This window comes from Pseudomonas sp. GL-RE-26 (genome assembly GCF_019956275.1).
In the GTDB taxonomy this organism is placed as follows: Bacteria; Pseudomonadota; Gammaproteobacteria; order Pseudomonadales; family Pseudomonadaceae; genus Aquipseudomonas; species Aquipseudomonas grandcourensis.
On sequence record NZ_JAHBDI010000022.1, the window covers coordinates 1 to 230,686 of the forward strand.

At 61.4% G+C, this 230,686-nt stretch carries 188 protein-coding genes, 1 rRNA gene and 4 pseudogenes (1 of these 193 cut by a window edge); 109 read left to right on the plus strand and 84 right to left on the minus strand.

All coding sequences use genetic code 11. The annotated features are described in order from the left end of the window. The first annotated feature begins 2 nt into the window (after positions 1 to 2). Both rrf and mrdA read left to right on the plus strand, forming a co-directional pair. A 5S ribosomal RNA gene (rrf, locus tag KGB07_RS15015) occupies positions 3 to 118 on the plus strand. A gap of 197 nt (positions 119 to 315) precedes the next feature. After that, positions 316 to 2,208, plus strand: a complete 1,893-nt coding sequence (gene mrdA / locus KGB07_RS15020; protein ID WP_046043229.1) for a penicillin-binding protein 2 — start codon at positions 316 to 318, stop codon at positions 2,206 to 2,208. Between the two features lie 12 nt (positions 2,209 to 2,220). Here mrdA and KGB07_RS15025 read toward each other — a convergent pair whose 3' ends face one another. After that, entirely contained in the window at positions 2,221 to 3,180 is a 960-nt protein-coding gene (locus KGB07_RS15025) for a LysR family transcriptional regulator (protein WP_008051112.1), read from the minus strand. Between the two features lie 154 nt (positions 3,181 to 3,334). Here KGB07_RS15025 and KGB07_RS15030 point away from each other — a divergent pair, with 154 nt between their 5' ends. From KGB07_RS15030 to KGB07_RS15040, 3 genes are read left to right on the plus strand one after another with little or no spacing between them, the layout of a single operon-like run. Then, the gene (locus tag KGB07_RS15030; RefSeq protein ID WP_046043227.1) at positions 3,335 to 4,636 is read left to right on the plus strand and encodes an MFS transporter; all 1,302 of its coding nucleotides are present in this window, start codon (positions 3,335 to 3,337) and stop codon (positions 4,634 to 4,636) included. Further along, on the plus strand, positions 4,633 to 5,388 hold the full coding sequence (locus tag KGB07_RS15035; protein ID WP_046043226.1) for a class II aldolase/adducin family protein: 756 nt from the start codon (positions 4,633 to 4,635) through the stop codon (positions 5,386 to 5,388). Before KGB07_RS15030 ends, KGB07_RS15035 begins: the two co-directional genes overlap by 4 nt. After that, positions 5,385 to 6,326 carry a 2-hydroxyacid dehydrogenase gene (locus KGB07_RS15040; RefSeq protein WP_046043225.1) on the plus strand — a complete coding sequence of 314 codons (942 nt, stop codon included), beginning with the start codon at positions 5,385 to 5,387 and terminating at the stop codon, positions 6,324 to 6,326. The genes KGB07_RS15035 and KGB07_RS15040 overlap by 4 nt, the downstream gene beginning before the upstream one ends. A gap of 169 nt (positions 6,327 to 6,495) precedes the next feature. Here KGB07_RS15040 and KGB07_RS15045 read toward each other — a convergent pair whose 3' ends face one another. From KGB07_RS15045 to KGB07_RS15085, 9 genes are all read right to left on the minus strand, one after another. Further along, the gene (locus KGB07_RS15045; RefSeq protein WP_046043224.1) at positions 6,496 to 7,413 is read right to left on the minus strand and encodes a LysR family transcriptional regulator; all 918 of its coding nucleotides are present in this window, start codon (positions 7,411 to 7,413) and stop codon (positions 6,496 to 6,498) included. A gap of 145 nt (positions 7,414 to 7,558) precedes the next feature. Then, positions 7,559 to 8,689: a glycosyltransferase family 4 protein gene (locus KGB07_RS15050; RefSeq protein WP_223465781.1), complete on the minus strand. Its 1,131-nt coding sequence runs from the start codon at positions 8,687 to 8,689 to the stop codon at positions 7,559 to 7,561. Between the two features lies 1 nt (position 8,690). Continuing rightward, the gene (locus KGB07_RS15055) at positions 8,691 to 9,821 is read right to left on the minus strand and encodes a glycosyltransferase family 4 protein (RefSeq protein ID WP_046043222.1); all 1,131 of its coding nucleotides are present in this window, start codon (positions 9,819 to 9,821) and stop codon (positions 8,691 to 8,693) included. After that, entirely contained in the window at positions 9,805 to 11,181 is a 1,377-nt protein-coding gene (locus KGB07_RS15060) for a glycosyltransferase family 4 protein (protein WP_223465782.1), read from the minus strand. The genes KGB07_RS15055 and KGB07_RS15060 overlap by 17 nt, the downstream gene beginning before the upstream one ends. Beyond that, on the minus strand, positions 11,178 to 12,437 hold the full coding sequence (locus KGB07_RS15065) for an ABC transporter ATP-binding protein (RefSeq protein WP_046043219.1): 1,260 nt from the start codon (positions 12,435 to 12,437) through the stop codon (positions 11,178 to 11,180). Before KGB07_RS15065 ends, KGB07_RS15060 begins: the two co-directional genes overlap by 4 nt. After that, complete coding sequence (locus tag KGB07_RS15070; protein WP_046043217.1) at positions 12,437 to 13,234, minus strand: ABC transporter permease; 798 nt, start codon at positions 13,232 to 13,234, stop codon at positions 12,437 to 12,439. Before KGB07_RS15070 ends, KGB07_RS15065 begins: the two co-directional genes overlap by 1 nt. Further along, complete coding sequence (locus tag KGB07_RS15075; RefSeq protein WP_223465783.1) at positions 13,235 to 14,677, minus strand: mannose-1-phosphate guanylyltransferase/mannose-6-phosphate isomerase; 1,443 nt, start codon at positions 14,675 to 14,677, stop codon at positions 13,235 to 13,237. It abuts the gene before it with no gap. 3 nt (positions 14,678 to 14,680) lie between these two features. After that, positions 14,681 to 15,652, minus strand: coding sequence for a GDP-mannose 4,6-dehydratase (gene gmd, locus KGB07_RS15080; protein WP_046043214.1), 972 nt, complete (start codon positions 15,650 to 15,652; stop codon positions 14,681 to 14,683). After that, on the minus strand, positions 15,649 to 16,563 hold the full coding sequence (locus KGB07_RS15085) for a GDP-mannose 4,6-dehydratase (protein ID WP_046043232.1): 915 nt from the start codon (positions 16,561 to 16,563) through the stop codon (positions 15,649 to 15,651). The genes gmd and KGB07_RS15085 overlap by 4 nt, the downstream gene beginning before the upstream one ends. 424 nt (positions 16,564 to 16,987) lie before the next feature. On the opposite strand from KGB07_RS15085, the gene KGB07_RS15090 reads away from it, so the two are divergent. Genes KGB07_RS15090 through KGB07_RS15110 form a run of 5 tightly spaced genes read left to right on the plus strand, consistent with a single transcriptional unit; the run spans position 16,988 to position 22,716 of the window. Further along, positions 16,988 to 18,574, plus strand: coding sequence for a glycosyltransferase (locus KGB07_RS15090; protein ID WP_223465784.1), 1,587 nt, complete (start codon positions 16,988 to 16,990; stop codon positions 18,572 to 18,574). Next, a complete protein-coding gene (locus KGB07_RS15095) occupies positions 18,568 to 19,872 on the plus strand; it encodes a glycosyltransferase (protein WP_046043211.1) in 1,305 nt (434 codons plus the stop codon). The genes KGB07_RS15090 and KGB07_RS15095 overlap by 7 nt, the downstream gene beginning before the upstream one ends. Further along, positions 19,869 to 20,735, plus strand: a complete 867-nt coding sequence (locus KGB07_RS15100; protein ID WP_046043210.1) for a class I SAM-dependent methyltransferase — start codon at positions 19,869 to 19,871, stop codon at positions 20,733 to 20,735. Before KGB07_RS15095 ends, KGB07_RS15100 begins: the two co-directional genes overlap by 4 nt. After that, entirely contained in the window at positions 20,732 to 21,889 is a 1,158-nt protein-coding gene (locus KGB07_RS15105) for an acyltransferase family protein (protein WP_223465785.1), read from the plus strand. The genes KGB07_RS15100 and KGB07_RS15105 overlap by 4 nt, the downstream gene beginning before the upstream one ends. Continuing rightward, positions 21,883 to 22,716 carry a class I SAM-dependent methyltransferase gene (locus KGB07_RS15110; RefSeq protein ID WP_223465786.1) on the plus strand — a complete coding sequence of 278 codons (834 nt, stop codon included), beginning with the start codon at positions 21,883 to 21,885 and terminating at the stop codon, positions 22,714 to 22,716. The genes KGB07_RS15105 and KGB07_RS15110 overlap by 7 nt, the downstream gene beginning before the upstream one ends. Before the next feature lie 76 nt (positions 22,717 to 22,792). Here KGB07_RS15110 and KGB07_RS15115 read toward each other — a convergent pair whose 3' ends face one another. The 6 genes from KGB07_RS15115 to KGB07_RS15140 all read right to left on the minus strand — a co-directional run bounded on the left by KGB07_RS15115 (position 22,793) and on the right by KGB07_RS15140 (position 28,657). Further along, positions 22,793 to 23,581 carry an SDR family oxidoreductase gene (locus KGB07_RS15115; protein ID WP_046043207.1) on the minus strand — a complete coding sequence of 263 codons (789 nt, stop codon included), beginning with the start codon at positions 23,579 to 23,581 and terminating at the stop codon, positions 22,793 to 22,795. 46 nt (positions 23,582 to 23,627) lie between these two features. Next, positions 23,628 to 25,175, minus strand: coding sequence for an amino acid ABC transporter permease/ATP-binding protein (locus KGB07_RS15120; RefSeq protein WP_046043206.1), 1,548 nt, complete (start codon positions 25,173 to 25,175; stop codon positions 23,628 to 23,630). A gap of 64 nt (positions 25,176 to 25,239) precedes the next feature. Next, a complete protein-coding gene (locus tag KGB07_RS15125; RefSeq protein ID WP_046043205.1) occupies positions 25,240 to 26,034 on the minus strand; it encodes an ABC transporter substrate-binding protein in 795 nt (264 codons plus the stop codon). Positions 26,035 to 26,080: 46 nt separating this feature from the next. After that, entirely contained in the window at positions 26,081 to 27,151 is a 1,071-nt protein-coding gene (locus KGB07_RS15130; protein WP_223465787.1) for an isopenicillin N synthase family dioxygenase, read from the minus strand. A 14-nt stretch (positions 27,152 to 27,165) separates the two neighbouring features. Beyond that, complete coding sequence (locus KGB07_RS15135; RefSeq protein ID WP_046043203.1) at positions 27,166 to 28,017, minus strand: sugar phosphate isomerase/epimerase family protein; 852 nt, start codon at positions 28,015 to 28,017, stop codon at positions 27,166 to 27,168. 370 nt (positions 28,018 to 28,387) lie between these two features. Beyond that, positions 28,388 to 28,657: a hypothetical protein gene (locus tag KGB07_RS15140; protein ID WP_046043202.1), complete on the minus strand. Its 270-nt coding sequence runs from the start codon at positions 28,655 to 28,657 to the stop codon at positions 28,388 to 28,390. A 179-nt stretch (positions 28,658 to 28,836) separates the two neighbouring features. Between KGB07_RS15140 and KGB07_RS15145 the strand changes: the two genes are divergently transcribed. The 9 genes from KGB07_RS15145 to KGB07_RS15185 all read left to right on the plus strand — a co-directional run bounded on the left by KGB07_RS15145 (position 28,837) and on the right by KGB07_RS15185 (position 39,547). Then, positions 28,837 to 29,610: a ParA family protein gene (locus tag KGB07_RS15145; RefSeq protein ID WP_223465945.1), complete on the plus strand. Its 774-nt coding sequence runs from the start codon at positions 28,837 to 28,839 to the stop codon at positions 29,608 to 29,610. A 401-nt stretch (positions 29,611 to 30,011) separates the two neighbouring features. Further along, positions 30,012 to 30,194, plus strand: coding sequence for a hypothetical protein (locus KGB07_RS15150; RefSeq protein ID WP_223465788.1), 183 nt, complete (start codon positions 30,012 to 30,014; stop codon positions 30,192 to 30,194). Positions 30,195 to 30,219: 25 nt separating this feature from the next. Beyond that, positions 30,220 to 31,449: a Zn-dependent hydrolase gene (locus tag KGB07_RS15155; RefSeq protein ID WP_046043199.1), complete on the plus strand. Its 1,230-nt coding sequence runs from the start codon at positions 30,220 to 30,222 to the stop codon at positions 31,447 to 31,449. Between the two features lie 151 nt (positions 31,450 to 31,600). Beyond that, the gene (locus tag KGB07_RS15160; protein WP_046043198.1) at positions 31,601 to 32,626 is read left to right on the plus strand and encodes a histone deacetylase family protein; all 1,026 of its coding nucleotides are present in this window, start codon (positions 31,601 to 31,603) and stop codon (positions 32,624 to 32,626) included. Positions 32,627 to 32,870: 244 nt separating this feature from the next. Then, positions 32,871 to 34,775, plus strand: coding sequence for a sigma-54-dependent Fis family transcriptional regulator (locus KGB07_RS15165; RefSeq protein ID WP_223465789.1), 1,905 nt, complete (start codon positions 32,871 to 32,873; stop codon positions 34,773 to 34,775). Further along, complete coding sequence (locus KGB07_RS15170) at positions 34,775 to 36,493, plus strand: ABC transporter ATP-binding protein (protein ID WP_046043196.1); 1,719 nt, start codon at positions 34,775 to 34,777, stop codon at positions 36,491 to 36,493. Before KGB07_RS15165 ends, KGB07_RS15170 begins: the two co-directional genes overlap by 1 nt. Beyond that, entirely contained in the window at positions 36,483 to 37,160 is a 678-nt protein-coding gene (locus KGB07_RS15175) for a S8 family serine peptidase (protein WP_046043195.1), read from the plus strand. Before KGB07_RS15170 ends, KGB07_RS15175 begins: the two co-directional genes overlap by 11 nt. Beyond that, positions 37,157 to 38,455, plus strand: a complete 1,299-nt coding sequence (locus KGB07_RS15180) for a tryptophan 7-halogenase (RefSeq protein WP_046043194.1) — start codon at positions 37,157 to 37,159, stop codon at positions 38,453 to 38,455. Before KGB07_RS15175 ends, KGB07_RS15180 begins: the two co-directional genes overlap by 4 nt. A gap of 93 nt (positions 38,456 to 38,548) precedes the next feature. After that, positions 38,549 to 39,547, plus strand: coding sequence for an acyltransferase family protein (locus tag KGB07_RS15185; RefSeq protein ID WP_223465791.1), 999 nt, complete (start codon positions 38,549 to 38,551; stop codon positions 39,545 to 39,547). Between the two features lie 103 nt (positions 39,548 to 39,650). Here the strand turns inward: KGB07_RS15185 and KGB07_RS15190 are convergent, their stop codons facing one another. Then, positions 39,651 to 41,141, minus strand: a complete 1,491-nt coding sequence (locus KGB07_RS15190; protein ID WP_223465793.1) for an aldehyde dehydrogenase family protein — start codon at positions 41,139 to 41,141, stop codon at positions 39,651 to 39,653. Between the two features lie 15 nt (positions 41,142 to 41,156). Here KGB07_RS15190 and KGB07_RS15195 point away from each other — a divergent pair, with 15 nt between their 5' ends. The 5 genes from KGB07_RS15195 to peaD all read left to right on the plus strand — a co-directional run bounded on the left by KGB07_RS15195 (position 41,157) and on the right by peaD (position 46,183). Next, a complete protein-coding gene (locus tag KGB07_RS15195; protein ID WP_223465795.1) occupies positions 41,157 to 41,609 on the plus strand; it encodes a hypothetical protein in 453 nt (150 codons plus the stop codon). After that, positions 41,609 to 43,189 carry a quinohemoprotein amine dehydrogenase subunit alpha gene (peaA, locus tag KGB07_RS15200; protein ID WP_223465797.1) on the plus strand — a complete coding sequence of 527 codons (1,581 nt, stop codon included), beginning with the start codon at positions 41,609 to 41,611 and terminating at the stop codon, positions 43,187 to 43,189. Before KGB07_RS15195 ends, peaA begins: the two co-directional genes overlap by 1 nt. Positions 43,190 to 43,285: 96 nt before the next feature. Continuing rightward, positions 43,286 to 44,716 (plus strand): quinohemoprotein amine dehydrogenase maturation protein, encoded by a 1,431-nt coding sequence (gene peaB / locus KGB07_RS15205; protein ID WP_008056152.1) that lies wholly within the window; start codon positions 43,286 to 43,288, stop codon positions 44,714 to 44,716. A gap of 1 nt (position 44,717) precedes the next feature. After that, positions 44,718 to 45,041, plus strand: a complete 324-nt coding sequence (gene qhpC, locus KGB07_RS15210) for a quinohemoprotein amine dehydrogenase subunit gamma (protein ID WP_008016081.1) — start codon at positions 44,718 to 44,720, stop codon at positions 45,039 to 45,041. Between the two features lie 23 nt (positions 45,042 to 45,064). Then, positions 45,065 to 46,183 carry a quinohemoprotein amine dehydrogenase subunit beta gene (gene peaD / locus KGB07_RS15215; protein ID WP_223465799.1) on the plus strand — a complete coding sequence of 373 codons (1,119 nt, stop codon included), beginning with the start codon at positions 45,065 to 45,067 and terminating at the stop codon, positions 46,181 to 46,183. 119 nt (positions 46,184 to 46,302) lie between these two features. On the opposite strand, the gene KGB07_RS15220 is transcribed toward peaD, so the two are convergent. Both KGB07_RS15220 and KGB07_RS15225 read right to left on the minus strand, forming a co-directional pair. Beyond that, positions 46,303 to 46,704, minus strand: coding sequence for a lysozyme inhibitor LprI family protein (locus KGB07_RS15220; RefSeq protein ID WP_223465800.1), 402 nt, complete (start codon positions 46,702 to 46,704; stop codon positions 46,303 to 46,305). Positions 46,705 to 46,766: 62 nt separating this feature from the next. Further along, positions 46,767 to 47,165: a GFA family protein gene (locus tag KGB07_RS15225; RefSeq protein ID WP_223465804.1), complete on the minus strand. Its 399-nt coding sequence runs from the start codon at positions 47,163 to 47,165 to the stop codon at positions 46,767 to 46,769. 198 nt (positions 47,166 to 47,363) lie between these two features. Here KGB07_RS15225 and KGB07_RS15230 point away from each other — a divergent pair, with 198 nt between their 5' ends. Continuing rightward, positions 47,364 to 47,852 (plus strand): SRPBCC family protein, encoded by a 489-nt coding sequence (locus tag KGB07_RS15230; protein ID WP_046043183.1) that lies wholly within the window; start codon positions 47,364 to 47,366, stop codon positions 47,850 to 47,852. 286 nt (positions 47,853 to 48,138) lie between these two features. Here the strand turns inward: KGB07_RS15230 and inhA are convergent, their stop codons facing one another. Continuing rightward, entirely contained in the window at positions 48,139 to 48,825 is a 687-nt protein-coding gene (inhA, locus tag KGB07_RS15235; protein WP_223465805.1) for an isonitrile hydratase, read from the minus strand. Between the two features lie 89 nt (positions 48,826 to 48,914). Between inhA and KGB07_RS15240 the strand changes: the two genes are divergently transcribed. After that, a complete protein-coding gene (locus tag KGB07_RS15240) occupies positions 48,915 to 49,898 on the plus strand; it encodes a GlxA family transcriptional regulator (protein WP_046043181.1) in 984 nt (327 codons plus the stop codon). Between the two features lie 38 nt (positions 49,899 to 49,936). Here the strand turns inward: KGB07_RS15240 and KGB07_RS15245 are convergent, their stop codons facing one another. Both KGB07_RS15245 and KGB07_RS15250 read right to left on the minus strand, forming a co-directional pair. Beyond that, complete coding sequence (locus KGB07_RS15245) at positions 49,937 to 50,569, minus strand: BRCT domain-containing protein (RefSeq protein ID WP_046043180.1); 633 nt, start codon at positions 50,567 to 50,569, stop codon at positions 49,937 to 49,939. Positions 50,570 to 50,580: 11 nt separating this feature from the next. Continuing rightward, positions 50,581 to 50,970 carry a hypothetical protein gene (locus KGB07_RS15250; RefSeq protein WP_046043179.1) on the minus strand — a complete coding sequence of 130 codons (390 nt, stop codon included), beginning with the start codon at positions 50,968 to 50,970 and terminating at the stop codon, positions 50,581 to 50,583. Positions 50,971 to 51,472: 502 nt separating this feature from the next. Here KGB07_RS15250 and KGB07_RS15255 point away from each other — a divergent pair. From KGB07_RS15255 to KGB07_RS15280, 6 genes are all read left to right on the plus strand, one after another. Continuing rightward, positions 51,473 to 52,207 carry a thioesterase II family protein gene (locus KGB07_RS15255; protein ID WP_046043178.1) on the plus strand — a complete coding sequence of 245 codons (735 nt, stop codon included), beginning with the start codon at positions 51,473 to 51,475 and terminating at the stop codon, positions 52,205 to 52,207. A 243-nt stretch (positions 52,208 to 52,450) separates the two neighbouring features. Then, positions 52,451 to 61,699, plus strand: a complete 9,249-nt coding sequence (locus KGB07_RS15260) for a non-ribosomal peptide synthetase (protein ID WP_223465806.1) — start codon at positions 52,451 to 52,453, stop codon at positions 61,697 to 61,699. 52 nt (positions 61,700 to 61,751) lie between these two features. Further along, positions 61,752 to 62,810: a TauD/TfdA family dioxygenase gene (locus KGB07_RS15265; protein WP_223465808.1), complete on the plus strand. Its 1,059-nt coding sequence runs from the start codon at positions 61,752 to 61,754 to the stop codon at positions 62,808 to 62,810. An 11-nt stretch (positions 62,811 to 62,821) separates the two neighbouring features. Beyond that, a complete protein-coding gene (locus KGB07_RS15270; RefSeq protein ID WP_223465810.1) occupies positions 62,822 to 65,920 on the plus strand; it encodes a non-ribosomal peptide synthetase in 3,099 nt (1,032 codons plus the stop codon). Then, positions 65,917 to 77,721 carry an amino acid adenylation domain-containing protein gene (locus tag KGB07_RS15275; protein WP_223465812.1) on the plus strand — a complete coding sequence of 3,935 codons (11,805 nt, stop codon included), beginning with the start codon at positions 65,917 to 65,919 and terminating at the stop codon, positions 77,719 to 77,721. The genes KGB07_RS15270 and KGB07_RS15275 overlap by 4 nt, the downstream gene beginning before the upstream one ends. A gap of 272 nt (positions 77,722 to 77,993) precedes the next feature. Further along, on the plus strand, positions 77,994 to 78,959 hold the full coding sequence (locus tag KGB07_RS15280; RefSeq protein WP_223465814.1) for an alpha/beta hydrolase: 966 nt from the start codon (positions 77,994 to 77,996) through the stop codon (positions 78,957 to 78,959). 195 nt (positions 78,960 to 79,154) lie between these two features. Here the strand turns inward: KGB07_RS15280 and KGB07_RS15285 are convergent, their stop codons facing one another. Continuing rightward, positions 79,155 to 79,514, minus strand: a complete 360-nt coding sequence (locus KGB07_RS15285) for a DUF6124 family protein (protein WP_223465816.1) — start codon at positions 79,512 to 79,514, stop codon at positions 79,155 to 79,157. Positions 79,515 to 80,081: 567 nt separating this feature from the next. On the opposite strand from KGB07_RS15285, the gene KGB07_RS15290 reads away from it, so the two are divergent. The 3 genes from KGB07_RS15290 to KGB07_RS15300 all read left to right on the plus strand — a co-directional run bounded on the left by KGB07_RS15290 (position 80,082) and on the right by KGB07_RS15300 (position 81,146). Beyond that, on the plus strand, positions 80,082 to 80,273 hold the full coding sequence (locus KGB07_RS15290; protein WP_046043169.1) for a hypothetical protein: 192 nt from the start codon (positions 80,082 to 80,084) through the stop codon (positions 80,271 to 80,273). Next, positions 80,263 to 80,532: a type II toxin-antitoxin system RelE/ParE family toxin gene (locus KGB07_RS15295; protein ID WP_046043167.1), complete on the plus strand. Its 270-nt coding sequence runs from the start codon at positions 80,263 to 80,265 to the stop codon at positions 80,530 to 80,532. Before KGB07_RS15290 ends, KGB07_RS15295 begins: the two co-directional genes overlap by 11 nt. Positions 80,533 to 80,639: 107 nt before the next feature. Then, entirely contained in the window at positions 80,640 to 81,146 is a 507-nt protein-coding gene (locus tag KGB07_RS15300; RefSeq protein ID WP_223465823.1) for a PaaI family thioesterase, read from the plus strand. A gap of 100 nt (positions 81,147 to 81,246) precedes the next feature. Here KGB07_RS15300 and KGB07_RS15305 read toward each other — a convergent pair whose 3' ends face one another. The 5 genes from KGB07_RS15305 to pvdM all read right to left on the minus strand — a co-directional run bounded on the left by KGB07_RS15305 (position 81,247) and on the right by pvdM (position 89,119). Further along, complete coding sequence (locus tag KGB07_RS15305; RefSeq protein WP_223465825.1) at positions 81,247 to 83,664, minus strand: TonB-dependent siderophore receptor; 2,418 nt, start codon at positions 83,662 to 83,664, stop codon at positions 81,247 to 81,249. Positions 83,665 to 83,790: 126 nt separating this feature from the next. After that, a complete protein-coding gene (locus KGB07_RS15310) occupies positions 83,791 to 85,440 on the minus strand; it encodes a cyclic peptide export ABC transporter (protein ID WP_223465827.1) in 1,650 nt (549 codons plus the stop codon). A gap of 116 nt (positions 85,441 to 85,556) precedes the next feature. Next, positions 85,557 to 86,441 carry a formylglycine-generating enzyme family protein gene (locus tag KGB07_RS15315; protein WP_046043162.1) on the minus strand — a complete coding sequence of 295 codons (885 nt, stop codon included), beginning with the start codon at positions 86,439 to 86,441 and terminating at the stop codon, positions 85,557 to 85,559. 16 nt (positions 86,442 to 86,457) lie between these two features. After that, positions 86,458 to 87,738 carry an aminotransferase class V-fold PLP-dependent enzyme gene (locus KGB07_RS15320; protein ID WP_223465829.1) on the minus strand — a complete coding sequence of 427 codons (1,281 nt, stop codon included), beginning with the start codon at positions 87,736 to 87,738 and terminating at the stop codon, positions 86,458 to 86,460. Between the two features lie 31 nt (positions 87,739 to 87,769). Beyond that, entirely contained in the window at positions 87,770 to 89,119 is a 1,350-nt protein-coding gene (gene pvdM / locus KGB07_RS15325; protein WP_223465831.1) for a pyoverdine-tailoring dipeptidase-like protein PvdM, read from the minus strand. Between the two features lie 258 nt (positions 89,120 to 89,377). On the opposite strand from pvdM, the gene KGB07_RS15330 reads away from it, so the two are divergent. Further along, on the plus strand, positions 89,378 to 90,997 hold the full coding sequence (locus tag KGB07_RS15330; RefSeq protein ID WP_223465832.1) for a PvdJ/PvdD/PvdP-like protein: 1,620 nt from the start codon (positions 89,378 to 89,380) through the stop codon (positions 90,995 to 90,997). 131 nt (positions 90,998 to 91,128) lie between these two features. On the opposite strand, the gene KGB07_RS15335 is transcribed toward KGB07_RS15330, so the two are convergent. Genes KGB07_RS15335 through KGB07_RS15345 form a run of 3 tightly spaced genes read right to left on the minus strand, consistent with a single transcriptional unit; the run spans position 91,129 to position 95,677 of the window. Next, on the minus strand, positions 91,129 to 92,523 hold the full coding sequence (locus tag KGB07_RS15335; RefSeq protein WP_223465833.1) for an efflux transporter outer membrane subunit: 1,395 nt from the start codon (positions 92,521 to 92,523) through the stop codon (positions 91,129 to 91,131). 7 nt (positions 92,524 to 92,530) lie between these two features. After that, positions 92,531 to 94,504: a MacB family efflux pump subunit gene (locus KGB07_RS15340; protein ID WP_223465834.1), complete on the minus strand. Its 1,974-nt coding sequence runs from the start codon at positions 94,502 to 94,504 to the stop codon at positions 92,531 to 92,533. Beyond that, positions 94,505 to 95,677, minus strand: coding sequence for an efflux RND transporter periplasmic adaptor subunit (locus tag KGB07_RS15345; RefSeq protein WP_046043152.1), 1,173 nt, complete (start codon positions 95,675 to 95,677; stop codon positions 94,505 to 94,507). It abuts the gene before it with no gap. Between the two features lie 334 nt (positions 95,678 to 96,011). Here KGB07_RS15345 and KGB07_RS15350 point away from each other — a divergent pair, with 334 nt between their 5' ends. From KGB07_RS15350 to KGB07_RS15380, 7 genes are all read left to right on the plus strand, one after another. Beyond that, on the plus strand, positions 96,012 to 96,494 hold the full coding sequence (locus tag KGB07_RS15350) for a sigma-70 family RNA polymerase sigma factor (RefSeq protein WP_317850408.1): 483 nt from the start codon (positions 96,012 to 96,014) through the stop codon (positions 96,492 to 96,494). Positions 96,495 to 96,627: 133 nt separating this feature from the next. Further along, positions 96,628 to 97,965, plus strand: coding sequence for a lysine N(6)-hydroxylase/L-ornithine N(5)-oxygenase family protein (locus KGB07_RS15355; RefSeq protein WP_046043149.1), 1,338 nt, complete (start codon positions 96,628 to 96,630; stop codon positions 97,963 to 97,965). 569 nt (positions 97,966 to 98,534) lie between these two features. Next, a complete protein-coding gene (mgtA, locus tag KGB07_RS15360; RefSeq protein WP_223465835.1) occupies positions 98,535 to 101,249 on the plus strand; it encodes a magnesium-translocating P-type ATPase in 2,715 nt (904 codons plus the stop codon). 180 nt (positions 101,250 to 101,429) lie between these two features. Continuing rightward, on the plus strand, positions 101,430 to 102,146 hold the full coding sequence (locus KGB07_RS15365) for an MgtC/SapB family protein (protein WP_223465836.1): 717 nt from the start codon (positions 101,430 to 101,432) through the stop codon (positions 102,144 to 102,146). A 105-nt stretch (positions 102,147 to 102,251) separates the two neighbouring features. Further along, positions 102,252 to 102,653 carry a chemotaxis protein CheY gene (locus KGB07_RS15370; RefSeq protein WP_223465837.1) on the plus strand — a complete coding sequence of 134 codons (402 nt, stop codon included), beginning with the start codon at positions 102,252 to 102,254 and terminating at the stop codon, positions 102,651 to 102,653. Between the two features lie 108 nt (positions 102,654 to 102,761). Continuing rightward, on the plus strand, positions 102,762 to 103,388 hold the full coding sequence (locus tag KGB07_RS15375; protein WP_223465839.1) for a response regulator transcription factor: 627 nt from the start codon (positions 102,762 to 102,764) through the stop codon (positions 103,386 to 103,388). Beyond that, positions 103,389 to 106,616, plus strand: coding sequence for a transporter substrate-binding domain-containing protein (locus tag KGB07_RS15380; RefSeq protein WP_223465840.1), 3,228 nt, complete (start codon positions 103,389 to 103,391; stop codon positions 106,614 to 106,616). A gap of 3 nt (positions 106,617 to 106,619) precedes the next feature. Here the strand turns inward: KGB07_RS15380 and dkgB are convergent. Together dkgB and KGB07_RS15390 are read right to left on the minus strand one after the other, a co-directional pair. Further along, positions 106,620 to 106,709: pseudogene (dkgB, locus tag KGB07_RS15385) on the minus strand (2,5-didehydrogluconate reductase DkgB); the annotation flags it as partial. A 216-nt stretch (positions 106,710 to 106,925) separates the two neighbouring features. After that, positions 106,926 to 107,834, minus strand: coding sequence for a LysR substrate-binding domain-containing protein (locus KGB07_RS15390; protein ID WP_223465841.1), 909 nt, complete (start codon positions 107,832 to 107,834; stop codon positions 106,926 to 106,928). 104 nt (positions 107,835 to 107,938) lie between these two features. Between KGB07_RS15390 and KGB07_RS15395 the strand changes: the two genes are divergently transcribed. The 5 genes from KGB07_RS15395 (at position 107,939) to KGB07_RS15415 (ending at position 112,463) form a co-directional block, all read left to right on the plus strand. Beyond that, positions 107,939 to 108,805 (plus strand): pirin family protein, encoded by an 867-nt coding sequence (locus KGB07_RS15395; protein WP_046043139.1) that lies wholly within the window; start codon positions 107,939 to 107,941, stop codon positions 108,803 to 108,805. Positions 108,806 to 108,898: 93 nt separating this feature from the next. After that, positions 108,899 to 109,582, plus strand: coding sequence for an isochorismatase family protein (locus KGB07_RS15400; RefSeq protein WP_223465842.1), 684 nt, complete (start codon positions 108,899 to 108,901; stop codon positions 109,580 to 109,582). Positions 109,583 to 109,638: 56 nt separating this feature from the next. Further along, a complete protein-coding gene (ycaC, locus tag KGB07_RS15405) occupies positions 109,639 to 110,265 on the plus strand; it encodes an isochorismate family cysteine hydrolase YcaC (protein WP_046043135.1) in 627 nt (208 codons plus the stop codon). Between the two features lie 223 nt (positions 110,266 to 110,488). After that, on the plus strand, positions 110,489 to 111,931 hold the full coding sequence (locus KGB07_RS15410) for a mechanosensitive ion channel domain-containing protein (protein ID WP_223465843.1): 1,443 nt from the start codon (positions 110,489 to 110,491) through the stop codon (positions 111,929 to 111,931). Between the two features lie 91 nt (positions 111,932 to 112,022). Then, positions 112,023 to 112,463 carry a carboxymuconolactone decarboxylase family protein gene (locus KGB07_RS15415; RefSeq protein WP_046043133.1) on the plus strand — a complete coding sequence of 147 codons (441 nt, stop codon included), beginning with the start codon at positions 112,023 to 112,025 and terminating at the stop codon, positions 112,461 to 112,463. A gap of 12 nt (positions 112,464 to 112,475) precedes the next feature. Here the strand turns inward: KGB07_RS15415 and KGB07_RS15420 are convergent, their stop codons facing one another. Together KGB07_RS15420 and KGB07_RS15425 are read right to left on the minus strand one after the other, a co-directional pair. After that, positions 112,476 to 114,068 carry a DHA2 family efflux MFS transporter permease subunit gene (locus tag KGB07_RS15420; protein ID WP_223465844.1) on the minus strand — a complete coding sequence of 531 codons (1,593 nt, stop codon included), beginning with the start codon at positions 114,066 to 114,068 and terminating at the stop codon, positions 112,476 to 112,478. Beyond that, positions 114,065 to 115,186 (minus strand): HlyD family secretion protein, encoded by a 1,122-nt coding sequence (locus tag KGB07_RS15425; protein ID WP_223465845.1) that lies wholly within the window; start codon positions 115,184 to 115,186, stop codon positions 114,065 to 114,067. Before KGB07_RS15425 ends, KGB07_RS15420 begins: the two co-directional genes overlap by 4 nt. Before the next feature lie 334 nt (positions 115,187 to 115,520). Here KGB07_RS15425 and KGB07_RS15430 point away from each other — a divergent pair, with 334 nt between their 5' ends. The 6 genes from KGB07_RS15430 to KGB07_RS15455 all read left to right on the plus strand — a co-directional run bounded on the left by KGB07_RS15430 (position 115,521) and on the right by KGB07_RS15455 (position 126,817). Beyond that, positions 115,521 to 117,938, plus strand: coding sequence for a type VI secretion system Vgr family protein (locus KGB07_RS15430; protein ID WP_223465846.1), 2,418 nt, complete (start codon positions 115,521 to 115,523; stop codon positions 117,936 to 117,938). 32 nt (positions 117,939 to 117,970) lie between these two features. After that, a complete protein-coding gene (locus KGB07_RS15435) occupies positions 117,971 to 120,679 on the plus strand; it encodes a hypothetical protein (RefSeq protein WP_223465847.1) in 2,709 nt (902 codons plus the stop codon). After that, a complete protein-coding gene (locus KGB07_RS15440; protein ID WP_223465849.1) occupies positions 120,660 to 121,472 on the plus strand; it encodes a hypothetical protein in 813 nt (270 codons plus the stop codon). The genes KGB07_RS15435 and KGB07_RS15440 overlap by 20 nt, the downstream gene beginning before the upstream one ends. Positions 121,473 to 121,551: 79 nt before the next feature. Next, positions 121,552 to 122,055: a lysozyme inhibitor LprI family protein gene (locus tag KGB07_RS15445; protein WP_223465851.1), complete on the plus strand. Its 504-nt coding sequence runs from the start codon at positions 121,552 to 121,554 to the stop codon at positions 122,053 to 122,055. A gap of 288 nt (positions 122,056 to 122,343) precedes the next feature. Continuing rightward, positions 122,344 to 123,450, plus strand: a complete 1,107-nt coding sequence (locus KGB07_RS15450; protein WP_223465853.1) for a hypothetical protein — start codon at positions 122,344 to 122,346, stop codon at positions 123,448 to 123,450. A 10-nt stretch (positions 123,451 to 123,460) separates the two neighbouring features. Continuing rightward, positions 123,461 to 126,817 carry an ImcF-related family protein gene (locus KGB07_RS15455; protein WP_223465855.1) on the plus strand — a complete coding sequence of 1,119 codons (3,357 nt, stop codon included), beginning with the start codon at positions 123,461 to 123,463 and terminating at the stop codon, positions 126,815 to 126,817. A gap of 258 nt (positions 126,818 to 127,075) precedes the next feature. Here KGB07_RS15455 and KGB07_RS15460 read toward each other — a convergent pair whose 3' ends face one another. After that, positions 127,076 to 128,257: an acetyl-CoA C-acyltransferase family protein gene (locus KGB07_RS15460; RefSeq protein WP_046042854.1), complete on the minus strand. Its 1,182-nt coding sequence runs from the start codon at positions 128,255 to 128,257 to the stop codon at positions 127,076 to 127,078. Continuing rightward, positions 128,254 to 129,036 (minus strand): enoyl-CoA hydratase-related protein, encoded by a 783-nt coding sequence (locus KGB07_RS15465; protein ID WP_046042853.1) that lies wholly within the window; start codon positions 129,034 to 129,036, stop codon positions 128,254 to 128,256. The genes KGB07_RS15460 and KGB07_RS15465 overlap by 4 nt, the downstream gene beginning before the upstream one ends. Before the next feature lie 217 nt (positions 129,037 to 129,253). Here KGB07_RS15465 and KGB07_RS15470 point away from each other — a divergent pair, with 217 nt between their 5' ends. From KGB07_RS15470 to KGB07_RS15480, 3 genes are read left to right on the plus strand one after another with little or no spacing between them, the layout of a single operon-like run. Continuing rightward, a complete protein-coding gene (locus KGB07_RS15470) occupies positions 129,254 to 130,360 on the plus strand; it encodes a polyamine ABC transporter substrate-binding protein (RefSeq protein WP_046042852.1) in 1,107 nt (368 codons plus the stop codon). A gap of 39 nt (positions 130,361 to 130,399) precedes the next feature. Next, positions 130,400 to 131,818, plus strand: a complete 1,419-nt coding sequence (locus KGB07_RS15475; protein WP_046042851.1) for an aminotransferase — start codon at positions 130,400 to 130,402, stop codon at positions 131,816 to 131,818. Further along, positions 131,815 to 132,723: a helix-turn-helix domain-containing protein gene (locus KGB07_RS15480; protein ID WP_223465857.1), complete on the plus strand. Its 909-nt coding sequence runs from the start codon at positions 131,815 to 131,817 to the stop codon at positions 132,721 to 132,723. Before KGB07_RS15475 ends, KGB07_RS15480 begins: the two co-directional genes overlap by 4 nt. A gap of 125 nt (positions 132,724 to 132,848) precedes the next feature. Here KGB07_RS15480 and paaZ read toward each other — a convergent pair whose 3' ends face one another. The 15 genes from paaZ to paaF all read right to left on the minus strand — a co-directional run bounded on the left by paaZ (position 132,849) and on the right by paaF (position 149,355). After that, positions 132,849 to 134,918, minus strand: coding sequence for a phenylacetic acid degradation bifunctional protein PaaZ (gene paaZ, locus KGB07_RS15485; RefSeq protein ID WP_223465858.1), 2,070 nt, complete (start codon positions 134,916 to 134,918; stop codon positions 132,849 to 132,851). Positions 134,919 to 134,976: 58 nt separating this feature from the next. Continuing rightward, a complete protein-coding gene (locus tag KGB07_RS15490) occupies positions 134,977 to 136,230 on the minus strand; it encodes an OprD family porin (protein ID WP_223465859.1) in 1,254 nt (417 codons plus the stop codon). A gap of 34 nt (positions 136,231 to 136,264) precedes the next feature. Then, positions 136,265 to 137,911: a cation acetate symporter gene (locus KGB07_RS15495; protein WP_223465860.1), complete on the minus strand. Its 1,647-nt coding sequence runs from the start codon at positions 137,909 to 137,911 to the stop codon at positions 136,265 to 136,267. Beyond that, entirely contained in the window at positions 137,908 to 138,216 is a 309-nt protein-coding gene (locus tag KGB07_RS15500; protein WP_046042846.1) for a DUF485 domain-containing protein, read from the minus strand. The genes KGB07_RS15495 and KGB07_RS15500 overlap by 4 nt, the downstream gene beginning before the upstream one ends. 172 nt (positions 138,217 to 138,388) lie before the next feature. Next, positions 138,389 to 139,465, minus strand: a complete 1,077-nt coding sequence (gene paaE / locus KGB07_RS15505) for a 1,2-phenylacetyl-CoA epoxidase subunit PaaE (protein ID WP_046042845.1) — start codon at positions 139,463 to 139,465, stop codon at positions 138,389 to 138,391. 34 nt (positions 139,466 to 139,499) lie between these two features. Next, the gene (gene paaD / locus KGB07_RS15510; protein ID WP_046042844.1) at positions 139,500 to 140,033 is read right to left on the minus strand and encodes a 1,2-phenylacetyl-CoA epoxidase subunit PaaD; all 534 of its coding nucleotides are present in this window, start codon (positions 140,031 to 140,033) and stop codon (positions 139,500 to 139,502) included. Continuing rightward, a complete protein-coding gene (paaC, locus tag KGB07_RS15515; RefSeq protein WP_046042843.1) occupies positions 140,020 to 140,781 on the minus strand; it encodes a 1,2-phenylacetyl-CoA epoxidase subunit PaaC in 762 nt (253 codons plus the stop codon). The genes paaD and paaC overlap by 14 nt, the downstream gene beginning before the upstream one ends. Positions 140,782 to 140,789: 8 nt before the next feature. Then, positions 140,790 to 141,071 carry a 1,2-phenylacetyl-CoA epoxidase subunit PaaB gene (gene paaB / locus KGB07_RS15520; RefSeq protein ID WP_007943393.1) on the minus strand — a complete coding sequence of 94 codons (282 nt, stop codon included), beginning with the start codon at positions 141,069 to 141,071 and terminating at the stop codon, positions 140,790 to 140,792. Between the two features lie 28 nt (positions 141,072 to 141,099). Beyond that, a complete protein-coding gene (gene paaA / locus KGB07_RS15525; protein ID WP_046042842.1) occupies positions 141,100 to 142,089 on the minus strand; it encodes a 1,2-phenylacetyl-CoA epoxidase subunit PaaA in 990 nt (329 codons plus the stop codon). A 1,057-nt stretch (positions 142,090 to 143,146) separates the two neighbouring features. Further along, a complete protein-coding gene (paaK, locus tag KGB07_RS15530; RefSeq protein ID WP_046042841.1) occupies positions 143,147 to 144,472 on the minus strand; it encodes a phenylacetate--CoA ligase PaaK in 1,326 nt (441 codons plus the stop codon). A 99-nt stretch (positions 144,473 to 144,571) separates the two neighbouring features. Next, positions 144,572 to 145,783, minus strand: coding sequence for a 3-oxoadipyl-CoA thiolase (pcaF, locus tag KGB07_RS15535; protein WP_223465861.1), 1,212 nt, complete (start codon positions 145,781 to 145,783; stop codon positions 144,572 to 144,574). Beyond that, the gene (gene paaI, locus KGB07_RS15540) at positions 145,776 to 146,225 is read right to left on the minus strand and encodes a hydroxyphenylacetyl-CoA thioesterase PaaI (RefSeq protein ID WP_046042837.1); all 450 of its coding nucleotides are present in this window, start codon (positions 146,223 to 146,225) and stop codon (positions 145,776 to 145,778) included. Before paaI ends, pcaF begins: the two co-directional genes overlap by 8 nt. Further along, on the minus strand, positions 146,218 to 147,735 hold the full coding sequence (gene paaH / locus KGB07_RS15545; RefSeq protein WP_223465862.1) for a 3-hydroxyacyl-CoA dehydrogenase PaaH: 1,518 nt from the start codon (positions 147,733 to 147,735) through the stop codon (positions 146,218 to 146,220). The genes paaI and paaH overlap by 8 nt, the downstream gene beginning before the upstream one ends. 3 nt (positions 147,736 to 147,738) lie before the next feature. Beyond that, positions 147,739 to 148,530 carry a 2-(1,2-epoxy-1,2-dihydrophenyl)acetyl-CoA isomerase PaaG gene (paaG, locus tag KGB07_RS15550; protein WP_223465863.1) on the minus strand — a complete coding sequence of 264 codons (792 nt, stop codon included), beginning with the start codon at positions 148,528 to 148,530 and terminating at the stop codon, positions 147,739 to 147,741. Between the two features lie 51 nt (positions 148,531 to 148,581). Further along, complete coding sequence (gene paaF, locus KGB07_RS15555; protein ID WP_046042834.1) at positions 148,582 to 149,355, minus strand: 2,3-dehydroadipyl-CoA hydratase PaaF; 774 nt, start codon at positions 149,353 to 149,355, stop codon at positions 148,582 to 148,584. A gap of 348 nt (positions 149,356 to 149,703) precedes the next feature. On the opposite strand from paaF, the gene paaY reads away from it, so the two are divergent. From paaY to feaR, 3 genes are all read left to right on the plus strand, one after another. After that, on the plus strand, positions 149,704 to 150,300 hold the full coding sequence (gene paaY / locus KGB07_RS15560) for a phenylacetic acid degradation protein PaaY (protein WP_223465864.1): 597 nt from the start codon (positions 149,704 to 149,706) through the stop codon (positions 150,298 to 150,300). Positions 150,301 to 150,367: 67 nt separating this feature from the next. Next, positions 150,368 to 151,291, plus strand: a complete 924-nt coding sequence (gene paaX, locus KGB07_RS15565) for a phenylacetic acid degradation operon negative regulatory protein PaaX (RefSeq protein WP_008003007.1) — start codon at positions 150,368 to 150,370, stop codon at positions 151,289 to 151,291. Positions 151,292 to 151,392: 101 nt separating this feature from the next. Then, positions 151,393 to 152,307, plus strand: a complete 915-nt coding sequence (gene feaR, locus KGB07_RS15570) for a transcriptional regulator FeaR (RefSeq protein WP_046042832.1) — start codon at positions 151,393 to 151,395, stop codon at positions 152,305 to 152,307. Between the two features lie 32 nt (positions 152,308 to 152,339). On the opposite strand, the gene KGB07_RS15575 is transcribed toward feaR, so the two are convergent. Further along, complete coding sequence (locus KGB07_RS15575; RefSeq protein ID WP_223465865.1) at positions 152,340 to 153,077, minus strand: anti-sigma factor family protein; 738 nt, start codon at positions 153,075 to 153,077, stop codon at positions 152,340 to 152,342. Beyond that, positions 153,070 to 153,582, minus strand: a complete 513-nt coding sequence (locus KGB07_RS15580) for a sigma-70 family RNA polymerase sigma factor (RefSeq protein WP_046042830.1) — start codon at positions 153,580 to 153,582, stop codon at positions 153,070 to 153,072. Before KGB07_RS15580 ends, KGB07_RS15575 begins: the two co-directional genes overlap by 8 nt. 155 nt (positions 153,583 to 153,737) lie before the next feature. Between KGB07_RS15580 and KGB07_RS15585 the strand changes: the two genes are divergently transcribed. Together KGB07_RS15585 and KGB07_RS15590 are read left to right on the plus strand one after the other, a co-directional pair. Then, entirely contained in the window at positions 153,738 to 154,706 is a 969-nt protein-coding gene (locus tag KGB07_RS15585) for a metallophosphoesterase family protein (protein ID WP_223465867.1), read from the plus strand. A 14-nt stretch (positions 154,707 to 154,720) separates the two neighbouring features. Continuing rightward, positions 154,721 to 155,029, plus strand: a complete 309-nt coding sequence (locus KGB07_RS15590) for a cupredoxin family copper-binding protein (RefSeq protein WP_046042828.1) — start codon at positions 154,721 to 154,723, stop codon at positions 155,027 to 155,029. A gap of 79 nt (positions 155,030 to 155,108) precedes the next feature. Here KGB07_RS15590 and tynA read toward each other — a convergent pair whose 3' ends face one another. Further along, positions 155,109 to 157,397, minus strand: coding sequence for a primary-amine oxidase (tynA, locus tag KGB07_RS15595; protein ID WP_223465869.1), 2,289 nt, complete (start codon positions 157,395 to 157,397; stop codon positions 155,109 to 155,111). A 233-nt stretch (positions 157,398 to 157,630) separates the two neighbouring features. Between tynA and KGB07_RS15600 the strand changes: the two genes are divergently transcribed. The 3 genes from KGB07_RS15600 to KGB07_RS15610 all read left to right on the plus strand — a co-directional run bounded on the left by KGB07_RS15600 (position 157,631) and on the right by KGB07_RS15610 (position 161,677). Beyond that, positions 157,631 to 158,131: a sigma-70 family RNA polymerase sigma factor gene (locus KGB07_RS15600; RefSeq protein WP_223465870.1), complete on the plus strand. Its 501-nt coding sequence runs from the start codon at positions 157,631 to 157,633 to the stop codon at positions 158,129 to 158,131. Positions 158,132 to 158,171: 40 nt separating this feature from the next. Then, on the plus strand, positions 158,172 to 159,155 hold the full coding sequence (locus KGB07_RS15605; protein WP_223465871.1) for a FecR family protein: 984 nt from the start codon (positions 158,172 to 158,174) through the stop codon (positions 159,153 to 159,155). A 98-nt stretch (positions 159,156 to 159,253) separates the two neighbouring features. After that, positions 159,254 to 161,677 (plus strand): TonB-dependent siderophore receptor, encoded by a 2,424-nt coding sequence (locus tag KGB07_RS15610; RefSeq protein ID WP_223465872.1) that lies wholly within the window; start codon positions 159,254 to 159,256, stop codon positions 161,675 to 161,677. Between the two features lie 38 nt (positions 161,678 to 161,715). Here the strand turns inward: KGB07_RS15610 and KGB07_RS15615 are convergent, their stop codons facing one another. Next, complete coding sequence (locus tag KGB07_RS15615; protein WP_046042823.1) at positions 161,716 to 162,867, minus strand: MFS transporter; 1,152 nt, start codon at positions 162,865 to 162,867, stop codon at positions 161,716 to 161,718. Positions 162,868 to 163,032: 165 nt separating this feature from the next. Here KGB07_RS15615 and KGB07_RS15620 point away from each other — a divergent pair, with 165 nt between their 5' ends. After that, positions 163,033 to 164,025 carry a DeoR family transcriptional regulator gene (locus KGB07_RS15620; RefSeq protein WP_046042822.1) on the plus strand — a complete coding sequence of 331 codons (993 nt, stop codon included), beginning with the start codon at positions 163,033 to 163,035 and terminating at the stop codon, positions 164,023 to 164,025. A 111-nt stretch (positions 164,026 to 164,136) separates the two neighbouring features. On the opposite strand, the gene codA is transcribed toward KGB07_RS15620, so the two are convergent. From codA to KGB07_RS15640, 4 genes are all read right to left on the minus strand, one after another. Then, the gene (gene codA, locus KGB07_RS15625; protein WP_046042820.1) at positions 164,137 to 165,381 is read right to left on the minus strand and encodes a cytosine deaminase; all 1,245 of its coding nucleotides are present in this window, start codon (positions 165,379 to 165,381) and stop codon (positions 164,137 to 164,139) included. Positions 165,382 to 165,476: 95 nt separating this feature from the next. After that, entirely contained in the window at positions 165,477 to 166,307 is an 831-nt protein-coding gene (locus KGB07_RS15630) for an alpha/beta fold hydrolase (protein ID WP_046042819.1), read from the minus strand. 128 nt (positions 166,308 to 166,435) lie between these two features. After that, positions 166,436 to 166,792, minus strand: a complete 357-nt coding sequence (gene queD / locus KGB07_RS15635; RefSeq protein WP_046042818.1) for a 6-carboxytetrahydropterin synthase QueD — start codon at positions 166,790 to 166,792, stop codon at positions 166,436 to 166,438. Positions 166,793 to 166,867: 75 nt separating this feature from the next. Further along, a complete protein-coding gene (locus KGB07_RS15640) occupies positions 166,868 to 167,947 on the minus strand; it encodes a hypothetical protein (protein WP_046042817.1) in 1,080 nt (359 codons plus the stop codon). A 250-nt stretch (positions 167,948 to 168,197) separates the two neighbouring features. Between KGB07_RS15640 and KGB07_RS15645 the strand changes: the two genes are divergently transcribed. Genes KGB07_RS15645 through KGB07_RS15655 form a run of 3 tightly spaced genes read left to right on the plus strand, consistent with a single transcriptional unit; the run spans position 168,198 to position 170,503 of the window. After that, a complete protein-coding gene (locus tag KGB07_RS15645) occupies positions 168,198 to 168,518 on the plus strand; it encodes a PepSY domain-containing protein (protein WP_046042816.1) in 321 nt (106 codons plus the stop codon). A gap of 3 nt (positions 168,519 to 168,521) precedes the next feature. After that, on the plus strand, positions 168,522 to 169,190 hold the full coding sequence (locus KGB07_RS15650) for a response regulator transcription factor (protein ID WP_046042814.1): 669 nt from the start codon (positions 168,522 to 168,524) through the stop codon (positions 169,188 to 169,190). Next, positions 169,187 to 170,503 carry a sensor histidine kinase gene (locus KGB07_RS15655; RefSeq protein WP_046042812.1) on the plus strand — a complete coding sequence of 439 codons (1,317 nt, stop codon included), beginning with the start codon at positions 169,187 to 169,189 and terminating at the stop codon, positions 170,501 to 170,503. The genes KGB07_RS15650 and KGB07_RS15655 overlap by 4 nt, the downstream gene beginning before the upstream one ends. Positions 170,504 to 170,623: 120 nt before the next feature. Here KGB07_RS15655 and KGB07_RS15660 read toward each other — a convergent pair whose 3' ends face one another. The 3 genes and pseudogenes from KGB07_RS15660 to KGB07_RS29725 form a co-directional block, all read right to left on the minus strand. Further along, positions 170,624 to 172,300, minus strand: a complete 1,677-nt coding sequence (locus KGB07_RS15660; protein WP_223465874.1) for an MFS transporter — start codon at positions 172,298 to 172,300, stop codon at positions 170,624 to 170,626. A 261-nt stretch (positions 172,301 to 172,561) separates the two neighbouring features. Then, positions 172,562 to 173,317 (minus strand): methyl-accepting chemotaxis protein, encoded by a 756-nt coding sequence (locus tag KGB07_RS29720; RefSeq protein ID WP_411741535.1) that lies wholly within the window; start codon positions 173,315 to 173,317, stop codon positions 172,562 to 172,564. 102 nt (positions 173,318 to 173,419) lie between these two features. After that, positions 173,420 to 174,709 (minus strand): annotated as a pseudogene (locus tag KGB07_RS29725) (HAMP domain-containing protein); the annotation flags it as partial. A gap of 240 nt (positions 174,710 to 174,949) precedes the next feature. Between KGB07_RS29725 and KGB07_RS15670 the strand changes: the two are divergent. The 3 genes and pseudogenes from KGB07_RS15670 (at position 174,950) to KGB07_RS29735 (ending at position 178,060) form a co-directional block, all read left to right on the plus strand. Further along, a complete protein-coding gene (locus tag KGB07_RS15670; protein WP_008049824.1) occupies positions 174,950 to 176,266 on the plus strand; it encodes a Na+/H+ antiporter family protein in 1,317 nt (438 codons plus the stop codon). A gap of 117 nt (positions 176,267 to 176,383) precedes the next feature. Further along, positions 176,384 to 177,202: pseudogene (locus KGB07_RS29730) on the plus strand (cache domain-containing protein); the annotation flags it as partial. Between the two features lie 102 nt (positions 177,203 to 177,304). Beyond that, positions 177,305 to 178,060, plus strand: coding sequence for a methyl-accepting chemotaxis protein (locus tag KGB07_RS29735; protein WP_411741536.1), 756 nt, complete (start codon positions 177,305 to 177,307; stop codon positions 178,058 to 178,060). A 207-nt stretch (positions 178,061 to 178,267) separates the two neighbouring features. Here the strand turns inward: KGB07_RS29735 and KGB07_RS15680 are convergent, their stop codons facing one another. Next, positions 178,268 to 178,615 (minus strand): DUF6124 family protein, encoded by a 348-nt coding sequence (locus tag KGB07_RS15680; protein WP_223465878.1) that lies wholly within the window; start codon positions 178,613 to 178,615, stop codon positions 178,268 to 178,270. Between the two features lie 733 nt (positions 178,616 to 179,348). On the opposite strand from KGB07_RS15680, the gene KGB07_RS15685 reads away from it, so the two are divergent. The 5 genes and pseudogenes from KGB07_RS15685 to KGB07_RS15705 all read left to right on the plus strand — a co-directional run bounded on the left by KGB07_RS15685 (position 179,349) and on the right by KGB07_RS15705 (position 184,977). Beyond that, positions 179,349 to 182,084 (plus strand): glycoside hydrolase family 19 protein, encoded by a 2,736-nt coding sequence (locus tag KGB07_RS15685; protein ID WP_223465880.1) that lies wholly within the window; start codon positions 179,349 to 179,351, stop codon positions 182,082 to 182,084. Then, positions 182,081 to 183,349, plus strand: a complete 1,269-nt coding sequence (locus KGB07_RS15690) for a hypothetical protein (RefSeq protein WP_223465881.1) — start codon at positions 182,081 to 182,083, stop codon at positions 183,347 to 183,349. The genes KGB07_RS15685 and KGB07_RS15690 overlap by 4 nt, the downstream gene beginning before the upstream one ends. Beyond that, positions 183,319 to 184,584 carry a hypothetical protein gene (locus KGB07_RS15695; RefSeq protein WP_317850409.1) on the plus strand — a complete coding sequence of 422 codons (1,266 nt, stop codon included), beginning with the start codon at positions 183,319 to 183,321 and terminating at the stop codon, positions 184,582 to 184,584. Before KGB07_RS15690 ends, KGB07_RS15695 begins: the two co-directional genes overlap by 31 nt. Before the next feature lie 10 nt (positions 184,585 to 184,594). Beyond that, positions 184,595 to 184,711, plus strand: a pseudogene (locus KGB07_RS15700) (helix-turn-helix transcriptional regulator); the annotation flags it as partial. Between the two features lie 101 nt (positions 184,712 to 184,812). After that, positions 184,813 to 184,977, plus strand: a complete 165-nt coding sequence (locus KGB07_RS15705) for a metallothionein (RefSeq protein ID WP_080925374.1) — start codon at positions 184,813 to 184,815, stop codon at positions 184,975 to 184,977. Between the two features lie 23 nt (positions 184,978 to 185,000). Here KGB07_RS15705 and KGB07_RS15710 read toward each other — a convergent pair whose 3' ends face one another. Together KGB07_RS15710 and KGB07_RS15715 are read right to left on the minus strand one after the other, a co-directional pair. After that, positions 185,001 to 185,279 (minus strand): hypothetical protein, encoded by a 279-nt coding sequence (locus KGB07_RS15710; protein ID WP_046042807.1) that lies wholly within the window; start codon positions 185,277 to 185,279, stop codon positions 185,001 to 185,003. A gap of 33 nt (positions 185,280 to 185,312) precedes the next feature. Beyond that, entirely contained in the window at positions 185,313 to 185,540 is a 228-nt protein-coding gene (locus tag KGB07_RS15715; RefSeq protein ID WP_046042806.1) for a DUF6555 family protein, read from the minus strand. Between the two features lie 147 nt (positions 185,541 to 185,687). On the opposite strand from KGB07_RS15715, the gene KGB07_RS15720 reads away from it, so the two are divergent. From KGB07_RS15720 to mnmH, 5 genes are all read left to right on the plus strand, one after another. Continuing rightward, the gene (locus KGB07_RS15720; RefSeq protein ID WP_046042804.1) at positions 185,688 to 186,467 is read left to right on the plus strand and encodes an AraC family transcriptional regulator; all 780 of its coding nucleotides are present in this window, start codon (positions 185,688 to 185,690) and stop codon (positions 186,465 to 186,467) included. 106 nt (positions 186,468 to 186,573) lie between these two features. Next, complete coding sequence (locus tag KGB07_RS15725; protein WP_008049832.1) at positions 186,574 to 186,747, plus strand: DUF1427 family protein; 174 nt, start codon at positions 186,574 to 186,576, stop codon at positions 186,745 to 186,747. 27 nt (positions 186,748 to 186,774) lie between these two features. Next, positions 186,775 to 187,731 carry a zinc-binding alcohol dehydrogenase family protein gene (locus KGB07_RS15730; RefSeq protein WP_046042803.1) on the plus strand — a complete coding sequence of 319 codons (957 nt, stop codon included), beginning with the start codon at positions 186,775 to 186,777 and terminating at the stop codon, positions 187,729 to 187,731. Positions 187,732 to 187,823: 92 nt separating this feature from the next. After that, positions 187,824 to 188,858: a selenide, water dikinase SelD gene (gene selD, locus KGB07_RS15735; protein ID WP_046042802.1), complete on the plus strand. Its 1,035-nt coding sequence runs from the start codon at positions 187,824 to 187,826 to the stop codon at positions 188,856 to 188,858. Beyond that, on the plus strand, positions 188,858 to 189,961 hold the full coding sequence (mnmH, locus tag KGB07_RS15740) for a tRNA 2-selenouridine(34) synthase MnmH (RefSeq protein ID WP_046042801.1): 1,104 nt from the start codon (positions 188,858 to 188,860) through the stop codon (positions 189,959 to 189,961). Before selD ends, mnmH begins: the two co-directional genes overlap by 1 nt. A 136-nt stretch (positions 189,962 to 190,097) precedes the next feature. Here the strand turns inward: mnmH and KGB07_RS15745 are convergent, their stop codons facing one another. Next, positions 190,098 to 190,769 carry a hypothetical protein gene (locus KGB07_RS15745; protein WP_046042800.1) on the minus strand — a complete coding sequence of 224 codons (672 nt, stop codon included), beginning with the start codon at positions 190,767 to 190,769 and terminating at the stop codon, positions 190,098 to 190,100. A gap of 368 nt (positions 190,770 to 191,137) precedes the next feature. Between KGB07_RS15745 and KGB07_RS15750 the strand changes: the two genes are divergently transcribed. Together KGB07_RS15750 and hemB are read left to right on the plus strand one after the other, a co-directional pair. Continuing rightward, positions 191,138 to 191,848, plus strand: coding sequence for a glutathione S-transferase family protein (locus KGB07_RS15750; RefSeq protein WP_046042799.1), 711 nt, complete (start codon positions 191,138 to 191,140; stop codon positions 191,846 to 191,848). Between the two features lie 157 nt (positions 191,849 to 192,005). Further along, positions 192,006 to 192,980, plus strand: coding sequence for a porphobilinogen synthase (hemB, locus tag KGB07_RS15755; protein WP_046042798.1), 975 nt, complete (start codon positions 192,006 to 192,008; stop codon positions 192,978 to 192,980). A 122-nt stretch (positions 192,981 to 193,102) separates the two neighbouring features. Here hemB and KGB07_RS15760 read toward each other — a convergent pair whose 3' ends face one another. Continuing rightward, positions 193,103 to 194,638 carry an FAD-dependent oxidoreductase gene (locus KGB07_RS15760; RefSeq protein ID WP_223465882.1) on the minus strand — a complete coding sequence of 512 codons (1,536 nt, stop codon included), beginning with the start codon at positions 194,636 to 194,638 and terminating at the stop codon, positions 193,103 to 193,105. A 136-nt stretch (positions 194,639 to 194,774) separates the two neighbouring features. Between KGB07_RS15760 and KGB07_RS15765 the strand changes: the two genes are divergently transcribed. Beyond that, on the plus strand, positions 194,775 to 195,866 hold the full coding sequence (locus KGB07_RS15765; RefSeq protein ID WP_223465883.1) for a DUF1615 domain-containing protein: 1,092 nt from the start codon (positions 194,775 to 194,777) through the stop codon (positions 195,864 to 195,866). 78 nt (positions 195,867 to 195,944) lie between these two features. Here the strand turns inward: KGB07_RS15765 and KGB07_RS15770 are convergent, their stop codons facing one another. Continuing rightward, positions 195,945 to 196,307: a hypothetical protein gene (locus KGB07_RS15770; protein WP_046042795.1), complete on the minus strand. Its 363-nt coding sequence runs from the start codon at positions 196,305 to 196,307 to the stop codon at positions 195,945 to 195,947. Positions 196,308 to 196,568: 261 nt separating this feature from the next. On the opposite strand from KGB07_RS15770, the gene KGB07_RS15775 reads away from it, so the two are divergent. Beyond that, the gene (locus KGB07_RS15775; protein WP_046042793.1) at positions 196,569 to 197,192 is read left to right on the plus strand and encodes a glutathione S-transferase; all 624 of its coding nucleotides are present in this window, start codon (positions 196,569 to 196,571) and stop codon (positions 197,190 to 197,192) included. A 60-nt stretch (positions 197,193 to 197,252) separates the two neighbouring features. On the opposite strand, the gene KGB07_RS15780 is transcribed toward KGB07_RS15775, so the two are convergent. After that, positions 197,253 to 197,693 carry a CBS domain-containing protein gene (locus KGB07_RS15780; RefSeq protein WP_046042792.1) on the minus strand — a complete coding sequence of 147 codons (441 nt, stop codon included), beginning with the start codon at positions 197,691 to 197,693 and terminating at the stop codon, positions 197,253 to 197,255. 234 nt (positions 197,694 to 197,927) lie between these two features. Here KGB07_RS15780 and KGB07_RS15785 point away from each other — a divergent pair, with 234 nt between their 5' ends. Then, the gene (locus KGB07_RS15785) at positions 197,928 to 200,288 is read left to right on the plus strand and encodes a DNA polymerase II (RefSeq protein ID WP_223465885.1); all 2,361 of its coding nucleotides are present in this window, start codon (positions 197,928 to 197,930) and stop codon (positions 200,286 to 200,288) included. Here KGB07_RS15785 and KGB07_RS15790 read toward each other — a convergent pair. Both KGB07_RS15790 and KGB07_RS15795 read right to left on the minus strand, forming a co-directional pair. Beyond that, positions 200,253 to 200,723, minus strand: a complete 471-nt coding sequence (locus KGB07_RS15790; protein WP_046042790.1) for a DUF1810 domain-containing protein — start codon at positions 200,721 to 200,723, stop codon at positions 200,253 to 200,255. The two genes, KGB07_RS15785 and KGB07_RS15790, sit on opposite strands and share 36 nt — an antisense overlap. 29 nt (positions 200,724 to 200,752) lie before the next feature. Continuing rightward, positions 200,753 to 201,574, minus strand: a complete 822-nt coding sequence (locus tag KGB07_RS15795) for an aldo/keto reductase (RefSeq protein WP_046042789.1) — start codon at positions 201,572 to 201,574, stop codon at positions 200,753 to 200,755. Between the two features lie 208 nt (positions 201,575 to 201,782). On the opposite strand from KGB07_RS15795, the gene KGB07_RS15800 reads away from it, so the two are divergent. Together KGB07_RS15800 and KGB07_RS15805 are read left to right on the plus strand one after the other, a co-directional pair. Continuing rightward, positions 201,783 to 202,532, plus strand: coding sequence for a hypothetical protein (locus tag KGB07_RS15800; protein WP_046042863.1), 750 nt, complete (start codon positions 201,783 to 201,785; stop codon positions 202,530 to 202,532). 128 nt (positions 202,533 to 202,660) lie between these two features. Beyond that, positions 202,661 to 203,446, plus strand: coding sequence for a sulfite exporter TauE/SafE family protein (locus KGB07_RS15805; protein WP_007988000.1), 786 nt, complete (start codon positions 202,661 to 202,663; stop codon positions 203,444 to 203,446). 20 nt (positions 203,447 to 203,466) lie between these two features. On the opposite strand, the gene KGB07_RS15810 is transcribed toward KGB07_RS15805, so the two are convergent. Then, positions 203,467 to 203,835, minus strand: a complete 369-nt coding sequence (locus tag KGB07_RS15810; RefSeq protein WP_046042788.1) for a VOC family protein — start codon at positions 203,833 to 203,835, stop codon at positions 203,467 to 203,469. 180 nt (positions 203,836 to 204,015) lie between these two features. Between KGB07_RS15810 and KGB07_RS15815 the strand changes: the two genes are divergently transcribed. Further along, entirely contained in the window at positions 204,016 to 204,567 is a 552-nt protein-coding gene (locus tag KGB07_RS15815) for a DUF4174 domain-containing protein (RefSeq protein WP_046042787.1), read from the plus strand. Between the two features lie 134 nt (positions 204,568 to 204,701). Here the strand turns inward: KGB07_RS15815 and ampC are convergent, their stop codons facing one another. The 3 genes from ampC to KGB07_RS15830 form a co-directional block, all read right to left on the minus strand. Next, positions 204,702 to 205,811, minus strand: a complete 1,110-nt coding sequence (gene ampC, locus KGB07_RS15820) for a class C beta-lactamase (RefSeq protein WP_411741537.1) — start codon at positions 205,809 to 205,811, stop codon at positions 204,702 to 204,704. 143 nt (positions 205,812 to 205,954) lie between these two features. Continuing rightward, positions 205,955 to 207,298 carry a glucarate dehydratase gene (gene gudD, locus KGB07_RS15825; RefSeq protein WP_223465887.1) on the minus strand — a complete coding sequence of 448 codons (1,344 nt, stop codon included), beginning with the start codon at positions 207,296 to 207,298 and terminating at the stop codon, positions 205,955 to 205,957. A 24-nt stretch (positions 207,299 to 207,322) separates the two neighbouring features. Further along, positions 207,323 to 208,669, minus strand: coding sequence for an MFS transporter (locus tag KGB07_RS15830; protein ID WP_046042784.1), 1,347 nt, complete (start codon positions 208,667 to 208,669; stop codon positions 207,323 to 207,325). Between the two features lie 279 nt (positions 208,670 to 208,948). Between KGB07_RS15830 and KGB07_RS15835 the strand changes: the two genes are divergently transcribed. Then, positions 208,949 to 209,659 carry a FadR/GntR family transcriptional regulator gene (locus KGB07_RS15835; protein ID WP_046042783.1) on the plus strand — a complete coding sequence of 237 codons (711 nt, stop codon included), beginning with the start codon at positions 208,949 to 208,951 and terminating at the stop codon, positions 209,657 to 209,659. Between the two features lie 147 nt (positions 209,660 to 209,806). Here KGB07_RS15835 and KGB07_RS15840 read toward each other — a convergent pair whose 3' ends face one another. Further along, positions 209,807 to 210,718, minus strand: coding sequence for a DMT family transporter (locus KGB07_RS15840; RefSeq protein ID WP_223465888.1), 912 nt, complete (start codon positions 210,716 to 210,718; stop codon positions 209,807 to 209,809). A gap of 96 nt (positions 210,719 to 210,814) precedes the next feature. Between KGB07_RS15840 and KGB07_RS15845 the strand changes: the two genes are divergently transcribed. Then, the gene (locus tag KGB07_RS15845; protein ID WP_046042781.1) at positions 210,815 to 211,678 is read left to right on the plus strand and encodes a LysR family transcriptional regulator; all 864 of its coding nucleotides are present in this window, start codon (positions 210,815 to 210,817) and stop codon (positions 211,676 to 211,678) included. Between the two features lie 35 nt (positions 211,679 to 211,713). On the opposite strand, the gene yegQ is transcribed toward KGB07_RS15845, so the two are convergent. After that, a complete protein-coding gene (gene yegQ, locus KGB07_RS15850; RefSeq protein ID WP_046042780.1) occupies positions 211,714 to 213,039 on the minus strand; it encodes a tRNA 5-hydroxyuridine modification protein YegQ in 1,326 nt (441 codons plus the stop codon). Between the two features lie 160 nt (positions 213,040 to 213,199). On the opposite strand from yegQ, the gene KGB07_RS15855 reads away from it, so the two are divergent. Further along, entirely contained in the window at positions 213,200 to 214,261 is a 1,062-nt protein-coding gene (locus tag KGB07_RS15855) for an AI-2E family transporter (RefSeq protein ID WP_046042779.1), read from the plus strand. Here the strand turns inward: KGB07_RS15855 and KGB07_RS15860 are convergent. The 3 genes from KGB07_RS15860 to KGB07_RS15870 form a co-directional block, all read right to left on the minus strand. Further along, positions 214,258 to 214,449, minus strand: coding sequence for a hypothetical protein (locus KGB07_RS15860; RefSeq protein ID WP_046042862.1), 192 nt, complete (start codon positions 214,447 to 214,449; stop codon positions 214,258 to 214,260). The genes KGB07_RS15855 and KGB07_RS15860 overlap by 4 nt on opposite strands. Positions 214,450 to 214,564: 115 nt before the next feature. Further along, complete coding sequence (locus KGB07_RS15865; RefSeq protein ID WP_008052996.1) at positions 214,565 to 214,759, minus strand: hypothetical protein; 195 nt, start codon at positions 214,757 to 214,759, stop codon at positions 214,565 to 214,567. Positions 214,760 to 214,993: 234 nt separating this feature from the next. Beyond that, positions 214,994 to 215,353, minus strand: coding sequence for a hypothetical protein (locus KGB07_RS15870; protein ID WP_046042778.1), 360 nt, complete (start codon positions 215,351 to 215,353; stop codon positions 214,994 to 214,996). A gap of 246 nt (positions 215,354 to 215,599) precedes the next feature. On the opposite strand from KGB07_RS15870, the gene KGB07_RS15875 reads away from it, so the two are divergent. Beyond that, on the plus strand, positions 215,600 to 216,418 hold the full coding sequence (locus KGB07_RS15875; protein ID WP_046042776.1) for a shikimate 5-dehydrogenase: 819 nt from the start codon (positions 215,600 to 215,602) through the stop codon (positions 216,416 to 216,418). A 9-nt stretch (positions 216,419 to 216,427) separates the two neighbouring features. Beyond that, positions 216,428 to 216,946, plus strand: a complete 519-nt coding sequence (locus tag KGB07_RS15880) for a cupin domain-containing protein (protein ID WP_008052993.1) — start codon at positions 216,428 to 216,430, stop codon at positions 216,944 to 216,946. A 140-nt stretch (positions 216,947 to 217,086) separates the two neighbouring features. Here KGB07_RS15880 and KGB07_RS15885 read toward each other — a convergent pair whose 3' ends face one another. Next, positions 217,087 to 217,731, minus strand: a complete 645-nt coding sequence (locus KGB07_RS15885) for a YceH family protein (RefSeq protein WP_046042775.1) — start codon at positions 217,729 to 217,731, stop codon at positions 217,087 to 217,089. A 304-nt stretch (positions 217,732 to 218,035) separates the two neighbouring features. On the opposite strand from KGB07_RS15885, the gene KGB07_RS15890 reads away from it, so the two are divergent. The 10 genes from KGB07_RS15890 (at position 218,036) to KGB07_RS15935 (ending at position 226,287) form a co-directional block, all read left to right on the plus strand. Beyond that, positions 218,036 to 218,776, plus strand: coding sequence for a glycosyltransferase family 2 protein (locus tag KGB07_RS15890; RefSeq protein WP_046042774.1), 741 nt, complete (start codon positions 218,036 to 218,038; stop codon positions 218,774 to 218,776). After that, on the plus strand, positions 218,773 to 219,051 hold the full coding sequence (locus tag KGB07_RS15895; RefSeq protein WP_046042772.1) for a lipid-A-disaccharide synthase N-terminal domain-containing protein: 279 nt from the start codon (positions 218,773 to 218,775) through the stop codon (positions 219,049 to 219,051). The genes KGB07_RS15890 and KGB07_RS15895 overlap by 4 nt, the downstream gene beginning before the upstream one ends. Positions 219,052 to 219,054: 3 nt before the next feature. Continuing rightward, on the plus strand, positions 219,055 to 220,464 hold the full coding sequence (locus tag KGB07_RS15900; RefSeq protein ID WP_046042771.1) for an ArnT family glycosyltransferase: 1,410 nt from the start codon (positions 219,055 to 219,057) through the stop codon (positions 220,462 to 220,464). A gap of 150 nt (positions 220,465 to 220,614) precedes the next feature. Then, the gene (locus KGB07_RS15905) at positions 220,615 to 221,787 is read left to right on the plus strand and encodes an acyl-CoA dehydrogenase family protein (protein ID WP_046042861.1); all 1,173 of its coding nucleotides are present in this window, start codon (positions 220,615 to 220,617) and stop codon (positions 221,785 to 221,787) included. After that, positions 221,784 to 222,977 carry an acyl-CoA dehydrogenase family protein gene (locus KGB07_RS15910; RefSeq protein WP_223465889.1) on the plus strand — a complete coding sequence of 398 codons (1,194 nt, stop codon included), beginning with the start codon at positions 221,784 to 221,786 and terminating at the stop codon, positions 222,975 to 222,977. Before KGB07_RS15905 ends, KGB07_RS15910 begins: the two co-directional genes overlap by 4 nt. 13 nt (positions 222,978 to 222,990) lie before the next feature. Further along, positions 222,991 to 223,773: an SDR family oxidoreductase gene (locus KGB07_RS15915; protein WP_046042769.1), complete on the plus strand. Its 783-nt coding sequence runs from the start codon at positions 222,991 to 222,993 to the stop codon at positions 223,771 to 223,773. 2 nt (positions 223,774 to 223,775) lie between these two features. Then, positions 223,776 to 224,234, plus strand: coding sequence for a MaoC family dehydratase (locus tag KGB07_RS15920; protein WP_046042768.1), 459 nt, complete (start codon positions 223,776 to 223,778; stop codon positions 224,232 to 224,234). Between the two features lie 29 nt (positions 224,235 to 224,263). After that, positions 224,264 to 225,466: an acetyl-CoA C-acyltransferase gene (locus KGB07_RS15925; protein ID WP_046042767.1), complete on the plus strand. Its 1,203-nt coding sequence runs from the start codon at positions 224,264 to 224,266 to the stop codon at positions 225,464 to 225,466. Beyond that, a complete protein-coding gene (locus KGB07_RS15930) occupies positions 225,467 to 225,856 on the plus strand; it encodes a nuclear transport factor 2 family protein (RefSeq protein ID WP_046042766.1) in 390 nt (129 codons plus the stop codon). After that, a complete protein-coding gene (locus tag KGB07_RS15935; RefSeq protein ID WP_046042765.1) occupies positions 225,853 to 226,287 on the plus strand; it encodes a nuclear transport factor 2 family protein in 435 nt (144 codons plus the stop codon). The genes KGB07_RS15930 and KGB07_RS15935 overlap by 4 nt, the downstream gene beginning before the upstream one ends. Here the strand turns inward: KGB07_RS15935 and KGB07_RS15940 are convergent. Both KGB07_RS15940 and KGB07_RS15945 read right to left on the minus strand, forming a co-directional pair. Continuing rightward, complete coding sequence (locus KGB07_RS15940) at positions 226,263 to 226,763, minus strand: SRPBCC family protein (protein WP_046042764.1); 501 nt, start codon at positions 226,761 to 226,763, stop codon at positions 226,263 to 226,265. The two genes, KGB07_RS15935 and KGB07_RS15940, sit on opposite strands and share 25 nt — an antisense overlap. Positions 226,764 to 226,776: 13 nt before the next feature. Further along, complete coding sequence (locus tag KGB07_RS15945; protein WP_046042763.1) at positions 226,777 to 227,553, minus strand: SDR family oxidoreductase; 777 nt, start codon at positions 227,551 to 227,553, stop codon at positions 226,777 to 226,779. A 266-nt stretch (positions 227,554 to 227,819) separates the two neighbouring features. Here KGB07_RS15945 and KGB07_RS15950 point away from each other — a divergent pair, with 266 nt between their 5' ends. The 4 genes in view from KGB07_RS15950 to dmpG are tightly spaced (at most 19 nt apart) and all read left to right on the plus strand, a layout consistent with a single transcriptional unit that may run on beyond the window. Beyond that, positions 227,820 to 228,662 (plus strand): alpha/beta fold hydrolase, encoded by an 843-nt coding sequence (locus KGB07_RS15950; RefSeq protein ID WP_223465891.1) that lies wholly within the window; start codon positions 227,820 to 227,822, stop codon positions 228,660 to 228,662. Then, the gene (locus KGB07_RS15955; protein WP_046042761.1) at positions 228,659 to 229,450 is read left to right on the plus strand and encodes a fumarylacetoacetate hydrolase family protein; all 792 of its coding nucleotides are present in this window, start codon (positions 228,659 to 228,661) and stop codon (positions 229,448 to 229,450) included. Before KGB07_RS15950 ends, KGB07_RS15955 begins: the two co-directional genes overlap by 4 nt. A gap of 19 nt (positions 229,451 to 229,469) precedes the next feature. Further along, entirely contained in the window at positions 229,470 to 230,378 is a 909-nt protein-coding gene (locus KGB07_RS15960) for an acetaldehyde dehydrogenase (acetylating) (protein WP_046042760.1), read from the plus strand. A 13-nt stretch (positions 230,379 to 230,391) separates the two neighbouring features. After that, positions 230,392 to 230,686: the start of a 4-hydroxy-2-oxovalerate aldolase gene (dmpG, locus tag KGB07_RS15965; protein ID WP_046042759.1), read on the plus strand. 740 nt of this gene lie beyond the right edge of the window; the window shows 295 of its 1,035 coding nt (coding positions 1-295); its start codon is at positions 230,392 to 230,394; its stop codon lies off the right edge, out of view.

Here is a 230,686-nt window from a genome sequence, read left to right on the forward strand (position 1 = left end):
TTCTTGACGACCATAGAGCGTTGGAACCACCTGATCCCATCCCGAACTCAGCAGTGAAACGATGCATCGCCGATGGTAGTGTGGGGTTTCCCCATGTGAGAGTAGGTCATCGTCAAGATTAAATTCCGAAACCCCAATTGCGAAAGCAGTTGGGGTTTTGTTTTTGCGCTCGAAAAAAGGGCCGAGCCAGCCAAGGTCAATTGTGAAAAAAATCACACAAACCAGGCACCACGCTTTTGGTATGGTGCAGTCCATTTTTAATGGACTGAGTTTGCGCCCACGGATCGGCGTTCTTTTCAAAGAGTTGCTGTACAAGTGCCTGAACCGATACCGATCAAGGACCACGAAAAAGAAACACGCCTGGTCAACAAGAGACTCCTGGCCTGCGCCTTGTTCGTTGCCGCCATTACCTGTGCGCTGGTGGTACGCCTGTACGTCCTGCAAGTGGTCGAGTTCGACTATCACTCGACCATTTCCGAAAACAACCGCGTCCACGTCCTGCCGATTACGCCTACCCGCGGATTGATCTATGACCGCAACGGCGTACTCCTTGCGGACAACCGTCCCAGCTTCAATCTGACCATCACCCGCGAACTCGCCACCGATGTTAAAAGTGAGCTGGACGAGGTGGTCAATCTCCTGCACTTGCCCGCCGAAGACCGCTCGCAGTTCGACAAGGCGATGAAGCAGGCACGTCACCCCTTCGTACCCGTGACATTGTTCTATGAGTTGAGCGAAGAACAGATTGCCGTACTCGCCGTCAACGAGTTCCGCTTGCCGGGCCTCGATGTCGAGCCGCAGTTCGTTCGGCACTATCCATTGGGCGAGCACTTCGCTCATTCGGTCGGCTACGTCGGACGTATCAACGAAAAAGAGTCAAAGGCTCTGGATAACGTCGAGTACCGGGGTACCCAATCCATCGGCAAGACCGGGATCGAAAAATTCTACGAGGCGCAACTGCACGGCCATGTCGGGTATGAGGAGGTCGAAACCAATGCTCAGGGCCGCGTGCTGCGGGTGCTCAAGCACACTGACCCGGTGCCAGGCGAAAACATTGTCCTGAGCCTCGACGTCAAGCTTCAGGAAGCCGCCGAGCAAGCCCTGGGGGATCGTCGTGGCTCGGTGGTCGCGCTGGATCCGTCGACCGGTGAGGTGTTGGCCATGGTCAGCAACCCGAGTTTCGATCCAAACCTGTTCGTCACCGGTATCAGTTCCAAGGAGTACTCCACGCTACGGGACTCCATTGATCGGCCGCTGTTCAACCGTGTGCTGCGTGGTCTCTATGCGCCGGGTTCGACCATCAAGCCGGAAGTGGCAATCGCCGGCCTCGATGCCGGTGTCGTTACGCCACAGACCCGTGTGTTCGACCCCGGTTATTACCAACTGCCGGATTTCGATCACAAGTACCGCAACTGGAACCACAGCGGCGACGGCTGGGTGGATATGGATGCGGCGATCATGCGTTCCAATGACACCTACTTCTATGACCTGGCACACAAGCTCGGTATCGATCGCCTGCACGACTACATGGCCATGTTCGGACTCGGTGAGAAAGTCTCCCTGGACATGAATGAAGAATCCCCCGGCCTGATGCCATCCCAGGCCTGGAAGCGTGCCACCCGTCGTCAGGCCTGGTTCCCGGGCGAGACGGTGATTCTCGGCATAGGTCAGGGCTACATGCAGGTCACGCCGCTGCAGCTGGCCCAGGCCACGGCGCTGATTGCCAACAAAGGCGTGTGGAATCGCCCGCACCTGGCCAAAACCGTGGACGGTGTCGCGCCGGTGGATGAGCATCCGATGCCGAACATCCTGCTCAAGGATCCTCGCGACTGGGAGCAGGTCAACCACGGCATGCAGATGGTGATGCACGATGCCCGCGGGATTGCCCGGGCCGCAGCGGCGGGGGCGCAGTACCGTATTGCTGGCAAGAGCGGTACCGCACAAGTGGTGGCGATCAAGCAGGGCGAGCGTTACAACCGGGAGAAAACCCGCGAGCGTAACCGCGACAATGCCTTGTTCGTCGGTTTCGCCCCGGCCGAGCACCCGAAAATCGTGATTTCGGTGATGATCGAAAACGGCGAGGCCGGTGGTCGCGTCGCCGGACCGGTCGTGCGGGAGATCATGGATGCCTGGCTACTGGATCAGGACGGACACCTCAAGCCGCAATACGCAGCGCCGAGCAAGGCACCAGGCGATCCTCACGTCTGAACTCCCATGGCTTCACAGCACAGGCTCACGGATGCTGAGCATGTGCTGGAAGCTCTCGAGGAACACGGTTTCGGCCTGGCTCATCTTCTGTTCGCGATTCCACAACAGCTGTATATCGAAATCCACCACCCCGTCTTCCGGCGGCAAGCGCCAGAGCAGACCTTGCTCGACATCCCGGCGCACCAGATGGGTGGGCAAGGCACCGATGCCGTAACCTGCGCAGATCAAGCGATAAATTTCTTCGAAACTGGTGGAAGAGGCGACGATCTTGCCAGTGAAGCCTTGTTGGTCGCGGAACAGCGTCAGGGGGGAAAGATTGCCGCCGAGTTGATCGCTGGTGAAGCTGACGAAGTTTTCCGCCGCCAGTTGTTCCAGGGTCAGGTTCTCTTGTCCGAACAGCCGGTGACGCTGGCCACAAAAGTAAGCATAGGTCTCTCGAAACAGTACCCGTTGCTCCAGCCGCGGCTGCGGCAGGCGGCACAGGCCGACGCCGATGGTTGCGGTCTTTTGCAGCAGCGAACTGATGATGTTCGAACTGCCCATCACCTCGACTTCCAGCTCGATTTTCGGGTGGGTTTCATGGAAGTCCGCGAGGAAATCATCGTAATGCCGCGCCTGAACTCCGCTGACGGTGAGGATGCGGATCTTGCCCACCACGTCGTCGTGACGACTCTCAACTACCGTCCCCAGGCGTGAAATATCCCCGTAGATATCTGCCGCTATGCGCAGGACTTCTTCCCCGGTTTCCGTCAGGTCAAAGCGTCGTCCGCTGCGGGCAATCAACACGCATTCCAATTGTTCTTCCAGTCGTTTCAACGCCTGGCTGACCGCCGACTGGGTGATGTGCAGTCGCGCGGCGGCGCGGCTCATGCTGCCTTCCTGGCCGATGACCAGGTAGGTGCGCAGCAGGTTCCAGTCGAGGCGGTCATTGAGAAAGCGCCGGCCGACCCAAGGGTTGGAAGTGGAAGGCATAAAACCTCATGCAGTAGCAGTGCTAATAGTAAAGATAAGAATTTGAAAATTGACTAATCCTGGCATGGAAGCGATAAAGCCCACAAGCGCCACAGAGCGCAATCGTCGCCAGCCTCAACACCTGCCCAAAACTATAAGTACACAGGGTCCTTGCATGCACACTACTCCCCAACCGCGCCGAGCCGCGGCCGCTGCCTTCATTGGCACGACTATCGAGTTCTACGACTTCTACATCTACGCCACCGCGGCGGCGTTGGTCCTCGGGCAAGTGTTCTTCCCCAGTAGCGACCCGGTAATGAGTACTCTCGCTGCATTCGGTAGTTTCGCCGTCGGCTTCATTGCCCGCCCCATGGCCGGGATGGTGTTCGGGCATCTGGGGGATCGTCTCGGGCGCAAGAAAATGCTGCTGGCGACCATGGCCTTGATGGGAATCGCCACCGCGGGTATTGGCCTGTTGCCGAGCTACGCCAGCGCCGGCATCTGGGCGCCCATTGGCCTGATCGCGCTGCGTTTGATCCAGGGCATATCGGTCGGTGGCGAGTGGGGTGGGGCGGTGTTGATGGCCAGCGAGCATGCGCCGGCCAAGCGCAAGACGTTCTATGCGTCGTTCGCCCAGCTCGGCAGCCCGGCCGGTTTGTTGCTGGCACTGATCGCTTTCCGACTGGTGACGTCCCTTGAGCCGGACGAGTTCCTAGCCTGGGGTTGGCGCTTGCCGTTCCTCGCCAGCGGCGTGTTGATGATGGTCGGCCTGTTGATCCGCTCCGGGGTTCACGAGTCGCCGGAATTCGCCAAGGCCAGGGACAACAACGAGACCGCCAAGTACCCGGTGATGGACGTGATCCGCACCTGCTGGCGGCAGATCCTGTTCGCCGCCGCGGCCGTGACCATCGGCTCGGCGGGGTTCTTCTTCACCAACACCTTCATGATCACCTACGTCACCCAATACCAGGGCATTGCCCGTTCGACGATTCTCGATTGCCTGTTTCTGGTGACCGTCATCCAGTTGCTCTCGCAACCGCTCTCGGCGCTGATGGCCGAACGTATCGGTGAAGGTCGTTTTCTCAAGTGGGTCGCGTTGCTGTGCATGGTCACGCCTTACCCGATGTTCCTGCTGGTGGGCACGCAGAACATTGTGTTCATGACTGCCGGCATTGCCCTGGCGGTGGTGATTCTCTCGGCGCTGTACGCGGTGATCGCCGGCTACATGACCCAGGCCTTCCCGGTGCACCTGCGCTACTCGGGCATTTCCATCGCCTACCAATTGGCTTGCGCCGTGGCCGGGGGCACCACACCGCTGATCGGCACCCTGCTGGCCAGCAAGTTTTCCGGACAATGGTTGCCGCTGGCGGTGTTCTTCACCTTGCTCTCGGCCCTGTCCCTGATCGGTGTTTGCGGCCTGGCCCGCCTGCGCGCCAACCCGGTCGTCACCCACGCTGCCAAAGAGGTGTATTCGTGAGTAAACCTGCACACATCGACCCGGTTGAATGGCAAGCCCGTTGCGAACTGGCTGCGCTGTATCGACTGGTCGCGCACTTTCGCATGACCGACCTGATCGACACCCACATCACCCTGCGGATACCGGGGCCTGAACACCACTTCCTGATCAACTGCTACGGGGTGATCTTCGACCGCATGCGCGCCTCGGACCTGGTGCGCATCGATCAGGATGGGCGGGTGGTCGACCCGGAGTACGCAGGCCATCGGGTCAACGCCGCCGGCTTCGTGATTCACTCGGCGATCCACATGGCGCGTCCGGACTTGAACTGTGTGATCCACACTCACACGGCGGCCGGCATGGCGGTCGCGGCGCAGAAGCAGGGCTTGCTGCCGATCAGTCAGCATGCGCTGAAGTTCTACGGCAAGCTGGCCTATCACACCTACGAGGGCATCGCGCTGTCGCTGGATGAGCGCGAGCGCTTGATCGCCGACCTCGGTCCGCACCGGGCGATGATCCTGCGCAACCACGGGTTGCTGGTGGGGGGCTCGGGCGTGGCCCAGGCATTCCAGGAAATCCACTTCCTGGAGCGCGCCTGTCAGGCCCAGGTGCAGGCGCTGGCCGGTGGTTCAGCCCTGCATTACCCGTCACCGGAAGTGTGCGCGCACACCGCCGAACAGTTTGACCGTGATGAGCAGGACAACATCATCGACCTGGCCTGGGAGGCCGCACTGACGTTGATCGAATCCCAGCGCGAGTCTTATTTGTCATGAACGCCGTCATCAATACCGTGGTTCTGCTGTCCCGCGACACTTTGCTGCTCAAGCAATTGCAGGCGGCGTTTGCCCGCAGTGCGCCGCAACTCACTGCCGTGCTAGCTGATGATCCCCGGGCCGCCAATGCGCAGGTGGCGGCGTGCTGGTTTCCCTTGCCGGGCAGTCTCGGCGCATTGCCGAACCTGCAGGTGATTCACTCGGTGGCTGCCGGTATCGATCACCTCGATCACGATCCGTCATGCCCGGACCTGCCGGTTTGCCGTGTGGTCGACCCGGGCCATCGCCAGGGCATGACTGAGTACGTGCGCTGGGCGGTGATTCACTATCACCGCGGTTTTGATCAGGTGTTGTCGCAACAGCGGGAGCAGCGCTGGGAGCGGCCGCTGCAACGGGCGGCGGGGCAGTTCAAGGTCGGAGTAATGGGGCTCGGATCGCTGGGCAGCGCGATTGCTCTGGACCTGGTCGCAGCCGGTTACGACGTGCGCGGCTGGGCACGGCGCAGCAAGGACTTGCCGGGTGTGTGCACGTTCGCCGGGGCTGATGCGTTGCATCCGTTTCTCGACGGCGTCGAGTTGCTGATCAACCTGCTCCCGCTGACCAGCGAAACCCGCGGGATTCTCGGACGAGCCACTTTCGAGCAGCTCGCCAACGGCGCGGCACTGGTCAACTGTGGCCGGGGCGGTCATTTGAACATCGATGACCTCGAACAGGCCTTGGCGAGCGGGCACTTGCGCGGCGCCTTGCTGGATGTCTTCGAACAGGAACCTCTGCCGCTCGAACATCGGCTATGGAATATGCCCGGTGTAACCATCACCCCGCACATGGCTTCGGCGGCTTCCCATGACTGCATTGCCGAGCAAGTGGCGGAGAACTTCCGTCGATTGAATAGCGGCGAACCGTTATTGAACTGTGCGGACCGTCTACTGGGTTATTGAACCCACCGCTATCCAACCAATAAAAAATGCCCTGCGAACTCGCCCGCTCAATTGGGCGAGCCATAATGTTGACCACCAAGCTGCACGGTCGCGGCGACAGCGTCATCAATCAGCCCATACACTGCGCCTGCTTGAACGCTTGCGGGCCGGTGGCGCGGGTCTTGCGCGTTTAGTCCGTGAGCCGTTGTTGCAGGCTTTCGAGAAAGATCGTCTCGGCCCGGCTCATGCGTTGTTCGCGGTTCCACAGCAAATGAATGTCCACATCGGCAATCCCCTCGTGGGGCGGCAGGCGCCATAGCAATCCGGCGTCAACGTCGGCCGCCACCACGTGCTCGGGCAGACAGCCGATACCGAAGCCGGCGATCACCAGTCGCCGGACTTCCTCCAGGCTCGGTGACGACGCGACGATGCGGCCACTGAAACCCTGCTGATCGCGAAAAATCGTCAGCGGCGAGAGCATGCCGCCGATCTGGTCACTGGTGAAGCTGACGAAGTTCTCCCGTTGCAAATCCCCTTCGGCGACATCCTGTTGGCCGAACATTCCATGGTGCTTGCCGCAGAAAAACGCATAGCGCTGACGCAGGAACAAACGCTGCTCCAGGCGTGGCTGTGGGCGTCGATTGAGGCTCAGGCCAAGGGTCGCGGTTTTTTCCTGGAGTGCGCTGACGATGTCGGAACTGCGCATCACGTCGACTTCCAGATCCACTCGCGGGTACTGGCGGTGGAAGTCGGCGAGGAAGTCATCAAAGCGCTCGGAGAAGATCCGGCTGATGATCAGCAACCGCACTTTGCCAATCACTTCGTCGGCCGGTTGTTCCAGTACGCTGCTGACCTGGGACATTTGCCCGTAGATTTCCCCGGCCAGGGCGAAGATCTGCTCGCCGACTTCGGTCAGGGCAAAACGTGGCCCGCGACGGGCAATCAGTTGGCGGCCCAGCTGTTCTTCCAGGCGCTTGAGTGCCTGGCTCACTGCCGGTTGCGTCAGGTGCAGGCGGGCGGCGGCGCGGCTGATGCTCTGCTCCTGGCCAATCACCCGAAAGGTGCGCAGCAGGTTCCAGTCCAGGCGGTCATTGAGCAGACGTTGCATAGGCGGTCAGCAGAAAGTCAGGGGTCAATAGGGAATGTCCACGGCTTGCACACATCGTGCGCAAGCCGTGGAAAATCTACAGTCGAGGGATCGTATCACTGTTGGAAAGCCGCAGCAGAGACAAGTCGGTTCCAGCCAAAAAGCCTCATGCGTAGGCGAGGGCTTTTTCGTCCAGCAGTTCCTCATACAGCGCAGCCCATTTACGACCCATTTCGTCCGCTGTAAACAGATTTTGATAACGGGCCTGCGCTTTTTCGCCCATTTGCGCCGCCAGCACCGGGTTTTCCCAAAGCGTACGCATCGCCTCGCGAAATGCCGATGGATTGCTCGGCGGCACCACGAGCCCGGTCTCGTTATGGATGTTGATGTAACTGGTGCCAGTGCCAATCTCACTGGAGATCATCGGCTTGCCATACATCGCGCCTTCCAGCAGCGAAATGCCAAAGGCCTCGGAGCGCAGGTGCGACGGGAACACCACCGCATAACTCAACTCGAGCAAGGCGACCTTGTCTTCGTCGCCCAGGAAGCCGAGGAAGTACAGGTTCTGCAGGCCCAGCGCTCTGGCCTGGGCATGCAGCTCCGCTTCCAGCGGGCCGGCGCCGACGATTACCACGGGATAGTTCAGCCCCTGCATCGCGTCGAGCAGGATGTGCAGCCCTTTGTAGTAGCGCATGACACCGACGAACAGGAAGAACTTGTCCCCCAGCTTCTGGCGCCAGCGCTCGGTCCGTGCTGCGTCGTGCTTCGGATAACCCGACTTGTCCAGGCCATAAGTGATGACTCGGGTCTTGTCCTGGTAGTCCTTGAGCACGTCGCTGGTGTGAAAGTAGTTGGGGGACGCCACGGCGATTCGATCCGCGCTGTCCAGGAACCGACGCATCAACGGCCGGTACAGTTTGAGCAGATGACGTTGGCGGATGATGTCGGAGTGGTAACTCACCACGCTGGGTTTTTTGGTGGCGCTGGCAAAATGCACCAGGTCCATGAAGGGCCAGGGAAAGTGATAGTTGACCACGTCGGCTTCAGCCGCGAGCTCACGAAACTGCTTGAACACGCTGTAGGAAAAACCGGTGGAGGCGAGTTGAAAATCCAGCCTGGCCTGATGCACCTGGTGCTCGCGGATTTGCAACACGCCCGGTGCCGGGTTATTGCTCAGGGTCAGCACGCTGCTGACGACACCATGGCGGGCACCGCTTTCGCTCATCTGGAAAATGACTTGTTCGATGCCACCTATGGAGTCGGGCAAGTAGGTTTTATAAAAGTGCAGAACGCGCATATCAGTTCTCCATTACCTGGCGGTAGGCGCGGGCGGTCACCGTCGCGCAACGCTCCCAGGAAAAAAGCTTCGCTCGCTGCAGGCCCATCTCGCGACAGACCTGCCAATGCGCCGGGTCGTCGATCAACCGCTGCAGGGCATCGCGCAAGGTGTCGGGGTCGTGCGCCTCGATGTAGTTGCCGGCATTGCCAGCCACCTCCGGCATCGCCGATTCACCCGTCAGAATCACTGGGGTGCCACTGGCCATGGCCTCCAGCACCGGCAGGCCGAACCCCTCGTACAACGAAGGGAAGACCAGCGCCCGGGCACCGGCCAGCAACTGCGCCAGATCCTCGTCAGGCAGGTACCCCAGCAGGCACACATGACCTGACGCGAGGGCGGAGCGTAATTCGTCGTTGAGCTGCTGGCGCTGCCAGCCGGCCATGCCGGCGATCAGCAACGGAAAACGCTGGCGCACGGTTTCCGGTAGTAGGGCATGGGCGCGCAGGGCCAGGGGCAGGTTCTTGCGCGGCTCCAGGGTGCCGACGCAGAGAAAATACTCCCGCGCCTCGACGCCGTGTGCCTTGAGGACCTGATCGATGGCCTCGGGTTCACGGGGGTGGAAGCGCGCGGCCACACCCAGCGGTGCTACCACGAAGCGCTCGGCCGGTAACCCGAAATGCGCCTGGGTTTCGTCAGCAATGTATTGCGAGTCGGTAAGAATCAGGCTTGCCTGTCGCACGCCGTCGGCCACGCGCCGTTCGATTTCTCGCAAGCGCGCCGGTGGCTGCGTTTCGGGATAGTGCAGGTGAGTCAGGTCATGCAGGGTGATGACGGTCGGGCCGTCGAACGACAGCGGCCAAAAACTCGGTTCGTGGTAGAGGTCGATGGCTTGCGCGAGGCCCTGATCAAAGCGTTTCTGCTCCAGCCAGCGCCGCGCCTGATAGGCTCCCGGGATCTGGCGCAGCAACGGCGTCAGACGCGAGTAACCGGGCATCGCTGCCTCAGGCAGGGTCGAACTCCAGCCCCAGCCATGGAACAACGACAACTCGACGTCCGGTTCGCGGGCCAGGGCCGTCGCCAGTTCGGCGACGTAGTGGCCGATGCCCGTGCGCGGGGCCTGGAGGATGCGGGCGTTAAGGGCAATTCGCATGCTGACTCTCAGGCACCTTCGCATCGCTGTGCAGGTTGCGTTGGATGCGTCCGACCAGTTGTGCACTCGCCTCGCGCCAGCTCAGCCAACGCCAGTTATCCAGGTTGAGGGGGGCGGGAAACGCGCCGCCGCTTTCCATGTCGGTGACCAGGTCGGCCAGGTTCTGCGGGTCGGCGAGGTCGAAATACGCCATGTACTCGCCACCGATTTCGCGGAACACCGGGATATCGCTGGCCATGGCCGGCAGGCCTCGCTGCATGGCTTCCACCAGCGGCAAGCCGAACCCTTCGACGTAGGAGGGGAACACCAGCGATGTCGCGTGGGAGTAGGCGTGTTCCAGGCTCTTGTCCGAGAGGGTGTTGAACATGAACAGGCGCTGGTTCAATTGCGGATGCCGGCGGATACGTTCGATCAGCACCTCGCACTTCCAGCCAATCTTGCCGACGATGCACAACCGGGCTTTTGACCCGGCCGCCCAGGCGAGCTCGAACGCGTCCAGCAGATACGCATGGTTCTTGCGCGGCTCGATGGTGCTGACCATGAGGAACACAGGATCCGGTGTCTTGAACATCTGCAGCAGCCCCGGGTCGACGGCGGAACGGGCATCGGTCAAGTCGAGTTCGGAACCGAGGTGAAAGTAGTCGAACCAGCGTTGCTGCACCTGCGTGGAGCCGATCCTGCGGGTCATCTCCTGGCGAACCTGGTCGCGGATGGTGGTCGAGATCGCCACGTAGCCATCGGCGGTGCGGGCGATCCAGTCGAACCATTCGTTGAACACCTTCACCAATCCTGCGTCGCAGAACTGCGGGTGGGTCAGGGGAATCAGGTCGTAGATCACCGAAACGATGCCCACCCCGTCACGCTTGAGTTGCTCGGCCAGGGGGAAGAAGTTGGCGTGCCAGGACGAATCCAGCAGCACCAGTTGATCGCCGGCGCGATGCTGCAACGGCACGCAGCGTTCGGGAACCTTCTTGCCCTTGAGTGCGCGATCGAGCAGGCGCATCGGCAGGCTCAGGCAGGCGAACGCGGTCAGACGGCAACCGACGTAAAGCACCCGGCGGGCGAGCTTCGACTGGCTGAAAGGGCGGCGTCGTTCCAGTGTGCGGTGGCGCAGCCAGAATTGATTGGCGAACTGTTCGAGCTTCACCCGCAGGCTCATCAGGTCCACTTTGACGGTCGGCAAGGGCGCCAGGCTTTTCACCTCGAACAACGCGCCATTGATCATCACCACCGGAATGCATTCACGCTGGGCATCGGCGGCCGGCAGTTGCTGAATCACATTGCGAACGACCCGTTGAATGCCCGAGTTGGCATCCGGGTGTTCGAAGACGTAGGTACATTCCACCAACAGTCTGCTCATCGTGTTTCCCCAATGGATTCCACCCGATTCTCACTGGAACGGGTCACGCTGGTCTGCGCTTCGAGCCAGGAGCAACCCACGAAGTCTTCCTGGCGATTGTTGATCACGTGGAAGACCAGCCCGTAGTCACGCCATTCGAAATTGCGATCCAGGTGCGAATCCAGCCGCGACAGGCTCAGGGCCACCGAATAATTGCCCTTGCCCAGGCGCATGTCGAAGGCAAAGCGGTAGGTGATGCGTTCGCCGGCACTCAGGTCGGTAAGGGCTTTGTCGACCCGGTGGGTATTGATGCCGTACATGGGCTGGCCGAGCCGATCCTTGATCATGAAACCGAGAATCAGTCGCTCGATGTCCTGGCGCACCTCGACCTGCACTTCCAGGACCATCGCCTGACCGACTTCCGCCACCTCTACCGAACGGCCCTTGGGGTCAAGCAGGCGGACGCTGAGAATGCCCGCTTCGCCTGTTCCGGAAATGGTTTGTACCTGCCCGTTGGCGAGCATTTCCTGGCGCACCGTCTGGCCCTCGCGCTGGGCGAGCATGGCGTTGTAGTAGTCCATCACTTCTTCGGGCTTGCCGCGCATGGCCATGCGCCCGTTTTCCAGGAGGATCGCGGTGTCGCAGATCGACTGGATCGCCGAGCGGTCATGGGACACGATCAGCAACGTGGTGCCGGCCTTGCGGAAGTTGCGGATGCGATCAAAGCTTTTGTGCTGGAAATAGGCGTCACCCACGGACAGCGCTTCATCGACGATCAGGATGTCCGGGCGCCGTGCGGTGGCCACGCTGAAGGCCAGGCGCATCTGCATGCCGCTGGAGTAGGTGCGAACCGGATGGTCGATGGCCTCGCCGATTTCGGCGAAGCTCTCGATCTCCGGCATCAGCGCTTCGATTTCTTCGACCTGCATGCCGAGCAACTGCCCGGCCATGAAGGTGTTCTGCCGACCGGTGAAGTCCGGGTGGAAGCCCATGCCCAGCTCCAGCAGCGCCGCCACGCGACCTTGCAACCGGATGTCGCCGCAGGTGGGTTGGGTGGTGCCGGTGATCATCTTCAACAGCGTGCTTTTGCCGGCTCCGTTGACCCCGACGATGCCCACGGCTTCGCCCGGCTGAATCTCGAAATCGACCCCTTGCAGCACCCAGTGCAGGTGATGCCGGGTGCGGGAAAACGGCACCAGCCATTCGAACAGCCGGCTCCAGCGATTCGGATACTGCTTGTAGGCCTTGCCCAGGCCACTGACACGTATATGTCCCATCAGAGCTCGTCCACCATTTCACCGACACGCTGGCGGAACAGCCGCAGCGCCATCCCACAGAACAACAGGCCGATCACCAGCAACGGCACCAGCGAGCTCCAGTCTGGCCATTGATTGTAGAGAAACAGGTTCTGGTAGCTGTTCATCAGTGCGGTCATCGGGTTCAGCTCGATAACGCGCTGGATGCCCGGCGGCAGGATCGACAGCGGATAAACGATGGGCGTCAGCCAGAACCAGAATTGCAGGCAGATGCCGAAAAACTGCCCGACGTCGCGAAAGAACACGTTGAGCACGCCCAGAATCATCCCCAGCCCCGCGGCGAAGATCACTTGCAGGACCAGCAACGGCACCAGCGCCAGCAATGCCATGCCGGGCAGCCGCCCGCTGATCAGCAGGAAGCCGAGGAACAACCCCAGGATGATTGCGAAATTGATCCCGGCATTGAGCAGCACGATGACCGGCAGGCAGATGCGCGGGAAGCTGATTTTCTTCAGCAGGTTGGCGTTCTCCAGGAACATGCTCTGGCTGCGCGTCGTGATCTCGGCGAACAGTCCCCAGGTCAGCAGGCCGGCGCACAGGTAGACGCTATAGGCCAACCCGTCGTCCACGCCCGGCAAGCGGGCGCGCATGATGGTGGAAAAGATCACCGTGTAGACGAGGATCATCGACAGCGGATTGAGCACGGTCCACAAGGCACCGAACAGCGAGTTGCGATAACGCGCCTGAAACTCCCGTTTGACGCTGCCGAGGATGAAACCCCGGTAATTCCACAGCGATTGGTAAAGATTACGCAGCATTCAAACCGTCCTGCCGTATTGATCTTCGAAGCGGACGATGTCGTCCTCTCCCAGGTATTCGCCGCTTTGCACTTCGATGATCACAAGATCGATTACGCCGGGATTCTCCAGGCGATGCTTGTGACCGGCGGCAATGAAGGTCGATTCGTTCTTGGCCACCAGGTGCGTGCCGGTGCCATTGTTGGTGACCTTGGCCATGCCTTCGACCACCACCCAGTGTTCATTGCGATGGTGGTGCATCTGCAACGACAACTTGGCGCCGGGCTTGACCACGATGCGTTTGATCTTGAAGCGCGGGCCTTCCTCGAGCACGGTATAGGTGCCCCATGGCCGGCTGACCGTACGGTGCAGGCGATAGGCTTCGTGCTCTTTATCCTTGAGCTGCCTGGCCACCCGGCGCACATCCTGGGCGCGGTCGGCGTGGGCCACCAGCACCGCGTCGGCGGTGTCGACGATGATCAGGTTGTCCACGCCCACGGTTGCGACCAGACGGTTATCGCTCTGGACGAAGTTGTCGTGGCTGTCGATGAAAATCGACTCGCCGACGGCGCGGTTGTTTTGAGCGTCCGCCGGTACCAGCGCGGCCACCGCACTCCAGGAACCGATGTCGCTCCAGTCGAAACGGGCCGGCACGACGACCACCTTGTCGGAGCGCTCCATCAACGCGTAGTCGATGGAAATATCCATGATTTCGCCAAACAGGGCCGGCGACAGTTCCTGCTGCAGGCTACCGGCGTTTTCCACCGCAGCGCTGGCGGTCATGCAGGTCTGCGTCTGCTCCAGCAAGGCGGGAGCATGGATTTGCAGTTCGGCCAGCAGGCTGGCGACCGAGAAGCAGAACATCCCGGAGTTCCACAGGAAGTTGCCGCTTTCCACGTAATGCGTCGCGGTTTGCAGGTCGGGCTTTTCGACGAAGCGCCGCACGCTGGCCGCGCCTTTGTCGTCGAGTGATGTGCCGGCTTCAATGTAGCCAAAACCGGTTTCCGGAGCAGTCGGCACGACACCGAAGGTCACCAGGTGACCGCGCCTGGCCAATGTCACGGCATGTTCGACCGCGTCCTTCAGCGCGTCGACATTGACGATCAGATGGTCGGCGGGCATGACCAGCATGATCGCGTCGTCGCCATGCAGGGCCTGGAGGGAGAAGGCGGCAGCGGCAATGGCCGGCGCGGTATTGCGACCCGTCGGCTCCAGCAGGAAGTGCCCGCGATGCCGGCCCAGGTGCGCGTCCCGAAAGTGATCCTTGCTCTGGAAGTAGTACTCGCGGTTGGTCACCGTGACGATATCGCCCCAGCCATCGAGCAGGTCCGCGGCACGCCGATAGGTCTTGCCCAGCAGCGACTGGCCGTCGGGCAATGCCATGAACGGTTTGGGATGGCCTTCACGCGACACCGGCCACAACCTTGTACCGGCACCGCCGGAGAGAATCACGGGAATCAGCATGGCCTACTCCTTGGCGACGCGTTTCATGTCCGCATCCATCATCATGCGGATCAAGGCATCCAGATCGGTTTTTGGTTTCCAGCCCAGCACACGCTGGGCCTTGGCCGGGTTGCCGAGCAGCACTTCGACTTCGGCCGGGCGGAAGAACGCGGGGTCGATCCTCACGAAATCGCGGTAGTTCAGGCCCACGTGATCAAAGGCGATCCGGCACATCTCGCGCACGGTGGTGGTCACGCCGGTGGCCACCACGAAGTCGTCGGGTTTGTCCTGTTGCAGCATCAGCCACATGGCTTCGACGTAGTCCCCGGCAAAGCCCCAGTCGCGCTTGGCGTCGATGTTGCCCAGGCGCAGTTCCTGCTGCTTGCCCTGCTTGATGCGGGCGGCGGCGTCGGTGACTTTGCGCGTGACGAACTCGATGCCGCGCAGCGGTGATTCATGGTTGAACAGAATGCCGCTGCTGGCGTGCAGGTTGAAACTTTCGCGGTAGTTCACGGTGATCCAGTGGCCGTACAACTTGGCCACGCCATAAGGGCTGCGCGGATAGAACGGAGTGTTCTCGTCCTGCTGCTCGGCCTGGATCAGACCGAACATTTCACTGGTGGACGCCTGGTAGAAACGCGTGTGCGGGCTGAATTGACGAATCGCTTCGAGCAGGTGGGTAACGCCCAGACCGTCGACGATGCCGGTGGTCACCGGTTGATCCCAGGAGGCCGCGACAAAGCTTTGCGCGGCAAGGTTGTATACCTCGTCCGGCGCCGACTTGATCACCGCGCGCTGCACTGAACAGGCATCGGCCATGTCGCCGTCCAGGTAGACGATGTCCGCCTCGACCCCCATCTCGCGCAGGCGCCAGCGCGAGTCGCTGCTGCGACGCGCCACCAGGCCGTGGACTTTGTAGCCCTTGTCGAGTAACAGTTTGGCCAGATAAGCGCCATCCTGGCCGGTGATACCTGTGATCAATGCACTTTTAGTCATTCTTGTCGTACTCGCTTCTCCCAGTCGGACAGGATCGCCCGCAGGGATTGTTGTGTTGTGATTTCAGGCTTCCATTCGGTGGTTTGGGTCAGCCTCGCAGGGCTGCCACACACACGACGCTGATCCGCGCGGCGAAGTCGCGCAGGGTCCTGGACCAGTTGCAGGTCGACCTGGGCAAGATCTGCCAGTTGTTCGATCAAACTGCGAATGCTCTGCTCGCGTCCCGAGCAAATGTTGTAGACCTGCCCCGGCGTACCGTTCTCCAGCAATGCCAGGTAGGCCGAGACCACGTCCCCGACATCAAGGAAATCGCGCGTGACGTCGATGTCCCCGACCTCCAGTTGTGGCCCTTGCAGGCCTTGCTTGATCCGGCAGATCTGGCGGGCGGCGCTGGCGATGACGAAGCTGTCTTTCTGCCCGGTTCCAATGTGGTTGAACGGGCGGGCGACCAGTACGGGCCAGTCTTCGCTCAGGCCCCATTGCAGGCTCAGGAACTCTGCCGACAGTTTGCTCACGGCGTATGGGTTGCGCGGGCAGGGTGGCTGCAATTCGGTGATGGGCAAATCGGCTTCAGTGACCTGGCCATAGACATCACCGGAGCTGACGTACAGAAACGTGCCGGTGAAGCCGCGCGCCTTGAGCGCTTGCAGCAGGTTCAGGGTGCCCAGCAGATTGATGTTCAGGGTGCGCGCCGGATCACGAAAGGCTTCCGGGACGAAGGTCTGGCCGGCCAGGTGAATCACCGCATCGGGCATTTCCGGCCACAAGCCTTCGAGGCTGTCCGGCACGGCGAGATCGTACTGGCAAGGCACAGGCAGAAGCGCCCACTCCGAGGCATCAGCCTGCAAGCGCGATTGGATGTGTTGTCCTACGAATCCAGTCAGGCCCGTGACAAACAGACGTTTTTTCAACAGCGACCCCCCGGTCATGCATTTCATCCATTCCTACAGACTTAATGGAAGGGTCTCACGAATCAACAGGATCGCTCGCAAAGACAGGTGAAATGTTTTGTTGTAGTTGTTTGGTAGCCAATCTGTGCCATTTGCTCGGCAATTTCAACAGGTCCAACCGTGACTGGTCAGTTCTCGTCAGCGTAGCCTGATTTATTCTCGTCGAGCGGTTCACGAATCCTCAACGGATGTGGTTAGAATGCCCCTCGTCACGATGATCCAGGGTTCGGCAGCGTCGCTTCGAAACTGCGAGGAACTGACCACTAAAACAAGAACGAAGACGGGCAGTAAGACAATGGACGAGCGCCAGTGAACACTGGCTCGAACCCTGTCCTCCCCGTCATAGCGTGAGGCTGCCGGATTGGCGGCGTCACCGTGGGATGCCATGAATTTTATTCTTTACTCCGACGTCAACGACAGCTCCATCAGCCAGAGTCTCGGCCGTCCCGAGTACAGTTACTACTTCGTACTCAAGGCGTACCGACCGCTGTTCGAAAGCCTCGGACCGGTGCATGTGGTGTCATCGGCCGCCGAGGTCGATCCGCTATATCGACAGTTGCAGCAGGCCGGTCAGGACTGCCTGTTCATTTCGTTCGCGCCACCGCACAAGACTCCCACCGACTTGCAATGCCCGATGGTGTGCGTGGTTGCCTGGGAGTTCGACACCATTCCCGCCGAGCACTGGGACAACGATCCGCGTCAGGACTGGAGCCAGACACTGGCACGTCTGGGGCGGGTGATCACCTTGTCCACCCATACCGCCGAAGCCATCCGCCGGACCCTGGGCGACGACTTCCCGGTGCTGGTGTTGCCGACGCCTTTGTGGGAACGATTCGCCGACATTCGCCAGCAATATCCCGGTACGCCGGTTAACGCGGGCGCCACGTTGCAGATCAAGGGTTGCATCCTGGACAGTCGCTCGATGGGATTGTCCGCCGATGGTTTGATCGCGCCGCTCATCGAGCAACCGCCGCAGGAAATCGTCGAACCCGAACCCGAACCCGAACCCGAACCCGAACCTCCGGTGCCGCCGTTGACCCTGCGTCGACGCCTCTTCATTACCAGGCATTACCTGCTGTTGTGGTATCGCGAAGCCATTCGCGATCTGGTGCCGGATGCCGTTCGCCCATGGCTGGCCAGATTTCGGACGCCTCAAGCGTTGCCGGTCGAATCCGCAGTCAGCGAAGCGCCCGTGGCGGATGAACCTGTCATCAGCGAAACCTCCGCGCAGGACGAGCATCCACAAGCAGCTTTCCCCGACACCAGCCAAACGGTCGAAATCGAGGTCGATGGCGTCATCTACGTGAGCGTGTTCAACCCCGATGACGGGCGCAAGAACTGGCACCAACTGATCACGGCGTTCTGCTGGGCGCTGCGTGATGTGCAAGACGCCACGCTCGTGTTGAAGATGACCCAGAACGACCTGTCGACCTATTACGTCGAACTCATCACCTTGCTGTCCCAGCTCTCGCCCTTCGCCTGTCGCGTGGTGGTCATGCACGGTTATCTGCAGGACGAGCAGTTCGCCCGGCTCTATGGCGCGGCGAGTTACTACGTCAACGCTTCGCGCTGCGAAGGTCTGTGCCTGCCACTGATGGAGTTCATGTCCTGCGCCCGGCCGGTCATTGCCCCGAACCACACGGCGATGCGCGACTACATCGACGAGCGCGTGGCTTTCGTCGTGAAGTCCAGCCAGGAGCCGACGATCTGGCCGGAAGACGCGCGCATCCTGTACCGCACCTTGCGCCACCGTCCGGACTGGGGCTCGTTGAAAATGGCTTATGAGAACAGCTACGCGATGGCAAAGAACCAACCGGACGCCTGGCAGACCATGGCGGACGCGGCCAGCGAACGCATGCACCAGTACTGCAGCTTCGCCCCGGTGCAGCAGCGACTGGCACTGTTCTTCAAACAGGAACCTGCCCGTGACGTCGTGCCGGTGGTTGCCGAAACGGGGGCTGCATCGTGCTGATCATCATTCATTCGGAAACCAACAAGAGCAACATCCAGCAGAACCTGGGGCGGCCCGAGTACAGCTATTACTTCGTCCTCAAGGAATTCCGTCCGGTGCTCGAACGACTCGGGCAGGTGATTGAGGTCAGCAACCCGGACGAACTGGTCGATCGGCTGTATTTCGATTGCCAGAGCCGGGGCGAAGACTGTGTGTTCCTGTCCTTTTCGCCACCGCATCGCACGCCGGTCCACTACGCGTGCCCGACGATTCCGGTGTTCGCCTGGGAGTTCAGCACCATTCCCACCGAGAGCTGGCAGGGCGAACCACGGCATGACTGGCGGACGGTGCTGGGCGCCAGCGGGACGGCGATCACCCACTCCAGTTTTACCGTGAATGCCGTGCGCGATGTGATGGGCCCCGATTACCCGATCTGCGCTATCGCGGCGCCTGTCTGGGACCGTTTTGCCGCCCGTGGCGAGCTTCTGGACAAGCGTCCGGTCGTGGGCCCTACGCGCTTGAACCTGCGCGGGTTGTTGATCGACAGTCGCACCACGGACTTGCGCCCCTACGGCCCGGAACGTTTGCGCGAGGGCACGCCGATTGCCTTCGACCAGCCGCCGCGCGACTGTGAGCTGCTGCTCGAGGGCGTGGTCTACACCTCGGTGTTCAATCCCTACGACGGACGCAAGAACTGGAAGGACATGATCAGTGCGTTCTGCACCGCCTTTCGCGACAGGCCCGACGCGACCCTGGTGCTCAAGCTCACGCACCATGACATCGCCAACGCGCTGAACGACATGCTGCACCATGTCTACAAGAATCAGTCCTATCAGTGCCGCATCGTGCTGATCCACGGCTATCTGTCCGACGTCGACTACGAGCGCCTGGTCGAGGCCACCAGTTACGTCGTCAATTGTTCCTACGGCGAAGGGCAATGCCTGCCGTTGATGGAGTTCATGTCCTGCGGCAAGCCGGCGATTGCGCCGCTGAACACCGCCATGGCCGACTACATCGACCGTGACAACGCGTTTATCGTCGACAGTACCGATGAACTGACATCCTGGCCCCACGATCCTCGCGCCGCGTATCGTACCCTGCGCTACGTCACGGATTGGGACTCGCTGTGTACGGCTTTTTCCGCCAGCCATGACGTTGCCAGACAGGACGTCGAGCGCTATCAAAGGATGTCGGCCCATGCCGTGCGTAGTCTGCAGGGATTCTGCAGCCAGGCCGTTGCCGAACAGCGCCTGAAGGCGGTGCTCGAGCAGGTGCTGGAACGGCGTGAAGCAAACTGCGCACAAGCGTCGGGCACATGATTCGGCGCCTGCTTGCGAAGTTACGGCCCGCACCGGTAGTGGTCGCCCAGCCAGAAACGCGGGTATCGCCCAGGGATATCGGTTTGTACGATGCCCTGCTCGACGGTTGGTTTCTCGGCGACAGCGGCGAATTGCTCAAGGGGTTTGCCATCACCGCCGACGACACCTTGCTGGATGTCGGTTGCGGCGAAGGCGTGGCGACCTTGTTCGCGGTCCGGCAGGGCGCTTCGGTGATCTTCACCGACAGTGAACACGACAAGGTCCGCGAGCTTGCCCGGCAAGTGGCGGCACAATCAGACAAGCCGAACCTGGGGCTGGTCAGCAACAGTTTGCCGCTGCCATTGGCCGAGGGCTGCGCCAGCAAAGTCGTGTGCATGGAAGTGCTCGAACACATCGATCAGCCAGAACCCTTCATGGCCGAACTGGTGCGCATGGGCCGCCCCGGTGCACTGTACCTGCTGAGCGTACCGTCCCCGGTGGGCGAGCATCTGCAGAAAGGCATCGCCCCGGCCAGCTATTTTCAATCGCCCAATCACGTGCAGATTTTCAGCCCCGAGCGATTCGCCGCGCTGGTGGAAGACGCGGGCCTGGTCATCGAGCATCGCCAGGCCACCGGGTTTTTCTGGGTCATGGGCATGATTTTTTTCTGGGCCAGTGAGCGGGCTGCCGGGCGTGAATTGGGCGGTGCGGTTCGCGACCGGATTCAGGCGCCGTATCCGCCGCTGATGGAGAGCTGGGCGAAAACCTGGCAGGACTTGCTGGCCCAGCCCGACGGGTTGGCGATCAAGCAGATGCTGGACCGGTTCATGCCCAAGAGCCAAGTGATCATTGCTCGCAAACCTCATGTCCAGGAGGGTGCATGAGCAACGAAAAACGGATCATGGACATCGAGTTGCTGCGCGGCATTGCGGTGCTTGGCGTGTTGTTTCATCACCTGCAGGACAGCCTGTTTGCGGCGGCTGTGCCGTTGTTGCAGGCCATCACGCTGTACAGTCAGCCGTGGTGGGGCGTGGATCTGTTCTTCGCGATCTCGGGCTTTGTCATTGCCCGCAGCCTGATCTCGGCCTTGCGCCGCTGCACCACGCGTCAGGAGTATTGGCAACAGACGCGCAACTTCTGGTTGCGCCGGGCCTTTCGATTGCTGCCGTCGGCCTGGTTATGGCTGGCGCTGATGTTGCTGGCGTGCCTTTTTCTCAACCGCTCCGGCGCGTTCGGCACCCTGCAGGCGAACATTCAGGCGACCCTGGCCGGCATCGCGCAGTACGCCAACTTCCGCTTTGCCGACAGTTTTTATCGCTACGAATACGGCACCAGTTTCGTGTACTGGAGCCTGTCGCTGGAAGAGCAGTTCTACCTGCTGTTTCCGCTGATGATCGTGCTGTTTCGCAAGCACTTGGTGTGGGCGTTGCTGGCGCTGGTGGCGGTGCAGTTGTTGACCTTGCGCACACCGATCCTGATGGTGGTGCGCACCGACGCGCTGGCCCTTGGCGTGCTGTTGGCGATGTGGAGCGCGCAGCCTTCGTACCGGCGTTGGGAGCCGACTTTCCTGCGTCGCTCCTGGGCCGGCCTGTCGGCACTGGTCGGGATTGCACTGGTGCTCGGTTTCATGGCGACGGACCGTTTCACCTTTACCCATTACCGAATCGGTGTGATTGCGCTGCTGTGTGCGCTGCTGGTGTGGATCGCGTCCTACAACCGCGATTACCTGATGCCCAAGGGAATGTTCAAGAACCTGATGACCTGGGTCGGCAGCCGCTCCTACGGGATTTACCTGATCCATATCCCGGCCTACTTGCTGGTTCGTGAGTTCATTTTCCGTTTACAGGCTGCCGGGCTGCCCAGTCCGGCTGGCCATCCGATTCTGATGTTGCTGATGGCTGGCGGCCTGATCGTGCTGCTGAGCGAACTCAACTATCGCTTCATTGAAATGCCCATGCGCAACCGCGGCGCCTCGCTGGTCAAACGCCTGGGCAACTCCCGAACAGCCGTCCCATCCTCTGGAGCCACCTCATGCTGAGCCTTTTGAAGAAACTCACGGCGGGCACGCCCACGCCTGTGCAGCCAGAGACACCGCCCGCGGCGCCAGTGGCCCAGAAGGTCGATCCCTACATGCTCGGCCTGCACGACGCGATGCTCAGCGGCTGGTTCAATCAGCAAACCGGCGAACTGTTCACCGGCTTCCCGGTGACCCCCGAAGACACGCTGCTGGATGTCGGCTGCGGCGACGGTGGTAACGTGCATTTCTGCGGGATGCGCGGGGCGAAGATCATCATCGCCGATATCGACGCGGCCAAGGTCGAGGCGACCCGCCAGCGCCTGGGCGATACACCGGCCCGCGACGTCGAATGCCATGTCACCGACTGCAACCCGCTGCCGATTGCCGATGGGACCGCCACCCGGGTGGTGTCCACCGAGGTCATCGAGCACGTGGACGATCCGGCGCAGTTCCTCGCAGAGTTGGTGCGCGTCGGCAAACCGGGCGCGTTGTATCTGCTGAGCGTCCCGCATCCCAGCTCCGAAGACCTGCAGAAAGATATCGCGGCGGCCGAGTATTTCCAGAAGCCCAACCACATCCGCATCATCAGCGAGGAGCAGTTCAAGGCCATAGTCAGCGATGCCGGCCTGGAAGTGATCAGCCACAGTCAGTACGGATTCTACTGGTCGATGTGGATGCTGTTGTTCTGGGAAGCCAAGGTCGATTTCAGCAACCCGGACCATCCGCTGCTCAACCACTGGGCGGATACCTGGCAGGCGATCCTGGCCTCGCCACGGGGTGCACAGATCAAGCAGGCGCTGGATGCGGTGGTGGCGAAAAGTCAGGTGATCATTGCGCGTAAACCCTGATTAGTCACCTGTGGGAGCGACGGCCTGCACCAGGCCGTCCGGCACCGCCACGGGTGCCGATCCGGTTGGCGGCCAATTATTGGCTGGAGCGAACAGCCCCACCATCAATCAACAGGTTCTGCCCGGTCAGGTAGCCCGTATGGCTGCTGCAAACGAAGGCACACAGCGCACCGAACTCTTCTGGTGAGCCGAAGCGTTTGGCGGGAATCTCGCTACGGCATTCGTCCAGGAATACCTCACTGTCTTGCCCCGACTCTTCAGCAGCAGCGACCAGGTTGTCACGCAGTCGATCGGTGTCGAATGAGCCCGGCTGCAGGTTGTTGATCGTCACATTGCGACTGGCAATGTTTTCTTGCCGGGCAAGCCCTGCGACAAACCCCGTCAGACCACTGCGCGCGCCGTTGGACAGGCCCAGGCTTTCGATCGGGGATTTCACGGCACTCGACGTGATGTTGATGATTCGACCAAATCCACGTGACGCCATACCGTCTACCGTGGCCTTGATCAACTCGATAGGCGTCAGCATGTTGGCATCCAGCGCCTTGAGCCAGGCGTCGCGATTCCACTCGCGGAAATCCCCGGGGGGAGGGCCTCCAGCGTTGTTGATCAGGATATCGAAATGCTCATGGGCCTTGAGCGCTGCCGCTCGACCCTCGGGCGTCGAAATATCTCCGGCGACGGCGATGACCGTCACTTCAGGGTTTATCGCCCTGAGCTGACGGGCTGTTTCATTTAGCGTCTGTTCGCCCCGTGCGGTGATCACCACGTTCACGCCTTCGTTAACGAGTGCCTGTGCGCAGGCTTTGCCCAGACCTTTACTGGCGGCGCACACCAGTGCCCAGCGTCCTGCTATTCCCAGATTCATGTGCGTTTTCCTGAAAGAAGGACGTTCGAAGAAAGTGCTTGCCTGCTCATGCATGATCCAGCGTTGCAGACAGGTTCGGCGATCGAGTACTGATGCCCATGAAGCGCCGCACGCGTTCTCCTTCGGCTTCGCATCGTATGGTTTGCGGTGCGGCATCCAGCTGGATATTACCGTTCTCCATGAATACGACCCGGTCGGATATCGACATGGCAAAGTCCATTTCGTGGGTCACGATCAGCATGGTCATGCCTTCTTTGGCCAGGTCGCGTATCACGTTCAGCACATCGTTGACCAGTTCCGGGTCGAGGGCCGAGGTCGGCTCGTCGAACAGCATGATCTGCGGCTCCATCGCCAGGGCTCGAGCGATCGCCACGCGCTGTTGCTGCCCACCGGAGAGCTGGTGCGGATACTTGTGGGCATGGGCCAGCAGGCCGACCTTGTCCAGTAGCGCATAAGCACGATGTTCACTCAGCTCGCCCGGCTGTCCGTGGTAACGCGGTGCCAGGGTGACGTTGTCGAGAATGGTACGGTGCGGGAACAGGTTGAAGTTCTGGAACACCATGCCGATGTGCCGCACGCCTTTGCGCAGGCGGGTGCTGTTGGGTTTGTCCGACGCTTCGATGAATTTTTCGCCGAACAACAGAATGTCGCCGGTATCGATGGTTTCCAGGCCGTTGACCGTGCGGATCAACGACGTCTTGCCGGAGCCGGATGGCCCGATGATCGAGACCACCTGGCCGTATTCGACATTCAGGTCGATACCCATCAGCACCTTGTGGGTGCCATAGCTCTTCTGGATGTTCTTCAGTTGCAGGATGGGCGTCGCGCTGTTGCCGGCGGCTTTGCGCGCAGTGTCGGGCAACGCTTCGGCGCTGGCCTTGAACCTGGCGATGGTGGCCTCGTCGAGTGTGTGCGGCTTGCGGAAGTTCAGGTCCAGATAGCGCTCCAGGCGCTGCAGGAAATAACCGAACACGGTGACGATCAACACGTAATAGACGCCTACCGCCGCCAGGGTTTCCATGACCAGGAAGTTGGTGGCATAGAGGCGCTGGCCGACAGTGAGGATTTCGGTCAGGGAGATGACCGAGACCAGCGAGGTCAGCTTGACCACCGTGATGTATTCATTGATCAGCGTGGGCAGCGAAATACGGAAAGCCTGGGGGATCACGATCAGGCGTTGCATGCCGAACGGGCCGACACCCAGCGCGCGCCCGGCTTCCTTCTGGCCCTTGGCCACGGAGATCAGGCCACCACGATGGATTTCCGCCATGTACGCAGCTTCAGTGACCACCAGGGCCAGCAACCCTGCGTAGAAGGGGTTGGACAGAATCGGTCCGCTACCGGGAAACAATTGCGGCAGGTTGTAGACGAACACCACCAGCACCAGCAACGGGATGCTGCGGAAGAACCAGATGTAGACCGCTGCGGGAATGCGCAGCAAGGGCGATTGGGACAGCTTGGCCGAGGCCAGGACAAAACCCAGCAGCATGCCGATGAACCAGGCCAGGGCGCTGAGCTGGACCACCGTGACGCAGGCCTTCCAGAAGTCCGGCAGGGAGAACAGGGATAAGAAATACGACCAATCGAATTGCATGGGGCACCTCGAACTGCCGCCCCGGTGCAGGGGAGGCAGATGACCAGACTACAAGGACAGGTTCTTAGTTGGCAGTCGGTTCTTCCAGGCCATATTTCTGGAGAATTGCCGCGTATTCACCGCTCTTTTTGCTCTCCTCGAAGGCCTTTTGCACGGCCTGGAAGGTTTCGTCGTTACCTTTCTTGACGAAGATGCCCAGGGTTTGCTGATAAATCGGATGTTCGGTGGTGATCACTACCCGGCCGTTGGTCTTTTCCGCGATCATTTTTGCCGCACCGGCGATTTCAACCTGGGCCTGAATGTTCTTGGACAGCAAGGCCTGGGTCACTTCAGGTGCCGAAGGGTACTCGCTGACGGTGATCGCGCCTTTGTTGTTCGGCACGCAGTATTCATCGGAGAGCTTCTTGAATTCCTTGACCCAAGTGGTGCCCTGTTCCAGGCCCAGTTTCAGGCCGCACAGGTCTTCAGGCTTTTTTGCATTGATCTCGCTGCCCTTGGGCACCATGACCGCGGCACCGGTATTGGCATAGGCGATGGTCTGGGCCTGGGTCTGGCGCTCCGGTGTGATGTACATGCCGGAAATGATCGCGTCGTACTTGCCGGAGTTAAGGCCCAGGATCAGGCTCGGGAACTTGGTGTCGACGAACTCCACCTTGGCGTTCATGTGTTTGGCCAGTGACGTTGCCAGTTCGGGGTCCGAACCCACTACGTTCTTGTCCTTGTCATAGGACTCGAAGGGTGGGTAGGTGATCTCCATGCCGACCTTCAACGTGTCTGCCGCGGCCATGCTCACCGAGGCGCCGAACATGCCGGCTGCCAATACAGCCAGGCTCAAAAGGTTTTTCTTGTTGTTTTTCATGACGTGCTGACTCCGGCGTAGGTAGGGGTTTAGCTGAAAACTTCAATCAGGACGGTTGAGCCTGATTTTTCAAATGTCCGAAACTGGCGGGCTTTCGTGCCTTGCCTGGCAGTTGAACTTCCCCGTTGGCCACCCTCTGGCGCAGATACTGATAGGTCTGCAACGCCTGGCCATACATGTGTTCGCCGATGGTGATTTCTTCGTAGTCGTTGCCTGCCTGGGCGAATCCGGGCAGCGGTCTGATCTGGGTGTGATAGTCGCAGGCATAAAACAGCGGGAAGGAATAACGCTCCTCCTTCACGCTGCGCACCCGGTGCGCGGTGGCAACGAAAGCGCCTGCCGTCATCACCTCCAGCATGTCGCCGATGTTGACGACAAAGGCATCGGCAATCGGTGGTGCATCGATCCATTGGCCAAGATTGTTCATCACCTCAAGGCCCGGTTTGTCGGCCAAAAGAATGGTGAAGCACTCGTAATCAGTATGGGCTCCAAGACCTGGTGCGTCATGGGCTGCGCCGTCGAAGGGATAGTGGATAAGGCGCAGCTTGGACGGTGGACGGGTAACCAGGCTGTCGAAGTAGTTTTCTTCCAGGCCCAGGGTCAGGGCAAAGCCGCCGAACAGGCGCCGGCCCAAGGCGAAGATGGCTTCATAGTAGGCCTGCACCGACGCCTTGAAACCTTGCAGCTGCGGCCAGTCGTTGGGCCCCAGCAATGGGGTGTTGGCCAGCACCAGCGGGTCATCGGCCGGGACTTCGAAACCGACGTCGAAGGCTTCCTTGTGGTCCGGCTTGCCCTTGGAATAGACCTCTTCGCCTTCGGGCACAAAGCCCTTGTGGGTTTGCGAGGTGCCAATGTAGTGGCGCATCTTGGCGTCCAGCGGCTGGTCGAAAAAGTCCTTGGCAGCCTTGCGCAGGTTGGCGATCAGTTGCGGGTCGATACCGTGATCGGTGATATAGAGGAACCCGACCTCGCTGGCAGCGCGCCCCAATTTTTCGGCGACGGCCAGGCGGTGTTCCAGTTCAAAGCTGAACAGACCGGCGATGTTGACCACCGGGATGCTGTTGAAGTTGGCTTTGTGTGAGTCAGTGCTTGCGCTGTTGTTTTTGTTGTCAGGCATGACGCATCGGCTCCCTAAGGATGGCTTGAGTGGCTGAAACGCTCGAAGTGTTCACGCTCGGTCTGGCCCATCCACACGTTCAACGACCACAGGTCGGCGACCGGGACATTGGTGAAGGGCAAATGATGCAGGTAGCCGTCGGCGCCGAATTCCGGGGTCAAGGTGCTGACCTGGTAACCGCGGGCTTGCTGCGAGCGCCAGATGCTTTCCCAGTGCTGCTGGTGGAAGGCCAGTTCCCTTGCATATTCGGGAGCCGCCGGGTGCGGAACCTGCGGTCCCTGGTCATAACCGACCCTGGCCTGGATATGGTGAACCCGCTCGATGAAAGCGCTCAGGTCATCGGCCGGGTCATTCAACAGGCGCTCGCAGGTCACCACCCAATGGCTGATGTCACTGGTAAACAGCAGCTCGGGCAGTTGCCGGATCAACTCCAGGGTCACCCAGGGGTTGAACAGCGAACGCGAGCGGTGGATTTCGAAACTGCAGACCTGGCCGTGCTTGCGCGCCAGTTCCAGCGCATGGCCAAAAAACTCTACTTGCTGTGGCAAGGACCAGCGGTCATTGCCCGCCAGCACGTTGACGAAGCGTGGGCCGAGTTCGGCGGCCCAGGCGAGTTTCTGGTCGAGGTCATTGAGGTGGACGGCAGGGGTTGCCGACTGATCCGGCAGCACGTCGTACGCGGTGAAGACCGTGCTGATATAGCCCAGGCGATTGGCCTGGAGAAAGGCGGCGAACTCGGCCCGTTCACGGGTGTCCAGTGGCAGGCGTGCTTCCATGCCATCAAAGCCTGCTTGCAGCAACTCCTCGAGCGCCTGAGCCTTGCTGGCGGTGTAGCCCCACAGCGTGCGAAAAATTTCCAGCTTCATCGGTGATCCTCAAAAATCCCAGGGCCTGCTGCAAAAGCACTTCGACGGCGCCAGGCTGCCAAGAGGCTGGTTCGCTGTGGAGCCGATGTTAGGCACAGGCCGCAGACTGAAAGAATCCGAAAGTTCAAATGAATACTTCAGACTTTCATTAACAAATAGCTAGCTACTTATAGTGCTGCAAAGGAGGGATTTTATCGGCGAGAACGTGTCTACGTTGGCTATTAGCGAGAGATGCCATTGTTACGGCATCATTTTGAAGAGTCCCAAGCGACACCAAGCCGCTGAGGGTTGGCATTTGCTCGATTCTGCTGAAAAGACGGTCCTTCCAGACTGACCGGATTCAACCGGTCGCTGCCGACGAAGTTCCAGGCTACTTGCCATTCCTGGCATGCGCTACCTTCGCTCGAATGCCATCAAGATATTGGGACCTCAGCTCTGTCGTTAACGGCCCAAGGATGGGGTTTGCTTTGAACCGGGCCAACAGATGCTCAATCACCCGATCTACCTTGGCGTAGGCAGCGGTGACGCTTGAAGGTACCAGCGGATCAAACTGAATCCCTTCCATCTCGATATCGAGTCGTTTCAACACGGGTTGTGCGTCCAGGATCTGGTGGCGTATTTCATCCAGTGAACATTGCATTGTCGACCTCCTTGTAATGCCATAAGTACAGACACGCCTATCGTTAACTGCATGTCGGATGGCGCAGTCAGGGAATGGCAGTTGCTGTCTTAAAAATGAAACAAAATTGTCGCGTAGAAATATTACTGAAATGTTTCAATCCTATGATCGAGGGAGATCTTTTTCAGGTTACCTTCCTCATGCGTCGAGCTGTGTTCAATCAAAAAGGAGGCGTTGGAAAATCAAGCATCGCCTGCAATCTCGCGGCTGTCAGTGCTGCCGAAGGCTACAGGACGCTACTGGTGGATCTCGATCCCCAGGCTAACTCGACCCAATACCTGACCGGACTGACAGGCGATGATATCCCCATGGGGATCGCCGATTTTTTCAAGCAAACTTTATCCAGTGGCCCGGCCAGCAAAAAGAATCGGGTGGCCATCACGGATACTCGCTACGACAATCTGCACCTGGTCACGGCCAGCCACGAGCTTGCCGATCTGCAGCCAAAGCTTGAGTCAAGATTCAAGATCAATAAGCTGCGCCGCTTGTTGGTGGAGCTTTCCGAAGATTACGAACGCATTTATATCGATACTCCGCCGTCCTTGAATTTCTATACCTTCAGCGCACTGATCGCCGCCGACCGCGTGCTGATTCCATTCGATTGCGACAGCTTTTCCCGTCAGGCGCTCTATAGCGTCATCGCCGAAGTGGCCGAGTTGCAGGCTGACCATAATGAGTCGTTGATCGTGGAAGGAGTGGTGGTCAACCAGTTTGTGGCACGTGCCAGCGTGCACCAGATGCTGATCGACGAATTGGTGGCCGAGGGCTTGCCCGTGTTACCGGATTATTTGAGCAGCACGGTCAAAATGCGTGAGTCCCATGAAGCGTCGGTGCCCATGATCCATTTGGCGCCACACCATAAGCTTTCATTGGAATTCGTCAGCCTGTTTTCCGCTTTGGAAAGAGCCGGTTAATCCGTGCGCTGAACATAAAATTGCAATCGAAAGGCCAGTACGATAACTCGCGCGCAATCGCTAGCTTCTGCTTTGAATCAACACCTGTTTTCCTGGCCGCCTTTGGGGCGGCCTTTTTTTGCCAGCGTTTTTTGGACGCCGCATTTGCAGTTTTTGCATTTCGTCCCCGGCTTGTCGAAGTTCACAAGTGGCTGCTGCTCTCAATTATAAGCTGTATTAATACTTCGAATAATAAATAGAAAATTGACTAATCATGGTCCCGGAACGAAAAATCATCCCCAGACCGGCGCCGCCAGAGCTCCGTGGATTTTCCGTTTCTCTCCTGCCAGAAAAATAACCAAAGGAGTCCCCCATGAAGCCTCCCGCTTCGTCCCAGCCGCGCCGTGCTGGTGTTCGGCGCGTTGTTTTTTCCCTCCGATGACAAACTGTTCAGCACCATGGCCGCTTTCGGCACGTTCGCCGTGGGTGGCGAGTGGGGCGGGGCGGTGTTCTACAGCCTGATCGCCGCGACTTCGCTGCTGTGTGTGCTGTCCCTTGCCCGTCGCCATGCCAGCGCCGAACGCGTGGAACTGGCCAAGGCCTGATCCCTGAATTTTCCTGGAGAAACTCATGTTGAAGATCAATGGCGAACGCCTCTGGGCGAGCCTGATGGCGATGGCCGAAATCGGTGCCACCGCCCGTGGCGGCAGCTGCCGCCTGGCCCTGAGCGATGAGGACAAGGCCGGTCGTGAACTCTTTGCCCACTGGTGCCGCGAAGCCGGCATGACCCTGAGCGTGGATGCCATTGGCAACCTGTTCGCCCGCCGCGCCGGTACTGATCCCGACGTTGCGCCGGTGATGATGGGCAGCCACCTCGACACCCAGCCCGAAGGCGGGCGGTTCGATGGCGTGTACGGCGTGCTTGCCGGCCTGGAAGTGGTGCGATGCTTGAATGATCTGGGCATCCAGACCCGCAAGCCGCTGGAAGTGGCGGTGTGGACCAACGAAGAAGGCGTACGCTTCACCCCGGCGATGTTCGGCTCGGCGGTGTTCACCGGCATCATGGCGCTGGACGCCGCGCTGGCGGTGCGCGACATCGATGGCGTCAGCGTCGCCGAGGCGCTGCAACGCACCGGCTATGCCGGCGAGCGCCCGCTGGGCGGCGCGGTGGATGCGTACTTTGAAGCCCACATCGAACAAGGGCCGATCCTCGAAGACAACGCCAAGAGCATCGGCGTCGTCAGCGGCGGCCAGGCGATTCGCTGGCTCGACGTACGGGTAGAAGGCATGGCGGCTCACGCTGGCACCACGCCTATGCCCCTGCGCAAGGACGCCTTGTACGGCGTGGCGCAGATGATCCAGGCCATCGAAGGCCTGGCGGCGGACTTCGCCCCCGAAGGCCTGACCACGGTCGGCGAGTTGAGCATCAACAAGTCGTCGCGCAACACCATTCCGGGGCTGGTGAACTTCACCGTCGACCTGCGTCATCACCGCGATGAAACCATCGAGGCGATGGAGCAACAGGTCCGTACGCGGCTGCAGGCGATAGCCGACGCTCGCGGTTTGAACCTGGCGATCACCCCGCACTGGATCAGCCCGGCGACGCCGTTCGACGCGGACTGCGTGGCGGCGGTGCAACAGGCCGTGGATGCGCTGGGCTACGCTCAACAGTCGATTGTCAGCGGCGCCGGACATGACGCGATCCACCTGGCGCGGTACTGCCCGACGGCCATGGTGTTCATCCCGTGCGTGGGTGGCCTGAGCCACAACGAAGCCGAAGACGTGTTGCCCGAAGATGTGCGGCAGGGCACCGATGTGTTGCTCAACGCGGTGTTGGCTCGAGCCGGGAAAGCCGACTAAACACAATCCCTGTAGGAGCGAGCCTGCTCGCGATAGCGGTGGATCAGTCGCCATCAATGTTGAATGTGCCGACCTCATCGCGAGCAGGCTCGCTCTTACAGAGGGATGTGTCCGGTTTCAAGATTTTCGTTAACTGACAGGTATTCATTCCATGCGCAGTTTTTTCCACCCAGAACAATTACTCCACCATCCCCGCAGTTACTACTCCCGTGGCCAGATGCGTACGCCGCAGGAAGTGCCTGAGCGCGCACAGCGCCTGGTGCAGGCGTCTCACGCGTTGGGGTTTACCGTCGAGCAACCGGCCGATGCCGGGCTCGATCCGCTGCTGGCGGTGCACGGTGCGCCGTACCTCACGTTTTTGCAGGAAGCCCATCAGCGCTGGAAAGAGATTCCCGAGGATTGGGGCGACGAGGTGATGTCTAACATCTTCGTCCGCGAGCCCAATGCCCTGCGCGGGATTCTCGCGCAGGCGGCGCGCTATCTGGCCGACGGCAGTTGCCCGGTGGGCGAGCAGACCTGGCGTTCGGCCTACTGGTCGGCGCAAAGCGCCATCGCCGGGGCCCGGGCGTTGCTCGATGGCGAGCCGGCAGCCTATGCCCTGTGCCGTCCACCGGGTCACCACGCCCGAGCGGAAGCGGCGGGTGGTTTCTGTTATGTGAACAATGCGGCGGTGGCGGCGCAGGTATTGCGCGGCGGTTTTTCGCGGGTGGCGGTGCTGGATACTGACATGCACCACGGCCAGGGGATTCAGGAGATTTTCTACGACCGCGATGACGTGCTTTACGTGTCGGTGCACGGCGATCCGACCAACTTCTATCCGGGCGTCGCAGGTTTCGCCGATGAGCGCGGTGTCGGGGCGGGGGAGGGTTTCAACCTCAACCTGCCGATGGCCCATGGCGCGAGCGAGGCGGATTTTCTCGAGCAATTGGATGTAGCGCTGCAGGAGGTGAAGGACTTTGGCGCCGAGGTGCTGGTGTTGTCCCTGGGCTTCGATATTTTCGAACTGGACCCGCAGAGCAAAGTGGCGGTGACTCGCGAAGGTTTTGCCGTGCTCGGGGAGCGGATTCGCAGCCTGGGGTTGCCGTGCCTGATTGTGCAGGAGGGCGGGTATCACCTGGAGAGTCTGGAGGACAATGCGCGAGCGTTTTTTGTGAGCACTGAGGTTTGGCAGCTCTGAGATCTTGGGTGTCTGGAAGATCGCTTTCGCGGGCAAGCCCGCTCCCACAGGTTTCGCGTCGTCCACAAATCTGCGGTTCTACTCGGACACTGTGGGAGCGGGCTTGCTCGCGAAGAACGATAACGTGGTCTACCTGACGGAACACAAGCGCCCTACGGCACTTGCCATAGCCCTTACGTTAACGTAAAGATTGCTCCAGGGCGCCGACGTATGAAGGCGCAGGGTGGACGACCCGGAGCGCTTGATGACGCTAATAAAAACAAACTCCCCCAAACTGCATCGCGAAGCCCGGTTGGCCCGGGAAAAGCTGCACCTGGAAGGCGAAGTGCCGGATGGCGTCCTGCGGGCGGAAATCGATGCCTCGTGGCGGCGCAGCCTGAGCCATGGCGTGCATTTCAATGCCAAGCATGAGTTGGCGCTGGAATCGAGTGCCAGCCTCGACGTGTTGCTGGCCAGCAACCGTTTGCTGATCGACGCCGCGCTACCAGCGATCGATTACCTGGCCGAGCGTCAGGGCAAGGAGGGGCTGATCATCCTCGCCAACTCCGACGCCACTATCCTCGCCGTCGAAGGCCGCGCCGACCGTCTCAAGGGCAGTGGCTTGCAGGACATCACCCTCGGCGCCTGCTGGAGCGAAGCGGTTCGCGGCACCAACGCCCTCGGCACGGCGCTGGTGGAAGCCCGGCCGACCCTGATCGATTGCGGCGAACATTATCTGGATCGCCTCAGTGATTTTTCCTGCACTTCGGTGCCGATCCATTGCCCCCAAGGCGACATTCTTGGCGTCCTCGACCTGACCCGCGAAGGCCCCCTCGGTCGCGCCCACGACAGCACCGCGCTGCTGGCCATGGCGGTCAGCCAGATCGAAAGCCGGGTGTTCAACGCCAGTTATCCGGACGAAATCGTCCTGGCGTTCCACAGCCGCAGGCAATACCTGGAGTCCCCGTGGCAAGGCCTGCTGGCCGTGAGCCTCGGCGGGCAGATCCTGGCGGTCAGCGCCCAGGCCTGCCAGTTGCTCCACGCCGAGCGCTCGGCCCTGGTCGGTCGGCGCTGCGAGGAGTTTCTCGGCGTCGACGGCCTGCAGTTGTTGGCGCGCCTGCATCAAGGTGGGGCTGGCAGCCTGCAAACCGCCAAGGGTGAATTCTTCTACAAAACCCTGCGCGCGCCGCAACGCTCGATCAATGTCAGCAGCCCGCCGCGCACTGCGGCGAAAACACCCAAGGCGCAACCGGATCTGGAAGCGCTGGCCGGCAGCAATACGCGCTACGCCCGAGCCTTGCGCATGGCCCGTCAAGGCCTGGCCAATGAGTTGCCGGTCTTGTTGCTGGGCGAAACCGGCACCGGTAAGGAGGTCATCGCCCGCGCCCTGCACATGGCCGGAACGCGCTGCGACAAACCCTTCGTGGCGGTGAACTGCGCGGCCATTCCCGAAGGCCTGATCGAGTCCGAACTGTTCGGCTACCGCGAAGGCGCGTTCACCGGTTCACGCCGGGGCGGCATGGTCGGGCGCTTGCAGCAGGCCCATGGAGGCACCTTGTTCCTTGATGAAATCGGCGACATGCCATTGGCCTTGCAGGCCCGGCTGTTGCGGGTGTTGCAGGATCGCAAGGTCGCGCCCCTGGGCGCAGGCGAAGAGCAGGACATCGACGTCGCGCTGATCTGCGCCACCCACCGCGACCTCAAGCGCCTGGTGGAAGAAAAACACTTTCGCGAGGACCTGTTCTACCGGGTCAACGGCATCAGCGTGATGCTCCCGGCCCTGCGCGAACGCGAGGATTTCGGCGCGCTGGTCAGTCGCATGCTGTCAACACTGGGCGCCCCCACCGTGGTCCTGCACGACGATCTCGATCGCTTGCTCAGCGGCTATCACTGGCCGGGCAACATCCGCCAACTGGAGATGGTCCTGCGCACCGCGCTGGCCATGCGCGAACCGGGCGAAACCGTGCTGACCCTCGATCACTTGCCCGACAGCATGCTCGACGAGTTGACCGCCAGCGAACGGCCCCAGGCCGGCAGCATCCGGGAAAACGAACTGGAGCTGATTCGTCAGTCCCTGGACACGCACCAGGGCAACGTCTCGGCCGCCGCCGACGCCCTGGGCATCAGCCGCGCGACGCTTTATCGCAAGCTCAAACAGTTGCGTTCGTGATGCAGCGCTTGATCGTTCGGCTGATCGACAGCCAGAACCCCGAGGCCCTGCAAGCATCGCTGCGCTGGCTGTACAGCTTCGTGCGACCCCATCGCCTGGCGATTGCCGGGCTGTTGGGTTTGTCGGTCTGCGCCTCGGCGCTGGTGCTGGTGCAGCCGTGGCTGACCAAACTGCTGATCGACGATGGCCTGTTGGCGCGCAACTTCCCGATGCTGGTGTTGATTGCCGGGCTGATGATCGTCGCGGGGTTGCTGGGGACGGCGCTCTCGGGCATCAACCGCTACCTGCACACGCGACTGTCCGGGCGCATGCTGTTTGCTCTGCGCGACGACCTGTACCGGCATTTGCAAACCCTGTCGCCGAGCTTTTACGGCCAGCGGCGCATCGGCGACCTGATGTCGCGCCTCGATGGCGACGTCGCGGAAATCCAGCGGTTTGCCGTGGACTCGCTGTTCTCGGCGGTGTCGAGTGTGATCGGCCTGGTGGTCGCCATCGCGATGCTGCTGACGCTGTCCTGGAAACTCTCGTTGCTGGCCCTGGTGCTGATTCCCCTCGATGTCCTCTGGCTGCGCTGGATGCGGCGCAAGGTCGAGCGCGATGTGCGGCAGTTGCGCGAGCGTTCGGCGGACATGTCGTCGTTCATGGTCGAGACGCTGCCGGTGATGAAATTCATCCAGTCCGCCGGTCAGCAACAGCGCGAAGCACGGCGCCTCGAGACGCTGGGGCAGGGCTACATGAGCCAGTTGCTGCGTCTGCAAGTCACCGAATTTTTCACCCAGGCCGTGCCCGGTACCCTGACCTCGCTGTCCCGGGCCTGCGCATTCTTGATCGGCGGTTACTGGGTGGTGCAGGGCACCTGGCAACTCGGCGCGCTGATTGCGTTTTCCACTTACCTGGGCATGGCCGTGGGGCCGGTGCAGAGCTTGCTCGGGCTCTACGTCGCCATTCAGCGGATGACCGTCAGCCTCGGCCGGGTCATGGAACTGCGAGGGGAACAACCGACCGTGTTGACGCCCGCCGCGCCACGGGCGATGCCCAATGGCGGCGATCTCTGGTTCGACAACGTGCACTTCGCCCATCCCGGCCGTCAGTCGACCCTGCGCGGCATCGAAGCGCGGATTCCCTACGGTATGAAAGTGGCCCTCAGTGGCGGCTCGGGCGTGGGTAAATCCACCCTGATCGACCTGCTGCAACGTCATCACGATCCGCAATCGGGCCGGGTACTGCTGGGCGACGTCGATCTGCGTGAACTGGACCTGTTCCAGTTGCGTCGGCGCATTGCCATCGTCAGCCAGGACATCGTGCTGTTTCGCGGCAGCCTCGCCGACAACCTGGCCTACGCGGTGCCGGATGCCAGCCGCGAGGCGATTGCCGACGTGGCGCGACTGGCGCAACTCGACAGTCTGATCGAGTCCTTGCCCGAAGGCCTCGACAGCCCGTTGGGCGAGCGGGGTCAGCAGTTGTCCGGAGGGCAGAAACAACGCATCGCGATTGCCCGGGCGCTGTTGCAGGACCCTTTGATCCTGGTGCTTGATGAAGCCACGTCCGCGGTGGATGAAGCCACCGAGCGCGAAGTCATCGACGCCATCGACCGCTTGTTCGCCGGGCGTACGCGGATCCTGATCAGCCATCGCCCCTCAACCCTGGCCGATGCCGATCTGCGCTTCGAATTGCTCGACGGCGTGCTGACCTCGAAAACGGTGCTGCATGAAACCTGAGTTACGCATTGGTGTGGTGGACAGCGGCCACTCGGCGGCACAACGGGTGCAAGTGATCGCCGGTCGGCGCTTTTCATTGCTTGAAGACGGCCTGGCCGAGGGCGACTTGCGCGACGACCCGCTGGGGCATGGCAGCGCGGTGATCGAGGCGATCGGCCGGCGTGCACCTTCGGCGCTATTTTGCGTGGCCCAGGTGTTCGACCAGCGGGGTGTCACCAGCGCCTTGCAGATCGCCACGGCGATTGACTGGCTGCTGACGCAGGACGTGCGACTGATCAATCTGAGCCTCGGCCTGCGCCAGGATCGCAGCCTGCTGCGTGCGGCCTGTGCGGCGGCGGTGGCACGGGGCGTGCTGCTGTGTGCGTCGAGCCCGGCCCAAGGGGAAGGGGTGTATCCGGCGAACTATCCGCAGGTGGTGCGGGTGACCGGCGATGCACGGTGCGCCGAGCAGGAATGGTCGTGGCTCAACAGCGCCCAGGCGGATTTCGCCGCCTGTGTGCATGGCACCTACCCTGGGCAATCCGGGGCGAGCCTCGGTTGTGCGGCGTTGAGCGGACACATCGCCGGGTTCCTCGCCGAACAGCCTGACGCCAGCAATGCGCAAGTCATCGAGTGGTTGCGCGACCATGCCCGTTACCGTGGCCCTGAACGGCGCTTCGGGCCATGACCGACATCGTCATTCTTGGCGCCGGACCGGCCGGCGCCGCCGTCGCACTGGGATTGCGGCGGCTGGGCCATGGCGTCACGCTGATCAGCGAATGGCGTCGGTTTGCCGCGCTCGAAGGCGTGTCCGTGCGGGTTCTGGATGCCTTGCGCAGCGCGGGCCTGCATCAGGCGTTGGCGGAAGCGGCGCTGCCGTCTCAACGCCAGGTGAACTGGAATGGTCAGCACCATGCGCAGAACATCGAATACTTGCTCGACCGCCCGGTTTTTGATCGAGGCCTGCGTGAGGATTTGCGCCTGGCGGGGGTCGAGCTGATCGAAGGCCGGGTGCTGACGGTTCAGTCATCGGCCAATGGCCACCGAATCGAAATCGACGGCCGTGAACCGCTGCTCGCACCGTTTCTGGTGGAAGCTCGAGGACGTCAGGCCCCCGCTATCGGCAAGGGCTTGCGTGGACCCGAGACGGTCAGTTTGCTCAATCGCTGGCAGGGTTTGCCGGGCAGCACCGCCAGTGCCGTGGAAAGCCTCGAGGATGGCTGGGCATGGATGGCACGGCGCGCCGACGGCCAGTGTTACTGGCAATGGACGGTGGACGTGGCCAGCGCCGGGTTGCCGGGCAAGGCCATGTTGCTCGATTACTGCCGACAGCGGCGCCAGGGTTCGAAGCTGGCCACGGCTTTTTTTGCTGGCGAAGCGGAAGCTGATCTACAGCTGCACGCCCGCAGCAGCACGGCGATTCTGAGCCCGCAGGTGTGTGGCGAAAACTGGATTCGGGTCGGCGATGCGGCCATGGCGGTCGACCCGTTGTCGGGCAACGGGATTTTTCAGTCCTTGTCTTCGGCGTTGCAAGCGCCGGCAGTGATCAACACGCTGCTGTGCAAACCTGAGCGGGCGGCTCTTGCCCAGCGTTTCCACCAGCAGCGGTTGGAGCAATTGTTTTTGCGGTTTGCGCGGATCGGCCGGGATTTTTATGCCGATGAACAACGCTGGCTGGATCAGCCGTTCTGGCAGGCACGACGGAACTGGCCGGACGCCGAGGTGGCCCATGCCGAGGCGGATTTCAATGCGCTGAGGGTTGAGCGGGCGCCAGTGTTGCGTGACGGTTTTGTCGATGAGGCCGAGGTGGTGATCACTGCGGATCAGCCGCTGGGCATCTGGCATGTGCAAGGGGTTGAGGTGGCGGCGTTGGTGCAGAGGTTAAAGCAGGGAGAGCCGGCGGAGCAGGCGTTGGCCGGTTTGACGGTGGAGCAGGGGCGGATGGTTCGCAGCTGGTTGCTGGGTCAGGGTTTCAAACCCTGAGTGAAGAACCTCCGGAGCCGGCGAAAAGCCTGTTCTCCCAGCGCAAAGCATCGTAATTTACGCGCCATAACGACAAGGAATTTTGGGGTGTAAGTGGGAGTCTATCGTCTGCTATTGGCCGTTCTGGTGGCCGTTTCTCATATGGGCAAGACGTTCATGGGGCTAAACCCCGGCGTGATTGCCGTGATGTCCTTCCTGATCATCAGCGGTTTCGTGATGACCTCGCTGATCGAGCGCAACTACAAGGCGCCGGAGAAAGTCGGCCTGTTCTACCTGGACCGCGCCCTGCGGCTCTACCCTCAATTCCTGTTCTACTTCGCAGTTTCCTGTGCGGTGATCTATTTCCTGCTGCCCGGCACGCCTCAAGCCGCCGAGCTGACGCTGCGCAACATCGCCGCAAGCCTGGCTATTGTGCCACTCGGTTTCTACATGTTCGGAGCGGCAGGATCGTGGATCTTGCCGCCGGCCTGGTCTTTGGGGCTTGAGATGTGCTTCTACCTGGTGATCCCTTTCCTGATCATCTACAGGGCGCGGGGCGTTGCGTTTGCTCTATCGGTCGTTGTCTTCATGGTCGCGTGCCTGGGTTTCATCAACACCGACCTGTACGGCTACCGTCTATTGCCGGGCGTACTGTTCATGTTCCTGTGCGGCAGCTACCTGTACAAAGCGCAGCCGAAGGATCTGGCGATCGCTGCCGGCACCACCGTGGTGGCGGCCCTGATGTTTGCGGCCATCATGGCGGGATGGATAGAGCGCCGACCGTTCAATGCCGAAGTGACCGCCGGCATAGCGCTGGGCGTGCCGGCCGTGTACCTGCTGACAAAGCTCAGGTTTCACCGGATTGACGAGTTCCTCGGCAATATCAGCTACGGCGTGTTCCTGAATCACTATGTGGTGATGTACTTCCTGCACGCTATCTGGTCGGTTGCCTACGATGGGGCCATTGTTGCAACGGTGCTGGCCTTGTCGTTGCTGCTCAGCGGCGTTTCGTACTACTGCGTCGAACGGCCGGCCCTGAAGCTTCGTCACGCGCTTCGGGCCGGCGCAAAAACTGGGGTGGGTCAACCGCAGGGCCGCAAAACAGAGGCGTAGTGGCTGGGGGGGCGCCTTCGCGGGCAAGCCCGCTCCCACCGGGGAACGCATTCCGATGTGGGAGCGGGCTTGCCCGCGAAAGCGGACTAAAGAACGCTGCAAATTACAATTTGATCAACACCGACTTCAGCTCGGTGTAATGCTCGATCGCCGCATACCCCATCTCACGCCCGACCCCGGACATCTTGTAGCCGCCGAATGGCAACGCCGGGTCCAGGGCGCTGTGGCAGTTGACCCACACCGATCCTGACTTGATCCGTGGAATCATCCGGTGCACCGCCGCCAGGTCATTGGACCAGATGCTCGCCCCCAGGCCGTAGGGGCTGTCGTTGGCCATGCGCAGGGCATCGGCCTCGTCATCGAACGGAATCGCCACCAGCACCGGCCCGAAGATTTCTTCCTGCACCAGTGAGTGCTTCTGATCGACGTCGACAATCACTGTCGGCTTGACGAAGAACCCCGGCCCGAACTGTTCACCGCCGCAGGCGATGGTCGCACCGCTTTCCCGGCCCTTTTCGATGTACCCGTAGACGCGCTCCTGCTGCCGCGCCGAGATCAATGGCCCCAAGTCGACGCTCGGGTCCAGGCCGTTGCCGAGTTTCATGGCGTTGGCGATGTCGCTGATGTCCGCCACCACATTGTCGAAGTGCTTGCGCTGCACATACAGCCTGGAACCTGCGCAGCAGACCTGGCCCTGGTTGAAGAAGATCGCGCTGGCGGCCCCGGCCGCGGCGGTTTTCAGGTCAGCGTCGGCCATGACGATGGTTGGCGATTTGCCGCCCAGTTCCAGGGTGACCCGGGTCATGGAATCCATGGCGATCTTGCCGATTTGCTTGCCCACCGCAGTGGAGCCGGTGAAGGTCAGCTTGTCCACCAGCGGGTTGTGGGTCAGGGCCGAACCTGCGGTGATGCCGGTGCCGGTGACCACGTTGAACACGCCTTCGGGATAACCGGCTTCCAGCACCAGCTCGGCGAGTTTCAGTGCGGTCAGCGGGGTTTCGTCGGCGGGTTTGAGCACCACCGTACAACCGGTGGCCAGGGCCGGACCTAGTTTCCAGCAGGCCAGCAACAGCGGGAAGTTCCAGGCAACGATGGCGCCGACCACGCCCACCGCTTCGCGTCGAATGAAACTGTGGAACTGGTCGTTGGGCATCAGCGGTGCCGACACGTCAACCGTAGAACCTTCGATCTTGGTCGCCCAACCGGCCATGTAGCGCAGGAAGTCGATGGACAGTTGCACGTCCATCACCTGGGCCACCGCCGCGCTTTTACCGTTGTTCAGGCATTCCAGCTGCGCCAGCAACTCGGCGTCGCGCTGCATCAGGTCGGCGAGTTTCCACAGCAGGTTCTGCCGCTCCCGGGGACGGGTGCGGGTCCAGGCTGAGTCGTCGAACGCCTGGCGGGCGGCGAGAACGGCGCGGTCGACATCCTCCGGGGTTGCCCGTGGCACCACGCACAACACCTCACCGGTGGCCGGGTTGTGCAGGGGCATGGTCTGGCCGTCGGCGGCCTCGACCCAGCCACCGCCGATGAGCATGCGCGGGGCGCGCTGGATGAATGCCGAAGTGGCGGGAAGCAGGTTTGGGAGCGACATTGGCGAGGCCTCTTGTTGTTCGTGAGAACCGGGCTTTCGCAATGGCTGTGCCAAGTCCGCGAGAACGCTGGTTCGGCCTTGGCTGGCGTGGTTTTGCTTGATGAACGGCAGTGGAGAAGACCGGGTGGTTTGTCGCAATTCGCGACAGCCGTTGAGACAACGCAGCACCTGTCCGCCACGGCCGTCAATCGTGGGCCAATGAACAGTTTTGGCCGGGCAACTATGCTGTCTCAGACTGCAACAGCTGTCGCGAAACTAGACGCAGCGGACCACATCCACGCACCGGTCAATGCAGACAAATCAACGCAAGTAATTGATAAAAAAGCTTATCCGCAAGCTGGCACGCTCTGTGTATTGCTCATCGCAGACGTTTCTCTTGCCTCCGTCAGCGGTACACCGCCGGCGGCAGAAACCATAAAAACGATAAGCCACAACAATAAGAACGCACCGTGCGAGGTTCGACGTTGATGAAGAGAAAACTCCGATCAGGCATGAGCGCCAGCCTGCTGGCCGTAGCCGCTTTAGTAGCGCTGCATTCGCCTCATAGCCTGGCAGCCCGCGACGCCCAGACCATCCTCAAGGAAACCTGTCAGGGCTGTCACACCCCCGAAGCCGATAACGCTCTCAGCCGCATCAGCCACCAGCGCAAAACGCCGGAAGGCTGGTTGATGAGCATCGCCCGTATGCAGACCATGCACGGTTTGCAGATCAGCGATGACGACCGTCGCACGCTGGTCAAGTACCTGGCTGACACCCAGGGCCTGGCGCCGAGCGAAACCGATGGCGTGCGTTATGCGCTGGAGCGGCGACTCAACACCGTCGAGCACTTCGACGACCAGACCAGCCAGATGTGCGGCCGCTGCCACTCCGGTGCGCGGGTTGCCCTGCAACGGCGTCCGGCCCAGGAGTGGGAGCGCCTGGTGAACTTCCACCTCGGTCAGTGGCCGTCCCTGGAGTACCAGGCGCTGGCCCGGGACCGCGACTGGTTCGACATCGCCCGCAAGGACATGGTGCCGCTGCTGGCCAAGCGTTATCCGCTGGACAACCCGGCCTGGAAGAAATGGCAGAGCGCGGCGCCCAAAGCCGGTGCTCTGGTGGGCGACTGGAGCTTCAGCGGCCACTTGCCGGGCAAGGGTGAACTGGCCGGTGTCATGACTGTGAGTGCCGATGGCAGCGACACCTTCAAGGTCAGCGTCAAAGGTCAGTACGCCGACGGCAGCCCGTTCAATGGCGACGGCAGCGCGATTCTCTACACCGGCTACGAATGGCGCGGCAACGTGACCATCGATGGCGTGACCATGCGCCAGGTGTTCGCCGCCCAAGGCAATGCGATGCAGGGCCGGATGTTCGAGGCCGAGCACGACGAGCGCGGCCTGGACTTCGTCGCCGCCAAGCAGGGTTCCAACCGTTTGCTGGCGGTGCAGCCGGGTTATCTGAAGGCTGGCAGCGAAACCGAAGTGACCCTGATCGGCAGCGGCCTGAGCGGCAAGCCGGACTTCGGCAAAGGCGTGGAAGTGCTCGAAGTGGTCGAGCAGAGCCCTGAGCGGATCAAGGTCAAGCTCAAGGCCGCCGCCAATGCCCAACCGGGCGTGCGCTCGGTCAGCGTCGGCGCGTTGAAGGGCCCGAGTCTGTCGGTGTACAGCAAGATTGCCTCGGTCAAGGTTGTGCCGGAGTTCTCGGTGGCACGGATCGGCGAGGGCGGTGGTTCGACGCCGAAAGTCCAGGGCCGTTTCGACGCGGAAGCCTGGGGCAAGGGCGCTGATGGCAAGCCGTATCGCATCGGTGTGTTCCCGGCGCAGTGGAAAGTCGAAGCCTTCGACGACCGCGCCAAGGAAGACGAAGACGTCAAGTTCGCCGGCACCATGCAGGCCGACGCGGGCGTGTTCACCCCGGGCGATGCCGGGCCAAACCCGGCACGCAAGATGTCCACCAACAATGCCGGCAACCTCAAGGTGATCGCCGCCGTCGACGACGCAGGGAAATCCCTGACCGGCGAAGGCCACATGATCGTGACCGTGCAACGCTGGAACAATCCACCCATTCCATGAGTTGGCTGTCCTTGGCTTAACACGGCTTCAAGGCTACAGACACTTTTCGGAATGACCGCAAGCCCCGCCAAGCGGGGCCTGCACAGGAGGTTGGCAATGGGCGCTATCTTGAATCTGGTCGAACGCAACCTGCACGAAGTGCAGGTCGATGCAGACCGCATGCTGTTTCACATCCCCAGCAGTTCGCTGTTCGCCAGCGATGAACTGACGGGTACCATCATCGATACCTTGCGCGGGCCCGGTTGTTCCTCGGACGACCTGATCCAGCGCCTGGCCGCGCGTTTCAACGGCGAGGAAATCACCGAGACCCTGCGCGAGCTGATGGCCCTGGAACTGGTCAGCGACGGTTCGCCGCTGACCCCGGACATCGCCACCAAGCGTGTCGAGCGCACGGCGATCAATACCGTGGTGCTCAACGTCAACACCGGCTGCAACCTGAGCTGCACGTATTGCTACAAGGAAGACCTCGACAAGCCGTCGGCGGGCAAGAAGATGGACGTCGAAACGGCGATCGCCTCGGTAGAAATGCTGCTGCGCGAATCCCCGGACGAAGAGCGTTTCACCGTGGTGTTCTTCGGCGGCGAACCGCTGAGCAACCGCAAGCTGATCGAGTACATGGTCGACTACTGTGAGAAGCGTTTTCGCGAGGCGGGCAAGTTCGTCGAATTCGTCATGACCACCAACGCCACGCTGCTCACCGAAGAAACCGTGGACTACCTCAACGCCCACCGTTTCGGGCTGTCGGTGAGCATCGACGGGCCGAAGACCGTGCACGACCGCAACCGTATCACCGTGGGCGGGCAGGGCACGTACGACGTGGTGCGGCGCAAGGCCGAGATGCTGCTGTCGCGCTACAACAGCCGTCCGGTCGGTGCCCGCGTAACGCTCACCACCGGTGTGACCGACGTCGAAACCATCTGGGATCACCTGTTCAACGAACTGGGTTTTGCCGAAGTCGGCTTCGCCCCGGTGACCTCCGGCGACATCAGCAGCTTCAACCTCACCAGCGATGAACTGGTGCAGGTGTTCGCCAACATGAAGGCCCTCGGTCGACGCTATCTGGAAGCGGCGCTGGAGCACCGCAACATCGGTTTCTCCAACCTGCACCAGCTCATCACCGACATCCACGAAGGCCACAAGAAAGCCCTGCCATGCGGCGCGGGCCTGAAGATGCTGGCGGTGGATCACAAGGGCGAACTGAACCTGTGCCACCGCTTTACCGGTTCGAGCCTGCCGACCTTCGGCAATGTCCACAGCGGCGTGAAACAGGTGGAGTTGAACGACTTCCTGTCCCAGCGCCTGGACCGCACCAACACCGGGTGCGAAGACTGCCAGATCCGCAACCTGTGTTCCGGCGGCTGCTACCACGAGAGCTACGCCCGCTACGGCGATCCGACGCACCCGACCTATCACTACTGCGAACTGATGCGTGACTGGGTCGACTTCGGCATCGAGGTCTACACCCGGATCATGGCCAATAACCCTGCGTTCATCAGCAGTTACATCACTCCGCGCAAGGCTCACTGATATGAAACATCTCAAGGCAATCAATAACAAAGCGTTGAAGCTGGATCAGGCCGCGGATGAAAACCGCATTGAAGAAGTGGTGGCCATGAGTTCCGTGGCGGGCTGTGCCTCGACCACCGACCCGGGCTGGGAAATCGATGCGTTCGGCGGTGTGTCGTCGCTGTGCCAGCCGATGGAGGCCGACCTCTACGGTTGCTCCGACCCCTGCTGGTGGCCGGCCCAGGTGCCCGACATGATGAGCACCTACCCGGACTGGAACAAGGATGCCCAGGCGTCCAACGACAACTGGCGCAACCTCGGCACTGTCTTCCCGAAAGACAAGTGATCGGATATCAGAAGGATTCCAGCATGCGTAATATCAAAGCCTGCGGCCTGGCCGCGTTCGCCGTTCTGAGCAGCTGTTCGGTCAGTGTCCTGGCCGATGAAAACACCGCACTGCAAGACGGTCACGAGTACATGTTGACCACCAACTACCCGAACAACCTGCACGTGATCGACCTGGCCACTGACACGCTGTTCAAGACCTGCAAGATGCCCGACGCCTTCGGCCCCGGCACCGTGCAACTGTCGCCGGACCGCAAGACCGCCTACGTGCTGAACAATCACTATGCGGACGTCTACGGTGTCGAACTGGACAGTTGCAAACAGGTGTTCCACGCCAGCATCACCCAGAAACCTGGGGAGAAAGCGCGCTCGATGTTCGCCTTCACCCTCAGCCACGACGGCAAGGAACTGTTCACCGTCGCCAACCCGACGCTGATGATGAACGATCGCTACGAAGTACAGCAGCCCCGGCTCGACGTGTACAAGACCGACGCCGGCATGGACGCCAAGCCGGTGCGCAGTTTCCCGGCGCCGCGCCAGCTGACCATCATGCAGAGCGGTGACGACGGCACGCTGTACGTGGCCGGGGCGGACGTCTACAAGGTCAATGTGCAAACCGGCAAGTTCGACGTGCTGATCCCCAGCCGCCACTGGAAGCGCCCGAACTACAGCGCGCCGGACGTGCTCTACGTGTGGAACCAGCAGACTTACCGGCATGACTTCTCGCTGCTGTACACCGCGGCGAAGTTCAAGGACAAGAAACAGGACCCGGCCACCGCCGAATACCTGTACGGCCTGTTCAGCGTTGACCTGAAGACCGGCAAGACCGAAACCACCGACTTCGGGCCTCTGACCGAAATCTACTTCAGCGGCATGCGCTCGCCCAAGGACCCGAACCTGATGTTTGGCGTGCTCAACCGCCTGGCCAAGTACGACATCAAACAGAAGAAAATGCTCCAGTCCGCCACGCTCGATCATTCCTACTACTGCATTTCCTTCAACAAGGACGGCAGCAAGATCTACCTGGCGGGGACCTTCAACGACGTGGCGATCTTTGATGCCGACAGCCTGAAGCAGACAGGCAGCATCAAGTTGCCGGGCGGGGACATGGCGATTACCACGGCGCAGATTTTTGTCCGGTAATTGCGACGCCTGAGCTGACGCTATCGCGAGCAGGCTCGCTCCCACAGGTTTTGTGAACACCACAAATCCAATGTGGGAGCGAGCCTGCTCGCGAAGAGGCCCTCAACAACAACGCAAAATCAAACCCCCGGCACCGGACAACTCATATCCCCCTCCTGGCACTTCAGGTAGTTCTTGAACGTCTGAACCCGTGCCTTGGTCAGCTCCGTGGTGCAGTTGCTGTAGATCAGCGGATACACACTCGCGCCTTCCACCCCGGACGCCGAGAACTTGCACTCGGCATCGCGGAACGCAACCCACGCCCGCTGCGCACCCACCAACTGCTTCTTGCTGTCCGGGTTGCTCTTGAGTCGCGAAGTGATCTGCTGGTACAGCGCATTCAATTCCTTGTCGGCGGCAGCATTCTGCTGCGCCGCACACTGGTTCATCGTCGCCTGGTCGTTGGCGTTGTCACAATCCACGGCGAACGCCATGGAGGTGAACAACAGGGGCGTCAGCGCCAATAGTAAGCGTGGGTTCATGCTGGAGTGCTCGTTGTGACCGAATGAGAAATGCAGTGTAGCGCTGAGGGGCATTCAGCCCGCTACGCTTGCCATTGCGTGTGTTTTTCCACCGAATCGTATTCCAGCCATGGCACGTCATGGGCCGTCCAGATATGCGCTTGGGGTGTCTTCCGTGGATCGGTATCCAGTGTCGCCACCCGAACGATCACGTGGGGCTGGGCCGGCCGTTCGGCCATCAGGTGTGAACCGCAGGCCGAACAGAAATACCGAAACTTGCCTGGCGACGATTCATGGCGGCTCAGGCGATCCTGGCCTTTGGTCCAGCGAAAATGCTCGCGCATGACCCCGGCGGTCGATGCAAAAGCCGCTGCGTGTGCCTTGCGGCAGGTCTGGCAATGGCAGTGGCTGATGGGCATGTCGAGGCTGTCGAGTTCGTATTCGATGGCCTTGCACAGGCAACTGCCGCGCAGGTTGTTCATGTCGCTATCCTTTTCGATGCTGTTTCGAGGCAGAACGTTAGCAGTTTCGACCCTCTGATTTTGCGATAGCCCCAGAACTTATCCGTGCAAATGCGACCGAATATCTCAGGCATGATTGATTGCACATCCCCATTGGTACAACTTTAAAGTTGGTCTTGTGGTCTTACTGACCTACTGTTCAAGTACAGGAGGTGACTTATGAACCCAGCATCTGATCGCATCGAAAGGAAAATCCTGCTCAAGACCAAGCGCTCGCAGGTCTGGCGTGTGCTGGCCAATGCCGAAATGTTCGGACAGTGGTTTGGCGTGGCGCTGGCGGGCAAGCGTTTTGTGGCAGGCGAGTGGACCCAGGGGCAGATTACCTATCCCGGTTATGAACATTTGCGCTGGAATGTACTGGTGGAGCGGGTCGAGCCGGAGCGGCTGTTTTCGTTTCGCTGGCACCCGTATGCCGTGAACCCTGAAGTCGATTACTCCCAGGAACCCACCACCCTGGTGAAATTCGAGCTCGAAGACATGGACGACGGCACGTTGCTCAAGGTCTCCGAATCCGGTTTCGATCACGTTCCCCAGGCCCGTCGAGAAAAGGCTTTCCGCATGGACAGTCGCGGCTGGGAAGAGCAAATGAACAATATCGAGCAGTTTTTGATCGACAATGCCAAGTCCCACGAGCAACAGAGTGGCTGAAATCGGCTCGAAACCTGAGGTGTCTAGGGGTTTTCGGAAGGTGGTTTATAGCGAATGTCTTACACGCGATGGTAGCGATATCGCCTGTTACAAATTGGATCCGAAGCGTATTCTGGCCTTACCCACTGAAGCACAGGAAGTGCTCAGGATCATGGATGATCGACCATATGCAAGGAACGCTACGACAAGGAGTCGTCATGGTCTTGGAAAAACCCGCTTCGGCGGGTTTTTTTGTGGGCGCATGAAACGTCATGGCGGCAGGAACCGGGTTCCTGCCGCCATTTTTTCACTGCCGGTCGAGTTTCGCCGCCGCGCGCTCGGTGATCTGCGCCCGCAGCTTCAACGAGCCGGCAGCCCGCTGGCGAGCCTCCTCCAGCACTCTGGCCGGGGCCGTCTCGGGGCTGCCCGCGGTAAACGGCGGGGCCGGGGCGTATTCCAGCTGCAGTTGCACCAGTTCGGCGGTGGTCTGGTCGAACAGCTCGGCGGCCAAGGTCAGGGCGAAGTCGATACCGGCGGTGATGCCGCCACCGGTCAGCAGATTGCCGTCACGAACCACTCGGTCTTGCACCGGAATTGCGCCCAGTGGCTTGAGCAATTCGTGATACGCCCAGTGAGTGGTGGCGCGTTTACCCTTGAGCAATCCCGCCGCGCCCAGCACCAGCGAGCCGGTGCACACAGACGTGACGTACCGGGCGTTGGCGGCCTGGGCCTTGAGAAAGTCCAGGGTCTGGTCATCTTCCATCAAGGGGCCGACGCCACTGCCTCCGGGAACGCAGATCACGTCCAGTGCCGGGCAATCGTCGAAAGTGGTGGTCGGTTTCAACAGCAGGCCGGTGCTGGCGGTGACTGGCATCAGGTCCTTCCAGATCAGATGCACTTTCACATCCGGCAGCGAGGCCAGTACGTCGTAAGGGCCGGTCAGGTCCAGTTGTTGAACCTGTGGAAACAACAGAAAACCGATCTGCAACGTCATGGTGTTTTTTCTCGTGAAGTGGGTGGACGGTTTGACTCTAGGCTCGTAGGCTTTGGCGTATACGCCAATATCCCCACGAATTACGCCAAATGTCGAAAACCATCCATGTGCTCGCTTTCACCAACGTGCAATTGCTCGACGTCACCGGGCCGTTGCAGGTATTCGCTTCGGCCAACGACATCGCTCGCCAGCAAGGCCTGCCGCCACCCTATGCGCCGACGGTGATTGCCAGCGGCGGCGGGGCGGTGATGTCATCGGCGGGCTTGGCGCTGTTGGCCGAACCGTTACCGGAGGAGGGCACCGACACCCTGATCATCGCCGGTGGCTGGGGCGTTTACGTAGCGGCCGAAGATGCGCCGTTGGTCGCTTGGGTGCGCGAACATGCCCGTGGCTGCCGGCGGGTTTCCTCGGTGTGCACCGGCGCGTTCCTGCTGGCGGCCAGCGGCTGGCTCGACGGCCGGCGCGTGGTCACCCACTGGACCCGCTGCGAGCAACTGGCGCAGCAGCACCCGCGACTGCATGTCGAACCCAACCCGATCTTCATCAACGACGGCCCGGTCTGGACCTCGGCCGGGGTGACCGCCGGCATCGACCTGGCGCTGGCCATGGTCGAACAGGATCTGGGGCGCACCATGGCCCTCGAAGTCGCCCGGCAACTGGTGGTGTTTCTCAAGCGCCCGGGTGGTCAGTCGCAATTCAGCGTGACCCTGTCACTGCAACAGGAAGGCAACCGTTTCGACGAACTTCACGCCTGGATCAGCGAAAACCTGACCCACGACCTGGGCATCCCGACCCTGGCCTTGCAGGCCGGCATGAGCGAACGCAGCTTCGTGCGCCACTACCGCGCCGACACCGGCCAGACCCCGGCCCGGGCCATCGAACTGATCCGCGTCGAAACCGCGCGGCGTTTGCTCAGCGATACCGGCGTGCCGATCAAACGGGTGGCGGTGCAATGCGGCTTTGGCAGCGAAGAAACCCTGCGCCGCAGCTTCCTGCGGGCCATGGGCGTGACGCCGCAGGCTTATCGTGAGCGTTTTTCGGTCAGTGTTGGCGCAGATTCCGCAATGACTTGAGCCCTTTTTCGCCTTAGCTCGATGCAGTTACCCCACGGTCACCCGAACAGCACCCTTTGCCAGTGTTCTTCACTGATGATCGCGATAGGAACACCGCTCTCTCTCAGTTCAACGGCTTTTTTGATCTTGGTGCCATAAGTGCTATGAAGCCATTGATCGTTTCCGATGCTGCCGACCACCAGATAGTTGATTTTTTTGCTGACCGAACCACCAATCAGACCGCCGCGTTCGACTATCAGCGACTCGCATTCTTTGCGCGGACCGTAAGCCATAACCCCAGTGAACAGGAAAACTCGATCAATCCAGTTCAGTGTGGGTGCAGGGTTATCGAGTGGAAGACTGCAAGGTGTTGTGAAGATCTGGTCAGAGCCAACCGGCATACCTGCAAACTGGTGCAGCATGTCCAGTAGCTCAGCCGATTCTTCGGAGTCCAGCACGCCATCACTCAGCATGTTGGCGAGGCGTTTATAGAGGATGTTCACGACTGGATCACCCAGATGACACAAATGAACTTCGATCCAGCTCTTGAGAAACTCGGCTTCCTGCTGGTTGATCTTGCCATCGGCAGCGAGTCCAGCCGCAATGCCTACCAGCGCGTCGGCTGAACGTCTATCAATGCGTGCTTCGTGGAAGAATCCACTGTTTTGAAATTCCTGATGCAAATCGACCATTGTCCATGCTCCTAGGATTCAACTTCCGCTATTTGATTGAAATACTTCGCCCGATCCGGCGTAAACGTCACCACCATGCCCGTCCGAGCACATGTCAGTGCCCGTTCCTGTGCTAGATCCACGTTCAGGTCTTCCCCGCGCAACCCTTGCCACTGCGCGAGGTACTTGAGGGAGCCATATTTTTCGAGTTTCTTCAGGCTGCGACTCACGCCGCCTTTCCAGCCCAGTACCGGCAACTCGCCGGCAAGGCACTGTCGGGCGAGGTCGGGGAAACGAGCAGCGCGCTGGCGGCCGACTTCCCAGCATTTGATCAGGCCCTTGTCACCGGCTTCCCAGAGTTCTTCGCGGTTCAAACCGGTTCGGAGCGGGGAGTCGATGCTGCGTTGGATGCGTTGGCTCATTCTGGTTCCTTGAATTCGGGTGGTTCTGGACAGCTCCGCTGTACCCGTAGAGCAAGGATGTTAGGTGGGGATGTAACAGCTGGCAACCGGGTATTTCCTGCAAAATGGCAGGATATTGTTGATAACAGGTCGGACTCAGGCCTACACACCACCTTTGGCGAGGGAGCTTGTCGGATCGCCGCACCGTCCCGCTGGGTTGTGAAACAACCCCTTGAATTGCATGCGTGATCTGTCAGTTGTTTGGTGTTTAAGCGGTTTTGCGACTGCTGCGCAGCCGAGCGGGACGGTGCGGCGATCCGACAAGCTCCCTCGCCACAGTTTATTGGTGTAAGCCGGCCATTGTGGGAGCGGGCTTGCTCGCGAATGCGTCGTGTCAGTCGACATCAATGTTGCATGACACACCGTCATCGCGAGCAAGCTCGCTCCCACAGGGTTACTCACATGGCTAATTCTTTGGGCACCTCGTCCGTTCTCCAAACAGACAACTTTCGAGGAAAACCCGGTGACCCCGCTGACATTGCTGTGCCTGCCCTATTCGGGCGCGAGTGCCATGGTCTATAGCCGTTGGCGGCGCAAGCTGCCGCAGTGGCTCACGCTGCAACCGGTGGAACTGCCGGGGCGTGGCGCGCGGTACGGCGAGCCCTTGCACACCGACATGCGCCGCCTGGCGCTGCAACTGGCCCAGGAACAAAAAAACACGCTCAAGGCGCCGTACGCGTTGTTCGGCCATAGCATGGGCGCGCTGCTGGCCTGCGAGATGGCCCATGCGTTTCGGTCGCTGGGTTGCCCGGAGCCGGTAGCGCTGTTCGCCTCGGGCACTGCCGCCCCGACCCTGCGCGCCGACTATGACCGGGGCTTTGCCCAGCCTAAAAGCGACGCCGAACTGATCGAGCAACTGCGCACCCTCAACGGCACCAGCGAAGAGATCCTGGCCAACGAAGAGTTGATGAGCCTGACCCTGCCGGTGCTGCGCGCGGACTTCCTGCTGTGCGGGCGATTCGAACCGGTGCAGCGCCCGTTGCTCAAGTGCCCGGTGCATGTGCTCGGCGGCAAGACCGACCGCGCCACCGCCGAGCAGTTGATCGGCTGGAGCCAGGAAACCCGTGGCAGCTTTTCGGTGGACATGCTGGCGGGTGGGCACTTCTTCATCCATGAGCAGGAAGCGAAGGTGCTGCGGGTGATCAAGGATCAGCTTGAGGTGCATCGTCGAAGGCATGGGTTGCTGGCGGTGGGTTAGACCTGCTCTGAAATCACCACAAAACCTGTGGGAGCGGGCTTGCCCGCGAAGAGGGAGTGTCAGCAACATACCCGTTGTCTGACACACCGCCTTCGCGGGCAAGCCCGCTCCCACAGGGGTATTTATCAACCTGTTTTTCCGCGTTTCGCCTTTTGCCTGATCCGCTAATTTTTCCCGCCTGCATTCGTTTTATAGGGACGACGCGCCTTTGCGCCTGCTGCCTACTGATGCGGATGCCGATAGATGAATGCTGAAGACTCCTTGAAACTTGCTCGCCGGTTTATCGGGTTGCCCCTGGAAAAGCGCCAGATGTTCCTTGCGGCCTTGCACAAGGAGGGCGTGGATTTCGCCCGTTTCCCGATTCCGGCCGGCATCGAGGCCGAGGATCGCCAGGCGCTGTCGTACGCCCAGCAACGCATGTGGTTTCTCTGGCAACTGGATCCCCACAGCGGCGCGTACAACCTGCCGGGTGCGGTGCGGCTGACCGGGCGCTTGAACCTGTCGGCGCTGGAGCAGGCGTTCGCCAGCCTGGTGGCGCGGCATGAAACCCTGCGCACGGTGTTCGCCCGTCAGGCCGATGACAGCTTGCTGCAAGTGCCGGCCGCTGCGCCGCTGCGGATCGAGCACGTGGATTTCAGCGCACTGCCCGCCGAGGAGCGCGAAGGTGCCGTGTCTGAAACCGCCGAACATCAATCGGTGCTGCCGTTCGATCTGTCGACCGGTCCGCTGCTGCGGGTCACCTTGCTCAAGCTCGCCGAACAACAGCACGTGCTGTTGCTGACCCTGCACCACATCGTCTCCGACGGCTGGTCGATGAACGTACTGATCGACGAATTCATCCGCTGCTACGACGCTTTCGATGCGGGCGTGCAACCGCAGCTGGCAGCGTTGCCGATCCAGTACAGCGACTACGCCCTGTGGCAGCGCCGCTGGCTGGAGGCGGGCGAGCAGGCGCGGCAACTGGCGTACTGGCAGGCGCAGTTGGGTGACGAACACCCGGTGCTGGAATTGCCCCTGGACCATTCGCGCCCGGCGATGCCGAGCTATCGCGGCACCCGCTACGAATTCGCGGTCGAGGCGCAACTGGCCGAGCAACTGCGCAGCACCGCACAGAAACACAACATCACCCTGTTCATGCTGCTGTTCGGCGCCTTCAACGCGTTGCTGCATCGCTACACCGGGCAAACCGACATCCGCGTCGGCGTGCCCATCGCTAACCGCAACCGCGCGGAAATCGAAGGCCTGATCGGTTTCTTCGTCAACACCCAGGTGCTGCGCACGCAACTGGACGGCCAGACCCGGGTCGACGACCTGCTGCGCGCCATCAAGGAAACCGCCCTCGGCGCCCAGGCCCATCAGGACCTGCCATTCGAGCGCCTGGTCGAGGCGCTGAAACTGGAACGCAGCCTCAGCCACACGCCGCTGTTCCAGGTGATGTACAACCACCAGCCGCAAGTGGCCGACATGACCTCGGTCAGCACCGCGTCCGGCCTGGAGTTGGGCAGCATCGACTGGCAAAGCCGCACCACCCAGTTCGACCTGACCCTCGACACCTGGGAGAAGGGCGGCAAGCTGCACACCGCGCTGACCTACGCCAGCGACCTGTTCGATGCCGATACCATTGCGCGCATGGCCGGGCACTGGACGCGCCTGTTGCAGGCGATAGTCGACGACTCGACGCAAAAAATCGGCGAGTTGCCGATGCTGACTGCGGATGAGCAGCGAGTGCTGGTGCAGGACTGGAATCGCACCGCCGTGGCCTATCCGGTCGAGCAGTGCATGCACGAGTTGATTCAGGCCCAGGCCCGACGCACCCCCGACGCGCCGGCGCTGGTGTTTGGCGAGCGTCAGCTCAGCTACGCGCAACTCGACACCCGCAGCAATCAACTGGCGCACTGCTTGCGCGAGCAGGGTGTCGGCCCGGATGTGCTGGTGGGGATCTGCGTTGAGCGTTCGCTGGAGATGGTCATCGGCCTGCTGGCGATTCACAAGGCTGGTGGCGCCTACGTACCGCTCGACCCGGAGTACCCGGCCGAACGCCTGGCCTACATGATCGAAGACAGCGCAATTGACTTGCTGCTCAGCCAAAGCACTTTGCTCGGCGCACTGCCTGCCGAGGGCGTCAAGGTCATCGCCCTGGATCAGGAACAGGACTGGCTCGACGGCTACAGCGAAACCTGCCCGCAGGTTGAAGTACATCCGCTGAACCTGGCCTATGTGATCTACACCTCCGGTTCCACTGGCAAACCGAAGGGCGCCGGCAACAGTCACGCGGCGCTGCTCAACCGCTTGTGCTGGATGCAACAGGCTTACGGTCTGGATGGCAGCGACTCGGTGTTGCAGAAAACCCCGTTCAGTTTTGATGTGTCGGTGTGGGAGTTCTTCTGGCCGCTGATGACCGGTGCGCGTCTGGTGATGGCGCCGCCAGGGGCGCATCGTGAACCGGCGCAGTTGATCCGCCTGATCGATGACTACGGCATCAGTACGCTGCACTTTGTGCCGTCGATGCTCCAGGCGTTCATCCACGAGCCGGGTGTCGAGGCTTGCACCGGCCTCAAGCGCATCGTCTGCAGCGGTGAAGCCTTGCCGCTGGATGCCCAATTGCAGGTGTTCAAAAAGCTGCCCGGCGCCGGGTTGTACAACCTGTACGGCCCGACCGAGGCGGCCATCGACGTCACCCACTGGACCTGCATCGACGAAGGCGCCGACAGCGTGCCCATCGGTCGTCCCATCGCCAATCTGCGCACCCATGTGCTGGATGCGCAATTGCTCCCGGTTCCGGCCGGCGTGACGGGGGAGTTGTACCTCGGCGGCGCCGGGCTGGCGCGCAGTTATCACCGGCGTCCGGCGCTCAGCGCCGAGCGTTTTGTACCGTGCCCCTTCCATGACGGTGCGCGCTTGTACCGTACCGGCGACCGCGTGCGGCAGCGTGCCGATGGGGTGATCGAATACCTCGGGCGTCTCGACCATCAAGTCAAATTGCGCGGCCTGCGCATCGAGCTGGGGGAAATCGAGACTCGCCTGATGCAGCATGCGCTGGTGCGCGAGGCCGTGGTGCTGGTGCAGGGCGGCAGGCATCTGGTGGCGTATCTGGTGCTGGAAGATACCGATGCCGATGAGCAGTGGCCGCAAACCCTCAAGGCCTGGCTGCTCGGCAGCCTGCCGGAATACATGGTGCCCACCTACCTGATGCCGCTGGACGCCTTGCCGGTGACCGCCAACGGCAAGCTCGACCGCAAGGCCTTGCCGCCACCCGACGCCGCGCCGCAACAGGCATTCGTCGCGCCGCAGGATGCGCTGCAGACCGCGCTGGCGCAGATCTGGCAGGAGGTGTTGGGCGCGGACCCCGTGGGCCTCGAAGACAACTTCTTCGAGCTCGGCGGCGACTCGATCATTTCCATCCAGGTGGTCAGTCGCGCCCGTCAGGCCGGCATTCGCCTCAGCCCGCGTGACCTGTTCCAGTACCAGACCGTGCGCAGCCTGGCATTGGTCGCGGCGTTCGACAGCCGCAGCACTGTCGATCAAGGCCCGGTCAGTGGCGAGGTGATCCTGACCCCGGCGCAGCATTACTTCTTCGAACAGGCCATCGCCCAGCGCCGGCACTGGAACCAGTCGCTGCTGCTGACGCCCCGGGAAGCGTTGAATCCTGAGGCGTTGGAGCGGGCGTTGGTTACCCTCATCAACCACCACGACGCCTTGCGCCTGCGCTTTATCGACGGCTCCGAAGACGGCCCCGAAGGCTGGCAGCAGCACCACGCAGCGCCAGTCGAGTCAGCTGGATTGTGGCAGCGTCGGGCGTCTTCGGCCGAAGCCTTGACCGCCCTGTGCGATGAAGCGCAACGCAGCCTCGATCTGGCCGACGGGCCGCTGCTGCGTGCCTTGCTGGTCAGCCTCGACGACGGCAGCCAGCGCTTGTTGCTGGTGGTCCATCACCTGGCGGTGGACGGGGTGTCGTGGCGGGTGTTACTCGAAGACTTGCAGCAGGCTTACGGGCAAGTGGCGCTGCCCGAGAAAACCAGCGCCTACCAGGCCTGGGCCGCGCACCTGCAACAGCATGCCGGCACCGTGCCTGGGCAAATGCCGTACTGGCAGGCGCAACTGGCGGATGCCCGTGACCTGCCGTGTGACAACCCGCAAGGCAGCTTGCAGCAGCGCCACGGGCACAAGATCGAGTCGAAACTGGACGCCGATTTGACCCGCCTGTTGCTGCAACAGGCCCCGGCGGCCTATCGCACCCAGGTCAATGATCTGTTGCTCACGGCGCTGGCGCGGGTCATCTGCCGCTGGAGCGGGCAGGGCTCGACGCTGATCCAGCTGGAAGGCCACGGCCGCGAAGACCTGTCCGACGACCTCGACCTGAGCCGCACCGTCGGCTGGTTCACCAGCCTGTTTCCGGTGCGCCTGCAACCCGAGGCCGGGGCGGCGAATTCGATCAAGTCGATCAAGGAACAATTGCGCGCCATTCCCGGCAAAGGCCTGGGCTACGGCTTGCTGCGCTACCTCGGTGAACCGGCACAGCGTCAGGCCCTGCAAGACCTGCCGGCGCCTCGGATCACCTTCAATTACCTGGGGCAGTTCGACCGTCAGTTCGACGACGCCGCGCTGTTGGTCCCGGCTCCGGAAAGCGGCGGCCAGGCCCAGGGCGACGATGCGCCGCTGGCCAACTGGCTGACCGTGGAGGGCCAGGTCTATGGCGGGCAGCTCTCGCTGCAATGGGGTTTCAGCCGTGACCTGTTTGCCGAGTCCACCGTGCAACGACTGGCCGATGCCTACACCGAAGAACTCAAGACGCTGATCGAACATTGCTGCGCGACAACGGCAGGCCAGGTCACGCCGTCGGACTTCCCGCTGGCGCGCATCACCCAGGCACAACTCGATGCCTTGCCTGTTGCGGCGCCGGCCATCGAGGACGTTTACCCGCTGACGCCGATGCAACAGGGCATGCTGTTCCACACCCTGTACGAACCCCAGGCCGAGGCCTACATCAATCAACTGCGCCTGGACATCCACGGCCTGGAACTGGCCGCGTTCGGCCGGGCCTGGCAGGCGGCGATCAACCGGCATGACATCCTGCGCAGCAGCTTCCACTGGCTGGGGCTCGAGTGCGCGCATCAGGTGATTCATCGCCAGATCGACCTGCAACTGCAAGTGATCGAAGCCGCCGACATCGACCGCGATGCACTGGCCGCCGAGGAGCGCAGCCGCGGCTTCGAACTCAGCTCCGCGCCGCTGTTCCGCCTGCTGCTGGTGCGTCGGGGCAGTGAAGACTGGCACCTGATCCATACCAGCCATCACATCCTCATGGACGGCTGGAGCAACGCGCAGTTGCTCGGCGAAGTGATTCAGCACTATGCCGGCCAGACCTTGGTCAGGCCATTGGGGCAATACCGCGACTACCTGGGCTGGATTCAACAGCAGCCGCTGCTGGCCGCCGAACAGTTCTGGAAACAGGCGCTGGCGCCCCTGGAAACACCGACGCTGCTGGCGCAAGCCTTGCCGACGCCCGCCGAAGGGCACGGCATGGGCGAACATCAATTGACCCTTGAAAGCGCATCGCTACAGCGCCTGAGCGATTTCGCCCGCCAGCAGAAAATCACCCTCAACACCTTGCTGCAAGGCGCCTGGGGCCTGCTGTTGCAGCGCTACACCGGCCAGTCCTGTGTGGCCTTCGGCGCAACGATAGCCGGACGCTCCGCGCCGTTGCCGGGCATCGAGCAGCAATTGGGGCTGTTCATCAATACCTTGCCGATCATCGCCGCGCCGCAGGCCGGGCAGTCGGTGGCCCAGTGGCTCAAAGACCTGCAAGCCCTGAACCTGAGCCTGCGCGAGTTCGAACACGTGCCGCTGTACGATATTCAGGGCTGGGACGGGCAACAGGGGGCGTTGTTCGACAGCCTGCTGGTGTTCGAGAACTTCCCGGTGGCCGAAGCCCTCAAGCAAGGAGCGCCGGCGGGCCTGACCTTTGGCGCGCTGCACAATCACGAAATCACCAGTTACCCGCTGACCCTGGGCATCGAAGTCGGCGCCAGCCTGCGTCTGGATTTCAGTTTCGACCGCATCCGGTTCAGCGCGGCGCAGATCAGCCAGTTGGGCGCCAGCCTGCTGCATGTGCTGGCGCAATTTGTTGCCCAGCCACAACAGGCGCTCGGTGCCGTCAGCCTGTTGGACGCTCAGGCCCAAGCCCAGGTAATACGCGGCTCGCAACCACCGGCACCGCAACTGGACAGCCCGTTGCTGGCCCACCAGCGGTTCGAGCAACAAGCGGCCCGCACCCCCGACGCGCTGGCGGTGATGGTCGGTGACGAACGCCTGACCTACGCCCAGCTCAATGCCCAAGCCAACCAGCTCGCCCATCGCCTGCGCGCCCAGGGTGTGGCGCCGGGGCAGCGGGTGGGGCTGTCGGTGCGGCGCAATGCGCAGATGATCGTCAGCCTGATGGCGATCCTCAAGTCCGGTGCCGGGTATGTGCCGCTGGACCCGGATTACCCGGCCGAGCGCCTGGGCTACATGATCGAAGACAGCGGCATGGACCTGCTGCTGGCGCAACCGGGGTTGTTGACCGATGTAGCGCTGCCGCAAGGTTTGCCGCGTCTGGCGCTGGAGCCGGGCGCAGACGCCGGGTATTGCACCGACAACCTGGTCAACCTCGCCAACGCCGAAGACCTCGCCTACCTGATCTACACCTCCGGCTCCACCGGACGGCCGAAAGGCGTGTGCCTGGCCCATGCCGCACTGCGCGAGTTCTGCGTGATTGCGGCGGACTATTCACAACTCACCGCGCAAGACCGCGTGCTGCAATTCGCCACATTCAGCTTCGACGGCTTTGTCGAGCAGTGCTACCCGCCATTGTGCGTGGGCGCGGCGCTGGTGATGCGCGGCGATGAATTGTGGGACACCGACACCCTCTATCGCCAGATCATCGAACAAGGCGTGACCCTGGCGGATTTGCCAGCGGCGTACTGGTTCCTGCTGGCTCAGGAGTGGGCCACGCAACCGCAGCGGGACAAGGGGCGCTTGCGTCAGGTCCACGTCGGCGGCGAAGCCATGTCCCTCGAAGGCCTGAAGCTATGGCACGCCGCCGGTTTGGGCGATGTGCGCCTGCTCAACACCTACGGGCCGACCGAAGCCACGGTGGTGTCCAGCATCCACGAATGCACACTGGCCGATACCCGCAATCACCTTGGCGTGCCCATCGGCAAGGCACTGCCTGGGCGCGCGCTGTATGTGCTGGACAGTGAAGGGCACCTGCTGCCGACCGGTTGCGTCGGCGAATTGTGCATCGGCGGCGACGCCGGCCTTGCCCAGCGTTATCACCTGCGACCGGGCTTGAGCGCCGAACGTTTCATTGCCGATCCGTTTTCCACCACGCCGGGGGCGCGTCTGTACCGCAGCGGCGACCTGGCGCGCTATCGCGAGGACGGGGCGCTGGAGTACCTGGGGCGCATCGATCATCAGTTGAAAATCCGTGGTTTCCGGGTCGAACTGGGTGAACTGGAAGCGCATCTGCAAGGCCTGCCGATGATCAGCGAAGCCGCGGTGCTGGTGCACGAAGGCGTCGGCGGCAAGCAATTGATCGGCTATGTGGTGCCGGCCGATGCCGGGCTGCTGGCGGCGGATGCGTGTCAGCTCACCGACACCGTGCGCCGCACCCTGGGCGAGCGCCTGCCGGACTACATGCTGCCGGCGCAACTGGTGTTGCTGGCCGCGTTGCCGCTCAACCGTAACGGCAAACTCGACCGTGCCGCGTTGCCGGCCCCGCAGGTCTGGGAGGCCGAAGTCGGCAGCGCACCGCAAGGCACGCTGGAAATCGAACTGGCGCAGATCTGGCGGCAGGTGTTGCAGGTCAGTCGCGTCGACCGGGAAAACAGCTTCTTCGAATTGGGTGGGCATTCGTTGCTGGCCACGCAAATCGTCTCGCAGATCCGCCAGCGCCTGGGCCTGTCGGTGAGCCTGCGCAGCCTGTTCGAACATCCGCGCCTCGAGGATTTCGCCGCTCAGGTGCAGGCACTGCAACACAGCTGTGAACGCCCGGCGCTGGTAGCGGACACCTCCGGCGAACGCCAGCCATTGTCCTTTGCCCAGCAGCGCCTGTGGTTCCTGTGGAACCTGGAGCCCGACAGTTCGATGTACAACATGCCCGGTGCCTTGCGCCTGCGGGGTGAGTTGAACCTCGACGCCCTGCGCCTCAGCTTCGAAACCCTGGTGCAGCGTCACGCGGTGTTGCGCACCACCTTTTACGAAGAAGACGGCCAGGCCTGGCAGCGGGTCCACGGGCAATTGCCGTTGAGCTTCGAGGCCAGCGACCTGCGGCAGCGGCCGGTGCCGGACGTCGAGGCGCAGCAACTGGCCCGGGAGGAAGTCGCCCGGCCATTCGACCTGCGCCACGGTCCGTTACTGCGGGTGCGGGTGCTGCGGGTCGCGGATGACGAGCATGTGCTGTTGCTGACGGTGCATCACATCGCAGCCGATGACTGGTCGTTCCGCGTGCTGATCAATGAATTCGTCACGCTGTATCCAACCCTCAACCGTGGCCAGACCCCGCAACTGCCGGCGCACAGCGTGCAGTACGCCGACTTCGCCAAATGGCAGCGCCAGTGGCTGGAGCAGGGCGGCGAGTTGCAGCGCCAGCTCGACTACTGGCAGCAGCGCCTTGCCGAGCCACAGGCGGTACTGGAGTTGCCCGCCGACGGTGACGGGCGTACGACGCAAGAGGGTGCCAGCGCCCATTTCACCTTCAGCGGCGAGCTCAGCCGGCAGTTGCGCGACTTTGCCCAACAGCGCGATCTGTCGCTGTTCATGCTGCTGCTGGCCGGTTTCACCCTGGTCCTGCGCCAGCGTACCGAGGTCAGTCGGGTGCGCATCGGCACCGATATCGCCAACCGAAATCAAGCCGAGCTTGAAGAAATGGTCGGCTTCTTCGTTAACCAATTAGTACTGCAAGTGGAGGTCGATGCCGATCAGGCGGCGGCGCAGTTGCTGGAGGCCTGTCGCCGGGCGGTGCTGGAGGCTTCGGACCATCAGGACCTGCCGTTCGAGCGTCTGGTGGAAGCCTTGCGTCTGCCGCGCCGGGCCGGCCGTTCGCCGCTGTTCGACATCAAGCTGATCTACCAGGAAGGCGTCGGGCGCTTGCCGTCGATGGAGGGCCTGCAGGTCGAGGACTTCCCGTCCGGGTGCCAGGCCGCCGAGATCGGCATGGTCGCTGCGTTCTACAACGATGCCGAGCACATTCACTTGAGTTTCGAATCGCCGGCGGGCCAGTACCTGCCGAGCACGCTGGAGTCATTGTTCGAACAGATCCGGGCGGTGCTCGAAGCGCTGATACGCGCTGACGGGGTGCAGGTCGGTGAGTTGCTGGACCTGGCCGCCGAGGTGCAACGCCGTGCCGATGCGCGCTTGAACGAGCAACGCAAGGCCTTGCTCGGCGGCGCCATGGCGATCAAGCGTCGCTCGGCGAACCGTGCCACGCCAGCAGCGCAATCCGCGGCGGACTGATTCAGTCGGCGGCGCCCTTGAGCGCCGCCGTCAACATTTTCTGGAGGGGTTTATGACCGTTTCAACGACCAAGTCCATGCCCAGGATGGGCCGTGGTGCCCGCAAAAGCCTGTCCACCGATCCGACGCGGCTGGTGAGTTTTGCGCCGATGTTCGAAGGCCTCAGCATGCCGCTGGTGTGCCGTCCGGCCGTGTCCGGCGTGAGCCTGGTGGAATGGGCGACCCAGAATCGCGCGCTGATCGAAAGCAAGCTGCTGGAACACGCGGTGATCCTGTTCCGTGGCTTCCAGGTGGCCGATATCGGCGAGTTCAATCGCTGCGTCGATGCAATTTCCGGCGGTGCCCTGGAGTACCTGTTCCGCGCCTCGCCACGGACCCAGATCAGCGGCCAGTTCAAGATCTACAGCTCCACCGATTACCCGGCGCCGGAGAAAATCTTCCCGCACAACGAACACTCGTATTCGCCGGTTTTTCCGCGTCACCTGTATTTCTACTGCGACACGCCGTCGGCCACCGGCGGTGAAACACCCTTTGGCGATACCCGACGGATCCTCGCGCGGATCGACCCGGCGGTGCGCGAAGAATTTGCCCGTAAACGCATCATGTACGTGCGTAACTACGGCGACGGTATGGGCCTGCCATGGCAGACCGTGTTCCAGAGCGAGGATCGCGGCGAAGTCGAGGCCTACTGCGCAAAAATCGGCATCCAGGCCGAGTGGAAACCGGGCAACCGCCTGCGCACCCGGCAGAACGGCCCGGCCATCGTGCGCCATCCACTGACCGGCGAGCGCATCTGGTTCAACCACGGCACCTTTTTCAATGCACTGACCCTGCCGGACAGCATCCGCGACAACCTGCTGCGTGAATTCGGCCCGCAGGACCTGCCGCAAAACACCTTCTTCGGTGACGGCTCGCCGATTCCCGACGATGTGATCCGCCACCTGCAAGGCATCTACCGCGAGGTGATGGTCGAGTTCGCCTGGGAGAAGGGCGACGTGGTCCTGCTCGACAACATCCTCAGCGTGCATGCGCGCAACGAATTCACCGGCTACAGAAAAATCCTCACGGCCATGGCCATCGCGCAGAAAAGCGCCGACCTGGATCAGGAATAAGGACACCCGACATGAACACCACCGCCCTCGAACCTTCGGTAGACGTATTCCAGACTTCGGCCCAGCAGGCCTTTTATTTGCGTGCCCAGGAGCTGGGCGCACGGCCGCTGTTCGCCGCGCTGACGTTGCCGCTCGCCAGGCCAGTGGACGCCCAGGCGTTGCGCGGGGCACTGGAAACCCTCGGTCAGCGCCATGAAATCCTGCGTACGCTGTACCGCCGCCTGCCGGGCATGAAGTGGCCGGTGCAGAGCTTGTGCGATGCTCTGCCGGTCACGCTGCTGGGCAACCAGCCTTCGGTGGCCGAGGCCTTGAGCCGCAGCCGCGAAGTCATGGTTGAAGATTCGAGTCAGGCGCTGGTGGTGGCGCAGGTTGAAGACGGAGCAGGGCAGGCGTTCATCACCCTGCTGGCCCCGGCATGTAGCTTCGACGAGGTATCGCTGCGGGTGCTGGCGAGTGAACTGGGCAGCCTGTTGCGCGGTGAAACCCTGGGTGACGACGAGGACGCGCTGCAATACCTGGACTACAGCGCATGGCAGGAAGAACTGCGCGAGGAAGACATCGGCCACCAGGGCGCGGCGTTCTGGCGCAACCTGCAACAGCCGTTCGCCGTGACCCATCGCTTGCCGTTCGAAACAGCCGTCGAGGTCACGCTGGTTCGTCGTCAAGCAACGTTGATTGACGCCCCGTGGTTGGCTGGCGTGCAACGGGTCACTGCAGAAACGGGCGTTGAGGCAGAGCAATTGGCGCTGTTACTGTGGACCGCATTCGTCGCGCGCATCGGCCATCAGGAAAAGCTGCTGATGGGCTGGCAGGTGGAGGGTCGCAACGAGCAAACCATCGCCACCCTCGGACGCTTCGCCCGGCGCTTGCCGGTGGCTTTCGAGCACCGCAGCCAGCAGACCCTGGCGCAAGCGTTGGTGGCGTTTGCCGCCAGCGTCGAACAGTCGCTGTCGTGGCTCGATTGCCTCAATGAGTTTGAACTGAGCGCCGAAGGCACCGCGCCGCTGCGTTACGGCTTCGTCTATCAGGCCGCCATTGAAAGCGCTATCGAGGTGGACGACGGCAACCCCGAAGTCCTGCGCCTGCGGGTGCTGGGCGATCAGTTGCAGTTGTCGTGTCTTGACGGTGCGCTGCCCGAGTCGATGCTGGTCGAATGGCTGGAGCAGTTTATCGAATTCAGCCACCAGCTACTGGCATCGCCGGAACTGACCCTGGGTCAGGCGGATCTGCTGAGTGCTGCGCAACGGACTCGCCTGATCGAAGGCTTCAACCCGAACGCTACCGAGCAGGCATTGCCGTGTCGCTTTCTGCAAGAACTGTTCAGCGAACAGGCGCGCCTGCATCCGCAACGCATCGCCCTGAGTGTCAACGGTCAGCGCCTGACTTACGCCGAGCTGGATGCGCGTTCCAACCAGGTGGCCAATACCCTGCGCACCCAAGGCGTGGCGCCGGATCAGATCGTGGCGGTCTACGGCCAACGTTCTCTGGCAATGGTCATCGCCTTGTTGGGCACGCTCAAGGCCGGCGCTGCGTACTTGCCGCTGGACCCGAACTACCCGATCGAACGTCTGGCGTTCATGCTCGCCGATACCGGCGCGCGCCATGTGCTGGCCTGCCAAGGGCTGCCGGATGCATTACCTGGTGAGCGGACAATTTCCCTGATGCCGGGGGCCGAAGTCTGGTCCGCCGCGCAAACCCGGCCTGAGCCACAGGGCGACAGCGCCAATCTGGCCTACGTCATCTACACCTCGGGCTCCACCGGCAAACCCAAGGGCGTGATGATCAGCCATGCCAACGCCGTGGCCTCGACCCTGGCGCGCAACGCTTTCTATCGCCAGCCGCTGCGCGCATTCCTGATGCTCTCGTCGTTCTCCTTCGACAGCTCGGTGGCCGGGGTTTTCTGGGCGCTGGGGCAGGGCGCGACCCTGTGCCTGCCGGACGAAGACAGCTACAAGGCCCCGGCCCGACTGGCGGCGTTGATCCAGCGCGAAGAGATTTCCCACTACCTGACCCTGCCGTCCTACCACGCGCAGATTCTCGAACACCTCGACCACCAGGCGCTGGCCTGTGTGATCGTCGCCGGCGAAGCCTGCGGCAATGCACTGGTACAGCGACATCGCGAGGCATTGCCGGGGGTGGCGCTGGTCAACGAATACGGCCCGACCGAAGGCACCGTGTGGTGTTCGGCCTGGGAGCTGCCGCTTGACCAGGACGATGACAGCGTGCCGATCGGCCAGTCGATTGCCGGCATGCGCATCCACGTGCTCGGTTCGGACCTGCAACCGGTGGCCGTGGGCGTCGAAGGCGAGTTGTACGTTGGCGGTGCCGGCATTGCCCGGGGCTATCTGCAACGGGCCACGCTGACGGCCGAGCGTTTTGTCCCCGACCTGTTCACGAAGGTGGCGGGCCAGCACCTGTACCGCACCGGTGACCTGGCGCGCTATCGCGCCGATGGCGTGCTGGAGTATCTGGGGCGGGTTGACCATCAAGTGAAAATCCGCGGCTTCCGCATTGAACTGGGTGAAATCGAGTCGGCCATGCGCAACGCGCCGGGCATCGAAGACGCCGCCGTGATTGCCCGGGAAACCCCGACCGGCCCGCAACTGTTGGGCTTCGTGGTGTCCCCGACCGACACCGCCGACATCCGCCTCAACGAATTGCGCAGCCATCTGGCCGAAACGCTGCCCGAGCACATGCAACCGGCGCGTTTGCAGGTGCTGGAGCGTTTTCCGCTGATGCCCAACGGCAAACTCAATCGCCAGGCCTTGCTCGATCTCGATGTGCGCCGCAGCGTCTTTGTCGCGCCGCGCAACGACCTGGAAAAAACCCTGGCGGCGATCTGGGCCGAAGCGCTGCACGTCGAGCGCGTCGGCGTGTACGACAACTTCTTCGAACTCGGCGGGCACTCGCTGCTGGCCACGCGCATTCGTGCGCGGATTCAGGAAGAACTGAACCTGGCGATCCCGCTCAAGCTGTTTTTCGACGGTGACACCCTGGAACGGCTGGCGGCGCAGATCGAGCAGTTCCGTGAGCAAAGTGACCATAAAGAAAACGATGTAGACGCCCTCGAAGCGTTGTTCGACGAAGTGGATGAGGAACACGCGCGATGAGTGCTGCACCGGACAGAATGATGACCCTGGCCCAGCGTTTCTGCGGCTTGAGCGCGGACGCCCGGCGTGCGTTGCAACAGAAGATGCACGCCCAGGGGCTGACCCTGGAACTGCTGCCGATCCCGCCACGGGACCGCGCCGTCGACACGTTGCCGGCGTCCTACGCGCAGCAGCGCTTGTGGTTCCTCTGGCAGATGCAGCCCCAGGCCACGGCCTACAACCTGACCGGTGCCTTTCGCCTGAGCGGTGAGCTGAACCGCGACGCGCTGGCGCAAACCCTGACCGCACTGGTGCAGCGTCATGAAGTGCTGCGCACCACCTTTGTCTTCGACGGACAGCAGGTGCTGCAACACATCCACCCGCAGATGGAGGCACCGCTGGTCGAGGCCTCGGCGGCCAACGAGGTCGAATTGCAACGCCAGATCGCCCTCAACGCCGAGCAGCCGTTTGATCTGCAGCACGGCCCGTTGATGCGCTGCCGCTTGATCCGCCTCGATGCGCAGCAACATGTGCTGGTGCTGACCTTCCACCACATCGTCACCGACGGCGGCTCGCTGCCGATCCTGTTGCAGGAGTTCACCCGGCTCTATGCACAGCTCAGTGCCGGGCAGGCCCCGCAGCTACCGGAGCTGGGCATCCAGTACGCCGACTTCGCCCGCTGGCAGCGCCTGTGGCTGGAGGCCGGCGAGGCCGAGCGCCAGCTCGATTACTGGCGTGGGCAGTTGGGCAATGAACACCCGCCACTGAACCTGCCGACCGACCGTCGTCGCCCGGCGATCCCGAGTCAGCAGGGGGCCAGTATCGAGCTGGATATCCCTGCCGCGTTGACCACTCAACTGCGTGATCTTGCCCGCCGCGAAGGCTGCACCTTGTTCATGCTGCTGATGGCGGCATTGCAGACGTTGCTGCATCGCTACAGCGGCGAGCAGGACATCCGCGTCGGCGTGCCGATTGCCAACCGCACCCGCCAGGACGTGGAAAACCTGCTGGGCTTCTTCGTCAACACCCAGGTACTGCGCAGCCAGCCACGGGCCGACCAGCCGTTTGGGCAATTGCTGGCCGAGATCAAGGCCGCGGCCCTCGGCGCCCAGACCCATCAGGACCTGCCGTTCGAGCAACTGGTCGATGGCCTGGGGGTGGAACGCAGCCTGAGCCACACGCCGTTGTTCCAGGTGATGTTCAACCACCAGCGCGACAGCGGCGGCCAGCAACGCTGGGACCTGCCGGGGCTGAGCGTCGAACCGCTGATCTGGGACGAAAAGACCACCAAGTTCGACCTGATGCTCGACACCGTCGAGGGCGACGCGGGCATCCATGCGTCGTTCGTCTACGCCACCGAACTGTTCGACGCCTCGACAATCGAGCGTCTCGGCCGACACTGGCTGAACCTGTTGCAGGCGATTTGCACTGACAGCACGGTTGCCCTGGCGGACCTGTGCATGCTCGACGCCGCCGAGCAGCAGGCGACCTTGCTCGATTGGAATCGCACTGCCGGGTTGAACAGCGATCAGGCGAACCTGTTGTGCGCCCATCAACTGATCGAGGCCCAGGCCGCCGCGCACCCGAACAACATCGCCGTGACCTGCGACGGCGTCACCCTCACTTACGCCGAACTGAACCGCCGCGCCAACCGAATCGCCCATCGCCTGCGCGAGCGCGGCGTCGGCCCGGACGTGTTGGTGGGCATCGTCCTGGAGCGTTCGCTGGAGATGATCGTCAGCCTGCTGGCGATCCTCAAGGCCGGTGGTGCCTACATGCCGCTGGACCCGCAATACCCGCAGGATCGCCTGGCCTACATGCTCGCTGACAGCGGCACGCGCCTGTTGCTGACCGATTCCGCGCTGTTGCCGCGCCTGCCGTTGAACGCAGGCATTGAAGTGATCTGCCTCGATCACGCCAGCGACTGGCTGTCCGAGGCCAGCGCCGACAACCTGTCGAACCTGACCACGCCAGCGAACCTGGCCTATGTCATCTACACCTCCGGTTCCACCGGCAAACCGAAAGGCACGCTGTTGCCCCACAGCAACCTGACGCGCCTGTTCAGTGCCACCGAACACTGGTTCGGTTTTAACGCCGACGATGTCTGGAGCCTGTTTCACTCCTATGCCTTCGACTTTTCCGTGTGGGAAATCTTTGGCGCGTTGTTCTACGGCGGCAAGCTGGTGGTGGTGCCCCACGCGGTCAGCCGCTCCCCGGAAGACTTCGCCCACTTGCTTCGTGACGAGCGCGTCACAGTTCTCAACCAGACGCCCTCGGCCTTCCGCCAGTTGCTGCCGTTCGCCTGCGCCAACGCGCAAAACATGGCCCTGCGCTGCGTGGTGTTCGGCGGCGAGGCGCTGGACGTGGCCAGCCTGCGTCCGTGGTATGACGCCTTCGACGACCGGCAGCCGTTGCTGATCAACATGTACGGCATCACCGAAACCACGGTGCACGTGACCTACCGACCGCTGTCCCGCGCCGACCTCGACGGCGCCAACAGCTCGCCGCTGGGGGAGCCGATCGCCGACCTGCGCTGGTACGTGCTCGACCTGCGCCTGAACCCGGTGGCCAAGGGTTGCGTCGGTGAGCTGTACGTCGGCGGTGCCGGCTTGGCTCGCGGCTACCACCAGCGTTCCGATCTGACCGCCACGCGGTTTGTTCCGGACCTGTTCGCCGCCGAGTCGGGCGCACGCCTGTATCGCACCGGCGATCTGGCGCGGTACTGCGCCGATGGCAGCATCGAGTACGCCGGGCGTATCGACCATCAAGTGAAGATCCGTGGTTTTCGAATTGAACTGGGGGAAATCCAGGACCGCCTGCAAAGCCATCCGGCCATCGAGCAGGCGCTGGTCCTGGCGCCCAAGGTCAATGGCAGCCCGCAACTGGTGGCGTGGTTCACCGCGACCGGTGACGACAGCGATTTGCGCCAGTCCCTGCGTGAACATTTGCAGGCCGGTTTGCCGGATTACATGGTGCCGGCGCACCTGATCAAACTCGACCAATGGCCGCTGACCGGCAATGGCAAGCTGGATCGCGGCGCATTGCCCAAGCCCGACGCGGCATTGGCGCAGCAGGCTTACACGGCACCGCTGGACGAGATGCAGGCTGCATTGGCGGCGATCTGGCAGGACGTGCTCAAGCTCGAGCGGGTAGGCATCGACGACAACTTCTTCGAACTGGGCGGCGACTCGATCATCTCGATCCAGGTGGTCAGCCGCGCGCGTCAGACCGGGATTCGCATCACCCCGCGAGACCTGTTCCAGCACCAGACCGTGCAGAGCCTGGCGAAGGTCGCGGTACGCAGCTCCGGGTTGCTCATCGATCAGGGGCCGGTGCGCGGCGAGGTGCAACTGACACCGATCCAGCACTGGTTCTTCGAGCAAGACATCGAGGCCCGTCACCACTGGAACCAGTCGCTGCTGTTGGAGCTGCGCGAGCCGCTGGACAGCGCCAGCCTGCAACAGGCCTTGACTGCATTGGTGGAGCATCACGATGCATTGCGCCTGCGTTTGCGTAATGTCGACGGCGTCTGGCAACAGACCCAAGCCGAGCAGTGGAACAGCGCCGAGGTGCTGTGGCAGCGCCAGGCCGCCAATACCGATGAACTGCTTGAACTGTGCAACGCCGCGCAAGCCAGCCTGAATCTGCAGGACGGCCCGCTGTTGCGCGCGTTGCTGGTGGACATGGGCGCAGCGGGTCAGCGCCTGTTGCTGGTGGTGCATCACCTGGCGGTGGACGGCGTGTCCTGGCGATTGCTGCTGGAGGATTTGCAAACCGCCTATCAACAAGCGCAGCAAGCTCAACCCTTGCGTCTGCCAGCGAAAACCAGCGCCTATCAGGCCTGGGCCACTCGCCTGCAATCCCATGCGCATAGTGCCGGATTGGCCAGCCAGGCCACTTACTGGCAAGACCAGTACCGCGACGTGCAAGTTGAACTGCCCGCCGACAACCCCCAAGGCAGCCTGGCCAGCCAGCACGCCGTCAGCGTGGAAACCGTGCTCGACAGCACCTTGACCCGCCGACTGCTGCAAGATGCTCCGGCGGCTTACCGCACCCAAGTCAACGACCTGTTGCTGACGGCGCTGGCGCGGGTGCTGGGCCAATGGACCGGTCAAACTTCGACCCTGGTGAAACTGGAAGGCCATGGCCGTGAAGACCTGTTCGACGACATCGACCTGACCCGCACCCTGGGCTGGTTCACCTCGATTTTCCCGGTGAAAATCACCCCGGCTGGCGATCTGGCCGGAAGCATCAAAGCAGTCAAGGAACAGCTGCGCGCCGTGCCCGACAAAGGCATCGGTTTCGGCATCCTGCGCTATCTGGCCGACGCCGGCCTTGAGGGTCTGCCGTCACCGCAGGTCACCTTCAACTACATGGGCCAGTTCGACGCGAGTTTCGACGAGAACGCGCCATGGCGTCCGGCCAAGGAAAGCGGTGGCGCCGAGCAGGGCGCGTCGGCCGAACTGGACCGGGGCCTGAGCATCAACGGTCAGGTATATGCCGGGCAACTGCGCCTGAGCTGGACCTTCAGCGGTGAAGTGTTCAACCCGCAGACCGTGCAGCGCCTGGCCGATGCCTACGCCTTGGAACTGCAACAGCTGATCGAACATTGCCTGAGCGGTGCCGGCGGGTTGACCCCGAGCGACGTGCCGCTGGTACGCGTCGATCAGGCGCAGCTGGATGCATTGCCGCTGGCGGCCAGCCAGATCGAAGACATCCTGCCGCTGTCGCCGATGCAGCAAGGCATGTTGTTCCACAGCCTGTTCGCCCCGGATGCCGGGGCCTACATCCCGCAGATGCGCGTGGACGTGCAGGGGCTCGACGTCGAGGCGTTCCGTGACGCCTGGCAGCAGACGCTCAATCGCCATGAAGTTTTGCGCGCCGCGATCTTCAGCGAAAGCAACGGCTCGCGGCCGCTGCAAGTGATCCTGGCCGACGCCACACTGCCATTGACCGTGCTCGACTGGCGCGATCACACCAAGGTTACTGAAGCGCTGGATCGCCTGGCCGAGGACGACCGTTTGCGCGGCTTCGACCTGACAGCAGCACCCTTGCTGCGCCTGACCCTGGTGCAGACCGCCGATGACCGCCATCACCTGATCTTCACCAACCACCACATCCTGCTGGACGGCTGGAGCACTTCGCAGTTGTTCGGCGAAGTGCTGCAGCGTTATTCCGGAATCATGCCCGCGCCAAGCGTCGGTCGTTATCGCGATTACATGACCTGGCTGGGCACCCGTGATCGCGCCGCGTGCGAAGCGTTCTGGCTGGAGCAGTTGCAGTCGTTCACCGAGCCGACGCGACTGGCCGGCGCCTTGCCAGGACCGGTTGCAGGGCAGGGCGATGCTCATCGCACCCTGCACCTGAGCCTGGATCGCGCCGCCACCGAGCGCCTGAGCGGCTTTGCCCGTCAGGCCCGCGTCACGCCCAACACCCTGCTGCAAGCGGCGTGGCTGTTGCTGTTGCAGCGCTACACCGGGCAGCAGACCGTGGCGTTCGGCGCCACGGTGTCGGGGCGTCCGAGTGAGTTGCAGGGCATCGAGCAGCAGATCGGTCTGTTCATCAACACCTTGCCGGTGATCGCCACACCGCACCCCGAACGCACGGTCAGCCAATGGATCGATGAAGTCCAGGCACTCAACCTCAAGTTGCGCGAAGTCGAATACACGCCGCTGGCGGATGTACAGCGCTGGGCCGGTCATTCCGGCGAAGCGCTGTTCGACACGCTGCTGGTGTTCGAAAACTATCCGGTGGCGCAAGCGCTGGAAGAGGGTAGCGCCAGCGCGTTGAAGTTCTCCGGCATCAGCCACCACGACCAGACCAGCTTCCCCCTGGCCATCGCCGCCGAGCTGGGTGAATGCCTGGATTTGCGTTTCAACTACGACACGGCGCTATTCAGCGCCGAAGCCATCGAAGGCTTGAGCACACGTCTGCTGGCGTTGCTCGATGCCATGGTGAGTGCGCCGCAGCAGCCATTGGGGCGCTTGAGCCTGCTCGATGCTGCACAAACGGCGCAGCAGGTCGAAGGCTTCAACCGCACCGCGCAGGCCTGGCCGGATGTGCGCCCGGTCTACCAATGCTTCGAGACCCAGGTACTGCAAACCCCGGAGGCCCCGGCCCTGGTGTTTGCTGGCCAGACCCTCAGCTATCGCGAACTCAACCAACAGGCCAACCGCCTGGCGCACTACCTGCGCAGCCAGGGCGTCGGCGCCGAAGTGTTGGTGGGCATTGCCGCCGAGCGTTCGCTGGAACTGGTGATCGGCTTGCTGGCGATCATGAAGGCCGGTGGCGCGTACGTGCCGCTGGACCCGGACTACCCGCGCGAACGCCTGGACCATATGTTCGAAGACAGCGGCGTACACCTGCTGCTGACCCAGCGGCATTTGCTGCAGCAGTTGCCGATTCCAGCCGCCACCACGGCGATCTGCCTGGACGACATGGCGCCGTTGCTCGAAGGCCGCAGCGGAAAAAACCTGCCCTGCGTGGTCGAGCTGCAATCGCTGGCCTACATGATCTACACCTCCGGTTCCACGGGCAAACCCAAGGGCGCGGCCAACCACCACGATGCCTTGTACAACCGCCTGGCGTGGATGCAGGGCGCGTACCCACTGGACGGGCGCGACACGGTGCTGCAGAAAACCCCGTTCAGTTTCGACGTGTCGGTCTGGGAGTTCTTCTGGCCATTGATGACCGGTGCACGCCTGGCCGTGGCCGAACCGGGCGCCCATCGCGATCCGGCGCAACTGGTCAGCCTGATCGAGCAGTACCGGGTCAGCACCCTGCATTTCGTGCCGTCGATGTTGCAGGCATTTGTCCAGGGCGAAGGCTTCGAGCGTTGCGCCAGCCTGCGGCAGATCCTGTGCAGCGGCGAAGCCCTGTCGGCGGACTTGCAGCACAGCCTGTTCCGCGTTTTGCCGAACGTCGGTCTGTACAACCTGTACGGCCCGACCGAAGCGGCCATCGACGTGACCCACTGGACCTGTGTCGACGACGGTGGCTTCAGCGTGCCGATCGGTTATCCGATTGCCAACCTGGTGACCTACATCCTCGACGACAGCCTGCAACCGCAAGTGCAAGGTTGCGTCGGTGAGCTGTACCTGGGCGGCATCGGCCTGGCCCGTGGTTATCACAACCGTGCGGACCTGACCGCCGAGCGCTTTGTCGCCAGCCCGTTCGGTGAGCAGGGCGAGCGCCTGTACCGCACCGGCGACCTGGCGCGTTACCGCGCGGACGGCGTGATCGAATACGTCGGGCGCATCGACCATCAAGTGAAGATCCGTGGCTTGCGCATCGAGCTGGGGGAAATCGAAGCCTGCCTGCTGGAGCATCCATCGGTGCGCGAAGCGGTGGTGATCGCCCTCGACGTCGGCAAATCCAAACAACTGGTGGCTTACGTCGTGGGTGATGCCGCTGTCGATCCACTCAAGCAACACCTGCGCAATGCGCTGCCCGAGCACATGCAGCCGAGCCACGTGCTGCTGCTCGACCAGTTGCCGGTGACGCCGAACGGCAAGCTCGACCGCCGCGCACTGCCACAACCGGACCAGCAAGTGCGCGAATACATTGCACCGCGCAGTGCCGTGGAAACAACGCTGCAAGCGGTGTGGCAGGCGTTGTTCGAAGTGCCGCAGATTGGCATGCAGGACAACTTCTTCGAACTGGGCGGCGATTCCATCGTCTCGATCCAGGCCGTCAGCCGCGCACGCAAGGCCGGGTTTAGCATTTCCCCCAAGGACGTGTTCAGCCACCCGACCATCGCCGAACTGGCGACGGTCGCTCAACCGCTCACGGCGGATCGAGCCTTACCGGCTGTGGTTGCACCGACAGCAAAAATCGAACTGAGTGAAGCGCAATATCAGGTGCTGGAATTGACGGCGGACGAAGTCGAGGACGTCTATCCGCTGTCGCCGATGCAGCAGGGCATGCTGTTCCACTCGGTGCAGGACGGCGACTCGGGGCTGTACGTCAACCAGATCGAAGTGGGCGTGCGCGGAGTTGATGGCGCGCGTTTCCGCGAAGCCTGGGCCGATGCTGCTCGGCGTCACGGGATTCTGCGCACCGCATTCCTCTGGGAAGGCGACAAGGAACCGCTGCAAGTGGTGTTGCGTGACGCGCCGTCACTGCTCACCGAACTGGACTGGCGCGGGCTGGATAATCAGCCCGGGCGTGTACGCCAACTGGCCCTCGAGGAGCGCGAACGCGGCTTCTTGCTGAACCGTTCACCCTTGTTGCGCCTGTTGCTGGTACGCCTGGAGGACGACCGCTATCGCCTGATCTGGACCTACCACCACATCCTCATGGACGGCTGGAGCGTGTCGCGCCTGATCGGTGAAGTGCTGCGTCATTACAGCGGTGAGGAGCACGAGCCGCTGGCGGCCTATCGCGACTACATCGACTGGCTCGGCCAGCAAGTCACCGAGGCCAGCGAAGCGTTCTGGAAAGGTAAACTCAATAACCTCGAAGGCGCCACCCACCTGGCCCGCGCCTTGCCGGTCAAGGCACCGCAAGCCGGTTATCACGCGATCTATACGCACCTGAGTGCACAGCAGACCGCGGGTTTGCAGGCCTTTGCCCAGCAACAGCAAGTGACCCTCAACACCCTGGTGCAAGCCGCGTGGCTGTTGCTGTTGCAGCGCTACACCGGCCAGCGCACGGTGACCTTTGGCGCCACGGTGTCCGGCCGCCCGGAAACCCTCAACGGCTCGGAGAACATGCTCGGGCTGTTCATCAACACCTTGCCGGTGGTCAACACGGTGCCGACTGAAGCCCGAGTCGGCGACTGGCTGCGCGAACTCCAGGCCTACAACCTCGACATCCGCGACTTCCAGCAGACCCCGCTCAGCGATATCCAGCGCTGGGCCGGGCAGGGCGGACAGTCGTTGTTCGACAGCATCATCGTGTTCGAAAACCAGCCGGTGGACCGCACCCTGCGCGAGTGGAACGGCGATTCCCTGCGCTTTGAAGATGTCTCCGATTTCGGCCTGACCAGCTTCGCCATGGACCTGATGGTCAGCCTCGATGAAGGGTTGCGCATCGAGTACATGCACCAGCGCGATCAGTTCGATCTGGCGACCGTCGAAGTGCTGCGCAGCCACATGGAAAGCCTGATGCAGCGCCTGTGCGACGACGCCGGGCGCGCCGTCGGTGAGCTGGGCCTGCTGACCCTGGACGAAGGCCGGGCGCTGGACGGCGAACTGCCGGTAGTGGCGGACGGCGACGAGACCCCGGTGCACGAGCTGATCCGTCAGCGTGCGCGACGGCAACCGGAGCACACGGCGCTGGTCCTGAGCTATGCCGACCGTGACGCCGAGCAGTTGAGCTACGCCGAGCTAGACCGTCGCTCCGATGCCCTGGCGGTGCATCTGTTGGAACAGGGTGTGCAGGCCGAAGACGTGATCGGCGTGTTCATGGAGCGCTCGCTGGAGCTGGTGGTGTCGCTGCTGGCGGTAATGAAGTGCGGCGCCGCCTACGTGCCGCTGGACCCACAATACCCGCAGGAACGCCTGCGCTACATGATGGCCGACAGCGACATGCGCCTGCTGCTGACCCAGGAGCGACTGCGCGATAGCGCACAACTCAATCCGGGCACGGCGATGGTCGCGGTGGATCGCTTGAACCTCGACGTCGAGGTGCCGGCACCGCAACGCGCGGTACATGCCGGGCAACTGGCCTACCTGATCTACACCTCGGGTTCCACCGGCAAGCCGAAAAGCGTCGCCGTGGCCCACGGGCCGTTGAGCATGCACGTGCAGGCCATCGCCGAGCTGTACGAGATGGACCCGGACAATCGCGAGCTGCATTTCATGTCGTTCGCCTTCGACGGTGCTCATGAACGCTGGATCACCGCGCTGATCAGCGGCTCGACCCTGGTGATCCGCGACAACACCTTGTGGACCGCCGAACAGACCCTGGCGGTGCTGCACCGCCAGCGCATCAGCGTCGCCTGCTTCCCGCCGGCGTACCTGCTGCAACTGGCCGAGCACGCCGAGTTGCAGGGCGGTGATCCGCCGCCGGTGCGCATCTATTGCTTCGGCGGCGATGCGGTGCCGGACGCCACCTTCGAGCGGGTCAAACACACCCTCAAGCCGCAATATTTGGTGAACGGCTACGGCCCGACGGAGACCGTGGTCACGCCGCTGCTGTGGAAAATCGCCGCCGACGGCCACTGCCAGGCGATGTATGCGCCGATTGGCCAACGTGTCGGCGCCCGCAGCCTGCACGTGCTGGACATGGACCTCAACCCGCTGCCGGTGGGCATGGTCGGCGAGTTGTACATCGGCGGACGGGGTGTCGCGCGCGGCTACCATCGCCATCCGTGGCAGTCTGCCGAGCGCTTCGTCGCCGATCCGTTCAGCACCGAGGGCGGGCGCCTGTACCGCACCGGCGACCTGGTGCGCCGTCGCGAGGATGGCGTGTTCGATTACGTCGGGCGAATCGACCATCAGGTCAAGGTGCGCGGTTTCCGCATCGAACTGGGTGAGATCGAAGCGCGACTGCGCGAGCAGGCCAGGGTCAACGATGCGCTGGTGGTGGTGCGTGACAACGGCCAGGGGCCGCAACTGGTGGGCTATGTGGTCGCGGCGCAAGACGATGGCCTCGGCCCGCGTTGCCAGGCGGCATTGCGCGAGAGCCTGCCCGACTACATGGTGCCGACGCAGGTCGTGGTGCTGCCGCGCTTCCCGCTGACCCCCAACGGCAAGCTCGACCGCAAGGCCTTGCCGGATCCGGCCTTCACCGGTCGCGACTACGTGGCCCCGCGCACGCCGCTGGAGTGGGCGCTGGCGGAGATCTGGCAGCAGGTGCTGGGCATCGAGAAGGTCGGCATTACCGACAACTTCTTCGAGTTGGGCGGTGATTCGCTGCGCACCCTCAAGGTGATCTCGAAAGTCCGTGCCCTGAATGAGCCTGGCTTCCAGCTCAAACTGCGGGACATGATGGCCAAACCGACGATTGCCGGGTTGTCCGGTGTCGATGAACAGCCGCTGCGACAGAGTCCGCAACCGCTGTTGCTGCTCAATCAGGTGGTAGACGATCAGCCGCCGCTGTTCTGCCTGCACGCCGGTTTCGGCACGGTGTTCGACTACGAGCCACTGGCCCGGCGCCTGGAGGGCGAGCGCACGGTGTACGGCGTGCAATGCCGGATGCTGCTCGACCGGCAGTGGCACGACACCTCGCTTTCGCAGATGGCCGCCGACTACGTCGAGGCGATCCGCGCCCGGCAACCCCAGGGCCCGTACCACGTGCTGGGCTGGTCGCTGGGCGGCGCGTTGGCGTTGATGGTGAGTGACCTGTTCGAACAACAGGGCCAGCGTGTGGCATTCGTCGGTCTGGTGGACTGCTTTGTGCCGACCCAGGCCAATGCCGTCGCCAGCCCGGATGAGTGGCGCGTGGATCTGGCCGAGTTCCTTGGTGCAACTTTGGGTATGGACGACGCAGTGATCGCCCAGGCATTGAATGCCGAGAGGTCAGGGGACCACGACGCCGTGGCGCGGGTCATTCGCGCGGTGATCGACAGCGAAAGCGATCAGGCCAGCGGTTACGCGCTGCTCGGTGCCGACGAGTTGGCCCACACGTTCATGGTCAGCACGCGGTTGAAGGCGCTGTCGCGGCAGGTCGAAAGCCTGCCGATTACGCAGGCCGAACTGTATTGCTGGTGGGCCGACGGCAACCCGACGGCCGAACGCGCGACGCTGGAACGTCAGCAACCACGGCTGCGCAAGGTGCAAACGGTAACGGCCGGCCACTTCGATATCCTGCAGCAGGATGAGTGCCTGGACGCCGTGGTGGCGGCGCTTGGCCGGGAGGTGGTGCCGCAGTTCTAAACCAATCATTTGTGGTAAGGCAGCTTCCCTGTGGCGAGGGAGCTTGCTCCCGCTGGGTCGCGAAGCGGCCCCAAAACCGGGCATCGCGGTGATTCAGGTATACCGCATTGCTCGGGTTTACGACTGCTTCGCAGCCGAACGGGAGCAAGCTCCCTCGCCACAGATTTTCGTTCGGTGCAGGAGGTTTTTGATTGAACAGGATTACGCCCTAATGAACGGTCCTCACGGTTCGTTTATTGGGCGAGCTTTTTTATTTTTGGAGACCACCGCCCATGGCACTGCACCCGGACATCGAAGGATTTCTAGAACTGGCCGAGTTCGGCCGCCTCAGCGGCAAAAGCCAACCCATGCATGAGCTGAATCCCGACGAAGCGCGCCAGCAGTTCGAACAGACCTCACAGTTGCTCGATGCGGCCCCGACGGGCATGTTGACGGTGACGGCGCTCAGCATTCCCGCGCGGGACGGGCATGTGCTCAACGCGCGGCTGTACGTCCAACCGCAACCGGGCAGCGAGCCACGCCCGGTGTTGCTGTACTTCCATGGCGGCGGCTACGTGGTGGGCAGCCTCGATTCCCACGACACCCTGTGCCGGCGCCTGGCGCTGGCGGGGGAGTTTGCCGTGTTGTCGGCGGATTATCGCCTGGCGCCGGAACACCGTTTTCCCACCGCTTACCACGATGCCGAAGACATCACCCGTTGGCTGGCCATCACCGGAGCCAAGGCGTTGGGGCTGGACGCCAGGCGCATTGCGCTGGCGGGGGACAGCGTCGGCGGCAGCCTGGTGGCATCGCTGTGCATCGCCATTGCCCAGGACCCATTGGGCTGGCCGCTGGTGCCGCGCCTGCAAGTGCTGCTGTACCCGGTGATCGACGCGGTAAAAAAGCGCCCATCCCTTGAGCGGTTCGCCGAAGGATACCTGCTGGAAGCCACCACGCTGGAGTGGTTCTACCAGCAATACCAACGCAGCGAAGCGGATCGTGCCGACTGGCGTTTTTCGCCGCTGTACGCCGAGCACCTGCAACGGCTGACACCGACGGTGCTGTGGCTGGCCGAGTACGATCCGTTGCTCGATGAAGGCCTGGCCTGGGCCGAGAAACTGCGCACGGCGGGGCAACCCGTGGTGCTGGAGGTCAAGGCCGGCATGACCCACGACTTTGCGCGCATGGGCGAGATGGTCCAGGAAGTGCCGGGGATGCTGGTGCAACTGGCGACGCAGATTAGCGAGAGTTTGGCCTGACCGACACACTCATGTGGGCACTGCTTAATCTGTGGCGAGGGAGCTTGCTCCCGCTCGGCTGCGCAGCAGCCGTAAACCCGAACAACGCGGTATGTCTGAGTCACCGCGATAGTCGATTTTGGGGCCGCTTCGCAGCCCAGCGGGAGCAAGCTCCCTCGCCACAGGTGAGTGCCTTCAACACAAGAGCGGTGGCTACTAAGGCGGATCAAGCCGATCCAGCGCCCGATTCACCGCCAGTTCCCCCAGCATGATCACCTGTGCAATCCCCAGCAGCGCACTGCGACTCGTCCCCTCCAGATGATCCACCAGATCGTTGGCCATGACATTGGCCGACGCCAGGGATTCGCAGGCGTGCACCAGCAGGGTTTCGGTACTCAGTTCGGGGTTGACGATGAACATGGTGCTGGGTGTGCGCGGGGTGGCCATGATGTTGGCGCCCGGGTTGAGGTAGTGATTGAGCGCGCGCTCGGCGGCTTCGTGGAATTGTTTGGAGTCGGGGCTTTCGTACGGCGAGACCGGGTCGGAGTCCGGCGGATTTGGTGTGGGCTTGAACATTGGTGGCATTCCATTTAGGGCCACAACCATCGCGCTACTAAACGAAAGGGTGGCGGCTGTGTGCAAGTTAGTAGACCGGTAATCCACCCAAAACCCGGCGCATCCGAAGACGCCATGCACACAGCCACCATTAAGCACAGGTAAACCTGACTGAACGACGCTTATGCAACCGATGGTGGAAATACCGGGCTACTAAACCCGATCACTGGAAATCAGTGACCCGAACCAAGTTACCGACGACTCCCAAGGCGCACAAGCCGGCGGATTCTGGCGTACCTGTAGGCAACGGCGCAAGGCATTGTGGCTTTCACGAAGTAACCTGTAGGCCGCTTAAACAGGCGCTATTGAGTGGTTTTTAACCTGCTGTCATGCCTTGTCAGAGAGCGTTGAATTCCTCGGAGTCGGCAGGAAGAGTCCTACGAAAGTTTGCGGTTGGCCCTCGGAAGTACAGCCCTTACGATCTGGCTTTACGCGTTGGTCGGTTTGGCAAATGACACTTCATCTTGCGATCGACGACAGCGCCCCCGATACCGATTAGACTGCTACCCATTGACCCCGGAGGCCATCATGAGCGCCGAACTTTCCCCCATCGTTTCAGAGTTTGAGACCAAAGAGCAGGCCGCCAGCTATGACCATTGGTTCCGCGCCAAGGTGCAAGCTTCGATTGACGACCCGCGCCAGAATGTCCCGCACGATCAAGTGATGGCTGATATGCGAGCCCTCATCGAATCAAAGCGCAACAAGTACGATGCTGGTTGAGTGGCGGCCCGAAGCACGGGCCGAACTCTGGCAAATCCTGAACTACATTGGCGACCGAAACTTCGTAGCGGCCAGCGAGCTGTTTCAAGCAATCGAGGCTGCTACATCGGCCCTTCCTGAACATCCCTACCTTTATCGATTCGGTCGAGTACCCGGCACTCGGGAGATTGTCGTGCATCCCAACTACCTTGTGGTTTACCGAGTGACGGATCGAATCGAGATATTGAGCGTTTTGCATGCTCGGCAGGAGTATCCCTGATTCTCAGGGTATTGCGTCGTTTCCGGCACAGCAATCTGCCAATATTGATCCGGTGACCCGGTTCGCAACCACGACAATTGGCCCCCGGTATTAAGGATGGACACGGCATGACCACGCAGGACACTTCGCTTCAAGACATCGCCGCGCCTGAAGGCGTTTGTTATGGCTGCGGCAGCCAGAACCCGCACGGGCTGCACATCAAGAGCTTCTGGCATGAAGACGGGGTGCATGTCATGGCGCAGCATATGCCGGATGACAAGTACTGCGGCTGGCCGGGTCTGGTTTACGGCGGTTTGATCGCGATGCTGGTCGATTGCCACTCCAACTGGGCTGCGATGGCTTATCACTACCGGGCAGAACAGCGCGAGGTCGGCAGCCTGCCTCACGTTACATGCGTCACCGGTAACCTGGGCATCAAGTTCATCAAGCCCACCCCGATGGGTGTCCCCCTGACACTGCGTGCAAGAGTCGAGGGCGAGGTCGGGCGCAAAAGCCGGGTCATCTGTGAGGTCTTCGCCGGGGATGTCCTGACCGCGGTCGGGGACTCCACTTTTGTCCGAGTCGATACCGGGCAACTCAGAGCCGACGCACACGGCCGCAAGGTCGAATCCTGAACCCGGAGCAATAAACGCACATCACCTTTGCGGTTCGTCAGCGAATCAGCACCGGGCCGCAAGCGGCCCGGTGGAGTGTGGCTGTTGACGCAGCCGGCAATCAGTACTGCGCGCGCAGGCTCAGGGTCAGGGTGCGCGGGTCGCCGTAGAAATTGGTGCCCCAGGAGGCATCGACGCGGTCGTAGTACTTGCGGTCGAACAGGTTGTTGGCGGTCAGTGTCGACGACAGGTTTTCGTTGAACTTGTAGCCGACCTGCGCCGTGGCGATGGCAAAGCCGCCTTGCTGGAACTTCACGTCACGCTGGTAGTAGGTGTCGCTGACCACACGCACGCCACCGCCAACGCTGAAGTCCTTGAGCGGACCGTCGGTGAACTCGTATTTGTTCCACAGGTTGAAGTTGTGCTTGGGCGTGATGGTGCTGAAGGTCTTGCCTTTGTTGGCCTGGTCGCCGTCAAGGAACTTGGTGGAGGTGTAGGCGTAACCGGTGACGATGCTCCAGTTCTCGGTCAGGTTGCCGCTCAACTCGGTTTCCCAACCCTGGCTGCGGGCCTTGCCTTCGGTCATGTAGGCACCGGAGGTGTTGTCGTATTCGGCGCGGTTTTCATCGTAGATGCGAAAGGCGGCGATGCTGGCGTTCAGGCGACCGTCGTAGAATTCGCGCTTGAGGCCGATCTCGTACTGCTTGCCTTCGCGCGGGCCGACCGGCTGGCCGTCCGTGCCGATTTCGCTCTGGGGTTTGAACACGCCGGTGTAGCTGAAGTAGGTCGACAGTTCCGGTGTGATCTTGCCGATGATGGCTCCGTACGGCACGACTTTGCGATTGATGCTGGTGTGGGCTTCGCCGAAGTTGTTGAAGAAGGCGTTGGCGTTCTTCGCATCGCTTTCGTACCAGGTTACGCGGCTGCCGCCGATGACATCGAGCCAGTCGGTGACGTTGAACTTGGCACGGGTGTAGATGCCGTACTGATCGGACTTGGACCAATTGCCGTTGACGTGCGCATAGTCGTTGTGGGGAATGTCGATGCTGCCCGGGTCGAACACGTTGATCGGGAAGTACTCGCCGCCGCCGTAGGTGAAGTCCTTGTCCAGGTGCTGGTACTCGGCGCCCACGGTGAACTCGTGCCGGCGATTGGCGAACTCGAACGGCGTGGTGACGAAGCTGTCGACACCGATGGTCTTGATATGGGTGTAGTAGTCGTACGCCACGGCCCAGCTGTCACCGGTGGCCGGGTCGACCGCGCCGTCGGCCCAGGTGAAGTTACGCTGCGGGGTTTCGGCGTCGCGGTAGGTTAGGGTGGTCTTGAACTGACCGCCGTTGTCCAGTTCGTGGTCGAGTTCGGCGAAGGTTTCCCAGACTTTTTCGTTGAGGGTGTTCCACTTGGCGTCGACGAAGGTCGAGCGCGGCACGTCGAGCAATGAGCCGTCGGCGTAGGCCGGCAAGCCGAAGGCCGGGGTGGAATGGTTCTGCTGGTAAGCGCCGCCGACCGACAGGGTGGTGGCCGGGTCGAGGTCGAATTCCAGGCGACCGTAGACCATCGGGCGTTCGTTCTGCGCGTAGTTGACGAAAGACTTGTTGTTTTCGTAAGCGGTGATGAAGCGACCGCGCACGGTGCCCTGATCGTTCAGCGGGCCGGTGACGTCGACCATGGAACGGTAGCGATCGTAAGAGCCCGCGGCCAGTTCGCCACCGAGGGCGAATTTGCTCAGGGCGCGCTTGCGCACCACGTTGATCGTACCGCCGGGTTCACCCGCGCCCTGGTACAGGCCGGACGGGCCACGCAGCACTTCGATGCGGTCATACATCGCCAGGTCGAAACTGGTGGCCATGTCGCCCTGGCCGGTGGGTTGCGAGACGCCGTCGACCTGCACCTGATCAACGAGGAAGCCACGCATGTAGATGTCATTGAGGCTGGAGCCGGAGTTGTAGGTCTTGATGGTCACGCCGGTGACCTGGCGCAGGGCGTCCTGCAGGCTGTTCAGATTCTGGTCGTCCATGCGCTGGCGTGTGACGACGGACACCGACTGCGGGATGTCCTTGAGCTTGATGTTGCCTTTGCCAATGGTCACTTCGTCGCTGGTGTAGGAGTGCGAGCCTTCGGTGGTCGGCCCCAGCGCCACACCGGTGATGGACGTCGCACCCAGTTGCAGTGCGCTGGAGTCACCGGCCGCTGGCACCAGCGACACGGTGTTGCCATTCAACTGAAAATTGATGCCGCTCCCCAGCAGCAAGGTTTTCAGTGCCTGTTCCGCTTCCATGTTGCCGGACACCGCCGTGGACTTGATGCCGTTGACCATGTCCTGGCTGTAGAGAATCTGCAGGTTGGTCTGCTGGCCCAGTTGGCGCAATGCGCTGGCCAGCGACTGAGCCGGCACATCGACGTTCACCGGGGCTGCCTCGACCTGGGACGTACCCAGCAGCAACAAGGTCAGCAGCGCGCCCGGCACGACCGTTCGGAATTTCTTTTGCCGTTCGATGGCTAACGCCAAGGGTGCGCGGGACAGAGTAAGGCTTTGCATTGCTCGAATCGCTCCAGAATGGTGTGTGCAGTGTTTTAGTTAATGATAATTATTATTAGACGTACCGCTTTCGCTAAACCGGAAAACAAACTTCAAAAAACAATGATTTGCACGCGGCAACGACGCTCAGGCGGTTGCGCGCTCGGTGATGACCCGGCCCGATTCCATGCGCACCAGTTGATCGGCCATGTCGAAATAGCGGTCGTCGTGGGAGATGACGATGATGGTTTTGCCCAGGCGTTTGAGGTCCGGCAGCAGCTCGGTGTAGAAGATGCGGCGGAAGGTCGGGTCCTGGTCGGCGGCCCATTCGTCGAACACCAGCACCGGGCGTTCCTCCAGCCAGGCATTGACCAGCGCCAGGCGTTTGCGCTGGCCGGTGGACAGGTCGGTGGTGGTGAAGCTGCCGTCCCTGACGCTGACCTTGTGCGCGATTTCCAGCCGTTGCAGGTATTTGTTGGCATCTTCGGGGATGTGCTGGTCGCCCTGGACCACGTCATCGAACAGGTAGTAATCGGCAAAAATCGTGGTGAACAATTGGCGGTAGTCGTCGCGATTGTGCGCATCGATGCCTTGGCCGTTGAGCAGGATCGAACCCTGTTGCGGCGCGTAGAGGCCCAGCAGCAACTTGATCAGGGTGGTCTTGCCGCAGCCGTTTTCGCCGACGATGAAAATGATGTCGCCTTGCTCGATGGTCAGGTTCACCGGGCCCAGGCGAAACGCGTCGCTGCCCGGTGCGGCGGGGAAGGCGTAGCTGACGTTGTCCAGTTGCAGACGGTTGACCACGGTCGGCGGGGTGCCTTTGTCATTGAGCAACAGGTGCGGCTCGGGGGAGGAAAACTGGCTCGACAGTTCGGCGATGCGGCGAAAGGCAATACGCGCGCGGCTGATGATCGGCAAGGTGCTGACCAGATGCTCGATCGGGCCTTTCATGTACAGCAGCACCAGTACGAAGCCGCTCATCACCGCCTGGTCGGCACTGGGCCAGAACGATTGCAGGGCCAGCGCCAGGCCGATGACCACGAAGAACAGCATCGAGCCCAGGGTCTTGGCGATCACGAAGGTGTTGATCGAACGCACCTGAGTGTTACAGATGAAATCGGCAGTGCCCTGGATGCCCGATTCGAACATGCGCTGGCGGCGCGGGCGGTGGATGCGTAACTCCTTGGCGCCGCCGGCAATGGCGTTGTAGTGCTTTTGCAAATCGTCCTCGGCGTCGCGGGCGGCCATGAAACCCTGGATGCCCTTGCCCTGGGCGTAGAACTGGATGCCGGTGCCGATGGCAATCGCCAGCACCATCATCAGGAACATCGGCCACGACAGCATCGCCAGGTAACCCATGCAGCCGAGGGTCACGGTCAGGGAAATCGCCAGCGGCGCGAAGGCGAAGGCGAAGTCGCTGATGGTGTCGACGTCGTGGGTCAGCACCGGGATCAGCCGGTGACTGCGGTAGCGCTCGATTTGTTCGATGGGCGCTGAAAGCACCTTTTTCCCGAGCTCTTTGCGCAGCCTGGCGATGATGTGCTGGCCGACGTAGTTGGTGCCGATGTCCGAGCAGATCGAACTGCCCAGGGCCAGCAGGCACAGGCCGCCGAACAGGGCGACCACGCCTTGGGTCAGGCCATCCGCCGAGTGCAGCGCGTTGTTGATGGTGGCCAGCAACACCGTCACGCTCAGGCCACCCACCATGCCCAGGAGGATCGCCAGACTGACGACGAGCCGGAACGGTTTGAGGAGGGTGAACAATTCATGAATTGCACCGCGCGTTGGCTGGGTCATGAGCAGAGGGTTCCTTGGGTCTTGAGGCAGATACCCAGTAGAACGTGCGGTCAGGCGTTTAATTTAGACGGCCACCGACTGGCGGTGGCCGCTGGAGATGCCTTTGAGAAAGGCAGTCAGAGGTTGGGTGTCAGGTCGCGCACGACGCGGAAACCGATCCAGTCGCCACGGGTTTGCGGGTCGATGTCATTGCGGTTGCCCGAGCGGGAAAACACCGGCGCTTCGCCCCAGTCGTTGCCACGGATGCGCAGGGTGTCGCAGTTCGGTTCGGTCCAGGCGCTGCCGTCGGTGGGCGCGCCGACGTAGTCCGGGTGGTAGCAGTCGGCGATCCATTCGTAGACGTTGCCGTGCATGTCGTACATGCCGAAGGCATTCGCCGGATAGCTGCCCACCGGTGAGGAATAGCTGTAGCCATCGGTAGGGCCATAGGTGTTGGCATGGGTGGCGATGCTGTACTCGGTGCCCGGGTCGAACGGGAAGGGGAACGCTCCCGTTGACCCGGCGCGGGCGGCGTATTCGCGCTGGGCCTCGCTGACGATGTGGTAGTGCTGGCCGGTCTTCATCGACAGCCAGGCGACGTAGGCGCTGACCTCGGCGAAGTTCATGCACACCGCCGGCTGACGCGGGCCCTGTGGATAACGCGGCTTGCTGTTGATGCACTCGCGGCCGGGGCGGGTGTCGCCATCGGGCAGGGTGATCCCGGTTTCCTTCATGTATTGGGCCCATTCGCCGGCGGTGATCTGGTAGCGGCTCATGGCGAAGGGTTTGTCGAACGTCACCGCATGCATCGGGCCTTCATCAGGCTCGCGGCCGACCTCGTCGTCCGGGGTGCCCATGGTGAAGGTGCCGGCGGGCAGCACCACCATTTCCGGGCAGTTACGGCAATCCTTGAAGACCTTGCCGGGCAATGGCGCGGTGTAGGCCAGGGCGAGGCCGGGCAAGGCGCTGCCGAGCACGGCCAGCAGCGTCAGGGCGCCGAGTTTTTTCAGGGTGCTTTTCATAATGACTATCGCTCGGTCAGACCTGGTTGGCCAGCAGTTCCATCAGGCGGTCGATGTGCGCTTGGGTATTGAGCAGCCCCGGCGACACGCGAATGATCGGCCCGACATCACGGTCGACGGCATCGCACACCACACGCTGGTCCATCAGGTAATTGGCGACTGCTTCGCAGTCCCGGTTCTTGATGCGGAAGAAGGTGAAACCGGCGGAATATTCGGGCGACAGCGGCGTGACCAGCTCCACCGACGGGTGTGCCTGCAAGCGTTTTTTCAGGTAGCTGTTGATGGCGTGAATGCGCGTCGCGACCTCGGCCTTGCCCAGTTCCAGGTGCAATTTGAAGGCTTCGTTCAGCGCCCAGCGGTGTTCGAAGGAGTGGTAGCCGCCATAGGTCATCACCGTGGAGAACTGGGTGGCTTCGGAGAAGGTCGGGATGGTCGGGGTCACGTCCTTGAGCTCGTCGGAGCGGGCGCAGATGATCCCGGTGCCCCGTGGGCCGAACATCCATTTGTGGGTGCCGGCGATGAAGAAGTCGCAGTGCATGTCTGGGAAATCGACGTTCTCCACGCCGAAACCGTGGACGCCATCGATCACGTAGAGGATGCGGTCCTCGTCCTCGCGACCCCGGTTTTTCTCTTCCACCAGTTTGCCGATCTCGCCGATGGGCAGCTTCACGCCGCTGCCGGAATGCACCCAGGTCATGCCCAGCACTCGTGTTTCGGGGCGGATGTTGCGTTCAATCGCGGCCAGCACTTCGGCGGTCGAAACCTTGTACGGGTCTTCGAACAATTTGATCTTGCGAACCTGGGTGCCGTCCTTCTGGGTGCGGTATTCGAACACGCTGTTGGCGGCGTAGTGCTCGTGTTCACTGGTGAGGATCTCCTGGTCCGGGCGCACGTGGATGCCGGCGTAAATCATCGCCAGGCCTTCGGTGGTGCTACCGGTCAGGGCGATCTGCGACGGCTTGGCCTTCAGGTAACGGCCGGCCCACACGCGCACCTCTTCTTCGCGGCGTTCGGTTTCGCCGCGATGCCAGTCCATGGCCAGGCCCGGGTTGCGATCCAGGTTGGCGCGGTGCATTTCGATGGCTTCACGCACAGGCAGCGGGTGGGAGGTCACCAGGAAGTTGGCGAAGTGCAGGTAGTTCGGGTCTTGGGTGAAGAGCTGGCGCAATTGGTCCCATTTGTCCTTGGGCAGTGGCGCGGGGCTGGCGGCCTGTGCGGGCAGGTTCACGGCGGAGGCCAAGGGAATACCGGCCGCGAGGATGCCGGCCTGCTTGAGGAATGAACGACGGTTGGTCATGGATTCGGTTCGCTTTGGCAATAGATGGGAATCAGTTCTGGACCACAGGCCGGGAGGACTTCTGCACCTGGTCCCAGACCCGCAGGAAGTTGCCGCCCCAGAGCTTGGCGATGTCGGCCTCGCTGTAGCCGCGGCTGATCAGTTCGGCGGTCACGTTGCGGGCTTCGCTGACGTCTTTCCAGCCGTCCAGGCCGCCGCCGTCGTTGAAGTCGGAGCTGATGCCGACGTGGTCGATGCCGATTTTCTTCACTGTGTAGTCGATTGCATCGCCGTAATCCTTGAGGGTGGCCTTGGGTTCTTCGTCGAGGATCGAATAGAGCTGGCTGGCGTACTTGCCGAAGCGCTGCTCGGGCCAGACGGTGATCACCGGGTCGCCGGGCATCAGGGCCATCTCCAGGCCTTGCAGCGGTTGCAGGTCGAAGCGGGCGCGCAGGGCGTTGAGCTTGTCCTGGGTGGCCTGGCTCAGCGGGCGGATGTAGGTCGGGAAGCCGACGATCTGCACCACGCCGCCGCTGTTCTTGATCAGTTGCATTTCCGTGTCGCTGAGGTTGCGCGGGATGTCCACCAGGGCGCGCGGCGCCGAGTGGGAAGCGACCATCGGCGTGCGGCTCAGTTGCGCGACTTGCTCCAGGGCCTTGGTCGACATCTGCGACACATCGATGATCACGCCCAGGTCGTTGAGGCGATGCACCGCTTGCTTGCCGGTGTCCGACAGCCCACCCAAGGCATCCCGCGAATCATTGAAAAACGGCAGCGGCCGCGACGAGTCGGCCCAGGCGTTGTTGCCCACGTAGCTGAAGCCGAACATGCGCATGCCGCGCGCGGCCCACTTGTCCAGGGCGTTGAGGTCATTGCCCAGCGGATAGGCGTTGAGCATGCTGATGAACACCGCGAACTTGCCTTCGCCGTGCAGGCGGCGGAAGTCGTCGGCGGTGTAGGCGATGGCCACTTGATTGGGGAAGTCACGCACCATCGTGCTGATGATCTTGTAGCGGGTTTCCTGCTCAAAGCGGGCCTCGTCGACGAAACCGGCGGTAGGGCGATGGGGGGCATTGGGGCCGTTCCAGATTTCCGGCCAGCCGAAAATCGTCAGGGCTGCACCGGACAGGCGCCCGCGCCCGGTCTTGACCAGGTCGAACTGGCCTTCACCGTCCTTGTCGACTTCGTTGCCGGCGGTGCCGAAGTCCATGGGCACGGTGATGTGGCTGTCGAAAGAGAGGATGCGTTCCTGCAACTGATCGGCCTGTTTCATCACCTTGACCGGGTAGCCGGGGTTGTCCCTGAACCCGTAGTCCCAGGCCGCGAAACCCCCACCCGCGCTGATCGCCAGGGCCAGCGGCAGGCCAATGAAAAGAGCCTTTTTCGAACGTGGTTTTGTCATTGCCGTCTCAGTCAGGTTCGCCGTCGAGGATCAGGCGTAGGGGCCTTTGCTATCTGGGGGGAACGAGTGGCTGGCCGGAAAATTTAGCGCGGCTGATGGCCTCATCGCGAGCAGGTCGGATCGCCGCACCGTCGCTCCTACATGGGAATGCGTTCTCCTGTAGGAGCGAGCCCTGCTCGCGATGCTTTTTAAATTTATGCAGGCAACAAACGTTCTAGCTTGGATAAAGCCTGCTCCATGGCTGACACAGGTAGGGCAATGACGATTTCTCGACGATGGTTCCTCGCGGGTCTGGCGCTGACCGGTGCCGCCGTGCCGGCGGCGTATTACGGGCATCGCGAACTGACCAGGCCGGACCCGACGATCACCCCCGGTGAAGCCTCGTTCGACGTGGCGGATGTTGCCGGCCAACGCTTGGCGGATACCTTGCGCGGGGTCTGGCAGATTCGTTTCGAAGGTCGTGATGCCGGTATCGAAGGCTTGCCCCTCGAAGGCCTGGAGGTGTTCCTCGACATCGGCCACAAGGGGCGCGGTGTCAGTGGATATCTCGACACCGCCGAGCGTTTGCGCTCCACCGAAGAGCCCCGTTACCGGGTGCTCGGCGATCTGTCCGGGGCCAACCCGAAGCAGCTGGCCTGGCGGCTGCTGGGCGCTAGCGGCTGTTGCGATTACGAATTCGACATGACCCTGGACGAAGTCTGGGCCGGTTTCGGTAACGCCGGCAGCGGCAGTCTCAGTGGGCGGGTGCTGGACCTGAATCGGCCGCTGATGCTGACGGCCCAGGACAATCGATTCATTGCCGTCAAACGTGTATTCCCTGAAGCCCGCGAGCGCGCCGGCCTCAATTCGACCCTGCTGGCCTGGCTGGTATCGCCGGAGCACCGGTTGTTCCACCAGCTCTGGCATGCCTCCCGGGACAAGTGGCACAAGCTTTCCGAAGACCAGCGCGGCGCCTTGCGCGGGCTCGGCTGGCAGCCTGGCTCTCGGGACCAGGAGCGCGATGCCCGGGGCGAGCGCAAGGATCGCAACGGTTCGGGCGTGGACTTTTTCTTCATGCACCGGCACATGCTCGGTACGGCGCGGTCGATGCAGGACCTGCCGTCCTGGACGCACTTCCCGTTGCCGCAACCGGAGCTGGCGCGTGACCGGCTCGGCTTTGCGCGTTACTTCGACAACCACGACGGCACCGCGCTGCCGCCGACCTGGCTGGCCGAGGACGATGACGAGTACACGCAATGGGTCAGCGACCTCAAGACTGGCGAGACCTATCACAGCAATTTCCAGGTCTGGGAATCCCGCTACCGCGACCCGCGTTACCTGTCGACGCTGACGCTCGGCCAGTTTGGCTCGGAGGTCGAGTTGGGCCTGCACGACTGGCTGCACATGCGCTGGGCTTCGGTGCCCCGTGACCCGTCCAACGGTCAGCCGGTGCCGTTCGCCCGGGATCCGGCGGACTTTTCCGCACGCTGGTTTGCACCGGAAAACGATTTTCTCGGCGATCCGTTTTCTTCCCATGTGAGCCCGGTGTTCTGGCATTTCCACGGCTGGATCGACGACCGCCTGGAAGACTGGTTCCGCGCCCACGAGCGCTTCCATCCGGGGCAGGTCAGTCGGCTGCAGGTCAACGGCGTGCAATGGTTCGCGCCGGGGCGCTGGGTCGAGATCGATGACCCTTGGCTCGGGCCGAGCACCCATGGTTGCAGCACCACTCCGGGATTACAGGCCGGCAAGTCAGTGGAAATGGACCCGGAAACCATGAAGCTGGCGCTGCGGATTACCTTTGGCGAGGACGAGAAGACGCTGAAGGATCTGTTCCGCAAAGTGCCGCAGCGGCCGTGGTATGCGCGCAATCTGAAGGCTAGACAGAACCAGGCTTGATACCCGCGTTATCGTTCAATCGCGGGCAAGCTCGCTCCCACAGGGTTAGTGGGTGTACGCGAAATCTGCGAACAACAAAAACCACTGTGGGAGCGGGCTTGCCCGCGATGGCGTCCTGACAGGCTCCGCAACTACAAAACCTGCCACCCACCCCCAAGCGCCTTGTACAGGGCAATACTCGCCTGCATCCGCGACAGGCGCAGTTGCACGTTCAAATCCTGCGCCGCGTACAAGGTGCGCTGCGTCTCCAGCACCGTCAGCAAATCCTCGGCCCCGGCCTGATAACGGCTTTGCGCGATGTTGAAGGCGGTCTGTGCCTGGCTCAGTTCTTCACTCTGCCACCCGCGCTGTTCATCCAGCCCACGAATGCTGTTGAGGGCTTTTTCGACGTCGGCGAAGCCGTTGATGATCGCGCCGCGATAAGTCTCCAGTAGTTCTTCCTGGCGCGCCGTGGCCTTGTCGCGCTGGGCGCCGAGGCGGCCGTTGTTGAACACCGGAGCGAGCAGCCCGGCGGTGAGGTTGTAGAAGGGGCTGCGCAGGATGTCGTCGGCCCGGTCGGCGCCGGAGCCGATTTCGGCGGTGAGGGTCACGGTCGGCAGCATCGCAGCCCGGGCGACGGTAACGTCGGCCTGGGCGGCGGCCAGTTGCGCCTCGGCCCGGGCAATGTCCGGGCGGCGACTGAGCAACTGGCTGGGCACCCCGGCGTCAATCGTCGGCCAGGTCAGTTGATCGAAGCGTTCCTGGCCCAGTGACAGGGCCTGAACCGGGCGGCCGAGCAAGGCGGCGAGGCTGATGCGCGCATCCTGGGCCTGTTGCTGCACCAGCGGCAGCTGGCGTTGCTGCTCCGCCACCAGGCTTTTTTGCTGCGCCAGTTCCAGGGCCGTGGCCGAACCCGAATCGAAACGGGTCTGCACCAGTTTCAACACGCTTTGGGCATTGGCCAGATTCAACTCGGCGATGCGGCTCTGCTCCTGCAACGACAAGGCTTGCGCGTAGCCGTTGGCCACACCGCTGAGCAACGTCAATTCCACCGTGGCCTGATCGAACTCGCTGGCTTGCAGACTGAATTGCGCACTGTCGCGGCTGGCACGCTGGCCTCCCCAGAAATCGATTTCGTAGCTAGCAGTCAGGTTCGTCGTGAAGTAGTCGACGGCGTCGTTATCGCTGTCGGCATCGAGCTGACTGTAGCCGCTTCCCCGCAGCAGTTTCTGGCGATTGGCGTTAACCCCGGCCTTGACCTCGGGCAGTTGCGAGCCGCCGGCAATCACCGTGTCGGCCTGGGCCTGGCGCACTCTGGCGATGGCCGCGGCCAAATCATAGCTGCCGAGCCGCGCCTGTTCGATCAGGTGCCCCAGTTGCGGGCTGCCAAAGCGGTCCCACCATTGCTGGTTGTCATGGACAGCAACTGCGGTGTGCGGCGATTGCCAGGCGGCCGGCGGCTGGATGCCGCTGTCGGGGCGCTGGGCCGGGGTGCCGCAGGCACTGAGCAACAGACACAGGGTTAACACACTGAGTGGCGGCTTCATCAATCGATCATTCACTGGTAAGGGCCGTGACCGGGTCGAGTCGGGCAGCCTTGCGGGCCGGCATGTAGCCGAAAACGACACCGGTGACCAGGGCGCAGCCGAAGGCACCCAACACCGCTATCAGGGAGAACGCGACGGCGACTTCGCTGAAAATCAGCACGCCACCGACGAGCAGCGCCAAGGCAATCCCGGTGAGGCCGCCCACCACCGAGAGCATCACCGCTTCGGTGAGGAACTGGCGCAGGATGTCGCGCTGGCGAGCACCGGTGGCCATGCGGATACCGATTTCGCGAGTCCGCTCGCGCACGGTCATGAGCATGATGTTCATCACGCCGATCCCGCCCACCAGCAGCGAAATCGCCGCAATCGAGCCGAGCATCAGCGACAGGGTGTTCTGCGTGCGCGCCTCGGCCTGGATCATCGCCGCGTTGTTGGTCAGTTCGAAATCGTGCTTGCCGTCGTGCAGGCGCAGCATCAGTTGTTCGATGGCTTTTTCGGTCTCCTTGACCTTGCGCGCATCGGCGGCGGCGATGGCGATGTACTCGGGATTGTGGGTGCCGAACAGGCGCACGCTGGCGGCGGAGTAGGGGATGGCGATGCGGTCGTCGCTGTCGGAGTCGCCGGAGCTGGCGCCTTTTTCCGCGAGCACGCCGACCACCTGGAAGGGCACGTTTTCGATCAGGATGTACTGGCCGATCGGGTTGGCCACGTCCTTGAGCAGTTTAGTCCGCACCTTGTGCCCGATCACCGCGACCGCCGCGGCGTTCTGTTCATCGGCGTGGGTGAAGTAGCTGCCTTCGACCACCGGCCAGTTGAAAATGGCCGGGAAGTTGGTGTCGTTGCCGCCGACGTAGCTCAAGTGGTCGAGGTTGCCGAATCGCACCCCGGCCTCCTGGCCGTTGACCGGCATGATCCGCATCACCTGGGGCAAGCTTGCAATTGCGGCGACCTCATCGAGGGTGACGATGCCCATGGGCGTGCGCGGGTTTGGCGCCGAGCCGCTGAGGTAGATGATGTTGGAGCCGAACGCGCCCATCTGCGCCATCACCTGGCGCTTGCTGCCTTCGCCGACGGCGAGCATCACCACCACCGAAGCCACGCCGATGATGATGCCGAGCAGGGTCAGGGCGGTGCGGAACTTGTTGATCCACATCACCCGCCACGCCGCGTGCACGGCATCGACCAGCTCGCCTTTCCAGGCGCCGGTGGCTTCGGCGCCTTCGCTCAGGCGCCTGCGCAAGTCGACGGCTTGCAGGGCGCCGGGGTTGGCCGAGTGTTGCGCGGCGGGATTGTCCCGGGTGCTGTCGCTGATGATCTCGCCGTCGCGGATCTCGATGATGCGTTTGGCCCGGGCCGCCACTTCGCGGTCGTGGGTGATGAGGATCACCACGTGACCCTGGCTGGCCAGTTCGTCGAGCAGGGTCATGACCTCGGCGCCGCTGTGGCTGTCGAGGGCGCCGGTGGGTTCGTCGGCCAGGATGATGTGGCCGCCATTCATCAGCGCGCGGGCAATCGACACCCGTTGCTGCTGCCCGCCGGAGAGTTGGTGGGGGCGGTTGCCGGTGCGCGAAGCCAGGCCGAGGCGCTCGAGCAAGGCGGCGGCGCGGGTGTGGCGTTCGGTGGCCGGTAAGCCTGCGTAGATGGCCGGCATCTCGACGTTTTCCTGGGCCGAACCGGAGGGAATCAGGTGGTAGCCCTGGAACACAAACCCGAAGGCTTCGCGGCGCAGCCAGGCCAGTTCGTCACTGTCCAGCGCCGCGACGTTTTCCCCGGCGAAGCGGTATTCGCCCGAGGTCGGGCGGTCGAGGCAGCCGAGGATGTTCATCAACGTCGACTTGCCGGAGCCGGAAGCGCCGACGATCGCCACGAACTCCCCGGCATGGATCGACAGGTCGATGCCGCGCAGCACGTGGACTTCAGGCGCGTCGCCACCGCCGTAGGCTTTGCGGATGTCCGAAAGATCGATCAGGGGCGTGTGCATTCAGCCGCCACTCCCGTCGACCGGGCCAATTAACAGGTGATCGCCCTCCTGCAGGCCGTCGAGGATCTGTACCCGCAGGCGGTCGCTGATGCCGGTGCGCACGTTGCGCTGCTCGATGCTGCCATTGCTGGCGACCACTTGCGCGGTCTGCTGGTCTGTCTGCGGGCCGGCCTGCAAGGCTGCGATGGGCGCGGTGAGTACGTTCTGCGCCTGATTGGCGACGAAAAATACCTGGGTGGTCATTTCCGCCATCAGCGCGTTGTCGGCGTTGTCGACGTCCAGCAACACGGTGTACAGCACCACGCGGGCACTCCCGCTTTTGCTGGCGCTGGCGGGGCTGCCGCCGCCCTGGCTGGTCTGGTCCAGGGGTTTGGGCGGGACGGGGAGGATTTGCCGCACGGTGCTGGTCCAGCGCCGGGTGCCGCCACTCAGGGTGGTGAACCAGGCGTGCATGCCGGGTTTGACGTGGCCGATGTCGGCCTCCGAGACCTCGGCCCACACGGTCATCGGCGACAGTTTGGCGATGCGCAGGATCAGCGGAGTCTGCTGCTGGGCATTGAGAGTCTGACCCTCGCGGGCATCCAGCGCCACAACGGTGCCGGCCATCGGCGCATAGATCCGCGTGTAGCCGAGCTCCGCCTGGTCGCTGCGCAGGCTGGCTTCGGCCTGGCGGATCTGCGCCTGGAACATGTCGACCCGTGCCTGGGTGGCGCGCAGTTCGGCCTGGGCGGTCTGCACGTCTTCTTCACGGGTGGCGCCGCCGGCGGCGAGGTTCTGTTGACGCTGGTATTTCTGCCGGGCCAGGTCGTGTTGCGCCCGCTGTTCCTGCAGCTGCGCCTTGAGATTTTCGACGGAGAAGCGCCCGGCATCGAGTTTGGCCTGTTGCGTGGACGGGTCGATTTCCACCAGCAACTGGCCCTCCTTGACCACGTCACCGACCTCCACGTGGATCTTGTGGATCTGCCCGGAGGCCTGGGCACCGACGTCGACATAGCGCCGCGGTTGCAGGGTGCCCAAGGCCGTGACGCTGCTTTCAATGTCGGCGCGGCTGACCTGGACGGTGGCGAACCCGTCGCGGCCCGGCGGGATGAACTGCCAGGCGGCGATGGCAGCCACGGGGATCAGACAAAGTGCTGCAAGCAGGGCGCGTCGAGTCTGTCGGGGACGTTTCATGCAGGGTTCCGGCCTAGGAAAATCGGCCCGTCGTTCAGCGGCGGGACGATGGCTGAACGCTGCCGGCTAGGCCGGACAGGGACGGGGAGCTGTCCTGTAAACGATGAACCGGGCGGGAAATTTAACCAGCGACACAAGGTGTAACATCTGTAGGAGCGGTGTACAGCCGCTAGACCATGACTATTTATCGGGCAAGGCGACGCAGTACTTTAAATCTATATGAGAATTACTATAAATTACGCGACTCGAACTGCCACTATCGTGCCACTGTGTGATTCAGCAGTCGCCGAACCGGCTCAAGGACAGAAACCGCACCCCCGTGCGGACGGGAGTCATGTTGGAAAACTACTATCGCGAACTGGTGTGTTTCCTGAACGCCAGGCTGGGCAACCGTCAGGTGGCCGAAGATGTGGTGCATGACGCTTACCTGCGGGTCCTGGAGCGTTCCAGTGATACGCCGATCGAGCAGCCCCGGGCATTCCTTTATCGCACCGCCCTCAACCTGGTTATCGACGACCATCGACGCAACTCCCTGCGTCAGGCCGAACCCCTGGACGTGCTCGACAATGAGGAGCGCTATTTCACCCCTTCGCCGCAAAACGTGCTCGATCATGGCCAGCGCCTGGAAATGCTCCAGTGTGCCCTGGCGGAGTTGCCGAGGTTGTGCCGCGAGAGTTTCCTGCTGCGCAAGATCGAAGGCCTGTCCCATCCGCAGATTGCCGAGCAACTGGGCATTTCCCGGGCAATGGTCGAGAAGCACATTGTCAACGCCATGAAGCACTGCCGTATACGCATGCGACAGTGGGACGCCCAGTGATCCTGCGCGGTTAAATTTTTTTTCACGGTCCTCGTTCCTACTCAACAGACGACCTGTTGTGCGGCCCTTGGTGGGTCAGGTCACTTAGGTTCAATGCCCCGCCTTTGAGGGGAACATCCAGAGGACACTGGAAATGACACAGGCAATTGCTTCGCCCCTCGTTCACGACCTGATCGGCGTCGGTTTCGGCCCGTCGAACCTGGCACTGGCCATCGCGCTGCAAGAGCGCGGGGCGAGCCAGGGCAATCTGGATGTGCTGTTCCTCGACAAGCAGGCCGACTACCGCTGGCACGGCAACACACTGGTGACCCAGAGTGAGTTGCAGATTTCCTTCCTCAAGGACCTGGTGACCTTGCGCAATCCGACCAGCCCTTACTCGTTCGTCAATTACCTCAAGGTCCACGGGCGCCTGGTGGATTTCATCAACCTGGGCACCTTCTATCCGTGCCGCATGGAGTACAACGACTACCTGCGCTGGGTCGCCGGGCAGTTCACCGCGCAAAGCCGCTACGGCGAAGAAGTGCTGACCATCGAGCCGGTGCTGCACAACCATCAGGTCGAGGCGCTGCGGGTGATTTCCCGCGACGCGACAGGGCATCAACAGGTGCGCACCACCCGTTCGGTGGTGGTCAGCGCCGGTGGCACGCCACGCATTCCCGAAGTGTTCAAGGCGCTCAAGGATGACGGCCGGGTGTTCCATCACTCCCAGTACCTGGCGCAGATGGCCAGGCAGCCGTGCGTGGACAACCGGCCGATGAGCATTGCGATCATCGGTGGCGGGCAGAGCGCGGCGGAGGCCTTCATCGATTTGAACGACAGCTTCCCGTCGGTGCAGGTGGACATGATCCTGCGCGGCTCGGCACTCAAGCCGGCCGACGACAGCCCCTTCGTCAACGAAGTGTTTTCGCCGGAGTTCACCGACCTGGTGTTCCAGCAGCCCGACAGCGAGCGCGAGCGACTGGTGAACGAGTACCACAACACCAACTACTCGGTGGTGGACATCGATCTGATCGAGCGCATCTACGGCATCTTCTACCGGCAGAAAGTCTCGGGCATCGCCCGTCATGCGTTCCACACCCTGACCACCATCGTAAAAGTCACCGCCAACGAACGGGGCATCGAACTGGTGTTGCGCAACAACGCCACCGGCGAAGTCTCGGTGCGTCACTACGACGCCGTGGTGCTGGCTACCGGTTACGAGCGGCAGATGCACCGCAAGCTGTTGGCACCGCTGGAAGAGTACCTGGGGGATTTCGAAGTCGATCGCAACTACAAACTGATCACCGATGAACGCTGCAAGGCCGGCCTCTACATGCAGGGCTTTTGCCAGGCCAGCCATGGGCTGAGCGACACCTTGCTGTCGATCCTGCCGATTCGTGCCGATGAGATTGCAGGCTCCTTGTATGAGCATGGCAAGCATCGCGGGCAGGGGCGGTCGGTGGTGGATTTGTTGTTGGCGACGGCTAGCTGAGTTCATCGGCGCTTGTCAGACCGCCATCGCGAGCAGGCTCGCTCCTACATTTGTCCTGCGAACACAGGTCCATTGTAGGAGCGAGCCTGCTCGCGATGGGGCCTGAAAGAACACCGCAAATATTGATTCCTGAACCCTTCCTGAAGAACCCCGCGATTCCCCCTGCAAGGTTTTGTAACGGGTTTACTCTCCAGACATCGGGGCGTAAGCTTCGCGCGTTTTCATCCATTACGGAGACCCACAGTGGGTACTTGTTCGAGTGACAGTTGTCGGCCGGTCTCGGTAACCGGCATTTTCTCGGCAAGATAACGCGCAGTCTCCTGTGCCGTTGTCTCGCCGACAAGCGAGCAGCGGCATCCCGATCATGGCCAGTCCTGGCCGTGTCCCGACGTCCCTCTCATCGACGCTGAACAGTGCGTGGTTTCGACTTTTTTGTCGTGCCGCCGCTCTATCGACACGCCTGTCATTCGTGACCGGCGTGCCAGGCCTTGCTTTGCCGGTTGTTCCGGCGGAAGAGGCGTGGACCTGCCTGCTCGACGGTTTCCCGGCTGACCAAAGGGGCACCAGCCATGAAACTTACCCTCAAGGAACTCTTCGCAGGCTTCCTGCGTAACCGCCACATCGCCCGGCACTTTCGTCGCCTGGCGTTGCTGGAAACCTTCACTGACACCACGGTCAGCCGTGAAGTCCCGCCCACCCTGGCGCAAACCCTGGTGGCTGCTGCCGGCAGCGATACGGGTCAATTGCTCGACGCCCTGGGCAGTCACACCGACGGCTTGAGCGAGTTCGAAGCCGATGCCCTGCGCGAACAATTCGGCCTCAATGAAGTCGAGCACGAACAGCCGCTGCCGTGGTGGACGCACCTGTGGCACTGCTACAAGAATCCGTTCAACCTGCTGCTGACCTTGCTGGCGGTCATCTCCTGGCTGACCGAAGACATGAAAGCCGCCGTTGTGATTCTCTCCATGGTGGTGCTCTCGACCTTTCTGCGTTTCTGGCAGGAAACCAAATCCAACCAGGCTGCCGATGCCCTCAAGGCCATGGTCAGCAACACCGCCACGGTGATGCGCCGCGACCTCGAAGACCGCGGCGCGCAGCGTATCGAATTGCCGATCAGGCAACTGGTGCCGGGCGACCTGATCGTGCTGTCTGCCGGTGACATGATTCCCGCCGATTGCCGGGTGCTCAGCGCCAAGGACCTGTTCGTCAGCCAGGCGGCCATGACCGGCGAATCGATGCCGGTGGAAAAGTTTCCCCGCCAGCAGGACCGCGACACGCAGAACCCCCTGGACCTGGACAACATTCTGTTCATGGGCACCAACGTGGTGTCCGGCACGGCCATGGCGGTGATTCTCACCACCGGCAACAGCACCTATTTCGGTGCCCTGGCCCAGCGCGTCGGCGCCACTGACCGGGCGCCGACTTCGTTCCAGACCGGGGTCAACAAAGTCAGCTGGCTGCTGATCCGCTTCATGTTCGTGATGGCGCCGCTGGTGTTGTTCATCAACGGTTTCACCAAGGGCGACTGGACCGAAGCGTTGCTGTTCGCGCTGTCGATTGCCGTGGGCCTGACCCCGGAAATGCTGCCTATGATCGTCACTTCGACCCTGGCCAAGGGCGCGGTGTTCCTGTCGCGCAAGAAAGTCATCGTCAAACGCCTCGACGCCATCCAGAACTTCGGCGCCATGGACGTGCTGTGCACCGACAAGACCGGCACCCTGACTCAGGACAAGATCTTCCTGGCGCGCAACGTCGACGTCTGGGGCAACGACTCCGATGACGTGCTGGAAATGGCCTACCTCAACAGCTACTACCAGACCGGCCTGAAAAACCTTTTGGATGTGGCGGTGCTCGAACACGTCGAGATCCACCGTGAGCTGAAAGTCGGCACGGCGTTTCGCAAGGTCGACGAGATCCCGTTCGACTTCACCCGCCGGCGCATGTCGGTGGTGGTCGCCGAGCGCGATCAACCGCACCTGCTGATCTGCAAGGGCGCGGTGGAAGAAGTGCTGGCGGTGTGCTCGCGGGTGCGCCATGGCGAAGTCGATGAAGCCCTGACCGAAGAACTGCTGGCGCGCATCCGCCAGGTCACGGCCACGTTCAACGCCGAAGGCCTGCGGGTGGTTGCGGTGGCGGCACGGCCAATGGTCGAAGGCCGCGACACCTACAGCCTGGCCGATGAACAGGCACTGACGCTGATCGGTTACGTAGCCTTTCTCGATCCGCCGAAAGAAAGCACCGCGCCCGCCCTCAAGGCTCTGGCCGCCCATGGCGTGGCGGTGAAAGTGCTGACCGGCGACAACGAACTGGTGACGGCGAAAATCTGCCGCGAAGTCGGCCTGGAACAGCAAGGCCTGCTGATGGGCAACGACATCGAACGCATGAGCGATGCCGAGCTGGCGAAGGCGGTGGAGACCACCAACGTCTTCGCCAAACTGACTCCCTCGCACAAGGAGCGCATCGTCCGTCTGCTCAAGGGCAACGGCCATGTGGTCGGTTTCATGGGCGACGGTATCAACGACGCCCCGGCCCTGCGCACCGCCGACATCGGTATTTCGGTGGACAGCGCCGTGGACATCGCCAAGGAAGCGGCCGATATCATCCTGCTGGAAAAGAGCCTGATGGTGCTGGAGGAGGGCGTACTGGAAGGGCGCCGGACCTTCGCCAACATGCTCAAGTACATCAAGATGACCGCCAGTTCGAACTTCGGCAACGTGTTCTCGGTGCTGGTGGCCAGTGCGTTCATCCCGTTCCTGCCGATGCTGCCGATGCACCTGCTGGTGCAGAACCTGCTCTATGACATTTCGCAGATTGCCATCCCGTTCGATAACGTCGATGACGAAATGCTCAAGCAACCGCAGCGCTGGCAGCCGGCGGATGTCGGGCGCTTCATGCTGTTTTTCGGACCGATCAGTTCGATCTTCGACATCACCACGTTCGCCTTGATGTGGTACGTGTTCGATGCCAACACTCCGGATCACCAGACCCTGTTTCAGTCCGGCTGGTTCGTGGTCGGGCTGCTGACCCAGACCCTGATCGTGCACATGATCCGCACGCCGAAGATCCCGTTCCTGCAAAGCCGCGCGGCCATGCCGTTGCTGGTGATGACGGGACTGATCATGGCCGTGGGGATTTTCCTGCCGATGGGACCGCTGGCCCATTACTTCAAATTGCAGGCGTTGCCGTCGCTGTACTTCGTGTTCCTGCCGGTGATCCTGCTGGCGTACATGGCGCTGACCCAGGCGGTGAAGGGGTTCTACATTCGCCGGTTTGGCTGGCAATAAAGCCGCCAGCATGATCTTTGTGGCGAGGGAGCTTGCTCCCGGTCGACTGCGTAGCAGTCGCAAAACCGGCGAGCGAGGTTTGCTGGAGGGACCGCATTGTCAGGTTTTGGGGCCGCTTCGCTGCCCAGCGGGAGCAAGCTCCCTCGCCACAAGGGTTGTGTGTTTTTCCAGGAGTTTCATATGCAAGCCATCAACAACCTCAACCTGAGCTCCCTGCTCGACACCCTGGTCAGCCTCAGCGCGGCCTTCATCCTCGGTGGCCTGATCGGTTTCGAGCGCCAGTACCGGCAGCGCACCGCCGGCCTGCGCACCAATGTGCTGGTGGCGGTGGGCGCGGCGATTTTCGTCGACATGGCCAACCGGCTCGCCGGTGCCGAAGGCGCCGTGCGGGTCGTAGCATACGTGGTTTCCGGCATCGGCTTTCTCGGTGCCGGGGTGATCATGCGCGAAGAGGGCAATGTGCGCGGCCTCAATACCGCCGCCACGCTGTGGACCTCGGCGGCAGTCGGTGCCTGCGCCGGTGCCGACCTGCTGGCCGAGGCGCTACTTGGTACCTTGTTCGTGCTGGCGGCAAACACGCTGCTGCGGCCGATCGTCAACAACATCAACCGTCAGCCGCTGGATGTGATTTCGGCGGAAGTCACCAACATCGTCTATGTCATTGCCCGACGCACGCAGCAGAAAAGCGTGCTGGCCTTGCTCGAAGCCGAACTGGAACGCAGCAACTATCCGGCCAGCGATGTCGATGTGCACGCTTTCGGCACGGATGAAATTGAAATCGAAGCCACCCTGGCCACTACTTCGGTCGATGGTGATGAACTGGATGCGCTGGTGGCACGGATTTCGACCTCGACCCTGGTGGTGCAGGCGTTCTGGAGTCCGAGTACCACGGAGTAAAGTCAGATTAACCGGCATTTATTTAGGAATATTCCTACATAAACCTAGGAAGGTCTTCCGTAGGCTTTGCGACCTCTTGAAACCGACATCCTTTTGGAGGTCACCATGCCGAACAAATCCTTGCGCATCCTGATCGCCGATGCGCAGCACTTCAACCGCCTGCGGATCGAGCGGCTGTTCAATCAGCTCGGCTACTTTCGCGTGGCACCGGTGCAGAGCCTCGAAGAGCTCCTTCCACTGGTGGAGTACGGTTGCGAGCCTCTGGACCTGGTGCTCATCAATGGAGCGATGGCCAACGAAGGGCTGGACCTGTTGAATTTCTTTGCCGACAACCCGCAGGTTCATTACGCCTTTATCTTCAATGAACAGCAGACGCCGTTGCCGTCAGTCGTGGGTAACGTCCAGGTCAGCCAGGCCGCCCTGCCTGACCTGGCGTCCATTACGCAGCTGATGAGCGCCGTCGATCGGCGCCTGCCGTTCGTCGGAACTGTCATTTCTGTCAGGTAGTACTTTCCAGCCTTCCATGCAAAAGTCTATGCGCAGCGTTGTGCCCAACCGCTGCGGTGCCTGGAGGGCATTTTTTGCCCGATCGTGTTGTTTTGCACGGGAGTTGTCATGAAGTCAGCACTGATTGTGGAAGATCATCCGGTGGTTCGCTCCATGATCAAACTCGTACTCAAGGGCGAAGGGTTCAAGCAGGTTTACGAGGCCTCCCGTGGCGATGAGGTCCTGGCGTTGATCCGGGAGCATCAACCGGATGTCGTGCTGCTTGACCTGGGTCTTCCCGGTGTGGCGGGGCTTGAGGTGATGGACCGTATCAAGGCCGAAAACACGCGATGTCGCGTGGTGGTGTTCACTTCACTGGAGGCCCAGTTCTATCAGGACCGCTGCATGCGTGCCGGGGCTGTTGCCTACGTTTCCAAGAGCAAGGACCTGGATGACCTGAAGGCGGCGGTGAATTCCGTGATGGCGGGCTACACCTATTTCGCCCAGATTCCCTCGAGCTCCGTGTCGATGGGGGAGTTGCAACGTAGTGAAAAGCAGTTGATCGACAGGCTCTCCAATCGTGAGTTGACCATTCTGCAGTACCTGGCCCGGGGTTCGAAAAACCTGGAAATCGCCGAGATCATGCACCTGAGCTACAAGACCGTCAGCACCTACAAGACCCGACTTACCCTCAAGCTCAACGTGAGCTCGTCGGTGCACTTGAGGGATTTCGCCCTGCGCAATCATCTGATCTGAATGAACGCACTCCGACGACTGGCGGGTGGGGTGCTGATCGGCCTTCTTCTCTGGGCATCGACGGTCTGTGCACAACAGTCGTTGACCCTGTTGGGGCGCTCGAGCGTCGAAGGCCTGAGCGTCAGGTTCTCGCAAACCGAGTCGCGCTGGCTACAGCAAAAGGGCCGATTGGTGCTGGCAGTCTCGGCGCCGGACTATCCCCCCTTCGAGTTCAACACGGCGGGCAAGGTATTCGAAGGCGTGACAGCCGATTACGCCGGCTTGCTCGAACAATTGTTGAACGTCGTCATCGAGGTCCGACGTTATCCGTCGCGGGCCGACGCGGTGCTGGCCATCAAGGAAGGGCAGGCGGACCTGCTGGGAACGGCCAATCGGTTTGAAGCCGAAGATCCGCAGCTACAGATGTCCAGCGCCTACGCGGTCGATCAACCGGTGCTGGTCACCCGCACCGATTTCCCGCCGGTGCTCGACCCGACACTGGCCGGCAAACGGCTGGTGATGCTGTATCACTACTTGCCCGAATACAGCGTGCAACAGTTCTACTCCAAAGCGCAGGTCCAGCTGTTTCCCTCGACACTGGCGGCGATGGGCGCCGTGGCTTTCGGCCAGGCCGATGTCTATCTGGGCGATGCGATCAATGCCCATTACCTGATCAGCAAGAATTACCTGAACAACGTGCACCTGACGGACTTCTCGCCCATGGAGTCCGGGCGTTTTGCCTTTGCGATGGCCCGCGACAACGATTCGCTGTTGCGCATCGTCAACAAGGCGCTGGCGGCCATCACCACCAATGAACAAATGAACATCCTGCGTCGCTGGGGGGCGAACGGGGTGTCTATCCCCGGCACCCAGTCATTGCAATTGAGCGTGGCCGAACAACACTGGCTCGAACGCCACCCGCGGGTGAAGGTCGCGATCAACGAAAATATCCCGCCGATTTCATTTGTCGACAGCGAAGGCAAGTTTCGCGGTATCGGCATCGATGTACTGGCGAAAATCAGTTTGCGCACCGGACTGCAATTTGACATCCAGGGCATGAAGTCGGTGGCCGAGATGATGACCGCCATCAAGAGCGGGCAGATCGATGTACTGGCCGGTATCGGCCTCAGTTCCCAGCGTGAGGATGAATTGCTGTTCACCCGGTCGTTCCTGAGCAGCCCTTCGGTGCTGGTGACCCGCGTGGACACGGATGGCCCCAGGACGCTGGATGACATGGCGGGAAGGACGCTGGCGCTGACCCGGGGCAACATTGTCGGCGAGTACCTTCGCCAGCATTACCCGCTGATCCAGCTGGTGGATGCGCCCCTGTCGACGGATGCCATGGAAATGGTCGACCAGGGCAAGACCCAGGGCGGCATCAACTCCTTGATCAGCGCCCGTTACCTGATTTCCCGGCAGTATCGCGATCGCCTGCAAGTGACCAGCACCGTGGGCACCGACCCTGCACGAAGCACCCTGGCGACCGGTCGCGAGGCCACCGAGCTGCATTCGATCCTGGACAAGGCGCTGTTGAGCATCCCTCCCGAAGAAATTGACGAGCTGACCCAGCCCTGGCGCTACGACTCGATGGTCGAACAGAGTTACTGGTTGCGACACCGCCAGGCAATCGTGCAGGCATTTGCGGTGGCAGGCGTCTTGCTGTTGCTCGCGTTGGTCGGGATCGTCTGGCAGCGGCGGCAGATTCGCCAGCGTCAGCAATTGCTCGGGCAATTGCAGGAAGCCAAAGACGCGGCGGACGAGGCCAACCGGGCCAAGACTACTTTCCTGGCCACCATGAGCCATGAAATCCGCACGCCGATGAACGCCTTGATTGGCATGCTCGAACTGGCACTGAAACGGGCCGATGAAGGGGAGACCGACCGCGCCGCCATCGAGGTGGCGTCCGATGCCGGGCAACAGTTACTGGATTTGATCGGCGATATTCTGGACGTCGCGCGGATCGAATCCGGGCATTTGTCGCTGGCGCCGGAACGGGTCAATCTGCACGCGCTGGTGACGTCGGTCTGCCGGGTTTTCGAAGGGCTGGCGGTGCAGAAGACTCTGCAGTGGCGGGTCGAACTCGACGAACACAGTGACTGCGATGTGATGCTCGACCCGACGCGCTTCAAACAGGTGCTGTCCAATCTGCTGAGCAACGCGATCAAGTTCACCCGGGAAGGCCAGGTGAGCCTGACGTTGCGGGTGCGACCTCAAGCCCCGGCGCACCTCGCCATCAGCGTACGCATCGAAGACAGCGGCATCGGTATCAGCGCTTTCGACCAGCAACGCCTGTTCCGCCCGTTCGTACAGGCGGGCAATAGCCAGCAGAGTGCCCGGCAAGGTTCCGGCCTGGGCCTGGTGATCAGTCGTACCCTGTGCGAAATGATGGGCGGGCAGTTGCATCTCGACAGTGAGCTTGGGCGCGGCACGCGGGTGGACGTCAGCCTGGTGCTGCCTGCCCTGCAAGCGTTACCCGTGGGGGGCAAGCCCCTGGATCCGGCGCAGCTCACGACCCGGGCGTTGTCGATTCTGGTGGTCGACGATTATCCGGCCAATCGCCTGTTGCTCTCTCGACAGCTGAGCTACCTGGGCCATCGCGTGGTGCTGGCCGAAGACGGGGCGCAGGGGCTTGAACAGTGGCGCGGGCAAGGGTTCGATCTGGTCATCACCGACTGCAACATGCCGCAGCTCAGTGGTTATGAATTGGCGGGTGCGATACGTGAGCAAGAGCGGGTGCAGGGGCTGTCGTCGACGCTGATTCTGGGCTTTACCGCCAATGCACAGGCCGAGGAGAAGGCTCGATGTCAGGCGGCGGGCATGGACGATTGCCTGTTCAAACCCATTCGCCTGGTGGATTTGCAGGCGTGGCTGGCCCAGCGGTTTTCCAACGCACCCTCAACGGCAATCGACGATCCTGGCATCGCCGAGTTCGATTTGAGCGGGTTGGAGCGTTATGCGGATGCGGACCGTGAGCTGATCGATCAACTGTTGCACGATCTGGCGCTGAGCAACCGCGAGGATCGCGTGCATTTGCTCGCCTTGCACGCTGGCGGCAATCGCCCGGGCTTACAGGAACTGGCACACCGGATCAAAGGCGGGGCGCTGATGGTGCGAGCGCTCGCCCTGGTCGAGTGTTGCGAACAACTGGAGCAGGCGTGCAATGACGGCCGCGCAGCAATGATCAACGAAGCCGTCGACCAGTTGCAGCAAGCCATGGCCCGCCTGGACCAGCGTCTGGAGCAGGACTGAGACTCAATCCCAGTTCGGTGCGATGCCTTTCGGGCTGGTCAAGCGGTGGCCGCGATCCAGCGTTGCGATCAAGGCCATGGTTGCATTGGGAATGGGCGGCAGTATCCGCGCCTGCATCCGTGAGAAAAACCGCTGGATCGGCAAAGCAATGTTTACCGCAAGTCAAGAATCGGGGTAGGAAGATGTGTTGATGGTGTCTGGTCTGACGCCATCGCGAGCAGGCTCGCTCCCACATTTGGAATGCGTTCCCCCTGTAGGAGCGAGCCTGCTCGCGATAGCCATCACTCGGTCCAAAGCCTTACCCCGCCCTCAGGCAATATCACTACGACTGAATTCCTCCCCGAGAAAATCGATCAACGTGCGCACCGAAGGCAGCAAGCCTCGGCGTGAGGGGAAGATCGCGTGGATGACACCGCTCTTCGGTGCCCAGCCCGGTACCAGTTCCACCAGTTGCCCGGTAGCGATTTCATCGCGCACCACCACACTGGGCAGGTGCACGATGCCGATCCCGGCGAGCGCCGCATGGCGCAAGGCCAACAGGTCGTCGGTGACCATGCGCGGGGCATGCCGGATCATCGCGGTGCTGCCATCGGCACCGAACAGTTCCCACTGATATTCGCGCTGTGCCGCGCCCCAGTGCAGGCTCGGCAAGCCGCTGAGGTCGGCCGGGGAGGCCGGTGTCGACAGGCGAGATAAAAAGATCGGGCTGCCAACCACGCTCTGGGTGCTGTTGCCCAGCACCTTCATCACCATGTCGGTGTTCTCCAGCGGCGGAAAACGTACCCGCAGGGCAATGTCGAAGCCTTCGTGAATCAGGTCGACCCGGCGGTTAGTGCTCTCGATGAACAATTCCACCAAGGGGAACTTGAGCATGTAGCGGGTCAGCATCGGCCCGACCCAGGAATTGAGCAGCGCCGTCGGGCAACTGACACGCACCAGGCCCTGGGGCTCAGAGCGGTTGCGCTCGATCAGTTCGGCGGCGCTTTCCGCCTCCACCCGCATGGCCAGGCAGCGCTGGTAATAGGCCTGGCCGATTTCCGTCAATGAACAGTGCCGGCTGGTGCGGTGCAGCAGGCGCACACCGAGGCGTTCTTCGAGTTCGGCAATGCGTCGGCTGAGCTTGGACTTGGGCATGTCCAGTGCCCGGCCGGCCGCGGCGAAACCGTGATGCTCCACCACCTGGGTGAAGTAGTAGAGGGTGTTGAGGTCTTCCACCATCGTTCTCCAAATAGAACGCTAAAGCTGATTTTTGCAGTCTAGCGCAGCAATGGTCACGGTTTTAAGCTTTGTCCATGGCTTCACTCACCTCATCAGGAGACACCATGAAAAACATCATCGGTATCTACACCAGTCCACGGACCCATTGGGTTGGCGACGGTTTTCCGGTTCGCACGCTGTTTTCCTACGACAACCTGGGCAAGCACATCAGCCCGTTCCTGTTGCTGGATCACGCCGGCCCCGCTGAGTTCACCCCGACCGGCGAGCGACGGGGCGTTGGTCAGCATCCTCATCGTGGCTTCGAAACCGTGACTATCGTTTACAAGGGCGAGCTGGAGCACCGGGACTCCACCGGCAGCGGCGGCAAGATCGGCCCCGGCGATGTGCAATGGATGACCGCGGCCTCGGGGATCCTGCATGAAGAGTTTCACTCCGAAGGTTTCGCCAAGAGCGGTGGCACCCTGGAGATGGTGCAACTGTGGGTCAACCTGCCGGCCAGGGACAAAATGGCCGACCCCGGCTACCAGACGATTCTCGACCGTGACATCCCGAGCATCGCCTTGAAGGACAACGCCGGCAGCCTGCGCCTGATCGCCGGTGAGTTCGACGGCCACAAGGGCGCGGCACGCACCTTCACCCCGGTCGACGTGTGGGACATTCGTTTGAATGCCGGCAAGTTGCTCACCCTGGATCTGCATGAAGGGCGCAACACCGCACTGGTGGTGCTGCGCGGCACGGTTCAGGTCAACGGCCTGGAATCGGTGCGCCAGGGGCAACTGGCCCTGTTCGACCGCAAGGGCGATCAATTGACCCTCGAAGCCAGCGAAGACGCGGTGGTGCTGTTGCTCAGCGGCGAGCCGATCGACGAGCCGATCGTCGGTCATGGGCCGTTCGTAATGAACACCGAGCAAGAAATCCACCAGGCCTTCGCCGACTTCCAGTCCGGCCAGTTCGGCCGGATGCACGCTTAATTCGCAGCGCTTCAACACCCGACTCTACACAGGATGAGTAGGCCGGTTTTCAGGCCAGGGATGGCTGTTGCCCAAAAGAAAGAGGAAACGCACATGAACACTGTCTACGCGGCCAACTTCAACGGCCAGAAACCGACCATCGACCCCAATGACAGCGCGATGCTGTTGATCGATCACCAGAGCGGACTGTTCCAGATCGTCAAGGACATGGACGTGCCCCAACTGCGCGCCAACGTCATTGCCCTGGCCAAGGCCGCGACCCTGCTGAAGATGCCGGTGATCACCACCGCTTCCGTTCCCCAGGGGCCGAACGGGCCGTTGATTCCGGAAATCCACGAGGCCGCACCCCATGCGCAGTACGTGGCGCGCAAAGGTGAAATCAACGCCTGGGATAACGCGGAGTTTCACGCGGCGGTCAAGGCCACCGGCAAGAAAACCCTGGTGATCGCCGGCACCCTGACCAGCGTGTGCCTGGCGTTCCCGTCCATCGCCGCTGTGAATGAAGGCTACAAGGTGTTTGCCGTGGTCGACGCCTCCGGCAACCACTCGAAACTGGCCACTGATCTGACCGTTGCCCGTCTGGCCCAGGCCGGGGTGGTACCGATCGACATCATGGCTACGCTTTCTGAGCTGCAAGGCTCGTGGAACCGTCCGGATGCCGAGCAGTGGGCCGCTGTCTACGCCCAGGCCATGCCGCATTATCAATTGCTGATCGAGAGTTACCTCAAGGCCCAGCAAGTGGCGAACGAACACGAGGCGCTGGACTCCCAGCGCTGACCGGTGACCCCACGCCGATTTTCATTCGGCATCGATAACATGCGAGGACTACTGCAATGACTACTTCCTACAAACGTCTGGACAAGGACAACGCCGCGGTTCTGATGGTTGATCATCAGGCGGGCCTGCTGTCACTGGTACGCGACATCGACCCGGATCGCTTCAAGAACAACGTGCTGGCCCTGGCCGACCTGGCCAAGTACTTCAAGCTGCCGACCATCCTCACCACCAGTTTCGAAACCGGTCCCAACGGACCGCTGGTGCCCGAACTCAAGGCACTTTTTCCGGACGCGCCGTACATCGCTCGCCCGGGGCAGATCAACGCCTGGGACAACGAAGATTTCGTCAAGGCGATCAAGGCCACCGGCAAGAAACAACTGATCATCGCCGGTGTGGTAACCGAAGTGTGCGTGGCGTTCCCGGCGCTTTCGGCACTGGCCGAAGGTTTTGACGTGTTCGTGGTCACCGACGCGTCCGGCACCTTCAACGAACTGACCCGCGAATCGGCGTGGAACCGTATGACCGCTCAGGGCGCGCAACTGATGACCTGGTTCGGCCTGGCCTGTGAACTGCACCGCGACTGGCGCAACGATATCGAAGGGTTGGGCACGCTGTTCTCCAACCATATTCCGGATTACCGCAACCTGATGACCAGCTACAGCTCGCTGGCCAATAGCAAGTAACTTCGGCATCACGCATCCCCCCCCCTGTGGGAGCGAGCTTGCTCGCGATAGCGACCTGACAGTCAGAACATCAGTGACTGTTTTGCCGCCATCGCGAGCAAGCTCGCTCCCACAGGTTTTTTGGGTGTCCTGCCTGACGTGTTCCTCCTGCCAAATCAATTGCTCCTACACTATGGCCAATCCATGCGATCTTCGCGTTATTGACCCTGGCTGGAGTTGCTTGATGCTGTCATTGCTCACCGAACACCCGTTGATTTGCGCGATGGCGCTGATCCTGATCGATCTTGGGTTGTGGTACTTGCTCAGTGCCGTTGGCAGCGCCTGGCGGCTGTTGGTACGGGTGGTTATTTTTTCGTTGTTCAGTCTCCTGCTGTTCAACGAAGGCCTGAACCCGATGGAGCCGCCGCCCTGGGCCGACAACGTGCCGCTGCACCTGGCGGCCACCGGCTTGCAGATCGGCTGGTGGTTGTTCGGTGCGCGGACCCTGACCGTGCTGATCGGCGCGGTGATGATGCAACGGGTCGGTCATACCGGGCGATTGCTTCAGGACTTGCTCGGTGCGGTGATTTTCCTGATCGCGGTCATTGCCGCCCTGGCCTATGTACTGGATCTGCCGGTCAAGGGCGTGCTGGCGACGTCCGGTGCGTTGGCGATCATCGTAGGCCTGGCCTTGCAAAGTACCCTCAGCGATGTGTTCTCCGGAATCGTCCTGAATACCACCAAACCCTATCAACTGGATGACTACATCTCCATCGATGGCATGGAGGGCCGGGTCACCGACATCGACTGGCGTGCCACGCGCCTGCAGACCTCCCAGGGTTGCATGGCGGTCATACCCAACTCCCTGGCAGCCAAGGCCAAGATCATCAATTTCAGTCGGCCGAGCGATATGTTCGGCATCTCCGTTTCGTTGGAAGTGAGCCCCCACGCGCGGCCGAACACGGTGATCGAAGCCCTGGAGCGGGCCATGCAGGGTTGCCGTGCGCTTCTGGATACCCCGTCGCCAAGCGTCGGCCTGAAAAACGCCAGCAACACCGGAGCGGTCTACGAAATCAGCGGCTTTGTCGCGTCGATGGATGAGAAACGTTCAGCGCGCAATCAGCTATACGACCTGGCCTACCGGCACTTGCAGGCGTCCGGGGTCAATTTGTTGTCGAGCGTGGAGCCCAATCCACCGGTCAACTTGACACGGCCGCGGGCATTGCTCGACAGCTCGCCGATTTTTTCCACTTTGCGTCAGGAAGAGAAAGACACGTTCAGCCAGAACATGACCTTGCAAACCTTCCGCGCCGGGGAGGCGATCCTGGAAGCGGGGGAGATCAGCGATCACTTGTACATCATTGAGTCCGGCGTGGTCTCGGTGACGCTGATGCGCCACGGAGCACCATTAGAATCCGGCCGCATGGGGCCAGGGGAGGTGATCGGCGAGGCGGGTATTCTGACCGACAGCGCGCTGCCTGCGCAGTTTACCGCCAAGACCTTCTGTGGCCTGTACCGCATCGAAAAGTCATACCTCAAGCCATGCCTGGATGCCCGTCACGACATCAGCGATGCAATGAAAACCTTGCTCGATTACCGGCTGCACAAGGCAAAAACCCTCACTCAGGACCTGCCGGTGGCGGAGGCGAAAAAGGGCTTTTTGCAGTGGTTGCGCAATCGGGTTTGAATGGCCTCCTCGACTTCTGAAGGATTGGCTATTTGTGCAGACCGGTCGTGGGACTAACGTAGTGACACACCCACTTGCCCTGGAGCACGCCATGAAAACCCGTATCGATTTCTACACCGCTTCCCCTGATGCCCTCAAGGCGATGATCGCCCTGGAAACAGCGGTGTCGAAGCTGCCGCTGGAAAAAAACCTGATCGAACTGGTCAAGCTGCGCACCTCGCAAATCAACGGCTGCGCCTTCTGTCTGGACATGCACAGCGCCGATGCACGCAAGGGTGGTGAGTCCGAGCGTCGCCTGGCGACACTGTCGGCCTGGCGCGAAACGCCGTTCTTCACCGAGCGTGAACGCGCCGCACTGGCCTGGACCGAATCCCTGACCCTGATCAGCCAGACCCATGCCCCGGACGAAGACTATGAACTGGCTACCGCCCAGTTCGATGCCAAGGAAATGGTCGACCTGACCGTCGCCATCACCACCATCAACGCCTGGAACCGCCTGGCGATCGGCTTTCGCAAAATGCCTCAGGCCTGACCTGCACAAGCATCAATGAGCATCGGCACTCGGTGCGGCCGGTGGTTGCACCTTGCGCATCAGGGGCACCATCGCCGTGGCGATAATGAAGCAGACCATGATCATCAGGAATGCGTCGCCATAGGTTTGCGTCTGGGCTTCGCGGTAGGTCAGTAACCAAAGCTGATGCAGGCTGGCGGTGACCCCGGTGTCAACGCCTTGGCCGAGGGCGGCGAAGTTGTTGCCGACCTGGGACAGCCATTGGTTGAGGGCCTCGTTGGTGCTGTTGAGATTCTCCGCCAGCCGGGTGAAATGCAGGTTGGTGCGGTCGTTGAGGATGGTCGCGCAGGCGGCAATGCCGATAGCGCCGCCCAGGTTGCGCATCAGATTGAACAACCCCGACGCATGCTTGAGCCGTGCCGGCGCCAGGCCGCCTAGGGTCAAGGTCACCGTTGGCGGCACTGCCAATTGCTGGGCAATCCCGCGCAGGGCTTGCGGCAGCATCAACTCCTTGGCCCCCCAGTCATGGGTGATCGGGCTGAAATCCCACATCGACAAGGCGAACAGTCCAAGGCCGGTCATCATGATCCAGCGCAGATCGACGCGATTGGCCAGAAAGGCATACAGCGGAATCGCCATGATCTGGAACACCCCGGTGGAGAAAACCGCCAGACCAATGTCCAGTGCTCCGTAGCCACGCACCCGGCCGAGAAACAGCGGCGTCAGGTAAATGGTGGCGAACAGGCCGATACCGGTGACGAACGAGAAGAAACAGCCGAGGGCAAAGTTGCGATCCTTCAAGGCGCGCAGATCGACTATCGGATTGGCCACGTGCAAGGTCCGGCTGATGAACGCCAGCCCGGCGAGGCCGCTGATCCACGCGGTGGTCAGGATCGTGCGGTCGCTGAACCAGTTCCAGCGCGGGCCTTCTTCCAGGGTGTATTCCAGGCAGCCGAGGAACAGCGCCAGAAACACCATGCTCAGGTAATCCGCGCCTTTGAGCAGCGACAGTTCCGGCTGGTCGATTTTCACCAGCATCGGCACGGCCACGGCGACAAAGATGCCGGGGACCAGGTTGATGTAGAACAGCCAGTGCCAGGACGATATGTCGGTGATCCAGCCACCGATCACCGGTCCCAGGGTCGGTGCCAATGAGGCCACCGCGCCGATGGTCGCGGCGGCGATCACCCGTTGTTTGCCGGTGAAGAACACGAAGGCCGTGGTGAACACGAGCGGAATCATCGAGCCGCCCAGAAACCCTTGCAGGGCGCGGAAGGCAATCATGCTCTGGATGTTCCAGGCCACGCCGCACAGCAGGCTGGTCAGGGTGAAACCCACCGCCGATGCGCAGAACAGCCAGCGCGTCGAGAACACCCGGGACAGCCAGCCCGACAGGGGGATCACGATGATTTCGGCGATCAGGTAACTGGTTTGCACCCACGCGGTTTCGTCGGTGCCGGCGGAGAGCCCGCCGCCGATGTCACGCAACGAAGCCGAGACAATCTGGATATCCAGCAGCGCAATGAACATGCCGATGCACATGCTGGCAAAGGCGAAGACCTTGGTCGCCGTGGCCATGTTCGCGGCATTGAACGGTTGCGCCGGGGCGGCGAGGGCGCGGCTCATGGCGCGCTGGCCACGGCTGGCGCTTCAGGCTCCTTGCGCGTGTCCACTTCAGCGGTGACCGATAACCCCGGACGCAGATGGCCGAGCACACTGTCGGCCGGGTCGAGGTGGATCCGCACCGGCACCCGCTGCACGATCTTGGTGAAGTTGCCGGTGGCGTTTTCCGGTGGCAACACACTGAATTGCGAACCGCTGGCGGGGGCGAGGCTGTCCAGGTGACCGTGGAATTCCTGGCCCGACAGCACGTCGGCATGGATCACCACCCGTTGCCCCGGCACCATGTGGGCCAGTTGGTCTTCCTTGAAGTTGGCATCGACCCACAGACCGCTGGTCGGCACCACCGAGAGCAATTGCGAGCCGGCCTGGGCATAGGCGCCGACCCGGGCCCGGCGATTGCCGATCACACCGTCGACCGGTGCCTTCAGTTCGGTGTAGCCGACATTCAATTGCGCCAGATCGCGTTCGGCCCTGGCCTGGATCAAGGCGGCCCGGGCTTGTTGTTTCTGGGTGTCGATCACATTCAACTGGCGCTGTGCGGCCAGCAATTCAGCCTGGGCGCGGTTGCTTTGGGCCTGGGCCGTCTTGAACGTGGTGTTGGCGCGCTGGGCGCTTTCCACCGAGACAGCGTTGGTGATCACCAGTTTCTTGTAGCGGGCATCGTCATCCCGCGAACGGGCGGTTTCGGCACCCGCGGCGTCGATGCTGGCAAGGGCCTGGCCGATGACGGCCTGTTGCAGTTGTTCGGTGGCGTCGAGGTTGGCCAGCAAGGCCTCCTGGGCGGCCACTGCGCCTTCGGCCTTGGCCAGGTTGGCGCGGTAGTCGCGCGAATCGAGACGGATCAGCACGTCGCCGGCCTTGACCTGCTGGTTGTCGGCCACCAGCACTTCGTCGATATAACCCGCCACTTTCGGCCCGATCACCGTCACATCGCCGCCGATGTAGGCGTCATCGGTTTCCTCGATAAAACGCCCGGTGCTCCACCAGTGCGCGCCATACACACCAGCCAGCACCAGTGCTGCGATGCCCACGGTTGGCAACAGCAGGCGTTTGAGCAGGGGAGGTTTTGCCGGTTTCACCGGGGTGTCCAGATCGGGTTCTACGGTGGACATGCTGGTCATGGAGGGATACCTGTCAGGGCGGCGGTTAATTATGACGGCTGTAATATGACGTATGTAATATTTTGTGGCAAATGGTTTTTGCTGCCGGTCGTCAGGTGGAGTCCTGGTCAGAAAGACTCATTCATGGTCGGTGTCGAGATGCCGAGGATTCTTTTGCTGTTGTAGGTAGATTCTTAGGGCGTCGTGGCCTGCTGCATTATTCGGAAGCACCCTACACGCTTATTAGAAACGTCCTATATCAACCTTTTTTACCTTCCTGAAAGCTGCCGAGCGTTTGAACGAGGGTGGCAACGAAGCCTCCCCGTCCGCTTCAAAAGCCAAGGGAGGCCTGATTTTGTCCAACGCACTGCGCACCTTCTTCGACCACCGCCGCCACAAACTACAGATCGATGGCCTCGACACCCACCTCGACGTCCTCACCTTCGAGGGCCATGAGTACCTGAGCCAACCGTACCTTTACCGCATCGAATTCACCGCCAGCGACCTCGACATCGGCGCGGAAAAATTCATCGGCCAGTACGCCGAGTTCAGCCTGTACGACGCACCGTCCAACGTGCCCGTGTTCGACTGGGAAGTGCCCAGGCCGATAATGCCGCTGCGCACGCTGTACGGTCGCATCACCGCCTGCCAGCGCCTGTCCGGCTCAATCGACGAAGCCCGCTACGAAGTCACCCTGCAACCGCGCCTGGCCCTGCTCGGTCGCGGCCAGCAAACGCGGATCTATCAGCACCAGTCCGTGCCAGACATCGTCAAAAGCATTCTGCGCGACCGCCACGGTCTGGACACCGGGCACTTTCGCTTCAACCTCAAGCGCGAGTACCCGCAGCGCGAGCAGGTGATGCAGTACCAGGAAAGCGACCTGGCCTTCATCAGCCGCCTGCTGGCCGACGTCGGCATCTGGTTCCTCTGCATCCAGCACGAAGAGCTCGCCTTCGACGTCGTCGAGTTCTGCGACGACCAGCGCTGCTACCAGTTCGACGTCGAGCTGCCGCTGCGCTCGCCCTCGGGCTTCAGCAACAGCGAGCAGGACAGCGTCTGGGCCCTGAAAACCCGTCACCGGGTGGTAGAACAGCACGTCAGCGTACGCGCCTATCACCCCGAGGACAGCCGCGCCTACCTCGACGGCGAGGTCGACCAGACCCTCGGCGAGCCCGCCACCCACGGCGTGGCCACGACCCGCGGCGTCGCCGACAACACCTACGGCGACGCCTACCACTACGCCGAACCCTACCGCGTGCTCGGCAAGTCCCACCTGCGCGACGAAGACCTGCAAAGCGAAAGCGGCTTTTTCTACGCGCGTCTGCGCCACGAACGCTACCTCAACAACCAGACCCACCTCAGCGGCACCAGCAGCAGCGCCACCCTGGCCCCGGGTCAGGTCCTGACCATCAGCGGCGACGCCCCCAAGGCCTTTACCCCCCGCGTGGTGATCACAAAAATCACCACCCGCGCCGCCCGCGACCGCAGCCTGACCTGCGATTTCGAGGCCATGCCCTACGCCTTGCGCCTGTGCTTTCGCCCAGAGGTCCCACCCAAACCACAGATCGCCGGCACCCTGCCGGCACGCATCACCCACCCCCAGAGCAACCCCCTGTACACCGAAATCGACATGCAAGGGCGCTACCGGGTCAAATTCCTCTTCGACCGCGACACCTGGCCCGCCGGCCGCGAAAGCAAATGGCTGCGCCAGGCCCGCGCCTACGCCGGCGACACCTACGGCCTGCACCTGCCGCTGATCGCCGGCACCGAAGTGGCCATCGCCTTCGAACAGGGCGACCCGGACCGCCCCTACATCGCCCACGCCCTGCACGACGACCAGCACCCGGACCTGGTGACCCAGCGCAACGACCACCGCAACGTGCTGCGTACGCCGGCCAACAACAAGTTGCGTATGGACGACACGCGGGGGCAGGAGCACATCAAGCTCAGTACCGAGTATGGCGGCAAGAGCCAGCTGAATCTGGGGCATCTGGTGGATGGCCAGCGGAAGAAGCGCGGGGAAGGGTTTGAGCTGCGCACGGATGATTGGGGCAGTCTGCGTGCAGGCAAAGGCGTATTCATCAGTGCCGACGCGCAGCCCAAAGCGCAGGGCCCGGTGCTGGACATGGACGCCGCCGTGGCCCGTCTGCAACAGGCCGGTGAACAGCTGCAACAGCTCTCCAGCGACGCCCAGACCGCCCGCGCCGAACCGGCCGATGTTGCCGCGCAACTGAACCTGCTGCGCCAGGATCTGGAACAGCTCAAATCCCAGGTCCTGCTGCTCAGCGCCCCCCAAGGCATCGCCCTGACCAGCGGAAAACACCTGCAACTGGCGGCGCAGGACAACCTGATGCTCAACGCCGGTGGCGAAGCCGACCTCAGCGTGGTCAAGCGCCTGTTCATCGGCGTCGGCCAGGGCCTGAGCCTGTTCGTGCGCAAGCTCGGCATCAAGCTGATCGCCAACCAGGGCCCGGTGAGTGTGCAGGCGCAAAACGACAAATTGGAACTGATCGCCCGGCACGGCCTGGACATCACCAGCACCGAAGATGAAATCCACATCACGGCGAAGAAGAAAATCGTCCTCAACGGAGGTGGCAGTTACCTCAGTCTGGATACGAACAGCATCGAGTCGGGCACGGCGGGGGATCACAAAGTCAAGGCAGCCCATTTCGAACACAGCGGTGCAGCCACGCAAGCACAGGACATGCCGGCGCAATCTCGATTGGCCGAACACCCCACCACGTCCTCGGACCTTTCGGATTTCTCTGCCTGATCCCTTTTGCACAACAAGGAGCGACATACAACATGGCCAGTTTGCTTGCCCGACTTTTTGGCTTACACGAGCCGCCCCTACCGCCTGCGGCCCCCCGCGCGCCAATCCTGCCGACGCCCGATACCCGGCTCATTACGCCGCCCGCGAGCCCGGCTCCGTTGAAAAACTGGTGCCATCCGTTCAAGAGCAACCTCAACCCACTGATGCAACTGACCCACCTGGCCAAGGCCGGCGGCGGCTACTACCCAATCGGTCGCAGCGGTCTGTTCCACGGCGGTATCCATTTCGACGGGGGCACCGCCGGCACCCTGGATCAGTCCAGCGTCCGCTGCCTGGCCGATGGCGAAGTGGTGGCGTACCGCATTGACACGCACGCGCCGACCACACGTTATTTCATCGGCGAGATGACCATCAACAAACCGTTCTCGCGCAATTTCGTCCTGGTGCGTCATCGCCTGCAGCCGCCGAAGATTACCGGCAGCACGGACATACCGCCCAGCCTGACCTTCTACAGCCTGTACATGCACCTGCAGGATTGGGCGAAATACGAGCAAAACGATGCCATCGAGCGCCCCGGTTTCTGGCCCGCCAGTCCGACCCTGCGGGTCCCGCAAAACGCCAAGGACATTCGCCCGGGCTCGCTGGAACAGCGCGGCCTGAATGTGCGTCACCAGCCTTCCCAAGGCAAGATCATCGACTTCCTGCCGCGGGGTGCGCCGGTGACCGTCAGTGGCACGGGGGCCTACCGCAAACTGGAAAATCGCCTTGGCCCTGATGTCCTGATCACCGACGACGGTGCGCTGGCGGGCTACATCGCCGCCAAGCTGCTGCGCCCCCTCGGGGACAACGAGTACCGCATCACCTCGTCGGAACCGGCGGTGAATGTTCGCGCCGAGCCGAGCCTGACGAGCGATGTCCATTTGAAACTGCCGACCGGCTCGGTCGTCACGGTCAGCGGCGAGGGCGATTTCCGCAAGCTTGAGCGCGTCCACCTATACGTGCACTTTGCCTCACTGCAAGGCGATTTCGCTCCGCTGGCCACGGACCGCATCGTGGTACTCGACCAGCCTGTGCCGATCCAGGCCGGTGCCTTGATAGGGCACTTCGGCGAGTACCAGAGCATGGGCGCGGATCGACCGGAGGAAAAACTGCACCTGGAAGTGTTCACCGGCGATGACGTCGATTTGTTCTTTGACGCCAGTCGAGACTGGGCCAAGCGCCTGCCGGCAAAAGAGTGCACCTGGATGAAGCTGATCACGGGCACGCCGGTGGTACCCCATGAAGAATGGGTCACGGGCGCGCGCCTGCAGGCGTCGAGTGACGCCGGCCCACGCAGCGCCGCCGACCTGTTAGTCCCCAAAAGCCTCCTGGATGGCCTGCCGCCCGAAAGAAAAATCCACGTACCGGCGACCGAGTACCGCAAGGCCCGCAACTGGTATCGCCTGGACGGACTGCTGCACGACGCTGACCACAACCTGCTCGACGGCTGGGTGTGCGAAGAAGTCGACGTCACCCCGTGGCTCAGCCCGTGGTCGTGGGAAGGTTATGAGGTGATTTTCGACTACAGCACGCCGCGACAGGAAATGGCGTCGTTTTTCAGTGCTGTCGGCCGCTTTAACGAGGAGCAACGCGAGCGCTTTAGGCCCCTGGCCGAGAAAAACAACCAGGGGCCGATGAAACGCCGCATGTACGCGATCTTCGACCGTAACGGCGACGACAAGATCACCGCCGAGGAAGTGCAGGCGGCTCTGCAACTCCCGGCGCTGGCGCAATCCATTTCGCAGATGGTCCTGCGCAAGGAAAGCGAATGGTTTCACCAGACGCAGAAGTGGGACGCGCTGGATGAACTGCTCGGCCACAGCGGCTCGACGCCGCACTGGAACTGGGAGGCGGAGAAGCAGCGGATCGAACAGATCAGTTGGTGGGGGGAGGTGGCGGAGAAAGTGGGGTTGCCGTCATGGGGGAGGCCGTATCACTTTCATCCGATAGGACTCATTGGTGGATTTACACAGCGTTCTTGTGCTTGCGGAAGAGATATCACGCTGGATGAAATGCGAGCGGTCATTTCCGAGCAGCAAATAGTTAAAGGCCTATTTCATAAGTCGTACATTTCAGAAGTTCAATATACTGGTGCTGAAACGTTGTTGGCTGCTTTAAATGAGGCAATGGACAGATATGGAATAAATGACTGCTTGGATAAGGCGCTATTTTTATCAAATATTGCAATGGAGTGCGACAGATTTAACACAACAACAGAGTATAAAAATAGAAATGGGTCCACGCCTGAGCACTGGCATAATTATCGAGGTGGTAGCGACTATCACGGTAGGGGATTAATCCAATTAACTCATGTCGAAAACTATCAGGCCTACTTTAGAAGCGAGCACTTGCCAATTACTACGTCAGTGGATTTGGTTGCTAGTGATATGAAGCTTATTACGGGGTCCGCCGGTTGGTTTTGGAGGAAAGGGTCTGCGTGGGGGGATATGAGTAAGCACGCACAAAATAATGATTTAATTAAAATTATCATTGGTGTCAATGGAGGGTTCAATCATGCATACGAAAGAGAACGATATGCTTTGGCACTTATTTCTGAGCTAAAAGTCTCAACATGCCCGATATACGGAGGAAGAGAATTTAAGAAGTACAAAATATCAGAAAGTTCATTAAGGGCCAGCGTTGTAGGGGTTGATATTTGGAAGCGTTATTTTGGTGAGAGCGATGAAATTTTCAAGGAATAGAATTGCTGGGTTTCTAATTATCCTACTTCTGCAGGCAATTTCCTCCTGTGTTGTACAATCGCAAGAGCATGCCAGGTTTTTTGGAGGGGAGCTAGCTCCTGAAAAAGTAATCACAATAAAACTGGAGAGCAAAGAATACTGGGTTCGGTTTAGAGAAGAGAAATGGACTTTACTTAAGTCCGAAGTAGTGGAGGGCGGCGGCGCAAAAGAAGTAATTTTTATGGATGCCAATAAAAATGGATTAAATGATATATTTCTAAAGTTATTTGAAGCTGGCTCTAACAGTTTTTATGCTCTATTTATCACTGCGGTGAAGGACGGTTCGGTAGTTTTTACTGAGTTTGACGGGCTTTTTGGATCTCCTTACATCAACGATCACGGAGAATTGATAAGCGTTAAGCGTGTTGGCCCATTTTCGAGGATTGAAATTTTTAAGGCTGAACAAGGTGAGCTTTACCGTCACAAAATTATAGAGCCTCTTAGTTCTGATCTGGAAAGAGTTACGAAGATTGATAGGAATGGAGAAACTAAATTCTCGATAAATTTTCTTGGTGACGATACGCCCGCTACCGCTTGCGTGTCTGTTAATCGAGCTTTTCTGTCAAGGTCCCCGACCGCAGCAGACGTTACGAAAGCGTATATCGTAAAGGGGGATGGCGTCTCCCTACTTGACTCTACTGATAGTGGAGAGTGGCTTAAAGTTCGTTACCAAGGAAAAAGTATAACTGAAGGATGGGTGTTGCAAGAAATGTTAAGCTTTAACGAGCCTAATCAATGTGTGAAAAGTGAATAGCGTTGTTTTCGACGGCGAATTCCATGGGGCTGATAATCCGTTAGGAAGAAGAAGCTAAACTTTTTGAGAGGGGTTTGAAATGCGACTGTTGGGATTGATGTTGTGTTGTTTTGGTATGAGTTGGTTTTCACTAGCTAACGCTGATAGCGACTGTGATTCTGAGAGTACAGAAACTAAAGAAATTTTAAAATGTATAAGCGATTCCTATAAGCGAGTGGATCGGAAACTGAATGCTCAATACAAGGCTTTGGTATCTAATCATCAAATTCAAAATAAAAAACTACTTTTGGAAGGGCAGCGCGCATGGATAAAGTTCAGAGACTCGAACTGCAGCGATTATAGATCTTCATCTTTGGGTGGTGAGTCTAAAATTGAGGAGGTCGGGTGTCTTGTTTCTTTGACGTCATCAAGGTTGGTTGAATTGATTTATTTGGAGACGGGTACGGTTGGGGATGGCTTCTATAGTTTGCTATCTGTCACTGGAGGGATTTCCTCAAAAACCAGAGATGAGATTGTGTCTTATGTTGAAGATATGGATCGGACTTCAGATGAAATTGAATATTATAAAAAAATTGTGAGTTGACAGGGGTTGTTTATGGGGAGGAGGTAAGGAATTGCCTAACTCGTATGAAATTTCAAAATATATAAAAATTCTTGGTCTAGTGAGGTTGTGAGTATGAAAAATATATGGTCATTATTGCTCCAGTTGCTATGCATTAATGCCCTTGTTAGTTGACGAGGGGGAAAGTTAATTATGTCTGTCAGACTGGATACTGTACCTGCTCGTGCGCGACGTCCTGCACGACCTCGGGTCTGGCTTTGGCTTGGCCTGTTTTTTTTGTGTCTTTTGCTCGGCATAGGAGGCAGCCTCTTGTTCGCCGATGGGCCGTTGCACCAGCAGCCTGTTGATTTCTGGAATCTCGCGTTGGGCCTGCCACTTCTTGGCTGGTGCGTGCTGGGATTTGCGCGAGTGTTATTACATATCGGCAAGCAGGCTGCCGCGGATGGTTGGGATGATGCCCGTGAAAAAGACCTGACCCGCAGGCTTCGGAAAGGTCGACGCTCTCAACAGGTTTTAGGGGTGAGTTGTTACACCGCGCTGCGAGATTCATCGGCTGGGCCAGTGGGGCAACTCGACGCATTGCTAAACGGGAATGCAGCACTGAAAGCGCAACCGTTCAGGATTGACGGGGCGCCATTAAGTCACAGCCGTTTGGAGGAAGACCTGGGTGAAGACCTCGAAGCAGTGTTCTTGAGTGTATTGACACGCTCGTTCGCCGACTTGGCACCAGTCCTTTCACAGTTGCCTGACGATAAACCTATTGCCCTGTTATTGGACGTCGATAGCAGGCTGCCTGAGGGCCAATGGCTTCCTGCATGGCGCAATGCATGGCGAGAATCCGGTATCCGTCAATCGGTGGTCCCCCTCGAAGGCCGTGGATTGGCTGCGGTGGATCGCTGGCTGGATCAGCGTATTGACGATCAGGCTTTGCTGATGGTGCTGGCAGTGCAGTTGGCACCGGATCAGCCTGAGGGCACAGCAGAAGTGGCCGTTGGTTTGTTGTTCGGCAACCGGCTTACACAGTCGGTCTTACCGCCCATTGCTTATCTTCATCGCCCAGAACAGCAACGCCAGCTCAGCGAAGCTGGCTTGCTGGGTTCCGCGCGTCAGGCTCTCGACTGGGCACCGCTGCTGGGTCAATCGATCGAAAAGGTCTGGCGGGCTGGGGTAGGTGCGCCAAGCCCTGTGGAGAGCGTATTACGTGACGTCCCCATGCCGGTCAAGCCGCCGCAGAATTTCTGCAACCTCGACGCGTTGCTTGGCCATGCGGGGAAAGCCTCACCTTGGCTGGCCATCGCCGCTGCGGCGCAAACGATTGAACGCGGCGCCGGGCCGCAATTCATTTTCAGCGGCGGAACTGCCGCCGATGGCCTTTGGAGCACGGTGTTGATGCCCGTGTCACCCCTTTCGAAATAGGAAATCTCGAATGCAGTTTCGACGCTCTGTAGGGTTGGGTGTGCTGGCGAGTGTGCTGTTGATGGCCGGATTGGTCTTGAGTGTGCTGCTCTGGCGCCATCCCGAGTCGTTGGGCATGGCATCGGGTAGTGTCCGGCAAACGTTTTGGCTTGCGGTGAGCTCGGCGACCACTATTGTGCTGGTGGTGTTCCTGGGTGGTTACCAATTGATAGGCCGGTGGATTGGCGGTGCTACTTATCAACCATTTGAGTCGGACGATAAGCCCCAGCCTGCGCAACGGCCTTCTGCAAATTCGGCTGGCGCCGAGGACAGACAATGGGAAGCCAGGATTAGAACTTCGTTGCGGGCGCGCCACCGCGGTTTTTGGCATCCCAAGGTCCGACTCCTGCTCATTGTCGGCGAACCCGAGCAGATCCAGGCCATCGCCCCCGGCCTGACCCGGGACCACTGGCTGGAAGATCAGGACACCTTGCTGCTATGGGGCGGCAGCGTGCAAAACAAGCTGGACGACGTGATGATTGAGCGTTATCGCCGCCTGACCCGCTGGCGTGCTCTCGACGGGGTGGTCTGGGCGTTGAATACCGAGCAAAGCGCAGACGACTACCACATGGGTAAAGGCGCGCGGCACCTGCAAGACCTCGCGGGTACGCTGGGCTGGTCGCTGCCGCTGCACCTCTGGCAGGTTTGCGCCAGTCACTGGTTGCAGGAGAAACTCCCGAGCCAGGCGGTTGGCTGCGCACTGTCATCTCGTCTTAGCGCCACAGACCTGGAAACGTCGCTGCACCGTCTACTGGGCCCCATGCGTCAGGAAGGCTGGGCGCAGATGAACCTGACGATGGCGCATGATTTTCTGGTGCGCCTGGCGCGGGACCTGCAAGTTGAAGGCGTGGCCCGCTGGCGTAAGGCACTGACGCCGTGGTTCGGCAGTTCCAGGCAGGATGTTCCGTTGCGCGGCCTGTGGTTCAGCCTGCCGTTGTCCAATACAACGCAGAACAAGGAAGAGCACTTCTGGCCCATGGACCCTGCCTGGCAAGGCGTGCTCGGCGAGCCAAAACGGCGGAACCGTCGCCTGGGCTGGAGCGCCCCGCGCGTCGCTTATGGCTTGGTGTTGGCCGTGGCCCTGGTCTGGGGCGCCGGCCTGCTGCTGTCGTTCATCAGCAACCGCGTGCAGATCAACCATCTACAAACGTCGCTGACGACGCTGCAGCAAGCCACCCCCGGCGACGCCCAACTGAGCGCGCTCAACGAACTGACTCGCGAACTGGGCCGCCTGGATTACCGCGCTACCCACGGCACGCCGTGGTACCAGCGTTTCGGCCTGAACCAGAACGACGCACTGCTGGCCACGCTATGGCCGCGTTACGTCGAGGCCAACCAGCGCCTGTTGCGTGACCCGGCAGCGGCCACGCTCAAGGCCCAGCTCAACGCCCTGGTCAAGCTGCCACCGGACAGCCCCGAGCGTGCCAAGCGCGCGCAATCTGCCTACACGCAACTCAAGGCCTACCTGATGCTGGCCCGCCCGGAAAAAACCGATCCTGCCTTTCTTGCTCAAGCCCTGGTGGACACCGAGCCGCAAAGCGCCGACTTTTCCCCTGGACTCTGGCACGCCCTGGCACCGAGCTTGTGGCAGTTCTACACCGAACAACTGGCCGCCCACCCAGACTGGCGCATCGACGCCGATCCCAAGCTGGTGGCCCAAGTCCGCCAGGTGCTGATCGGCCAGCTGGGCCAGCGCAACGGCGAAGCCAGCCTGTACCAATCCGTGCTCGACAACGCCGCCAATCACGCGCCGGTGCTGAGCCTGGCGCAGATGGTCGGCGACACCGAGGCATCGACGCTGTTTGCCACTTCGGCCGAGGTGCCGGGGGTGTTCACCCGCCAAGCCTGGGAAGGCCAGGTGCGCCCGGCCATCGACGCCATCGCTGAGGCACGCCGTGAAGAAATCGACTGGGTGCTCAGCGACAACCCGGCGCGTCTCGCCGCCGACCTGAGCCCGGAACAACTCAAGCAACGCCTGACCGAACGCTACTTCCAGGACTACGCCCACGCCTGGCTGGACTTCCTCAACCAACTGCGCTGGCAACCGGTGGACAGCCTTGGCGAGGTGATCGATCAGTTGGCGCTGATGAGCGATGTGCGTCAGTCGCCGCTGATCGCGCTGATGAACACCTTGGCCTATCAGGGCCAGGCTGGCACCCGTCGTCAGGCGCTGGCCGAGTCATTGGTGCAGTCGGCGCAGCAACTGCTCGGCAAGGAGCCAGTGCCGGTGATCGAGCAGGCCAAGCCCGGCGGAGGCAGCCCGCTGGACGCCACCTTTGGGCCATTGTTGACCTTGCTCGGAAAAGACGCCGACAACGCCAACGACAGCGAGCGCCTGAGCCTGCAAGCCTTCCTCAACCGCGTCACCCGGGTTCGCCTGAAGTTGCAGCAAGTGAGCAACGCACCTAATCCCCAGGCAATGACCCAGGCCCTGGCGCAAAGCGTGTTCCAGGGCCACAGCGTCGACCTCACCGACACCCTGGCCTACGGCAGCCTGCTCGCCGCCAGCCTCGGCGCCGAGTGGGACGGCGTCGGCCAGACCCTGTTCGTGCAGCCGCTGGAGCAGGCCTGGCAGCGAGTCCTGCAACCCTCGGTGGCCGGCCTCAACAGCCAGTGGCAGCGGGCGATCGTACGCGACTGGCAGGGCGCGTTTGCCGGGCGCTACCCCTTTGCTGCCACCGGCAGTGACGCCTCGCTGCCGATGCTCGGGCAGATGATCCGCGCCGACGCCGGGCGCATCGACCAGTTCCTCCAGCAGCAATTGGGCGGTGTGCTGCGCAAGGAAGGCAGCCGCTGGGTGGCCGACGCGCGGCACAGCCAGGGTCTGCACTTCAACCCGAAGTTCCTGACGGCGATCAACCAGCTCAGCCACCTCGCCGACGTGCTCTACACCGACGGCGGCATGGGCCTGAGTTTCGAGCTGCGCGGCAAGCCGGTGCGCGACGTGGTGCAGACCACTTTCATCCTCAACGGCGAAAAGCATGAGTACTTCAACCAGAAGGAACGCTGGCAGCGCTTCAGCTGGCCGGGCTTCAGCCAGCATCCGGGCACGCGTTTGTTGTGGATCAGCGTGCTGGCCAACGAACGCCTCTACGGCGATTACGAAGGCACCTGGGGCCTGATCCGCCTGCTCGAACAGGCAAAAATCACCGCCCTGAACGACACCGACAGCCAGTACCGCGTGCAGCTCAGGGCACCTGATGGCCTCGACCTGACCTGGCACCTGCGCACTGAACTGGGCGCAGGGCCGCTGGCGTTGCTCAAACTGCGCGACTTCAAGCTGCCGGCGCAGATCTTTCTGGACAAGGGGGAAAAGCCGCCGCTTTGATTTCGATTGGTGGCAGCCGGTTTACGGCGAAGTCGGTGATGCGGGGCGGGGGCGGTATTGATCGATTGCGACCAGTTGCCGGGGGAATCCATCAAGCGCCGGTTGCTTCTCTGGGGGGCGTTACACGGTCAAATGTGGCGAGGGAGCTTGCTCCCGTTGGGCCGCGCAGCGGCCCCGGCTCTTAAAAAGCGGGGCCTGCTGCGCAGTCCAGCGGGAGCAAGCTCCCTCGCCACAGGTTTTTCAGCGATTGTTCGAGGCTTACACGCGTTCAAAAATCGCCGCAATCCCTTGGCCACCACCAATGCACATGGTCACCAGTGCATAACGGCCGCCGGTGCGATGCAGTTCGTGGATGGCCTTGGTGGCGATGATTGCGCCGGTCGCGCCCACCGGGTGGCCCAGGGCGATGCCCGAACCGTTCGGGTTGACCTTGGCCGGGTCGAGGTCCAGTTCCTGGCTGACGGCGCAGGCCTGGGCGGCGAAGGCGATGTTGGCTTCGATCACGTCCAGGTCGGCGACGGTCAGGCCGGCGCGCTTGAGCGCCAGGCGTGTGGCCGGGATCGGGCCCAGGCCCATGAACTCAGGTTCGACGCCGGCGTGGGCGTAGCTGACCAGGCGGGCGAGGGGTTTCAGGTTATTGGCCTGGACCGCGTTGCCGCTGGCCATGACCAGTGCCGCGGCGCCGTCGTTGAGGCCCGAGGCGTTGCCGGCGGTGACCGAGCCGTCCTTCTTGAACGCAGGCTTCATCGCAGCCAGCTGTTCCAGGGACGTGGCGCGCGGATGTTCGTCGACGCTGAACAGTTTGACGCCTTTGCGATCCTGGATTTCCACGGTCGCGATCTGTTCGCTGAAGTAGCCGTTGGCAATCGCGTGAGCCGCGCGTTTCTGGTCTTCGAAAGCCAGGGCGTCCTGCATTTCGCGGGTGATGCCGTTGCGCGCAGCGACGTTCTCGGCGGTGATGCCCATGTGGATGCCATGGAACGGGTCATGCAGGATGCCGAGCATGTAGTCGATGACCTGGGCGTTGCCCATGCGCGAACCCCAGCGGGCGGCCGGCATCAGGTACGGACCACGGCTCATGGATTCGGCACCGGCACCGACGACGATGTCGGCATCGCCGAGCATCAGGGTCTGGGCAGCGTTGATGATGGCTTGCAGGCCCGAACCGCACAGGCGGTTGACGTTGTAGGCCGGGGTTTCCTTCGGGATGCCGGCGTTCATCGCTGCGACGCGGGAGATGTAGGCGTCGCGGGTTTCGGTCGGGATCACGTTGCCCATCACCAGATGGCCAACGAGCGCCGGGTCCACGGCGGCTCGCTCCAGGGCGGCTTTCACGGCCGTGGTCGCGAGGTCGGCCAGTGGCACGTCCTTGAGCGAACCGCCGAATGTACCGATGGCGGTACGGGCGGCGCTGACGACGTAGATTTCTGGAGTGTTCATGGCTGGTTTCCTTTCGGTGGATTCTTATCTGTACTGCGATTGAGCAGGGCGTTCAAGGCGGTTTTCGCCTCGTCGGTATTCAGGCGCTGAATGAACAGCGTGTTTTCTTCGCGCAGGGTGGCTTCCAGTTCGGCCAGGGAAGCCTGTTTCATCAGCTGCCGGGACTGGCGCAAGGCTTGCTGGGGCATGGCCAGGAAGCGCTGGGCGATTTTTGTCGCCGCCGCCAGGCATTGTTCGCCGTCATCGAAGGCTTCGTTGGCCAGACCCCAGGCCACCGCTTCGTTACCGTCCAGGCCGTTGCCCAACAGCAGCAGGCTCGCGGCGCGGGCATGGCCGAGGCGGCGTGGCAGCAACAGGCTGGCGCCGAATTCGGGGCACAGGCCGATGTTGACGAACGGCATGCGCAACTTGGCGTTGCGGGTCACCAGTACCTGATCGCAATGCAGCAGCAAGGTGGTGCCGATGCCGATGGCCGCACCGCAGACTGCCGCGACCAGCGGTTTTTGCAGGCGCGTGACGACCTTCATCAAGTAGAACGCCGGGGCGTCCAGATGAGTGGGCGGATTCTGCAGGAAATCCACCAGGTCATTGCCGCTGGTGAAGCACGCCGGGCCACCGGTGAGGATGATCACGCCGGTTTGCTCGTCTTCGTCGGCGGCCTGCAGCAGGTCGGCCAACTGCGTGTACATGGCGTTGTTCAGTGCGTTGAGCTTGTCCGGGCGGTCGATGGTCAGCGTCAACACGCCGTCGCGTTGCTCGTGTTTGATCAGGTCGGTCATCGCAGGCTCTGCAGGGTCGGTTCAGGGCTGCCACTTTAAGCGCCGGACAAACTCCGGATCTATGGCAAAACGGGTCAACTGCACTGCCGCTTTTTGCCATGCCGATGTGCCAAAAAGCGACACACACCCTTTCGGGGTATGGCCGCGCCCGGCGAATCGACCAATAGTGGGGGCATCCGCTCATCCAGAGCCGAACTCGCTATAAGGTGCATTTGCTATGGGCAAGACGCTGCTTAAGGTGATTTCCAGTCTGTTTGTTGTACCGCTGACCTTTCATGCCTACGCCGCTCAAGTGGACGACAGCAATACGCTGCGGCTGTACAACTGGGCGGATTACATCGGTGAAAAAACCATCGCCGATTTCGAAAAGGCCACCGGTATCAAGGTGGTCTACGACACATTCGATTCTTATGAAACGGTACAGGCCAAGCTGCTCACCGGCCATTCCGGTTATGACCTGATCGTGTTGAATGCCTCCCTCGCGCCACCGCTGATCAAGGCCAAGGTGTTCCAGCCGCTGGATAAAAAGCAGTTGCCGGGGTGGACCAACCTGGATCCGCAGATCCTCGAAGACCTGCAAGGCTATGACCCTGGCACCCAGTACTCTGCGCCCTATACCTGGGGCAGCAACGGCGTGACCTACAACGTCGACAAGATCAAGGAGCGCATGCCGGACGCGCCGATCGGCTCGCTGGCGATGATCTTCGATCCGAAGATCGTCTCGCGCTTCGCCGACTGCGGCGTGACCCTGCTCGATGCCCCGACTGAAGTCATTCCCATGGCCCTGAAGTACCTGGGGCGTGATCCGCGCAGCGCCGCACCGGAAGATCTGAAAGCCGCACAGGATTTGCTGCTGTCGGTGCGGCCGTACATCCGCAAATTCGACTCCGTCAATTACCTGACCAGCCTGCCCAACGGCGACGTGTGCATGGCCATGACCTGGTCCGGCGACTACGCCACCGCCATGGCCCGCGCCGCAGAAGCCAAGAAGAAGATCGACCTGGCCTACTTCATCCCCAAGGAAGGCTCGCTGATCTGGTTCGACAACATGTACATCCCGGCCGATGCGACGCACGTCGCCAATGCCCACAAGTTTCTCGAGTACCTGATGCAGCCGCAGGTGATGGCGGACGTGAGCGACTTCATCAATTACGCCAACAGTAACGCCGCGGCCACGCCGTTGTTGAACGCCGATGTGCGCAACAACCCGGCCATCTACCCCGATCCACAGACCCGCGAGCGGCTGTTCCCGCAGAAGACCCAGGACGCCAAGGACATGCGGGCGATTACCCGGGTCTGGAGCACGGTGAAAAGCGGCATCTGATGGGTTCGAACGTTAGTCAATTCGGTTAGAGGTTTATTTATGGCGACGCCAGCACGCAGCGTTTTTTCCCCAGCGGACGAGTCCCGACTGGTCAAGGCCGACAAGGCTCACCATATGCACGGCTATCACGTGTTCGACGAACACGCCGAGCAAGGCTCGCTGAACATCGTCGCAGGCGTAGGCGCCTACATCTACGACACCCAGGGCAACCGCTTTCTCGATGCGGTGGGCGGCATGTGGTGCACCAACATCGGTTTGGGCCGTGAGGAAATGGCCGAGGCCATCGCCGATCAGGTGCGGCAACTGGCTTATTCGAATCCGTTTTCCGACATGTCGAACAACGTCGCCATCCAGTTGTGCGAAAAACTCGCCAGCCTCGCTCCCGGCGACCTCGACCATGTGTTCCTCACCACCGGTGGCTCCACCGCCGTGGACACCGCCTACCGGCTGATCCAGTACTACCAGAACTGCCGTGGCCTACCTGCGAAGAAGCACGTCATCGCGCGGTTCAACGCCTATCACGGCTCCACCACCCTGACCATGTCGATCGGCAACAAGGCCGCCGACCGGGTGCCGGAGTTCGATTACACCAACCCGCTGATCCACCACGTCTCCAACCCCAACCCGTACCGAGCGCCCGATGGCATGGACGAGGCGCAGTTCCTCGAGTTCCTGGTCAAGGAATTCGAAGACAAGATCCTCTCGATCGGCGCGGACAAGGTTGCCGGTTTTTTTGCCGAGCCGATCATGGGCTCGGGCGGGGTGATCATTCCGCCCCGGGGTTATCTCAAGCGCATGTGGGACGTGTGCCAGCGCTACGACATTTTGTTCGTTGCTGACGAAGTGGTGACTTCGTTCGGGCGCCTGGGAAAGTTCTTTGCTTCTTATGATGTGTTCGACGTGCAGCCCGACATCATCACCACCGCCAAGGGCCTGACCTCGGCCTACCTGCCGCTGGGTGCGTGCATCTTTTCCGACCGTATCTGGAAAGTCATCGCCGAGCCGGGCAAGGGCCGCTGCTTCACCCACGGTTTCACCTACAGCGGGCATCCGGTGTGCTGCACCGCGGCGCTGAAGAACATCGAGATCATCGAGCGGGAAAACCTGCTGGCCCATGTCGACACGGTGGGCGCCTATCTGGAAGTGCGCCTGGCAACCCTGCGGGACTTGCCGCTGGTGGGGGATGTGCGCTGCCAGAAACTCATGGCCTGCGTGGAGTTCGTCGCCGATAAACGCACCAAGGCGCTGTTCCCCGACGAGATCAACATCGGCGAGAAAATCCACGTGCGGGCCCAGGCCCGGGGCTTGCTGGTGCGGCCGATCATGCACCTCAACGTGATGTCGCCACCGCTGATCCTGACCTTTGCCCAGGTCGATGAAATCGTCGAGACCCTGCGCGAGTGCATTCTGGAAGTGGCCGCCGAGCTTGAAGCGAGCGGACAGTACGCGGGCCAATGATTTCGTCAGTCAGGCTGTTACCAAGGGCGTGTCCAGCCGCTAGACTGCGGGGCATGAGCAAACCACACGACGATACGCTGATCGCGGTGCCCTTCGGGGCATTGCACAAATGGCATGGGGGAATGCGCGAGGCATTCGCCCATATCGATGAGCCTGACGCCCTGCAACACCTGGCGTCGGCGTTGGCGCAACTGGTGTCCGTCGAGTCGATGATGATCAGCCTGGAGCGCAAGGACCGTGCGCCTCAGTTACTGCATCAGCGCGGGATTGCCCAGGAGTATCAGGTCTCGATCCTGGAGCGCTATTTTGCCGGGGGCTATTTGCTCGACCCGTTCTGCCTGGCGGTGGAGCAGGGGTTGGCGCAAGGCTTCTATCACCTGGAGGAAATTGCCCCGGACAACTTCTTCGACAGTGACTACTACAAATCCTATTACCTGAAGGCGGGCTGCTCGGAAGACAGCTACTACATCGTCGATACCGGCAATGACACGAAGATTTCCGTCAGTCTCTATCAGGGTTTCGGCGGTGAATGCCTGAGCGCCGAACAGCTGAATCTGCTGCGCGCCGTGGAACCGCTGGTGCGCGAATTCATCAGCGAGTTCAGTCAACGGGGCATGCTGCGCAGTGGCGAGATCCAGTGCGATAAAGACCAGGGCATGCGCGATGATCTCAAGCACCGGGTGCAGTCGGCGTTCGAGCATTTCGGCAGCGATTTGCTCACCGAACGTGAGCGGCAAGTGGCGCACATGGTGTTGCGCGGGCATTCGGTGAAATCCACGGCCAGCCAGATGAGCATCTCACCGGAAACCGTACGCATGCACCGCAAGAACCTGTACCTGAAACTGGAGGTAGGTTCGCAGTCGGAGTTGTTTGCGCTGTTTATCGAGTGGTTGCGTAAGCATTAACCAAAATTTTTGGCCTACCGATACCCCTGTAGAAGCGAGCCTGCTCGCGATAGCGATCTGTCAGGCCCAATGATCTTGGCTGACACACCCTCATCGCGAGCAGGCTCACTCCTACAGGTATTGCGTTAGTCTTCGCGTTTTACGACCAAGGTGAGAATGTCATAGCTCGCCACCAGCTCTCCCAACTGGTTGGTCACTTCCACATCCCACGCCACCACCCCTTGCGGGATGCCCTGCGGGCTCTTCTTGCCCTGGTCGATCTTGCGTTTGCAGGTCAGGCGCGCCTGGATGGTATCGCCGATGCCCACCGGGTTGATGAAGCGCAGGGTGTCGAGGCCGTAATTGGCCAGCACCGGGCCGACGCCGGGGGACACGAACAGGCCGGCCGCTGCCGACAGCACGAAGTAACCGTGGGCGATGCGCTTGCCGAACTGCGATTCCTTGGCGGCGATGTCGTCGAAGTGCATGTAGAAGTGGTCGCCCGACAGGCAGCCGAAGTTCACCAGGTCCGCCTCGGTGACGGTGCGGCGGTGAGTCAGCAGCGATTCGCCGATCTGCAGGTCCTGGAAGTGGCGACGGAACGGATGCACGTCGGTTTCGATGACCTTGGCGCCGCGCACATATTCGCCGGTGACCGCCGCCAGCATGGTCGGCGAACCTTGCACCGCCGCGCGTTGCAGGTAGTGTTTCACCGCGCGCAGGCCACCGAGTTCTTCACCACCACCGGCACGACCCGGGCCGCCATGCTTGAGTTGTGGCAGCGGCGAGCCGTGGCCGGTGGATTCGCCGGCGCAATGGCGATCCAGTACCAGCAAACGGCCGTGCAAGGCAGCCGCGACCGGGATGGCCTTGGCGGCGATTTGCGGGTCCTTGGTCACCAGGCTGGCCACCAGGCTGCCTTTGCCGCGCGCGGCCAGGGCCAGCGCTTCGTCCAGATCGTCGTAGGCCATCAGGGTGCTGACCGGGCCGAACGCTTCGATATCGTGGGCGCCGCCCTCGGCATGCGGGTCGCGGGCCTGCAATAGAGTCGGGGCGAAGAACGCACCTTTGTCGACATTTACACCACGGGGTTCGAAACCGTCGCGGGCGCCGAACAGCATGTCGCTGCTCTGCAACAGCGCTTCCAGACGCTCGGCCACGTCTTTCTGCTGGTCGTGGGAAGCCAGCGCACCCATGCGTACGCCTTCCACCGACGGGTCGCCGACCACCACTTTGGCCAGGCGATCGCGCAGGCGGGTGGCGACTGTATCGATGTGTTTGGCAGGGACGATGGCGCGGCGGATGGCAGTGCATTTCTGCCCGGCCTTGGTGGTCATTTCCCGGGCAACTTCCTTGATGAACAGCTCGAACTCTTCGTCATCCGGGGTCACGTCCGGGGCGAGGATCGCGCAGTTCAGCGAGTCCGCTTCGGCGTTGAACGGCACCGAGTTACGAATCAGGTTCGGGTTGACCCGCAGCTTGGCCGCAGTGTCGGCGGAGCCGGTGAAGGTCACCACGTCCTGGCCTTGCAGGCGGTCGAGCAGGTCGCCGGTGCTGCCGATGATCAGTTGCAGACTGCCCGCCGGCAGCAGGCCGGATTCGTCCATCAGGCGCACCACGGCTTCGGTCAGGTAGCTGGTGGCGCTGGCGGGCTTGACGATGCACGGCATGCCGGCGAGGAAGCTCGGCGCGAACTTTTCCAGCATGCCCCAGATCGGGAAGTTGAACGCGTTGATGTGCACCGCCAGACCGCCGCGAGGCACCAGGATGTGCGTACCGGCAAAGGTGCCCATTTTGCTCAGCTGCATCGCCGGGCCTTCGTGGACGATGTTGCCCGACGGCAGCTCCCGCGAACCGAGGCTGGCGTAGGTGAATAGCGTGCTGTTGCCGCCTTCGATGTCGATCCAGCTGTCGGCGCGGGTTGCGCCGCTGTGATGGGAAATCGCGTAGAGCTGTTCCTTGCGCTCGCTCAGGTACAGGGCCAAAGCCTTGAGACGCTGGGCGCGCTGCTGGAAGTCCAGCGCCATCAAGCCGCTGATGCCCTGGCGACGGCCGTGTTCGATGGCCTCGGCGAAGTCCGGGCGCTCCTCATGGGTGCGGGCGATTTCATGGCCGTCGATGGCACTGCGCAGCACTTGCGCGCCCTGTTGGCCGATCCAGCGACCGGCGATGAAACTCTGCAGGGTAGGGGCATGCAGGGTAGGGGCGTGAGACATCACGATTGCTCCTGGTTATGAAGGGTTATGGCGCGGCGGCGACCGCGCCCTTTCGGAATTACCAAAGCGCCACGGTGTAACCGACGATCAATCGGTTCTCATCGACGGCGGTAGTCAAGCCATTGCCGGAACGGAAGGTCACGTTGCGCCAGCGCAAGCTGACGTTCTTCAACACACCGCTCTGGATGACGTAGCTGATATCGGTGTCGCGCTCCCATTCGCTTCCGTTGTCGACCTTGCCCGCCTTGACATGGCTGCCGTCGGTGTAGCGGGTCATGAAGGTCAGGCCGGGAATGCCTTGCGCCGCGAAGTCATAGTCGTAACGCAGCTGCCAGGAATCCTCCTCGGCGCGGGTGAAGGTGTTGAAGGTCACCAGGTTGACCACGTACGGATCGCCGCCGTTGATGAACGGAAAGGCACTGTCGCCGGACAATTGCTGGTAGGCGGCACTGACCTTGTGGGCACCGTGGGACACCGTGAACATGCCGTTGAGGTTGCGGTTGTCGATACGCCCGGCCCGTTCGGCACCGTCGCCCCGGCTGTCGAAATAACGCAGGTCGCTGCGCAGGTTGAAGCCGTTGCCCAGTGGTTGCGTATGCACCAGTCCGGCGAATTGCTGGCGATAGATCTGGTCGAGCTTGCCGTAGTAGTAGCTCAGGTTCAGTTGCGGACTGAACGCGTAGCTGCCACCACCGAAGTCGAAGTGATCGCTAGTGGCGGCGCCGAAGCCGACGTCATCGTTGCTGGAAGAGTCCCGCAGGTTGGCCTTGGTCAGGCGTCCGGCATTCACCGTCAGGCCGTCGATCTCCTGACTGGTCAGCAAGCCACCTTCAAAGGTCGATCCCAGCAGGCGCGTGTCGTTGTAAGTGACCACTGGCAACAAGGGTTGCAACGTGCCGAGTTTCAACACGCTCTTGGAGACCCGCAATTTGCCGGTCAGGCCCAGTTCGCTGTAATCGTCGTCGGGCTCATGGCTCTGCGGGCCGAACGGTAGCAGGCCGGTGCCACGGCGGTCCGGGCTGGAGTCGAGCTTGAGCCCCAACTCTCCCAGTGCATCGAGACCGAAACCGAAGGTGCCGTCGGTGAACCCGGACTCGATGCGCGCGGTGAATCCCTGGGCCCATTCTTCGGCCTTGGATTGCGGCGCGTTGTCCTGACGGAAATCGCGATTGATGTAGTGGTTGCGCATATCAATACGGGCCTTGCTGTCGCCGATGAAGTCGGCCATGGCGCTGGGGGCGATCATGGGCAGGCTCAATGCGGCAGCCAGCGAAAACAGTGATCGGTAAGACGTGGTACGTGCGGGTGTCATTATTTTTATTCCCTGCCAACTGTTCGGTCGTCGTTTAGTGTTTGCTGGCGCCGGTGGCACCGATGCCGGTCATCGAGCGGATGAACTGCGCCAGATAACGGCCACGCTCAAGGGCTGCACGGGGCGAGGTATCGGTGACGGAAAACAGCCATGCACTAAAGAACGCCAGGCTCATGGAAAACAGGGCCGGGTTGGAGTACGGGAACAGCGCCTTGTCGTGATGCATCACGTTGACCCACACCGCCGGGCTCAGCACCAGCAAGACAATCGCCGAGACCAGTCCGGACAGACTGCCGAGGACCGCGCCACGGGTGGTCAGGCCTTTCCAGTACATCGAAAGGAGCAGCACCGGGAAATTCACCGACGCGGCGATGGCCAGCACCAGGCCCGAGAGGAAGGCGATATTCTGCGACTCGAACAGCAGGCCGAGGATGATCGCCAGCACACCGATGCACAGGGTGGCGATTCGCGACACGCGCATCTCTTGCTGCTCGCTGGCCTGACCCTTGCGCATCACGCAGGCATACAGGTCGTGGGACACCGCCGAGGCGCCGGACAGTGCCAGCCCGGCAACCACCGCCAGGATGGTGGCGAAGGCGACCGCCGAGATGAAACCGAGGAACAGGTTGCCGCCTACCGCCTGGGCCAGGTGCACGGCGATCATGTTGCCGCCGCCGATGATCGCGCCGCTGGTGTCACGGAACGCTGGATCGGTGCCGACCATGACGATGGCGCCGAAGCCGACGATGATCAGCAGCAGATAGAAGTAGCCGATGAAACCGGTGGCGTAGAACACGCTTTTCCGCGCTTCCTTGGCATCGCTGACAGTGAAGAAACGCATCAGGATGTGCGGCAGGCCGGCGGTGCCGAACATCATGCCCAACCCTAGGGAAATCGCATCGATCGGGTTGGATAGCAAGCCCCCGGGGGCCATGATCGCGTTGCCCTTGGCATGTACGGCGGTGGCACCGGCAAACATCGCCTCAGTGCTGAAGCCGAAGTGCTTGAGCACCATGAACGCCATGAAGCTGGTGCCGAACAACAGCATCACCGCCTTGATGATCTGCACCCAGGTGGTGGCGAGCATGCCGCCGAAGGTCACGTAGAACACCATCAACACGCCGACCAGCATCACCGCGTAGAGGTAGTCGATGCCGAACAGCAGTTCGATCAGCTTGCCGGCGCCGACCATCTGCGCCACCAGGTACATCAGGGCCACGGTCAGTGTGCCGAAGGCCGAGGTCAGGCGCACCGGGGTCTGTTCCAGGCGATAGGAAACCACGTCGGCAAAGGTGTATTTACCGAGGTTGCGCAGGCGTTCGGCAATCAGGAACAGGATGATCGGCCAGCCGGCCAGCACGCCCAGGGCGTAGAGCAAACCGTCGTAGCCATTGAGGAACATCATCGCGGAGATGCCGAGGAACGAGGCGGCCGAGATCATGTCGCCGGCAATCGCCAGACCGTTCTGGAAACCGGTCATGCCGCCGCCAGCGGTGTAAAAGTCGCTGGTGGAGCGGGTACGGAGTGCCGCCCAGCGTGTCACGCCAAGGGTGAACAGCACGAACACCAGGAACATGCCGATGGCGTTCCAGTTCAATGGGCGGGCTGCGCCGTCAGCGGCCATCGCAAAATCAGTGACAGCCGCCAGCGGCAGCAGGAACAGCGCAAGAAGGCGGCTCATCGGGCGCACTCCTGCTTGAGTTTTTCATTCAGCGGGTCGATCACGTTGTTGGCGCGATACACATAGAAGCCGGTCAGCGCAAAGGCCAGCCCGACGATGACGACACCCACCAGCATGCCCACGGTGGTCACGCCGCCGCTCAGGGATTGGCCGAGGGTAGAAGGGGAGAAAGCCACCAGCAGCACGAAGCCGTAGTAAATCACCAGCATGGCCAGGCTCAGTGACCAGTACAGCTTCTGTTTACGGCGAACCAGCTGGATGAAATCCGGGTGCTGGCGAATAAGTTCTACTTCCTGGGGTGTCATGACGCGCGCTCCTTTGTTGTTTTTGTTTTGGGTGAAACGGTGTATTCGGGTCGATCACTGGCCCCCTGTGGGAGCGAGCTTGCTCGCGATGAGGGCATCACATTCAGCATTGCCGGTGGCTGTCCCACCGCTTTCGCGAGCAGGCTCGCTCCTACAGGGTTTCGCGGCGGTTTCAGAGCTGATCGAAATCCAGCACTACCTTGTCGCTGATCGGGAAGGCCTGGCACGACAGCACATAGCCGGCGGCCACTTCGTAGTCTTCCAGGGCGTGGTTGCTGTCCATTTCCACTTCGCCTTCGATGACCTTGCACTTGCAGGTCGAGCACACGCCGGCCTTGCACGAGTAGGGCAGCTCCGCACCTTGCTCGTTACCCGCTTCGAGGATGCTCTGGCTGTTGCGCGGCAGGTCGAACGCCAGGGCGCGGCCGTCGCTGATCACGGTGATCTGGCTGACCGCCGCATCCACCTGACGGGCGGCTTCACGGGCGGCGCGTTTTTGCTCGCTGCCGGCGGCGGCGAACAGTTCGAAATGGATGCGCTCAGGTTGCATGCCCTTGGCCTTGAGGCTGTCGCGCACGGTCTCGGTCATTTCCTGCGGGCCGCAGATGAAGGCGGCGTCGAGGGCCTTGACGTCGAGCCAGCGGCTGAACAGTTGCTCGCATTTCTCAGCGTTGATCCGGCCGTTGTACAGGTCGACGTCCTGCTGCTCGCGGCTGAACACGAAGATCAGGTTCAGGCGTTGCAGGTAGCGGTTTTTCAGGTCTTCCAGCTGCTCGCGAAACAATGCGCCGGAGCTGGAGCGGTTGCCGTACAGCAGGGTGACCCGGCTGTGGGGCTCGGTTTGCAGGGTGGTCTTGATGATCGACAGGATCGGCGTGATGCCGCTGCCTGCGGCCACAGCGAGGTAGTTGCCATGGCGCGCCGGGTCGAGTTCAACGCAGAAGTGCCCGGCCGGTGGCATCACTTCCAGGGTGTGCCCGGCTTTCAGTTGTTCGTTGGCAAACGCCGAGAAGCGTCCGCCGGTAACACGCTTGACGGCGATGCGCAGCTCACCGTCGTTGACCCCGGTGCAGATCGAATAGGAGCGGCGTACTTCTTCGCCGTCCAGTTGGGTGCGCATCACCAGGTGCTGGCCCTGGGTGAAGTGGAAGCTGTCCTGCAAGTGCTGCGGAATCTCGAAGGCGATGGACACCGCGTCACGGGTTTCGGTGCGCACGTCCTTGATGGTCAGGCTGTGAAATTTGCTCATAGTTGTTCTCCAGCTGGGACGGCCGATTCGCCGCTCAGATGCACTTGAAATAGTCGAACGGTTCCCGGCAATCGACGCAGCGGTACAGCGCCTTGCAGGCGGTGGATCCGAACTGGCTGAGGACCTCGGTGTGGGCGCTGCCGCATTGCGGGCACACAACCAGCGGGCTTTCACCGAGCAGGCTGCGCTTGCTGGTGCTGCCCTCGGGCGGCGCGATGCCGTAGGCGCGCAGGCGTTCGCGGCCGCTGTCGCTGATCCAGTCGGTGGTCCAGGCCGGGGTCAATTTGCGCTCAAGCTGCGGCGCCTTGAATCCGGCCTGTTCCAGGGCTTCGCGGATGTCGCTCTCGATCACTTCGGTGGCCGGGCAGCCGGAGTAGGTCGGCGTGACCACCACGTGAAGATGGCCGGCCTGCCAGTCCAGATCGCGGACGATGCCCAGGTCAACCACGCTGACCACTGGCACTTCCGGGTCCATGACCTCTGCCAGAATCGCCCACGCGGCAGCCAGGTCGGTCGGTTGAACCGGCCGGGCGCCGAGGTCGCTGGCGATCAGCTCACCAGGTTGCATCGGGGTACGCTCGTGGCAGGAACTGCATTTCGGCCAGCAGGATGCCCAGGTGTTCGGTGTGTAGGCCCTTGCGTGCATTCAGGTAGAAGTAGTTCGGTGCCGCGGGAACGGGCAGGGTGGCGCTGGTGAAGATCTGCTCGACCTTGACCTGCCACTGGGCGGCCACGCTGGCGATGTCCGGGGTGATGCCGGCTTCGCACAGCTGTTGTTCGCTGTCATCGGCGGCGATCAGTTCAACGGTGAAGCGCCAGACTTCGGGGATGGCCGCGAGCATGCGCTGGTGGCTTTCCTCGGTGCCGTCACCCATACGCTCGATCCATTCGCCGGAGCGGCGCAGGTGGTAAGTCACTTCCTTCACCGCCTTGGCGGCGATCCCGGCAATGCGTTCGTCGCTGGACTGGCTCAGGCCCTGCAGTACCGGCAAATGCCAGGCGTCATAGAGGAACTGCTTGAGCATGGTCACCGCGAAGTCGCCGTTGGGTTGTTCCACCAGCAGCAGGTTGCGATAAGCGCGCTCGTCACGACGGAACGCCAGGTGATCGGCATCGCGGCCGTCGTCCAGCAGTTCGGCGGCATATTCCAGCCAGTTGCGTGCCTGGCCCACCAGGTCGAGGCCGACGTTCATCAGCGCCAGCTCTTCTTCCAGCGCCGGGGCCTTGCCGCACCATTGGCACAGGCGCTGGCCCTGGATCAGGGCGCTGTCGCCGAGGCGCAGCAGGTATTCGATCAGATCGGTCTTGTTATTCATGGTCGACCTCACATGTGCCCGACTTCGGCCGGCAGCTCGTAGAAGCTGGCGTGGCGGTAGACCTTGTCGTCCGACGGATCGAACAGCGGGTCTTTTTCATCCGGCGACGAGGCGGTGATCAATGCCGAAGGCACGACCCACAGGCTCACGCCTTCGCTGCGACGGGTGTAGAGCTCGCGCGCGTTCTCGATGGCCATGGTGGTATCGGCGGCATGCACGCTGCCGACGTGCTTGTGGTTGAGGCCGTGCTTGCTGCGCACGAAGACTTCGAAGAGGGTCCACTCGGACATTTCAGTTACTCCACATCAGGTGGCCGGATCAGGCGGCGTTCTTGTTTTGTTTTTTGCGGGCGTGGGCGACGGCGGCTTCACGGACCCAGGCACCGTCTTCAATCGCCTTGCGGCGGGTGGCGACGCGTTCCTGGTTGCACGGGCCGTTGCCCTTGAGCACTTCGTAGAATTCGTTCCACTGGATTTCGCCGAAGTCGTAGTGACCGCGTTCGGCGTTCCATTTCAGGTCCGGGTCGGGGCAGGTGCAGCCCAGCAACTCAAGCTGCGGGATGGTCTGGTCGATGAAGCGCTGGCGCAGTTCGTCGTTGCTCTGGCGCTTGATTTTCCAGGCCATGGACTGGGCGCTGTTCGGCGAGTGTTCGTCGCTCGGGCCAAACATCATCAGCGATGGCCACCACAGGCGATTGATCGCGTCCTGGACCATGTCTTTTTGTGCCTGGTTGCCGTGGCGCATCATGGTCAGGAGGATTTCGTAGCCCTGGCGCTGGTGGAAGCTCTCTTCCTTGCAGATGCGCACCATCGCCCGGGAATACGGGCCGTAGGAGGTGCGCTGCAGCACCACCTGGTTGACGATCGCCGCGCCATCCACCAGCCAGCCCACCGCGCCCATGTCGGCCCAGTTCAGCGTCGGGTAATTGAAGATGCTCGAGTACTTGGCCTTGCCGCTGTGCAGCTTGGCGACTTCTTCATCGCGGTCGGCGCCCAGGGTTTCCATGGCGCTGTACAGGTACAGGCCGTGGCCGGCTTCGTCCTGGATCTTGGCCATCAGTTGCAGTTTGCGTTTGAGCGACGGCGCGCGGGTGACCCAGTTGCCTTCGGGCAGCATGCCGACGATTTCGGAGTGGGCGTGTTGGGAGATCTGCCGGATCAGGGTCTGGCGGTAGGCATCTGGCATCCAGTTCTTGGCTTCGATCTTGATTTCTGAATCGATTTTTTCCTGGAAGGCGCGTTCCTGTTCGGACATCTCCGAGAGGTCTTTGATGCGCTTTACGCCTGTTTCTACTAGCTGTGCGTACATTTTTGAGTTCCCGCCTTGAATCTGTTCTGGGGCATGGGGAACTTTATAAGCGATACAGAATTTAATATCAAACACAAAATGACGTGTCGTATTTGTTTTTTTGTATCGCTTTGGATGGGTGGTCGCTTTTTGGGGTGGTGTACATATCCGTTTCTTCGGTAACGGCGGCTGGCGGTTTCGCTCTTACAGCGAGTCCCTTTTGGCAAACGCCCCAAAAGGAACCAAAAGGTCTCGCCCCTTACGTACGGCCCCTCGCTAATGCTCGGCGTTCCTTCGCTGCGGTATTCATCCGGGGGCATTGCCCTCCGGTCGGCTTCGCTTCGACCTACATGCAATGAGTTCGACTGCGTCGAACGGCGCTGCGCGCCAATCCCCGGATGAACGCCTCCACTCAGCCTCCCGAGGGGGCGGGTGGATCAAGATCAAGAGCTGCAGGCGAGCTAACGCTCGGCCTGATGAGTGGTGAAAAGCGTGGGTGTACGCCGATCAACTGTAGGAGCGAGCCTGCTCGCGAAGGCGGCCCGACAGCCGACTGGAACTTTGTGGATGTATCACCTCCAAAAGATCGCAGCCTCGTTGCACTCGACAGCTCCTACAGGGGAACGCGCACGCATCAGAACCAGGCTGGCCGGTAAGGCCGCCTCGGGCGCGGTTGCGGTGTACGCCCCCTCGTGAGGCCGAGTGGAGGTTCTGCGCAGTGGGCAACCCGGCATGGATGCCGGGTTAGCCGCCCCCGGCCATGGATGGCCGATGGCGGCGGGCCCACGGAGCAGGACCGGAACGAGGGAATGCCGAGCCACAGCGAGGCACCGAATGTCAGGGGCAAGAGCCCTTTGGTTACTTTGGGGCTTTTCCAAAGTGACCCTCTGTAAGAGCGGAACCGTAGGTGGCCGTTACCGCAGCAACGGATATGTACACCCTCAAAAATCCATGCCGCCTGACACAAAGCCTTCGCGAGCAGGCTCGCTCCTACAGGAATAGGGCTCGGCTCCAGAGTCAGTAAATCCCCGGCCAAAAAAAAACCCCGCAAAAAGCGGGGCCATAAAGGGTGCAGCAGTCATGCTTTAGGACGTTTATCCAGCACGTGGCAAGCCTTGCCCTCCGACCGCTTGATCGAATGAAACGGCTGCAAAACAATCCGCGAACTGATCCCGATATACGTCTTGATGTGCTTGCTCAACTCCCCGCAAACAGCCTTCTGCTGTTCCTCGCTCAGGTGCTGGTGCTCAGCCTTGAGCTCGACATGCACATCCACGCTGTCCAGGTTGCCGTTGCGATACAGATGGATCTCATAACACTCGGCAAGCTGTTTAACTTTGAGAACCTGCTCCTCGATCTGCGTCGGGAACACGTTGACCCCGCGAATGATCAGCATGTCATCGCTGCGCCCGGTGATCTTGTCGATGCGGCGCATCGGCCGTGCGGTGCCCGGCAGCAGGCGCGTCAGGTCGCGGGTGCGGTAGCGGATCATCGGCAGGGCTTCTTTGCTCAATGAGGTGAACACCAGTTCGCCCATCTGACCGTCCGGCAGCACTTCGCCGGTGACCGGGTCGATGATTTCCGGGTAGAAATGGTCTTCCCAGATGGTCGGGCCGTCCTTGGTTTCGGCGCACTCCATAGCGACACCTGGCCCCATGATTTCCGAGAGGCCGTAGATGTCCAGGGCGGTGATGCCCAGGCGTTGCTCGATGGCGCTGCGCAGTTCGGCGGTCCATGGCTCGGCGCCGAAGATGCCCAGGCGCAGGGCCAGTTTGTGCGGGTCGATGCCCTGGCGCTCGATTTCGTCGGCGATGTTGAGCATGTAGGACGGCGTGACCATGATGATGTCCGGCTGGAAATCCTTGATCAGTTGCACTTGTTTTTCAGTCTGGCCACCGGACATCGGGATCACCGTGCAGCCCAGGCGTTCGGCGCCGTAGTGCGCGCCGAGGCCGCCGGTGAATAGGCCGTAGCCATAGGAAATGTGCACTTTGTCGCCACGGCGGCCACCGCCGGCGCGGATCGAGCGCGCCACCACGTTGGCCCAGGTGTCGATGTCGTTCTGGGTGTAGCCGACCACGGTCGGTTTGCCGGTGGTGCCGCTGGACGCGTGCAGGCGCACGATGTCGTGCATCGGCACGGCAAACATGCCGTAGGGGTAGTTGTCCCGCAGGTCGGACTTGGTGGTGAAAGGGAATTTCGCCAGGTCGTCCAGGGACTTGATGTCGTCCGGGTGCACGCCCAGCGCATCGAAACGCTGACGGTACAGCGGCACGTTGTTGTAGGCGTGGTTCAGGCTCCAGCGCAGGCGCTCCAGCTGATGCTGGCGCAGCTCGTCGATGCTGGCGGTTTCCAGCGGGTCCAGCACAGGATCCAGAACGGATTTGGCTATTGGCATGTTCATGTGTTCACTCGAATTGTTTTTGTGTTCCAGCCCTTTTGCACAAGGGCTTTGAGTGCATACCCCAAGGATACCTCTCGGCTCCTTGGGAATCGCGATTCTTTAGTGGGATAGACGCTCGATGATCAGCGCGATCCCTTGGCCGACACCGATGCACATGGTGCACAGGGCGTAGCGGCCGTTACGTTCTTCCAGCTCGTGCAGGGCGGTGGTGACCAAGCGTGCGCCGCTCATGCCCAGTGGATGGCCCAGGGCGATGGCGCCGCCGTTGGGGTTGACCCGTGGGTCGGTGTCGCTCAGGCCCAGTTCACGCAGCACCGCCAGACCCTGTGCGGCGAAGGCTTCGTTGAGCTCGATCACGTCCATGTCGGCGAGGCTCAGGTTGGCCACCTCCAGCACCTTGCGGGTGGCGGGCACCGGGCCGATGCCCATGATCCGTGGTTCAACGCCGGCGGTGGCCATGGCCACGACCCGGCCACGGGCGGTCAGGCCGTGGCGTTTGGCGACTTCCGGGCTGGCCAGCAGCAAGGCGCAGGCCCCGTCGTTGACCCCGGAGGCGTTGCCGGCGGTGACGCTGCCGCCTTCGCGGAACGGCGTGCCGAGTTTGGCCAGTTGCTCAAGGGTGGTGTCGCCGCGCGGATGTTCGTCGTACTCGACCACTTTGGCCGGGCCTTTGCGCTGGGGGATTTCCACCGCGACGATTTCCCTGGCCAGACGTCCGTTGGCCTGGGCGGCGGCAGCGCGTTGCTGGCTGCGCAGGGCGAAGGCGTCCTGGTCGGCCCGGGAGATGTTGAACTGTTCGGCGACGTTCTCTGCCGTTTCCGGCATAGAGTCGATGCCGTAGGCCTTTTTCATCAGCGGATTGACGAAACGCCAGCCGATGGTGGTATCGAAGATCTCCGCTGCACGGGAAAACGCCTGCTCGGCCTTGCCCATCACCAGCGGCGCGCGGGACATGGATTCGACGCCACCGACCAGCATCAGCCCGGTTTCGCCGCTGCGAATGGCCCGGGCGGCGGTGCCGATGGCATCCAGCCCGGAACCGCACAGGCGATTGAGGGTGGTGCCCGGCACGCTGACCGGCAGCCCGGCCAGCAGCGCCGACATGCGCGCGACGTTGCGGTTGTCTTCGCCGGCCTGGTTGGCGCAGCCGTAGATCACATCATCGACCGTGTTCCAGTCCACTTGCGGGTGACGGCGCAGCAGTTCGCGCAGGGGCACCGCACCGAGGTCGTCGGCGCGCACGCTGCTCAGGACGCCGGCGTAACGGCCAATCGGGGTCCGGACTGCGTCGATGATCAAGGCGTCATTCATTGGGGGTCTCCTGCGTCAGCACCGGGCCGCGCACTTTGTAGGATTTGCCGTGGAACAGGGCGATCAACTGGCCCTGCTGGTTTTCGATGCGCACGTCATAGTTGCCGGTGCGACCGGAACGGCTCTGCTCGATGCAGTCGGCGTTCAGCGTGTCACCCAGGCGTGCCGGGGCGATGTAGTCGATGCTGCAACCGATGGCCACGGTGGCTTCGTTGTAGCTGTTGCAGGCAAAGGCGAACGCCGAATCAGCCAGCGCGAACAGGTAGCCGCCGTGGCAGGTGCCGTGGCCCTGGACCATGTCGGCGCGCACGGTCATGCCCACTCGCGAGCAACCGGGCCCGGCCGAGAGCAGGCGCATGCCCATGCCCTGGCTGGCGGCGTCGCGCTGGAACAGCGATTGCGCGCATTCACTGGCCAGGGTCATGGATTCATGGTTAGTCATGGAATGTTCTCCCTTCGGCGACGCGACGGCGCAGCAGCAGCGACGGCCGGTAGCGTTCTTCGCCATAACTGGCTTGCAGGTTTTCCAGCGTTTCAAGAATGTGCGACAGGCCAATGGCATCGGCCCAGGCCAGCGGCCCTTGCGGATAATTGACCCCGGCGCGCATAGCCAGGTCGATGTCGGCGGCCGAGGCCACGCCTTGCAGCAGGGCGTCGGCGGCCTCGTTGGCGAGCATCGCCACGGTGCGCAGGACGGCGAGGGCCGGGCTGTCGCTGAGCAGACTGACCTTGAGGCCGGCCCGTTGCAGCAGGGTAACGCCTTGTTCGAGTGCCTGCGGATCAATGCCGTTCGAGTAGCTGATGGCGATGCGTTGGGCTTTGCTGTAATCGAACGCAAGGTCCAGCAGGATCAGGTTACGCAATCCGTCTTCACGTGCTCGCTGGCAGGCCATGCGCCCGTCGCTCAAGGCCAGCACGGCGTCACCGACGCGAAGTAGACCTTGTCCATCGCGCTGGACGATCTCGACGCCTTGTTCATGCAAGCGTGCGAGCAAGCCTTTAGCGATACCGAGATCGCCTTCCACAGCACAAACCTCGACTTTCGCATCGCTGCTGATTTCAGCCGCGAGCGGGCGCTCTGCACCTTGGGCGTAGCTGTAGAAACCCTGGCCGCTCTTGCGTCCCAGACGCCCGCCGTCCACCAGTTCTTTCTGGATCAGCGACGGCAGGAAGCGCGTGTCCTGGTAATAGGCGTCGAACACCGAGCAGGTCACGGCATAGTTGACGTCGTGGCCGATCAGGTCGGTCAGTTCGAACGCGCCCATGGCAAAACCACCGGCCTCACGCATCAGCGCATCCAGGGTCGGGCAGTCGGCAGCGCCTTCCTGAAGCATCCGCAGGCTTTCGGCATAGAACGGCCGGGCCACGCGGTTGACGATAAAACCCGGTGTGGAGCGGGTGTGCACCGGGTTTTTGCCCCAGGCCTTGGCGGTGTCGTACAGGCACTCGGCGAGTGCCGGATCGCTGGCCAGACCGGAGACTACTTCCACCAGCGCCATCACCGGCGCCGGGTTGAAGAAGTGCAGGCCGAGCAGGCGTTGTGGATGTTCAAGCTGCGCGGCGATGCTGGTGATCGACAGCGACGAGGTGTTGCTGGCGAGGATGCAATGCTCGCCGCAGATGCCTTCGAGCTGGCGGAACAGCGCGCGCTTGACCTCGAGGTTCTCGACGATGGCTTCGATGATCAGGTCGCAGTCGGCCAGGACTTCGATGGCTTCCACCGCTTGCAGGCGGGCAATCGTCGCGCTGCGCGATTCGGCGGACAGCTTGCCGCTCTCGACTCGCTTGCCCAGTTGCCGATCAATGCCTTCAATCGCTTGAGCAGCAGCGCCGGGACGATTGTCCAGCAGCAATACCGGATGACCGGTCTGGGCCGCGACCTGGGCGATACCGGCACCCATGGCCCCGGCGCCGATCACGGCGATGCGTGCGTTGGTGTTCAGTGCTGTCATGACTCAGCGCCCCTTGAAACTTGGGGTGCGTTTTTCCATGAAGGCGCCGACGCCTTCGCGGTAGTCCTCGCTGCGCCCGGCCAGGCGCTGCAGGTCTTTTTCCAGCTCAAGCTGTTCGTCGAAGCTGTTGCTCAGGCTCGCGTTGAGGCTGCGCTTGATCAGCGCCAGGCCGTAGGTCGGCTGGGTCGCCAGGTGGCGGGCCAGTTTCAGCGCTTCGTCGCGCAAACCGGCGTCGTCCACACACTGGTAGATCAAGCCCCATTGCTCGGCTTGTTCGGCGCTCAGGCGGTTGCCCAGCAGTGCCAAAGCCTTGGCCCGAGCCATGCCAACAAGACGCGGCAGGGTCCAGGTGCCGCCGGAATCGGGGATCAGGCCGATCTTGCAGAACGCCTGGATGAAACTGGCCGAACGCGCCGCCAGTACCAGATCGCAGGCCAGCGGAATGTTGGCGCCAGCGCCAGCGGCGACGCCATTGACCGCGCAGATCACCGGCAGCGGCAGGTCGCGTAATTGGCGGATCAGCGGGTTGTAGAACTTCTCGATGGACTCGCCCAGATCCGGCACGGCGCTGCCCGGCGCGACATTGCGGTCGCTCAGGTCTTGCCCTGCGCAGAAGCCGCGGCCTTCACCGGTCAGCAGTAAAACGCGCACGTCCGGGTTCTGCCGCACTAGCTTGAGTGCTTCTTTCACTTCGCCATGCATCTGGGTGTTGAAGCTGTTGAGCTGGTCCGGCCGATTGAGGCTGAGCAGGGCGACGCCGGCGTCGATGGAAAACAGGATGTGTTCGAAGTTCATGGTCTTGGCGTTCTCTTGGCAGTCGTTCGAATTCGGATGTCAGTGGCCGCTTTATTGCCCGGTGAACGTCGGGCTGCGCTTTTCCTGGAAGGCTGCAATGCCCTCATCGCGGTCGCGGGTGCCGGCCAGCACGGTGAAGGCGTGACGCTCGAAGCGCAGGCCGCTGGCCAGGTCGGTGTCCATGGCCTTGAGCAGCGCTTCCTTGGCCAGGCGCACCGCCAGCGGTGCCTTGGCCGCAATGCTGCGGGCGATGTGCAGGGCGCGCTCGACGGTGAATTCCGGTTGGGTGACTTCACTGACCAGGCCGGCGCGCTGGGCCTGACGGGCGTCGATCGGCTCGCCGGTCAGCACCATCTGCATGGCCATGGATTTGCCGACGGCGCGTAGCAGGCGTTGGGTGCCACCAGCGCCGGGCATGATTCCGAGGTTGATTTCCGGCTGGCCGAAGCGGGCGTCTTCGCCGGCAATGATGATGTCGGCGTGCATCGCCAGTTCGCAGCCACCACCGAGGGCGAAGCCGTTGACCGCGGCGATCAGCGGTTTGCTGAAGCGGGTGATGGTTTGCCACGAGGCCTGGCGCGGGTCGTCGAGGATGCCGACCAGGTTGCGTTCGGCCATTTCCTTGATGTCGGCGCCGGCGGCGAAGGCCTTGCGGCTGCCGGTGAGGACCACGGCGCGGGTGTCGGGGTCGGCTTGCGCGATGTTCAGTTCAGCGGCCAGTTCGCCCAGTAACTCGGTGGTCAAGGCGTTCAGGGCTTGCGGGCGCTGCAGGGTAATAAGGCGGACGCCAGGCTCGATCAATTCGACGGCAAGGGTCAGAGGCATGGCGGATGCTCTCACGGTGCACGCTCGGCGTGGTGCCGGCTCGTTATTGGATCGGCCGCAGGGGCCGGTTTTGCCCAAGTATAGCTATAACGTGATACGTAAATGCAATACGAAAATAGATTTAATGTGTCTTATTGGTGTTGGTTTGGATGTTTTGGCTTTCTTGTGAAGGGGGGGTGATAGCGGGTTTTGCCCAGAAAACATTGGGTTTTATGGCGATTTTTGAGGCGTGCTGGCATTCGTCGGAAAGGTGCATTTCAAGTGATACGGTTTTTAGTCTTTGTGCTGTTAAAAGTGATGTGATACAAATTGAGTCATTAATTGCATCGCTTTGTGAAGGAAGCTTCCATGACCTGCTACAGCCTTGATGGCCTGACTCCGGTGGTTGACCCGAGCGCTTATGTGCACCCGTCAGCCGTATTGATCGGTGACGTGATCATCGGCCCCCATTGCTATGTCGGTCCGCTGGCCAGCCTGCGCGGAGACTTCGGGCGGATCGTGCTGGAGGAGGGCGCCAACCTGCAGGACACCTGCGTGATGCACGGTTTCCCCGACAGCGACACCGTGGTCGAGCGCAATGGCCACATCGGCCATGGCGCGGTGCTGCACGGTTGCCGGATCGGCGCCGATGCGCTGGTGGGCATGAATGCGGTGGTGATGGACAACGCCCGGATTGGCCCGCGTTCATTCGTTTCGGCGGCGGCGTTCGTCAAGGCCGGCTTCGAATGCCCGGAACAGTCGCTGGTCATGGGCGCACCGGCCAGCGTCAAGCGCAGCCTCAGCGATCAGGAAGTGGCGTGGAAACAGGCCGGCACCCGGGAGTATCAGCAACTGGCCCAGCGTTGCCTTACGCAGATGCAGGTCTGCGAACCGCTGAGCGAACCGGAGCCGGATCGCCCGCGGATCAGCGACAGTGGGTTGCGGCCGAAAGGCAGTACTTTGTGATCACCCCTTTCCCCACAGGGATTGCGGCATTCGGTATATTCCTTTTCTTTTTTCGTACGGAACGCCCATGTCGTCCCTGACTCCCTTGAACCATCTGATTACCCGCTTCCAGGAGCAGACGCCGATCCGCGCCAGTTCCTTGATCATCACGTTGTACGGGGATGCCATCGAACCCCATGGCGGCACCGTCTGGCTGGGCAGCCTGATTCAGTTGCTCGAACCCATCGGCATCAATGAACGACTGATCCGCACCTCGATTTTTCGCTTGACCAAGGAAGGCTGGCTGACCGCCGAGAAGGTCGGTCGCCGTAGCTATTACAGCCTGACCGGCACCGGTCGCCGGCGTTTCGACAAGGCCTTCAAGCGGGTCTACAGCACCACGATGCCAGCCTGGGATGGTTCCTGGTGCCTGGTGATGCTCTCGCAACTGACCCAGGACAAACGCAAGCAGGTGCGCGAGGAACTGGAGTGGCAAGGCTTCGGCGCGATTTCGCCGGTGGTGCTGGCCTGTCCGCGCAGCGACCGTTCCGACGTCAACGCGACCCTGCTCGACCTCGGCGTCCAGGAAGACACCATCGTCTTCGAAACCACCGCCCAGGACGTACTGGCCTCCAAGGCCCTGCGCCTGCAAGTGCGAGAGAGCTGGAACATCGAGGAACTGGCCGCGCACTACAGCGAGTTCATCCAGCTGTTCCGGCCGCTGTGGCAAGCCCTGCGCGAGCAGGAAAACCTGCAACCGGCCGACTGCTTCCTGGCGCGGGTACTGCTGATCCACGAGTACCGCAAGCTGCTGCTGCGCGACCCGCAACTGCCGGACGAGTTGTTGCCCGGCGATTGGGAAGGCCGCGCCGCCCGCCAGTTGTGCCGCAACATTTACCGTTTGATCTACGCCAAGGCCGAAGAATGGCTGAACGCCGCGCTGGAAACGGCCGACGGCCCGTTGCCGGATGTGGGTGAAAGCTTCTATCGGCGTTTTGGCGGACTGAAATAGCACGTCATTGTTCAGGGAATGGTGCGGTTCAGGAGACTCGAAGCATCCGATGTCGTGTGGATTGACGTAGACAATAAAAATAAGCCTGCGTGAGGCCTGACATGATTTCTACAACAGCACAGCGCCATGATGGGTTCGATCAGTGGATCCATCAGATCAACCAGATCTGTGGCGCCTTCAACGCACAACCCCTGGGCAGCGAATTTGCCGGGCGCATCCGCGAATACCAGAGCGATGCGCTCAAGCTCAGTTTTGTCGACGTGTGCCAGGCGCGTTTGTACCGTACGCCCCAGGAAGTCGCGGCGGGCGAGGGCGGCAAGTATTTTGCGGTGTTCCAGCTCGACGGCACGGCGGGCATGGCCCAGGGCGACGACAAGGTCTTGCTTTCCCCCGGCGACATCACGCTGATCGATGCCGCGCGGCCCAGCGACTTCACCTACAGCGAAAACTCCCGGCAGTTGTCGTTGATCCTGCCGTATCAGCTGGTCGAGCAAACCCTGCGCTTCAATCAGGTCAAGTGCGGCCACCGGATTGCCGCGACCTCGCCCATTGCGATGCTCTCGCACCGGCTGATCCTCGATGCCACCCGCCAGCAGCACCTGACCCGCCAGGAAAGCGAAGCGACCCTGGAAGCGATTGTCAGCCTGCTGCGTCCGGCGATCAGCCAGACCGACGACAGCAGCGACTCCCACGAGCGGAGCTTCCGCAAGACGCTCACCTGCATCGACGACAACATTCGCTCCGAAGACCTGTGCCCGGAATGGCTGGCGCGGGAAGTCGGCATGTCCACCCGGGGCCTGTACCGGATGTTTGCCAAGAAGGGATTGGTGGTGGCGCGCTACATCAAGAACCGTCGCCTGGACCTGTGCGCCGAGTCCCTGCGCCGCTCGGGCAAGGAGGAGAAGTTGTCGGTGCTGGGTTACTCGTGGGGGTTTTCCGATTCCAGTTACTTTTCCACCGCGTTCAAATCACGCTTCGGCATTGCGCCGGGGGAGTATCGCAAGCGGCATGCTTGAGGTTTTTTTGCTCTTGCTTCGGTGAAAAAATGCTATGGCTTGAGTAACTGGCTGAACGCCTCCAGCTCACTTTTCTCCAGGTCGGACACCAGCACTAAGCGCATGTGGTTTTCTTGCCAGGACACCACGTTGAAACCTCGGATCGTCAGGCTTTGCCGTGGCTTGTCCGTCTCAGGCGTGGGCAAGATAAAAACATTGATGATGTGCTTGGCCCGCCCGTAACTCAGGGCCGCCGTGGTCTGATGTTGCAGATAGTCCAGCCGTCCTCCCAGCAGTGGAAACCCCTGTGCCGTGTAATCGAAGACCGGCGGCGAGAAGTCGAGTTTGCCGGTGAACCAGGGCTTCACGGTATGGCGGTCGGACGACACCACATCGTTCAAATGCTCGCCCATCAGCGAACGCACATGGCTGGAGACCGCCTCGTCCATCAATGGCTGTTCGCTGCCCGGCGTCGCCACATACAGCACCACCGCCAAGGCCAGGGCCGTCGCTGAAAAAACCGGTGCGAACCATTTGCGCCAACGCTCGACGACGCCAACCGATGGGGGTTCAGGGGCGAACACCCGGGAAGTCAATGACGCCGGCGCTGCGTAATACGGCGCTCGTTGTTTCACACCGGCCATCAGCAGCTTCGTCTGATCATGCAATCGCGCACACGCAACGCACTCGGCCAGATGCCCGGACACATTCGCGGCCGTCGCCGAATCGAGTTCCTTGTCCAGATAGCCATGTATCAGCGTCTGGCAAACCGTGCAGTCGAGTTCATTCATGATCGTACAACTTCAGTAGTTCGAGCGTGAGCATGGCGCGAGCCCTGGCCAGCCTCGACATGACGGTACCGATGGGGATGTCGACCACCAGGGCGATGTCCTTGTAGGGCATGTCTTCGAGTTCCTTGAGCACGATCACCTCGCGAAACGCCGGCGGCAGGGCGCACAGGGCTTGCTGGATCAGCGCCGCATTTTCGCTGTGGATGGCCAGCAGTTCCGGGGTCTGGCTGTGGCTGAGCGCCTTGTCGTCTTCGGCGAGTTCATCGCCGATGGCGACCCAATGGTGGCCGGCCGAAGCCTTGAGCCAGGTGTAGCTTTCGTTGCGCACGATGGTCAGGAACCAGGCCTTGGCGTTGCCATCGGCGAAGCGCTGCGAAAATCTGAACGCCCGCAGGGCGCTTTCCTGCACGACATCGCGCGCGGCGCTGTCGTTGCCGGTGAGCCAGCGCGCGAGGTTGTAGGCGGCGTCCAGGTGGGGCGCAAACAGTTCCTCAAATCGCGTCATAGTGGTTTCCGCACTGTCCCATCCCTATAACTGTGAAGCGTTGCGTTTTATTCCCGAGGAAAAAATATATTTTCGACAGGGAATAAAGACCTGTCCCGCCAGGTTTTTACCTCGTGTCAGCTACATCACTGTAGTTCTCCAGCGAGGGATTACCGATGGACATTCATTCAAAACACCAACGACGTACCGACGGCCCGTTGAACCCTGACCGTCGAACGCTGCTCAAGTGCTCTGCATGGGCCGGGGCTGGCGTGATCTGGGCCTTGAGTGGCGGTATTCCCAGGGCCTTCGCTCTGGATCAGGCGGGTAACGTCACCGACCCCAAGGCACTCGCCAGCACGTTCCAGTTTGTGCAGATCAGCGACTCACACATCGGTTTCAACAAGGAGGCCAATCCTGAACCGCTGAAGACCTTGCAGGTGGCTATCGACAAGGTCGTTGCCCTGCCGAAACGGCCGTCGTTGATCCTGCATACCGGCGATATTACCCATCTGTCCAAAGCCGAGGAGTTCGACACCGCCGCCCAGTTGCTCAAAGGCTTGCCGTCCCCCGTGCACTACGTGCCGGGCGAGCACGACACCCTCGACGAAGGCGGCGGCAAGCTCTATCTGGAACGTTACGGCAAGGGCACCAAAGGCAATGGCTGGTACAGCTTCGATGACCACGGTGTGCATTTCATTGCGCTGGTGAATGTCTTCAACTTCCAGGCCGGCCATGAAGCAACCCTTGGTGCCGATCAACTGGCGTGGCTGGCCGATGACTTGCGAGCCGTGAGCAGCAGCACGCCCATCGTGGTGTTTACCCATATTCCGTTGTGGACGGTTTATCAGCCGTGGGGCTGGGGTACCGAAGATGGCGATCTGGCGATTGCCATGCTGCGCAAGTACGGTTCGGTAACGGTGTTGAACGGGCACATCCATCAGGTCATCCAGAAAGTCGAAGGCAATATCACCTTCCACACTGCTCGCGGCACGGCTTATCCACAACCCGCACCAGGCGCGGCGCCGACGCCGGGGCCGATGACCGTGGCGGCTGATCAACTGCGCAATTATTTGGGGGTCACCGAAGTGCGAGCGACCCAGGGTGATCATCCACTGGCGCTGATCGATTCGACACTGGTTTGACGGAGGGGACTGGGATGAAAGCGCGATTATTGGCCGTTGCCTGCCTGATGCTGTCGATGCCTGTATGGGCTAATGAGGTAAAAATCGATATCAAGGAATTCATGTTCGGGCCCAAGGATCTGACCGTGGCCTTGGGCACCAAAGTCACGTGGGTAAACGACGACGAGATCCCGCACACGGTGGCGGAAACCCACAAGCTGTTTCGCTCCGGGGCGCTGGATACCGGAGACAGTTATTCCTGGGTGTTCAATACGCCGGGGGAGTTTGAGTATTTTTGTGCGCTGCATCCGCAGATGCTGGGGAAGATTGTGGTCAGCCAATAAGCGGATGGTTCACCTTAAGACGATGTAACCCCGTAGGAGCGAGCAAGCTCGCTCCTACAAGGGGTTGTGTATGACCTGTTTACTTCGGTGCGCTGAGGTTCAGCGTCGGCGTTTCATCGAAGAAGTTCCACGGCTTCAACAGCACATGTACCCACTCGGTCGGCATGATCGGCCACTCTTCGGCGCGGGCGATGTGGGTGGTGCCGGTGGTCAGCCAGACCACATCGTCGGTGTTCTCGATGGAGTGGTTGTCCTGAGTGAACTGCCCCAGGCCCGAGTCTTTGTCCGAGCGGTTTGGGTACTTGCCTTCCGGGTACTTTTCCTCTGGGTTGTATTGCGTCACCCACAACTGCTTGTCCATGAAACTCAGGCGATGATAGAGCCATTCGTCCTGGCCGAAGTTGGCGCCCTTGGCCACCGGGTGCGTGCCGCCGGCATAAGGAATCAGCTGATAGGAAACCGGGTTGCCGACCTTGTTCTCCTTGCTGGAGTTGGTCAGCAGGCGAACGGTCGACGGGTCGAATTTCTGCGCCGCCTGTTGCTCGGTGCCGACCACTTTGGTTTCGGTCTGCATGGTGCTGGTGCGCGGGCCGCCACGGTCGTTCGGCAGCACCACCGGGTTCACTTCCACCAGTGAGTTCTGCTCGCCGTCCACGTCCATGTCGAGGCGGAAGTTGTAGATGTGCTGGTGCGTGGTGCCGACGATGTTGTGATCCAGCAGGGTGCCATAGCGCGTGTCTTCCCTGGCGGTGTCCTCGTGCATGGTTTTCGATTTCACACCCTTGACCGCTTCGATGCCGGTGGCGCCGGCGTCGATGCCGATGGTGCCGTTCTGCTGGAAGACCCAGTCGAAGATGTAGTCGTAGTTGCCCACGGTGCTGATCCAGCGCACCACCAGTTCACGACGCTCGGTACTGAGGTTGGGCTGGCCCATTTCCTGGTGTTTGTATTCGGGGCCTGCGTAGCGCTCGAACACCGCCATGGCGCGCGGGATTGCCGTCGGTGCGCCGGTGTAGTCGGCGATGGTCGCGTCCAGCAGCACGGCGTTTTGCGGGGCGTCTTTGCCACGGGCAATCGGTGAAGTCAGGGTGCCCATGCCGTAGTCGCCGGAGTCGAGGTAGGCCTTGAAGTACCAGCCGACGTCCGGGTCGCCGTAAGGCACGATCATGCCGCCCAGCGAGCCTTCGTACATGATCTTGCGTTTCTTGCCCTTGTCGTCGTAGGTGACGGTGGACAGGATCGGACCGACCCGCGAGTCGAGACGAACGTGGAAGTCCCAGTTCTGCCAGTGAATGCTGTTGCCGCTGATGGTGTAGTTCTTGCCCTCGGGCTCGATGATTTCCAGCGGTTTGACTGCTACGCCCTGGCGTCCGCGCCCGTCATACGGCGTCGGTTTCATCGGCACCGGAATGAGCGCTTCGTCTTCGATCTTGATCAGTTTTTTCTGTTCCAGGTCGACAATCGCCACCAGACCCTCGATCGGGTGCGCCCAGTAGTTGCCGTCACCGGTGTTGAGGTAGCTGACGATTTTCAGCAGGCGCTTGTCCTGCGCCAGGCCGTCCTTGCCGTCGAAGTAACCGACAGTCAGGGGCGTGGCCACGACCTTCTTCACGTCGTTGATGCCGCGCTTGGCCAGGGCCTGGGCGTATTCCGGGCTGGTTTCCACAGCCGTCTGCACCGTGGCGAAATCGTCCAGCAGCACCATGCCGTGGGCGCCTTCGATCGGCTTCCAGGACGTGAGTTCTTTGGTGTCGAGGTCGACCAGGGCTTCGATCACGTGCTTGCCGTCGAGCACCACGATTGAAGCCTCACGCCGCTGGGTGACGTTCTGCCCGGTGAAGACGAAGTTCCACACCTGATCCTTCGGCGGCTCCTTGACCGAGACTTCGGTGAAGCGGAAGCCGGGCTTGTAGTTTTCCGATTTCTTGACGATGTCCACGGCCGTGGTGATTTCAGCCGCGTTCAGGGGGTTGAGCGGGTTAGGGCGGGTCTCGACGACGAAGGTATTGTCCAGCCCGGACTGGAACACCTGGTTGATAAAGTCCTTGGACATGAACGCCGTATGTTCCTTGAACACCACCGGCACCGTCAGCTCGATACGCTTGCCGTTGAGCATCGCCACTTTGCTGTCGGGCTTGACCTTGAGGTAGACCCCGTCCTTGGCAATGGTGAACAGATTGGCGTAGTCGTCCCATTTCACCGTGGCGCCAAATTCCTCAAGGCCCGCTTGCAGCGGCACCATTTCGGCTTGACCGCCGTGGGCCTGGGCAGTGTTCGCCCAGAAAGGCAGGCCGAGGGTGCTCAAGGTGATGGCCAGGGCCAGGCGGGCAAGCGGTGTTCTTTTGGGCGATGCTTTGGGGCTGAACATGTGGGAATTCCTGGGGAAAATCCGGTTACGGGCATTTCTGCACTTTGTTACAACCCGTCAATGGCTGCATTTGAATGCCTGCCAGATTTCTTTGGTTCCGTGCCGCAATCCAGCTTTCCTGACGAAATGCACAATGGCAAGCGGACAAAGTGCCCGGTACGGGAGACGCAAACCATTGCTTCAAGTTAATAGGACGCATTACTATTCGCGCTCCGTCTCCACAGCACGCCGCAATGACCCTCAAGCTGCCCCGCAGACACGGCTTTTTCGAGCATTACGAAGAGTTGGTTGGTACCTGGACCCGTCGCCTGAGGAATCGTCAGCAGGCCGAGGACCTGGCCCACGATACCTCCGTGCGGGTGCTTGAGTCCGATTCGGCGGTGGTGCAACAGCCTCGGGCGTATTTGCACCAGACCGCACGCAACATCGCCGTGGATGGTTATCGGCGCGAGGACCGGCGGGGGGCCATGGAGTCGGAGGCGATCGATCTCAGTGAGTCGCCGATCGGCGACCCGGAGCATTTCATGCACGCGATCCAGCTGGCGGATTCCATCGAGCGGGCGCTCACCGAGCTGCCGGTCAACTGTCGCAAGGTGTTTGTCTGGCAGAAAATCGAGGGTCTGACCCAGGCCGAAATCGCCGAACGCCTGGGGCTGTCCAGGAACATGGTGGAAAAGTATATGATCCGCACGCTTCGGCATCTGCGCGATCGCCTGGACGGGTTGCAGTCATGACCGGCCGCGCCTTTTCCTCCCCAGCCCAACAGGAACTTCCATGATGGATACTCGTGATTGCGCGTGCGGGCAGACAGGGGTTCGCGATGACGCGGCGCAGTGGTTTGTGCGTTTGCAGGAGCCTGTTGCGGATGTCGAAATGCGGCGCCAGTTCCAGCTCTGGCTGGACGAACACCCTCAACACCGAAACGAATTCGAAGTGCTCCAGGGCTTGTGGAGCGCCGCCGACCTGGTGCCGGCGGCGCGTTTGCGGGCCCTGTGTGAAACCTCGTCAGCCCTGAAAAAGCGTCGTCCGGTGTTGCGCTATGCGGTGGCCGCCAGCGTGCTCGCGGTGGCGCTTGGCCTGGGCTGGTTCAGCGGCTTGAATCATCCGGCGCCTTACACCGCCGAGTTTTCAACGGCCCTGAATGAGCGCCGCCATGTGGCGTTGCCAGACGGCTCGGTGGTGGATCTGGACAGCCGCAGCCGGATCCAGGTGCGCTTTGAAAAGGGTCAACGCCACGTTGAACTGAGCGAAGGCGAAGCGATGTTCAGCGTCGAGCATGACACCCGTCGGCCTTTCGTGGTCGAGGCGGGCAGCGGCAAGGTCACGGTCACCGGCACCCGATTCGACGTGCGCCATGGCGCCAGCGAAACCCGGGTGGTGGTGGAGCAGGGCACCGTCAAGGTTCAAGGGCGCGACGCCGCCGATAACGATTTCATCAATCTCACGGCAGGCCTTGGCACCCACGTCGATACCCAGGGCAAAGTTGCCGCCGCCTACGCCGTCAACCCGGCGGAAATGACCGCCTGGCGCAGCGGCAAACTGGTGTTCAACAACGCCAGCCTGGCCGATGTCGCCGAGCAGGTCTCGCGCTATCGCCAGAAGCCGCTCAAGGTCGCCAGCGCAGCGGTGGGCGATCTGCGCCTGACCAGCGTGTTCAAGTCCGACAACACCGATGCGTTGCTCAAGGCCTTGCCGAGCATCCTGCCAGTGGCCGTGCGCACCCTTGGCGATGGCAGCCAGGAAATAATTTCAAAATAAAATTCAGGTTTTTTTCGAGTTCATCGTCTTCCTGTTCAACTGCAACTGGTTTGCATTAACAAGCGCACACTCTTGCGATCCTCAGGATTACGTTCGACGTGAAAAACTCCACCGCTAAAAACAACAAACTCCCCTGGTTGCCGCTGGCCCTCGCGCTGGCGGTCAGTATTGCGCTGCCCCAGGCCTTTGCCGCCGACGGCATCCGCATCCCGGCGCAACCTTTGGGACAAGCCCTGAGTCAGTTGGGCCAGCAAACCTCGCTTCAGGTGTTCTTCAGCCCTGAACTGGTTGCCGGCAAGCAGGCCCCGGCGGTGGATGGCAACCTTTCCCCGGAAGACGCGCTGCGCCAGTTGCTGCAAGGCAGCGACCTGCAATACCAGATCGATGAAGGTTCAGTGACATTGATGCCGGCGCCGACTTCGGCGGCCAACGGCCCACTGGAGCTGGGCGTGACTGACATCAAGGTGGTCGGCGACTGGCTCGGCGATGCCGATGCCGCCGTGGTGCAGAACCACCCCGGCGCACGCACGGTGGTGCGCCGCGAAGCCATGGTCGAGCAGGGCGCGATGAACGTCGGCGATGTACTCAAACGCGTCCCGGGCGTGCAAGTGCAGGACGCCAACGGCACCGGTGGCAGCGACATTTCCCTCAACGTCGGCGTGCGCGGCCTGACTTCGCGCCTGTCGCCTCGCTCCACCGTGCTGATCGACGGCATCCCGGCGGCGTTCGCGCCTTACGGTCAGCCACAACTGTCCATGGCGCCGATTTCCTCCGGCAACCTCGACAGCATCGACGTGGTACGCGGTGCCGGCTCCGTGCGTTACGGACCACAAAACGTCGGCGGCGTGATCAACTTCGTGACCCGTGCGATCCCGGAAAAAGCCTCGGCTGAAATCGGCACCACCCTGGAAACCTCGCAGCACGGTGGCTGGAAGCACATCGACACTGCGTTCATGGGCGGCACCGCCGACAACGGCATGGGCGTGGCGCTGTTGTACTCCGGGGTGAACGGCAACGGTTACCGTGAAAGCAACAACGGCAACGACATCGACGATGTGATCCTCAAGACCCATTGGGCGCCGACCGATGTCGACGATTTCAGCCTCAATTTCCACTACTACGACGCCAAGGCCGACATGCCCGGCGGCCTGAACCAGGCGCAGTACGACGCCGACCCGTTCCAGTCGGTGCGCGACTACGACAACTTCAGCGGCCGCCGCAAGGATGTGTCGTTCAAGTGGGCGCGGCAGATCGACGATCGCACCCAGGCCGAAGTGCTGACCTACTACACCGACAGTTTCCGTGGCAGCACCATCGCCTCGCGGGACCTGAGCACACTCAACTCCTATCCGCGCAGTTACTACACCTTCGGCATCGAACCACGGGTGTCCCACGTCTTCGATGTCGGCCCGACTACCCAGGAAGTCAGCGTCGGCTATCGCTACCTCAAGGAAGCCATGCACGAAGAGGCCAGTCGTGTGGCGCTGGTCAACAACCAGCCGGTCGTGCGTCCGGGGGCGGACGGCCATGTCTATCAGGACCGCACCGGTGGAACCGAGGCCAATTCGGTTTATGTCGACAACAAGATCGACGTTGGCAACTGGACCGTCACTCCTGGTATTCGCTTCGAGCACATCAGCACCGACTGGCACGACCGCCCGGTGCTCGATAACGCCGGTAAACGGGTGCCGGAGAAAAAACGCAGCATCGAAAGCAATGAGCCGCTGCCGGCCTTGAGCGTGATGTATCACATGTCCGATGCGTGGAAACTGTTCGCCAACTACGAAACCTCGTTCGGCGCGCTGCAGTACTTCCAGCTGGGGCAGGGCGGTATCGGTAATGAGCCCGCCAACGGCCTGGAGCCGGAAAAGGCCAAGACCTACGAAATCGGTACGCGCTACAACGATGACGTGTGGGGCGGGGAGGTGACGCTGTTCTACATCGACTTCGACGACGAACTGCAATACATCAGCAACGATGTGGGCTGGACCAACCTCGGCGCGACCAAGCACCAGGGCATCGAAACCTCGGTGCACTACGATCTGGCCGCGCTGGACCCACGCCTTGACGGCCTGACCGCCAACGCCGGCTTCACTTACACCCGTGCCACCTACGAAGGCGAGATCCCGGGCTTCAAGGGGCGTGACCTGCCGTTCTATTCCCGTCAGGTGGCCACTGCCGGCCTGCGTTACGACATCAACCGCTGGACCTGGAACCTCGATGCGTTCGCCCAGTCCAAGCAGCGCTCGCCGGGCACCGGCGTGAACGCCGATGGCAGCTTCAACGGCAACTACATCACCGAAGGCACCGCCGACGGGCAGTTCGGTGACATTCCGGGTTACGTGACCTGGAACGTGCGTGGCGGCTATGACTTCGGTCCGCAGGTGTCGAACCTGAAACTGGGGGCGGGGGTGAAAAACATCTTCGACAAGCAGTACTTCACCCGTTCCAGCGACAACAACTCGGGGATGTACGTCGGTGCGCCGCGCACGTTCTTTGTGCAGGCCAGTGTCGGGTTCTAACCCACCTGTGGCGAGGGGGCTTGCCCCCTCGCCACAATTCAGACTTTCAACACCTTCCCGCCAACGGCCACCGCCACCAGCAACACCGCCATCAAGGCAAAGGCAAAGCTCAAGCTGCTGCCATGGGCGACGAAGCCGATGACGGCGGGGCCTGCCAGGATTCCTGCATAACCCAGGGTGGTAATGGCCGGCACGGCGATGCTTTCGGGCATGACCGTCTGTTTGCCGACCGCGGTGTACAGCACCGGCACAATGTTCGAGCAACCGGCACCCAGCAACGCATAACCCACCAGCGCCGCCTCCCAGCTCGGTGCGAACGTCGCCAGAAACAAGCCTGCGGCGGCTGTCAGCCCGCCGAACACAATCACCCGTGTCGCGCCCAGCCGTCGCACGATTTTGTCACCGGTCAAACGCCCGGCCGTCATGGTCAGGGCAAACGCCGCATAACCGAGCCCCGCATACGCCGTGTCGATGCCACGTTCCTGTGTCAGGAACACCGCACTCCAGTCCAGCGCCGCGCCTTCGGCGAGAAACACGATGAAGCACATGCCGCCGATGAACAGGACGATGCCATGGGGCACCGCAAACGCCGGTCCCGAACTCTCGCTGCCGTAGGGCAACAGATGCGGCACGGCCTTGGCCAGTGCGATCAGCAGCAACACAATCACCACCAGCGTGGCCCCCAGGGGTGAAATCCCCAGGCCAAGCAATCCGCTGACACCTGCCGCACCGACAATCCCGCCCAGGCTGAACAGGCCATGGAAACCCGACATCATGTTTTTGCCGCTGGCGCGCTCGACGATCACCGCTTGCAGGTTGACCGTCGAATCCACGGTGCCGAGCCCCGCGCCGAACATGAACAACGCGGCGATCAGCGCCGGAATCGACGACACCGTTGCCAGCAGCGGCAGGGCGGCACAGATCAGCAGGGTCCCGCCAGCCGTCACCCGCCGACAGCCGAAACGTGTGGACAGGATCCCGGCCACCGGCATCGCCAGGATCGAACCCACTCCCAGGCACAGCAGCAACAATCCCAGGGTGCCTTCATCCAGTCCGGCCCGGGCCTTGGCATAGGGCACCAGCGGTGCCCATGCGGCGATGCCGACCCCGGCGATGAAAAAGGCGATGCGCGTGGACATCTGTTCCAGGCGGCCGGGAACGAAAGTGGTTTGGCTGTTGAGGCTGGTCATAACAATCCTTGGCAAAAAGCGTCGCGTCCTCAACGGACAGTGATCGGCCTGTGAGGGTTCGATCAGTGCCCGGAAAGTTTTACGGTCAAACAGGGCGACATCCTTGCACAGCGCCGCTGTTTTTCGCGATATGTTGAGCCATTCCAATGACACACGGAGGGCGCCATGGCGCAGCGGTACGATGCACGGGGCAACATTTACATCGTGGTAGCGCCAGAAGAACTGCGCCGCCAGGGCATCGACCTGCCCGATCAGGCTAGCCAGGCAGCGCAAACCATCGAAGCCTGGACGCTAGCCGCGATCGAGGCTTGCTGCAGCTGGGCTCCAGGCACTCAACCGTCCGGCAGCAAGGATCATCGCAGCGACGGTTTGCTGGTCGGACCGTTTCAGTCGTCGCCTCCCTTTGATCTGTTGATCGTCAACACCGACGGTACCCTGGCCGAGCGCAGTGGCAACGGGCTGACGATTTTTTCCCAGGCCCTCAGCGATCAAGGGCTGTTGCCGCAGAACGAAGCCTGTCTGCTCAGGGTTCACCACGACAAGTCTGACACTCCGTCACCGGGGCAGACTTCAGTGAAAGCCGCAGAGGTCGAGGGCGTGAGGGGGTTCTGGCTCGATCTGGGCCAGCCGGGATTCGGGCCGTCGGCGGTCAGTGCTCACGGGGTTGAAGCAGCGGTGCTCAACGGTCGTGAACTCAGCCACGTTGAACAGTTGTCGGCACTCAATAGCGCATGGTCGCGCAGTCAGTTCGCGCGGGTCGGCAATCCCCATTGCGTGACGCTGGTGGAAAGTGCCGGGGATCTGCCGAGCAACGAGCAGATGCGCGAGCCGGTGCTGGGTGAGGGGCTGACGCGGATTGCTTACGCCATGCCGGTCGGTGCAGGCAAACCTTGTCCGGCGGGGATCAATCTGCAATGGGCAATGCGTTTGTCCGAAGGGCACATCGCCGCGCGAGTATTCGAGCGGGGCGAGGGGCCGACGGCGTCATCGGGGACCAGTGCCAGCGCGGTGGCCAGTTCGGCCTGGCGGGTTGGTTGGGTGAGCGCCGGGGAGGTCAAGGTGACGATGCCGGGTGGCACGGCGCCGATCTTGTTGGAGGAGGAGCAGGGGGAGTTGAGTCGGGTCAGCCTGTTTGGTACGGCTCGAGTTATCGATTGATTTTGATATCGCCATCGCGAGCAGGCTCGCTCCTACAGTGGTTACATGTCGTTCACAAAACCTGTAGGAGCGAGCCTGCTCGCGATGGGGCCAATCCGGTAAACGCAAATTTCAGCTCAGACCAGCGAACTCCACCACCGGCATCGTCCGCTTCATCAACACCTTGCCATCGCGCACCGAGTACAGCGGCAACCCCTGGCTGCGGATCACCTCGTAATCACTTTCCGCCGACAGAATCAGCAGGTTCGCCGGCCGCCCGCGCTCCAGACCATAGCGATCGCCGAGGTTCATGGCTTTGGCACTATTGTCCGTCACCAGGTCCAGCGCACTTTGCAGGTTGCGATAACCGAGCATGTGGCAAATGTGCAGGCCGGCTTCGAGCACCCGCAAAATGTTGCCGTTGCCCAGCGGATACCACGGATCGACGATGGAGTCCTGGCCGAAGCACACGTTCATGCCCGCTTCCAGCAACTCGTTGACCCGGGTCACGCCCCGGCGTTTCGGGAAACTGTCGAAGCGACCTTGCAGGTGGATGCTTTCGGTGGGGCAGGAGACAAAGCTGATCCCCGAATGCCCGAGCAAGCGAAACAGCTTGGCGCAGTAGGCGTTGTCGTAGGAGCCCATGGCCGTGGTGTGGCTGGCCGTGACCCGCGAACCCATGTCGCGGCTGCGGGCCTCTTCGGCGAGCACTTCGAGAAAGCGTGAATGCGGGTCGTCGGTTTCGTCGCAGTGCACATCCACCAGGCAACCGCTGCGTTCGGCCAGGTCCATGAGGAACTTCACCGAACTGACGCCCTGATCGCGGGTGTACTCGAAATGCGGTATACCGCCCACCACGTCGGCGCCCATGCGGATGGCTTCTTCCATCAATTCGCGGCCATTGCGGTAGGACTCGATGCCTTCCTGAGGGAACGCGACGATTTGCAGGTCGACCAGGTGCCGGCTTTCCTCGCGCACTTCGAGCATGGCCTTGAGCGCGGTCAGTTGCGGGTCGGTGACATCGACGTGGGTGCGTACATGCTGGATGCCGTGGGCGGCGAGGGTCTGGATGGTTTTTTTGGCCCGGGCCTTGGTGTCTTCCTGGGTGATGGTCGCCTTGCGTTCGCCCCAGCACTCGATGCCTTCGAACAGCGTGCCGCTCATGTTCCAGCGCGGCTCGCCGGCGGTCAGGGTGGCGTCGAGGTGGATGTGCGGCTCGACAAAGGGCGGCACTACCAGATTGCCACCGGCGTCCAGATCGTCAGGGCCCAGGGTCGGGGCTTCGATCTGGCGGCCGATGCTGCTGATCAGACCGTTTTCCAGGTTCAACTCATGCAGGCCTTCCTGATTGCGCAGACGGGCGTTGATGATGTGCATCGGGCAGATCCTTTTGGCGAATCGTTTAGGCAATACCTTTACGTTAGCTCGCCTGCGGCGAATCCCGCCAGTTCAAAATGTGGGAGCGGGTTTGTTCAGGTAGATAGTTGCAGGGGTAAAAATCGCATAAGTGCGGCGACGATGGCTTCAGGTGCATCTTCCTGAACCAGATGACCGGCGTTGGGAATCGGATAAAACTGCGATCCAGGAATCATCTGCTGCAAGGCCCGCCCGCGTTCGATGGGAATCCACTGGTCGTCTTCACCCCACAGAATCTGCACCGGGCAGCGAATCGTCGGGTACAGGCCCTCGGCCTCACGGGTATAGCGCTCGTCCATCTGTGCGATCTGCCGGTAGAACGCCGCTTGCCCCGGCTCCCCCAACCACGGCTGAACGTAGGGGGCGAGTTCGGCGTCGGGAATTTCGCGCTGGATGGCTCCGCGAATATAGGTCGGCACGATGGCGCGCTGGATGTAATCGGGCAGTCCGCTGAAGGCCGCTTCATGCTGGCGCACATGCTGCACGAACGGCGAACCCCAGGGCGTGAGGGCCACCGGGTCAATCAGCGTCAGGCTGCGGTAGTCCTTGCCATTGAGCAGGTGCGCGCGCAGGGCGGTCGCACCGCCGAAGTCGTGGGCCACCACGTCGGGGCGGTCCAGGCGCCAATGCCCCAGCAACTGCGCCAACAACTGGTTTTGCACACCGAGCGAGACATCGTCGTCGGGTTGTGCCGATTGTCCATAGCCCAGCAGATCGAAGTAGTAGACGCGGTGAGTCGCGGTGAAATACGGCGCGATCCGGTGCCACACACAGGAAGAAAACGGTGTGCCATGCACGAACACCAGCGGCGGGCCGTCGCCGCGCACGGCGTAGTGCACTTGATGTCCGTTGAAGTCGAAGACCTGATCCAGCGGCCAGTCAGTCATGGGCTTGTCCTCTTGGCGGGGGGAAGAGGCAAAAAGCATAGGCATAAAAAAACAGCCGATGAAGGCTGTTTTCTTTTTCTCTGACAAAACGCTGTTCCCCTGTGGGAGCGAGCAGTGTTGTCTGAAGATTACTCGCCGCGATAGATGCAACCGCTGGTGCAGGTCTCGTGGATACGGATCGCGCTCAGCTCCGGCAGCAGGGGCTTCAATTCCTGCCAGATAAACTTGGCCAACACTTCGCTGGTCGGGTTTTCCAGGCCGGGAATGTCGTTCAGGTAGTTGTGGTCCAGGCGCTCGTACAGCGGCTTGAAGATCGCCTTGATTTCCGAGAAGTCGCGGATCCAGCCGGTGTGCGGGTCGAGGTCGCCGCTCAGGTGGATTGCCACTTTGAACGAGTGACCGTGCAGGCGCCCGCACTTGTGGCCGTCCGGTACGTGGGGCAGGCGGTGGGCGGATTCGAAAGTAAATTCTTTGAAGATTTCCACAGTGTTTTCAGCTCTGTTCAGGTGGCGTTCGCCGCAGCGATTCGGGCAGGCGGCGAGTTTACCAGTTTGTCCTGACTAAAGGGTCAGCAAGCGCTCGCCGAGGCGACCGTTGGCGGCCAGTTCGAGGAATTCGTCCCCCAGGCGGCGGCTTTCGTCCATGGTCGTGCGCCAGTATTTCTGCCGGCTCGGGGCATCGCCCATGAAGCGCTTGAAGTCGTTTCGGTCCGGCAGTTTACCGTAGGGCAGGCGCGCCAGGTATTCCTTCGACGGCGCCAGCAACAGCACGTTCTGCAAGCGAGCCGGGCAGGCGCGGCGCCATGGCAGGGTCTTGTCGAACCAGCCGGGGATCACCCGGTCGGTGAAGTGCGGGTAAAGCACGATGTCGTTGCCGCTGTAGGGCAGGTCCAGGTGGTAATCCAGCAGACCGCCGTCGCGGAAGGTCCCGGCGCCGGCGCCCGGCAGGTCGCGCACGCCTTCCATCACCATCGGGATCGAGCCCGAAGCCAGCAGGGCCTGGCGCAAGTTGCCGGCATTGAGGGCGACGAAGCGCGACGGGAAGTCAGTCAAGGCATTCACCGGCGGCGCCAGGCGCGGGTCGTGGATGATCAGGCGTTCGAAGTGCCGTGCCAGCCGCGCCCGACCGCGCAGGTTGTCGGCAATGACCGATGACAGGCCCAGCCCCAGGCGGCCGCGATGATCGTCGGCCAGCAGGCCGTGGCTTTTAACCACCATGATGTTCAGGCGGTAATGGTTGTTGCTGAGGATCGAGGCATCGCGACCGTCGAGCAGGTCATTGAGCATGCGCTGTGAGCTCTGGCTGATCTGCGCCATGGTCACGCCCTTGGCAAAGTGCTGCTCGGTGTACAGCTGCCCGAGACGCCGGATGCCCTCGGCGGCGTCCGGCAGGCAGGCGCTGGCGAAGCGCCAGGAACCCACCGATGCGCCAATCAGCGAGCGTTCTCGCGGTGCCGCCGGCAGCCACTCGCCGAATAGCGCCAGGTCCAGACCCTGAATCCCCAGCGCCTTCGGACCGCCGGCCGCGCCAGGCAAGGTGCCGACGTCGGCGGCGCTCAAGCCGTTGTCCCGGATGCGCGCAAAGGCGCGTGGACCGGCCTTGAGGGTCAGGGAAGGGAACTTGATGTGGATGGCGGTCATTGCGGTCTCGAAGTGTGGCAAGCGGGAAATTATAAACGTGATCATTGTGGGAGCGAGGGTGTCAGCAATGATGGCAATTCAGTTTCAATTAAGTTCAGCGGGTTAAGGTGGCTCGCCTGGACCCCGACGCAACGCTGGGATAGCGCATCGCTGGTACCATTGTGGCTTTCGAGAAGCTCACACCACTGGCACAGGGCATGGAATTAGACCCGGTCAGCAGGCAGTGACTCAAGGATCATCAGGATTGGTAATGAAGGTGTTTTTACTCAATCGATGCACCGGCAGCCGGATGGTGCTGCTGCTTCTGGCATTTTGCTCGGCAGTGATGGCCCGCGACCTGGATCAGGATGAAGCCCTGCGCCTGCGTCAACAGGGCGTGATCCTGCCACTGGAGCAACTGCTGCAGCAGGCGATGGATCGCTACCCAGGCGCGAAACTGCTGGAAGCCGAACTCGAAGAGAAGCACAACATCTACCTTTATGATGTCGAGTTGCTGACCCCCGAAGGCGTGGTCCGTGAGCTGCACATCGATGCGACTGACGGCCGAATATTGAAAGACAAGGAAGACTGATCCATGCGTTTGCTGCTGGTGGAAGACCATGTGCCCCTGGCCGACGAACTGCTGGCCGGCCTCAACCGCCAGGGTTACGCGGTGGACTGGCTGGCCGATGGTCGCGATGCGGTTCATCAGGGCAGCACCGAGCCTTACGACCTGATCGTCCTCGACCTCGGTCTGCCGGGCGTGCCGGGGCTTGAGGTGCTGGCGCAGTGGCGCGGGGCGGGTCTGGCCACGCCGGTGCTGATCCTGACGGCCCGGGATTCCTGGGCAGAGCGCATCGAAGGCTTGAAGGCCGGCGCCGACGATTACCTGACCAAGCCATTCCATCCCGAAGAGCTGTTTTTGCGCATCCAGGCATTGCTGCGCCGCTCCCATGGCCAGGTCAACCAGCCAACGCTCAAGGCTGCCGGGCTGCATCTGGACGAAGGTCGCCAGTGCGTTGTGCGCGACGGTGCCGACATTCAGCTGACCGCCGCGGAGTTTCGCCTGTTGCGTTATTTCATGCTGCACCCCGAGCAGATCCTCTCCAAAGGCCACCTCGCCGAACACCTCTACGACGGTGAAACCGAGCGCGACTCCAATGTGCTGGAAGTCCACGTCAACCACTTGCGCCGCAAGCTCGGCAAAAGTGTGATTGAAACCCGTCGGGGCCAGGGTTACCTGTTCGGCGGGCAAGCCCGGTGAGATCGATCCAGCGCCGCTTGAGCCTGGGCCTGATCAGCGTGATGGTGGTCGTTGGCCTGGTGCTGGCGCAAACCAGCCTGTGGCTGTTCGAAATGGGGTTGCAGCGCTACCTCGAAGCCGGGTTGCGCAATGACAGCGAGAACCTGCTGGCGGCGCTGGTGCGCGGGCCGCAAGGCTTGCAACTGGATGAGCGACGCCTGTCACCGGCCTATCAGCGGCCGTTCTCCGGGCATTATTTCCGCATCGATTTCACCGATGGCCATTGGCGTTCCCGCTCCTTATGGGATCAGGAACTGCCGGTGCTCGATCAACCCGGCCTGCATGGCAACCTGCAACTGGGTCCGGAAGGGCAGCAGTTGCTGGTGCTGCGCACGGACTATCGACGTTCGGGGGCGCCGATCTCCATCAGCGTCGCCGAGGATTACACGCCGATCCGCGAAAGCTTCCGGCGCATGCAACAACTCGGGATTGGCCTCGGATTGACAGCGCTGTTGCTGATTCTGCTGCTGCAACGGATTACCGTACGCCGGGCCTTGCGTCCACTGGAGCAGGCCCGCGAGCAGATTGCGCAGTTGCAACAGGGCCAGCGCTCGCAACTCGATGATCAGGTGCCGGTGGAGCTGGAGCCACTGGTGGCGCAGATCAACCACTTGCTGGCCCACACCGAGGACAGCCTCAAGCGCTCGCGCAATGCCTTGGGCAACCTCGGCCACGCCTTGAAAACCCCGCTGGCGGTTCTGTTGAGCCTGGCTTCAAGCGAGCAACTCGACGCGCACCCGCAACTGCGCAAGACCCTCAAGGAACAACTGGAACAAGTCCAGCAGAGGCTCAATCGGGAACTCAATCGTGCTCGGTTGTCCGGTGATGCGTTGCCGGGCGCACTGTTTGATTGCGATGCCGAGCTCCCCGGGTTGCTGGCCACCCTGAACATGATCCATGGCGAACACCTGGCGCTGAGCTACCGTGCACCCGCCGGCCTGCAATTGCCCTGGGATCGCGAAGACCTGCTGGAACTGTTGGGCAATCTGCTGGATAACGCCTGTAAATGGGCGGATGCCGAGGTTCGCCTGAGTGTGGCCGAGACTGCTGAGGGCTTTGAACTCTGCGTGGAAGATGACGGCCCGGGCATTCCCGAAGAGCGTCGTGATCAGGTGTTCGCTCGAGGGACGCGGCTGGATGAGCAAACCCATGGGCATGGTTTGGGGCTGGGTATCGTGCGCGACATCGTCGATAGCTGGGGCGGCAAACTGTCGTTGCTGGAAAGCGAGTGGGGCGGGTTGAAGGTCGTTATCGAGTTGCCCAAACACACTTGAAGCCACACCAGGCCCCCTGTGGGAGCGAGCCTGCTCGCGATGAGGCCATGTCAGTCAACATTAACTGTGGCTGACACACCGCTATCGCGAGCAGGCTCGCTCCTACAGGGACGGCGCCGGTCAGGTGTGATGAATCTCCCGATCCTTGGTTTCCGGCATGAAGAACGTGCCGAGAATGGCCGTCATCACCGCGATGACAATCGGATACCACAGCCCGTAGTAGATATCCCCCGTGGCCGCCACCATGGCGAACGCCACCGTCGGCAGGAAGCCACCGAACCAGCCATTGCCGATGTGATAGGGCAGCGACATCGAGGTGTAGCGGATGCGCGCCGGGAACAGTTCCACCAGCCAGGCGGCAATCGGCCCGTAGACCATGGTCACGTAGATCACCAGGATCGTCAGCAGTAGCAGCACCATCGGGTAGTTGGTCTTGGTCGGGTCGGCCTTCTCGGGGTAGCCGGCGTCCTTGAGGGCGGTGGCGAGGGTGGCGGTAAAGGCGTCGTTTTTGGCCTTGAAATCGGCGGCCGGTATGCCGGTGCCCTCGAAGCTCTCGATCACTTTCTCGCCAATGCGCACCTGCGCAACGGCGCCCGGCTCGGCGTTCACGTTCTTGTAGGGGATGGCCTTTTTGGCCAGTACGGTCTTGGCCAGGTCACAGGAGCTGGTGAATTTGGCCTTGCCCACCGGGTCGAACTGGAACGAGCACTGGCCGGGATTGGCGATTACCGTGACCGGATTCTTCTCCTGCGCAATGAACACGTCGGGGTTACCGTATTGGGTCAACGCATGGAAGATGGGGAAGTAAGTCAGTGCCGCGATGATGCAGCCGGCCATGATGATGCCCTTGCGGCCGATGCGGTCGGACAGGCTGCCGAAAATGACGAAGAACGGCGTACCGATCAGCAGCGAGCCGGCAATCAGCAGGTTCGCGGTCTGCGGGTCGATCTTCAGCGTCTGCAACAGGAAGAACAGCGCATAGAATTGCCCGGTGTACCAGACCACCGCCTGACCGGCGGTACCACCGAGCAGGGCCATGATCACGATCTTGAGGTTGTCCCAACGGGCAAAGGATTCGGTCAACGGTGCCTTGGAGGACTTGCCTTCGGCCTTCATTTTCTGGAACACCGGTGACTCGCTCAGTTGCAGGCGGATGTAGACCGAGACGATCAGCAGCAGGATCGACAGCAGGAACGGAATCCGCCAGCCCCAGGCTTCGAAGGCTTCAGTGCCCAGCGCAGTGCGGCAGGCGAGGATCACCAGCAGTGAAAGAAACAGGCCGAGGGTCGCGGTCGTCTGAATCCACGAGGTGAAGTAGCCGCGTTTGCCCTTGGGTGCGTGTTCGGCCACGTAGGTCGCTGCACCGCCGTACTCACCGCCCAGCGCCAGGCCTTGCAGCAGGCGCAGGCTGATCAGAATGACCGGCGCGGCTACGCCGATGGTTGCGTAGCCCGGCAGCAAACCCACCACGGCCGTGGAAATACCCATGATCACGATGGTGATGAGGAACGTGTGTTTGCGCCCGATCATGTCGCCCAGCCGACCGAACACGATGGCGCCGAAGGGCCGAACGGCGAAGCCGGCGGCGAAGGCGAGCAGGGCGAAGATGAAGGAAGTCGTTTCGTTGACACCGGCGAAGAAGTGCTTGGCGATGATCGCCGCGAGGGAGCCGTACAGGTAGAAGTCATACCATTCGAACACGGTGCCCAGGGACGAGGCGAAGATGACCTTGCGCTCCTCCCTGGTGATCCCGCGGTTGGGCGTGCTGCCCGTGGTTGTACTGTCGATTGCCACCATGATTTTTCTCCGTTGTTCTTGTTTTAAGGCCGGAGCACCTCTCAATTGTTGCCGCACCCTGGCCCGGGGGCTGAAGTCATCGGATTACGTGGCTTGCATTCAGGTTGACGTCAGAAAATGCTGCAAGGTTCCATGAAGCATAATCAACGTCCGGCAGATATCCACTCGCCATCATTTGATTGAGCCGCGCGCAGAAAAAATGTGGGAAACAAATGTGGGAGCGAGCTTGCTCCCACAGGTATTTTGTTCGACTTGCAAGGCTTAGACGCGGAACTGATCCATCAAACTCTGCTGCTGATTCGCCAGGCTGTTGAGCGACTGGCTGACCCGCGCCGATTCATTGGCCTGGCCTGACAGTGATTCGGTCACGTCGCGGATGGTCGCCACGTTGTTGTTGATCTCCTCGGCCACCGCGCTTTGCTCTTCGGCGGCACTGGCGATCTGCATGTTCATGTCATTGATCACGGTCACTGCCTCGCCGATCTGGCGCAACGCCGTTACCGCCTGGCCAACCTGCTCGACACTGCCCTGGGCCTGACGATGGCTGTTATTCATCGAACCCACCACCTCCTGGGTACCGTTTTGCAGCTGTTCGATCACCAGACGGGTTTCTTCGACGGATTCCTGGGTACGCCGGGCCAGGTTGCGCACTTCATCGGCTACTACGGCAAACCCGCGTCCGGCCTCACCGGCACGGGCCGCTTCGATCGCGGCGTTGAGGGCCAGCAGGTTGGTCTGCTCGGCAATCGCACGAATCACTTCCAGTACCGTGCCGATCTTCTCGCTGTTGGCGGCCAGGCCTTCGACCTGGACCATGGCCGCGCTCATGTCGGCGGCGAGGTTGTCGATGCTGGCGGTGGTGCGGTCGATCACAGTCAAACCCTGACGGGTCGCCTGATCGGCATCGCGGGCGGCATGGGCCGCTTGCGCGGCGCTACGGGCGACGTCCTGGGCGGTGGCGCTCATTTCGTGGGAGGCGGTCGCCACCTGGTCCACCTGGCGGTATTGCTGCTCCATGCCAGCGCTGGTCTGGGCGGCGATGGCGGACGACTGGTCAGCGGTGCTGCGGGCGTCCTGCACCGAGCGTTTCACTTCGGCAATGATCGGTTGCAGCTTGTCGAGGAAACGGTTGAACCAGCCGGCCAACTGGCCCAGCTCATCCTGCTTGTCGTAGGCCAGGCGGCGGGTCAGGTCACCTTCGCCGCTGGCGATGTCTTCGAGCATGTGTGCCACGCCGAGGATCGGTCGGGTCACGCTGCGGGCCATCAGCCACACCAGCATCAGGCCGAGCAGCGCGGCGAGCACCCCCAGGCCGAGTTCGACCAGCGTACCGGCGGTGTTGCTGTCATCGAGTTGCTTTTTCAGGGCTTCGGCGGGGCCGACCAGGACTTTCTCCGGCACATCGAGCAACACACCCCAGGACTTACCGCCGGGAATCGGCTGGAAAGGCGCCAGCACCTTCAGTTGCTGCTGGCTGTGCAGGCTGGCGGTTTTGCTGCTGGCGGCGAGCATGCGCAGCAGTTCGGCGCCGCTGGCCTGATCCACGGCGTCCAGGCGCTGGCTGAGTTTGCTGGCGTCCGGGCTGTAGCCGGCGAGCAGGCCGGCCGGGCTGATGATGCTGACGCTGGTCTGACCGTCATAGAGCTTCTTGCTCGCGCCCAGGCTGACCGCTTGCAGGCTGTTGAGGTTGATGTCCACCGACAGCGAGGCGATGACCTTGCCATTGACCATCAGCGGGAAAACGATGCTGGTCATCAGCACGTTCTGACCGTCGATCTCATAGAAGTAGGGTTCGATCACGCACGGCTTGAGGGTGGTGCGCGGGCAGGTGAACCAGGCGTTGGCCGCTTCGCCGCTGGGGCCGGTGCTGGTGTCGGCCATGTCCTTTTCCGGCAGCGCCATGGACGTTACCTTGCCCGGCGTCGGCTGTGACCAGTAGAGCGCGAAACGGCCCTTGTCGTTGCTGCCAAGCTCGGCCTGACCTGCGAACAGTTCGTCCTTGCCGTCCAGCCCATTGGGCTCGAACACCAGGGACAGGCCGAGCAGGTCCGGATTGGCTTGCAGGGCCGACTTGACCTGGCGGGTCAGGTCTTCGCGCAGGTCGAAGGCATCGAGAAAGCGCTTCTCGGCCTGGTCACGCAGGAACAGCACCTGCCGCGAGAAGCCGTGGCCGTACTGATAGGCGTCCATGAACTGCTGGCGAATCCCCAGCGCCTGGTTTTCCCCCTGGGACTCGATCCGGGCCTGGGCCGCGTCAGTCAGCATCTCCATGCTCGAGGCTTTCACCAGCTCGGAGCTGTGCTCCATGCGATACAGCGAAAGACCCACCAGCAGGGTCACGATGCCCGCCAGGCACAGCCCGGCCAGCAGGGTGATTTTCCATTGAATGGAAAGTTGTCTGAGCGACATGGAGACGTCCTTATTCGATAAATATCTGAGACTTTGCACTGTAGCGGCCAACAAACAGCGTTCTTGAGCCGCAAGCGGCAAGCTTCAGGTAAAAAGCGTAAAAGCTTGTCGCTTGAGGCTTGCAGCTTGAAGCTGCTTCATTCAAAGTGCGCGCCCTCTAATAAAACCCATTCCTTTTATCCGCTGGCGGCTCTCGCAGACTGCCGGCCGGACTCTTTTCGCTTGCCCAGAGGTATGACAATGAATGCAGTAATTGCCGCGGTCGGCATCATGCTGATCCTCAGCCTGTCCCGCGTGCATGTGGTGATCGCCCTGATCGTCGGTGCGCTGGTCGGTGGCTTGACCGGTGGCCTGGGGATCGAGGCGACGCTCAAGGCTTTCAACAGCGGCCTCGGCGGCGGGGCGACGGTGGCGTTGTCCTACGCCTTGCTCGGCGCTTTCGCCGTGGCCATTGCCAAGTCCGGCATGGCCCATGCGCTGGCCGACAAAGCCCTGGCGATGGTCGATCGCCAGCACGCCAACGGCGGTGGCCAGGTCAAATGGCTGCTGATCGGCCTGCTCTGGGTCGTGGCCATCGCCTCGCAGAACATCTTGCCGATACATATCGCGTTTATTCCGTTGCTGGTGCCGCCGCTTCTTTATGTGCTGACCAAGCTGCAGCTGGACCGTCGCCTGATCGCCTGCGTCATGACCTTCGGCCTGATCACGCCCTACATGTTCCTGCCGGTGGGCTTCGGCAACATCTTCCTCAATGAGATCCTGTTGGCCAACGTCGCCCGCAGCGGCGTGGACATCAGCGGCATCAACGTGACCCACGCCATGGGCATCCCGGCCCTGGGCATGGTGGCGGGCTTGCTGATCGCGTTTGTCAGCTACCGCAAGAAGCGTGTCTACGACCTGGCGAAGATCGAGCAGGTCGAGCAAGTGGCGGTGCAATACAACCCGCTGAGCCTGATGGTGGCCGGCGTTGCCATCGCGGCGGCGTTCATCATTCAGTTGTTGCTCGATTCGATGATCATCGGCGCACTGGTCGGCTTCCTGATCTTCTCGGTGTCGGGCATCGTCAAATGGCGCGACACCGACGACCTGTTCACCGAAGGCATGAAAATGATGGCGATGATCGGCTTCATCATGATCGCCGCCTCCGGGTTTGCCGAAGTGATGAAGGCCACCGGTGAGGTGCAGACGCTGGTCGAGTCGTCGGCGTCGTACATCGATCACAGCAAAGGCATTGGCGCCTTGCTGATGTTGCTGGTGGGGTTGCTGGTGACCATGGGCATCGGCTCGTCGTTCTCCACCGTGCCGATCCTGGCGGCGATCTTCGTGCCGCTGTGCGTGCAACTGGGCTTCAGCCCATTGGCCATCGTGTGCATCGTCGGCACGGCCGGTGCCCTGGGCGACGCCGGTTCGCCGGCTTCGGACTCGACCCTGGGCCCGACCTCCGGCCTGAACATCGACGGCCAGCACCATCACATCTGGGACACCGTGGTCCCGACCTTCCTGCACTACAACCTGCCGCTGCTGGCGTTTGGCTGGGTTGCGGCGATGGTTCTGTAACACTGAAATCCCACAGGGGATCTTCTGCGGACCTGACGGCCGCGTTCAACTTTTGACCCGGCGTGCCGTTAAGCTTTTAACCACGCCAACAAAATCAAAAGAGTGAACGTCATGCGCATGAGCCTCAAGGCCAAAGTCCTGTCCCTTGCCGTCCTCCCGGTGTTGCTGTTTGCGCTGGTCATCAGCCTGACCACGCTGTTCATTCTTCAGGATCAGGCGCGCAAGGAAGTCGAGCAGACCCGCGAGCGCCTGCTCAGCGATGCCAAGGCGACCCTGCAAAGCTACGTGGCCGTGGCCATGACCACGATCAAACCGCTCTACGACGCGGCCGCCCCCGGCGATGAGGCGGCGCGGGCCCAGGTGATCAAGCTGCTGTCGAGCATCACCTATGGCAAGGACGGCTACTTCTTCGGCTACGACTCCAACACCGTGCGCCTGTTCAAGGCCAACAGCCCCGACGGCGTGGGCCAGAGTTTCAAGGACAACCGCGACCCGAACGGTGTCTACGTCAACCGCGACCTGGTGAAAGTCGCCAAGGACGGTACGCACTACCTGCAATACAGCTCGCCATTGCCCGGCAACACCCAGGTACTGGTGCCCAAGCTCGGCTACACCGAATACCTGCCGAAGTGGGACATGGCGGTCGGCACCTCGGTCAACCTCGACGGCATCGAAGCACAAGTGGCCGTGGTCGAAGCCAAGGTCCAGGAGCGCATGCAAGGCATGGTGCTGAGCATCGTTGGCGTAGCAGTCGTGCTGCTGCTGGTAATCGCCGCTGCCGGGATGCTGCTGGCCAATACCATTCTGCGTCCGCTGCATCTGATGAAGGCCAACCTCGACGACATCGCGGCGGGCGAAGGCGATCTGACCCGCCGCTTGACCATCACCAGCCAGGACGAACTCGGTGAACTGGCCGGCTCGTTCAACCGTTTCGTCGACAAGATCCACGGCCTGGTACGGCAGATCACCGAAATGACCTCGCAATTGACCGGACTGGTGAATCAGGTGTCCGACCAGGCCAACCGTTCGGACCAGGCCATGGAACGCCAACGTCACGAAACCGATCAGGTGGCCACGGCGATCAACGAAATGTCGGCCGCCGCCCAGGAAGTGGCCAAGAGCGCGCAGAACGCCGCGGTGGCAGCCCAGCAGACCGACGAAGAAGGGCAGGCGGCCAAGCGTGTGGTGGCCGGCAGTATCGAGAAGATCCATGCCCTGGTGGACGACATCCGCAGCAGCGGCGTGTCCCTGGACAGCCTGCAAAAAGACGTGTCGTCGATTGTCAGCGTGCTCGGGGTGATCCGCTCGATTGCCGAGCAGACCAACCTGCTGGCGCTTAACGCGGCCATCGAAGCCGCCCGTGCCGGCGAGGCCGGGCGCGGTTTTGCGGTGGTGGCCGATGAAGTGCGGGCGCTGGCCAGCCGCACGCAAATCAGCACCCAGGAAATCCAGGGCATGATCGACCGTTTGCAGGCCGGCACCCAGTCGGCGGTAGAGGCGATGCGCCGCTCCAGCGAGGCCGGCGACGGCACCTCGGCCCAGGCCAACGAGGCGGGGGCTTCGCTGGACACCATGGCCCAGCTGATCGCGACCATCAATTCGATGAACGCGCAGATCGCCAGTGCCGCCGAAGAACAGACTGCCGTGGCCGAAGAGATCAACCGCAGCGTGCACCAGATTGCCGTGGCGGTGGACAACGTCGCCGACGAAACCCAACTCGGCGCGCAGACTTCACGCAGCCTGGCCGACCTCGGTCAGCGCCTGGGCAGCCTGGTGGGTCAATTCCGTATCTGATTAAAACATTTGTGGCGAGCGAGCTTGCTCGCGCTGGGCTGCGCAGCGGCCCAAAAAACTTGTGAGCGCTGCGCACTCAAGCGGGAGCAAGCTCCCTCGCCACAAAAAATCGCAGCCTGCGGCAGCTCAGGTTTTGCGTACACCCGCAAAATGACGGTTGTACAGGACCCATGTAGGAGTCGCCGCAGGCTGCGATCTTTTAATCTTCTACTCAGGCGGATCGATTCGATCCAGCGCCCGGTTCACCGCCAACTCGCCTAGCATGATGACTTGCGAGATACCCAACAGAGTATTTCGACTCGATCCCTCCGTCCGGTCCGCCAGATCCATCGTCATGACATTGGCCGAGGCCAGCGATTCGCAGGCATGGGCCAGGAGGCTTTCGGTGTCGAGTTCCGGATTAACGATGAACATGGTGCAGAGTTTGCGCGGGGTGGCTCGGATATCGGCTGCTGAGGGAGTGGTGTCGGTGGGGGCGAGGTGATTATTTGAGTCGATGGTTCTGGAGGACGTTGCCGGATCGGTGTCCGGCGGGCTTGGCGTTACCTTGAACATTTCTTAGATTCCTGTTTTGTGCCGGCACCACTTCTCTACTAAAAGAAGGGGTGGCAGCTGTACGCAGGTTAGTAGACCGGGGAATCTAAGAAGCCGGCGCGCCCAAGGGCGCCCTACGTACAGCCACCATCAAAGCGCAGGCGCAATGCCTGACTGATAGAAGCGTTGTACGACTTAGATTTAACCACGGGCTACTAAACCCGATCACTGACCATCAGTGATGCGAATCAAGTTACCGAGCGGCCCCAGGGCGCACAAGCCGGCGGATTCTGGCGTAACCGTAGGCAACGACGCAAGGCGTTGTGGCTTTCGAGAAGTAAGCTTGATGGGTTGTCCGACAAGGCCTGGAAAACTCTTACAGTTCAGGCGCATCGGTATACGGACGCGTCCTACGTCACCCGCAGAAATGTCCTATTCCAGCCCTGATCACCTTCGTGAAAGCTGTCGAGCGCTTGAACGAGGGTGGATTTACAACCTCCCCGTACACCTCAAACAGGCCAGGGAGGTCTGAACATTGCTCAACATACCTCGCACCTTCTTCGACCACAGCCGCCACAAATTCCACGTCCGCGGCTTCGACGCCGCCTTCGACGTCCTTTCGCGTACAGCGGTGCGGCCCATCAATAGATGCAAGCGCCGGTGCCCTCGCAACTGACAGACGCCCAAAGCCAAGTCCACGGAACTTACGGATTTCTCTGCCTGATCTTTTCCAGAACAAGGAGCGACACTCAACATGGCCAGTTTGCTTGCCCGATTTTTTGGATTTCACGGCAACCGCGGGGACTCGCGATGGGATGGGCCGAGCTCCCCGAGCTCGCCACCACCCGATACCCGGCCAGTCCCGGCGACCCCGGAAGCGGATAACTCCACACTGCTCCCTCTGAAAAACTGGTGCCATCCGTTCCAGGACGCGCGCGATCCCCTGAGGCAACTGACCCACCTGGCCAACGCGGTGGCCGGCTACTACCCACTCGGACGCGGCGGCTTGTGGCACGGCGGCGTGCACTTCGACAGCGGCACCGCCGGCACCCTGAAGCAATCCAGCGTGCATTGTCTGGCCGACGGCGAAGTGGTGGCCTACCGCATCGATACGGATTCGCCGACAACCGCTTATTTCGACAAAGACAGAACAATCGAGAAACCCTTTTCGCGCAACTTCGTATTGGTTCGCCATCACCTTCAACCGCCGAAGATCGAAAGCAGCCAGGACACTCCACCGAGCCTGACTTTTTATAGCCTCTACATGCATCTGCAGGATTGGGCGAAGTACCAGAAGGATTCCACCCTCGCTCGCCCGAAATTCTGGCCCAAGCATCCGACCTTTCGCGTCAAGCAGTCGGCGAACGACTTTCTTCCCGGCCAGCCTGAGCAGCTTGGTTTGAAGGTGTACAGCAAGTCGAATGGTCAGCTAATTGATTTTCTGCCGCGAGGCGCCGAAGTGGCTATCAGTGGCACCGGACAATTTCGCAAGTTGGAGAGCAGTCTGGGACCGGCCAAACTGCTCAACCCCGATGGCTCGATCAAGGGCTATCTCTCTACTCAGGTGCTCAAACACCCAGACCGCAAAGAAACCCGCATCAGTTCGTCGAAGAAGACAGTCAACGTCCGGGCCGAACCGGTGATTGCCGATAACGTCATTTTCGATTTACCGCTTGAATCGGAGGTTACGGTCAGTGGTGAAGGCGAGTTTCGCAAGCTCGAGCGCATCAACCAGTATGTGCAATTTGACTCGCTGGAAGGTGCCATTGAGCCGGTAGCGACAGATCAGATAGTGATGCTCGACCAGCCTGTTGCAATCAAGGCAGGTGACCTCATCGGCCATCTTGGCCTGTATCAGGACGGCGGCGCGAATCAGCCGGACGAGAAGCTCCACCTGGAAACCTTCAGTGGTGATGACGTTGAGGAATTCATCGAAGCCAGTCGATTGTGGGCCCAACGCCTGCCGGAGAAAGACAGGACCTGGCTGAAGCTCCCTATGGGCACGCCCGTCGTTCCCCTTGAAGGAAATAACACGGCTGCGCTATTGCAGGCGTCGAGTAAATCCAGCCCGCGAAGTGCTGCCGATTTGCTGGTCCCCAAAAAGTTGCTGGATGGACTGCCGGCAGATCAAAAAATCCAGGTGCCCGCGAGCCCGACGCGCAAAGCCCGCACCTGGTATCGCCTGGAACATTTGCTTCACGACGCCGAAAACAACCTTCTCGATGGCTGGGTGTGTGAAGAGCCGGGCGTAACACCTTGGGTCAGTCCGTGGGCCTGGGAAGGCTATGACGTCATCATCGACTACAGCAGGCCCAAACACTTGCTGGCCTCTTTTCTCAGCACCATTGGCCGTTTCAGCGACGAGGAACGCGAGCGCTATCGTGCCATTGCCGAAAAAGACGACAAGGGTCCGATGAAAAGGCGGTTGTACGAAATCATCGGTCGCAACCCCGACGGCACGCTAACGGCCACGGAACTGAAAGCGGCCCTTGAGCGACCGGCCCATGCACAGTCGATTTCGCAGATGATTCTGTACAAGGAAAGCGAGTGGTTTCAGCAGCCGAAGATATGGGACGCACTGGACGAATTGCTCGGCCATAGCGGCTCGACACCGCACTTGAATTGGCTGGCGGAGAAGCAGCGGATTGCACAGATGGGGTGGTGGCGGGATGTCGCGGAAAAGGTGGGATTGCCTTCTTGGGGGAGTGCTTATCACTTTCATCCGATTGGGTTGGTGGGGATTTTTAGTAGTAACCGATTTAAGTTTTCCCTTGAAACTATGAAAAGCATTTATCCGACGCTCCGTGAAGATCGATACGGTGATTTGCAGAAAATCGCTGACGAGTTAAACGCAAATCTCGATTTTTTCAAGTTAGATACTCCGTTGCGAAGAGCTCATTTTTTTGCACAGATAAAACAAGAAACAGGGGAGGATTTATCGGTAGATGAAAGTTTCGCGTATAAATCCAGCGTGTTGATTGACTTGTTCAGTTACTTTCGGAGTAACCCGGAAGAAGCCGGGCGATACGGGTACAAAATTAAGACAGGAAAAATCAAAGAAAACGGCGCGCCTATGACCCGAGTCGATTACGAGGCCATCGCTAATGGCGCCTATGGGGGGCGTACCGAACTTGGCAATCGAGGGGTTTCAAGCGGTGATGGGTGGAGGTATAGAGGGCGAGGTTTGAAGCAGTTGACAGGGTTACACAATTACACATTATTTCAACGTTGGCACTCAAAGTGTTCGGCGCAGTGGCCAAACGATAATGCAGATTTTGTTGTAAATCCTGATTTGTTGTTGGAGATGAAATATGCAGTTCGATCGGCTGCGAGTTTTTGGTTGAATAATGAATTATATAAAATAGCAGATAAAGGCAGCGCTTTGGATGTTGTGGACTCAATAACCACTGTTGTAAATAAACATACAGCGAGCCATCCAGATAGAAGGGAGTACTTTGTTGATCTGTTAAAAAAAGGGAGTTTAAATTGAAAAAAATTATTATGGTTTGTTTGGTTGTTGTATCTTTTGTGAGTCTTAAGGTTTGGGCAAGGGATCCATACGTAGACATAAATTCAACAATGTGCACTGAAGGGGAGGATATTTACATTAGTTGCGCATTTAATCCCGGCCAGGATCAATACAACTATGTAGGGAGAGTTGCATCAATTTGCGCGAAAGCCAATACATCTCCTGATAGTGGCTATGTACAGTATCGCTTTGGTAAACCGTCCTATGGTCTTGGTCCGGCAAGCGTAGAGTTGCAGTATCCAGAGAAAAAAACACCTCCCAAAGGAATATTCACGATTTACAATTCGACAAACCATGAAAGTAGCGGGGTAGCTCTTAGCTTTACAAAGGGGAATTACCTGTACTCCTTCGAAAGTCTGAACTCCTTGAGCTATAAAGTTGTTGCAAGAAAACAAGGTGGAAAGGTTTTCAATAAAAATTGTGATCTCCCTGGTTTAAATTATTTATCCGATAGTGCATATCGAGGCATCCAAACGATAGAGCTTGGCCCAAAAAAAATATCCGGGGCGAATAAATGCAGCGGTATTGGTCTTCGGGAGGCTTATAGCTCTATGGAGCTAGATAGAGTGAATGCATGTATTGTCTACACAGAAACTAATTTGCAAGCAGATGCGCAATTGTTCCGTGAGACAGATGGAATATCCCTTTATTCAGTTATTTTATCTGAAAATCCAAAGCTTGTTTATGAGTTTCCATACTTGGGTACGGGAGGAGTAATCACTGACGCATTTTTTCTTCCCGTTGGTGAAGGGGGAGAAGAACTGTTGTTCGTCGTACATCGCATGGAGATGCCAAAAATATGGGATCCGGCAAGCGATATTTACGATGTAAGTGTTTTTAGGTTGGAGGCGGATACTCTAATTTTGGACAAGAAGCTCACTCGTTTTTTTCATTTGGGTGGGGATGAGGTGGATAAGCAAGGGGGAACTACGTATGTGTATCCGTATAAAGACAAAAAAAGTGTTCAGAAGACGGCGGGGTCGCCTTTGTTTCAAGCCATCCTTACTGGCAAAGTAATAAACGGCTCAATTATGGAAAAAGCATCTCTTTATGATGGCGGTTCGGAACCGTTGCTGCAGTATTCACCAAAGATGTATTTGATTAAGGGGGACAAAGTTTTAGTGGAGGATTCGTGGGGCGGATGGTGCAAGGCCTCATACCAAGCGAAAGTTGAAATAATTACAAAGTGGGTGCAATGCAAGTCGATAAATTTTTCGGCGAGTTAGGTGAAGTCATGCCAATCAGACTGGATAAAATTCCGCCTCTCGCACTGCGTCCTCAACCACCTCGATTTTTACTTTGGCTCGGCCTGTTGTTGCTGTTCTGTTTGCTGGGCGTCGGAGGCACGCTGTTGTTCGGCGACGAAACCGTACCCCAGCGGCCTTCGGATTTCTGGAGCCTGGCCTTGGGCATCCCAATCCTGGGTTGGTGCGTGCTGGGATTCGGGCGAGTGCTGTTGTACACCGGTGAACAGGGTGCCGCCGATGGCTGGGATGATGCTCGCGAAAAAGACCTGAACCGGAAGATGCGTCAGGGACGTCGTTCGCAACAGGTGTTGGGCGTGAGCGTGCAGACTGCTCTTGAAGAACCTGCGGATGATCCGGAGATACAGCTGGACGCTCTGCTGAGTGGGACGACGGCGCTGAAGTCACAAGCATCCAGGGTGGATGGATCAATACTTCGCCAAAGTTGTTTATCTAGCGATGCAGATGAAAATCCGGAAGCAATATTGCTGAGTATATGGGCGCAGACGCTCGCCGACCTGGCACCCACTTTGGCGCAGTTGCCTGATGATCAACCGCTGGCCCTGTTGCTGGATGTCGATACCGGTTTGCCGGAGCAGCAATGGCGCCGTGTGTGGCGACAGGCATGGCGCGAATCCGGCATTCGCCAGCCCGTTCCCCCTGTCGATGGCCGCGGGCTGACTGCACTGGACCAGTGGCTTGACCAGCGAATTGGTGATCGGGCGTTGCTGTTGGTGTTGGCCGCGCAGTTTGCGCCGCAGCAGCCGGAAGGTACGGCGGAAGTTGCGGTCGGGTTGTTGTTTGGCAACCGCCTGACGCAGGCCACGTTATCGCCGATTGCCTTTCTGCACCGGCCGGAGCAGGCGCGCCAGCCCACCTCCGATGATCTGCTTTACGCTACGCGCCAGGCGATTGAGTGGGTGCCGCTTGAATCGAGATCAATCGAGCAGGTTTGGCGAGCAGGTATTGATGCGCGAGGGGCGGCCGCCATTGCAGGCGTGCTGTCTGACGTCCCCATGTCAGTGAATAGGCCGCGAATGTGCGACCTTGATGCAATGTTGGGTCATCCAGGCGGCGCTTCGCCTTGGTTGGCCGTCGCTGCCGGGACGCAGGCGATTCAGCGCGGTGCCGGGTCGCAGTTCATTTACAGTGGTGGCGCGGCTGCGGCGGGTCTGTGGGGCACGGTGTTGATTCCGGCATCAGCACTTTTGAAATAGGTGAGTGAGTTCTACCGCCAGCCAGATGAACATCTCGCCGGAAACCGTACGCATGCACCGCAAGTATCTGTACGTGAAATTGGATGAAGAATCGCAGTCGGAGTTGTTTGCGTTGTTTATCGAGTGACTGCGCAGGCACTGAAAAGTCAAAAAATCGCAGCCTGCGGCAGCTCCTACACTTACGGTGTGCATTTGAGCACTGGCGACCACACAAGAGGAGTCAGCCCCATGATTGACCGCGAAAGTATCTGCGATTGCCCGAAATGTTCCTGCAAACTCGGTGAACATCCGATTGCCCGTCACGGCAAACACTACTGCTGTGAGGCCTGCGCCAAGCACCATGAACACGGCGAGGAATGCACCCATAAAGAGTGCAAGTGCGCTCATGGCTGACAACCGCGAATGAAAAGTGGAGCCTAATCCGGCTCCACTTCCAGCCTGAGGCTGTCATCTTCCAGGCGTTCGCTGTGGCGCACGGTGCCTTGCAAGCGCCGCCCTTCGACCCGTAGCACCAGGGTCCTGGCTTGCTCCAGATCTTCCGGCAGTGGCGCCGGGACGCGTATGGCGAAGCAGAATGGGTCATTTTCGACCTGTTCCAGGCCGATCCGGCACTCGGCGCTCTTGGTGATGCGACCGTTCGGCGTGTCCAGACCGTAGTCCAGCTGCGCAGGGCTGTAGACGGGTGTTGTGCTCATATCCCTTCCCCCGAACCTGATGGTTACCGGATATTAGTTCGCCGGCCGCCACTTGACGTTTTCCACGCCGAACTTTTCAGCCATCGGCTTGCTGGTCTTTTGCACCTTCTCGCGTCCGAACCGGGGGATTCGCCCCACCCCCGCGTCACAGCTCGCCCAATGCCAGGCTTCTGCGTTATCCATTTTTTCCAGGCGGATGATGAATGACTTCGGATCGCCATGGAGGGTGTACTCGACGACGAATAATTTTGCACTGTTCATAAAGCCCCGGTTCCTCCCTGCTGTACATAGAAGGATCGCGCGCCATCGGGAAAATTCACTCGGCTTGTCGGAAAGCGGCAGTTGCTGGCGACAAGTTCGGCGCCCCGTTACCATGGAAGCTTCCCGTACCCCCAATGAACATTGACCATGGCCCTCGCCGCACCGCCTGACCTGAGTGATACCAATGTGCCTGTGCAACCGCTGGCGCGCACCTATCCGCGCGGGTTGTACATCGAGCCCCATGAGCACGTCTGGGGCCAGTTGCTGTATGCGATGAGCGGGGTGATGTGGGTCGAGACGCCGCATGAAGCGCTGGTGGTGCCACCGCAGCGGGCGGTGTGGTTGCCGCCCGGCGTGCCCCACGGGATTCGCGTGGTATCGGACCTGCAGATGCGCAATATCTACCTGCGGCCGTCCCTGGCCGCGACCCTGGATGACAGCGTTCAGGTGATCGAGGTCGGCGGCTTGCTGCGCGAGTTGATTGTCAGCCTGGTGGAGCAGGGTAACGACGGGTCGCCCGAGTATTACGACGCGCTGGTGGGCCTGGCGCTGCTGGAGCTCAAGCGGGCCAGGCGTTCGCTGTTGAAAATTCCGTTGCCGGACGATTCCGACCGGCGATTGATGAATTTGTGTCAGGCGGTCATGGCTGCGCCTTCACTGGACATTCCTTTCGAACAACATGCGGACAACGCCGGAGCCAGCGTGCGCACCCTGGCGCGGCTGTTCAAGGACGGTTTGGGCATGGGCTTCGCCGAGTGGCGGCGTCAGGTGCAACTGGCGACGGCGGTGGCCGAGTTGATCCAGGGCGTACCGGTCAGCGCGATTGCCCGGGAGCTGGGCTATTCGCCGAGCAGCTTCAGCGACATGTTTCGCCGTGAGCTGGGCGTTGCCCCTTCGCAGTTTCCGGCGGCGCAACGCCAGGACTGAACTCGTCGAGGCCAGGCTTTGGCCGAAATTCAGAAGCACTTGGCCGATGCTCGCAGGCGTCGCCCCCTAGACTCAGCGCATACCTCAATTGCTCCCGGAGTCCGCCATGAACTACCTCGTGTCTGTGGCCATCGGTCTGGGCGTCGGTCTGCTCTACGGCGCCCTGGATTTTCGTTCCCCCGCACCCCCGGCCATCGCGCTGGTGGGCCTGCTCGGCATGCTCGCCGGCGAAAAGCTCTGGCCGATGGGGCGGGGGCTGGTGGCTGGCTGGATCTCCTGAACCCTTTTCGACTCGATGGATACGCCCATGAAAGCTCTGCAATTCGATAAAACCGGTGATCTCTCGGCCCTGCGCTACGTCGAGGTGCCTACGCCCGTGCCCGGCGTCGATGAAGTGCTGGTCGAGATCAAGGCCGCCGGCCTCAACCCCAGCGATGTGAAGAACGTGCTGGGGCGTTTTCCCTACACCACCTTGCCGCGGATTCCCGGTCGAGACTTTGCCGGAGTTGTCGTGGCCGGCCCGCAGGCGCTGATCGGTCAGGACGTCTGGGGCACGGGCAAGGAACTGGGTTTTTTCGCCGACGGTTCCCACGCGCAGTTCGTCAAGCTGCCGGCCAATGGCGTGGCGCTCAAACCCACGCACCTGAGCTTTGCCCAGGCCGCCAGCCTCGGCGTGCCGTACACCACGGCGTGGGATGCACTGGAGCGCAGCCTGGTGACGGCCGAAACCCGATTGCTGGTCATCGGTGGCGGGGCAGTTGGCAGTGCCGCGCTGGCCTTGGCCAAGGTGCGCGGTGCCCGGGTGCTGGCGGCCGCGCGGCGTCCGGAACAGGTCAAGGACTTGCAGGATCAGGGCTACCAGACCCTGCAACTGGATAAACCCGAAGACCTCGGGGCTCAGGTCAACGCCGTCTATGCCGGCGGCGCCGACGTGATTTTCGACACCACCGGTTTCTGGCTGCCGGCCTCGGTACCCGCCCTGGCCACGTTCGGCCGCATCGCGATCATTGCAGCACCCGTGGACGGTCACGTGCAGTTGCCGGCCTTGGCGTTGTATCGCAAGGGTGGCTCGGTGGTGGGGATCAACTCGCTGCTGTACGGCGTGCAAGCGTGCGCAGCGATGCTTGACCAGTTTGGCAAGTTCTTCGATCAGGATTTGTTGCCCCTGCCACAAGGCTTGTTCGAGTCGCCTTTGGCCGAAGGGCTGGAGCGCTATGCCGAAGTGAATCAAGGCAGCGGTGACAAGGTGATTCTGCTGCCATAACCCACAGGGGCACTGCTCAACACTGCATCTCCTACAAAGAAAAAGGCGCATTTGCTGTAGGATTGGTTACCTAGACTCCAAGAGGTAACCCCATGAGCGAGCCGATTCGCCTGACCCAATACAGCCACGGCGCCGGTTGCGGCTGCAAGATCTCCCCCCAGGTGCTGGAAGTGATCCTGGCCGGCAGCGGGGCGCAGAACCTCGACCCGAAGCTTTGGGTCGGCAACGCCTCGCGCGATGACGCGGCGGTGTATGCCATCGATGAAGAACGCGGCGTGGTCTCGACCACGGACTTTTTCATGCCGATCGTCGACGATCCCTTCGATTTCGGCCGAATTGCCGCCACCAATGCCATCAGCGACATCTATGCGATGGGCGGCGATCCGTTGATGGCGATTGCGATCCTGGGCTGGCCGGTGAACGTGTTGGCGCCGGAAGTTGCCCGGGAAGTGATACGCGGCGGTCGTTCGGTGTGTGACGAGGCGGGCATCCCGCTGGCAGGCGGGCACTCCATCGACGCGCCAGAACCGATCTTTGGCCTGGCTGTCACCGGCCTGGTGGAAAAGCGCCACATGAAGCGCAACGATACCGCCACCGCCGGTTGCCTGCTTTATCTCACCAAGCCCTTGGGTATCGGCATCCTTACGACTGCCGAGAAAAAGGGCAAGTTGCGTCATGCCGACATCGGCCTGGCCCGGGACTGGATGTGCACCCTGAATAAACCCGGCAGCCGTTTCGGCAAGCTCGACGGCGTGACCGCGATGACCGATGTCACCGGTTTCGGCCTGCTCGGGCACCTGGTGGAAATGGCCGACGGCAGCCAGCTCACGGCGCGCATTGAATATGACCGCGTACCGCGCCTGCCGGGGGTCGAGTATTACCTGGAACAGGGCTGCGTACCCGGCGGGACTCTGCGCAATTTCGACAGCTACGCCAGCAAGCTCGGACGCCTTCAGGAGCTGCACAAACGCGTGCTCTGCGACCCGCAGACCAGCGGTGGCCTGTTGATTGCCGTGACGCCGCAAGGCAACGAGCAATTCCTTTCGGTGGCCGCCGAACTGGGCCTGAGCCTGGAACCGATCGGTGAACTGGTCGAGCGACAGAGCAACGCGGTCGAGGTGTTTTGATGTTCGTCGACTGCACTGATTACCGCGACATCTTCCTCAACGACCGGCCAATGATGGATGCCCGCGCGCCTGTCGAATTCAACAAGGGCGCGTTTCCCGGCGTGATCAACCTGCCGTTGATGAATGACCATGAGCGCCAGCGGGTCGGCACCTGCTACAAGCAGCACGGCCAGCAAGCGGCCATCGTGCTGGGGCATCAACTGGTGTCGGGCGCGGTCAAGGCCGAACGCATCCAGGCCTGGGCCGATTTTGCCCGGGCGCATCCGGATGGATTGTTGTATTGCTTTCGCGGCGGTCTGCGCTCGCAGATAGTCCAGCAATGGCTCAAGGACGAGGCCGGCATCGACTATCCACGGGTGGGCGGTGGCTACAAGGCCATGCGCACCTTTCTGCTGGACACACTCGATCAAGCCGTGACCCAGTGTGATTTCGTCCTGTTGGGCGGGATGACCGGCACCGGCAAAACCGAGGTGCTCACGCAACTGGGCAACGCCGTGGACCTTGAAGGTCATGCCAACCATCGCGGCTCCAGTTTCGGCAAGCGCGCCACGGGCCAACCCTCGAACATCGACTTCGAAAACCGCTTGGCCGTAGACGTGTTGAAAAAACGCGCACGGGGCATCGAGCAGTTCGTACTGGAAGACGAAAGCCGTGCGGTGGGCAGTTGTGCGCTGCCGTTGCCGCTGTACCAGGGCATGCAGCAGTTCCCGATGGTGTGGCTGGAAGACAGCCTGGAAGGTCGGGTCGAGCGGATCCTGCGCGATTACGTGGTGGATCTGTGCGCCGAATTCATCGACGTGCATGGCGAGGAGGGCTTTGCGTTGTTTTCCGAACGCTTGCTGGAAAGCCTGAACAATGTGCAAAAGCGCCTGGGTGGTGAACGTCATCGACGCTTGCTGGTCTTGATGGAGGATGCGTTGGCCGAGCAGGCCCGCAGTGGCGCGGTGGATCTGCACCGGGGCTGGATCGAAGGGCTGCTGTGCGAGTATTACGATCCGATGTATGCGTTTCAGCGGGAGAAGAAAGACGCGCGGATCGAGTTTGCCGGGGAGCGAGGGGCGGTTCTTGAGTATCTGCGCGAGCGGGGCAGCCAGCGAGGGTGATGTAGCCTGTGCCGGCCTCATCGCGAGCAGGCTCGCTCCTACATTGGATCTGCGCCGTACACAAAAACTGTGTTCACCGAAGATCACTGTAGGAGCGAGCCTGCTCGCGATGAGGCCCGATCAGGCAATGCACAACTCAGGTCGGGCAGGTTTCTGCGCCGTTATCCAGGCCTTGCTTGTACACATGGCTCTGCAAACTGGCCTTGCCGTTGTGCCAGGTCAGGGTCAGTACATACAGCGAGTCGTAGTCGCTGGACTCCCAGTCGTCGATGATCTTCGCATCCTTGCCGGTGGCTTCGCCGGCCACCGTGTTGATCAGCTCTGGCAGGTAACCGTGGGACCAGGCCGTGTAGATGACCGAGTTGTGGTACTTGTCGTGGAGCAGCTCATCGGCCAGGTCACTGGTGTCATTGGCGGAAAAGTTGATGTTCACCGGCAGGCCCAGCTTGATGGCGCTGGGGCTGATGGTCATCAGTGGGCGGATATAACTGTAGGAATTGTCGAGCTCGCCTTCCTCGACGTTACGGGTCGGGTTGGCCGCGAACACATAGTTGGCCTTGCCGAACTTTTCCGGCAGCAGTGTGGCCAGGTCGATGGCGCGGTTCAGTCCCCGGCAATTGAGCTGGCCCAGGCCGCCGGCGGGTTTTTCCCCGTGGCGCAGGAAGACCAGCGTCTGGGTGCCATCCATCGGTTGGGCGCGACTCAGGCCGGGCTCCAGCGACAGGAACATCGCGCTGACCACCAAGAGGGCGGGCAACAAAAGGTAGGCGCGATATTTAAAGCGTTTGGCAAAATTGAACAGATTCATGAATAAAAGGATCTTCAGCGCAATTCGGTTAAGGCTGACAAACCTTTACACCTCGATTGTCCTGCGTCGGGTGTTTTCCATGTCATTGAAGCCAGTCCTTTATCAAAGGGGTGGTGCTCTGAGTCCCCTGAACCCGTTTGGTTCGATTCCGGCCGAGTGCGCGGCAATGTATCGGTAACCTTCACGGGTTTGCAGCCAAGGTTATCGACAGGATGTTGCACAAATGTGGACACAATACACCGGATGGTATTGAAACAGTGGTGATCTCTTTTGATCTCGCCTATCAGCGAGATCGATGGCTTCAAGGGATCGCTGAGCCGATATCTACATTATGATCGTCACTCTCAATGTCTTCGTGGATCCCGCCCATGACCGATTTGTCCGCTTTCCCCATCACCCGCAAATGGCCTGCCCAGTATCCGGAGTGGATTCAGCTGTACTCCTTGCCGACCCCCAACGGCGTCAAGGTCTCGATCATGCTTGAAGAGATCGGCCTGCCGTATGAGCCTCACCGGGTAGGCTTCGACACCAACGACCAGATGTCCCCGGAATTTCTTTCACTCAATCCCAACAACAAGATCCCGGCGATCCTCGATCCCCACGGTCCGGACGACCTGCCGCTGGCGCTGTTCGAATCGGGAGCAATTCTGATCTACCTGGCCGACAAGAGCGGGCAACTGCTGGCCCAGGAGTCGGCTGCGCGCTACGAAACGATCCAGTGGCTGATGTTCCAGATGGGCGGCATTGGCCCGATGTTCGGCCAGCTCGGGTTTTTCAACAAGTTCGCCGGCAAGGACTACGAAGACAAGCGTCCCCGTGACCGCTACGTCGAGGAAAGCAGGCGCCTGCTTAAGGTGCTGGACGGCCGTCTGCAAGGGCGCGACTGGATCATGGGCGAGCGCTACACCATCGCCGACATCGCCACCTTCCCGTGGGTGCGCAACCTGATCGGCTTCTATGAAGCCGGCGATCTGGTGGGCATTCAGAACTTCCCTAACGTCACGCGGGTGCTGGAGCGTTTCCTGGCGCGGCCGGCGGTGGTGCGTGGGTTGCAGATTCCGAGCCCGGTAGCGAGCTGATACACCGCTCCCACAGAGGGGCAGTGCTGGATGCCAGTATTGTTGCCCAGCCTGCAAGAGTTTGTTGATCACCCGGGGTTTGTGCCCAGCGCCGCGCAGGGCATAAGCTTCGCCTCCCTACGACGTTCGTCTCGTCCTCTGAAATCCAGGAATACCCATGTCCAGTCAGTTCCCCGAAGCACGCCCACGCCGTCTGCGCCGCAATGCGAGCCTGCGCAGCCTGTTCCAGGAGACCGAGTTCAGCCTGAACGACCTGGTGCTGCCGATTTTCGTCGAAGAAGAAATCGACGACTTCGTGCCGATCAAAAGCATGCCGGGCGTGATGCGCATTCCCGAGTCGAAACTGGCCGGCGAGATCGAGCGCTACGCCCGTGCCGGGATCAAGTCGGTGATGACCTTCGGCGTGTCCCATCACCTGGACAGCAGCGGCAGCGACACCTGGCGCGATGACGGCCTGGTCTCGCGCATGTCGCGCATCGCCAAGGACGCAGTGCCGGACATGATCGTGATGTCCGACACCTGCTTTTGCGAGTACACCGACCACGGCCATTGCGGCGTGCTGCACAACCATGAGGTCGACAACGACCAGACCCTGATCAACCTCGGCAGGCAAGCCGTCGCGGCAGCCCGTGCCGGTGCCGATGTGATCGCCCCCTCGGCAGCGATGGACGGGCAGGTCCAGGCGATTCGCCGGGCCCTCGATGACGCCGGGTTTACCCAGACGGCGATCATGGCCTATTCGACCAAATTCGCCTCGGCGCTTTATGGCCCGTTCCGCGAGGCGGGTGGCAGTGCGCTCAAGGGCGACCGTAAAAGCTACCAGATGAACCCGATGAACCGCCGCGAAGCGGTGCGCGAATCGTTGCTCGACGAACAGGAAGGCGCCGATGCGCTGATGGTCAAGCCGGCCGGTGCGTATCTGGACATCATCCGCGACATCCGCGAAGCCTCGCGCCTGCCGCTGTCGGCCTATCAGGTGAGCGGTGAGTACGCGATGATCAAGTTTGCCGCCCAGGCCGGGGCCATCGATGAAGACCGTGTGGTGCGCGAGAGCCTGGGGGCGATCAAGCGGGCCGGGGCAGACCTGATCTTTACCTATTTTGCGATGGATCTGGCCTTGGCCGGGATCTGATAATCACTCTATAACCCTGTAGGAGCGAGCCTGCTCGCGAAAGCGGAGTGTCAGTCAACATGATTCTGACTGATCCACCGCTATCGCGAGCAGGCTCGCTCCCACAGGGGAATGTGGTGTTTTCAGGTCGCGCCAAAAAACGTCCGGATCCCGTGATCGCGGAAGTACCGTTCGATCACTTTCGGGTCCGAGCAGGTTTCGGCAATCGCCACATAGGTATCGGGCCGCAGCAGATAAAAGCCGTTGCGCCCCAGGCCCGCCGCTTCGAACGCCGGTCGCCAGTCGAACACATGCAGCGGCAGATGGTGCTCGTGGCACCAGGCGATCATCTCGTCGCTGGTGTCGCCATAGACATGCACCTGCCAGGTCAGGCACTTGAGCGACTCGAAATTATCCCCCTCACCGTCATGGGCCCAGGGCAGGCGATCACCGCCATGCACACGCCCGGCAACGCCCGTGCTCAACGGCATGCCACGATAATTCAGGGTGATCTGCGACACCGTGCGAAACAGGAACTGGCGGGAGGCTTCGAACGAGGTCATTTTCGGTAACAAGAACGGCGCCAGGCGCGTACGCAGCAAATCGGCAATCGGCCCGTCGGCGGTGACGAACGTGAAGACCCGGTCGGTGGTCGCCACCAGTTTGCGCGCAAACGCGATGCGCTCGGTTTCATAGGTGTCGAGCAGCCTGGCCTCGGCACCGCCGCTCAACACGGCCGCCAGTTTCCAGGCCAGGTTGATGGCATCGCCAATCCCGGTGTTCATGCCCTGGCCGCCCGCCGGGCTGTGCACATGGGCGGCATCACCCAGCAAAAACGCCCGGCCGTTGCGGAAGTGATCCGCCACCCGATGATGCACGCGGTAGGTCGAGAACCAATTCAGTTGCTCGATCTTCACCTTCATATGCTCGATGGCCCGGCTGCTGACGTCCTCGAAGCGCAGGGTCTCGGCGTGTTCGGCGCGCTCGTCGCGCACCGTGCCGATCAGACGGGCACGACCACTGTCGCCCAGTGGGAACACGGCGAGGAAGTCCGCCTCGTCGAGATCCACATGCAGTTCGCCATTGAATGTCGGGCCGCTGGCCTGCACGTCGGCGACGTAGAAAATCTGCTGGTAGGTCCCGCCGGGAAACCCGGTATCCAGGGTCTTGCGCACAATCGACCGGGCACCGTCGCACCCGGCCAGGTAACAGGCCTGGCAGGTTTCCTGCTGACCGTCGGGCAGGTCCAGCGTGGCCGTGATGCCGTCTGCGGTTTGCTCGAAGCCTGCCAGTTCAGTGTTGCGTTCCACCGTGATACCGAAGGCTTCCAGGCGCTCGATCAGCAGCCGTTCGTGTTCGTCCTGCGGGAAAATCTCGAGAAACGAGTAGGGCGTCAGGCCTTCACCGATCTGAGACAGGGGCAGGCGCGCCACGGGCTCACCCTTGACCCAGAAGTTGCCGGCCTTTACTTGATGGCCGTGTTGCACCACGGCGTCGTCCAGTCCGAGCTGGCGATACAACTCCAGCGTCCGTGCCTGGACGGCCAGCGCCCGGGAGGTGGTGCCGGGGGCCGAGGTTTTGTCGACGATCCGCACGCGCACGCCCAGCTTGCTCAGCCACAACGCCAGGACCAGCCCGGTCGGGCCGGCGCCGATGATCAACACGTCGCTGCGGTGCATGACCTGTCCTCCTCGCTGTGTGAATCAAGTATGGTCCAGTCGGGGAGGGCGGCAACCGTCAGACTGCCACGGACGTAGCCGCTGACCTGCCATTGGTCGTATGGTTGGCCCGGACCAACGGATTAGATGGAACGACATGCAAATCAGATTGATCACAAGCGTCGCCGTGTTGCTGGTATTGGCCGGTTGCGGCAGCCAACGGACCCAGGAACCGGCGGCGCGCAGCCCGGCCGAAGTGAAGGCCGATATTATGCGTTTGCTACCGACCAAGGCTGCCGATCCCCAGGGTTGGGCCACGGATATCCAGGTGGCGTTTACCGCGCAAGACATCTCGGCGACCACGCAAAACCTGTGCTCGGTGCTCGCGGTGACGGAACAGGAGTCGACCTTTCAGGTCGATCCGAGCGTACCGGGCCTGGGCAAGATCGCCCGCGACGAGATCGACCGCCGTGCCGCCAAGGCACATATTCCCGGCCTGCTGGTGAGCGGTGCGTTAATGCTCGATTCGCCCAACGGCAAAAGCTACAGCAGCCGCCTGAATGCCGCGCGCAGTGAAAAGGAACTGAGCGCCATTTTCGACGACTTCATCGGCATGGTGCCGATGGGCAAGAAGCTGTTCGGCGGCTTCAACCCGGTGCATACCGGCGGGCCGATGCAGGTCAGCATTGACTTTGCCGAGCAGCAGGCCAAGGGCTATCCGTACCCGGTGAAGGGCTCGATTCGCCATGAAGTGTTCACCCGGCGCGGCGGCATGTATTTCGGCATCGCGCATCTGCTCGGGTATCCGGTGAGTTACCCACAGCCGCTGTACCGCTTTGCGGACTTCAACGCGGGTTGGTACGCCAGTCGTAACGCCGCGTTCCAGAACGCGGTGAGCCGGGCTTCCGGTATCCCGTTGGCGCTGGATGGCGACCTGGTGAACTACGGTTCGATCATGCCCGGCACCACGGAACTGGCTGTGCGCAGCCTCGGCAAGCAACTGGACATGCGCAATCCGACGATCCGTGAGCAACTGGAAGAGGGGAAAACCCTGGGGTTCGAAGACAGCAAACTCTATCGGCGGGTTTTCGAACTGGCCGAACGGGCCGAGGGCCGGCCGTTACCCCGTGAAGTGTTGCCCGGGATCGTGCTGCAAAGCCCGAAAATCACCCGCAAACTCACCACCGCGTGGTTCGCCAAGCGAGTCGATGAACGCTACCAGCGCTGCATGGCGCGGGCAGTGCAGTAATCGCGACGTATAAAAAAGCATAAAAAACCCGGCGGGTGAGGCCGGGTTTTCATTGAGTTCTGCGGTCAAGCACTGCATTCAGACAGCGCGGCTTTCGATCAGACGGTCCGAGCCACCTTCAGCGACACGGTTTTGCAGGAGCTTGTCGGAACCGCCTTCAGCGACGCGGTTTTGCAGCAGTTTGTCGGAACCACCTTCAGCGACGCGGTTTTGCAGGAGCTTGTCGGAACCGCCTTCAGCGACACGGTTTTGCAGCAGCTTGTCGGAACCGCCTTCGGCAACACGTTTTTCCAGCAGGCGATCCGAACCACCCTCGGCCACACGGCTTTCAATCAGACGATCCGAGCCGCCTTCAGCGACCACAGGTTGAGCAGAGTTTGCGGCGAAAGCGTTAACTGCGAAAACCGAGAAAGCGATGCTGAGGAGGGTCTGGCGTTTCATGATGGTGTGCTCCGGGGTGCTTATGGGTTGGTATGGAGCAGATGTTACGCCGGGGATTTTTTAAGAGAACTTCATTGAAGTGATGGTGAACATCGACGGCAATGATAGGTCCGACGCCACACCTCTTGTGAGCGTGATGGTGCGATCGTCGGATGGCCACTGTGTGGCGGGCGGCGGCTTCTACACTGGTTAGCTGGCGCGTTCCTCTGCCGCGACGGTCGATGTGGCCCGGCAGAGGTCGCGGTATGCAAGGAGACGTTTATGCACCAGCTCTACGGCCATCTGAACTCCGGAGCGGCGGCTATCGAAGCAGCCCTTGAGCTCTGCGATGTTCCTTATCGCTTCATTGATGTCGAGACGTCCGCGGAGGCGGCCCAGGCGCTGGAAAAACTCAACCCGCTCAAACAGATTCCGACCTTGCAGCTACCCGATGGCAGTGTCCTGACCGAGAGCGCGGCGATCCTGATCCACCTCGGGCTGAGCTTTCCCGCATCGGGATTGTTGCCGCAGGACCCGGCCGAGCGGGACCAGGCCATTCGCGGCATGGCGTACATCGTCAGCAATTGCTATGCGGCCATCGGCATCATTGATTACCCCGAACGCTGGTTGGCCGAGGCGGATGAGTCGTCCAGGCAGAACCTCATGGAGGGCGCCCGCCGGCGCCTGCACTGGAGTTGGGAGGTGTTTGCCGATCAGTTCTCGGGCGAGTTGTACCTGGGCAGCGAGAAACCCGGGGGCCTGGATGTGCTGGCGGCAGTGATCTCGCGATGGGCGGGCAGTCGGGAACATTTGCGCAACGCCCGGCCGGGGTTTTTCGCCTGGCTGGAACGCATCGACCGCCACCCGGCACTGGCACCGGTGTTCGCCCGGCATTGGCCGGTCTGAACACCGAAGATCCCTTGTGGGAGCAAGCCTGCTCCTACAAGGGATCTTCGGCGTGTCGACTTATTCCCCGCGAATGTACTGTTCCAGCTGCTTGATCAGTTCCGCCTGTTCGGCAATCGCTTCCTTGACCAGGTCACCGATCGACAGCAGGCCGATCAATTTGCCGCCTTCGACCACCGGCAAGTGACGCAGGCGTCTATCGGACATGATGCCCAGACAGGTATCCACGGTTTGGTGGGTGTCGACGGTAATCACCGGCGAAACCATGATGTCGCGCACCGGCGTGCCCACCGAAGAGCGGCCGTGCAGCACCAGTTTTCGCGCGTAGTCCCGTTCGCTGATAATGCCCAGCACTTCATCATTCTCCACCACCAGCAAGGCGCCGACGTTTTTCTCGGCCATCTTCATCAATGCTTCGAGCACCATGTGGTCGGGTTTGATCTGGTGCACTTCCTGATTCTTCTGATCTTTGAGCTTGAGCAGTTGGGCGACGGTTTTCATGGTGGTTACTCGGGTGTTGTCGTTGTTCTTGAAGAATCGTAGACGCGAGCGTTCAGGGCAAGGGCGAAAGCGGCAGTTAACACGTAAAAAACGTCATTCGACGGTTTTTCTTTGGCAAACCACACATTTCAGGCCAATAGATTACTTGTGGGCCAGAGATACCGGGGCCATACGCGCTATCGCGACTGATGACGGGTAGAATCCCCCTCTGAATCAGTTTCGAGGTTTGCAGTGGTGGATCTACAGCAGGGCTTCGTCCTGACCCGGCATTGGCGCGACACCCCGGCCGGTACGGAAGTCGAATTCTGGCTGGCGACCGACAGCGGTCCCCGGCGTATCCGCCTGCCTCACCAACCATCGGTGGCGTTCATCCCCGCTGCGCAGCGTCAGCCCGCCGAAAGCGTTTTGCATGACGAGAAGAACGTCGAGCTCAAGCCCCTGGCCCTGCAGGATTTCGAACATCGCCCGGTCCTCGGTCTTTACTGCCAGCAACATGGCCAGTTGATGCGCCTGGAAACCGCGCTGCGCCGGGCCGGTGTCGAGGTGTTTGAAGCCGACGTGCGCCCGCCGGAACGCTACATGATGGAACGTTTCATCACCGCACCGGTGCGCTTCAGTGGCACGCCGAATGCCGAGGGCCTGCTGCTCGACGCGCAGATGAAACCCGACTCCGACTACCGTCCGAGCCTGAAACTGGTGTCCCTGGACATCGAGACCACCGCCCAGGGCGAGTTGTATTCCATCGCCCTGGAAGGCTGCGGCGAGCGTCAGGTGTACATGCTCGGTCCGCCCAACGGCGACGCTGGCCAGGTGGATTTCCAGCTCGAATACTGCGATTCGCGAACCCTGCTGCTGAAAAAGCTCAACGACTGGTTTGCCCGGTTCGACCCCGACGCGATCATCGGCTGGAACGTCGTGCAGTTCGACTTGCGGGTGCTCCACGAACACGCCCGGCGCCTGGCGGTGCCGTTGAAACTGGGGCGTGGCGGCGAGGAAATGCAGTGGCGTGAACACGGCAGCGGCAACCATTACTTCGCTTCAGCTGCTGGCCGCTTGATCATCGACGGTATCGAGGCCCTGCGTTCGGCGACCTGGAGCTTCCCCTCGTTCAGCCTGGAAAACGTCGCGCAAACCTTGCTCGGCGAGGGCAAGTCCATCGACAACCCGTACCAGCGCATGGACGAAATCAATCGTATGTTCGCCGAGGACAAACCGGCGCTGGCCACATACAACCTCAAGGACTGCGAACTGGTCACGCGGATTTTCGCCAGGACCGAGTTGCTCACCTTCCTGCTGGAGCGGGCCAGCGTCACCGGTTTGCCGGCCGATCGCATGGGCGGTTCGGTGGCGGCGTTCACGCACCTGTACATGCCGCTGATGCACCGTCAGGGTTTCGTTGCACCCAACCTCGGCGGCAAGCCACCGCAAGCCAGTCCCGGCGGGTTTGTCATGGATTCGCAACCGGGGTTGTACGAGTCGGTGCTGGTGCTCGACTACAAAAGCCTCTATCCGTCGATCATCCGCACCTTCCTGATTGACCCCGTGGGGCTGATTGAAGGGCTCAAGCATCCGGACGACAGCGAGTCGGTGCCGGGTTTTCGTGGCGCGCGCTTTTCTCGCACCCGACATTGCCTGCCATCCATCGTCGCCCGGGTGGCCGAAGGCCGGGAAACTGCCAAGCGCGAACACAACGCACCGCTGTCCCAGGCGCTGAAAATCATCATGAACGCCTTTTACGGTGTGCTCGGCTCCAGCGGTTGTCGCTTCTTCGACACGCGCCTGGCGTCGTCCATCACCTTGCGCGGACACGAAATCATGCTGCGCACCCGCCAGTTGATCGAGGCCCAGGGGCATGCGGTGATTTACGGCGACACCGACTCGACCTTCGTCTGGCTGCGTCGCGCTCATGGCCAGCAGGAGGCGGCGCAGATCGGCCATGCGCTGGTGGCGCACGTCAATCAGTGGTGGCGCGAGCACGTGCAGCAGGAATACGGCCTGCAGAGCGTTCTCGAATTGCAGTTCGAAACCCACTACAAGCGTTTTTTGATGCCGACCATTCGCGGCGCCGAAGAAGGCAGCAAGAAGCGCTACGCCGGGCTGGTCACCCGGGACGACGGCAGCGACGAAATGGTCTACAAAGGCCTGGAAACCGTGCGCACCGACTGGTCGCTGCTGGCCCGGCAATTCCAGCAAGAGCTGTATTCGCGGATCTTCCTGCGCAAGCCCTACCAGGACTATGTGCGTGACTACGTGCGCAAGACCCTGGCCGGCGAATTCGATGACCGGCTGATCTACCGCAAACGCCTGCGCCGCACCCTCGATGACTATCAGCGCAACGTACCGCCCCATGTGCGCGCGGCGCGCCTGGCCGACGAGTACAACGACCGGCAGGGCCGCCCGCGCCAGTACCAGAACGGCGGCTGGATCAGCTACGTGATCACCGTCGCCGGCCCCGAACCGCTGGAAGTGCGTAGCGCGCCCATCGATTACGACCACTACATCACCCGGCAGCTGCAACCGGTGGCGGACGCGATACTGCCGTTTGTCGACGACGACTTCTCAACCCTGATTGGTGGGCAACTGGGCCTGTTTTGAGTCCATCAGCGACAGGGTCCAGTCATCCAGGATGCCGTGGAAGTACTGGTTCAAGGCTTGCTGGAAAAGGCTGTCGGCGTCGGCGACCTGGGCAAACAGGGTCATCGAGGAGTGAAACTTCAGGTCGTCGGGATGACCGAAAATCCCCGCTACCGAGCGCTCCCGGATGTTCAGCACTTCCTGGGTACAGGTGCGCAGCCGGGCGCCCAGTAACGGATGCTCAAGGTAGGCCAGGGCTTCCTCCCGCGAGCGGATGGCAAAGCGGCGCGACATCTCGCTGCCGCCGAGCCCGGCAAACTGCGGAAAAATGAACCACATCCAGTGACTGCGCTTGTGTCCGTTGTTCAGCTCGTTTTGAACCCGCTCGAATACCGGTTCCTGAGCCTGGAGAAAACGTTGCAGATTGAACGGGTCCAGGTGGTCGGTGCTTCTCATGACGAAGCTCTCTGACAGACTGCGGTGGTTCAGACCATGGCCAGCCGCTGTTTGCGTTGTGGCGCGTGAAACGCTTGGTCCAGCGCCTCCAGATCCCCGGGCTCAAGCTGCAACATGGCGGCCTGGGCGTTGAAGCGTACATGTTCGAGTCGGACCGCCTTGGGGATGGCGATCACTCCCTCCTGACGCAGTATCCATGCCAGTGCCACCTGTGCCGGTGTGACGCCGTGACGGGCGGACACTTGCCTGAGCGTAGTATTGGCGAGCATTTTACCGCCCTGGCCAATCGGGCAGTAAGCCATGACCGGCAGCCGCCGTTGCTGGCTCCAGGGCAGCAAATCAAATTCTATGCCCCGTTGTTCCAGGTTGTAGAGCACCTGATTGGTGGTACAGGCCGGAGCTTCCAGTTCCAGCAGGTCGTCGAGGTCGAAGTTGGACACGCCCCAACGGCCGATCTTGCCGGCTTCGCGCAAGCGCTCGAAGGCGTCGACGGTTTCTTCCAGGGGATACTGGCCGCGCCAATGCAACAGGTACAGGTCGATATAATCGGTGCCAAGCCTGCGCAGGCTGCGCTCGCAAGCCAGGGGAATGCCCTGGCGGCTGGCGTTGTGCGGGTACACCTTGCTGACCAGAAAGACGCTGTCGCGCTGACCGGCGATGGCATCGCGGACCACTTCCTCGGCGCCGCCTTCGGCGTACATCTCAGCGGTGTCGATCAGGGTCATGCCCAGTTCGATGCCCAGGCGCAGTGCCGCGACTTCTTCCGTGTGCCGTGAACGGTCTTCGCCCATCTGCCAGGTCCCCTGGCCGATGACCGGAACCCGGGTGCCGGCCAGTTCTAGCGTGCGCATGCAAAACCTCCTTTATGAATGCCGATGGTTGTTTCAGTGGGCAGCAGAATAGTCCATCGGTTCCGCCACAGGCTGTGATCTCTTGAACTGCACCCTGCCGGTGATCGATTGCTCTGTGCCGATACTGCACTTTTTCGAAATGTCCGGCTCTATCCATGGCAGCCTGCGGCGATCCCCACCGTAGGCCCATGCCCAAGTCCAAGAACCCATGGCTCGAGTTTCACCCGCGATCACCACTAAAATCCGCCGTCATTGCCTGCTGCTGGCAGGTCTGTCGATGTTCTTCGTCACCGGTTGCAGCCAACAGCAGGGCGGCGACATCATCAACCAGATGCGCGAAGGCAAACCCCAGGAGTTCCTGCAAACCAGCGTCGACCGTATGGCCACCCTGACCATGCGCGACAACCTCGACAGCCTTTACCTGTTGATGAGCAAGCTCTACCTGCGTAACCCCGATGAGTTGAAAAAATCCGGTTTCCTCGATGCCCGCACCGCCGGCAAGCAAGTGCGCATGGCCATTGAGCTGCAGCAGCCATTACCGACCCTGGGCGGCAAAAAGGACCTTGCGGCCCTGAGGTTTGCCATGAGCCCGGAGTTTCTCGGCGACCGGGTCGGGGCGTTCATCTATGCCATCGGCAGCATGCTGGTGACCGCCCATGGCAATCGCCTCGAGTTCTACATGACCGATACGATCAACCCGGTGTTCGTCAGCAATGCCGCGCGCAACATCGAGATCGCCACCTGGATCCTCAGCCAGCGACAGAACAAAGAGGGCCTGCCCTTGCTGTTCTCCAACGAAATCTCGGAGGAGGGCAGCAACCTGAGCTTCGCCGTCGAGTTCGGCAAGATCGTCGCCCGGCTGGACCTGCTGACCCAGATGCTCGACGAACGCTACCGGCGCATCGGCCTGAACTATGCCCAGAGCCTGCTGTTCCTGAATTTCCTGCCGGTTCAGTGAGCACGACACATATTCCTTGTGGGAATTGAATTCAGGGTATAAAGATAGATCGCATCGATATAACTGGTTATAAGAAATATCGCTATGCTGCGGGCCAGATTTCCCTTGTGATCTTTGTGGACGTATTCATGGATTTAGTGAACATCGGGTTGGTCGTTGCCGGGCTGGTCGTCGGCTTCATCGTCGGCATGACTGGCGTGGGTGGCGGGTCGCTTATGACGCCGATCCTGCTAGGGTTCGGCATCAACCCGGCGACGGCCGTCGGTACCGATCTGCTATACGCCGCCATCACCAAATCCAGCGGTGTACTGGTTCACCGCAAGAACAACAACATCGACTGGGCGATTACCGGCTGGTTGACCTTGGGCAGCGTGCCTGCGGTGGCGTTGACGCTGTGGTTCCTCAGCACCCTGCACAGCGCCCCCGAGGCGATGAACGCGATCATCAAGCAGGCCCTCGGTTTTGTGTTGTTTGCCACGGCACTGGCGATCCTGTTCAAGAAGCGCCTGCTCGACTTCGCCCACAAACGTGCGGGCGGCAACTACAACCCCAGCGGATTGCGCTTGAATGTGATGACGGTCATCACCGGGCTGGTCCTTGGCACCATGGTCGCGCTGACGTCCATCGGCGCCGGTGCACTGGGCACCGTGGCACTGTTCATCCTCTATCCGATGCTGCCGACCCGCCGCCTGGTGGGGACTGAAATCGCCCACGCCGTGCCGCTGACCCTGGTCGCGGGGCTTGGCCATGCCAGCATGGGCAACATGGATTGGCACGTCCTGGGTTACTTGCTGGTGGGCTCGTTGCCGGGGATTTACCTGGGCAGCCACCTGACCGGGCGCATCTCCGACGAATTGCTGCGCCCTTGCCTGGCGACCATGCTGTTGTTGATCGGCTACAAACTGGCGTTCTGATTCAAGCCGCCACGAAAGCTTCATTCGCGGGTGAATATTTCCAGCAGATGCCCGTCCGGGTCATCGAAATACACCCGCCGTCCTCCCGCGTAATCATTGATCTCCCTCAGTCGCTGCTTGCCCGGGTCGGCCCACCACGGCTGACCGTTGGCTTGCAGGCGTGCGAAGGCCGCATCGAAATCCTCGTCGCCCATCAAGAATGCGTAGTGCTGGGACGCTATCGGCGGGTCGTTGTCGTAGAAATCCAGTGACACGTCGTTATCCAGTTTGACGATCAGCATGGGCCCAAAGGGCTGCGGGGCGGGCAGGCCAAGGAGGCTGGCCAGGAAATTCGCCGAAACCTGCTTGTCCCGGCACCAGACGATGGTGTGATTCAACTGAGTGCTCATGGGCAAGTCCTCACGACGGATCAGGCGGGTTGTCATGAGCCTTCAGATTAGCCCAGCCTGTTGCGCAATGACCGCCCTGACCTAAGCTTGGGGCAAGGCGAAAAATATTTGCGGTACGTCACCCGGAACGATCGCCGCGATGCGCAATCATTAGAGCGTGGATATCAGAAGGAGATGCGCATGCTCATCAGGTCACTGACCCTGGCTACTTTGCTGGCGATTGCCGGCACCTCGTTCGCCGCCGATGGCGACTCACCGCTGGACATGGACAAGGGCAGGGCTCGGCCACTGATTGTCATCGCTCCGAGCACGGTTGATCCGAACTGGGTCGGCCTGAAAAAGTCTCTGGATGAGCCAGCCAACCGCAAGGGTTTCACCGACCGCAACATGGTGCTCTACACCGTGCTCAACCTGATGGGCCAGCGCGACGGCAAAGACCTGGGGCCACAGGACACGGCGGCGCTGATCCGCTCGCTCAAGCTGGGTGCTGGCGCCAAGACCAAGGTGATCCTGGTCGGCAAGGACGGCGAAAAGAAACTTGAGCAATCGGACGCCTTCAAGCTGGACGAGATTTTCAGCGCTGTCGATCAGTTGCCCGCGGCCGAGAAAGAATTTACCGCGACCGTGGCTGCACCCGTCGCTGAAGCGGAGCCTGCGGTCAAAGGCGCCAAACCCGGAAAAAACAGCAAACCGGCCAAGCCCTCCAAGCCGCCTGAAATGCCGGATGATTGAACCTCAATCTTGTGGCGATGGAAGGTTTTTCTGTGGGAGCGAGCTTGCTCGCGATGACGGCCTGACATTCAACCATTGTATCGACTGTTACGACGCCATCGCGAGCAAGCTCGCTCCCACAGATGGATCAGTCGCTATTGGGAAAGGGCGCTCAGAATCTGATGAGCAATCCTGACCCGCTCTGCATTGGGATAATTCTTGTTGGCCAGCATCACAATGCCGATGCCCTTCGATGGCACGTACGCCACGTAAGCACCAAAGCCACCAGTTGAGCCTGTCTTGTTGATCAGCACGTTCTCTGGCTGCGCTTGTGGCGGGTTTAGCCACTGGACTTCATGGGCTTGCATGGCCATTGGCGTGGAGTTGCCGTCCAGCAAACGATCCAGTGTGATCGGGTAGCGATACAACTCCCAACCCAGGCCCTGGGTCATATCGCCTACGGTGTAGTAACCGCTATGGGTCAAGGCGATGGCTTGCTGCAACGGCTTTTCCAGGGACGCTGGTTTCATGTTTGCACCGACGTAGGCCAGCAAGTCCGCGGCGCTGGTTTTCACCCCGTACGCCTCGGAATCCAGCGCACCCGGAGTGACCCGTACCGGTTTGCCGTCCTTGTTGTAGCCCTGGGCGTACAGCGCCATCTGATCCTGCGGCACGTGCACATAGGTGTGCTTGAGGCCCAGTTTCGGCAGCAGGGTTTTCTCCATCAGCTCATCAAACGGCTGGCCCATGCTTTGGGCGGCGAGGTAGCCGAACAGGCCAAGGCTGGGGTTTGAATACAGTCGGTGGCTGCCGGGGGCGTAGAGCGGTTTCCATTGTTTGTAGTAGCCGAGCATTTTGTCGGCAGAATCAGATTCAGCAGGAAATTGCAGCGGTAAACCGCCAGCGCTGTAGGTGCCCAGTTGCAGCACGCTGATGTGGTCGAACGCACTGCCGCGCAAGGCCGGCAGGACCTGACTGGCCTTGTCCGACAGGGACAGCTTGCCCGTGGTCTGGGCGTAGGCGGCGAGGGTGGCGGTGAAGGTTTTGCTGACGGAGCCGATTTCGAACAGGGTGTCTTGCGTGACGGGGTTGCCGGTTTCTTTCGAGGCGACGCCATAGTTGAAGTAATGCGCTTGGCCGTTGACGGTGACTGCCACGGCCATGCCGTGAATGCCCTCGGCTTGCATCACCGGTTGTACAGCGGCGTTCACCACTGTCTCGATTTGATCCTGTGCCACGCATTGGCCCGCGGCGAATATCGCCATGCAAGCGGCGATGGTTTTCAGCCTGTCCATGTTGGTTTCATCCGTCGTTGATTCAGTTGCGCGCCATTTTAGGGCGTGAAGCGCCATGCTCCGAGCGCTTTTTAAAATAGGCCGCCAACAGGCGGCCACGCGCAACCGTCAACTCAACGCACCAGGCACGGCCGCTTGTTATCGAACTTCCAGCCGGGAATCAGGAACTGCATTGCCACGCTGTCATCCCGCGCCCCCAGGCCCATGCCTTTGTACAGTTCGTGAGCTTTGGCGACCTGATCCATGTCCAGCTCCACCCCCAGCCCCGGTTTCTGCGGCACCTGCACACAGCCGTCGACGATTTGCAGCGGGGACTTGGTCAGGCGCTGGCCGTCCTGCCAGATCCAGTGGGTGTCGATGGCGGTGATCTCGCCCGGCGCGGCCGCTGCGACATGGGTGAACATCGCCAGGGAAATGTCGAAGTGGTTGTTGGAGTGCGAGCCCCAGGTCAGGCCCCACTCGTGGCACATCTGCGCCACGCGCACCGAGCCTTGCATGGTCCAGAAGTGCGGGTCGGCCAGGGGAATGTCGACCGACTGCAACTGGATCGCGTGGCCCATTTCCCGCCAGTCGGTGGCGATCATATTGGTCGCGGTTTTCAGGCCCGTGGCCCGGCGGAACTCGGCCATGACTTCGCGACCCGAGTAACCGTTTTCCGCCCCGCACGGGTCTTCGGCATAGGCCAGCACGTGGTGCTGGTCGCGGCACAGACGGATGGCTTCTTTCAGTGACCAGGCGCCATTCGGGTCGAGGGTGATGCGCGCATCGGGGAAGCGTTCGGCGAGGGCCGTGACCGCTTCGATTTCCGCGTCGCCGCTGAGCACGCCGCCCTTGAGTTTGAAATCCTTGAAACCATACTTTGCGTGCGCGGCGACGGCGAGGCGCACCACAGCGTCGGCGGTCATGGCTTTCTCGTGCCGCACGCGGAACCAGTCGTTGTCGGCGTCCGGTTCGCGGCGGTAGGCGAGGTCGGTTGCGTTGCGATCGCCGACATAAAACAGATAGCCGAGCATCTTCACTTCATCGCGCTGCTGGCCTTCGCCGAGCAGGGCGGCTACCGGCACGTCCAGGTGCTGGCCGAGCAAGTCGAGCAATGCGGCTTCCAGTCCGGTGACGGCGTGAATGGTGATGCGCAGGTCGAAGGTCTGTAAGCCGCGGCCACCGGCATCGCGGTCGGCGAAGGTCTGGCGTACCTGATTAAGGATCTTCTGATAAGTGCCAATCGGGCTGCCGACCACCAGGCTGCGTGCGTCTTCGAGGGTCTGGCGGATGCGCTCGCCCCCCGGTACTTCGCCGACACCGGTGTGGCCGGCGTTGTCCTTGAGAATCACGATGTTGCGAGTGAAAAACGGGCCGTGGGCGCCGCTCAGGTTGAGCAGCATGCCATCGTGGCCGGCGACCGGAACCACTTGCATGCTGGTGATGACCGGGGCTTTTGCGGTGTCTTGTGGGTTCATATTCCAATCCTTAAAAAGCACAATTCAGGCGTGGTTGGGTGCAGGTTTGCCCAGCGCCACGGCAGATGCGGGTTTCGGTGTGTTGCGGGCGGCAAACACGATGATGGCGGCGATGATCGAGGTCGCGGCCAGGCCGTACAGCCCGCCCTGAATCGAACCGGTGCGTTCTTCCAGCAGGCCGAAAGTGGTCGGCGCAACGAAACCTCCGAGATTGCCTACTGAGTTGATCAACGCGATGACGCCAGCGGCAATGCGCGCATCCAGGTAGGCCTGGGGAATCGGCCAGAACAGCGACGAGGCCGATTTGAAGCCCAGTGCGGCAAAGCAGATGGCGACAAAGGCGAAGATCGGCCCGCCGGTGGTGGACATGAACATTCCGGCCGCAGCGATCAGCAGGGCGGTGGCGACCCAGGCTTGCTGGTGTTTCCATTTGCCCGACAGGGAAGCGAAGGCGTACATGCCGACAATCGACAGCAACCACGGAATCGAGTTGAACAGCCCGACCTGGACATCGCTCAGGTCGCCCATCTTCTTGATGATGCTCGGCAGCCAGAAGGTCGCGGCGTAGATGGTCAACTGGATAAAGAAGTAGATCAGGCAGAACAGAATGATCTGGCGATCCTTGAGCAATTTGCCCAGCGACGGCTTGATCGGCGTGGCGGCTTCCCGGGCCAGTTGTTCGTCATCGATGGCCTTGACCAGCGCGTCCTGTTCTTCGCGGCTCAGCCATTTGGCGTCGTGGGGCCTGGAGTCCAGCCAGAACCAGACGAACACGCACAACCCCACCGAAAACATGCCCTCGATGAAGTACATCCACTGCCAGCCGTGCAGGCCCAGCCCTTCGATTTGCAGGAGCAAGCCGGACAGGGGGCCTGAGATCAGCGAAGCGAACGCCGAGCCACTGAGGAAGATGGCAATCGCCTTGCCGCGCTCCACGCCGGGCAACCAGCGGGTGAAGTAGTAGATCACCCCGGGAAAGAACCCGGCTTCGGCCACGCCCAGCAGAAAACGCAGGATGTAGAAGTGGGTTTCGTTCTGGATGAACGCCATGCCCGCGGCGACCAGGCCCCAGGTCAACATGATCCGCGTCAGCCAGATGCGTGCGCCGACTTTTTGCAGAAGGATGTTGGAGGGCACTTCGAACAGTGCATAACCGATGAAGAACAGACCGGCACCCAGGCCGTAGGCGGCCGCGCCAATGCCCAGGTCGTGTTCCATGTGGGCGCGGACGAAACCGATGTTCACGCGATCAATGTAATTGACGATGAACATGATGACGAACAGCGGCAAGACGTGACGTTTGACTTTGGCGATGGCGGACTTCAGCGCTGAATTGGCGTCGTCGTGCATCCCGGAGATGGATGTATTCACTGCGTTTTCTCCCACTCGTTATTTTTATGCGGGGTGAAGCTGAGTGCTGCGTTGTTGATAGACATCATACAACTACATTTTTTGATCTTGCAACCACGCTTGCTCAATGAAATGGCGCATTGTCGGAGATTTTGATTCTATTGGCGGTGGCTGATGGCCTTTAAAACGAACCAATATCGGCTTGTTGTTGAGTGTTGTCATACAAGTTGAGCGAGATTTTTCAGGATTCCCGCCCGACGCGGTGCTACGATTCGATAGCCCTGATTTCCGGACACCCCGATGCAAGAAGACCTCGAAGTACCCGCCCGCAAGCGCAGCCATAACCTGGCCCATGACCTGGTGGAGAAACTGACCCAGCGCATCCTGCTCGGCCAGATGTTGCCCGGCGACAAGCTGCCGTCGGAAAACACTATCGTTCAGGAACACGGGGTCAGTCGCACGGTGGTGCGTGAGGCGATCTCGAAGTTGCAGGCTTCGGGGCTGGTGGAGACCCGGCACGGCATTGGCACGTTCGTGATCGAGCGCGCACCGGAGCAGGGGCTGCGGCTGAATGTCGATACCGCGTTGGGGGTGCGCAGCATTCTGGAATTGCGCATGGGCCTGGAAACCCAGGCGGCGGCGCTGGCGGCAACGCGCCGCAGCGATCTGCAACTGGCGCAGATGCGTGAAGCACTGGATGACTATCAAAGCCTGCTGGCCAACAACGACAGCTGTGTCGAAGCGGACCGGCGTTTTCATCTGCTGATCGCCGAAGCCACCGGCAACGTATGCTTTACCGAAATCATGCAGCACCTGGGCAGTGCCATGATCCCGCGCACCCGCGTCAATGCCGCCGAGCGTGGCGCGGTGGACTTGAGCAAGCTTGGCCAGTTGGCCAATCTTGAACACGAGGCGATTCTCAATGCCATCAAGCGCCAGGATCCGGATGCGGCGCGGGCGGCGATGTGGTTGCACCTGACCAACAGCCGTGACCGGTTTTCTCCCAGTTGATGGTCAGTGATACCGCGTCATCGTTCATCGCGGGCAAGCCACGCTCCCACAGGTTCTGGGGCGTGCTCAAGAACCGCGGCAACCATAAAACCCTGTGGGAGCGAGCTTGCTCGCGATAGCGTCAGGCCTGTCAGCGAAAAACCTGAATCAGACCCTGACAGCCTGAACAACCACAGCCCGCCGCTCCAGATTCAACGCCAGCACACTCACCAACACCACCAGCCCGCCGACCACGATCATCAACGTTGGCCGCTCGCCCAGCGCATAGGACGCAATGACCATCGCCGTCGGAGGCGTCAAATACAGCGTCATCGTCGCCCGGCTCAAATCGACATGCGCCAGCACATAGGCCCAGGCCAGGTACGCCAGGGCGCTGGGGAATATCCCCAGGGCAATCACCGCAAATTGCACACGCAGCGGCGCCAGGGCGACTTGATCCGCCAGGCCGGGCAAGAAAACCAGCAACAGCGCCGTCCCGGACCACACCGTGTAACACACCAGCGTCAGCCCGTCGTAACGCCCGGTGTGATGCTTTTGCAGGGCAAAGTAGAGGCTCCAGGACACCGCCGCCAGCAGGATCAACAAGCCGTGGGCATCAATGCTGCCCAGGCCATGATCGCCCGCCACCACAATCACCACGCCAAACAGCCCGAGCAGCACACACCCCCAGCGCCACAGGCTCACCTGATCCTTGAACACGAAGCGCGCGATCAGCGTGCTGAACAGGGGCGTGGTCTGGGCCAGGACGCTCGAAGCGCCAGCGCTGACACCTTGCTGCCCGAAGTTGATCGCCACGTGGTGCAGGCTCACGGCAAAGAAACCCAGGCCGAACATCAACGGCAGATCGCGCAGGCTCGGCAGGCGAATGCCCTTGAACATCGCGACCACGGCCATGAACACGGAAGCCAGCAGGAAGCGCAGCAGTGCCAGATGTACGGGGTCGTAGGCCAGCAGTCCGATATGGATGCCGGTCGAGGAATAGCCCCAGCACGCCACGACAAACGCCATGGCCAGGATGATTTTCCAGGGGGAAACGGGGGAGGGTGTGAGCGGCGTCATGGTCGTGCACCTGTGGGCGGATGCACCGAGTATCAGAAAGCGGATCGTTCGCCACAACTGACTTATACTGCGCTAACCGTTCACTTTTGGTGATGTATGGAGCTGGCACAGATTCGCATGTTCAAGACCGTGGCCGATGTCGGCAGCATCGCCCGCGCGGCCGAGCTGTTGCATTGCGTACCGTCGAACATCACGGCACGGATCAAGGCCCTGGAGGCCGAATTGGGTGTCGCGCTGTTCCTGCGTGAGGGTCGAGGGCTGCGCATCAGCCCGTCGGGGCAAACCTTCCTGGCCTACGCCTCGAAAATTCTTGCTCTCACCGCCGAGGCCAAGCGCGCGGTCGACCCTTCCGCCGAACCCTCGGGGCCGCTGCGCATCGGGGCCATCGAGTCGTCGGCCACCGGGCGATTGCCGCGGTTGCTGGCGAAATTCCACAAGCGTTTCCCGCAGGTGGCGCTGGAGCTGACCACCGGCACCTGGGCCCAGTTGCTCGACGACACGCTCAATCACAAGCTCGACGGTGCAATCGTCGCGGTCGACGTCGAGCGTGCGCACCTCAAGCGCACGCCGATGTACCGCGAAGAGTTGCTGTTGATAGCCTCAACCTCCCTCGGGCCGTTGCGCAACGTGACGGACCTGCATGACAAGACGATGTTCCTTTGGCCTCAGGGCTGTCCTTACCGGGCAGCGATGGAGCATTGGTTATTGCGCAATGGGTTGGCGCTGCCGATTGTCAGCCTGGCCAGCTATGGCGCGATTGTCGGTTGCGTCAGCGCCGGGGCCGGCGTGGCACTGGTGACTAAAGGGGTTTTCGATCAATACGCCAAGGGCGCCGGGTGCGTGGCGTTCGAGTTTCCCGAACTGACGGCAATCGAGAGCCTGTTCTACTGGCACGAAAACGCCGGGGTGCACCCGGCGCGGGAGGCGTTTGTGGCGATGCTCCGCGAAGAGTTTGCCTGACACATTTCCCTGTAGGAATTGGGTGGATTTGCAGGTCAGGTCACGCTGATATCCCGCATCAACAACCCAAACTCCAGATCCACCGCATCCGGTATCGGCAAATACACCGTATGCCCATCTCCCGGTGCAACCTCGATCGCTTCACCCTTGGCGTTTTGCAACTGATGCAGATCGAAGTGGAAGTTGCCCTTGGGCGTCATCAGCTCCATGTGATCGCCCAGGCCGAAGCGGTTCTTCACCTTGACCTCGGCCAGGCGATCTCGGCGCTGCCCGGTCAATTCACCGACAAACTGCTGGCGCTCCGAGACGGAGCTGCCGTTCTGGTAGTTCTGGTATTCGTCATGCACATGGCGGCGTAGAAAGCCTTCGGTGTAGCCGCGCTGGGCGAGGGATTCCAGATCGGTCATAAGGTCGCGGTCGAAGGCCCGGCCCGCCACCGCATCGTCGATGGCTCGGCGATAAACCTGGGTGGTGCGCGCGCAATAAAAGTGCGATTTGGTCCGGCCTTCGATTTTCAGGGAGTGCACGCCCATGTGGGTCAGGCGTTCGACGTGCTGCACGGCGCGCAGGTCCTTGGCGTTCATGATGTAGGTGCCGTGTTCGTCTTCGAAGGCCGGCATCTGTTCGCCGGGACGATTGGCTTCCTGCAACAGGAACACCTGCTCGGTCGGCGCGCCGATGCCCAGGGTGGGTTCCGGCTGATACTGTTGCACGATCTCGCCGAGATTGTTTTCCGTGGCCGGTTGCGCCGAGTATTTCCAGCGACAGGCATTGGTGCAACTGCCCTGATTGGCGTCACGCTTGTTCATGTAGCCCGACAGCAGGCAGCGCCCGGAATAGGCCATGCACAACGCGCCGTGCACGAACACTTCCAGTTCCATGGCCGGCACTTGCTCGCGGATCTCGGCGATTTCCTCCAGGGACAGCTCCCGGGACAGGATTATCCGGCTCAAGCCTTGCTGCTGCCAGAACTCGACGCTCGCCCAGTTCACCGTATTGGCTTGCACCGAAAGGTGGATCGGCATCTGCGGATAGTGCCGGCGTACCAGCATGATCAGGCCGGGGTCGGACATGATCAGCGCATCCGGGGCCATGGCAATCACCGGTTCAAGGTCCTTGAGGAAGGTCTTGAGCTTGGCGTTGTGCGGCGCGATGTTCACCACCACGTAGAAGCGCTTGCCCTGGGCCTGGGCCTCGCGAATGCCGAGGGCCAGGTTGGCGTGGTCGAATTCGTTGTTGCGCACCCGCAGGCTGTAGCGCGGCTGGCCGGCGTACACGGCATCGGCGCCGTAGGCGAAGGCGTAACGCATGTTTTTCAGGGTGCCGGCGGGGGCGAGCAGTTCTGGCGCGGTGAAGTTCATGGCAGTGTCGGTCGCAAAAGCCGCGCAGGGTAAACGTTCGGTGGCGAGGGATTATTGACCTGGATCTATGCTTGTTCAACAAACCGATGGCACTCGCGCGAGCCGTAGTGGACTAAACATCAGGGCGGAAGTTTTTCGTCCTCTCTGGCACGGATCGGACATGAACGAAGCGCCCCTACAAGACAAATCACTGACGGTTTTGCTGGTGCTGGTGAGCGCTGCGTTCATCTGGATCCTGCTGCCGTTTTACGGCGCGGTGTTCTGGGCGGTGATCCTTGGCATCGTCTTTGCGCCACTGCAGCGCCGGCTGCAAGAGAAGTTCGGCTGGCAACGCAACCTCACGTCGCTGTGCACATTGAGCATTTGCCTGGTGATTGCGATTCTGCCGGTGATCATCATCAGCGCCTTGCTGGTTCAAGAGGGTGCGTCGCTCTACAAAAGCGTCGAGAGCGGCGAACTCGATATTGCCGGGTACGTGTCGCAGTTCAAGCACAGCCTGCCGCCGTATTTCCAGCATCTGCTGGATCGCTTCGGCATGGGTGAGTTGAACGGGCTGCGAGAGAAAATCGTCAAAAGCGCGATGACCGGCGGTCAGGAGCTGGCGGCGCAGGCCTTCATTTTTGGTCAGGGCACCTTCGAGTTCGTCGTCAGTTTTTTCATCATGCTGTACCTGCTGTTTTTCTTCCTGCGCGACGGTGCGGAACTGGCGCGCAAGGTGCGTGCGGCGGTGCCGTTGCAGGAACAGCAGAAACGTCGTTTGCAGCTCAAGTTCAATCGTGTGGTGCGGGCCACGGTGAAGGGCAACCTGCTGGTGGCCATCACGCAAGGCGCACTGGGCGGTCTGATTTTCTGGTTTCTGGACATCCCCAGCGTATTGCTCTGGGCGGTGTTGATGGCGTTTCTGTCACTGCTGCCAGCGGTGGGGGCGGGAATAGTCTGGGCGCCGGTGGCGGTGTTTTTCCTGCTCACCGGGGCGATCTGGCAGGGCATAGTGCTGGGGTTGTTTGGGGTTTTCGTGATCGGCCTGGTGGATAACGTGCTTCGACCGATTCTGGTGGGCAAGGACACCAGGATGCCGGACTACATGATCCTGATCTCTACCCTCGGCGGCCTGGCGATTTTCGGACTCAACGGCTTTGTCATCGGCCCGCTGATCGCGGCCCTGTTCATGTCGAGCTGGGCCATTTTCATTGAAACCAAACCGCGGGTGCAGTTGCCTTAGGCGTTGAGCCTGCCGGACTGGCCGGTGCCGATGCGTTGCGACAGCTCCTTGGCGGCGGGTAGCGAAGTAAGCGGGCCGCTGATCTGCACGCCATCCTGCACCAGATACCAGCAGGCGAGCATGCCCAGCTCTCTGAGCTGTGCGGGGACGGCGCTGCCGATAACGGACATGATCTGAACCTTGGACACGACAAGTACCTCCATCAATCTGTGGAGTTACTTTAAGGTCAGGGTGCCTTTAGGGGTAATCAACGCTTTCGATAGTGGTCATTGATGCCAGAGGGGGCAAACGACCGTTGGTCGGTCAGCTGACCACCTGATCGAGCATATGAACCACTTCCTGCTCGTTGAGCAGGCCCTTGCGTACCAGGCTTTGCGTCAGCAGCGAGAGAAATTTGGCGCTGCGATGACCTTCCAGGTGCTTGAGTTCGGTCAGTGCGTTGTACACCTTGCTGGAGGTGCACAGACCGACGATGCGGTGCGGGTTTTGCGTTGGCATGTGGTCGTCCTTGTTGTTTTCAACTGTTATCGACGGACAGCACCGAGCTTGCGGAACTGTCATGACAAAAATATGACCGTTTTTTGCCGCACGGCAGAAATCGGGTCGAGTCCATCTTGCCCATTTTTGCCACGGGTACTGTCCCGATAGCGACCTTGGCGAGATTTATCCAGACCTGTACCGACAAACGGGCATAAAAAAGCCCCGCTTTATCAGCGGGGCTGGATGAGTTCGTTACCAGCGGCCGTGGCCGTAGTAGCCGCGTGGCGGGCCGTAGTAACCATGGGGTGGTCCGTAGTACACCGGGGCCGGGCGGTAGTAGATCGGTTGTTGCACGTAGACCGGGGCCGGTTGGTAGTAAACCGGAGGCGGTGGTGCGTAATAAACCGGCGCGGGCTGGTAGTAGACCGGTTGCGGTGCGACATAAACCGGGCGGTTGGCGTTGATCAGAGCCGAGCCGACGATGGCAGTACCGACGATCGCGCCAAACACCGCCGGGCCCTGCCAGTAATTACCACCACCATGGGCTTGCGCCTGTCCTGCGATAGCGAGGGCGCCGATCAGCAAGGCTACTGTGGGGACTTTACGGATCATGATAGTTCCTCGGTTCTTCAGCCCGGCGCTTGTGTCTGCAATAGACCCAAGGATTGTCGCGGGGATACTTCTAAGACAGCGTTTTTCTGAAAAACAGCACGGCCGTTAGGTAAATTTTGTGTAAGGTCTGTACCGACTTTCTTACCGACCCGTGTAAGGCCGTGTTAACACACTTATATGATCGATCAGAACCCGATGGAGGGCTAATCCCGTCCATCCGAAAAGTGCATTTGAAGGAGCTTGCCCGTGCAGATGAACCCCAACAAAGACACCCAGCTGTGCATGTCCCTTTCAGGACGCCCCGGGAACTTTGGTCTGCGTTTTCACAATCATCTGTATGAACAGCTGGGCCTGAATTTCTACTACAAGGCCTTTGCCAGCCAGGACCTGCCGGGTGCCGTTGTCGGCATTCGCGCCCTGCGCATTCGTGGCTGTGGCGTGTCGATGCCGTTCAAGGAAGCCTGCATTGCCCTGGTGGATGAACTCGACGCATCGGCCGCCGCCATTCAATCGATCAACACCATCGTCAACACCGACGGTCATCTCAAAGCCTACAACACCGACTACATCGCCGTTGCCCAGTTGCTGGAAAAACACCAGGTGCCCAAGGACTCGACCTTTGCCTTGCGCGGCAGTGGCGGCATGGCCAAGGCCGTGGCGAGCGCCTTGCGCGATGGCGGCTATGAAAGCGGCCTGATCGTGGCCCGCAACGAGCGCGCCGGACAGGCACTGGCGCAGTCGTTGGGGTATGAGTGGCAGGCCGAGCTGGGGAGTCGTCGCCCGCAAATGCTGGTCAACGTCACCCCGATCGGCATGACGGGGGGGCCGGAGGCCGAGCAACTGGCCTTTGAGCCTGACGTGATCGAAAAAGCGGACACTGTCTTCGATGTGGTGGCGATTCCCTCCGAAACTCCGCTGATCATGCGTGCTCGTGCCGAAGGCAAGCGGGTCATCACCGGGCTGGAAGTGATCGCGATCCAGGCATTGGAGCAATTTGTGCTCTATACCGGCGTGCGGCCAACGGATGAGCAATTCCAGAAGGCCGTGGCGTTTGCCCGCAGCTAGGAGGTGTCCATGCATCCCCCCATTCTCAACCTGAATTCAGTCGAACTTGAACCGCTGCCCGAAGCGTTTGCGCCGAGCGGTGAAACCGCCGGTCGCTACCAACAGCGCCTGGCCCGCGTCGGTCAGCAACTGGGGGCACAAAAGCTGGGTTATCGCCTGTATGTGCTGGAGCCAGGCATGCGCGGCAGCCCGTTCCACAGTCATCGGGTCAATGAGGAAATGTTCTACGTCGTGGCCGGGGAAGGGGAGGTTCGCCTGGGAACCGAACGTTTTCCGATCCGCGCCGGTGATGTGATCGCTTGTCCACCGGGCGGGCCTGAAAAGGCGCATCAGATCATCAATACCAGTAACGGCGAGTTGCGGTACCTGGCCGTCAGCACCCAGCAATCGCCGGAGATCTGTGAATACCCGGATTCCGGTAAATACGCCGTGATGGATGACTTCAAGGTGGATGCCGAGGGTAATGCGTCAGGCTTTGTTGCCGTTGCCCGGCAAGCCGATGGGGTGGATTACTGGGACGGCGAGTAGCGATACAGGATGACGGATACTTTTGTGGCGAGGGAGCTTGCTCCCGCTGGAGTGCGAAGCAGTCCCCTTTTCGGGGCCGCTTCGCAGCCCAGCGGGAGCAAGCTCCCTCGCCACAGTGGGCATCTTTGAAAGTTAAGAAGTCATTCCAGTCGTGCCAAACGCTCTTCCAGCGCCGCAATCCGCGCTTCCAGTTCTTCGATCCGTTCAACCGAAACCCCGCTGCTGCCACGTTCGGCCGGGTTGTTCCTTGCAGCCATGATCGCTTCGATATCCGCCGGGTCGCCCAGGGCGTGCGTGTAACGATCTTCGCGCTGGCCGGCCTGACGCGGAATCAGTACGGCCAGGCCCCGGGCAATCAGGCGTTCGAGTTGATGCACCACCTGTTCGGCATCTTCGAACTCATGCATGCGGCCGCTGCGGGTCAGCAGTTCATTGACGGTCTGCGGGCCGCGCAGAAACATCAGCCCGGTCAGGATGACCTGCGCCGGCACCAGTTCCAGAGCCTTGTCGACCTTGTGTTCCCAGCGGTCGGCGCGGCTGCCCATCACCAGTCTGGCGAAACCGTGTCCTTCGAGGACGCGCAGGCTATGGCCGACCTGGCCTGGTGTGAGGTTCATCACCGGCTCGCGGCTGGTTTTCTGGTTGCAGGCAATCACCAGGGCATTGAGGGTCAGGGGATAGGTTTCCGGGCTGGTGGCCTGTTTCTCGATCAACGAGCCCAGAATGCGGATTTCCGTACTGTCGAGCCGCTGCTCGTCTAAAGTCGTCTCTTGCTCAGTGCTCATGGTTCTGCATCCTTACCCGATTCATGTTTTTCACTCGCGTGAGTGCACTTTAGATGGGCAAGCGCCAATGGCAACCGAATTCGTTGCGCCATCAAGTGAATGATGACAAAAAGTGTATGAAATCTTAACGCCATTTTTACAAATGGCCGGGCACCGTATGCGGGGCGCGCGCGAGTGCGTCCAAAGGGCGGGGTATTGTTGGCGCCATCGTCCTGAATAGCTGAACCCTGCATCGAGTCGGCCGGTGTACGACACCTTGATTCGCCTCTGATAAAAGAAATCCAATAAAGGCGAGAGTGACTCCATGAGCCAAGACATTTTTGTATCCGTACTGATCCCCGCCAAGAATGAAGCGAACAACCTCAAGCCGCTGCTTGAGGAAATTCGCGTCGCATTGGCCGCTGAATCGTACGAAATCATCGTCGTCGACGATGGCAGCACCGACGCAACCCTGCAGGAATTGCGGCAGATCCGCCACGACGGCTTGAACACCCTGCGCATCCTGCATCACGAACGTTCGCTGGGGCAGAGCACCTCGCTGTACCACGCCGCCCGTGAGGCCCGCGGACAGTGGCTGGCGACCCTCGATGGCGACGGCCAGAACGACCCGGCGGACATTCCCGGCATGCTGGCGCTGGTGCGCGGCGAACCGGGCAAGGTCGATGTGCAACTGGTCGCCGGGCATCGGGTCAATCGCCGCGACACCGCAAGCAAACGCTACGCCTCGCGGTTCGCCAACAACCTGCGCCGCCGCCTGCTCAAGGACGCCACCCCGGACACCGGTTGCGGCCTGAAGCTGATCGAGCGCGCGGCGTTCTTGCGCCTGCCGTACTTCGACCACATGCATCGCTACATTCCGGCGCTGATCCAGCGCCATAACGGGCGCATGATCGTGCACCCGGTCAACCACCGACCGCGCACGGCCGGGGTCTCGAAATACGGCAACATCGACCGCGCGCTGGTCGGCATTCTCGATTTGTTCGGTGTCTGGTGGCTGATCAAGCGCACGCGGCTGAACACCATCGCCCAGGAGATCAAAGGATGAATCTCTCCCGCGAAGCCCTTTGGCTGATCGTCGGTTTTGTCGGGCAGATCGCCTTTACCGGGCGGTTTGTCCTGCAGTGGCTGTACAGCGAATACAAGAAACGCAGCGTGATCCCGGTGAGCTTCTGGTACCTGAGCATCGTCGGCAGCACCTTGTTGCTCGCCTATGCCATTTACCGTGAAGACCCGGTGTTCATCGCCGGACAGGCCTTTGGCTCTCTCGTTTATTTTCGCAACTTGCAGCTGATCGCAAAAAGCAAACACCTGAAGGAGTAGGTCATGCCCGGATCGTTATCGACCCGATACATTACGTTGCTCGTGGCCATCGCGGTTGCGTTGCTGTTTTTCTGGGGGCTGGGCAGCGTGCCGTTCCTCAGTGTCAACGAGGCCCGCCGCGCCGTTACCGTGCGCGAAATGCGAGAGGCAGGCAATTGGCTGCTGCCTTACATGAACGGCGACTTGTACTTGTCCAAGCCGCCGTTTTTCTATTGGGCCGGTCTGGTTTCAACGGCGGTGCTGGGCAGCTTGTCCGAGTGGAGCGTGCGCCTGCCTTCGGCGCTGGCTGCCGCCTTGTGCTGTGTTGGCACCTATCTGTACGGCGTTCGGCAGGCGGGGCGGCAGGTCGGACTGTTCGCCGTGGTGTTCCTGGCCGCGAACGGCGCCTTCAGCCTGTTCGCACGACGCTCGGAAATCGAGATGTTGCTGACCCTGCTGTGCTTCGGTGCGCTGCTGGCGGCCTGGCAGTTCATCTTCCTGCAAGGTCGGGTCTTGTGGAGTCGGTTGAGCTACGTGCTGCTGGGTTGCGCGTTGCTGACCAAAGGGCCGGTTTGCCTGTTGTGGGTGACGGCGCCGATCCTGGCCTATGCCTTGATCTACCGCGATGCCCGGGCCAAGGCTTATCTGTGCGACGGTTGGGGCTGGCTGATTGCCCTGGTGCTGGGCGGTTCCTGGTACGTGGCGGTGTCTGTGAACCAGGGCTGGGGCATCTGGGCCTCGATCATCAGCGAAGACATCGTGAAGAAGATCGACGGGCAGGGTGCCGAGGCCTGGTATGCGTACCTGTTGTACCTGGCCGGGGATTTCTTCCCGTTCTGGCTGATCGCATTCGTGCAACCGCGCAAGTTCTGGGCAATGATCCGCTCGCGCCGCGAGGCGGGCATGTTGCTGATTTGCAGTTTGCTGCCGCTGCTGGTGTTTTCCTTGTTTACTGAAAAACACGGCAAATACCTGTTGCCAGTCTATCCGTCCATGGCGTTGCTGCTGGCGATGCACTGGTCGGCGCTGCTCGACGACCTGAAGGGGCGCTGGCGCACGGTCCTGGCCGTTGTGCCCTACGTGATGCTGGCCGGTTTTGTGGTGTTCTACATGTTCGTCGAAGCGCGGGTATTGTCGCACCGGTTCGGTGGTCTTGAGCAGGTCGCCACGCTGGCTAATGGGCAACCGGGTCAGAAGGCTTATACCCTCGGTGAGCCGGATATCCGTCTGGTCTACTACATGGGCCGGCCAGTGGCGCCACTGACAGTGGCGCAGTTGCAGTCCGAGTCCCGTCCGGCGGGGTTGCTGTTTGTGCAAGAACCCCTCGCACCGGAACTACAGAACCTGGCGTCGTGCCAGGTCGGTGAAGTCAACCCGTACCTCAAACCGCACCGTGCGGCGCTGCTGGTGCGCATGGGTGGAGATTGCCGCTGATCGGCTTCCCGGCCGAACAGTCACCGCAGCACATCACCCGTTCGGACTAGGCAGGGCTAACGATTCTGCCGCGTCCGGCCGGCGCCAAACTTCATGCTCAAAGGGGTGTTGCGCCACGCGCGCCCCGCCAAACGAGCAGAAGGCGCCGCGATGGAGTTTGCATTCAGCGACGAACAGGAAATGATCCGCGCATCGGCCGAGGGCTTCCTCGCCGATGTCTCGGATTCTGCCGCCGTGCGCGCGGCAATGGTCAGTGAGCGGGGTTTCGACGAAGCCCTCTGGCAGCGTCTGTGCCAGGAAATGTACTGGCCAGCGATTCATATCCCCGAAACCTATGGTGGCCTGGGCCTCGGCTTTGTCGAGCTGACGATCCTGCTGGAACAGATGGGCCGGCGTTTGCTGTGCTCGCCGTTTTTCGCCACCGCCTGCATGGCCACCCCTGCGCTGTTGCTGGCGGCCAATGATGAACAGAAGCAGCGTTGGTTGCCGTCGATTGCCGACGGCAGCGTGACCGCGACCCTGGCGTTCAGCAGTGCCAACGGCTGGTCCGCCGACGATGTCCAGGCAACGGTGGTGGCTGAAGGCGACGGGTTCGTCCTCGACGGTACCCTCAAGCATGTGCTCGACGGCCATGGCGCCGACCTGTTGATCATTGCCGCACGACAACCCGGAACCACTGGCGAAACGGGCATCAGCCTGTTTGCCGTGAGCGCCGTCCGCGCAGGCATCGAACGGCAGATGTTGCCGACCATGGACCAGACCCGGCGTCAGGCGCGGATCCAGCTCAAGGGCCTGTACCTTGAAGCCGACTGCCTGCTGGGTGAGTTCGGCAACGGCTGGTCGCACCTTGAGCGAGTTCTGCAACTGGCCTGCATCGGCCTGGCTGCCGAACAGACCGGCGGCGCGCAGCAGGTGCTCGACCTCAGCGTGGCCTACATGCAGGAGCGCCAGCAGTTCGGTCGCCCGATTGCCAGTTTCCAGGCCCTCAAGCACCGCGCCGCCGACATGATGCTGCAAGTCGAATGCGCCCGTTCGGCCAGTTATTACGCCGCGTGCGTGGCCCAGGAAGTCCTCGATCCCCAGGGTGATCCCCAGGTCGCGGCCGAACTGCCGCTGGCGGCGGCGCTGGCCAAGGCGCAGTGCTCCGAGACCTACTTCCATTGCGCGTCCGAATCGATCCAGTTGCATGGTGGCGTCGGTTTCACCTGGGAATACGACCCGCACCTCTACTTCAAGCGCGCCCGTGCCAGCGAGAGTTTCCTCGGGCTACCGGCCTGGCATCGCGAGCGCATTGCTTCGGTGATTCTGGGAGAGCAGCCATGAAAATCAGTTTCAGCGAGCAGGACGAACACTTCCGTCGGGAAGTCGCCGACTGGATGAGCGCCAACCTCAGCGGCGAGTTCGAAGCCTTGCGTTTTCGCGGTGGACCAGGCGATGAGCACATGTTTCCCGAAGAGCGCAAAGCCTGGGAGCGCAAACTCGCCGAAGGCGGCTGGACCTGCGTCGGCTGGGCGCCGGAGCATGGCGGGCGCGGCTTGTCGATCACCGAGCAGGTGATCTTCAACGAGGAATACGCCCGCGCGGGCGGTCCCGGCCGCATGGGGCACATCGGCGAAGGCCTGGCCGGGCCGACCATCGCCGCGTTCGGTACGGTCGAACAGCAGCAGCGCTTTTTGCCGGGGATCGTCAGCGGTACGTCGTTCTGGTGCCAGGGCTATTCAGAGCCGGGCGCCGGTTCCGACCTGGCCAACGTCAAGACCCGCGCAACGCTGGATGAAGCCACCGGCAGTTGGATCATCAATGGCCAGAAAGTCTGGACGTCCCTGGCCCACGAATCGGATTGGTGCTTTGTCATCGCCCGCACCGAACCGGGCAGCGTCGGCCATCGCGGTCTGTCGTTCCTGCTGGTGCCGATGGCCCAGACGGAAATCACCGTACGCCCCATCGAACAACTCACCGGCACCTCGGAATTCAACGAAGTGTTCTTCGACGATGCCCGAACCGACGCCACCAACATCATCGGCGCGCCGGGCGAAGGCTGGAAGATCGCCATGGCGCTGCTGGGCTTCGAGCGGGGTGTCTCCACCCTCGGCCAGCAGATGCAGTTTCAGAACGAACTCAACGAAATCATCGCCATCGCCAAGGCCAACGGCGCCGACCGCGACCCGATCCTGCGTCAGCGCCTGGCCGAAGCCTGGAGCGGGCTGCGGATCATGCGCTACAACTCGTTGCGCATGCTCTCGGGTAGCCAGGACGGTTCGCTGCGCAAAGAGGCAACCATCTACAAGCTGTTCTGGTCGACCTGGCACGCCAGCCTCGGCAAGTTGGCGATGGACGTCCTCGGCGCCGAGGCGGAATTGCTCGAAGCCGGACCTTACCAACTGACCCGTTTGCAGTCGCTGTACCTGTTCAGCCGCGCCGACACCCTCTACGGCGGCAGCAACGAAATCCAGCGCAACATCATCGCCGAGCGTGCCTTGGGCATGCCCAAAGAGCCGCGTCCGCGCGCCTGAAAGGAGAGAGTTCATGTCTGTACCTCAATATGTTGAAGGTCGCGGTCTGCTGCGCGGCAAGTCGGTACTGATCACCGCCGCCGCCGGTGCCGGGATCGGTTTTTCCGCCGCCGTACGTGCCGCCGAAGAAGGCTGTCGTGCGCTGATGATCAGCGATATCCATGAAGGCCGGTTGGCCGAAGCGGTGCTGAAAATCCGCGAAACCACCGGGCTGCAGCAGGTCTTCGGCCAGGTCTGCAACGTTGCCGACGAAGCCCAGGTGCAGCAACTGATCGCCTGCGCCGAGCGTGACCTGCAAGGCGTCGATGTGCTGATCAACAACGCGGGCCTCGGTGGCTCGCGGTTGCTGGTGGATATGGCTGACGAAGAGTGGAATCGGGTCATCGACGTGACGCTCACCGGCACCATGCGCATGACCCGTGCCATGCTGCCGAAAATGATGGAGCGTCGTGCTGGAGTCATCGTCAACAACGCCTCGGTACTGGGCTGGCGTGCGCAGAAAGAGCAGGCGCACTACGCCGCCGCCAAGGCTGGCGTGATGGCGCTGACCCGCTGCGCAGCGGTCGAAGCCGCCGACTACGGCATCCGCATCAACGCGGTCAGCCCGAGCATTGCCCTGCACGATTTCCTGCGCAAATCCGCGCCCCAGGCGGTGCTCGATCAACTGGCCGCCAACGAAGCGTTCGGTCGTGCCGCCGAAGTCTGGGAAGTGGCCAACGTGATGATGTTCCTGGCCAGCGACTACAGCTCCTACATGACCGGCGAAGTGTTGTCGGTGTCCAGCCAGAGGGCGTGACCATGCCACGTATTTTCGACACGCCTATGGCCTTGTTCGACGCCGTGGGCGAATCGCTTGGCGCCAGTGACTGGCTGCTGCTGGAACAGGACCGAATCAATCTGTTTGCCGACGCCACCGGTGATCACCAGTGGATTCACGTCGATCCGGTCAAGGCTGCCAGCGGCCCGTTCGGCACCTGCATTGCCCATGGCTACTTGAGCCTGTCGCTGGTCAATCTGTTCTTGCCGCAGATCGTCGAAGTCCGTGGCCTGGCCATGGGCGTCAATTACGGCTGTGAGCGGGTGCGCTTCCCCTCGGTGGTGCGCGTCGGCTCGCGGGTGCGCGGCAGTGCGCAACTGATCGCGGTCGAGGAAGTGAAGGGCGGCGTACAGGCGACCATCCGCGTCAGCGTGGAAATCGACGGCGAGGAACGTCCCGGCTGTGTGGTCGACACCATCAGTCGCTATTACCCGGCCTGACCTTCAATAGCATTTTCGAGGAATCCAGCATGAAAGAAGCCGTCATCGTTTCCACCGCCCGCACTCCGATCGGCAAAGCCTTTCGCGGTGCGTTCAATGACACCGAAGCGCCGCAACTGGGCGGCCATGTGGTGCGCGAAGCCGTGCGCCGTGCCGGCATCGAGCCGGGTGAAGTGGACGACGTGATCATCGGCGCCGCGGCGCAGCAGGGCACCCAGTCCTATAACCTGGGTCGCCTGTGCGCGATTGCCGGCGGCTTGCCGGCGTCGGTTGCCGGGATGGCTGTCGAGCGCCAGTGTTCGTCGGGCCTGATGAGTATCGCCATGGCCGCCAAAGGCATCATGTGCGACGAAATCGACATCGCCGTGGCCGGTGGCCTGGAGTCGATTTCCCTGGTGCAGAACAAGCACAAGAACCTGTATCGCAACCAGTCGGGTTCGGTGATCGAGCTGGATCCGCACGCCTATATCCCGATGATCGAAACCGCCGAGATCGTTTCCGCGCGCTACGGCATCTCCCGCGACGAGCAGGACGAATACAGCTACCAGAGCCAGCTGCGCACCGCGCAGGCCCAGAGTGCCGGGCGCTTCGACCGTGAACTGGCGCCGCTGGCCAGCCGCAAGGCACTGTTCGACAAGGCCACCGGCGAAACCAGTTATGAAACCGTCACCTTGCTGCGCGACGAGTGCAACCGTATCGACACCACCCTCCAGAGCCTGAAGGCGCTGGAGCCGGTGTGGCCGGGCGGTCAGTGGAGCGACAAGGGGCGTTTCATCACCGCCGGCAATGCCTCGCAGTTGTCCGACGGTGCATCGGCCTCGGTGTTGATGAGCGCCAAAATGGCCGAGAAGCGTGGCCTGGAACCGCTGGGGATCTATCGCGGCATGGCTGTCGCCGGCTGCAATTCCGACGAGATGGGCATCGGCCCGGTGTACGCCATCCCCAAGCTGCTCAAGCGCCACGGCCTGACCATGGACCACATCGGCCTCTGGGAGTTGAACGAAGCGTTCGCCTGTCAGGTGCTGTACTGCCGCGACACCCTGGGCATTCCGGCCGAGCGCCTGAACGTCAACGGCGGGGCGATCTCCATCGGCCATCCGTTCGGCATGTCCGGTGCGCGGATGGTCGGCCACGCGTTGGTCGAAGGCCAGCGTCGCGGTTTGCGTTATGTGGTGGTGAGCATGTGCATCGGTGGCGGCATGGGCGCTGCTGCGCTGTTCGAGGTGGTCTGAATGATCAGCGCTCAACAGATTCAGGCGACCATGGCGCGTTATGTGGAGCTGGTGGATGCCAGCGACATCGAGGGCATCCTCGCGCTTTACGCCAAGGACGCCACCGTTGAAGACCCGGTCGGCCACGCGCCGTTGCAGGGCATCGACGCCATCGCGCGCTTTTACCGTGAAGGGCTGGGGGCGATGAAAGTCTCCGCAACCCAGACCGGCCCGGTGCGCGCGACACTCAACGGTTGCGGCGCGATGCCGTTCCGGGTCGACATGGAGTGGGGCGGGCAACCGTGCTCGCTGCATGTGATCGACGTGATGGAGTTCGATGCCGACGGCAAAGTCCGTTCGATGAAAGCCTTCTGGAGTGAGGTCAACGTGACAGCGCGAGGTGCAGTATGAATCTGGAGCAGCGGATCGCCCGCCTGGAAGCGCTGGAGGAGATCCGCCAGCTCAAGCATCGCTACCTCAACGCCTGCGATCTCAAGCAGGTCGAGGTGATCGCCGACTGCTTTGCCGAAGGTGAAGTGCTGATCGATTACGGACCGTTGGGGGTCTTTCGCGAGCGCGACAGTTTTGTCGCGCTGTATCGCGAACTGGCTTGCCATCAGCGGGTGATCGACCTGCATCACGGCGCCAACCCGGAAATCGAAGTGCTGAACGAGGATCAGGCCCAGGGCCGTTGGGCCCTGTGGTATTTCAACCTGGATGGCGAGAGCGGGGCGACGCGGCAGTTGGGTGGGTTCTATCAGGACCGTTACCAGCGTATCGCCGGCCAATGGAAGATCGTCGCCACCCGTTTTACCGCTCACTCGGAAGTGGCGCGCTCCTGAAGGCGGGTTTCGATCCGGTCGGGATTCTGTGTCCGGCCGGTTTCGTAGAAGGCCTTGAGGTTCTCGGCAATCTGCTGCACGACCTTGTTGAAGGCCTTGGCCAGCAACCTTTCAAACAGCCTGCCACCGCGCAGGCTGTATCTCATTTGCAGGGTGATGCGGGTCACATCCCCCTCCGGCTGCAAGGCATAACTGAAACTCGCCTCGCGAAACGGAAAGGGCGAGTCATTGCCGCCCTTGTGCAACCGCAGCACGAACCCCGTGCCTTCCCGCCACTGCACCACGCTTTCATCCAGATACTGACCGCCCTTGCGCAACACCCGGCGGCTGGCGCCCAGGCCTTCCTGCACGCCGGGATGAAACTGGCAACCGGTCAGGCCCGGCACGTAGTGCGGGGCCAGGCTCAGGTCGCGCAGTTTGGCCCAGGCGGCTTGTTGCGTGAGGTTCAGTACAACGCTGTGGCTGGCTACGGGCATGTCAAAGCTCCTCTTATGAATGGGATTGGGCCGCGTCGAGAAACGCCGGGCGTTCGCCCGCGCCATGCACCGCGATGTCCGCACCGCTGACGTAACGGGCCAGCTTCGAGGCCAGGTACAGGCAGGTGTCGCCAATATCTTCCGGGGTCGCCAGACGTTGCAATGGAATGGTCGCTGCCACCCGGGCTATGCCCGCGTCGTCACCATAATGCATGGCCGACTGCTCGGTGAGAATCAGCCCGGCGGTCACTGCGTTGACCCGCACCTTCGGCGCCCATTCCACCGCCAGCGAGGTGGTCAGGTTCAGCAGACCGGCCTTGGCCGCGCCGTAAGCGGCGGTGCCGGGGGAAGGGCGGGTGGCGCTGACGCTGCAGATGTTGATGATCGCACCGCCGTCGGCCTGGGCCTGCATCACCTGGTTGGCCTGCTGGCACAGGTTCAGTGGCGCGATCAGGTTTAATCGGATGATTGCCTCGCTGAAACGCGGTGAGGCTGTCGCGGCGTCGGCATTCGGCGAACCGCCGGCGTTGTTGATCAGCACGTCGAGACGACCGAAGCGCTCGACGATTTGTGTGATCAAGCGCCCGGATTGCTCGACATCCCGCAGGTCGCAGGGCACGAACAGCGCCTCGCGCCCGGCGCTGGCAGGCAAGGTTTGTGGGGCTTCGCGACCGCAAATCACCACCTCGGCGCCACAGTCCAGGAAGCGCTGGCTGATGCCGCGACCCACACCTTTGCCACCGCCGGTGACCAGTACCACTTTGCCGCGAAAGTCCATCGGATCAAGCATGGGAATTCTCTTTTTGTCGCTCGGGAATGCTATCGATGCTAGGTCGACCGTCTTTGTAGGCCAACGTCCGATGAGACTAGAAACTGTAGGAGCGAGCTTGCTCGCGATGGACGTCAACGATAATGCGTAAAACCTGATGCCCTGCGGTGTCCTGACGTTTTTCGCGAGCAAGCTCGCTCCTGCAGGGGCGTAGTCCTGTCGGACGATGTTGGCGACTCGGCCCCTCGGAATAATCCCGCTACAACAACAGGCCGGGAGGACACCTTATGGGCGCTTCAGCGCAAGGGCACTTCGTTACGCTGCCGGATGGTTTGCAGCTGCACTACAAAGACATCGGCGGGCAAGACACCGGCAACGGCGAGCCGGTGATTTTCATCCATGGCAGCGGGCCAGGCGCCAGCGGTCACAGCAACTTCAAGCAGAACTACCCGGTGTTCGCCGAGGCCGGTTACCGGGTGATCGTCCCGGATCTGCCGGGCTACGGCGCTTCGGACAAGCCCGACACCCTCTACACCCTGGACTTCTTTGTCGCAGCGTTGAGCGGTTTGCTCGATGCCCTCGACATCCAGCGTTGTGCGCTGGTCGGCAACTCCCTGGGCGGCGCGATCGCGATCAAACTGGCCCTCGACCAACCGCAGCGTGTCAGCCGTCTGGTGCTGATGGCGCCCGGTGGCCTGATGGAAAAGGAACAGTATTACCTGCAGATGGAAGGCATCCAGAAAATGGGCGCGGCGTTCGCCAAAGGTGAACTGAACGACGCAGCGGGCATGCGTCGCCTGCTGGCCCTGCAACTGTTCGATGAAAGCCTGATCAGCGATGAAACGGTCAACGAGCGCGTGGCCGTGGTGCAACAGCAGCCGGTGTGCGTGCTGTCGACCATGCAGGTGCCGAACATGACGTCGCGCCTGGGCGAGTTGCAGTGCCCAATCCTCGGTTTCTGGGGCATGAACGACAAGTTCTGCCCGTCCTCCGGTGCCCAGACCATGCTTGAAAACTGCTCCGGCATCCGTTTCGTGATGCTCAGCGAGTGCGGGCATTGGGTCCAGGTCGAACACCGTGACTTTTTCAACCGCCAGTGCCTGGCGTTTCTTCAGGAGGCCCGCGGATGAGCGTGCAATTGCGCCGTGAGTTCGGCGAAGAGCTTTATCAGGCGCTGCTCAGCGGCTCCACCCTGGCGCCGCTGACCGAGCGTTGGCCGTCGATCAGCATCGAAGACGCCTATCACATTTCCCTGTACGCCATTGAGCGTCGGGTGGCGGCCGGTGACCAGATCGTCGGCAAGAAAATCGGCGTGACCTCGGCGGCGGTGCAGCAGATGCTCAACGTGCATCAGCCGGATTTCGGCTTCATCACGCGACAGATGTCGTTCGATGACGATGCGCAAATTTCCCTGTCCGCCAACAAACTGATCCAGCCCCGTGCTGAAGGCGAGATCGCCTTCAAGCTCAAGCATGATCTGGTCGGCCCCGGTATCACTGAAGCCGACGTGCTGGCCGCCACTGAGTACGTGATGCCGTGCTTCGAGATCGTCGACTCGCGGATTCACGACTGGCGCATTCGCATCCAGGACACCGTCGCTGACAACGCCTCCTGCGGTGTGTTCGTGCTGGGCGACAGCCAGGTCGACCCGCGCGAGCTGGACCTGCCGAACTTGCGCATGCGTGTGTTCAAGAATGGCGAGCCCTTGAGCGAAGGCCTGGGTTCGGCGGTGCAGGGCAATCCGCTGACCGCCGTGGCCTGGCTGGCCAACACCCTGGGCGCCTTCGGCATTCCGTTCAAGGCCGGGGAAATCATTCTGTCCGGCTCGCTGGTGCCGCTGGAACCGGCTCGTGCCGGCGACCGTTTTGAACTGACCATTGATGGCCTGGGCAGTGCCCGGGTGTCTTTCTGCGCCTGACTTTTGGAGTTTTAACCTAATGAGCAAAAAACTCAGAGCGGCCATTATCGGCCCGGGCAACATCGGCACCGATCTGCTGATGAAAATGTGCCGATCGGAATGGATCGAGCCGGTGTGGATGGTGGGTGTCGACCCTGAATCCGAAGGACTGAAACGTGCTCGGGAAATGGGCATCAAAACCACCGCCGGTGGTGTCGACGGCTTGCTGCCCCACGTGCTCGACGATGACATTCGCATCGCCTTCGATGCCACCTCGGCCTACGTGCATGCGGAAAACAGCCGCAAGCTCAACGAGCTGGGGGTGATCATGATCGACCTCACGCCAGCGGCCATCGGCCCGTTCTGCGTGCCGCCGGTCAACCTCAAGGAGCACGCGTCGAGCCTGGCGATGAACGTCAACATGGTCACCTGCGGTGGCCAGGCGACCATCCCGATGGTGGCGGCGGTTTCGCGGGTGCAACCGGTGAGCTACGGCGAAATCGTCGCCACGGTGTCCTCCGGTTCGGTTGGTCCGGGCACACGGCAGAACATCGACGAGTTCACCCGCACCACCGCCGGTGCGGTGGAGAAGATCGGCGGCGCCCGACGCGGCAAGGCGATCATCGTGATCAACCCGGCCGAGCCGCCGTTGATGATGCGCGACACCATCCACTGCCTGACCGATGACGAGCCGAACCAGGATGCGATCCGCACCTCGGTGCTGGAGATGGTCCGCGAAGTTCAGCGCTATGTGCCGGGCTACAAGTTGATCAACGGGCCGGTGTTCGACGGGCGCAAGGTGTCGATTTTCATTGAGGTCGAAGGCCTCGGCGATTTCCTGCCCAAGTCCGCCGGCAACCTCGACATCATGACTGCCGCCGGTTTGCGCACAGCCGAGATGTTCGCCGAAGAAGCCCACAAGGGCACCCTGCAACTGCCTGCCCGTTGAGTGGAGAATCCCGATGAATTTGCAAGGTAAGAGCATCCGTCTGCATGACATGAGCCTGCGCGACGGCATGCACGCCAAACAGCACCAGATCAGCATTGAACAAATGGTTTCGGTGGCCACCGGCCTCGATGCGGCCGGTGTGCCGCTGATCGAAATCACCCACGGCGATGGCCTGGGCGGCGCTTCCCTGAACTACGGCTTCCCGGCCCACAGTGACGAGGAGTATTTCTCCGCGGTGATCCCGCAGATGAAACAGGCCAAGGTCTCGGCCCTGTTGTTGCCGGGGATCGGTACCCTCGATCACCTGA

Bases quoted from the DNA above. Each gene is read 5' to 3' on its own strand.
- KGB07_RS15025 (WP_008051112.1), bottom strand. From the start codon at position 3,180: ATGCCTTCCACTTCCAACCCTTGGGTCGGCCGGCGCTTTCTCAATGAC.
- KGB07_RS15030 (WP_046043227.1), top strand. From the start codon at position 3,335: ATGCACACTACTCCCCAACCGCGCCGAGCCGCGGCCGCTGCCTTCATT.
- KGB07_RS15040 (WP_046043225.1), top strand. From the start codon at position 5,385: ATGAACGCCGTCATCAATACCGTGGTTCTGCTGTCCCGCGACACTTTG.
- KGB07_RS15045 (WP_046043224.1), bottom strand. From the start codon at position 7,413: ATGCAACGTCTGCTCAATGACCGCCTGGACTGGAACCTGCTGCGCACC.
- KGB07_RS15050 (WP_223465781.1), bottom strand. From the start codon at position 8,689: ATGCGCGTTCTGCACTTTTATAAAACCTACTTGCCCGACTCCATAGGT.
- KGB07_RS15055 (WP_046043222.1), bottom strand. From the start codon at position 9,821: ATGCGAATTGCCCTTAACGCCCGCATCCTCCAGGCCCCGCGCACGGGC.
- KGB07_RS15060 (WP_223465782.1), bottom strand. From the start codon at position 11,181: ATGAGCAGACTGTTGGTGGAATGTACCTACGTCTTCGAACACCCGGAT.
- KGB07_RS15065 (WP_046043219.1), bottom strand. From the start codon at position 12,437: ATGGGACATATACGTGTCAGTGGCCTGGGCAAGGCCTACAAGCAGTAT.
- KGB07_RS15070 (WP_046043217.1), bottom strand. From the start codon at position 13,234: ATGCTGCGTAATCTTTACCAATCGCTGTGGAATTACCGGGGTTTCATC.
- KGB07_RS15075 (WP_223465783.1), bottom strand. From the start codon at position 14,677: ATGCTGATTCCCGTGATTCTCTCCGGCGGTGCCGGTACAAGGTTGTGG.
- gmd (WP_046043214.1), bottom strand. From the start codon at position 15,652: ATGACTAAAAGTGCATTGATCACAGGTATCACCGGCCAGGATGGCGCT.
- KGB07_RS15090 (WP_223465784.1), top strand. From the start codon at position 16,988: ATGAATTTTATTCTTTACTCCGACGTCAACGACAGCTCCATCAGCCAG.
- KGB07_RS15100 (WP_046043210.1), top strand. From the start codon at position 19,869: ATGATTCGGCGCCTGCTTGCGAAGTTACGGCCCGCACCGGTAGTGGTC.
- KGB07_RS15105 (WP_223465785.1), top strand. From the start codon at position 20,732: ATGAGCAACGAAAAACGGATCATGGACATCGAGTTGCTGCGCGGCATT.
- KGB07_RS15110 (WP_223465786.1), top strand. From the start codon at position 21,883: ATGCTGAGCCTTTTGAAGAAACTCACGGCGGGCACGCCCACGCCTGTG.
- KGB07_RS15115 (WP_046043207.1), bottom strand. From the start codon at position 23,581: ATGAATCTGGGAATAGCAGGACGCTGGGCACTGGTGTGCGCCGCCAGT.
- KGB07_RS15120 (WP_046043206.1), bottom strand. From the start codon at position 25,175: ATGCAATTCGATTGGTCGTATTTCTTATCCCTGTTCTCCCTGCCGGAC.
- KGB07_RS15125 (WP_046043205.1), bottom strand. From the start codon at position 26,034: ATGAAAAACAACAAGAAAAACCTTTTGAGCCTGGCTGTATTGGCAGCC.
- KGB07_RS15130 (WP_223465787.1), bottom strand. From the start codon at position 27,151: ATGCCTGACAACAAAAACAACAGCGCAAGCACTGACTCACACAAAGCC.
- KGB07_RS15135 (WP_046043203.1), bottom strand. From the start codon at position 28,017: ATGAAGCTGGAAATTTTTCGCACGCTGTGGGGCTACACCGCCAGCAAG.
- KGB07_RS15140 (WP_046043202.1), bottom strand. From the start codon at position 28,657: ATGCAATGTTCACTGGATGAAATACGCCACCAGATCCTGGACGCACAA.
- KGB07_RS15145 (WP_223465945.1), top strand. From the start codon at position 28,837: ATGCGTCGAGCTGTGTTCAATCAAAAAGGAGGCGTTGGAAAATCAAGC.
- KGB07_RS15155 (WP_046043199.1), top strand. From the start codon at position 30,220: ATGTTGAAGATCAATGGCGAACGCCTCTGGGCGAGCCTGATGGCGATG.
- KGB07_RS15160 (WP_046043198.1), top strand. From the start codon at position 31,601: ATGCGCAGTTTTTTCCACCCAGAACAATTACTCCACCATCCCCGCAGT.
- KGB07_RS15165 (WP_223465789.1), top strand. From the start codon at position 32,871: ATGACGCTAATAAAAACAAACTCCCCCAAACTGCATCGCGAAGCCCGG.
- KGB07_RS15170 (WP_046043196.1), top strand. From the start codon at position 34,775: ATGCAGCGCTTGATCGTTCGGCTGATCGACAGCCAGAACCCCGAGGCC.
- KGB07_RS15175 (WP_046043195.1), top strand. From the start codon at position 36,483: ATGAAACCTGAGTTACGCATTGGTGTGGTGGACAGCGGCCACTCGGCG.
- KGB07_RS15180 (WP_046043194.1), top strand. From the start codon at position 37,157: ATGACCGACATCGTCATTCTTGGCGCCGGACCGGCCGGCGCCGCCGTC.
- KGB07_RS15190 (WP_223465793.1), bottom strand. From the start codon at position 41,141: ATGTCGCTCCCAAACCTGCTTCCCGCCACTTCGGCATTCATCCAGCGC.
- peaA (WP_223465797.1), top strand. From the start codon at position 41,609: ATGAAGAGAAAACTCCGATCAGGCATGAGCGCCAGCCTGCTGGCCGTA.
- peaB (WP_008056152.1), top strand. From the start codon at position 43,286: ATGGGCGCTATCTTGAATCTGGTCGAACGCAACCTGCACGAAGTGCAG.
- qhpC (WP_008016081.1), top strand. From the start codon at position 44,718: ATGAAACATCTCAAGGCAATCAATAACAAAGCGTTGAAGCTGGATCAG.
- peaD (WP_223465799.1), top strand. From the start codon at position 45,065: ATGCGTAATATCAAAGCCTGCGGCCTGGCCGCGTTCGCCGTTCTGAGC.
- KGB07_RS15220 (WP_223465800.1), bottom strand. From the start codon at position 46,704: ATGAACCCACGCTTACTATTGGCGCTGACGCCCCTGTTGTTCACCTCC.
- KGB07_RS15225 (WP_223465804.1), bottom strand. From the start codon at position 47,165: ATGAACAACCTGCGCGGCAGTTGCCTGTGCAAGGCCATCGAATACGAA.
- KGB07_RS15230 (WP_046043183.1), top strand. From the start codon at position 47,364: ATGAACCCAGCATCTGATCGCATCGAAAGGAAAATCCTGCTCAAGACC.
- inhA (WP_223465805.1), bottom strand. From the start codon at position 48,825: ATGACGTTGCAGATCGGTTTTCTGTTGTTTCCACAGGTTCAACAACTG.
- KGB07_RS15240 (WP_046043181.1), top strand. From the start codon at position 48,915: ATGTCGAAAACCATCCATGTGCTCGCTTTCACCAACGTGCAATTGCTC.
- KGB07_RS15245 (WP_046043180.1), bottom strand. From the start codon at position 50,569: ATGGTCGATTTGCATCAGGAATTTCAAAACAGTGGATTCTTCCACGAA.
- KGB07_RS15250 (WP_046043179.1), bottom strand. From the start codon at position 50,970: ATGAGCCAACGCATCCAACGCAGCATCGACTCCCCGCTCCGAACCGGT.
- KGB07_RS15260 (WP_223465806.1), top strand. From the start codon at position 52,451: ATGAATGCTGAAGACTCCTTGAAACTTGCTCGCCGGTTTATCGGGTTG.
- KGB07_RS15265 (WP_223465808.1), top strand. From the start codon at position 61,752: ATGACCGTTTCAACGACCAAGTCCATGCCCAGGATGGGCCGTGGTGCC.
- KGB07_RS15270 (WP_223465810.1), top strand. From the start codon at position 62,822: ATGAACACCACCGCCCTCGAACCTTCGGTAGACGTATTCCAGACTTCG.
- KGB07_RS15275 (WP_223465812.1), top strand. From the start codon at position 65,917: ATGAGTGCTGCACCGGACAGAATGATGACCCTGGCCCAGCGTTTCTGC.
- KGB07_RS15280 (WP_223465814.1), top strand. From the start codon at position 77,994: ATGGCACTGCACCCGGACATCGAAGGATTTCTAGAACTGGCCGAGTTC.
- KGB07_RS15285 (WP_223465816.1), bottom strand. From the start codon at position 79,514: ATGTTCAAGCCCACACCAAATCCGCCGGACTCCGACCCGGTCTCGCCG.
- KGB07_RS15290 (WP_046043169.1), top strand. From the start codon at position 80,082: ATGAGCGCCGAACTTTCCCCCATCGTTTCAGAGTTTGAGACCAAAGAG.
- KGB07_RS15295 (WP_046043167.1), top strand. From the start codon at position 80,263: ATGCTGGTTGAGTGGCGGCCCGAAGCACGGGCCGAACTCTGGCAAATC.
- KGB07_RS15300 (WP_223465823.1), top strand. From the start codon at position 80,640: ATGACCACGCAGGACACTTCGCTTCAAGACATCGCCGCGCCTGAAGGC.
- KGB07_RS15305 (WP_223465825.1), bottom strand. From the start codon at position 83,664: ATGCAAAGCCTTACTCTGTCCCGCGCACCCTTGGCGTTAGCCATCGAA.
- KGB07_RS15310 (WP_223465827.1), bottom strand. From the start codon at position 85,440: ATGACCCAGCCAACGCGCGGTGCAATTCATGAATTGTTCACCCTCCTC.
- KGB07_RS15315 (WP_046043162.1), bottom strand. From the start codon at position 86,441: ATGAAAAGCACCCTGAAAAAACTCGGCGCCCTGACGCTGCTGGCCGTG.
- KGB07_RS15320 (WP_223465829.1), bottom strand. From the start codon at position 87,738: ATGACCAACCGTCGTTCATTCCTCAAGCAGGCCGGCATCCTCGCGGCC.
- pvdM (WP_223465831.1), bottom strand. From the start codon at position 89,119: ATGACAAAACCACGTTCGAAAAAGGCTCTTTTCATTGGCCTGCCGCTG.
- KGB07_RS15330 (WP_223465832.1), top strand. From the start codon at position 89,378: ATGACGATTTCTCGACGATGGTTCCTCGCGGGTCTGGCGCTGACCGGT.
- KGB07_RS15335 (WP_223465833.1), bottom strand. From the start codon at position 92,523: ATGAAGCCGCCACTCAGTGTGTTAACCCTGTGTCTGTTGCTCAGTGCC.
- KGB07_RS15340 (WP_223465834.1), bottom strand. From the start codon at position 94,504: ATGCACACGCCCCTGATCGATCTTTCGGACATCCGCAAAGCCTACGGC.
- KGB07_RS15345 (WP_046043152.1), bottom strand. From the start codon at position 95,677: ATGAAACGTCCCCGACAGACTCGACGCGCCCTGCTTGCAGCACTTTGT.
- KGB07_RS15350 (WP_317850408.1), top strand. From the start codon at position 96,012: ATGTTGGAAAACTACTATCGCGAACTGGTGTGTTTCCTGAACGCCAGG.
- KGB07_RS15355 (WP_046043149.1), top strand. From the start codon at position 96,628: ATGACACAGGCAATTGCTTCGCCCCTCGTTCACGACCTGATCGGCGTC.
- mgtA (WP_223465835.1), top strand. From the start codon at position 98,535: ATGAAACTTACCCTCAAGGAACTCTTCGCAGGCTTCCTGCGTAACCGC.
- KGB07_RS15365 (WP_223465836.1), top strand. From the start codon at position 101,430: ATGCAAGCCATCAACAACCTCAACCTGAGCTCCCTGCTCGACACCCTG.
- KGB07_RS15370 (WP_223465837.1), top strand. From the start codon at position 102,252: ATGCCGAACAAATCCTTGCGCATCCTGATCGCCGATGCGCAGCACTTC.
- KGB07_RS15375 (WP_223465839.1), top strand. From the start codon at position 102,762: ATGAAGTCAGCACTGATTGTGGAAGATCATCCGGTGGTTCGCTCCATG.
- KGB07_RS15380 (WP_223465840.1), top strand. From the start codon at position 103,389: ATGAACGCACTCCGACGACTGGCGGGTGGGGTGCTGATCGGCCTTCTT.
- KGB07_RS15390 (WP_223465841.1), bottom strand. From the start codon at position 107,834: ATGGTGGAAGACCTCAACACCCTCTACTACTTCACCCAGGTGGTGGAG.
- KGB07_RS15395 (WP_046043139.1), top strand. From the start codon at position 107,939: ATGAAAAACATCATCGGTATCTACACCAGTCCACGGACCCATTGGGTT.
- KGB07_RS15400 (WP_223465842.1), top strand. From the start codon at position 108,899: ATGAACACTGTCTACGCGGCCAACTTCAACGGCCAGAAACCGACCATC.
- ycaC (WP_046043135.1), top strand. From the start codon at position 109,639: ATGACTACTTCCTACAAACGTCTGGACAAGGACAACGCCGCGGTTCTG.
- KGB07_RS15410 (WP_223465843.1), top strand. From the start codon at position 110,489: ATGCTGTCATTGCTCACCGAACACCCGTTGATTTGCGCGATGGCGCTG.
- KGB07_RS15415 (WP_046043133.1), top strand. From the start codon at position 112,023: ATGAAAACCCGTATCGATTTCTACACCGCTTCCCCTGATGCCCTCAAG.
- KGB07_RS15420 (WP_223465844.1), bottom strand. From the start codon at position 114,068: ATGAGCCGCGCCCTCGCCGCCCCGGCGCAACCGTTCAATGCCGCGAAC.
- KGB07_RS15425 (WP_223465845.1), bottom strand. From the start codon at position 115,186: ATGACCAGCATGTCCACCGTAGAACCCGATCTGGACACCCCGGTGAAA.
- KGB07_RS15435 (WP_223465847.1), top strand. From the start codon at position 117,971: ATGGCCAGTTTGCTTGCCCGACTTTTTGGCTTACACGAGCCGCCCCTA.
- KGB07_RS15440 (WP_223465849.1), top strand. From the start codon at position 120,660: ATGAAATTTTCAAGGAATAGAATTGCTGGGTTTCTAATTATCCTACTT.
- KGB07_RS15445 (WP_223465851.1), top strand. From the start codon at position 121,552: ATGCGACTGTTGGGATTGATGTTGTGTTGTTTTGGTATGAGTTGGTTT.
- KGB07_RS15455 (WP_223465855.1), top strand. From the start codon at position 123,461: ATGCAGTTTCGACGCTCTGTAGGGTTGGGTGTGCTGGCGAGTGTGCTG.
- KGB07_RS15460 (WP_046042854.1), bottom strand. From the start codon at position 128,257: ATGAACACTCCAGAAATCTACGTCGTCAGCGCCGCCCGTACCGCCATC.
- KGB07_RS15465 (WP_046042853.1), bottom strand. From the start codon at position 129,036: ATGACCGACCTGATCAAACACGAGCAACGCGACGGCGTGTTGACGCTG.
- KGB07_RS15470 (WP_046042852.1), top strand. From the start codon at position 129,254: ATGGGCAAGACGCTGCTTAAGGTGATTTCCAGTCTGTTTGTTGTACCG.
- KGB07_RS15475 (WP_046042851.1), top strand. From the start codon at position 130,400: ATGGCGACGCCAGCACGCAGCGTTTTTTCCCCAGCGGACGAGTCCCGA.
- KGB07_RS15480 (WP_223465857.1), top strand. From the start codon at position 131,815: ATGATTTCGTCAGTCAGGCTGTTACCAAGGGCGTGTCCAGCCGCTAGA.
- paaZ (WP_223465858.1), bottom strand. From the start codon at position 134,918: ATGTCTCACGCCCCTACCCTGCATGCCCCTACCCTGCAGAGTTTCATC.
- KGB07_RS15490 (WP_223465859.1), bottom strand. From the start codon at position 136,230: ATGACACCCGCACGTACCACGTCTTACCGATCACTGTTTTCGCTGGCT.
- KGB07_RS15495 (WP_223465860.1), bottom strand. From the start codon at position 137,911: ATGAGCCGCCTTCTTGCGCTGTTCCTGCTGCCGCTGGCGGCTGTCACT.
- KGB07_RS15500 (WP_046042846.1), bottom strand. From the start codon at position 138,216: ATGACACCCCAGGAAGTAGAACTTATTCGCCAGCACCCGGATTTCATC.
- paaE (WP_046042845.1), bottom strand. From the start codon at position 139,465: ATGAGCAAATTTCACAGCCTGACCATCAAGGACGTGCGCACCGAAACC.
- paaD (WP_046042844.1), bottom strand. From the start codon at position 140,033: ATGCAACCTGGTGAGCTGATCGCCAGCGACCTCGGCGCCCGGCCGGTT.
- paaC (WP_046042843.1), bottom strand. From the start codon at position 140,781: ATGAATAACAAGACCGATCTGATCGAATACCTGCTGCGCCTCGGCGAC.
- paaB (WP_007943393.1), bottom strand. From the start codon at position 141,071: ATGTCCGAGTGGACCCTCTTCGAAGTCTTCGTGCGCAGCAAGCACGGC.
- paaA (WP_046042842.1), bottom strand. From the start codon at position 142,089: ATGTACGCACAGCTAGTAGAAACAGGCGTAAAGCGCATCAAAGACCTC.
- paaK (WP_046042841.1), bottom strand. From the start codon at position 144,472: ATGAACATGCCAATAGCCAAATCCGTTCTGGATCCTGTGCTGGACCCG.
- pcaF (WP_223465861.1), bottom strand. From the start codon at position 145,783: ATGAATGACGCCTTGATCATCGACGCAGTCCGGACCCCGATTGGCCGT.
- paaI (WP_046042837.1), bottom strand. From the start codon at position 146,225: ATGACTAACCATGAATCCATGACCCTGGCCAGTGAATGCGCGCAATCG.
- paaH (WP_223465862.1), bottom strand. From the start codon at position 147,735: ATGACAGCACTGAACACCAACGCACGCATCGCCGTGATCGGCGCCGGG.
- paaG (WP_223465863.1), bottom strand. From the start codon at position 148,530: ATGAACTTCGAACACATCCTGTTTTCCATCGACGCCGGCGTCGCCCTG.
- paaF (WP_046042834.1), bottom strand. From the start codon at position 149,355: ATGCCTCTGACCCTTGCCGTCGAATTGATCGAGCCTGGCGTCCGCCTT.
- paaY (WP_223465864.1), top strand. From the start codon at position 149,704: ATGACCTGCTACAGCCTTGATGGCCTGACTCCGGTGGTTGACCCGAGC.
- paaX (WP_008003007.1), top strand. From the start codon at position 150,368: ATGTCGTCCCTGACTCCCTTGAACCATCTGATTACCCGCTTCCAGGAG.
- feaR (WP_046042832.1), top strand. From the start codon at position 151,393: ATGATTTCTACAACAGCACAGCGCCATGATGGGTTCGATCAGTGGATC.
- KGB07_RS15575 (WP_223465865.1), bottom strand. From the start codon at position 153,077: ATGAATGAACTCGACTGCACGGTTTGCCAGACGCTGATACATGGCTAT.
- KGB07_RS15580 (WP_046042830.1), bottom strand. From the start codon at position 153,582: ATGACGCGATTTGAGGAACTGTTTGCGCCCCACCTGGACGCCGCCTAC.
- KGB07_RS15585 (WP_223465867.1), top strand. From the start codon at position 153,738: ATGGACATTCATTCAAAACACCAACGACGTACCGACGGCCCGTTGAAC.
- KGB07_RS15590 (WP_046042828.1), top strand. From the start codon at position 154,721: ATGAAAGCGCGATTATTGGCCGTTGCCTGCCTGATGCTGTCGATGCCT.
- tynA (WP_223465869.1), bottom strand. From the start codon at position 157,397: ATGTTCAGCCCCAAAGCATCGCCCAAAAGAACACCGCTTGCCCGCCTG.
- KGB07_RS15600 (WP_223465870.1), top strand. From the start codon at position 157,631: ATGACCCTCAAGCTGCCCCGCAGACACGGCTTTTTCGAGCATTACGAA.
- KGB07_RS15605 (WP_223465871.1), top strand. From the start codon at position 158,172: ATGATGGATACTCGTGATTGCGCGTGCGGGCAGACAGGGGTTCGCGAT.
- KGB07_RS15615 (WP_046042823.1), bottom strand. From the start codon at position 162,867: ATGACCAGCCTCAACAGCCAAACCACTTTCGTTCCCGGCCGCCTGGAA.
- KGB07_RS15620 (WP_046042822.1), top strand. From the start codon at position 163,033: ATGGCGCAGCGGTACGATGCACGGGGCAACATTTACATCGTGGTAGCG.
- codA (WP_046042820.1), bottom strand. From the start codon at position 165,381: ATGCACATCATCAACGCCCGTCTGCGCAATCAGGAAGGCCTGCATGAG.
- KGB07_RS15630 (WP_046042819.1), bottom strand. From the start codon at position 166,307: ATGACTGACTGGCCGCTGGATCAGGTCTTCGACTTCAACGGACATCAA.
- KGB07_RS15640 (WP_046042817.1), bottom strand. From the start codon at position 167,947: ATGACCGCCATCCACATCAAGTTCCCTTCCCTGACCCTCAAGGCCGGT.
- KGB07_RS15645 (WP_046042816.1), top strand. From the start codon at position 168,198: ATGAAGGTGTTTTTACTCAATCGATGCACCGGCAGCCGGATGGTGCTG.
- KGB07_RS15650 (WP_046042814.1), top strand. From the start codon at position 168,522: ATGCGTTTGCTGCTGGTGGAAGACCATGTGCCCCTGGCCGACGAACTG.
- KGB07_RS15660 (WP_223465874.1), bottom strand. From the start codon at position 172,300: ATGGTGGCAATCGACAGTACAACCACGGGCAGCACGCCCAACCGCGGG.
- KGB07_RS29720 (WP_411741535.1), bottom strand. From the start codon at position 173,317: ATGGAGCAGCAATACCGCCAGGTGGACCAGGTGGCGACCGCCTCCCAC.
- KGB07_RS15670 (WP_008049824.1), top strand. From the start codon at position 174,950: ATGAATGCAGTAATTGCCGCGGTCGGCATCATGCTGATCCTCAGCCTG.
- KGB07_RS29735 (WP_411741536.1), top strand. From the start codon at position 177,305: ATGGAACGCCAACGTCACGAAACCGATCAGGTGGCCACGGCGATCAAC.
- KGB07_RS15680 (WP_223465878.1), bottom strand. From the start codon at position 178,615: ATGTTCAAGGTAACGCCAAGCCCGCCGGACACCGATCCGGCAACGTCC.
- KGB07_RS15685 (WP_223465880.1), top strand. From the start codon at position 179,349: ATGGCCAGTTTGCTTGCCCGATTTTTTGGATTTCACGGCAACCGCGGG.
- KGB07_RS15695 (WP_317850409.1), top strand. From the start codon at position 183,319: ATGCAAGTCGATAAATTTTTCGGCGAGTTAGGTGAAGTCATGCCAATC.
- KGB07_RS15705 (WP_080925374.1), top strand. From the start codon at position 184,813: ATGATTGACCGCGAAAGTATCTGCGATTGCCCGAAATGTTCCTGCAAA.
- KGB07_RS15710 (WP_046042807.1), bottom strand. From the start codon at position 185,279: ATGAGCACAACACCCGTCTACAGCCCTGCGCAGCTGGACTACGGTCTG.
- KGB07_RS15715 (WP_046042806.1), bottom strand. From the start codon at position 185,540: ATGAACAGTGCAAAATTATTCGTCGTCGAGTACACCCTCCATGGCGAT.
- KGB07_RS15720 (WP_046042804.1), top strand. From the start codon at position 185,688: ATGGCCCTCGCCGCACCGCCTGACCTGAGTGATACCAATGTGCCTGTG.
- KGB07_RS15725 (WP_008049832.1), top strand. From the start codon at position 186,574: ATGAACTACCTCGTGTCTGTGGCCATCGGTCTGGGCGTCGGTCTGCTC.
- KGB07_RS15730 (WP_046042803.1), top strand. From the start codon at position 186,775: ATGAAAGCTCTGCAATTCGATAAAACCGGTGATCTCTCGGCCCTGCGC.
- selD (WP_046042802.1), top strand. From the start codon at position 187,824: ATGAGCGAGCCGATTCGCCTGACCCAATACAGCCACGGCGCCGGTTGC.
- mnmH (WP_046042801.1), top strand. From the start codon at position 188,858: ATGTTCGTCGACTGCACTGATTACCGCGACATCTTCCTCAACGACCGG.
- KGB07_RS15745 (WP_046042800.1), bottom strand. From the start codon at position 190,769: ATGAATCTGTTCAATTTTGCCAAACGCTTTAAATATCGCGCCTACCTT.
- KGB07_RS15750 (WP_046042799.1), top strand. From the start codon at position 191,138: ATGACCGATTTGTCCGCTTTCCCCATCACCCGCAAATGGCCTGCCCAG.
- hemB (WP_046042798.1), top strand. From the start codon at position 192,006: ATGTCCAGTCAGTTCCCCGAAGCACGCCCACGCCGTCTGCGCCGCAAT.
- KGB07_RS15760 (WP_223465882.1), bottom strand. From the start codon at position 194,638: ATGCACCGCAGCGACGTGTTGATCATCGGCGCCGGCCCGACCGGGCTG.
- KGB07_RS15765 (WP_223465883.1), top strand. From the start codon at position 194,775: ATGCAAATCAGATTGATCACAAGCGTCGCCGTGTTGCTGGTATTGGCC.
- KGB07_RS15770 (WP_046042795.1), bottom strand. From the start codon at position 196,307: ATGAAACGCCAGACCCTCCTCAGCATCGCTTTCTCGGTTTTCGCAGTT.
- KGB07_RS15775 (WP_046042793.1), top strand. From the start codon at position 196,569: ATGCACCAGCTCTACGGCCATCTGAACTCCGGAGCGGCGGCTATCGAA.
- KGB07_RS15780 (WP_046042792.1), bottom strand. From the start codon at position 197,693: ATGAAAACCGTCGCCCAACTGCTCAAGCTCAAAGATCAGAAGAATCAG.
- KGB07_RS15790 (WP_046042790.1), bottom strand. From the start codon at position 200,723: ATGAGAAGCACCGACCACCTGGACCCGTTCAATCTGCAACGTTTTCTC.
- KGB07_RS15795 (WP_046042789.1), bottom strand. From the start codon at position 201,574: ATGCGCACGCTAGAACTGGCCGGCACCCGGGTTCCGGTCATCGGCCAG.
- KGB07_RS15800 (WP_046042863.1), top strand. From the start codon at position 201,783: ATGGCTCGAGTTTCACCCGCGATCACCACTAAAATCCGCCGTCATTGC.
- KGB07_RS15805 (WP_007988000.1), top strand. From the start codon at position 202,661: ATGGATTTAGTGAACATCGGGTTGGTCGTTGCCGGGCTGGTCGTCGGC.
- KGB07_RS15810 (WP_046042788.1), bottom strand. From the start codon at position 203,835: ATGAGCACTCAGTTGAATCACACCATCGTCTGGTGCCGGGACAAGCAG.
- KGB07_RS15815 (WP_046042787.1), top strand. From the start codon at position 204,016: ATGCTCATCAGGTCACTGACCCTGGCTACTTTGCTGGCGATTGCCGGC.
- ampC (WP_411741537.1), bottom strand. From the start codon at position 205,811: ATGGCGATATTCGCCGCGGGCCAATGCGTGGCACAGGATCAAATCGAG.
- gudD (WP_223465887.1), bottom strand. From the start codon at position 207,298: ATGAACCCACAAGACACCGCAAAAGCCCCGGTCATCACCAGCATGCAA.
- KGB07_RS15835 (WP_046042783.1), top strand. From the start codon at position 208,949: ATGCAAGAAGACCTCGAAGTACCCGCCCGCAAGCGCAGCCATAACCTG.
- KGB07_RS15840 (WP_223465888.1), bottom strand. From the start codon at position 210,718: ATGACGCCGCTCACACCCTCCCCCGTTTCCCCCTGGAAAATCATCCTG.
- KGB07_RS15845 (WP_046042781.1), top strand. From the start codon at position 210,815: ATGGAGCTGGCACAGATTCGCATGTTCAAGACCGTGGCCGATGTCGGC.
- yegQ (WP_046042780.1), bottom strand. From the start codon at position 213,039: ATGAACTTCACCGCGCCAGAACTGCTCGCCCCCGCCGGCACCCTGAAA.
- KGB07_RS15855 (WP_046042779.1), top strand. From the start codon at position 213,200: ATGAACGAAGCGCCCCTACAAGACAAATCACTGACGGTTTTGCTGGTG.
- KGB07_RS15865 (WP_008052996.1), bottom strand. From the start codon at position 214,759: ATGCCAACGCAAAACCCGCACCGCATCGTCGGTCTGTGCACCTCCAGC.
- KGB07_RS15870 (WP_046042778.1), bottom strand. From the start codon at position 215,353: ATGATCCGTAAAGTCCCCACAGTAGCCTTGCTGATCGGCGCCCTCGCT.
- KGB07_RS15880 (WP_008052993.1), top strand. From the start codon at position 216,428: ATGCATCCCCCCATTCTCAACCTGAATTCAGTCGAACTTGAACCGCTG.
- KGB07_RS15885 (WP_046042775.1), bottom strand. From the start codon at position 217,731: ATGAGCACTGAGCAAGAGACGACTTTAGACGAGCAGCGGCTCGACAGT.
- KGB07_RS15890 (WP_046042774.1), top strand. From the start codon at position 218,036: ATGAGCCAAGACATTTTTGTATCCGTACTGATCCCCGCCAAGAATGAA.
- KGB07_RS15895 (WP_046042772.1), top strand. From the start codon at position 218,773: ATGAATCTCTCCCGCGAAGCCCTTTGGCTGATCGTCGGTTTTGTCGGG.
- KGB07_RS15900 (WP_046042771.1), top strand. From the start codon at position 219,055: ATGCCCGGATCGTTATCGACCCGATACATTACGTTGCTCGTGGCCATC.
- KGB07_RS15905 (WP_046042861.1), top strand. From the start codon at position 220,615: ATGGAGTTTGCATTCAGCGACGAACAGGAAATGATCCGCGCATCGGCC.
- KGB07_RS15910 (WP_223465889.1), top strand. From the start codon at position 221,784: ATGAAAATCAGTTTCAGCGAGCAGGACGAACACTTCCGTCGGGAAGTC.
- KGB07_RS15915 (WP_046042769.1), top strand. From the start codon at position 222,991: ATGTCTGTACCTCAATATGTTGAAGGTCGCGGTCTGCTGCGCGGCAAG.
- KGB07_RS15920 (WP_046042768.1), top strand. From the start codon at position 223,776: ATGCCACGTATTTTCGACACGCCTATGGCCTTGTTCGACGCCGTGGGC.
- KGB07_RS15925 (WP_046042767.1), top strand. From the start codon at position 224,264: ATGAAAGAAGCCGTCATCGTTTCCACCGCCCGCACTCCGATCGGCAAA.
- KGB07_RS15930 (WP_046042766.1), top strand. From the start codon at position 225,467: ATGATCAGCGCTCAACAGATTCAGGCGACCATGGCGCGTTATGTGGAG.
- KGB07_RS15935 (WP_046042765.1), top strand. From the start codon at position 225,853: ATGAATCTGGAGCAGCGGATCGCCCGCCTGGAAGCGCTGGAGGAGATC.
- KGB07_RS15940 (WP_046042764.1), bottom strand. From the start codon at position 226,763: ATGCCCGTAGCCAGCCACAGCGTTGTACTGAACCTCACGCAACAAGCC.
- KGB07_RS15945 (WP_046042763.1), bottom strand. From the start codon at position 227,553: ATGCTTGATCCGATGGACTTTCGCGGCAAAGTGGTACTGGTCACCGGC.
- KGB07_RS15950 (WP_223465891.1), top strand. From the start codon at position 227,820: ATGGGCGCTTCAGCGCAAGGGCACTTCGTTACGCTGCCGGATGGTTTG.
- KGB07_RS15955 (WP_046042761.1), top strand. From the start codon at position 228,659: ATGAGCGTGCAATTGCGCCGTGAGTTCGGCGAAGAGCTTTATCAGGCG.
- KGB07_RS15960 (WP_046042760.1), top strand. From the start codon at position 229,470: ATGAGCAAAAAACTCAGAGCGGCCATTATCGGCCCGGGCAACATCGGC.